Annotated in this window: 159 protein-coding genes, 1 tRNA gene and 16 pseudogenes (2 of these 176 cut by a window edge); 97 read left to right on the top strand and 79 right to left on the bottom strand. The window is 61.1% G+C overall.

Translation table 11 applies throughout. From position 1 onward, the window contains the following. Both opgC and F3Y30_RS02425 read right to left on the bottom strand, forming a co-directional pair. Positions 1-540, bottom strand: partial view of an OpgC domain-containing protein gene (gene opgC, locus F3Y30_RS02420; protein WP_203424989.1) — the beginning only. 657 nt of this gene lie to the left of the window's left edge; 540 of the gene's 1,197 nt are visible here — the first part of the coding sequence; its start codon is at positions 538-540; its stop codon lies beyond the left edge, outside the window. An 82-nt stretch (positions 541-622) separates the two neighbouring features. Beyond that, positions 623-9,115 carry a glucoamylase family protein gene (locus F3Y30_RS02425; protein WP_203424990.1) on the bottom strand — a complete coding sequence of 2,831 codons (8,493 nt, stop codon included), beginning with the start codon at positions 9,113-9,115 and terminating at the stop codon, positions 623-625. Positions 9,116-9,790: 675 nt separating this feature from the next. Between F3Y30_RS02425 and F3Y30_RS02430 the strand changes: the two genes are divergently transcribed. After that, positions 9,791-10,732 carry a glycosyltransferase family A protein gene (locus F3Y30_RS02430; RefSeq protein WP_203424991.1) on the top strand — a complete coding sequence of 314 codons (942 nt, stop codon included), beginning with the start codon at positions 9,791-9,793 and terminating at the stop codon, positions 10,730-10,732. Between the two features lie 75 nt (positions 10,733-10,807). After that, positions 10,808-12,634 (top strand): alpha/beta hydrolase, encoded by a 1,827-nt coding sequence (locus tag F3Y30_RS02435; protein ID WP_203424992.1) that lies wholly within the window; start codon positions 10,808-10,810, stop codon positions 12,632-12,634. Between the two features lie 36 nt (positions 12,635-12,670). On the opposite strand, the pseudogene F3Y30_RS02440 reads toward F3Y30_RS02435, so the two are convergent. Further along, positions 12,671-13,707: pseudogene (locus tag F3Y30_RS02440) on the bottom strand (tyrosine-type recombinase/integrase). A 293-nt stretch (positions 13,708-14,000) separates the two neighbouring features. Here F3Y30_RS02440 and F3Y30_RS02445 point away from each other — a divergent pair. From F3Y30_RS02445 to purU, 4 genes and pseudogenes are all read left to right on the top strand, one after another. Further along, complete coding sequence (locus tag F3Y30_RS02445; protein ID WP_203424993.1) at positions 14,001-14,939, top strand: hypothetical protein; 939 nt, start codon at positions 14,001-14,003, stop codon at positions 14,937-14,939. Between the two features lie 40 nt (positions 14,940-14,979). Beyond that, positions 14,980-16,415 (top strand): annotated as a pseudogene (locus F3Y30_RS02450) (DNA polymerase Y family protein). Continuing rightward, the gene (locus tag F3Y30_RS02455) at positions 16,412-19,786 is read left to right on the top strand and encodes an error-prone DNA polymerase (RefSeq protein WP_203424994.1); all 3,375 of its coding nucleotides are present in this window, start codon (positions 16,412-16,414) and stop codon (positions 19,784-19,786) included. The pseudogene F3Y30_RS02450 and the gene F3Y30_RS02455 overlap by 4 nt, the downstream one beginning before the upstream one ends. A gap of 371 nt (positions 19,787-20,157) precedes the next feature. Further along, positions 20,158-21,042 (top strand): formyltetrahydrofolate deformylase, encoded by an 885-nt coding sequence (gene purU, locus F3Y30_RS02460; protein ID WP_203424995.1) that lies wholly within the window; start codon positions 20,158-20,160, stop codon positions 21,040-21,042. A 78-nt stretch (positions 21,043-21,120) separates the two neighbouring features. Here purU and F3Y30_RS02465 read toward each other — a convergent pair whose 3' ends face one another. Together F3Y30_RS02465 and F3Y30_RS02470 are read right to left on the bottom strand one after the other, a co-directional pair. Continuing rightward, complete coding sequence (locus F3Y30_RS02465) at positions 21,121-22,440, bottom strand: FAD-binding oxidoreductase (protein WP_203424996.1); 1,320 nt, start codon at positions 22,438-22,440, stop codon at positions 21,121-21,123. Beyond that, the gene (locus F3Y30_RS02470; protein WP_203424997.1) at positions 22,440-23,801 is read right to left on the bottom strand and encodes a glutamine synthetase family protein; all 1,362 of its coding nucleotides are present in this window, start codon (positions 23,799-23,801) and stop codon (positions 22,440-22,442) included. Before F3Y30_RS02470 ends, F3Y30_RS02465 begins: the two co-directional genes overlap by 1 nt. Positions 23,802-23,927: 126 nt before the next feature. Between F3Y30_RS02470 and F3Y30_RS02475 the strand changes: the two genes are divergently transcribed. Both F3Y30_RS02475 and F3Y30_RS02480 read left to right on the top strand, forming a co-directional pair. Continuing rightward, positions 23,928-24,623, top strand: a complete 696-nt coding sequence (locus F3Y30_RS02475; RefSeq protein WP_203424998.1) for a GntR family transcriptional regulator — start codon at positions 23,928-23,930, stop codon at positions 24,621-24,623. A gap of 155 nt (positions 24,624-24,778) precedes the next feature. Beyond that, entirely contained in the window at positions 24,779-26,032 is a 1,254-nt protein-coding gene (locus F3Y30_RS02480; RefSeq protein ID WP_203424999.1) for an FAD-binding oxidoreductase, read from the top strand. Positions 26,033-26,075: 43 nt separating this feature from the next. On the opposite strand, the gene F3Y30_RS02485 is transcribed toward F3Y30_RS02480, so the two are convergent. Then, the gene (locus F3Y30_RS02485; protein ID WP_203425000.1) at positions 26,076-26,516 is read right to left on the bottom strand and encodes an Lrp/AsnC family transcriptional regulator; all 441 of its coding nucleotides are present in this window, start codon (positions 26,514-26,516) and stop codon (positions 26,076-26,078) included. A 107-nt stretch (positions 26,517-26,623) separates the two neighbouring features. Between F3Y30_RS02485 and F3Y30_RS02490 the strand changes: the two genes are divergently transcribed. Beyond that, entirely contained in the window at positions 26,624-27,733 is a 1,110-nt protein-coding gene (locus tag F3Y30_RS02490; RefSeq protein ID WP_281435454.1) for a saccharopine dehydrogenase family protein, read from the top strand. Between the two features lie 152 nt (positions 27,734-27,885). On the opposite strand, the gene F3Y30_RS02495 is transcribed toward F3Y30_RS02490, so the two are convergent. From F3Y30_RS02495 to F3Y30_RS02510, 4 genes are read right to left on the bottom strand one after another with little or no spacing between them, the layout of a single operon-like run. Next, positions 27,886-29,118 carry a pyridoxal phosphate-dependent aminotransferase gene (locus tag F3Y30_RS02495; protein WP_203425002.1) on the bottom strand — a complete coding sequence of 411 codons (1,233 nt, stop codon included), beginning with the start codon at positions 29,116-29,118 and terminating at the stop codon, positions 27,886-27,888. 6 nt (positions 29,119-29,124) lie between these two features. Next, the gene (locus F3Y30_RS02500) at positions 29,125-30,663 is read right to left on the bottom strand and encodes an aldehyde dehydrogenase family protein (protein WP_203425003.1); all 1,539 of its coding nucleotides are present in this window, start codon (positions 30,661-30,663) and stop codon (positions 29,125-29,127) included. 42 nt (positions 30,664-30,705) lie between these two features. Then, positions 30,706-32,124, bottom strand: coding sequence for an FAD-binding oxidoreductase (locus F3Y30_RS02505; protein WP_203425004.1), 1,419 nt, complete (start codon positions 32,122-32,124; stop codon positions 30,706-30,708). 10 nt (positions 32,125-32,134) lie between these two features. Next, positions 32,135-33,535, bottom strand: a complete 1,401-nt coding sequence (locus F3Y30_RS02510) for a VOC family protein (RefSeq protein ID WP_203425005.1) — start codon at positions 33,533-33,535, stop codon at positions 32,135-32,137. Between the two features lie 118 nt (positions 33,536-33,653). Between F3Y30_RS02510 and F3Y30_RS02515 the strand changes: the two genes are divergently transcribed. Both F3Y30_RS02515 and F3Y30_RS02520 read left to right on the top strand, forming a co-directional pair. Next, entirely contained in the window at positions 33,654-34,547 is an 894-nt protein-coding gene (locus F3Y30_RS02515; RefSeq protein WP_203425006.1) for a LysR family transcriptional regulator, read from the top strand. 116 nt (positions 34,548-34,663) lie between these two features. Further along, positions 34,664-35,947 (top strand): FAD-binding oxidoreductase, encoded by a 1,284-nt coding sequence (locus tag F3Y30_RS02520; protein WP_203425007.1) that lies wholly within the window; start codon positions 34,664-34,666, stop codon positions 35,945-35,947. A gap of 18 nt (positions 35,948-35,965) precedes the next feature. On the opposite strand, the gene F3Y30_RS02525 is transcribed toward F3Y30_RS02520, so the two are convergent. Next, entirely contained in the window at positions 35,966-37,162 is a 1,197-nt protein-coding gene (locus tag F3Y30_RS02525; RefSeq protein ID WP_203425008.1) for an MFS transporter, read from the bottom strand. 115 nt (positions 37,163-37,277) lie between these two features. Here F3Y30_RS02525 and F3Y30_RS02530 point away from each other — a divergent pair, with 115 nt between their 5' ends. From F3Y30_RS02530 to F3Y30_RS02555, 6 genes are all read left to right on the top strand, one after another. Continuing rightward, entirely contained in the window at positions 37,278-38,117 is an 840-nt protein-coding gene (locus tag F3Y30_RS02530) for a helix-turn-helix transcriptional regulator (protein ID WP_203425009.1), read from the top strand. A 139-nt stretch (positions 38,118-38,256) separates the two neighbouring features. After that, positions 38,257-39,039, top strand: coding sequence for a precorrin-6A synthase (deacetylating) (gene cobF / locus F3Y30_RS02535; RefSeq protein ID WP_203425010.1), 783 nt, complete (start codon positions 38,257-38,259; stop codon positions 39,037-39,039). Beyond that, entirely contained in the window at positions 39,036-40,415 is a 1,380-nt protein-coding gene (cobG, locus tag F3Y30_RS02540) for a precorrin-3B synthase (protein WP_203425011.1), read from the top strand. The genes cobF and cobG overlap by 4 nt, the downstream gene beginning before the upstream one ends. Continuing rightward, positions 40,412-41,044, top strand: a complete 633-nt coding sequence (locus tag F3Y30_RS02545; RefSeq protein WP_203425012.1) for a precorrin-8X methylmutase — start codon at positions 40,412-40,414, stop codon at positions 41,042-41,044. Before cobG ends, F3Y30_RS02545 begins: the two co-directional genes overlap by 4 nt. Continuing rightward, positions 41,041-41,778 (top strand): precorrin-2 C(20)-methyltransferase, encoded by a 738-nt coding sequence (locus F3Y30_RS02550; RefSeq protein ID WP_203425013.1) that lies wholly within the window; start codon positions 41,041-41,043, stop codon positions 41,776-41,778. The genes F3Y30_RS02545 and F3Y30_RS02550 overlap by 4 nt, the downstream gene beginning before the upstream one ends. Then, positions 41,775-42,539, top strand: coding sequence for a precorrin-3B C(17)-methyltransferase (locus tag F3Y30_RS02555; RefSeq protein ID WP_203425014.1), 765 nt, complete (start codon positions 41,775-41,777; stop codon positions 42,537-42,539). Before F3Y30_RS02550 ends, F3Y30_RS02555 begins: the two co-directional genes overlap by 4 nt. Here the strand turns inward: F3Y30_RS02555 and F3Y30_RS02560 are convergent. Then, on the bottom strand, positions 42,503-43,273 hold the full coding sequence (locus tag F3Y30_RS02560; protein WP_203425015.1) for a cobalt-precorrin-6A reductase: 771 nt from the start codon (positions 43,271-43,273) through the stop codon (positions 42,503-42,505). The genes F3Y30_RS02555 and F3Y30_RS02560 overlap by 37 nt on opposite strands. Here F3Y30_RS02560 and cbiE point away from each other — a divergent pair. Both cbiE and cobM read left to right on the top strand, forming a co-directional pair. Beyond that, positions 43,266-44,536, top strand: a pseudogene (gene cbiE, locus F3Y30_RS02565) (precorrin-6y C5,15-methyltransferase (decarboxylating) subunit CbiE). The gene F3Y30_RS02560 and the pseudogene cbiE sit on opposite strands and share 8 nt — an antisense overlap. After that, positions 44,533-45,294, top strand: coding sequence for a precorrin-4 C(11)-methyltransferase (cobM, locus tag F3Y30_RS02570; protein ID WP_203425016.1), 762 nt, complete (start codon positions 44,533-44,535; stop codon positions 45,292-45,294). The pseudogene cbiE and the gene cobM overlap by 4 nt, the downstream one beginning before the upstream one ends. Here the strand turns inward: cobM and metH are convergent, their stop codons facing one another. Continuing rightward, on the bottom strand, positions 45,295-49,071 hold the full coding sequence (gene metH, locus F3Y30_RS02575; RefSeq protein ID WP_203425017.1) for a methionine synthase: 3,777 nt from the start codon (positions 49,069-49,071) through the stop codon (positions 45,295-45,297). It lies immediately after the preceding gene. Positions 49,072-49,256: 185 nt separating this feature from the next. Between metH and F3Y30_RS02580 the strand changes: the two genes are divergently transcribed. Further along, a complete protein-coding gene (locus tag F3Y30_RS02580) occupies positions 49,257-49,844 on the top strand; it encodes a YigZ family protein (protein ID WP_203425018.1) in 588 nt (195 codons plus the stop codon). A 195-nt stretch (positions 49,845-50,039) separates the two neighbouring features. Here F3Y30_RS02580 and F3Y30_RS02585 read toward each other — a convergent pair whose 3' ends face one another. Further along, positions 50,040-51,947, bottom strand: coding sequence for a methyl-accepting chemotaxis protein (locus F3Y30_RS02585; protein WP_203425019.1), 1,908 nt, complete (start codon positions 51,945-51,947; stop codon positions 50,040-50,042). A 659-nt stretch (positions 51,948-52,606) separates the two neighbouring features. Between F3Y30_RS02585 and F3Y30_RS02590 the strand changes: the two genes are divergently transcribed. From F3Y30_RS02590 to F3Y30_RS02600, 4 genes and pseudogenes are all read left to right on the top strand, one after another. Continuing rightward, entirely contained in the window at positions 52,607-53,710 is a 1,104-nt protein-coding gene (locus F3Y30_RS02590) for a DUF937 domain-containing protein (RefSeq protein ID WP_203425020.1), read from the top strand. Between the two features lie 82 nt (positions 53,711-53,792). After that, positions 53,793-54,302 (top strand): hypothetical protein, encoded by a 510-nt coding sequence (locus F3Y30_RS02595; RefSeq protein WP_203425021.1) that lies wholly within the window; start codon positions 53,793-53,795, stop codon positions 54,300-54,302. A gap of 179 nt (positions 54,303-54,481) precedes the next feature. Continuing rightward, positions 54,482-54,657, top strand: a pseudogene (locus F3Y30_RS26135) (IS3 family transposase); the annotation flags it as partial. A gap of 273 nt (positions 54,658-54,930) precedes the next feature. Then, positions 54,931-55,857: a hypothetical protein gene (locus F3Y30_RS02600; RefSeq protein WP_203425022.1), complete on the top strand. Its 927-nt coding sequence runs from the start codon at positions 54,931-54,933 to the stop codon at positions 55,855-55,857. Positions 55,858-55,878: 21 nt separating this feature from the next. Here the strand turns inward: F3Y30_RS02600 and F3Y30_RS02605 are convergent, their stop codons facing one another. The 8 genes from F3Y30_RS02605 to F3Y30_RS02640 form a co-directional block, all read right to left on the bottom strand. Then, positions 55,879-56,580, bottom strand: a complete 702-nt coding sequence (locus F3Y30_RS02605; RefSeq protein WP_203425023.1) for a sugar transferase — start codon at positions 56,578-56,580, stop codon at positions 55,879-55,881. A 292-nt stretch (positions 56,581-56,872) separates the two neighbouring features. Next, complete coding sequence (locus tag F3Y30_RS02610; protein ID WP_203425024.1) at positions 56,873-58,162, bottom strand: polysaccharide biosynthesis/export family protein; 1,290 nt, start codon at positions 58,160-58,162, stop codon at positions 56,873-56,875. A gap of 97 nt (positions 58,163-58,259) precedes the next feature. After that, positions 58,260-59,384: an acyltransferase gene (locus F3Y30_RS02615; RefSeq protein ID WP_203425025.1), complete on the bottom strand. Its 1,125-nt coding sequence runs from the start codon at positions 59,382-59,384 to the stop codon at positions 58,260-58,262. A 70-nt stretch (positions 59,385-59,454) separates the two neighbouring features. Next, the gene (locus tag F3Y30_RS02620) at positions 59,455-60,420 is read right to left on the bottom strand and encodes a glycosyltransferase (protein ID WP_203425026.1); all 966 of its coding nucleotides are present in this window, start codon (positions 60,418-60,420) and stop codon (positions 59,455-59,457) included. Continuing rightward, entirely contained in the window at positions 60,395-61,750 is a 1,356-nt protein-coding gene (locus F3Y30_RS02625) for an O-antigen ligase family protein (RefSeq protein WP_203425027.1), read from the bottom strand. Before F3Y30_RS02625 ends, F3Y30_RS02620 begins: the two co-directional genes overlap by 26 nt. Then, a complete protein-coding gene (locus tag F3Y30_RS02630) occupies positions 61,747-62,976 on the bottom strand; it encodes a hypothetical protein (protein WP_203425028.1) in 1,230 nt (409 codons plus the stop codon). The genes F3Y30_RS02625 and F3Y30_RS02630 overlap by 4 nt, the downstream gene beginning before the upstream one ends. Then, a complete protein-coding gene (locus F3Y30_RS02635) occupies positions 62,973-64,076 on the bottom strand; it encodes a glycosyltransferase family 4 protein (RefSeq protein WP_203425029.1) in 1,104 nt (367 codons plus the stop codon). Before F3Y30_RS02635 ends, F3Y30_RS02630 begins: the two co-directional genes overlap by 4 nt. Positions 64,077-64,093: 17 nt before the next feature. Then, positions 64,094-65,494: a hypothetical protein gene (locus tag F3Y30_RS02640; RefSeq protein ID WP_203425030.1), complete on the bottom strand. Its 1,401-nt coding sequence runs from the start codon at positions 65,492-65,494 to the stop codon at positions 64,094-64,096. Between the two features lie 740 nt (positions 65,495-66,234). On the opposite strand from F3Y30_RS02640, the gene F3Y30_RS02645 reads away from it, so the two are divergent. The 3 genes from F3Y30_RS02645 to F3Y30_RS02660 are packed head-to-tail and all read left to right on the top strand — an operon-like array spanning position 66,235 to position 70,406. Further along, entirely contained in the window at positions 66,235-67,302 is a 1,068-nt protein-coding gene (locus F3Y30_RS02645) for an ABC transporter substrate-binding protein (protein ID WP_203425031.1), read from the top strand. Next, positions 67,283-69,115 carry an iron chelate uptake ABC transporter family permease subunit gene (locus F3Y30_RS26140; RefSeq protein ID WP_246752851.1) on the top strand — a complete coding sequence of 611 codons (1,833 nt, stop codon included), beginning with the start codon at positions 67,283-67,285 and terminating at the stop codon, positions 69,113-69,115. Before F3Y30_RS02645 ends, F3Y30_RS26140 begins: the two co-directional genes overlap by 20 nt. After that, complete coding sequence (locus tag F3Y30_RS02660; RefSeq protein WP_203425032.1) at positions 69,108-70,406, top strand: hypothetical protein; 1,299 nt, start codon at positions 69,108-69,110, stop codon at positions 70,404-70,406. Before F3Y30_RS26140 ends, F3Y30_RS02660 begins: the two co-directional genes overlap by 8 nt. Positions 70,407-70,652: 246 nt before the next feature. Here F3Y30_RS02660 and F3Y30_RS02665 read toward each other — a convergent pair. Further along, positions 70,653-70,742: transfer RNA gene (locus tag F3Y30_RS02665), tRNA-Ser, on the bottom strand. A 333-nt stretch (positions 70,743-71,075) separates the two neighbouring features. Here F3Y30_RS02665 and rplU point away from each other — a divergent pair. From rplU to F3Y30_RS02685, 4 genes are all read left to right on the top strand, one after another. Next, positions 71,076-71,453: a 50S ribosomal protein L21 gene (gene rplU, locus F3Y30_RS02670; RefSeq protein WP_203425033.1), complete on the top strand. Its 378-nt coding sequence runs from the start codon at positions 71,076-71,078 to the stop codon at positions 71,451-71,453. A 27-nt stretch (positions 71,454-71,480) separates the two neighbouring features. After that, complete coding sequence (gene rpmA, locus F3Y30_RS02675; protein ID WP_071006855.1) at positions 71,481-71,750, top strand: 50S ribosomal protein L27; 270 nt, start codon at positions 71,481-71,483, stop codon at positions 71,748-71,750. Positions 71,751-71,875: 125 nt separating this feature from the next. Further along, positions 71,876-72,508, top strand: coding sequence for a GNAT family protein (locus tag F3Y30_RS02680; protein WP_203425034.1), 633 nt, complete (start codon positions 71,876-71,878; stop codon positions 72,506-72,508). 5 nt (positions 72,509-72,513) lie between these two features. Beyond that, the gene (locus F3Y30_RS02685; protein ID WP_246752937.1) at positions 72,514-73,095 is read left to right on the top strand and encodes a GNAT family N-acetyltransferase; all 582 of its coding nucleotides are present in this window, start codon (positions 72,514-72,516) and stop codon (positions 73,093-73,095) included. Between the two features lie 50 nt (positions 73,096-73,145). Here F3Y30_RS02685 and F3Y30_RS02690 read toward each other — a convergent pair whose 3' ends face one another. Next, a complete protein-coding gene (locus F3Y30_RS02690) occupies positions 73,146-74,006 on the bottom strand; it encodes an endonuclease/exonuclease/phosphatase family protein (protein ID WP_203425036.1) in 861 nt (286 codons plus the stop codon). An 85-nt stretch (positions 74,007-74,091) separates the two neighbouring features. On the opposite strand from F3Y30_RS02690, the pseudogene obgE reads away from it, so the two are divergent. The 10 genes and pseudogenes from obgE (at position 74,092) to F3Y30_RS02740 (ending at position 84,079) form a co-directional block, all read left to right on the top strand. Next, positions 74,092-75,101 (top strand): annotated as a pseudogene (gene obgE, locus F3Y30_RS02695) (GTPase ObgE). Position 75,102: 1 nt separating this feature from the next. Further along, positions 75,103-76,286, top strand: a pseudogene (gene proB, locus F3Y30_RS02700) (glutamate 5-kinase). Then, positions 76,279-77,561, top strand: a pseudogene (locus F3Y30_RS02705) (glutamate-5-semialdehyde dehydrogenase). Before proB ends, F3Y30_RS02705 begins: the two co-directional pseudogenes overlap by 8 nt. A 37-nt stretch (positions 77,562-77,598) precedes the next feature. Then, complete coding sequence (locus F3Y30_RS02710; protein WP_203426458.1) at positions 77,599-78,180, top strand: nicotinate-nucleotide adenylyltransferase; 582 nt, start codon at positions 77,599-77,601, stop codon at positions 78,178-78,180. Between the two features lie 95 nt (positions 78,181-78,275). Continuing rightward, on the top strand, positions 78,276-78,722 hold the full coding sequence (gene rsfS / locus F3Y30_RS02715) for a ribosome silencing factor (RefSeq protein ID WP_203425037.1): 447 nt from the start codon (positions 78,276-78,278) through the stop codon (positions 78,720-78,722). Between the two features lie 198 nt (positions 78,723-78,920). Then, positions 78,921-79,403, top strand: coding sequence for a 23S rRNA (pseudouridine(1915)-N(3))-methyltransferase RlmH (gene rlmH, locus F3Y30_RS02720; RefSeq protein WP_203425038.1), 483 nt, complete (start codon positions 78,921-78,923; stop codon positions 79,401-79,403). Between the two features lie 123 nt (positions 79,404-79,526). Next, a complete protein-coding gene (locus tag F3Y30_RS02725) occupies positions 79,527-80,942 on the top strand; it encodes a murein hydrolase activator EnvC (RefSeq protein WP_246752852.1) in 1,416 nt (471 codons plus the stop codon). Then, positions 80,932-82,254, top strand: coding sequence for a S41 family peptidase (locus F3Y30_RS02730; protein WP_203425039.1), 1,323 nt, complete (start codon positions 80,932-80,934; stop codon positions 82,252-82,254). The genes F3Y30_RS02725 and F3Y30_RS02730 overlap by 11 nt, the downstream gene beginning before the upstream one ends. A gap of 69 nt (positions 82,255-82,323) precedes the next feature. Then, positions 82,324-83,541 (top strand): divergent polysaccharide deacetylase family protein, encoded by a 1,218-nt coding sequence (locus tag F3Y30_RS02735; RefSeq protein ID WP_203425040.1) that lies wholly within the window; start codon positions 82,324-82,326, stop codon positions 83,539-83,541. Positions 83,542-83,551: 10 nt separating this feature from the next. Then, on the top strand, positions 83,552-84,079 hold the full coding sequence (locus F3Y30_RS02740) for an RNA pyrophosphohydrolase (RefSeq protein ID WP_203425041.1): 528 nt from the start codon (positions 83,552-83,554) through the stop codon (positions 84,077-84,079). 87 nt (positions 84,080-84,166) lie between these two features. Here the strand turns inward: F3Y30_RS02740 and bfr are convergent, their stop codons facing one another. Together bfr and F3Y30_RS02750 are read right to left on the bottom strand one after the other, a co-directional pair. Further along, positions 84,167-84,652 carry a bacterioferritin gene (gene bfr / locus F3Y30_RS02745; RefSeq protein ID WP_203425042.1) on the bottom strand — a complete coding sequence of 162 codons (486 nt, stop codon included), beginning with the start codon at positions 84,650-84,652 and terminating at the stop codon, positions 84,167-84,169. After that, a complete protein-coding gene (locus tag F3Y30_RS02750) occupies positions 84,618-84,929 on the bottom strand; it encodes a (2Fe-2S)-binding protein (protein WP_203425043.1) in 312 nt (103 codons plus the stop codon). The genes bfr and F3Y30_RS02750 overlap by 35 nt, the downstream gene beginning before the upstream one ends. A 386-nt stretch (positions 84,930-85,315) precedes the next feature. Here F3Y30_RS02750 and F3Y30_RS02755 point away from each other — a divergent pair, with 386 nt between their 5' ends. Continuing rightward, positions 85,316-85,750: a metallopeptidase family protein gene (locus F3Y30_RS02755; RefSeq protein ID WP_203425044.1), complete on the top strand. Its 435-nt coding sequence runs from the start codon at positions 85,316-85,318 to the stop codon at positions 85,748-85,750. 9 nt (positions 85,751-85,759) lie between these two features. On the opposite strand, the gene F3Y30_RS02760 is transcribed toward F3Y30_RS02755, so the two are convergent. Together F3Y30_RS02760 and F3Y30_RS02765 are read right to left on the bottom strand one after the other, a co-directional pair. Next, positions 85,760-85,966, bottom strand: coding sequence for a DUF1737 domain-containing protein (locus F3Y30_RS02760; protein WP_203425045.1), 207 nt, complete (start codon positions 85,964-85,966; stop codon positions 85,760-85,762). After that, positions 85,963-86,877 carry a CoA ester lyase gene (locus F3Y30_RS02765; protein WP_203425046.1) on the bottom strand — a complete coding sequence of 305 codons (915 nt, stop codon included), beginning with the start codon at positions 86,875-86,877 and terminating at the stop codon, positions 85,963-85,965. Before F3Y30_RS02765 ends, F3Y30_RS02760 begins: the two co-directional genes overlap by 4 nt. A gap of 101 nt (positions 86,878-86,978) precedes the next feature. Here F3Y30_RS02765 and F3Y30_RS02770 point away from each other — a divergent pair, with 101 nt between their 5' ends. The 5 genes from F3Y30_RS02770 (at position 86,979) to F3Y30_RS02790 (ending at position 90,720) form a co-directional block, all read left to right on the top strand. After that, positions 86,979-87,224, top strand: a complete 246-nt coding sequence (locus F3Y30_RS02770; protein WP_203425047.1) for a hypothetical protein — start codon at positions 86,979-86,981, stop codon at positions 87,222-87,224. Between the two features lie 129 nt (positions 87,225-87,353). Then, positions 87,354-87,959, top strand: coding sequence for a 3-isopropylmalate dehydratase small subunit (leuD, locus tag F3Y30_RS02775; protein WP_203425048.1), 606 nt, complete (start codon positions 87,354-87,356; stop codon positions 87,957-87,959). 15 nt (positions 87,960-87,974) lie between these two features. Beyond that, the gene (locus F3Y30_RS02780) at positions 87,975-88,358 is read left to right on the top strand and encodes a RidA family protein (protein ID WP_203425049.1); all 384 of its coding nucleotides are present in this window, start codon (positions 87,975-87,977) and stop codon (positions 88,356-88,358) included. Positions 88,359-88,725: 367 nt separating this feature from the next. Then, a complete protein-coding gene (leuB, locus tag F3Y30_RS02785) occupies positions 88,726-89,838 on the top strand; it encodes a 3-isopropylmalate dehydrogenase (protein ID WP_203425050.1) in 1,113 nt (370 codons plus the stop codon). A 177-nt stretch (positions 89,839-90,015) separates the two neighbouring features. Continuing rightward, positions 90,016-90,720: a phosphatase PAP2 family protein gene (locus F3Y30_RS02790; RefSeq protein WP_203425051.1), complete on the top strand. Its 705-nt coding sequence runs from the start codon at positions 90,016-90,018 to the stop codon at positions 90,718-90,720. A gap of 57 nt (positions 90,721-90,777) precedes the next feature. On the opposite strand, the gene F3Y30_RS02795 is transcribed toward F3Y30_RS02790, so the two are convergent. From F3Y30_RS02795 to F3Y30_RS02815, 5 genes are all read right to left on the bottom strand, one after another. Then, entirely contained in the window at positions 90,778-92,667 is a 1,890-nt protein-coding gene (locus F3Y30_RS02795; protein WP_203425052.1) for an MFS transporter, read from the bottom strand. A 173-nt stretch (positions 92,668-92,840) separates the two neighbouring features. Continuing rightward, positions 92,841-94,082 (bottom strand): ABC transporter permease, encoded by a 1,242-nt coding sequence (locus tag F3Y30_RS02800; RefSeq protein WP_203425053.1) that lies wholly within the window; start codon positions 94,080-94,082, stop codon positions 92,841-92,843. Further along, a complete protein-coding gene (locus F3Y30_RS02805) occupies positions 94,079-94,762 on the bottom strand; it encodes an ABC transporter ATP-binding protein (protein ID WP_203425054.1) in 684 nt (227 codons plus the stop codon). The genes F3Y30_RS02800 and F3Y30_RS02805 overlap by 4 nt, the downstream gene beginning before the upstream one ends. 14 nt (positions 94,763-94,776) lie before the next feature. Further along, positions 94,777-95,193, bottom strand: coding sequence for a hypothetical protein (locus tag F3Y30_RS02810; RefSeq protein WP_246752938.1), 417 nt, complete (start codon positions 95,191-95,193; stop codon positions 94,777-94,779). A gap of 178 nt (positions 95,194-95,371) precedes the next feature. Beyond that, positions 95,372-97,120 carry an alkaline phosphatase gene (locus F3Y30_RS02815; protein ID WP_203425056.1) on the bottom strand — a complete coding sequence of 583 codons (1,749 nt, stop codon included), beginning with the start codon at positions 97,118-97,120 and terminating at the stop codon, positions 95,372-95,374. Between the two features lie 393 nt (positions 97,121-97,513). Between F3Y30_RS02815 and F3Y30_RS02820 the strand changes: the two genes are divergently transcribed. Then, on the top strand, positions 97,514-98,548 hold the full coding sequence (locus F3Y30_RS02820) for an aspartate-semialdehyde dehydrogenase (RefSeq protein ID WP_203425057.1): 1,035 nt from the start codon (positions 97,514-97,516) through the stop codon (positions 98,546-98,548). 280 nt (positions 98,549-98,828) lie between these two features. Then, on the top strand, positions 98,829-99,650 hold the full coding sequence (locus F3Y30_RS02825) for a lytic transglycosylase domain-containing protein (RefSeq protein WP_203425058.1): 822 nt from the start codon (positions 98,829-98,831) through the stop codon (positions 99,648-99,650). Between the two features lie 77 nt (positions 99,651-99,727). On the opposite strand, the gene F3Y30_RS02830 is transcribed toward F3Y30_RS02825, so the two are convergent. Next, a complete protein-coding gene (locus F3Y30_RS02830) occupies positions 99,728-100,369 on the bottom strand; it encodes a carbonic anhydrase (RefSeq protein ID WP_203425059.1) in 642 nt (213 codons plus the stop codon). A 111-nt stretch (positions 100,370-100,480) separates the two neighbouring features. Next, the gene (gene pdxY, locus F3Y30_RS02835; RefSeq protein WP_203425060.1) at positions 100,481-101,356 is read right to left on the bottom strand and encodes a pyridoxal kinase PdxY; all 876 of its coding nucleotides are present in this window, start codon (positions 101,354-101,356) and stop codon (positions 100,481-100,483) included. A gap of 275 nt (positions 101,357-101,631) precedes the next feature. Between pdxY and F3Y30_RS02840 the strand changes: the two genes are divergently transcribed. Then, positions 101,632-106,419, top strand: coding sequence for an NAD-glutamate dehydrogenase (locus tag F3Y30_RS02840; RefSeq protein ID WP_203425061.1), 4,788 nt, complete (start codon positions 101,632-101,634; stop codon positions 106,417-106,419). A gap of 101 nt (positions 106,420-106,520) precedes the next feature. Further along, positions 106,521-107,905: pseudogene (locus F3Y30_RS02845) on the top strand (MFS transporter). Between the two features lie 61 nt (positions 107,906-107,966). Here F3Y30_RS02845 and purH read toward each other — a convergent pair. The 4 genes from purH to htpX form a co-directional block, all read right to left on the bottom strand. Continuing rightward, entirely contained in the window at positions 107,967-109,580 is a 1,614-nt protein-coding gene (purH, locus tag F3Y30_RS02850; RefSeq protein ID WP_203425062.1) for a bifunctional phosphoribosylaminoimidazolecarboxamide formyltransferase/IMP cyclohydrolase, read from the bottom strand. A gap of 95 nt (positions 109,581-109,675) precedes the next feature. Further along, entirely contained in the window at positions 109,676-111,361 is a 1,686-nt protein-coding gene (locus F3Y30_RS02855; protein ID WP_203425063.1) for a heparinase II/III family protein, read from the bottom strand. Between the two features lie 133 nt (positions 111,362-111,494). Then, positions 111,495-112,913 carry an RsmB/NOP family class I SAM-dependent RNA methyltransferase gene (locus tag F3Y30_RS02860; RefSeq protein WP_203425064.1) on the bottom strand — a complete coding sequence of 473 codons (1,419 nt, stop codon included), beginning with the start codon at positions 112,911-112,913 and terminating at the stop codon, positions 111,495-111,497. Then, positions 112,910-113,875 (bottom strand): zinc metalloprotease HtpX, encoded by a 966-nt coding sequence (gene htpX / locus F3Y30_RS02865; protein WP_203425065.1) that lies wholly within the window; start codon positions 113,873-113,875, stop codon positions 112,910-112,912. Before htpX ends, F3Y30_RS02860 begins: the two co-directional genes overlap by 4 nt. A gap of 81 nt (positions 113,876-113,956) precedes the next feature. Here htpX and F3Y30_RS02870 point away from each other — a divergent pair, with 81 nt between their 5' ends. Beyond that, on the top strand, positions 113,957-114,208 hold the full coding sequence (locus tag F3Y30_RS02870) for a DUF1674 domain-containing protein (RefSeq protein ID WP_203425066.1): 252 nt from the start codon (positions 113,957-113,959) through the stop codon (positions 114,206-114,208). Positions 114,209-114,256: 48 nt separating this feature from the next. Continuing rightward, positions 114,257-114,727, top strand: coding sequence for a thermonuclease family protein (locus tag F3Y30_RS02875; RefSeq protein WP_203425067.1), 471 nt, complete (start codon positions 114,257-114,259; stop codon positions 114,725-114,727). A 62-nt stretch (positions 114,728-114,789) separates the two neighbouring features. Here F3Y30_RS02875 and acs read toward each other — a convergent pair. Further along, positions 114,790-116,744 (bottom strand): annotated as a pseudogene (gene acs / locus F3Y30_RS02880) (acetate--CoA ligase). 231 nt (positions 116,745-116,975) lie between these two features. Here acs and F3Y30_RS02885 point away from each other — a divergent pair. Further along, the gene (locus tag F3Y30_RS02885) at positions 116,976-117,683 is read left to right on the top strand and encodes a DUF1013 domain-containing protein (RefSeq protein ID WP_203425068.1); all 708 of its coding nucleotides are present in this window, start codon (positions 116,976-116,978) and stop codon (positions 117,681-117,683) included. Between the two features lie 121 nt (positions 117,684-117,804). Here the strand turns inward: F3Y30_RS02885 and F3Y30_RS02890 are convergent. Beyond that, a pseudogene (locus tag F3Y30_RS02890) lies at positions 117,805-119,710 on the bottom strand (propionyl-CoA synthetase). 182 nt (positions 119,711-119,892) lie between these two features. Then, complete coding sequence (locus F3Y30_RS02895; RefSeq protein ID WP_203425069.1) at positions 119,893-120,552, bottom strand: YggS family pyridoxal phosphate-dependent enzyme; 660 nt, start codon at positions 120,550-120,552, stop codon at positions 119,893-119,895. Between the two features lie 197 nt (positions 120,553-120,749). Here F3Y30_RS02895 and leuS point away from each other — a divergent pair, with 197 nt between their 5' ends. From leuS to holA, 3 genes are read left to right on the top strand one after another with little or no spacing between them, the layout of a single operon-like run. Beyond that, positions 120,750-123,380 (top strand): leucine--tRNA ligase, encoded by a 2,631-nt coding sequence (gene leuS / locus F3Y30_RS02900; RefSeq protein ID WP_203425070.1) that lies wholly within the window; start codon positions 120,750-120,752, stop codon positions 123,378-123,380. After that, positions 123,367-123,888, top strand: a complete 522-nt coding sequence (lptE, locus tag F3Y30_RS02905; RefSeq protein WP_203425071.1) for an LPS assembly lipoprotein LptE — start codon at positions 123,367-123,369, stop codon at positions 123,886-123,888. The genes leuS and lptE overlap by 14 nt, the downstream gene beginning before the upstream one ends. 9 nt (positions 123,889-123,897) lie before the next feature. Further along, positions 123,898-124,932: a DNA polymerase III subunit delta gene (holA, locus tag F3Y30_RS02910; protein WP_203425072.1), complete on the top strand. Its 1,035-nt coding sequence runs from the start codon at positions 123,898-123,900 to the stop codon at positions 124,930-124,932. A 27-nt stretch (positions 124,933-124,959) separates the two neighbouring features. Here the strand turns inward: holA and F3Y30_RS02915 are convergent, their stop codons facing one another. The 8 genes from F3Y30_RS02915 to hemE all read right to left on the bottom strand — a co-directional run bounded on the left by F3Y30_RS02915 (position 124,960) and on the right by hemE (position 133,819). After that, complete coding sequence (locus tag F3Y30_RS02915) at positions 124,960-125,847, bottom strand: ParB/RepB/Spo0J family partition protein (RefSeq protein WP_203425073.1); 888 nt, start codon at positions 125,845-125,847, stop codon at positions 124,960-124,962. Positions 125,848-125,878: 31 nt separating this feature from the next. Further along, positions 125,879-126,673: a ParA family protein gene (locus tag F3Y30_RS02920; protein ID WP_203425074.1), complete on the bottom strand. Its 795-nt coding sequence runs from the start codon at positions 126,671-126,673 to the stop codon at positions 125,879-125,881. A gap of 15 nt (positions 126,674-126,688) precedes the next feature. Then, entirely contained in the window at positions 126,689-127,327 is a 639-nt protein-coding gene (gene rsmG / locus F3Y30_RS02925) for a 16S rRNA (guanine(527)-N(7))-methyltransferase RsmG (RefSeq protein ID WP_203425075.1), read from the bottom strand. After that, on the bottom strand, positions 127,324-129,210 hold the full coding sequence (mnmG, locus tag F3Y30_RS02930) for a tRNA uridine-5-carboxymethylaminomethyl(34) synthesis enzyme MnmG (RefSeq protein ID WP_203425076.1): 1,887 nt from the start codon (positions 129,208-129,210) through the stop codon (positions 127,324-127,326). Before mnmG ends, rsmG begins: the two co-directional genes overlap by 4 nt. Before the next feature lie 87 nt (positions 129,211-129,297). Further along, on the bottom strand, positions 129,298-130,620 hold the full coding sequence (gene mnmE, locus F3Y30_RS02935) for a tRNA uridine-5-carboxymethylaminomethyl(34) synthesis GTPase MnmE (RefSeq protein ID WP_203426460.1): 1,323 nt from the start codon (positions 130,618-130,620) through the stop codon (positions 129,298-129,300). A gap of 169 nt (positions 130,621-130,789) precedes the next feature. Next, the gene (rho, locus tag F3Y30_RS02940; protein WP_203425077.1) at positions 130,790-132,055 is read right to left on the bottom strand and encodes a transcription termination factor Rho; all 1,266 of its coding nucleotides are present in this window, start codon (positions 132,053-132,055) and stop codon (positions 130,790-130,792) included. A 193-nt stretch (positions 132,056-132,248) separates the two neighbouring features. Further along, positions 132,249-132,788 (bottom strand): protoporphyrinogen oxidase HemJ, encoded by a 540-nt coding sequence (hemJ, locus tag F3Y30_RS02945; protein ID WP_246752854.1) that lies wholly within the window; start codon positions 132,786-132,788, stop codon positions 132,249-132,251. Further along, entirely contained in the window at positions 132,785-133,819 is a 1,035-nt protein-coding gene (gene hemE / locus F3Y30_RS02950) for a uroporphyrinogen decarboxylase (protein ID WP_203425078.1), read from the bottom strand. The genes hemJ and hemE overlap by 4 nt, the downstream gene beginning before the upstream one ends. Positions 133,820-134,222: 403 nt before the next feature. Here hemE and F3Y30_RS02955 point away from each other — a divergent pair, with 403 nt between their 5' ends. Genes F3Y30_RS02955 through dnaQ form a run of 5 tightly spaced genes read left to right on the top strand, consistent with a single transcriptional unit; the run spans position 134,223 to position 137,830 of the window. Then, complete coding sequence (locus tag F3Y30_RS02955; RefSeq protein ID WP_203425079.1) at positions 134,223-135,044, top strand: pyruvate, water dikinase regulatory protein; 822 nt, start codon at positions 134,223-134,225, stop codon at positions 135,042-135,044. Between the two features lie 31 nt (positions 135,045-135,075). Next, positions 135,076-135,675 (top strand): Maf-like protein, encoded by a 600-nt coding sequence (locus F3Y30_RS02960; protein WP_203425080.1) that lies wholly within the window; start codon positions 135,076-135,078, stop codon positions 135,673-135,675. Next, positions 135,668-136,528 (top strand): shikimate dehydrogenase, encoded by an 861-nt coding sequence (locus F3Y30_RS02965; RefSeq protein ID WP_203425081.1) that lies wholly within the window; start codon positions 135,668-135,670, stop codon positions 136,526-136,528. The genes F3Y30_RS02960 and F3Y30_RS02965 overlap by 8 nt, the downstream gene beginning before the upstream one ends. Continuing rightward, positions 136,525-137,115 carry a dephospho-CoA kinase gene (gene coaE, locus F3Y30_RS02970; RefSeq protein WP_203425082.1) on the top strand — a complete coding sequence of 197 codons (591 nt, stop codon included), beginning with the start codon at positions 136,525-136,527 and terminating at the stop codon, positions 137,113-137,115. Before F3Y30_RS02965 ends, coaE begins: the two co-directional genes overlap by 4 nt. Positions 137,116-137,125: 10 nt before the next feature. Next, complete coding sequence (gene dnaQ / locus F3Y30_RS02975; RefSeq protein WP_203425083.1) at positions 137,126-137,830, top strand: DNA polymerase III subunit epsilon; 705 nt, start codon at positions 137,126-137,128, stop codon at positions 137,828-137,830. Positions 137,831-137,922: 92 nt separating this feature from the next. Here dnaQ and secB read toward each other — a convergent pair whose 3' ends face one another. After that, positions 137,923-138,399: a protein-export chaperone SecB gene (gene secB, locus F3Y30_RS02980; protein WP_203425084.1), complete on the bottom strand. Its 477-nt coding sequence runs from the start codon at positions 138,397-138,399 to the stop codon at positions 137,923-137,925. Between the two features lie 70 nt (positions 138,400-138,469). Continuing rightward, a complete protein-coding gene (locus tag F3Y30_RS02985; RefSeq protein WP_203425085.1) occupies positions 138,470-138,928 on the bottom strand; it encodes an FxsA family protein in 459 nt (152 codons plus the stop codon). Positions 138,929-139,062: 134 nt separating this feature from the next. Between F3Y30_RS02985 and F3Y30_RS02990 the strand changes: the two genes are divergently transcribed. The 5 genes from F3Y30_RS02990 to gyrB all read left to right on the top strand — a co-directional run bounded on the left by F3Y30_RS02990 (position 139,063) and on the right by gyrB (position 144,398). Further along, positions 139,063-139,767, top strand: coding sequence for a Tim44/TimA family putative adaptor protein (locus tag F3Y30_RS02990; protein WP_203425086.1), 705 nt, complete (start codon positions 139,063-139,065; stop codon positions 139,765-139,767). A gap of 10 nt (positions 139,768-139,777) precedes the next feature. Further along, positions 139,778-140,893 (top strand): murein transglycosylase A, encoded by a 1,116-nt coding sequence (locus tag F3Y30_RS02995; protein ID WP_203425087.1) that lies wholly within the window; start codon positions 139,778-139,780, stop codon positions 140,891-140,893. Continuing rightward, a complete protein-coding gene (locus F3Y30_RS03000; protein ID WP_203425088.1) occupies positions 140,880-141,452 on the top strand; it encodes a Smr/MutS family protein in 573 nt (190 codons plus the stop codon). The genes F3Y30_RS02995 and F3Y30_RS03000 overlap by 14 nt, the downstream gene beginning before the upstream one ends. Beyond that, entirely contained in the window at positions 141,449-141,829 is a 381-nt protein-coding gene (locus F3Y30_RS03005) for a helix-turn-helix domain-containing protein (RefSeq protein ID WP_203425089.1), read from the top strand. The genes F3Y30_RS03000 and F3Y30_RS03005 overlap by 4 nt, the downstream gene beginning before the upstream one ends. 136 nt (positions 141,830-141,965) lie before the next feature. Then, the gene (gene gyrB / locus F3Y30_RS03010) at positions 141,966-144,398 is read left to right on the top strand and encodes a DNA topoisomerase (ATP-hydrolyzing) subunit B (protein ID WP_203425090.1); all 2,433 of its coding nucleotides are present in this window, start codon (positions 141,966-141,968) and stop codon (positions 144,396-144,398) included. A gap of 130 nt (positions 144,399-144,528) precedes the next feature. On the opposite strand, the gene F3Y30_RS03015 is transcribed toward gyrB, so the two are convergent. Further along, entirely contained in the window at positions 144,529-145,128 is a 600-nt protein-coding gene (locus tag F3Y30_RS03015) for a nitroreductase family protein (protein WP_203425091.1), read from the bottom strand. A 288-nt stretch (positions 145,129-145,416) separates the two neighbouring features. Here F3Y30_RS03015 and F3Y30_RS03020 point away from each other — a divergent pair. Next, positions 145,417-146,369: pseudogene (locus F3Y30_RS03020) on the top strand (glutathione S-transferase family protein). A gap of 75 nt (positions 146,370-146,444) precedes the next feature. On the opposite strand, the gene F3Y30_RS03025 reads toward F3Y30_RS03020, so the two are convergent. Then, entirely contained in the window at positions 146,445-147,050 is a 606-nt protein-coding gene (locus tag F3Y30_RS03025; protein WP_203425092.1) for a nitroreductase family protein, read from the bottom strand. A 182-nt stretch (positions 147,051-147,232) separates the two neighbouring features. Between F3Y30_RS03025 and gabD the strand changes: the two genes are divergently transcribed. Together gabD and F3Y30_RS03035 are read left to right on the top strand one after the other, a co-directional pair. After that, positions 147,233-148,687 carry an NADP-dependent succinate-semialdehyde dehydrogenase gene (gene gabD / locus F3Y30_RS03030; RefSeq protein ID WP_203425093.1) on the top strand — a complete coding sequence of 485 codons (1,455 nt, stop codon included), beginning with the start codon at positions 147,233-147,235 and terminating at the stop codon, positions 148,685-148,687. Between the two features lie 72 nt (positions 148,688-148,759). Next, a complete protein-coding gene (locus tag F3Y30_RS03035; protein WP_203425094.1) occupies positions 148,760-149,560 on the top strand; it encodes an HpcH/HpaI aldolase/citrate lyase family protein in 801 nt (266 codons plus the stop codon). A gap of 22 nt (positions 149,561-149,582) precedes the next feature. On the opposite strand, the gene F3Y30_RS03040 is transcribed toward F3Y30_RS03035, so the two are convergent. Further along, positions 149,583-150,461 (bottom strand): GntR family transcriptional regulator, encoded by an 879-nt coding sequence (locus F3Y30_RS03040; RefSeq protein WP_203425095.1) that lies wholly within the window; start codon positions 150,459-150,461, stop codon positions 149,583-149,585. Positions 150,462-150,713: 252 nt separating this feature from the next. Here F3Y30_RS03040 and F3Y30_RS03045 point away from each other — a divergent pair, with 252 nt between their 5' ends. From F3Y30_RS03045 to F3Y30_RS03115, 15 genes and pseudogenes are all read left to right on the top strand, one after another. Further along, complete coding sequence (locus F3Y30_RS03045; protein WP_203425096.1) at positions 150,714-151,733, top strand: aldo/keto reductase; 1,020 nt, start codon at positions 150,714-150,716, stop codon at positions 151,731-151,733. A 26-nt stretch (positions 151,734-151,759) separates the two neighbouring features. Further along, the gene (locus F3Y30_RS03050; RefSeq protein WP_203425097.1) at positions 151,760-152,206 is read left to right on the top strand and encodes an RbsD/FucU domain-containing protein; all 447 of its coding nucleotides are present in this window, start codon (positions 151,760-151,762) and stop codon (positions 152,204-152,206) included. Positions 152,207-152,511: 305 nt separating this feature from the next. After that, positions 152,512-153,498: an ABC transporter substrate-binding protein gene (locus F3Y30_RS03055; RefSeq protein WP_203425098.1), complete on the top strand. Its 987-nt coding sequence runs from the start codon at positions 152,512-152,514 to the stop codon at positions 153,496-153,498. 121 nt (positions 153,499-153,619) lie between these two features. Then, positions 153,620-155,172: pseudogene (locus F3Y30_RS03060) on the top strand (sugar ABC transporter ATP-binding protein). A gap of 33 nt (positions 155,173-155,205) precedes the next feature. Next, positions 155,206-156,180, top strand: coding sequence for an ABC transporter permease (locus F3Y30_RS03065; protein ID WP_203425099.1), 975 nt, complete (start codon positions 155,206-155,208; stop codon positions 156,178-156,180). A 51-nt stretch (positions 156,181-156,231) separates the two neighbouring features. Beyond that, positions 156,232-157,248 carry a zinc-binding alcohol dehydrogenase family protein gene (locus F3Y30_RS03070; protein WP_203425100.1) on the top strand — a complete coding sequence of 339 codons (1,017 nt, stop codon included), beginning with the start codon at positions 156,232-156,234 and terminating at the stop codon, positions 157,246-157,248. A 68-nt stretch (positions 157,249-157,316) separates the two neighbouring features. Next, the gene (locus F3Y30_RS03075) at positions 157,317-158,051 is read left to right on the top strand and encodes an SDR family oxidoreductase (RefSeq protein ID WP_203425101.1); all 735 of its coding nucleotides are present in this window, start codon (positions 157,317-157,319) and stop codon (positions 158,049-158,051) included. A 142-nt stretch (positions 158,052-158,193) separates the two neighbouring features. Next, positions 158,194-159,477 carry a polyhydroxyalkanoate depolymerase gene (gene phaZ, locus F3Y30_RS03080; RefSeq protein WP_203425102.1) on the top strand — a complete coding sequence of 428 codons (1,284 nt, stop codon included), beginning with the start codon at positions 158,194-158,196 and terminating at the stop codon, positions 159,475-159,477. A 130-nt stretch (positions 159,478-159,607) separates the two neighbouring features. Next, a complete protein-coding gene (locus tag F3Y30_RS03085) occupies positions 159,608-160,036 on the top strand; it encodes a DUF2852 domain-containing protein (RefSeq protein ID WP_203425103.1) in 429 nt (142 codons plus the stop codon). 87 nt (positions 160,037-160,123) lie between these two features. After that, positions 160,124-160,885 (top strand): SprT family zinc-dependent metalloprotease, encoded by a 762-nt coding sequence (locus F3Y30_RS03090; protein ID WP_203425104.1) that lies wholly within the window; start codon positions 160,124-160,126, stop codon positions 160,883-160,885. Between the two features lie 104 nt (positions 160,886-160,989). Next, on the top strand, positions 160,990-161,664 hold the full coding sequence (locus F3Y30_RS03095; RefSeq protein WP_203425105.1) for a phosphoribosylanthranilate isomerase: 675 nt from the start codon (positions 160,990-160,992) through the stop codon (positions 161,662-161,664). Continuing rightward, a complete protein-coding gene (gene trpB / locus F3Y30_RS03100; RefSeq protein ID WP_203425106.1) occupies positions 161,661-162,881 on the top strand; it encodes a tryptophan synthase subunit beta in 1,221 nt (406 codons plus the stop codon). Before F3Y30_RS03095 ends, trpB begins: the two co-directional genes overlap by 4 nt. A 1-nt stretch (position 162,882) precedes the next feature. Next, positions 162,883-163,720 (top strand): annotated as a pseudogene (gene trpA, locus F3Y30_RS03105) (tryptophan synthase subunit alpha). A gap of 40 nt (positions 163,721-163,760) precedes the next feature. After that, positions 163,761-164,675, top strand: coding sequence for an acetyl-CoA carboxylase, carboxyltransferase subunit beta (gene accD / locus F3Y30_RS03110; RefSeq protein ID WP_203425107.1), 915 nt, complete (start codon positions 163,761-163,763; stop codon positions 164,673-164,675). Between the two features lie 21 nt (positions 164,676-164,696). Next, positions 164,697-166,037: a folylpolyglutamate synthase/dihydrofolate synthase family protein gene (locus tag F3Y30_RS03115; protein ID WP_203425108.1), complete on the top strand. Its 1,341-nt coding sequence runs from the start codon at positions 164,697-164,699 to the stop codon at positions 166,035-166,037. A gap of 50 nt (positions 166,038-166,087) precedes the next feature. On the opposite strand, the gene trxA is transcribed toward F3Y30_RS03115, so the two are convergent. The 12 genes and pseudogenes from trxA to F3Y30_RS03175 all read right to left on the bottom strand — a co-directional run bounded on the left by trxA (position 166,088) and on the right by F3Y30_RS03175 (position 183,776). Further along, positions 166,088-166,411, bottom strand: coding sequence for a thioredoxin (gene trxA / locus F3Y30_RS03120; protein WP_203425109.1), 324 nt, complete (start codon positions 166,409-166,411; stop codon positions 166,088-166,090). Between the two features lie 76 nt (positions 166,412-166,487). Further along, a complete protein-coding gene (addA, locus tag F3Y30_RS03125; protein WP_203426462.1) occupies positions 166,488-170,036 on the bottom strand; it encodes a double-strand break repair helicase AddA in 3,549 nt (1,182 codons plus the stop codon). Then, positions 170,029-173,216 (bottom strand): annotated as a pseudogene (addB, locus tag F3Y30_RS03130) (double-strand break repair protein AddB). Before addB ends, addA begins: the two are co-directional and overlap by 8 nt. Positions 173,217-173,218: 2 nt before the next feature. Then, on the bottom strand, positions 173,219-173,950 hold the full coding sequence (locus F3Y30_RS03135; protein WP_203425110.1) for a nucleotidyltransferase family protein: 732 nt from the start codon (positions 173,948-173,950) through the stop codon (positions 173,219-173,221). Positions 173,951-173,976: 26 nt separating this feature from the next. Beyond that, on the bottom strand, positions 173,977-175,464 hold the full coding sequence (gene tsaE / locus F3Y30_RS03140; protein WP_203425111.1) for a tRNA (adenosine(37)-N6)-threonylcarbamoyltransferase complex ATPase subunit type 1 TsaE: 1,488 nt from the start codon (positions 175,462-175,464) through the stop codon (positions 173,977-173,979). Positions 175,465-175,480: 16 nt separating this feature from the next. Continuing rightward, complete coding sequence (locus tag F3Y30_RS03145; RefSeq protein WP_246752939.1) at positions 175,481-177,838, bottom strand: PAS domain-containing sensor histidine kinase; 2,358 nt, start codon at positions 177,836-177,838, stop codon at positions 175,481-175,483. Positions 177,839-178,245: 407 nt separating this feature from the next. After that, complete coding sequence (gene ahcY / locus F3Y30_RS03150; RefSeq protein WP_203425113.1) at positions 178,246-179,646, bottom strand: adenosylhomocysteinase; 1,401 nt, start codon at positions 179,644-179,646, stop codon at positions 178,246-178,248. A gap of 171 nt (positions 179,647-179,817) precedes the next feature. Beyond that, positions 179,818-180,089, bottom strand: a pseudogene (locus F3Y30_RS03155) (HPr family phosphocarrier protein). A gap of 18 nt (positions 180,090-180,107) precedes the next feature. Continuing rightward, on the bottom strand, positions 180,108-180,509 hold the full coding sequence (locus F3Y30_RS03160) for a PTS sugar transporter subunit IIA (RefSeq protein ID WP_203425114.1): 402 nt from the start codon (positions 180,507-180,509) through the stop codon (positions 180,108-180,110). 150 nt (positions 180,510-180,659) lie between these two features. Beyond that, positions 180,660-181,115 carry an HPr kinase/phosphorylase gene (locus F3Y30_RS03165; RefSeq protein ID WP_203425115.1) on the bottom strand — a complete coding sequence of 152 codons (456 nt, stop codon included), beginning with the start codon at positions 181,113-181,115 and terminating at the stop codon, positions 180,660-180,662. Positions 181,116-181,126: 11 nt separating this feature from the next. Further along, positions 181,127-182,884 carry a sensor histidine kinase gene (locus F3Y30_RS03170; RefSeq protein WP_246752940.1) on the bottom strand — a complete coding sequence of 586 codons (1,758 nt, stop codon included), beginning with the start codon at positions 182,882-182,884 and terminating at the stop codon, positions 181,127-181,129. A gap of 166 nt (positions 182,885-183,050) precedes the next feature. After that, the gene (locus F3Y30_RS03175) at positions 183,051-183,776 is read right to left on the bottom strand and encodes a response regulator transcription factor (protein ID WP_203426464.1); all 726 of its coding nucleotides are present in this window, start codon (positions 183,774-183,776) and stop codon (positions 183,051-183,053) included. Positions 183,777-184,087: 311 nt separating this feature from the next. On the opposite strand from F3Y30_RS03175, the gene F3Y30_RS03180 reads away from it, so the two are divergent. From F3Y30_RS03180 to F3Y30_RS03195, 4 genes are all read left to right on the top strand, one after another. Continuing rightward, on the top strand, positions 184,088-185,698 hold the full coding sequence (locus F3Y30_RS03180) for a phosphoenolpyruvate carboxykinase (RefSeq protein ID WP_203425116.1): 1,611 nt from the start codon (positions 184,088-184,090) through the stop codon (positions 185,696-185,698). A gap of 149 nt (positions 185,699-185,847) precedes the next feature. Continuing rightward, positions 185,848-186,282: an alternative ribosome rescue aminoacyl-tRNA hydrolase ArfB gene (gene arfB / locus F3Y30_RS03185; RefSeq protein WP_203425117.1), complete on the top strand. Its 435-nt coding sequence runs from the start codon at positions 185,848-185,850 to the stop codon at positions 186,280-186,282. A 173-nt stretch (positions 186,283-186,455) separates the two neighbouring features. Then, complete coding sequence (gene lysM / locus F3Y30_RS03190; protein WP_203425118.1) at positions 186,456-186,971, top strand: peptidoglycan-binding protein LysM; 516 nt, start codon at positions 186,456-186,458, stop codon at positions 186,969-186,971. An 11-nt stretch (positions 186,972-186,982) separates the two neighbouring features. Beyond that, the gene (locus F3Y30_RS03195; protein WP_203425119.1) at positions 186,983-187,597 is read left to right on the top strand and encodes an alpha-ketoglutarate-dependent dioxygenase AlkB; all 615 of its coding nucleotides are present in this window, start codon (positions 186,983-186,985) and stop codon (positions 187,595-187,597) included. Positions 187,598-187,602: 5 nt separating this feature from the next. Here the strand turns inward: F3Y30_RS03195 and coaA are convergent, their stop codons facing one another. From coaA to hisB, 7 genes are read right to left on the bottom strand one after another with little or no spacing between them, the layout of a single operon-like run. Further along, positions 187,603-188,598, bottom strand: a complete 996-nt coding sequence (gene coaA, locus F3Y30_RS03200) for a type I pantothenate kinase (protein ID WP_203425120.1) — start codon at positions 188,596-188,598, stop codon at positions 187,603-187,605. Then, positions 188,595-188,918, bottom strand: coding sequence for a phosphoribosyl-ATP diphosphatase (locus F3Y30_RS03205; RefSeq protein ID WP_203425121.1), 324 nt, complete (start codon positions 188,916-188,918; stop codon positions 188,595-188,597). Before F3Y30_RS03205 ends, coaA begins: the two co-directional genes overlap by 4 nt. A 12-nt stretch (positions 188,919-188,930) precedes the next feature. Continuing rightward, entirely contained in the window at positions 188,931-189,707 is a 777-nt protein-coding gene (gene hisF / locus F3Y30_RS03210; protein ID WP_203425122.1) for an imidazole glycerol phosphate synthase subunit HisF, read from the bottom strand. Continuing rightward, positions 189,704-190,447, bottom strand: coding sequence for a 1-(5-phosphoribosyl)-5-[(5-phosphoribosylamino)methylideneamino]imidazole-4-carboxamide isomerase (gene hisA, locus F3Y30_RS03215; protein WP_203425123.1), 744 nt, complete (start codon positions 190,445-190,447; stop codon positions 189,704-189,706). The genes hisF and hisA overlap by 4 nt, the downstream gene beginning before the upstream one ends. 27 nt (positions 190,448-190,474) lie before the next feature. Next, positions 190,475-191,125, bottom strand: a complete 651-nt coding sequence (hisH, locus tag F3Y30_RS03220; protein WP_203425124.1) for an imidazole glycerol phosphate synthase subunit HisH — start codon at positions 191,123-191,125, stop codon at positions 190,475-190,477. Beyond that, the gene (locus tag F3Y30_RS03225) at positions 191,125-191,607 is read right to left on the bottom strand and encodes a DUF2628 domain-containing protein (protein ID WP_203425125.1); all 483 of its coding nucleotides are present in this window, start codon (positions 191,605-191,607) and stop codon (positions 191,125-191,127) included. The genes hisH and F3Y30_RS03225 overlap by 1 nt, the downstream gene beginning before the upstream one ends. A gap of 31 nt (positions 191,608-191,638) precedes the next feature. Further along, a complete protein-coding gene (hisB, locus tag F3Y30_RS03230) occupies positions 191,639-192,232 on the bottom strand; it encodes an imidazoleglycerol-phosphate dehydratase HisB (protein WP_203425126.1) in 594 nt (197 codons plus the stop codon). A 196-nt stretch (positions 192,233-192,428) separates the two neighbouring features. Here hisB and hslV point away from each other — a divergent pair, with 196 nt between their 5' ends. The 5 genes from hslV to F3Y30_RS03255 all read left to right on the top strand — a co-directional run bounded on the left by hslV (position 192,429) and on the right by F3Y30_RS03255 (position 197,425). Next, on the top strand, positions 192,429-192,989 hold the full coding sequence (gene hslV, locus F3Y30_RS03235) for an ATP-dependent protease subunit HslV (protein WP_203425127.1): 561 nt from the start codon (positions 192,429-192,431) through the stop codon (positions 192,987-192,989). After that, a complete protein-coding gene (locus F3Y30_RS03240) occupies positions 192,976-193,470 on the top strand; it encodes a GNAT family N-acetyltransferase (protein WP_203425128.1) in 495 nt (164 codons plus the stop codon). The genes hslV and F3Y30_RS03240 overlap by 14 nt, the downstream gene beginning before the upstream one ends. A gap of 13 nt (positions 193,471-193,483) precedes the next feature. Continuing rightward, on the top strand, positions 193,484-194,791 hold the full coding sequence (hslU, locus tag F3Y30_RS03245) for an ATP-dependent protease ATPase subunit HslU (RefSeq protein WP_203425129.1): 1,308 nt from the start codon (positions 193,484-193,486) through the stop codon (positions 194,789-194,791). A 236-nt stretch (positions 194,792-195,027) separates the two neighbouring features. Further along, complete coding sequence (locus F3Y30_RS03250) at positions 195,028-195,936, top strand: DUF1402 family protein (protein WP_203426465.1); 909 nt, start codon at positions 195,028-195,030, stop codon at positions 195,934-195,936. Between the two features lie 73 nt (positions 195,937-196,009). Further along, positions 196,010-197,425: a cytochrome P450 gene (locus tag F3Y30_RS03255; RefSeq protein WP_203425130.1), complete on the top strand. Its 1,416-nt coding sequence runs from the start codon at positions 196,010-196,012 to the stop codon at positions 197,423-197,425. Here the strand turns inward: F3Y30_RS03255 and F3Y30_RS03260 are convergent. Beyond that, on the bottom strand, positions 197,370-197,927 hold the full coding sequence (locus tag F3Y30_RS03260) for a hypothetical protein (protein ID WP_203425131.1): 558 nt from the start codon (positions 197,925-197,927) through the stop codon (positions 197,370-197,372). The genes F3Y30_RS03255 and F3Y30_RS03260 overlap by 56 nt on opposite strands. Before the next feature lie 132 nt (positions 197,928-198,059). Between F3Y30_RS03260 and F3Y30_RS03265 the strand changes: the two are divergent. After that, positions 198,060-200,062, top strand: a pseudogene (locus F3Y30_RS03265) (hydantoinase/oxoprolinase family protein). Positions 200,063-200,189: 127 nt separating this feature from the next. Next, complete coding sequence (locus F3Y30_RS03270) at positions 200,190-202,358, top strand: malate synthase G (protein ID WP_203425132.1); 2,169 nt, start codon at positions 200,190-200,192, stop codon at positions 202,356-202,358. Positions 202,359-202,431: 73 nt separating this feature from the next. On the opposite strand, the gene F3Y30_RS03275 is transcribed toward F3Y30_RS03270, so the two are convergent. Further along, on the bottom strand, positions 202,432-203,103 hold the full coding sequence (locus F3Y30_RS03275; protein WP_203425133.1) for a L,D-transpeptidase: 672 nt from the start codon (positions 203,101-203,103) through the stop codon (positions 202,432-202,434). 311 nt (positions 203,104-203,414) lie between these two features. Between F3Y30_RS03275 and F3Y30_RS03280 the strand changes: the two genes are divergently transcribed. Continuing rightward, positions 203,415-203,945, top strand: coding sequence for an MmcB family DNA repair protein (locus tag F3Y30_RS03280; RefSeq protein ID WP_203425134.1), 531 nt, complete (start codon positions 203,415-203,417; stop codon positions 203,943-203,945). A gap of 75 nt (positions 203,946-204,020) precedes the next feature. On the opposite strand, the gene F3Y30_RS03285 is transcribed toward F3Y30_RS03280, so the two are convergent. The 3 genes from F3Y30_RS03285 to hrpB form a co-directional block, all read right to left on the bottom strand. Beyond that, complete coding sequence (locus tag F3Y30_RS03285) at positions 204,021-204,617, bottom strand: ActR/PrrA/RegA family redox response regulator transcription factor (RefSeq protein ID WP_281435419.1); 597 nt, start codon at positions 204,615-204,617, stop codon at positions 204,021-204,023. Positions 204,618-204,691: 74 nt separating this feature from the next. Continuing rightward, on the bottom strand, positions 204,692-205,993 hold the full coding sequence (locus F3Y30_RS03290; RefSeq protein ID WP_203425135.1) for an ActS/PrrB/RegB family redox-sensitive histidine kinase: 1,302 nt from the start codon (positions 205,991-205,993) through the stop codon (positions 204,692-204,694). A gap of 37 nt (positions 205,994-206,030) precedes the next feature. Beyond that, on the bottom strand, positions 206,031-206,652 hold the 3' portion of the coding sequence (gene hrpB, locus F3Y30_RS03295) for an ATP-dependent helicase HrpB (RefSeq protein WP_203425136.1). It continues 1,847 nt past the right edge of the window; 622 of the gene's 2,469 nt are visible here — the last part of the coding sequence; its start codon lies off the right edge, out of view; it ends in the stop codon at positions 206,031-206,033.

Raw genomic sequence — 206,652 nt, forward strand, 5'->3', positions numbered from 1 at the left:
CGCCGGGCTCCTTGCGTGCAGCCAGAGAAATCCCGGCAGCATGAGCAGCAGAACCGCATACATCGACAGGATGTTGTTGTAACCGAATTGATGCCCGAGGAGCACCATGCCGACCAGGCCGAGCTCGGTATTGTCGATCACCGCGCGAAGGTTGATCTCGGACAGGAGGTCTTGCCTCGCGAAGAGCAGGGCGCCGCCGGCAAAGATGGCGAACGTCAGTATGCTCGTCATGATATGCGCGACGTAGAGCGTGAACGCCCGCCGCAGGATCCTGAAGGTCACGGATAGACGCCTGATGGCATCGAATTTCAGGCCGTAGGCAAGGCCGGCGGTCATCCCGGAAATCAGCACGAAGGCTTCCGCTGAATCGGAAAAGCCGAAGTTCTTGTGAGTTAAGTACTCCAGATACTGCTGGGGAACGTGATTGATGAAGATCGTCAGCAGCGCCAGGGCGCGGAAGACGTCGAGCCGTGTATCCCGCCCGGAAGGCATGCCCCCGGAAGCGGTAGAACTGGAGATAGTCGTGGCTTTCGCCGGCATAAGGCACCCTACCGCTGGTGCATCGCACCAGCGGCCTCAAACTGCTCTGACTGCGGCGCTGTCATGCGCCGCCTTTCAAGCGTCAGAGCGAATAGCCTTCATGGGGGTTTTTTATGACAGTATCATTTACCTTAAGTGACAGCTTGGCGCGCTTCTCACTTTTCTCGACGGAGATCCGGTACTCCTTGCCATCGATCTTCATGACAGCCGAGAAGCCCTTCCATTCCGAAGGAAGCACAGGGTTCACGATCAGACGCCCGCCTTCCTTGCGGATGCCAAGAATGCCTTCCACCGCCGCCCGATAGAGCCAGCCGGCCGAACCCGTGTACCAGGTCCACCCGCCACGGCCCGTGAGCGCGCCTTCGCCATAGACATCGGCGGCGATCACGTACGGTTCGACGCGGTAGTGGTCGATACTGGCCCGGTCGAGCCCATGATTGATGGGGTTGAGGAGCTTGAAGCAGGACCAGGCCTCGTCCGCACGTCCCTGCGCGGCGAGCGCCAGGACGACCCATGTCGCCGCGTGCGTGTACTGCCCGCCATTTTCGCGAACGCCGGGCGGATAAGCCTTGATGTAGCCCGGATCCTGCGGCGTCGAGACGAGCGGCGGCGTGAACAGGCGAATGATCCCCGCCTCCTTGTCCACGAGCTCCGAGAGCACGGCATCCATGGCCTTTATCGCCCGTTCAGGATCGCCTTCTCCCGACAGCACGCTCCAGGACTGGGCGATCGAATCGATGCGGCACTCCGCATTCGTCGCAGATCCGAGGACCGTGCCGTCGTCGAAATAGCCGCGACGATAGTAGTCCCCATCCCAGCCGACGGTTTCGAGCGCCTTCTTCAAACTTGCGAGGTGACGTTCCCAGCCGTCGGCCCGATCATTGTCGTGCCTCTCGCGGGCGATTGGCAGGAACCCGCGCAGTGCACCGGCAAGGAACCATCCGAGCCATACGCTGGTGCCCTTGCCCTTTTCCCCGACGCGGTTCATGCCGTCGTTCCAGTCGCCTCCGAGAATGAGCGGCAGCCCGTTTTCCCCGGTGCGGCGGATGGCGAGATCGAGCGCCAGTGCGCAATGCTCGTAGAGCGTCGCGTCCCTTTTCGACTTGTCGGGCCGGAAGAAGGCATCGTGTTGCCCTTCCGCAAGTGCTTGTCCCTCGATGAAGGACAGCTTCTCGTCGAGGATGTCCTTGGTCCCGGTGACGCTGCAGTATTGGGTCACTGCATAGGCAAGCCATGCCACATCGTCGGAGATCATCGTGCGGACGCCGCCGCCGGTTTCTGGCAGCCACCAATGCTGAACGTCGCCTTCCTTGAACTGGCGGGAGGCTGCATTCAGGATTTGCCGGCGCGCCAGTTCGGGGTGATGCGCCAGGAATGCGAGCGTATCCTGCAACTGGTCGCGGAAGCCATAGGCGCCGCTTGCCTGGTAGAAGGCGGACCGCGCCATGATGCGGCAGCCGAGACTCTGATAGGGCAGCCAGTTGTTCACCATCTGGTCGAGCGCCGGATCCGGCGTTTCGATCTGCAGCGTACCCGTGAACTCGGACCAGAAATCCTTGGTCGCGTTCAAGGCGTCGTCGAACACGACCTTCCGGGCGCGAGTCGCGAGGGTCCGGGCCTCCGCGATATCATCTGCTTCGCCGAGGATGAAGACGATTTCCTGGCGCTCGCCCGGCTTGACTACGATCTCGCTCGCAAGGGCCGCGCAGGGGTCGCCCAGACCTTCGGCAGCGCCGGAAAGCCTGAAGCCGTCGACAAGCGCCTTCGGTGCAACGATATCGCCATCGCGCCCGATGAACTCCCGCCGGCTTGCGGTGAATTCCGCAACCGGCCGGTTGGCGGCGAAGAACGCAGCACGCCCCGAATAGTCGATGCTGTAGGGATTCGTGGCGATGATCGCACCCGTCTCCTGATGATAGCTGGTCAGCACGAAGGGCGCCGTCCTGGCCGGGTTGTTGCCGAGTACCCACTCGACGTAGCCGTATACGGACAGCTTGCGGGTCTCCCGGCCCGTGTTGGTGATGAAGAGCCGCGAATACTTCAGAGGACTGTTCTGGTCGACCGTCTGGACGAGATCGAGTTCGAGCCCGCCGGCGGCGCTGCGGAACGCAGAGTACCCCATGCCGTGCCAGGCTTCGAACAGGATGGAGGGATCCCGCGAAAGGCCGGCGAAGGGCGTGTAGACTGCGCCGCTGTCCATATCCTTGACGTAGAACGCTTCGCTCGGTCGATTGACGACCGGGTCGTTGGTCCAAAGGGTCAACTGGAAGTCACGCGAATTGCGGCTCCACGTATAGGCACCACCCTCGGCAGCGACATGGAAGCCGAAGCGGTCGTTGGAAATCACGTTCACCCAGGGCTGGGGCGTCGCCTCGCCGCCGCGAAGCTTGATGCCGTACTCGCGGCGCTCGGGGTTGAAGCCGCCGAAGCCATTCCAGAAGAGCAGATTGCCGGCGTCGATATCGACGGGTTCCGGGTTGCGCTCCGGCTGCGGTGCCGGGATAAGGCGAACGCTCTCTTCAGCGTCGGATTCGAGCGGCGCCGCTAGCAGCGAAACCGTCCTGTTGATCTGCTCGGCGAGAGAACCGTTGCGGGCATGGAAGACTGCGCGGGCCGCCGCAAGCAGCGCCTGCCAGGTGGAAGCCTCCATGAGATCGCGGCGAACCGAGAAGATGTGCTGGCGTGCACCCTCGGACTGCCCTCGCATGCGGAGATTGTCACACATCTGGTCGAGCGTGTGCTGCATATCCTGCGCATATGAGGATGCGCGCTCGTTGAGAATCACGAGATCCGCGGTCACGCCCCTGTGGCGCAGATATTCCTGGGCATGGAGCGCCTGCCGCGCCACTTCGAGATCGGAATCGTCGTTGATGCGAAGCACGAAGATCGGGAAATCGCCGGAGACCGCGAGCGGCCAGAGCGCCGACTGCGATGCCAGCCCTGCCTGGATCGTCCCCATATCCGCACGCAGGTGCGTATCGGGATAGATGAGGTAGCGGGCGAGCGTCTGATAGCTCGCCGCTTCCTGCGAGGAGACGCCGATGTGGCGCATATGGACCTGCGACCGCGTCCAGGCATGGATCTGCTCGTGATTGAAGCTCTCCGGATGGCGATAGCGGTCGACCGCGCTGTCCACTTCGGTCCGGCTCGGAGCCGCAATCGTCCAGAAGAGGACCTTTACCTTCTTGCCCGCAGGCACGCGGACTACACGACGGAGCGATAGGACAGGATCGAGCGTGAAGCCGTCAGTGCCGGAAAGCTGGGCGCCCGGATCGAACGCCTGGGCGGTCGAAAGAGTGCGGCCGCGGCCGATGAAATTGCGCCGGTCGGTCTCGAACTCCGTGCGGCGTGAGGTGCCGGCATTGTCGACGATCAGATGCGCGACATGCATGTCCGGTTCGTTCGGATTGCGCTTGTTGCGCTCGGCGCGGATGACGTCGCCCCGCTTGCCGATCTCCGTCCGGAGGAACATCCTCGCGAACGTCGGATGAGCCGCATCCACATCGTCCGTGGTGATCACGGGCTCGAGGTAGGAGGTGACTTCGATGAAACGGTCCTCGGGACCCTTGTTCAGAAGCGTAAGCCTGCGCCCCTCGGCGTCGTGTTCGCTCGCAACGATGACCTCGACTTCGCTCGTCAGCGTGCCAACTGTCTTGGTGAATTCCGCCTTGTCGTCGCCGAATTCGACCTCGACCACCTCGCCCGGCGCAGACTTGGGCTCCGCAGTCGCCGACCACCATTCTCCGGTCGCAGTATCCCTGAGGAATATGTAGTTCCCCCAGCGATCTTCCGTCGGATCCGGTTTCCAGCGCGAGACGGACTGCCCGTTCCAGCGTGCGTAACCGGAACCCGTCGCCGTGAGCATGATCGAGTAGTGTCCGTTGGACAGCAGCACGAGCTGCCGGTCCTTGCTTGCCGGATCACTGATGGCGCGAACTTCGGGACGCAGCAGGTCTGCCTGCGTGTTGCCGACCGTCTCCGGTTCCCGCTTGGCGTTGATGATCGGGATGTCGCGCGGCGCCTTTTCCTGCAGCAACAGCTCCGCCGCTTCGATGACCGGATCGGCATGGAAGCGTTCGCGCAGGCGGCCGTCGAAGACAACGTTGGCGACCGCGGCAATCGACATGCCGTGATGATGCGCATAGTAGTTCCGCACCACCGCGCAGGTCTTGCCCTCCGGCACGCGCGTCGGCGTGAAGTCGACGGCATCGTGGAAACCATAGACGCCAAGTGCCCCCACCGCACGAAGCCGGTTGAGGTTCGCAAGCGCGCTCTTCGGATCGTACATGCTGGCAAGAATCGACGCGTATGGCGCGATGACGGCGTTCTGACCCAGGCCGCGCTTGAGACCGAGCGTCGGTACGCCGAAGTTGGTGTACTGATAGGTCAGTTCATGGTCGCGAGCATTGAACGCCGCTTCCGAGATACCCCATGGCGTGCCGAGTCGGCGGCCGTGGTTCATCTGTTCCTTGACGATCAGATTGTTGGTCTGATTGAGGATGCCGCCCTGCCGCTCCTGCATGACTAGCGGCGGCATGAGATACTCGAACATCGATCCCGACCAGGACACGAGGGCACCGAGCGAGCCTATGGGCACGATCGGGCGGCCGAGCTTGTACCAGTGCTCCGTCGGCAGGTCGCCCTTGGCGATCGCAAAGAGGCTGGTAAGGCGAGCCTCCGATGCGAGCAGGTCGTAGCAGGCCTCGTCGAGCTCGCCGGTCTCGACGCGGTATCCGATCGACAGCAGCCGCCGTTCCGGGCGGAACAGGAAGCCGAAGTCCATCGAGAAAGCGAGATCGCGCGTACGGTCCCGGAGCACTCCAAGACGCTCGCGCAGCGACTCGATGCTGCCCAGGTCGAACACGCTGTCGGCGATATGCGCTTCACAGGTCGTCACCAGCATGGCGGCCCACTTGACGATCTCCGCGCTCTGGGCGTTCTTGATCTCATGGTCCAGGTTGGTGATGAGCTTGTTCACGTCGCGGGCGAGAACCGCAAGGTTGATGACCCGGATGGACGCGAACTCGTGCTCGCGCTTCACCGCAGCGAGCGCATTCTGGAAGCCGGCGATCCGGTCTTCGATCAGGCGCCTCAGCGGACGCACCGTCTTGCGGTCGTCCGGAAGCTCCTTGAGCGTTTCGGACAGGATCGCTGCAACATCTCCAATACCGTCGAGGCTACCCTGAAGATGGGCGGAAGGCGCTTCGGCCCATTCCCGGCACATGGACGAGACGGCAATGAGGTGGCCGGCGAGGTTGCCGCTGTCGACAGCCGATACGTAGCGAGGCCCGAGCGTCTCGAGGGTATTCGTGAGATACCAGTTGAACAGGTGGCCACGATACTTCGGCATGCGGTCGATGGTGGAGACCGTCTGCTCGAGGCGTCGAATGGTTTCCTCGAAACCGATCCAGCCGAAGTCCCGGGCGGAGATCACCGAAAGCAGATACACGCCGATGTTGGTGGGTGAGGTGCGCTCGGCGAGAACCGGATTTGGCGTTTCCTGGAAATTGTCCGGGGGCAGGAAGTGCTGCTCCTCGGTGACGAATTCCTCGAAGTAGCGCCACGTCCGCCGCGCGATCTTGCGCAGCTCGGTCACCACATTCTCGGGAACGAACAGGCGGTCTTCCGTCTCGGCAGACTGGCTCACATACCAGGCAACGGCCGGCGACAGAGCCCAGATGATCGCAAACGGCACCCCGATGAAGGGAAGACCGGTCTTCGACACGGCAGCCAACGCTACCGAAACGGCAGCCAGCGCCGGCGCCTGCCACATGGCACGATAGTAGGAGAAGATGCTTCCGTAAGCAGCGCTGTGTGCCTGCGCGGCCGTGCGCCACTCCAGCATGAGCTTGCGGCTGACCGCCACGCGGTAAAGCGTGCGGATGATCGCGTCCGCCATCAGCGCCGCTGAATGCGCGATGAAGACGATGCGCAATGCCACCTGGGCGTTCGCAGCCCGAACTTCCGACAGCACCGCCTGCACATGTGCCCGCGCGACGATGTCGTTGCGGCGCGGCATGAGGCCCGAAATCAATGAAAGCGTCGGTGCGACGAACAGCAGGAAAATCAAGGCGACCTGCCAGATCAACGCCTGGCGCGGCTCCATGTAGTACCAACCCATCACCGAGGCGACGAGCCAGCCGATGGGAATCAATGTACGACGGAGATTGTCGTACATCTTCCAGCGGCCAAGCATCGACACCCCGCTCGACGGACGGAAGATGTAGGGAAGGAGCTGCCAGTCGCCCCGAGCCCAGCGATGCTGGCGCGAGGTCTCGACCTCGTAGCGCGTCGGGAAGTCCTCGACCAGTTCGACATCGGTGACAAGGGCGCAGCGGGCCATCGAGCCTTCGAGAAGGTCGTGGCTGAGAATGGTGTTCTCTTCGATCCGGCCCTTCAGGACCGCCTCAAAGGCGTCGACATGGTAAAGCCCCTTGCCGGTGAAGGTGCCTTCGCCGGCGAGATCCTGGTAGACGTCGGAAACCGTGAAGACGTAGGGATCGATGCCGCGGTTGATCGAGAAGATGCGCTGGAACGTCGAAGCGTCGTTACCGGTTGTCAGCGACGGCGTCACGCGCGGCTGAAGGATACTGTAGCCCGCGACCACTTCCTGCGTCTTCGGATCAACGAGGGGACGATTGATCGGGTGATAGAGCTTTCCGACGAGCTTGGTCACCGCATCGCGCATCAGGCGCGTATCGGAATCGAGGGTCATCACATATTGCACGCCCTGCGGCACCATGTTGGCGCCCGGAAGGAAGCTCGTGTCGCCGTCGCCCCTCAGGAGCAGGTTGAGTTCGTGCAGCTTGCCGCGCTTGCGCTCCCACCCCATCCAGGTTCCCTCGGAAGGGTTGAACAAACGGCGACGATGCAGGAGGTAGAAGCGCGTTCGTCCATCATGGGCGTAGCGGGCACTCAGGGTGGCAATTTCGCGCTTGGCGTAGTCGAGGACATCGATGTCCTCGGCCGTTTCCTCGCTCGCGCTGTCGGTCCAGTCGCTCACGAGGGAGAAATAGATCTCGCCTCGCGGGTTGGCGAGATAATGAACCTCGAGATTGCGCACCAGCTCGTCGACATGATCGCGCGTGGAGATAAGACAGGGAACGGCGACGAGCGTGCGCGCCTCTTCGGGAATGCCTTCGCGGAACTCGTAGCCGACGAGGCGCGACGGCCTGACGAAGAAGGTAATGAGCGTGTTGAAAAGCCCCACCGCTCCCTCGGACGCCGGAAGTGCGAACAGCACGAGCATGATCAGCCACGCACCGTTCGGAATGTCCATCTGGTCGAGGAAGAAGTAGACGGCAATCATCGCCATCAGGGTCAGCAGGATGACTGGTCCGGCGATCGCGAACCAGTCGAGCGCCCGTCCGAGGCGAACGATGTGCTGGAGGATGGACGGCTTGTAGTCGATCCTCTGTTCGAGCAGCCGGCGCTTCTTGCCGACAAGGAAGGCGCCGACATTTGCCTCGTGCGCACCGGCGACGTTTCCGGCCTTCGCATCCTCCGCCGTCATGGCGATGGCGGTTTCGGTGACTTCAATCTCGGTCTTGCCGGATCGGCGTGCGAGCTTTTCGATGGTGTCGCGGTACTTGTTGCGCGAACCGAAATCGAGGTCGCTGTAATCGGTATCCTCGCGAAGCGCCTTGTCGAGATGGCTGACGCTCTCCACCCAGACCGGCCATTCGGTATCGTCGATGGCCCTCAGTCCCTTGATGAGGTTGCTCATCGTGGCGTTGCCGGAGGCGAGCCGGTTGTTTTCTGCAACGACGAGCTCTTCCAGGTTGGTGCCGCGGCTTTCGATCCGCTTCTCCAGCCAGTTGATCACCGCGCCGGAGGTCTGGAGCCCGTCGCGCAAGCGATACAGCAGCTGCGTAACGAATGTATTGTCCGCGACGAAGGGCTCGATCTCCTCGAGAATTCCCTCGGATTTCTCGGGATCGTTGAGGCGGATGAGCTGATCGGCGATCTCGTTTGCCTTGAGGCGCATCTTGCGGGACCGCTCGACGCGACTGGAGATGCGCCGCAGGTTCTCGATCAGCACGAAGCGAATGATCGAGGGCATGGCCCACAGTTCACCGATCTTGAGGGGCTCTACTTTCTGGAAGCCTTCAACGATCGAGGTCAGGGTTTCTCGGGAAACGCTGCTGTGCGTGTGGGCGACATAGAGCCATGCGATCGCCATTGTGCGCGGTATGACGGAATCGCCGACCGGCATGGTCGGAAGCTGACGATAGAAGCGGCGCGGAAAATCGCGCCGGACTTCCTGGATCGCCTCTTCCACAACATAGTAGTTATCGAGAAGCCATTCGGCGGCCGGCGTGATGGGCGCTCCTGCCTCCACGTCCCGTGCACTGGTGCGATAGACCCGAAAAATCTCCTTCTCGTTCGCCTTGTGGCGCGCGCGAAACTCGAAAGGCGCGAACCCCGGCAGCTCGGACACCCCGTGGCGCGCGAGATCCTCTCCGCAGGCAGCGAGCTGCTCCGAAGAGTAGTAGATGTCGCGGATCGAGTCGTTGTAGTCGATCTGCTTGGTGTCTGCGTCCCGCGACGGAGCTTGCGGTTTGTTCTGGAGCATATGATTTTTCTGGATTCGACCGTGTTGTTGGGTCCGGCAATTGTTTGCGCCGGGTCTCTTATAGGCAAACGACATTCCGCTGCCGCAATGTGCCACGACGCGTTCTGCGTCTTGCTTGCGCAACCAACCCCTCCTCGAGGAGTCGTTGCCGCGCAACGTCCCGATCCACCATCAGACCGCGAAATGGCTCAAGCGACACACGAATGGCGTCTTGGCCGCGTGGTGCATGAAGATGGTATTTTTTATCCGCAATGGCAGACAGTTGCAATAAGACCGAAGGGCAAGGACGGGCTCCTTGTGGCAGATGGTAAATTTGACCAGGACGAACCGCCCGCCGGAACTCGGAAGCCACCGACACGCTTTTCGTCCTGCAGCACTGTATCGCGCTGGCCAGATGAACCGGGCCTGAACGCGGCGGGTCGGTCGTGACCCGCATGTCATTGATTTGATTCTGTCGCGACATGATGGCTGGCCGACTTGCGATACACCTCATCTTAACATTCTGGCGGCACGATGCGCCTGTTCCACCGGAACTGCCGCGGATCGACGCCGATGTCTGGTGCCGACACACGGGAACCAGGTGACATCAAGGAGCCGGCAATCGATACGGCGCCGCTAGCTGGTCAGGATCTGCATTCGCGGAGCCAAAGGCAGCCCGAAAGCGAGGAACTGGCAATGAAACTGGACAGCGAGCGCTGCCAATTCGGTGATCCGACGCTCGCCCGGACAGTGGCTCCGGAGATTTCTCTTGTCGTCAGCACCCTGGGCAGGCGCGAAAAGCTCGACCGCCTGCTGACGTCGCTTCGCGCCCAAACCATGCGGAATTTCGAAATTATCGTCGTGGACCAAAACGATCCCGGCTATCTGGACGCGGTGATGTTGCGTCATCAAGGCGATCAACGACTGAGGCACGTCAGGTCGCCGAAAGGCGTTTCGCTCGGACGTAATGTCGGCGCGGAGACGGCCACGGCGCCGATCGTCGGGTTTCCCGACGACGACTGCTGGTACGATACCGATGTGCTGCGGAAAGTGATGGCGCGCTTTGCAGCGAGCCCGCAGACTGCCGTCGTCATAGGCAGGACCGTCGACGAAAGCGGGCGCAATTCGATAATTCCGGCACTCCCCGAAGACTGCACCGTCACGAAGGAAGAAGTGCCGCTCGTGGGCAACGCGAATGCGGTCTTTGTCCGCCGTGATGTGTTCCAGCGGATCGGCCAGTTCGACCTCAGGCTTGGGCCGGGTGCGGCGACCTCATTCCAATCCGCGGAGGACATGGATCTTGTTGCACGGCTGGTCGCATCCGACTTCCGTTCGGACTATTTCACGGACCTCATCATCCGGCATGAGCAAGTCGAGACCGGCAACAACCGCGCCTATCTTGAGCGTGTTCGCAAGTATTCGCTGGGTACGGGAGCGTTCTATCGGAAGAACGGCTACGGCTTTGCGACGGTCGCGCTTCTCGTGCTGAAAGCGATCGGCGGTATCCCGCTGCGGCTTTTGCGCCGTCAGCCGCTCGAGATCCGACCAAAGCTCACCTACGCCCTGAGCCTGGCATCCGGCTATTTTCTCTGGAGGGAGAACGACGAAGCCCTGATACCTGGCCCACCGACCCAGTAGATGGAACCGATTGCAGTGTCCCTTTCCAGTCGATCTCCCCAGTCAGAGGTATTCGCGCGCGACAGAAGTGCAGGCGTGCCGGTCACCTTCTGCGGGCTTACAGGTCTGTTCGAGCCTGCGAGGGGCCGGGACGGCATACGCGATCTCTCCGTCCTGTTCCTCAGCCCCTGGGGTCTCGAGGAAATGTGCACGCGAAAGTTCTGGCGCATCCTTGCCGAAGATTTCTCCGACCTGGGCGTGGCAAGCCTCAGGTTCGACTATCCGGCGACGGTCAATGCCATCGATCCCCAAGAGGGTGTGGCCGGAATTGCGAGCTGGCTCGAAAGCGTCGGCAAGGCGATCGACACGCTGAAGGAATATTCCGGTACGAGCCGCGTCGTCCTGCTTGGACAGGGTCTCGGTGCGAGTCTTGCGATGATGATTTCGCGCCGCACCGACATCGACGGTCTGGCCTTGCTGGCCCCGGTCCTGAAGGGCCGATCCTACCTCCGCGAGCTGACGTTCTGGTCGAAGGTTGTCGACGATGCACTGGAAATTCCGGAAAGCCTGCGCGAGGCGGGCGTTGCCATTGCCGGAGTAAGGATGCCGGAGAAAATTGCGGCCGACCTTCGCTCCCTCGATCTGACTGCACCGGCTTCGCTGCCGTGCGATTGCGTTTTCGTCGCGCGCCGCACCGCAAGCCAGAACGATTCCGCGTTCTGCGAAGGACTGCGTGAGAGGGGCCGCACCGTCACCGCCATCGACTATGAAGGCTATGACGAGCTCGTCTCGAATCCGCTCACCCAGAAGATGCCCTCGACCGTTCCGTCCGAGCTTTCGACCTGGTTACGGTCGCTTACCGGTTTTTCTCGGACCGTGGCGGGTCCGCCACGCACCCTTCCCGCGCCCGCAGCCCTCGCAGGACACGGGTTCCAGGAAGTGCCCGTTCGTTTTGGCACCGGTGACAGGCTCTACGGGACCCTGTGCCGGCCGAAAGCCCTGCCGGCGAGTGCGGCGGTCCTCATCCTGACCACGGCCTACGACCACCAGGCTGGCTGGGGGCGCTCCTCGGTCGAGCTTGCACGCATGCTGGCCGAGAACGGCATCGCCTCGCTTCGCTTTGATGCGGCGGGGGCCGGCGACAGTCCGCCGGTCGCCGGAAGGCGCGAACAGATCCTCTATGACGAATGGCAGATGGACGACGTCGCGGCTGCGCGCGATCTCCTCCAGATGTCGACCGATGGAGCACCGGCCTTGATTCTGGGGCGCTGCAGCGGTGCCTATCTCGCCTACAACTGCGCCGTGGCGGATCCCAACTGGGCCGGATGCGTGGTCATCAATCCGTTCACGTTCCGCTGGCGCACGCCGCCGTCGGAGGATGCGCTGCTGCACGTGCCGCGGCCGCTGAAGGACTATTCCCAGAAGGCCATGAGAATGGAGACCGTCCGTCGCCTGCTCGCCGGCCAGGTCGACGTGAGAACAGCCCTCACCAACATCCTGAAACGCGTTTTCCAGCGCCTGACGACGGCGCTGGCACCCGTTCTCGGCCCACTGCTTCCGCTGGAGCGCTGGAACCGTGCCGTTCACCGCGATTTTCGATCGTTGCGCGACCGCGCAGCCCCGATTGCCCTTTTCTACAGCGACAATGACGGCGGACTGGAGAATTTCCGCTTTCACTTTGGCGAGAATGGCGAGCGTCTGAAGGCTTATCCGAACGCCGAACTGCATATGCTGGCCGGCGCCGACCATAACCTGACGCCCCTCCGGTTTCGACGGGACGTGCAGGAAACGGTCGTGCGGCTCACGCGCTCGCTGGCGCAGCAGGCAGCACGCGCAGAGACCGCGGGTAGCGGAACGATCGGCACCGTGGCACCGGAGGCAGGCCCTGTCCGGGCGCCGCGCAAAACGACTGCCGTCAACTGATCTGGCGGAGCAGCCGGACGCTGCGATTTCCGTTTTTTAGAGACCAGCCGCCTTCGTGAGGTTGACGCGGAACCGGTCTCGCCGCCGCTGGTATCTGCGGGTCATTTCCGCCGAGGCGTGGCCGAGGTGCTTCTGGACGTGGCGTTCGTCGACCTCGGCAGACGAGGCCAGACCGGCACGGAGCGAATGACCGGAGAACATCTGGACACGCTCCCCTTCCGGCAGGTCTCCACGGACACCAGCATCCAGCGCCGCCTTCTTGATCAGCCGGGCGATGTGTTTGTCATTCAGGCGCTCGACGTCGACCGTCTTGCCATTGCCTATGACGCGACGGAAGACCGGCCCGTGCGCAATGCGGCCGAGGCTGAGCCAGGTCTGCAGCGCGACGATCGGACATGTCGCATCGGCTGAGCCGCGGCCGATCTCCACCTCCCGCCATCCGGTCTTGCCTCGAAGGGTAAGGACGGCACCCTTGTCGAGGATCTCGATCCAGCCGGATCCGTCTTCGGTCTGGTCGCGGCCGCAATCGAGGCCGACGATCTCGGATCGGCGAAGCCCGCCGGCAAATCCCAGAAGCAGGATCGCGCGGTCCCGCAGCCCCTGAGGGTTCCCCTGTCGAGCGTCTCCAGCATTGCAATGAGATCCTCCGGCAGGATCGCTTCCTTCTGCCGCGGAGGCTTCGCATGTGCCCGGCGGATGCCGGCAAGAACCGTCGCAATATGCCGGTCTGAGCGCTCGAGCGTGAGGCCGCGCTGGTTGTAGTTCCAGACCAGCGCTGAAAGCCGGCGTTCGATCGTGCCGACGGAAGCGGGCTTGCCGCCGTTTTCCTGGCCGGAAGCAAGCGCGGTGATATAGAGGCCCACGGTTTGCGGGTGCGGCGGCATCGAGGCGATGCCCTTGCGCCGGCACCACGCCGAAAAATGCCGCCAGTCGCTGGCATAGGCGCGGCGGGTATTGTCGGATGAGGATTTGCGGACGTAGTCGCGCGCCTTCTCTGTGAGATCGGAAAGGTGTGCGGGCACGTCACCCGAAATCTCCGATGTGTGCTCGGCCACATCGGTGGCGGAAATCATAATCGCCAGTTCGTCGTTTACAGCCATTACCCGTCCCGCATCCCCAGCACCACTCGCGCCTCGGAATGATCCCCACTTGATCCTGCGATCCGTGCCGCAGCCGTCCAACCTCTGTCATCCTAGCTGATTCGAGAGATTTTTCCGCATCCTGCGCAGGATTGGCACGAAGGGAAAGGCCCCTGCTCCAACCTGGCGAAACCGCGACAGGAATAAATTCACAAATTTTGAATTGACTCTTCGGGGTCACTCTGGAATCCATAAGAACATAACAGGAACATTCAGGAGTGGACCGCATGGCAGGCATTGCCGCTGCGGATGAACGGCTTTTTGCCTTGCGAGAAGCCGTTGCCCGCCTGGAAGGACATGGCATGCCCGAGCGCCGCTACCCGGCGCCGGATAGGATGGCGAGCCCTTCCATACATTGCAAAACCCCGATGGCGCGCCGGATCACGCTTGGAGTCCCCTTTTTCGATGCGGACCTTTGCGGCGGGATGGCAATCGAGGGGCTGACCGAAATCCGGAACGCCGAGACTCGTGATGCGGGCGCGGCCATGGGTTTTACGACAGCCCTTGCCGTGGTGTGCCAGGAGGCAAGCCGCAAGGACAATGCGTCTGCGCTGGTGCTCTGGATCGTCGAAACTGCGGCATCCCGAGAAGCCGGCATGCCCTATGGTGTCGGACTGGAAACCTTCGGTCTAGACACCAGCCGCTTTCTCCTGACCTGCCCACGCCGGACGCAGGATGCGCTCTGGATTGCGGAGGCCGCGCTTTCCACACCCGCCTTCAGTGCTGTCGTTCTCGAAGTCAGGGGCAATCCTGCCTGTTTCGGCCTCAGCGAAAGCAGGCGCCTGCACCTTCGGGCCAGAGCAAGCGGCATACCCCTTCTGCTCCTGCGCCAGAACGGCGCCGAGGAGGCGAGCAGCGCACTCCTGAGGCTCCATGTTCGGCCTGCCGCTGCCGCCGAACGGATCCTTCACAAAGGCCATGAGCTACGCGGCAGCCTCGGCAATCCGGTTTTTCACGTTACCGCCGAAAAGAGCAGGACCCTCGCTCCCGACGGCATTCTTTTGGAGTGGAACAGTCGTGACCGACGTTTTTCAGAGTTCAACCCCGCCGCTCACGCCGCGCCTGCCAAGCCAGCGCATCCTCGCGCTCTTCTTTCCCCATCTGGCGGCCGACCGGATATCGAGGCAGAGATGGGGCGTGTCGTGGCTTTCAGCAGGGCGTCCTGATCATCCGCCGATCGCCTTTGCCGACCGGATAGGAAGCGCTATGCGGATCGTCGCCCTCGACACGACAGCGGAAAAGGCATCGCTGCGGTGCGGTCTCGGCGTCGCCGAGGTTCGGGCAATATGCCCGGAGGTCGATGTGGTGCCGGCCGACGCCGCCGCCGACCGGGCTCTCCTCGAATCCCTTGCCGACTGGTGCGGCCGCTACACGCCGCTCGTGGCCCTCGACCGCACCGACGGACTGCTGCTCGACATTTCCGGCTGCACTCATCTTTTCGGCGGAGAACGCGCGCTTCTCGACGATGTCCTCATGCGCCTCTTCCATCTGGGCATCGAGGCGCGCGGGGCTATTTCCTCGACCGCCGGACTTTCCTGGGCCGTCTCTCGCTATCGCGAGGGGACCGGGGCAGTCATCGCCGAAGAGGAAGGCACCCGTATCCTTGCGAGGATGCCCATGGCCTCGCTCAGGCTGGGCGAGGATATCGTTGCCTCCCTGAGCCGGGTCGGCCTCAAGCGCGTCGGCGATATCATCGCAGCCCCCCGCGCGCCGATAACCCGTCGTTTCGGACCGGAACCTCTATTGCGACTGGACCAGGCGCTGGGACACGCTGGAGAAGCCTTGTCGCCGCGTCTGCCCGTTCCCGAAATCTCCTCGGAGCGCCGGCTTGCGGAACCCGTCACCGGCGAAGACGACATTCTCTCACTGGTGCTGCGACTTGCCGATATCGTGAAGACGAACCTCGAGGAGAAGGGGAGCGGGGGACGGCTCTTCGAACTCGCCCTGTTCCGCGTCGATGGCCGGGTCTTCCGCATCGAGGCCGGCACGTCCGCGCCCTACGGGATCCGCAGCGGATCGGGGCCCTGTTCCGGGAGCGGATGGCACGGGCCCAGGATGAACTCGACGCCGGCTTCGGCTTCGAGATCGTCCGGCTCTCGGTTTTGCGAAAGGAGAAGTTCGAGACCGTACAGGCGGACATGGCAGGGAGCGGGACGGTGGAACATCCTCTGTCGGCGTTCGTCGATCGGGTGACGGCCCGGTTCGGCACAGGGAGCCTGCGCATGCCGGCCTTTGCGGAAAGTCATCTTCCGGAACGGGCAGTCTCGCTGGAGCCTTTCGAGAATACCGGGCACATGCAGCGGCAGGGAAAGGCAGCCGCCGTGGCGCCCGTGGCACGCTTGCTTCCCGCAGCGCGTCCGCTGCGGCTGCTGAGCCACCCCGAGCCCGTGGAAGCGACGGCCGAAGTTCCCGAAGGAGCTCCGATGAGCTTCCGCTGGCGCCGGGCGCTCCACCGCACAGTTCGAGCGGAGGGGCCGGAACGCATTGCCGCGGAATGGTGGATCCATGGAGAGGCGGCACCAACCCGCGACTATTTCCGTGTCGAGGATGACGCCGGTCGCCGGTACTGGCTGTTTCGCGAGGGATTTTATGAACAGGGGGCCGACAAGCCGCGCTGGTTCCTGCACGGGGTGTTCGCATGAGTGCACCCCCGCCCTTCTTCGAGCTTGGAGCCCGCACGAACTTCTCCTTCCTGGAAGGTGCCTCGTCCGCCGAGGAGATGGTCGCCGCCGCCGCCGCGATCGGGCTTTCCGGAATCGGGATCGCCGACCGCAACACGGTTGCGGGCGTCGTGCGGGCGCATGCGAAGGCGAAAGCGGAGAATTACCCATTTCGTGCCGGCGCACGCCTCGTCTTTGCCGACGGGACCCCTGACATTCTTGCCTATCCGCAGAATCGCGAGGGTTGGGCCCATCTGTGCCGTCTTCTGAGTGCCGGGAACCTGCGGTCGGTCAAGGGAGACTGCACGCTCCATGAGGATGACCTTCTCGAATGGAGCGGTGCGCTGATGCTGGCCGTCCTGCCCGACCGCAGGAGTGACAGCCGGATGGAAACCCTGCCGGCTTTTCTCGACCGCCTGCGCCAGCACGTCGGAGACCGGGCCTATCTCGGGCTCGCCCGCCACTATGACGGTTTTGACGACGTGTTTCTTGAAACTCTTGCTTCTGTTGCCCGCGGGCTGCGGATCCCGCTTCTTGCCACGAGCGATGCGCTCTATCACGACGGCACCCGCCGTCCGCTGGCGGATGTGGTGACCGCGATCCGGGAACACGCAACCGTCACCTCCGCGGGCTTCCGCCTCGGCGCCAATTCGGAACGGCACCTGAAGGACCCGGCGGAAATCGCGCGGATGTTCCGCTCCTATCCACAGGCCATCGCCAATTCCCGGGAATTCTTCGACAGGCTCGGTTTTTCTCTCGAGGAGCTTCAGTACCAGTATCCCGATGAAAGCATGCCCGGCGAGACGCCGCAGCAGACCCTCCGGCGCCTGACATTGGAGGGAGCGAAATGGCGCTACCCCGAAGGGACGCCACAGAAGGTGGCGGATCAGATCGAATACGAACTGTCACTGATCAGCCGGAAACGATACGAGCCCTATTTCCTGACCGTCCGGCACATCATGGAATTCGCGCGCAGCGAAAAGATCCTGTGTCAGGGTCGCGGATCGGCGGCCAATTCCACGGTCTGCTTCTGTCTCGGCATCACGGAGGTCGATCCGGCAACGACCACCTTGCTCTTCGATCGCTTCATCTCCATCGACCGGGACGAGCCGCCCGATATCGACGTGGACTTCGAACACGAGAAGCGCGAGACGGTGATCCAGTACATCTACAGGCGCTACGGGCACCAGCATGCCGGGCTGGCGGCGGCGGTGACGAGCTACCGTGCCCGCTCGGCCGGGCGGGAGGTGTCGAAAGCCTTCGGCCTCTCGGAGGATGTGCAGTCCGCGCTCTCGGGAGCGGTCTGGGGCTGGTCGACATCGAGCCTCACCGAGCGCGAGGCAAGTGCTGCCGGCCTCGACATGACGAACCCCACCACCAGGCGCGTCCTCGAATACTCCGCCATGCTCATGGGATTCCCGCGGCACCTGACCCAGCATGTCGGCGGCTTCATCATCACGCGCGACCGGCTGGACGAAGTGGTCCCCATCATGAACACGGCCATGAAGGACCGCTACATGGTGGAGTGGGACAAGGACGACCTCGATACGCTCAAGATTCTGAAGATCGATGTGCTCGCACTTGGAATGCTCACCTGCCTCGCCAAGGCGTTCTCGCTTCTGGAGGAGCACTACAACGTTCCGAAGAACCTTGCAGCGCTCTACAGGGAGCAGGAAAATGCAGTCTACGACATGATCTGCCGCGCCGATACGATCGGCGTCTTCCAGATAGAGAGCCGGGCTCAGATGAGCATGCTGCCCCGGCTGAGACCGCAAAAATTCTATGACCTCGTGATAGAGGTGGCGATCGTTCGACCCGGCCCGATCCAGGGCAACATGGTCCATCCTTACCTGAAGCGCCGGCAGGAAATGGCGCGGAACAAGAAGGTGGACTATCCGAGCCCCGAACTGGAGGACGTTCTCAAGCGAACCCTCGGCGTTCCGCTCTTCCAGGAGCAGGCGATGCAGATCGCGATCACCGCGGCAGGCTTCACGCCGAGCGAGGCGGACCAGCTGCGCCGGGCAATGGCGACCTTTCGCCGGACGGGAACGATCGGTTCCTTCCGCCAGAAGATGATCGACGGAATGGTCGCGAAGAAATACCCGCGGGAGTTCGCTGAACGCTGCTTCAGCCAGATCGAGGGATTCGGCGAGTACGGTTTCCCGGAAAGCCACGCGGCCTCCTTCGCGCTCCTCGTCTACGCCTCGTCCTGGTTCAAGACCTACTATCCCGACGTCTTCTGTGCGGCGATCCTCAATTCGCAGCCCATGGGCTTCTATGCACCCGCGCAACTGGTTCGCGATGCGCGCGAGCACGGCGTGCGGGTTCTGCCCGTGGACGTCAATCATTCCTCTGCCGACTGCACCCTCGAGGCGGGCGCGCACGACAAGGCATCCATGGAACCGCGACATCGCGACATGCGGGATGTCATCCGGACCGAAAGGTCGGTTCGTCTCGGCTTCAGGCTCGTCAAGGGCCTTGCGGCGGCCGAGGTGGAGAAGCTCGTCGCCAACCGCGGCACGGGCTATCGTTCCGTCCGCGATCTCTGGCTGCGTTCCGGTCTGGCGCGCGCCTCGGTCGAGCGCCTGGCCGATGCGGATGCCTTCCGCTCCATGGGCCTCGATCGTCGCAAGGCCCTTTGGGCGGCCAAGGCACTGGATGAGGGGCGTTCGGCCGAAACCCTTCCGCTTTTCGCAGAGGCCGGCGATGCGGGCATCCTGCAGAAGGAACCGGACGTCCACCTTCCGCCGATGCTGCCCGGCGAGCAGGTGGTCCACGACTATCGATACCTGTCCCTCTCGCTGAAGGCCCATCCGGTTTCCTTCCTGCGTGAAAAGTTCAGCATGCTGGGCATTGCCGCCCACAGGACGCTCGAAACGGCGCCGGTCGGACGCAGGATTTCGGTTGCCGGACTGGTTCTGGTGCGCCAGCGGCCGGGATCGGCGAAAGGCGTCATCTTCATGACCATCGAGGACGAGACCGGCGTCGCCAACATCATTGTCTGGCCAAAGGCTTTCGAGGCTTTCCGGCCGATCGTCATGGGCGCGCGCCTGGTCAAGGTGACGGGCAGGCTTCAACGCGAGCAGGGCGTGATCCACATCGTCGCAGACCGCCTCGAGGATATGACGGCGCTTCTGGCGACGCTCCAGGCCGGCAAGGACGACCTCATCGCACTCGCTCATGGCGACGAGGTACGCCGCCCGGTACAGGAGATGCGCCACAAGGTCGTTCCGCCGCGCGCTACAGGAGATGCGGCTCAAGGTCGTGCCAGCGTGCTGCATCTGCCGGACAGGACTCAGGACCTCGCCAGGGAGGCCGCCAGGGTCATGCCGAAAGGTCGGAATTTTCATTGATCGTCCCGCGGTCCCGGTATCGCGGCTCGCCCTCATCCGGGTGAACCGCCTGGACCGGGCCACCGAACGGCGGACGCGGAAAGATCGCAGTCGGGCCGTCTTTGCGACGGTTTCGACGCGCCCGCAGGACAAACCCGCGTCGCCGCCGGGCGTGGAGATGCGTTTCTGGCTGTTTCGGTCCATCCGATGTCGCTAATCGGATCGACACAAAAATTTCACCCGCGTAGCTTTCGACAACTCAGGACGCCCTTGCAAAGCGACTGCCCCCCTGAAATACCGGCTTGCCGAAAAGGCATGGCTCAGAAGACGACGAGCGCGCGGCCGCACCATCCGGCAGGATGGACAGGCCGCCCAAAGCGAGAGTGGAACCGATGAAGAACTACGTGCTGACTGTTTCCTGCAAATCGACCCGCGGCATCGTCGCCGCCATCACCGGCTACCTCGCGGAACAGGGTTGCTATATCTCCGACAGCTCGCAGTTCGACGACCTGGAAACCGGCCTGTTCTTCATGCGGCTGACCTTCATCAGCCAGGAGGGTGTCAGCCAGGAAGAGCTCAATCGCGGCTTCGAGACCGTCGCCAAGCCCTTCGGCATGACCTGGGAGATCCACGACAGCGAGAAGCGGATGAAGGTTCTGCTGATGGTGTCGCGGTTCGGGCATTGCCTGAACGACCTTCTGTATCGCTGGAAGATCGGGGCGCTGCCGATCGACATCGTCGGTGTCGTCTCCAACCACTTCGATTATCAGAAGGTGGTGGTCAACCACGACATCCCGTTCCACCACGTCAAGGTGACGAAGGACAACAAGCCGCAGGCCGAGGCGCGGCTGATGGAGATCGTCGAGCAGACCGAGGCCGATCTCATCGTGCTTGCCCGCTACATGCAGGTGCTGTCGGATGCGGTGTGCAAGAAGATGTCCGGCCGCATCATCAACATCCACCACTCGTTCCTGCCGTCGTTCAAGGGGGCCAACCCCTACAAGCAGGCCTATGAGCGCGGAGTGAAGCTGATCGGCGCGACGGCGCACTACGTCACCGAGGATCTCGACGAGGGTCCGATCATCGAGCAGGACACCGCCCGCATCACCCATGCGCAGAGCCCGGAGGACTACGTCTCGATCGGCCGCGACGTCGAGAGCCAGGTGCTGGCGCGGGCGGTGCATGCGCATATCCACCACCGCGTCTTCATGAACGGCCACCGCACCATCGTGTTCCCGGCAAGCCCCGGCTCCTACGCTTCCGAGCGCATGGGCTGAGACAGAGACCGGCGGAACAGAAAACGGCCGGCGAGGGAAACCTCGCCGGCCGATTGCGTTCCGTCATCGGGACGACGATCAGAGCCCGAAGGCGTCCTTGAACTGATACCACCAGGAGCCGACGGTCGAATACTGGGCCCGGAACATGCGCCCTCCGGGGAAGGGAATCCACGGGAGCTTCTCGAACTGGTCGAACCGGCTTGCGTCGCCGTGGATGGTTTCGCTGAGGATCCGGCCGAACAGATGCGAACCCGTTACACCGTGACCGCTATAGCCGTGGGCGAAATAGGTGTTCTTTCCGATGCGCCCCATCTGCGGCACGCGTGAGAAGGACAGCGCGAAATTGCCGCTCCACGCATAGTCGATCTTCACACCCTTCATCGACGGGAAGACTTTTTCCATATTGGGCCGGAGCTTCGCCCGCACATCGGCCGGATCGGTTCCGCCATAGACGGTCCCGCCGCCGAAGATCAGGCGATTGTCGGCCGAAAGCCGGAAGTAGTCGAGGATGTAGCGCACGTCCTCTACGCACATGTCGCTCGGGATAAGCGATCGCGCACGCTCCTCGCCCAGCGGTTCGGTCGCCATCATCTGCGTGGAGACCGGCATGACTCGAGACACCAGCTTCGGCACGACATGGCCGAGGTAGGCATTGCCGCAGAGCACCGCGATTTTCGCCATCACGCGGCCGCGAGCAGTGTGGATCACCGGACGCTCGGCGTCGTGCTCGACCCTCGTCACCGGCGATTGCTCGTAGATCACGCCTCCAAGCGTTTCGAACGCCTTCGCCTCGCCGAGCACGAGGTTCAGCGGATGCATGTGGCCGCCGGTCGTGTCGAGCATACCGCCGACATAGGCGTCCGTGTTCACCAGCTTGCGTATCGCTTCCTTGTCGAGAAGCTGGTGATCGTCCATGCCGTAGCTCTTCCACAAGGCCTTCTTGTGCTCGAGTTCCTTCATGTGCGCAGGCGTATAGGCAGCATAGATGTTGCCCTGCTTCATGTCGCATTCGATGCCGTACTGGCTGACGATGCGGCGGATGATCTTGCCGCCCTCCTGCACCAGCCCGCCGACGAAGGCGCCGGCAGCATCGCCGTAGCGGCGACGGATCGTATCGAGGCTGGCATTCAGCCCGTTGACGATCTGGCCGCCGTTTCGTCCGGAAGCACCCCAGCCGACGCCCGCGCCCTCGACGACGACCACCTTGTAGCCGAGTTCTGCGAGGTGGATTGCGGTCGAAAGACCCGAATAGCCGGCACCGAGCACAGCCACATCCGCGCTGACATCGCCTTCCAGCACCTTCGGCACGCGGATGATGTTGCGCGAGGCCGCATAGTAGCTGTCAGGATAGGAACCGTCACCGGCATACGAGGCATAGGATTTGAAGGTTGCGTTCATCAGACGATTTCCAGATAGGCGCTGAATTCAAAGTCGGTGACCTGCTCGGCAAAGCCCGCGAGCTCCTGCCGCTTGCAGGCAATCAGCATCGATCGAAGGTCGGGATCGAAGATTTCCGAGACGATGGAGCCGTTTTCGAAGGCGGTGACGGCCGAGCCCCACTCGCTCGGGATCCGCGGAAGCTTGGCCTGGTAGGCCCGCCCGGAGACCGGAGGCTCCGGTTCCCACTTGTTTCGGATACCGACGAGGGCCGCGCCCAGGATCGCCGCCATGACGAGGTATGGATTGGCGTCGGCGCCCGCAACGCGATGCTCGATGCGCCGTGCCGAACTCTTGCCGCCCGGGATGCGGATGGCCGCGGTCCGATTCTCGTAACCCCAGGAAATGGAGGTCGGAGCGTGCGTGTCGGGTCTCAGGCGGCGGTAGGAATTGAAGTGGGGAGCAAAGAGCAGCGTCGATTCGGCCATTCCCCGCAACAATCCCGCCACCGCATGCCGCATGATGTCGGAGCCTTCGGCGGTGCCATCATCGAAGATGTTCTTGCCCGCCTCGTCGGTCACGCTGAAATGCATGTGCATCCCGCTTCCCGACCGCATGCCGTAGGGCTTGGCCATGAACGTCGCCGCGAAACCATGCTTGCGGGCAATCCCCTTGATGATGCGCTTGAAGAAGAGAGCGTCATCGGCCGCCTTCAGGGGGTCGTCGGTATGCATCAGGTTGATTTCGAACTGGCCGATGCCGTTCTCCGCAACGGCCGAATCCGCCGGCACGTTCTGGCGTGCGCATTCCGCGTAGACGTCCGAGAAGAACTCGCCGAAATCATCGAGCTCGTCGATTGAAAGAATTGCGTCCGAATCGAGCCGCTTGCCGGTATAGGGAGAGATCGGCGGCTCCGCATGATCGGGTTCCGCGTCGATCAGATAGAACTCCATTTCGGATGCCACGACCGGACGAAGGCCGAGTTCGTGATATTGCCGCACGATATTGGCAAGCGCCTGCCGCGGATCGGCGAGGAATGGCTCGCCAGTCTCCTTGAATAGCCAGAGCGGTACGACGGCACTTGGCTTCAGTGTCCAGCTGACCGGGAGCGCGCCCCGCCCCGTCGGACTGCAGATGCCATCCATGTCTCCGCTTGCGAAAACATGCGAACTCCCGACGATGTCCTCGCCCCAGACGTCCACCCCGACGATGGACAACGGCATGCGGATGCCACCCTCAAGAACTTTCTTGGCCTGGGCAACAGGAACGCGCTTACCGCGCAGGATGCCGTTGAGATCGCAGACGACCGCCTGGATGCTTTCCACCGACTCAGCGTTTGCCAGCCAGTCATTCCCCTCGACTTCAGACATTGATTTTTCCATATCACATAATTATCTTTGTGATCACATTTTTCATTTATGCATGCTTTCTTGTTGCCGGTCAAGGTGTTAAAACCGCGTCGACATCGGGTCAGCCGAACCCGGCAGTCCGACGGTCAGGAGGGATGATTGGGGAAATTGGTATTGGAGCCGCTCGAGCGGCCGCAGGGCATGACCACCCATGAGTATGCACATCGCCGCCTGCGTCAGGCGATCATGGTCGGTTCGATCCGCCCGGGAGAGGCCCTGACGATACGGGGCATTGCGGAAGCCATGGAAAGCAGTCCCACTCCTGTCCGGGAGGCGCTTCGGCGTTTGAGTTCCGAAGGCGCCCTGCAGGTCCTCGACAATCGCAGGATCATGGTGCCACGTATGACGGCAGACCGGTTCAGCGAATTGATCGCGCTTCGATCCGTGCTGGAGCAACACGCCGCCCGGCGCGCCGTAGCGCATGTCACCGAGCGCAACATCGATCGTCTCGTGGAGATCGACCGGGCACAGGACGAAGCGATCGCCCGCAAGGACAACGCCACCGCACTCCTCCTCAACCAGGAGTTCCATCGTACGCTTTATACCGCCAATCCGGACCAGATCCTGATGCCGATGGTGGAGAGCATATGGTTGCAGCTCGGCCCCTTTCTCGGGATCGCCATGGAGCATGTCGCGCAGCTCTACTTCGTAGACCGTCACCAGGAAGCGATCGCAGCGCTCCGCAAGCGCGACGAGGAGGCGACCGCTGCTGCGATCGACGCGGATATTCGCGAAGGCATTGGTGGCTTCGAGCGCAAGGCGATCGAAAATCTCCTTCGCCTTGCTGGCCAATGACGCGGCCCGTTGGTAGGCGACCCCCTAAGCGGTCCAGGCGTACATCGACGGTGGCATCAGAAGGACCCTCTGGTGCCGCCGCGGCCTCGGCGCTTGCTTCCCGCTTGCACGCTGTGCATTGATTGGTCAGGGGCAGCACGAATGCGGAGCACGGGATGAAGACGGATGTGGTCGTACTGGGCGCGGGCGTCGTCGGGATTTCGACGGCGATACATCTGGCGCGGCGCGGCAAATCGGTGGTGCTTGTCGATCGACGGGGACCGGCGGAAGAAACCTCCTATGGCAATGCCGGGCTTATCCAGCGCGAAGGAGTCTTCCCCTATGGCTTCCCGCATGACTTCGGAGCGCTTTTTCGCTACGCGCTGAACAATACGATCGATGCCTATTACCATCTCTCGGCGCTGCCGGGGCTTGCCCCCTTCCTTGCGCGCTACTGGTGGCATTCCGGCTTCACGCAGCACCAGAAGATCGCCCACCTCTACGCCCCGTTGATCGAGCATTCGATCAGCGAGCATGCAGACCTGATCGCCGCATCGGGGGCCGAGGAACTCATCCGCAAGGACGGATGGATGAAGGTCTTCCGGTCGGAGAAGGCGCGTGACGCAGCCTATGCGGAGGCCGAAAAGCTTTCGGCCAATTTCGGCGTGAACCACCAGAAGCTCACCACCTCGGAAATCAGAGAAAGCGAGCCTCACATACAAGCGGACCTTGCCGGCGGCCTTCGCTGGACGGACCCCTGGTCGATCCGTGATCCGCAAAGCCTGCTGAAGACCTACCTCGCCTATTTCAAATCGCTCGGTGGTTCGCTCGTGTCCGGTGATGCGGCAACCATCGAACACGTTCTCGAAGGCGAAGGCTGGCGCATCGCAACGCCGGACGGGCCGCTGGAATCGCGCGAGGTCGTCGTCGCGCTGGGCCCGTGGGCGGACACGGTCACGCGAAAGCTCGGTTATCACTTCCCGCTCGCGGTCAAGCGCGGCTACCACATGCACTACGGCGCCCAGGACGGCGCCCATCTTAACAACTGGGTGCTGGATGCCGAGCGCGGGTATTTCCTGGCGCCGATGCTGCGCGGAATCCGCCTGACGACCGGTGCCGAGTTCGCCAAGCGTGATGCCCGCAAGACACCCGTGCAGCTTCGCCGCGCGGAAAAAGTTGCACGGGAATTCTTCCCGCTCGCCGAGCGGCGGGACGACGAACCCTGGATGGGTGCTCGCCCCTGCACGCCCGACATGATGCCGATCATCGGCAAGGCACCGCGACACGCAGGGCTCTGGTTCGCCTTCGGGCACGCCCACCACGGCATGACGCTGGGTCCCGTCACAGGACGCGCGCTTGCCGAAAGGATGCTCGGCGAAAAGACCGTCATCGACCTGGCCCCCTACCGGCCCGAGCGGTTCCTTGCATAGCTGAACGCGCCTTCCGCGGGGCCACCCCTGCGCCCAGTCACGTTCAGCGGCTGATGCGCGTCGACAGGATGATCGAAGACAGGGTGCGCTCGACCCCGTCGATCTGACCGATCCGGTCGATCAGGTGATCAAGCTCGGCAATTGACGTCGCCGCGACGACGGCGATCAGGTCGAACGTCCCGCTGACAGAATGGAGCATCTTCACTTCAGGAATGGCGTGGAGTTCCGTTGTGATCCGCGCAAGCGTCTTCGACGCAAGGGTGATCAAGACATGCGCCTTCACCATTCCGCTCTCGTAGTCGTCCGACAATCGCACGACGTAGCCGGTAATGATGCCATCGCGTTCCAGGCGTTCGATCTTTGCCTGCACGGTTGTTCGCGAAAGACCGAGCTTGCGGGCAATCGACGCCGTCTGCTCGCGGGCGTTTTCGCTGAGGATCGCGAGTAGCGCCCGGTCCTTCGCACTCAACGTCGTAATGCTCATGGCGATCGTCATTCTGCCGATAAAGATAATGCATTATGACAGATTTGAAGCTGTGATTCGACAGAAAACGTCGGCATGATTCCCTTGAAATCCAAGCTTTCGGGGGAATTTGCATGAAAGATATCGTCGTCGTCGGGGCAGGCAAGATCGGCTCGACCATCGCGCGGCTGCTCGCGCACAGCGGAGATTACCGCGTGACGATCGCGGACCGCTCGGCCGCACAGCTCGACCAGATCGAATCGCACAAGGCAGTTTCGACTGTCGTCATTGACATTGCCGATCAGGCCGCTCTGGAAGCCCTGCTCAAGGGCAAGTTCGCCGTTCTGAGCGCCGCCCCGTTCCATCTCACCGTGGTCATAGCGCAAGCGGCAGCCGCCGCCGGCGTGCACTATCTCGATCTTACCGAGGATGTGGAATCGACCCGTCAGGTCAAGCAGATTGCCGAGAATGCGCAAACCGCGTTCATTCCGCAGTGCGGCCTTGCTCCCGGCTTCATCTCGATCGTCGCCAATGATCTCGCCAAGCATTTCGACACGCTGGAAAGCGTGCGCATGCGCGTCGGCGCCCTGCCGCAGTACCCATCCAATGCGCTCAACTACAACCTGACCTGGAGCACGGACGGCGTCATCAATGAGTACATAGAGCCCTGCGAGGCGATCGTCGAAGGCGCGCTGATCGAGGTTCCGGCCCTGGAAGAGCGTGAGGAGTTTTCGCTCGACGGCGTCACTTACGAAGCGTTCAACACCTCGGGCGGACTCGGCACGCTGTGCGACACGCTCGAAGGCAAGCTGCGGACTCTGAACTACAAGACGATCCGCTACCCCGGTCACGCCGCCATCATGAAGGCGTTGCTGAACGATCTGGGGCTCCGTCATCGCAGGGAGGTCCTGAAGGACATCCTCGAGAATGCGCTACCGACGACCACGCAGGACGTCGTGATCATCTTCGTGACCGTCAGCGGCCGTAAGGACGGCCGCCTGGTGCAGGAGACCTATGCCAACAAGGTCTACAGCGCCGTCATCGCCGGTCGCATGCACAGCGCAATCCAGATTACGACCGCCGGTTCGATCTGCGCCGTGCTCGACATGCTGTCCGACGGCAGCCTTCGCGCAAGCGGGTTCGTCAAGCAGGAAGAGATTGGCCTCGAGGCCTTCCTCGCCAATCGCTTCGGCCACTACTACGCCGAGGAGCAGCGCGGCAGCCGCATCGCAAGCTGAACCAACATCCCTTTGCAGCGCTCCGGCCGCAGGTCGGGGCGCTTCCGCGTGACAACCCGCGGGGAAGAGAGACGCCCGCCAAGGGTGCGAACAATAAAAATGGGGCCCCGCATGGAGGCCCCTTTTCTTTGTCCGCCGTATGTTGGTGTCCGTCAGGTCAGACGGGAGCAAGCATCGGCGATGCGCTCTAGCGCTTCCTCGAGTTCGGCCTTCGACGTGGCATAGGAAATACGGAAGAAAGGCGACAGGCCGAACGCCGAGCCAGGCACGACGGCAACGTAGGCCGTCTCCAGAAGATACGTCGTAAAGTCGGCGTCGGTTGCGATCACCAATCCGGCCGGTGTCTTCTTCCCTATCAGTCCGGCACAGGATGCGAAGGTGTAGAACGCGCCTTCCGGAACCCGGCACTCGATACCTTCGATGGCATTGAGAGCGGACACGACGAGGTCGCGGCGATCTTGGAAGCTCCTCCTTCGCTCGTCGAGAACATGTTGGGGGCCGTTGAGTGCCTCGACCGCGGCCGCCTGGCTGACGGAAGACGGGCATGACGTTGCCTGACTCTGGACGACTGCCATCGCCTTGATCAGCGCCTTGGGGCCGCCGGCGTAACCGATGCGCCAGCCGGTCATCGCATAAGCCTTCGAGACGCCGTTGATGGTCAGCGCGCGGTCCTTGAGCCTCGGTTCGATCCCGACCGGTGTTACAAACCGGAAGCCGTCATAGACGATGTGCTCGTACATGTCGTCCACCATCAGCCAGACATGCGGATGGCGCAGCAACACATCGAGAAGCGGCCGGTAGTCAGCCTCGCTATAGGCCGCACCCGAAGGGTTCGATGGTGAGTTCAGCAGCAACCAGCGCGTCTTTGGCCCTATCGCCCGCTCCAGTTGTTCCGCCTGCAGCCGAAAGCCCGCTTCAGCATCGCATGGGACGAGGACGGGCACTCCGCCGCAGATCTCGACGATGTCGGAGTAGGACGTCCAGTAGGGGGTGGGGATGATCACCTCGTCGCCCGGGTCGATGCTTGCCATGAAGGCATTGAAGAGGATCTGCTTGGCGCCGGTCGCGACGGTGATCTCGTCCAGAGCATAGTCGACGCCATTCTCGCGATGGAACTTGGCGGCGATCGCCTTCTTCAGCTCCGGCGTGCCGTCGAGTGCGGTGTACTTGGTCTCGCCGCGATCGATTGCAGCCTTGGCCACCTGCTTGACGTTGTCGGGTGTGTCGAAATCGGGCTCGCCGGCCCCGAGAATGATGACGGGGAGCCCTTCGCGCTTCATCGCGCTGGCCTTCGCTCCGATGGCCAGGATCTTGGATACGCCGATGGCGGCGATCCGCGAGGCGGGCCGAAAGCCCGCCTCCTCAACCTTGCTGACGATGGTCATGGCCGATCACTCGATGTCGAAGGAGACGCCCTGGGCGAGCGGCAGTGCCTTCGAGTAGTTGACGGTGTTTGTCGAGCGACGCATGTAGGCTTTCCAGGCGTCCGAGCCGGACTCACGGCCGCCTCCGGTCTCCTTCTCGCCGCCGAACGCTCCGCCAATTTCAGCACCGGAGGTGCCGATGTTGACGTTGGCAATACCGCAGTCGGAGCCGTCAGCGGAAAGGAAGCGCTCGGCCTCCTGCATGTTGAGCGTGAAGATCGACGATGACAGGCCGGCCGCGACCGCATTGTGGTCGTCGAGCGCCTTGTCGAAGTCGGAATACTTCATGACGTAGAGGATCGGAGCGAAGGTCTCGTCGAGAACCGGGCCGCCCTGCTTGGGCATTTCCACGATCGCCGGCTTGACGTAGTAGGCGGTTTCCCTGCCTGCTTCGACCACGCGGTTGCCGCCGACGACCTTGCCGCCTTCGGCCTTGGCCGCTTCCAGAGCCTTCTGCATGTTGTCGAAAGCCTGCTTGTCGACCAGCGGACCGACGAGAGCGGAGGTTTCCAAGGGATTGCCGACCGAAACGCTCTCATAGGCCTTCCGCAGGCGCGGAACGAGCTGGTCATAGACACTCTCGTGCACGAACAGACGACGAAGCGTGGTGCAGCGCTGTCCGGCGGTGCCCATGGCACCGAAGGCAATCGCCCGCAACGCCATGTCGAGATCGGCCGACGGGCAGACGATACCGGCATTGTTGCCGCCGAGCTCGAGGATCGAGCGGGCGAAACGCTTGGCGAGCCGCGGACCGACTTCCTTACCCATGCGGGTGGAGCCGGTGGCCGAAACGAGCGCGACCTTCGGGTTGTCGACGAGGGCCTCGCCGATCGCGCGATCGCCGATAAGCACCTGAGAAAGATTCTTCGGCGCATCACCGAAGCGGGCGAGGGCACGCTCGAGGATCGCCTGAGAGGCGAGCGCGGTGAGCGGGGTCTTCTCCGAAGGCTTCCATACAATCGGGTTGCCGCAGACGAGTGCAAGTGCCGCATTCCACGACCAGACGGCGACCGGGAAGTTGAAGGCCGAGATGATGCCGACGACGCCGAGCGGGTGCCACGTCTCCATCATGCGGTGGCCGGGACGTTCGGTGGCGATCGTCAGGCCGTAGAGCTGGCGGGACAGACCAACCGCAAAATCGCAGATGTCGATCATTTCCTGAACTTCGCCGAGGCCCTCGGAGGTGATCTTGCCAGCCTCGATCGAGACGAGACGGCCGAGATCGGCCTTGGAGGCACGCAGTTCCTCGCCCAGCAGGCGGACGAGTTCGCCGCGCTTCGGCGCGGGCACCAGGCGCCAGGCCTTGAAAGCCTCATGGGCGGCGTCGATCGCCTTTCCGGCGTCAGCGGCCGAATGCGTCTTCAGCCTGGCGATCTCCTCGCCACTTACAGGGCTGAACGAGGCCATGTCGCCGTTCTGCCAGGCTGCTGCCGGGACGCCGAGCTTGTCGAGAAGCTTTGCGGTTTCCTGTTTCACATCGACGTTGGTCATCGTCTCATTCTCCATTGTGACTGTGTTTCGCAGGCGGCGCAAATTCCGCCGATCTCTTCAAAAGTTGACGCTGCCGAGCGGGCCGGGCGAAGTGATCTCCCTGAGCCCTGCTGCCAGCCGCCGGATCGCTTCCGGCGTATAGAGGTCGTAGAAGACCTGGTTCTTGCGGCCGATCGCATGCTCGGCGCTGTAGCTGCCGCCGAAGTCCTCGACAGCGACCTTGAACACCCATTCTCGCAAACGTCCCTCGAAGCCGCCGTCGGCGAGCCGGGGATCTTCGGCGGGCACGACTAGATTGAAGTGCACGCCGCCGTCGCCGATATGGCCGAAGTCGCAAATCGAGATATCCGGGAATTGCTTCGGCATCTCCGCCTTCATACGGGCGAGGAAGCGCATGATATCACCCCGCCGGAATGATAGATCGAATGCGATCAATCGTCCGCTATGCTTCACGCCCTCGGACAAGGCATGGCGCAAAGCCCACATTTCCTGCGGTGGGCCCACGAAGGCATCTGCCAGCAACGTATCAGCCCTTTCGAACACCGCGCCAAGGACCTCCTCCAGCACCGCATCAAGCGGCTGCTCGCCCTCACGCGACGGCGAGGAGCGCGAGATTTCCGCGAGGATGACGAACTCCGGAACGACGCCGCTCTGGAAGGGATTGCGCAACGAGGGGACGTGGGAGAGCGCGGCCGTGATGGCGTTGCCCGACATGCCCTCAAAGGCGGAGAGATAGCTGCCGAGCGCCTGCTCCATTGCGACGAGGAGGTCAGAGACCCGCTCGGGCGCCGAAGGCACCAGGTAGGCAGTTGCCACCTGGCGCGGCACCGGCTCGAGGTTCAGCTCGCATTCGGTGATGACGCCGAAAGCGCCGCTTGTGCCGATGAAGAGCTGTTTCCAGTCGACACCCGTATTGTTTTTGCGAAGGCCCGAGCCGAGCTTGAGCACGGTGCCCGCCTCGTCGGCCAGGACCACCGTCAGTCCCAATGTGTTGCGGCGCACGTCGCCATAACGCAGGAACCTTGAGCCTCCGGTGTTAGTTGCAAGCATGCCGCCGAGACGCGGGTCGGCTCCGAGATCGATCGGGAAGAACAGGCCTTCCTCTTCGAGACGCCGATTGACCTCCGAGAGCCTGAGGCCTGCGCCCGCCGCCAGCGTGCGGTTGACCGGATCCAGCTCGAAGGGTGCCACCAGTCGGTCGAGGCTGAGCACACCCTGCGTCCCGCTTCCATCCGGCGTAGAACCGGAGACGAGGCCGGTGTTGCCGGACTGCGGGACGAGCGCGATGCCGTTTTTCACGCAATAGGCAACAACGGCGGAAACCTCCGAGGTCGAAGCCGGGCGTGCGACGAAGGCAGCACGACCACTGTCGTATCGGGCGCCGGTCTCGTAGCCAGCCATGTCGGCGGGCGCTGTGAGGAGGCCCTTGACGCCCAGCAGCGAACGCAGCGCTTCAATATGCGTTTCGTCGATCATCTCCTGCCTGTCATTCCGCAGCGACGGCCATGCCCGCCGCGCCCAGGCATTCTTCAATAGAAGCCTTTTCGATGCCCGCATAGTGGGCGAATTCGTCGAGCACGCCAGCGCCGAGATCGCGCTCGAACATCACCTGGTTCGGGCTTGCGACAAACTCTTGCGCCGCGTCGTCGCCGAGGTTGGACTGGAAGATCCCGGCGGCCGAAACGGGCAGGAAGTCCTCATAGACGATCGGGTCGAACTGGACGTGGCCGGACTCAACCAACGCCTCGATGCCGGTGTCGCCGGTGATACCGGTCGCCCGACCCAGCTCGGTGAGGGAGTAGTTGAAATAGCCGAGGCCCTGCTTGCGGATCTCGTGCCAGTCGTCCGGAAAGGCTTCGAAGACCTTTGCCAGCGCCGCCTCGTATTCTGCGGCGTTTGAGCCGTCGGCGGCGGGGCGCGCAATCGCGCGGGTATCGCTGAGAAGCCTGTCGTAGAGCGCGCGGCCCTTCGGGGTGAGCGCAATGCCGCGCTGTTCGATCTCGCCGAAGCGGGCGGTGTGCGAGCCAGCCTTCCATTCCCCGCTGTCCCCGATGAAGGAGACGGGCTCTTCAAGCGCCTTGAACGACGTCTGGCGCAGGAGGATTGCGCATTTGCGGGTCGGAGGTCCCTCGACGACTGCCTTGGGAGCGATGCCTTCTTCCGGCATCAGCGCCTGCACCTTGTCAATGTCGAGGGTGCGTGGCGTGAGGTGGTTGATGTGCGGGCCCTTGAAGGAAACGACGTCGGCAATCAGCCGATGTGCATCGTGCAGCCGCTTGTACATGTCCGCACTGACGATCGCGCGATCATGCCAGCGGAAGGTCTCGAGTACTTCGCGGACGAAGACCGCCGCGTCCGCGGCGTTCAGCCCACCGTCCTGCTCGGCTTTTTCGACCAGCTCAACGGCACGGTCGGTGAAGATCCTGCGCAAAGCGAGCACTTGAGCGGCCTCTTCGCGCAGCGTCGCGTCGGCGATCAGGTCGAGGCGAAGCAGCGAGGTAAAGACGCGGAAGGGGTTCCGCTTCAGCGCCGCATCACCGACCGGGCGGAACGCGGTCGAGTGCACCGGCACACCGGCAGTCGACAAATCGTAGTAGCCGACCGGATACATGCCCATGACCGCGAAGACGCGGCGCATCATCGAAAGCTCCTCCGGGGTACCGAGGCGGATGGCACCGTGGCGCTCCTCGGAGATCCGGTCGAGCGAATCGGTCTCTTCCAGACGCCTCCGAAGATGCGAATCGGCTGCAAGCGTCTCCGCATTCACTTGAGCGACCAGCGACATGAGCGTGCCGTAAGCCGGCACTTCCTCGCGGTACATGGCGGACATGGCAGCGGAGAAATCCGAACGGATCTCGTCGGCGGAAACGTACGATTTTTCTTTCATGGCGGTCAGTCTCGTCCTAGAAGGGGTGGGAGGTCCCCGTTCATTCTCAAAACGGATCATAACGGATCAGACCCGCGAGTGATCGCGCATGTTTTGACTAGGTTGATGCGAGAGTCGAATGAAGTTGAGCCGCAGGCTGATTCCGGACGTGACCACGCTTCAGGCCTTCGAATGCGCCGCGCGGCACGGCAGCTTTACCCAGGCCGCGCATGAGCTGAACCTCACGCAAAGTGCCGTCAGCCGCCAGATAAAGGATCTCGAGGAGCAGCTTGGCGTTCTGCTCTTCGAACGCGTCCGGCAACGCGTCATCCTGTCGGAAGACGGGCGCAGGTTCCTGCCAGAGGTGCGGCGTCTCCTCCATCAGACAGAGGAAACCATGCTGCGCGCCATGTCCTCGGCGCGCTCCGAACACAGCCTCAGCATAGCGACTCTTCCCACGTTCGGCAGCCGATGGCTCACGCCCCGGCTTCCGGCGTTTCTGGCGCAGTATCCGGGAACGATCCTCAACATCGCATCTCGATCGGCGCCGTTCGACTTCGAGGAGCAGAACTTCGACCTGGCGATACACTACGGCCAGCCGGTCTGGGCGCGCGCCGCCTGCTCCTATCTCTGCAGCGAGGTCATCCTGCCCGCCGCAAGTCCCGAGCTGTTGCGCGAATGGCAGCTTGGAGAACCAAGGGACCTGGAGGCCGCGCCGCTCCTTCACCTCGCGACACGTCCGAAGCTCTGGGCGCAATGGTTCGAGCTCAATGGCGGCACCACCGACACGGCCTATCGCGGGCATCGCTTCGACCAGTTTTCGATGGTTATCGAGGCGGCCGTGGCCGGCCTCGGCTTCGCGCTGCTCCCGCGCTACCTGATCGAGCAGGAACTCGCCTCGGGAAGGCTCGCCGTGATCTTCGACCGGCCGATGCAGACGGAGAACAGCTACTATCTTGTGGTTCCGGAAGGGAAGCTGGAAAATTCGCTGAGCCAGGCCTTTCGAAGCTGGATAACAACGCAGGTGAGCTGAGCATCCTGCTCATTCCATCCCGGCATGACCCGGTGACGAAAAAACGCTTTCGTGCTTGCCATGCATGGCAGAATGTGGCGCCATCGCAACCCTCCCTGCTGAAGAAGACACGACAGATGCTGAACGACCCCCGCTCCCACGGCCTGTGGGAAATGACAGCCCCGCCCGCCCCGAAAACCTCGACTCTGTCAGGCACGAGGGAGGCCGATGTTGTTATCGTCGGTGGTGGCTTTACCGGGTTCTCCGCGGCACTGCATCTGGTGGAGCGGGGTGCCAAGGTTGTCGTCCTCGAAGGCAAGGAAATCGGCTTCGGCGGCTCCGGCCGCAATGTCGGGCTCGTCAATGCCGGCATGTGGGTCATGCCTGACGATCTGCCCGGCGTGCTCGGGGAGGTCTATGGTGACCGTCTGCTCGAGGCACTCGGCAATGCGCCAAGGGTCGTCTTCGACCTTGTCGAGAAGCACGGCATGGATTGCGAGGCGATGCCGGTCGGAACCCTTCATTGTGCCGTTGGCCGTGCTGGACTGGAGGAACTGGGAGCTCGCGCCGAGCAATGGGCGCGCCGCGGTGCGCCGGTGACACTGCTCGATGCCGCAGAGACCGCTCGCAAGGTCGGCACCAACGCCTATACAGGCTCTCTTCTAGACATGCGTGCCGGCACGATCCAGCCGCTCGGCTACGTGCGCGGATTGGCGACCGCCGCAATCGCCGCGGGCGCCGAGGCCTACACCTCAAGCCCGGTGATCGGCGCAGAGCGCGCAGGAAGCCGCTGGACCGTGAAAACTGATCGGGGAGCGGTCACCGCGAACTGGGTCATCGTTGCGACGAACGCCTACACCGTATCCCCGTGGGCGGAAGTTCGTTCCGAGATCGTTCATCTGCCCTATTTCAACTTCGCGACCGCTCCGCTCTCGCCGGAGCTGCAGGCGAAGATCCTGCCCGGGAGGCAGGGCGCATGGGACACGGAGGAAGTTCTGTCCTCCTACCGCTTCGATAAGCGCGGCCGCCTCGTGTTCGGAAGCGTGGGCGCATTGCGCGGCACTGGAATTTCCGTGCACAAGGCATGGGCGCGACGCGCGTTGAAGAGACTGTTTCCCGAGATCGGCGACGTGACCTTCGAGGCGGAGTGGTACGGCAAGATCGGCATGACTGCCGACAATCTCCCCCGCTTCCACAGGCTTGCGCCGAACGTCATCGGGTTCAGCGGCTACAACGGGCGAGGAATTGCGCCGGGGACTGTATTCGGCAAGACGCTCGCCCGACATATCTGCGGCGAGATTTCCGAGGCCGAGTTGCCCCTCCCGGTGACCGATCCCGTGGCACAAAGTTTCCGCCCGGTCCGTGAAGCTTATTACGAGCTTGGCGCCCAGATCGCGCATTTCGCCAGGGACCGTTTTTGATCCCTGGCGAATGGCCTGCTACCGCACGGGGATGCGTGGCAGCATCACCGTGAGAATGCCGAGAAGCGGCATGTAGGAGCAAAGGCGGTAGACGAACTCGATGCCTTGGCTGTCGGCGAAGCCGCCGAGCGCTGCCGCCCCCAGGCCGCCGGCTCCGAAAGCGAAGCCGAAGAAGACACCGGCAATCAGACCGACCCGCCCCGGTACGAGTTCCTGCGCGAAAACCACAATGGCTGAGAAAGCCGACGAGAAGATCAGCCCGATCAGGACACTGAGCACGCCCGTCCAGAACAGGTTCGCGTAGGGAAGCAGGAGCGCGAAGGGAATGACGCCGAGGATCGAGAACCAGATCACGAAGCGGGCTCCGAAGCGGTCTCCGATCGGCCCACCAAGGAAGACCCCTACGGCCGATGCGCCGAGGAAGAGGAACAGCATGAGCTGCGCTTCCTGCACGGTCAAACCGAACTTGTCGATCGTGTAGAAAGTGAAATAGCTGGAAATGCTCGCCATGTAGACGTTCTTCGTCGTGGTCAGCAGAACGAGAACGGCAAGCGCCCACGCGACGCGACCGCCCGGCAGCGGGAGATCACGGCTTGGCGCTGGGTGGCCGGCGGTGCGAAGGCGCTCGCCCGCATACCAGCGTCCGACCCATGTCAGGATGATCATGCCGAGCAGCGCGACAGCCGAAAACCAGGCGACGCTGGACTGGCCGAACGGCAACACGATGAAGGCTGCCAGCAAGGGGCCGATCGCAGTACCGGCATTGCCACCCACCTGAAACAGCGACTGTGCAAGCCCGTGGCGGCCACCGGAGGCGATGCGGGCAACACGGGATGACTCGGGATGAAACACGGCCGACCCCAGCCCGATCAGACACGCACCGGCCACGAGAACGGGAAAGCTGTGCGCATAGGCGAGCAGGAAAAGCCCGACGAATGTGCTCGCCATGCCGGCAGGAAGGGAGAACGGCATCGGCCAGCGATCCGTCACAAGGCCCACGACCGGCTGGAGCAGCGAGGCAGTGACCTGGAACGCCATCGTGAGAAGGCCGATCTGGACGAAGTCCAGAGCGTAGTTCGCCTTGAGCAGCGGGTACAGCGACGTCAGCAGCGACTGCATGATGTCGTTCAACATGTGGCAGATGCTGACCGCGAAGATGATTGCAATGGTGGTTCGACCGCTACGGGCCGAGGCGACAGAGACTGTCGTCGACATACTGAGGTCCTTGTGTGTTTCGTCCGAAATTCTTCTGGTTTGGCGCTTCAATACAGGGATTGTTGCGTGCCTGCATTTGTGCTTAGGTCCATTTTCTTCGAGAGTGGGCCAAAAAATGGAAAAGCTGTCGCCGAAACTTCTATCGATGCTCGACGCCAACCATCTGCGAAATCTGTCGTGGATGGAGCAGTCGAACGCGGATGTTCTGGTCCACAGCTCCGATGTGCCGCAGGGCTATGTCGTCCCGGTCCACAGCCATCGCCGCACGCAGTTCCTGTGCGTTTTCTCGGGCGTGGTGCTCGTCCACTCGGACCGCCGCAGGTGGATGATTCCGCCCGGTCACGCGCTGCTGATCCCGCGCGGGCTCGAACATTCGGTCGAAATGTGCAGCGACGTCACCATGCGCTCGCTCTACATCTATTCACCAGAGGGTCGGGCATCCGCGCCAACGCCGATGGTGCTGGAGGTGACGGACCTAGCGACGCAACTTCTCGCCGAGGCGGCGCGGGCGAGCCGGGATGAGATCCAGGATCGCCGAAACGAGCTGATCATGACATTGCTCGTCGAAGAGCTGGGCAGGCTGGAGGAGCGCCCGCTCGGGCTGCCGTTCCCGGCAAACGCCAGGCTGGCCACGCTCTGTCGTGATTACCTCGATCGACCTGTGCCGGGAGCAAAGATTGACGATTGGGCCGCACGATTGAACATGAGTCGCCGCTCTTTCACCCGCTTCTTCAGGGAGGAAACCGGCGTGAGTTTCGCGACTTGGCGCCAGCAGGCCTGCATCTTCGCCTGTCTTCCCCGACTGGCGGATGGCGACGCCGTTACGAACGTAGCGCTCGATGCCGGTTATGAGAATGCGTCCGCTTTTACCACCATGTTCAAGCGCATGTTGGGGACGCCTCCCCGCGTCTATCTCCGGGCACGCCAGGCGCCTGCGGCGCCGCCACAGCTCTAGCACCGCTTTTCGTCTCAAAAAGACCGCTCGAGGGCGCAATTCGGGGGCTGTTCTGCAACGCGCTTTGGGATTAGGTAGGACAAGCGGGACCCAAGTCGGGACGCGAAGCCGGAAGCGATGTTCGCACGGGAGCAGGGCGGTGAGAAAACTACTGGTCGTCGGGATAGGCGCGGGCAATCCCGAACACGTGACGATCCAGGCGATCAATGCGCTGAACCGCGCCGATGTTCTCCTGATTCCCGTGAAGGGAGAGGAGAAGGCGTTTCTCGCGGATCTGCGGCGCGACATCTGCGAGCGCTACGTTTCAAACCCGTCATCCCGGATCGTCGAATATGCGGTCCCCCGCAGGCGCTCCGATGGTAGCTATGAAGGCGGCGTGCACGACTGGCACCATGCCATCGCCGCAATCTATGAAAACCTGCTGCTGACCGAGGTCGCCGAAAACCAGATCGTGGCGCTGCTCGTCTGGGGCGATCCGAGCCTCTACGACAGCACGCTCCGCATTGTCGAGCATGTGAGGGCGCGCGGGTCGGTGGAGTTCGGCATCGAAGTCATACCGGGTATCACCAGCATCCAGGCACTCTGCGCCAGCCACGCAATTCCCCTCAACCGCATCGGGCTGCCCGTCGAGATTACGACAGGGCGCAGGCTCGCGCAGGAATGGCCGCCCGGCGTCGACGATATCATCGTGATGCTGGACGGTGTCGAAGCCTACCGTACGGTCGAAAGCGACGACGCTGAAATCTATTGGGGCGCCTATGTCGGCACGCCCCTGGAAATCACTCTCTCCGGCAAGATCGGCGAGGTGCGCGAACAGATCGTCGAGACCCGGCGCAGGGCTCGGGAGGCGAACGGCTGGATCATGGACACCTATCTGATCCGCCGCAATTCATCGCCGGAAGAGGGGAGCGGAGAACAATGACCGCGACGATTCTTTCGGTCGACAGCGGCAGGCCTTCTCGCGCAACCGATGCGCTGCGGCGCGGCGCATGCCCTTCCCTTTCCGCTCCGATGCAAACCGGCGACGGCCTGCTTGTCCGTTTTCGTCCGTTCGCGGACGGTCTCCCACCCGCCTCGTTCGCCGAAATTGCCCGTCTGGCGGCACTGCATGGCAACGGGCTGATCGAAGTGACGATGCGGGGCAGCCTCCAGATCCGGGGCCTGAGCGCAGAATCGGTAAGCCGCCTTGCAAGCGCTTTCATCGAGGCCGGGATCCGTTGGCAGAACGGCATCGCTGTCGAGGTCCCTCCCCTGGCCGGCGGTGACCCATCCGAAATTGCCGACCCGCGCCCGATCGCGACGGCAATCCGCAAAATCGCCGCCGATCGCAATCCACCGCTGGCGCTTGCGCCGAAGCTCGCAATCGTCGTCGATGGCGGCGGCAGGCTGCATCTCGGCGAAAGCGTCGCTGATCTTCGTCTTGATGCGATCGGCATGCGGGGATCCGCTCTCTGGCGCCTGGCAATCGGCGGCGACCGTCAATCCGCCAGACCTGTGGCAGAGTTCCTGCCCGAAGCCGTGCCGCAAGCCGTCATGGCAGTGCTCGAAAAACTGGCCAGTGCAGGCACTGGAACGAGAGGTCGCGATCTCGAAATCGGCGGACTCATTTCTGAAGCGCGTGGCCAATGCGACCCGGAAGCAGAATTCGCGAATGAGCCTCATCCAGGCTTCGTCGGGGCACACACAATTGGCGGGGCTCCGATCCTCGGCATCGGCCTTCGCTACGGGCAGGTTCAATCGCCGACGCTGTCGAACCTCATGAAGGTTCTCGCGGAAATCGGGGCGAGCGAAGTGCTGCCTTCACCGGGACGGGCTCTTCTCATTCGGGGGCTTGAGCGGTCGACGGTACCTATCGCTCAGGCCGCGGCACGTTCCGCAGGGTTTTCGGTCGACGGGCACGAGCCCGGAAACTTCATTGCCGTGTGTGCAGGCAGTTTGGGCTGCGCCTCGGGCCATTTCGATACCCGCGCGGTGGCAGACGCACTTGTCGAGAAGACCCCCGCTCTGTTCGACGGTTCCATATCCGTGCACGTGTCGGGCTGTACCAAGGGGTGCGCCCGCCCGGCACCGGCAGCGCTTGCGCTTTCGGGCACCGCCGCCGGAATTGGCCTCGTCTTGCACGGCAAGGCTGGCGACCGTCCCGTCGCGCGCACCTCTTCGCAGAAGATTTCCGAGGCTCTCGCGACGATTGAGGCCCTTCTGGAGAGGCAACGCTCGCAAGGGATATCTGCGCGCGGCGCCCTAGACAAGATCGGAGAGGCCGTCCTCGCGGCGGCATTTCAGCAAGGAAGGCAATGACTGACTACGACTATATCAAGGATGGCAATGCCATCTACGAACGATCATTCGCGATCATACGCGCCGAAGCCGACCTTTCCCGGTTTTCCGAGGACGAAGCCGATGTCGCCGTGCGCATGATTCATGCAAGCGGGCTGGTGGAAGCGGCCGAGCACTTCGTCTTCTCGGCGGATCTGGTATCGTCAGCGAGGCACGCCCTTCGCCGTGGCAGCGCCATATTCTGCGACGCCGAGATGGTCGCACGCGGCGTCACGGCCGCCCGCCTGCCGGCCGGAAACGACGTGATCTGCACGTTGCGCGATCCGCGCACGCCTGAACTCGCACGCGAAATCGGCAACACGCGGTCGGCGGCAGCCATCAGGCTTTGGCTCGAACGCATAGAGGGATCGGTGGTCGCCATCGGCAACGCCCCGACGGCACTCTTTTATCTCCTCGAGCTCCTGCGCGACGGTGCGCCGAAGCCGGCGGCGATACTCGGCATGCCGGTGGGCTTCGTGGGCGCGGCGGAATCCAAGGAAGCGCTCGCGGAAAACTCCTATGGCGTACCCTATGCCATCGTGCGTGGGCGCATGGGCGGTAGCGCGATGACGGCGGCAGCGCTGAATTCGCTCGCGAGGGCTGGCCTATGACCACTCACGAAAAAGGGCGCCTCTACGGCGTCGGCACCGGCCCCGGCGATCCGGAACTCCTGACGATCAAGGCGGTGCGGGCAATCGGCGAAGCGGAAGTCGTCGCCTTCTTTGCAAAGGCCGGGCGCTCCGGCAATGGCCGGGCGATTGTCGAAGGATTGCTGAAACCGGGTACGGTGGAACTACCTCTCTACTATCCCGTGACGACCGAGATCGACAAGGATCACGACGACTACAAGGCACAGATCGCCGCCTTCTACGATTCGTCCGCCGAGGCGGTTGCCGCGCACCTTGAGGCCGGACGGACAGTTGCCGTCCTGTCGGAAGGCGATCCGATGTTCTACGGCTCGTACATGCATCTCCATGTCCGCCTCGCCGATCGGTTCCCGACCGAGATCATCCCCGGCGTCACTGCCATGTCGGGTTGCTGGTCGCTGTCGGGCATGCCGATCGTGCAGGGAGACGACGTACTCTCCGTGTTGCCCGGCACGATGCTCGAAGGCGAGCTCTGCCGCCGCCTCGGCGATACCCAGGCGGCCGTGATCATGAAGGTGGGGCGGAACCTGCCGAAAATCCGCAGGGCGCTCTCTTCGTCCGGCCGGCTGCAGGAAGCAATCTACGTCGAGAGGGGCACGATGCCCGGAAGTCGCGCCATCCGGCTGGCCGAGAAGCTGGACGACGCCGCGCCCTACTTCTCTATCGTTCTTGTGCCCGGCTGGAGTGCCCGCCCATGACCGGCAGGCTTTACGTGATCGGTACCGGGCCCGGAAGCCCGGACCAGATGACGCCGGAGGCCACCAAGGCCGTGGAGCAGGCGACTGAGTTCTTCGGATATTTTCCCTATCTCGATCGCCTTGCACTGCGTCCGGATCAGGTGAAGGTCGCCTCGGACAATCGCGAGGAACTTGACCGAGCCCGTGCGGCCCTGACCCGTGCAGCCGCAGGCGTCGACGTCTGTGTTGTCTCCGGTGGGGATCCGGGTGTGTTTGCCATGGCGGCGGCGGTCTGCGAAGCGGTTGACTCCGGCCCTCCCGAATGGCGGAAAATCGACATCGTCGTCGTTCCCGGCGTCACCGCAATGCTCGCGGTCGCCGCGCGCATCGGCGCGCCGTTGGGGCATGACTTCTGCGCCATCTCATTGTCGGACAACCTCAAGCCCTGGCCGGTGATCGAGAACCGACTGCGCGCGGTCTCCGAGGCAGGCTTTGTCATTGCGCTCTACAACCCGATCAGCAAGGCACGCCCTTGGCAATTGGGGAAGGCGTTCGAAATTCTACGCCAGACACTTCCCGGCGACACACCCGTCGTGTTCGGCCGCGCCGCCGGACGGCAGGATGAGCGTATGCTCGTGGTACCGCTTGCGAGCGCGGAGGCTGACAAGGCCGACATGGCGACCTGTGTTATCATCGGATCGGCCGAGACGCGGATCATCAGCCGCCAGGGCCTGTCCGATCTCGTCTACACGCCGCGCTTCTTGTCCGGGGAGATCAGATGATCAACGAGGCGAACCGCATCGCCCACGTTTTCGGCCGTGATCCCGTCGCTCGGCTGCGCCCTCTCGATCATGATGACGGTGAGGCGGAGGGCGCGCGCTGCCGCGATCTTGGCATACGTCGCCTCGCCGCCGCTGTTCTTAGACACGATGGCGTCGATACGATGATTCCGCAGGAGGCGGATCTCACCCTCGATTTCGAAGGGACCGCGCGCCAGGCTGTATTCGGCCGAAGGCACGTCGAGCGGTGGCTCCACAGGATCGACGCTGCGAACCAGGTAGTGATGCTGTGGAGCGGCCTCGAAAGCCGCCACCTCTTGTCGGCCTATCGCCAGAAAAATACGGCGGGGTTCGTGGCCGAGCGCGGTGGCTGCCTCGTCGACCGAGGAAACGCGGACCCATTGGTCGCCCGCGACCGGATCCCATCCCGCGCGCTCGAGCCGCAGCAGCGGCACACCGCTTTCCGCGCTTGCCTGTCGCGCATTCACAGAGATCCTCCTCGCAAAGGGATGGGTAGCATCCACGAGAAGATCAACGGCATTGCTCCTGAGATAGGCAACCAATCCGCCAACTCCGCCGAAACCGCCGATTCGCACCGGGGTGGGTTGCGGCGCCGGATCTGCGGTTCGTCCGGCGAGCGAAAGTACCACGTCGATATCCTCTCGCGTGGCCAGGCGCGCAGCAAGGTCACGGGCCTCCGTCGTTCCCCCCAGAATAAGGATTTGCTTCTTGTTCACGCCTGAGAAACCCGATGCTGCCGTTGATAGCGCCGCGCCATGGCTCTCCGTCGTCGGCATCGGCGAGGATGGTGTAGCCGGTCTTGGTGATGCGGCCAAGGCGGCAATTGCGCAGGCGGAGATCGTCTTTGGCGGCGCGCGGCATCTGGAGCTCGCAGCGTCACTGATCGCAGGGCAGACACATGCCTGGCTGAGCCCGTTCGAACGTTCGATGGATGCGGTCTGTGCCGCACGGGGACGGCCAGTCGTGGTCCTCGCCTCGGGAGATCCCTTCTTCTACGGCGTCGGGGTGACGCTCTCGCGGAGGGTTTCCCGCGCGGAGATGTCGACCTTCCCGGCCCCCTCCTCCTTCAGCCTTGCTGCCGCGCGCATGGGCTGGGCGCTGCAAGATACGGTCTGCGTATCCCTCCACGGGCGCCCCCTTGATCTTGTCCGGCCTCACCTTCATCCGGAAACCCGCATCCTGGCGCTGACATCCGACGGCGACGGGCCGGGGAACTCGCGGCATTGCTGGTAGAAACCGGCTTCGGTAATTCAAGGCTTACAGTTCTCGAGGCGCTCGGGGGCGCCGCGGAACGCGTGAGCGCGCACCACGCCGCGGGCTTCGAACTGGAGGACTGCAACATGCTGAACGTCTGCGCGATCGAGGTCGAGGCAGATGGAGCAGCACGTGTGCTTCCCCTGACCGCCGGGCTCGACGACGCATTGTTCGAGCATGACGGTCAGATCACCAAGCGCGAGATCAGGGCGCTCACGCTCTCGGCCCTTGCACCCCGCCGTGGTGAAGTGCTCTGGGACATCGGAGCCGGATCCGGCTCTGTTGGCATCGAGTGGATGCTGGCAGACCCGTCGCTGCGCGCAATTGCCATCGAGGCAAACGCGCAGCGCGCCGAACGCATCCGCCGCAACGCCTCGCAGCTTGGCGTGCCGGGCCTCAGCGTGGTTGAAGGCACGGCACCGGCGGCGCTTGCCGGACTGCCGGTACCGGATGCGATCTTCATCGGCGGCGGTGGCAGCGAGGACGGGGTTCTCGACGCAGCAATGGATGCCCTAAAGCCTGGGGGCCGTCTCGTCGCAAATGCCGTCACAACCGAGATGGAATCCCTGCTCCTCTCAAGCCACGCAACGCTTGGCGGCTCGCTTGTCCGCATCGACATTGCCCGAGCATCGCCAGTCGGCCGGATGACCGGATGGAGGCCTGCCATGCCGGTCACGCAGTGGTCGTGGGTCAAACCGGCCAGGAAATTCGAGGAAACCGCATGACAGTTCATTTCATTGGTGCCGGCCCGGGCGCTGCAGACCTCATCACCGTGCGCGGCCGGGACCTGATCGCCAGCTGCCCCGTGTGTCTCTATGCGGGTTCGATCGTCTCGCCGGAACTGCTGCAATACTGCCCGCCGGGCGCGCGCATCGTAGATACCGCCCCGATGTCGCTGGACGAGATCGAGGCTGAATTTCTTCGCGCCGAGACCGCCGGTGAAGACATCGCACGGCTGCACTCCGGCGACCTTTCCGTCTGGAGTGCGGTCGCAGAGCAGATCCGTCGCCTCGATAAAAGCGGTATCGCATACACGATGACGCCGGGCGTGCCCTCTTTTGCGGCCGCTGCCTCGGCACTCGGGCGCGAACTCACCATTCCGGCAGTGGGCCAGAGCCTCGTGCTGACCCGCGTTTCCGGACGGGCATCGCCGATGCCGAATCGGGAAACGCTGCAAGCCTTCGGGACCACGGGCACGACGCTGGCGATCCATCTCGCCATCCATGCCCTCGACAGGGTCGTGGAGGAGTTGACGCCGCTCTACGGTCCGGATTGCCCTGTCGCAATCGTCGTCAAGGCCTCATGGCCCGATGAACGGGTGCTGCGCGGCACCCTCGCCGACATTGCCGGCAAGGTCGAGGCAGATCCCATTGAGAGGACCGCGTTGATCTTCGTCGGTCCGACGCTTGCCGCACAGGACTTCCGCGAAAGCTCGCTGTATGACCCCGCCTACCAGCGCCGGTTCCGCGGGCGCGGCGAGTAGCTACTCCGCCGCAAGCGATGCCGGAGCTGGCACGTAGTTCAGCACCGGCCCCAGCCAGCGCTCAACCTCACCCACCGCCATATCCTTGCGGGCCGCGTAGTCCTCGACCTGGTCTCGCTCCACCTTGGCGACACCGAAGTAGTAGCTCTCCGGCTGGGCGATGTAGAGCCCGGAGACGGAGGACCCCGGCCACATGGCGAAACTTTCGGTCAGGCTGACGCCGATCGCGTTCTCCGCGTCGAGCAGACGGAAGAGGGTCGTCTTCTCCGTGTGGTCCGGCTGCGCGGGATAGCCCGGGGCCGGACGGATACCGGCGTAGGGCTCGCCGATCAGCTGCTCGGGCGTGAAACTCTCGTCCGGAGCATATCCCCACAGTTCCTTGCGGACGTACTCGTGAAGGCGTTCTGCGAACGCTTCGGCGAAACGGTCCGCGAGAGCTTTCACCATGATGGAGGAGTAGTCGTCATTGGCCCGCTCGAAGCGTTCGGCAATGGCGATCTCCCCGATACCCGCGGTAACGACGAAGCCGCCGACATAGTCTGGCCTGCCGGTGTCCAGCGGCGCCATGAAGTCGGAGAGCGCGACATTCGGACGGCCGTCGCGCTTCGAAAGCTGCTGGCGAAGCGTGAACAATGAAGCAAGCTCCGTCTGCCTCGTCTCATCGTCGAACAGGCGAATGTCGTCGCCGACGGCGTTGGCGGGCCAGAAGCCCACGACGGCCTTTGGTGTGAACCATTTTTCATCGATGATCTTGGCCAGCATCGCCTGTGCGTCAGCAAAGAGCTGGCGTGCCGCGGGTCCCTGTTTCTCATCGTCGAGAATTTTCGGATAAACGCCCTTCAGCTCCCAGGTCTGGAAGAATGGCGTCCAGTCGATGTAGCGGGCGAGTTCCGCCAGATCCCAATCCTGCCAGATCCGGGTGCCGAGGAAGGACGGCTTCTTGGGAGTATAACCTTCCCAATCCGGCCGGAATGCGTTTTCCCGTGCTCTTTCCAGCGGCAGGCGCAACTTTTCCGCCTCGTTCCGGGCATGCGTCTCCGCCACCTTGCGGTACTCCGCCCGGAGGGTCTCGACATAGCCTGGACGCATGTCGTCGGAAAGCAGGCTGGAGACGACACCGACCGCACGGCTGGCATCGGTCACATAGACCGTCTGCCCTATCTGATAGCGGGGGTGAATCTTGACCGCCGTGTGAACACGGCTCGTCGTTGCTCCCCCGATCAGGAGCGGAATGCCGAGGCCTTCCCGTTCCATCTCGGAAGCGACATGCACCATCTCGTCCAGCGAAGGCGTGATGAGCCCCGACAGACCGATGATGTCGACATTCTCGTCCCTGGCCACCTGCAGGATCTTCGAAGCAGGCACCATCACGCCGAGATCGATGATCTCGTAGTTGTTGCAGGCGAGCACGACGCCGACGATGTTCTTGCCGATATCGTGCACGTCGCCCTTGACGGTTGCCATCAGGATCTTGCCCGCGCTGCGACGCTCTCCGTCGCCACCGTTCGCGAGCTTCTCGGCTTCCATGTAGGGAAGAAGCACGGCAACCGCCTGCTTCATAACGCGCGCCGATTTAACAACCTGCGGCAGGAACATCTTTCCAGAGCCGAACAGGTCGCCGACCACGTTCATCCCGGCCATCAGCGGCCCCTCGATGACGTGCAGCGGACGCTCGGCCTGTTGACGGGCTTCCTCGGTATCCGCCTCGACGAATTCGGTTATGCCGTTGACGAGCGCATGCTCGAGCCGCTTTGCGACGGTCCATTCACGCCACTGGAGATCCCGTTCCCTTGCTTCCTTGCCAGCCGTTCCCTTGAAACGTTCTGCAAGCTGCAGCATGCGTTCCGTCGCGTCGGATCGCCGGTTCAGCACCACGTCCTCGCAGGCCTCGCGCAGTTCGGGCTCGATCGACTCATAGACCGCGAGCTGGCCGGCATTGACGATGCCCATGTCCATTCCGGCCTGGATGGCATGATAGAGAAATACCGCATGCATGGCCTCGCGCACGGGCTCGTTGCCGCGAAACGAGAACGACAGGTTGGAGACGCCGCCCGAGACATGCACATGGGCAAGCGTAGAGACGATCTCACGCGTCGCCTCGATGAAATCCACGCCGTAGTTGTTGTGCTCTTCGATACCGGTCGCCACCGCAAAGATGTTGGGGTCGAAGATGATGTCTTCCGGGCGAAGCCCCGCGACCTCGGTCAGGAGCTTGTAGGCGCGCGTGCAGATTTCGACCTTGCGCGCCCGCGTATCCGCCTGGCCCTGCTCATCAAACGCCATGACCACCACGGCCGCGCCATAGGCACGGACAAGCCGCGCATGCTTCAGGAATACCTCTTCCCCTTCCTTGAGCGAAATCGAGTTCACGATCGGCTTGCCCTGCACGCATTTCAGGCCGGCCTCGATGACTTCCCACTTCGACGAATCGATCATGACCGGCACTTTCGCGATGTCCGGTTCTGCGGCGATAAGGTTGAGGTATTCCGTCATCGCCCTGGTGGAATCGATCAGCCCCTCGTCCATGTTGATGTCGATGACCTGGGCACCGTTCGCCACCTGGTCGCGCGCGACGTCAAGCGCGGCAGCGTAGTCACCGGCGGTGATAAGCTTGCGGAACTTCGCCGAACCCGTGACATTCGTCCGCTCGCCGACATTCACGAACGGAATGTCCTTCGTCAGGGTGAAGGGCTGCAGCCCGGAGAGCCGCATGAAGCGCGGGATTTCCGGTATCGGGCGCGGCGCATGGCGCTTGGCCACTTCGGCAATCGCGCGAATGTGCGCTGGCGTGGAGCCGCAGCATCCGCCAACGATGTTGACGAGGCCCTCGCGCATGAACTCCTCAACCTGCGCGGCCATCTCCTCGGGTGTCTGATCATACTTGCCGAAGGCGTTCGGAAGACCGGCATTGGGATAGGCGCAGACATAGGCGTCGGCGACGGACGAGATCTCCGCAATGTGATCGCGCATCGCATTGGCGCCAAGGGCACAGTTAAGCCCGATCGAGATCGGCGAAGCATGGCGGACGGAATTCCAGAAGGCTTCCGGTGTCTGCCCAGACAGTGTCCTGCCAGAAAGGTCGGTGATCGTGCCGGAAATCATGACCGGCAGCGTAATGTCCTTCTCCTCGAAGATCTCAGCGCAGGCGAAGATCGCCGCCTTGGCGTTCAGCGTGTCGAAGATCGTCTCGATCAGAATGATGTCCGCGCCACCATCGATGAGGCCGCGCAGCTGCTCGCCATAGGCGATTCTGAGATCGTCGAAGGAGACCGCGCGGTAGCCGGGATTGTTGACATCAGGAGAAATGGACGCGGTGCGGTTTGTCGGCCCCAGGGCGCCGGCGACGAACCTGCGCCGGCCATCCTTCTGCTCGGCCCTCAGCCCTGCGCGCCGCGCAAGCCGCGCGCCATCGCGGTTGAGCTCATAGACCATCTCTTCCATGCCGTAATCGGCCTGCGCGATGGTGGTGGAGGAGAACGTATTGGTTTCCAGGATATCCGCGCCTGCAAGAGCATAGCGGTAGTGGATATCCTCGATTGCCGCTGGCTGCGTCAGCGTCAGAAGATCGTTGTTGCCCTGCTGGTGGCAGGCGCAATCGCCGAAGCGCGTCCCTCGAAAATCCTGCTCGACCAGGCCGAGCGTCTGGATCTCCGTTCCCATGGCCCCATCGAGGATCAGGATGCGCTCGTTTGCCAGCGCCGACAGGGCGGCTGCGATCTCCAATCCGCTGCGGCGAGGCAACAAGGGTCCGAACAGGTTTTCGGAGTCGGTGGTCATGGCGAAGCCTCCTGATACAACTGCGTCGCAGATCACATAAAGATATCTTTATGTCAACATGTCTTCTGACGCAAGTTGCAAGTCCGTTTTGAGGGGTGAGAGAACGGGATGTGGATCGATCGTCGGTCGGATTCTGGCTTTTCCCTAACGGCAAGTCTAAGAACCAACCGGAATGAGAGGTCAGCATGTTCACCCTCCAACGCGTCGAGACCTTCGAGCAGGACATAAAGAAGAGCCGCTTTGTCGCCTGGGCCGGGCCGATAGCTGATGAAGAGGCAGCGCGCGCCTTCATCGCGGCACACTCCGACCCGACAGCGACCCACAATTGCTGGGCGTGGCGGATCGGCCAGACCTATCGCTTCAACGACGACGGAGAACCGAGCGGTACGGCGGGAAAGCCGATTCTGCAGGCGATCGACGGGCAATCTCTTGACGGTGCCGTGGCGGTCGTGACGCGTTGGTTCGGTGGCGTCCTGCTTGGCAGCGGCGGCCTCGTGCGCGCCTATGGCGGCACCGCCGCGCAGTGCCTGAGGAGTGCGGAGAAGACGAGAATAGTCCCGACCGTCAAGGCGACGGTCGGATGCGAATTTTCTGACCTTGCCCTGGTGAAGGCAAGGCTCAATGCGCTTGCGGACGTGCGTATCGAATCCGAAACCTTCAACGCAGGCGGGGCGGAACTCTCCGTCGCTCTGCCGAAACAGGATGCGGCCGATGTAGTTCGTCTCGTCACGGACCTGACCAGCGGGCGAGCCACGATCGCCCTGCCCGACTAGACGCGAACCCCGCTGCTGCTCAATGGCTCGGGACCATCATGCTCGGGCCTCGGTATGATCGTAGCCCGAAGCCGTTGTGGCTTGATACTCGATCGAAAACGACAATGGCAGCGCCCGGGCAGAGTGGGACGGCAAGGGATTTTTCGCAGGCGGGGCCGACGCAAGAGCGCTGACCCCACCTTGATTGCCTGCAGATCAGGCGGCGGCGCGTTCCCAGCCACGCTGTTCGGTGACCTGGCCCAGCTGGAATTTGGCGAGCATCATGCGAAGCTGCCTGCTCTCTTCCGTCAGGTTCTGGCTGGCGGCGGTCGTCTCTTCAACCATTGCGGCATTCTGCTGGGTCATCTGGTCCATATGGTTGATGGACGTATTGATTTCCTGCAGGGCCGTAGCCTGTTCGCGCGCAGCCGTGGCGATCGAGTTCACATGATCATTGACCTTGTTTACCAGGCCTTCGATCTCCAGGAGAGCGTCTCCGGTGGAGCGAACCAGCGACACCCCGTTGTCCACTTCGGCGGCGGAGGTATTGATCAGGGTCTTGATCTCTTTGGCCGCGTTGGCGGAACGCTGGGCAAGGTCGCGCACTTCCTGTGCCACGACCGCGAAGCCGCGTCCTGCTTCTCCTGCACGGGCAGCCTCCACGCCGGCGTTGAGCGCCAGGAGGTTCGTCTGGAAGGCGATCTCATCGATGACCGAGATGATCTGGTTGATGCGGCTGGAGGAGGACTCAATACGACCCATCGCATCGATCGCGCTGCGGACGATCTCACCGGATTTTCCCGCGCTTTGCCTGGTGTCCTGCACCATGCTGCGCGCCTCGTTCGCCCGCTCGGAAGCGGTCTGGACGGTCGAGGTGATCTCATCCAGCGCGGCGGCCGTTTCTTCCAGCGCCGCAGCCTGCTGTTCGGTTCGCTTCGCGAGATTGTTCGCGGCCGAGCTCAGTTCGGCGGAATTGTGGTTTATCGTGCCGGCAGCCGACCGGACGTTCTCCATGGTCGAACGGAGCGTGACCATCGTCATGTTGACGTTTGTCTGCAGCTCCGCAAACGCTCCCTGGAACTTGCCCTCCATACCCTGGGTAAGATCGGCTTCCGCAAGGGCAGCGATGACACGGCGGACTTCCGTAACGGCCCTATCGACGCTCGAGACGAGTTCGTTCACGCTTCCCGCAAAGCGGTTGAGGTTCTCGCTGTCGTAGTCCTTGGTAATTCTCTGCGTAAAATCGCCGGCGACAGCCGCTGCGACCACGCTGCTGATGCTCGATTGCAGGTCATTCGTCCTGGCGTGAAGCTCGGCCTCCTGGGCCTTCATGTCGCGCATGCTGATGCCATTGCGCCGGAAGACCTCCACGGCACGTGCCATCTCGCCGATTTCGTCCTGCCGCGATACGTCGGCTTCGACCCCCTCCAGTTCTCCGTTGGCCATCCGTGTCATGATCGCCGTGAGGCGGCGAACCGGCAGGACGATGCCACGGCGCGCCACAACGAGGCTGACGGCGGCGCCGAAAATGATGCAGCCCGCAGCCGCGATTATTTCGATCCACATCGCAAGCGAAGAGGACTCCAAGGCTTCCGCGCGGGCAGCGGCTAGTGCATCGCCGGAATAGGTACTGTATTCCTTCACGGCTTCCGTCACCGTCTTCTGCGCCGCAAGAGCCTCGGAGAGCGCCGCGTCGATCGATTGGCGATCCGTGCCGCCGCTGGCGCGTGCGGTATCGACCATCGCCCGAATATCGTTGAAATAACGCTCGAGCACCTGGCGGATTTTGCCGACCTGGGCAAGCTGCGTGGCATCGGCCGCGGCTTCGATCTTGGGCAGCCGGTCGAGCATCTCCTTGGCACGCTTCTCTGTTTCGGCGGCAAAGTCTTCCGCCTTCTCAGGTGCTGCCGCGAGCTGATAGGTCATCCGGCTGATTGCGATGATGTCGACACGCAGATCCATCGCCTCGCGCGCCACTTCTTCCTTGGCGCCGACCGCGGTCATTGTCGACTCAAGCGCGGACAGGCCGCGCGCGCCGACCATGGCCAGAAGGATGGAGGAAAGCCCCATCACCACGACCACCAGCCCGATCTTGTTCAATATCGACAAATTCCTGAATGCCACGACTCTATCTCCCGGGAGGCGGAAATGGGGTTTGCTGAGAGCTGAAAAATGGGGTCAAGGGCATGATGCCCGACGCGTGGGTGCAACCGCTTCTGGAGGGGTCATTGCGCGCCGACCGATACTAACCTAACGGTACGGAGCTTAAAGGACCATTAAGTCAGCGGGTAAGCCGCGGATCCAGCGTCTGGCCGCCCATTGGATTGCCTCCGGACGGCTCTGAAGCGGTGATCCAAACGGCAGACGTCCCCGCGGCAAGACCTCCCTGAACATGTGTTGCCTTGCGCTCGTTCCCGTTCGGGACGCAGGTCGTTTGCCGCCCCACCTGGAGATCTGTCAACCATTCAATGAAAACAGATAATTCTGAGGCTGAAGACTAGATAAATTCCGCTTTCTTCGCAGGTGCAAAAAGATCGTTGACCGTCCTTCGCGCAAGTCATACCGACTTTCGAGCTGGATAAATGAAACCGCGAGTGATAATGTCTCCGCGTTATTTGAGGACATGCATCCTCTCATTCATCCTTTATTCGGACAGCACATATAGTCCAGCGCAGGGATGAACTTATACGTCCGCCTGATCCGGACTTAGTCAAGAGACTGACCAATTCAACAGCAATTTTCATTCTGGTGGTTTCGGTTGAGAAACTGCGGAGGACAATTCAATGGCCAGCAATCTTGTTTCCTACATTATGCAACTTCTGACGCCGGAGACGATCGCTCGCCTTGCCGGAGCGCTTGGTTTGGATGCCAACAAGGCCCAGCGTGCAATAGCTGCCGCAGTGCCTGCGTTGCTGGCGGGTCTCGGCGGCGTCGCCGCGCAGCCGGGGGGCGCACAGAGGGTCGCCGACGCTGCGGGACAACAGAGCGGTGTCCTTGGCAGCCTTGCTGGAATGCTGAGTTCGGGCGGCCAGGAATCGCTTGGCCAGGCCGGATCGCAGCTCCTGTCGTCCCTCTTTGGCTCCGGCGACAGTGGAGCACTTGCAAATGCTGTAGGCAGTTATGCCGGGCTCGACCGCAATGCGAGCACTTCCCTGCTCGGCATGCTGGCTCCGATCGTGATGAGCGGCGTCGCGCAGCAAAGCGGCAATGATTTGAGCGCGAACGGCGTTGCGGGTCTGCTGGCAAGCCAGAAGGACAACATTGCTTCCGCCCTTCCTTCGGGCGTCGGTGACTTGCTGAGGGGGACGGGTCTTTTGAACGCGCTCGGCGGCTCCGCGAGAGCGGCAGCGGCTACGGCGGGTCAGGCGGCCGATCGCGCTGCGGCCACGGCCACATCAGTAGGCAATGCCGGACAGCGCGCGGCGTCCCAGGCGGCGACCGGATCCTCGCGCTGGCTCTACTGGCTGATTGCAGCTTTGGCGATCGCAGCCCTGCTGTACTATATGTTCGGAAGACCGGCGCAGCACGCCACTCCGGAAGCGGGTGCACCCACGCAGAGCCTGACTGTTGACGGCGTGGATGTCGGCAAACAGCTGACGGATACCCTTACCAGCCTGCAGACGACTGTGACGGGGGTTACGGATGCGGCTTCCGCACAGGCTGCTTTGCCCAAGCTCGAAGCAAACCTTGGCGAGATCGACAAGGTGAGTACGACAGCGGGGCAACTCACGGCGGAGCAGAAGGCCGCGCTCAAGGCCTTGATTACGCCGATGATGTCGACCGTCAACGGGCTTTTCGACAAGGTCCTCGCGATTCCGGGCGTGTCCGATGTCCTGAAGCCGACGATCGACTCGATCAAGGCAAAGCTTGCGGCCCTCACGGCTTGAGCGTTCAGCGAGACTGGTCGCCGGCCCCTTCCGGCGGCCTTCCCTCTCACTCCCCACATCCAGGATCAAAGGAGCTGTGGCAATGGCCGACAAATCGACATTCACGCCCGACGAGTGGAACCTGCTGCTGGAAAGCGTAATGATCGCCGGCATCGCCGTTACTGCGGCTGATCCGAGCGGGCTTTGGGGCATGCTGAAAGAGGGAATGGCCAGCAGCCGCACGCTGCTCAAAGCCAAGACCGATGCCGGAGCGGACCCGCTCATTTCTGCACTCGTGAGCGACTTCGAGACCTCCGAAGGCAGGAGTGCGGCACGCGAGGGCCTGCAGGCCAAACTGAAGGGCTCCAAGCCTGACGAAGTAAAGACAAAATGCATCGCCGCCCTGCAGCAGGCCGCAGACCTCGTGTCGGCCAAGGCACCGGATGCGGCAGGAGCCTACAAGGCCTGGCTGTATCAGATCAGCGTCAACGTCGCCGAGGCGGCCAAGGAAGGCGGTTTTCTCGGATTTGGTGGTGTCGAGGTAAGCGACGCCGAGAAAGCCACGCTTGCGGAGATCTCCACCGCGCTGAAGCTCGACCCGAGCAAGAGCTGACGAGGAACGGCCTTGCCGGGAGAGCACGGCAGCACACGTTTCAAAGCGCCCCGGATCTGCGATGGCGCCAGGGCCGAACGGCACAACGCTTGTGGCCACCCCGCCAGTGAAACCATCCTTCGGCGTGACCCGCCCCACCGCAAGGACCGCGGTCAATGTGTCATGGTTCCAGAGATCGGGACACCTGCGTCAACCTCCTGAAACGAGAGCAAATGCGCCGGAAAGTCTGCGACTGGCGCAATGACGCGCGTCAGGCGTATTCAATTGCATCGAGATGTTTTACAACCCTAAGCGCAAGCATGTCTGGAACGGAATGCGGTCACCTGTCGATTTCGAACGACGGCAGAAATCCTAACCCGGAGGCGTGTGCGAAACTCTGGGCTATTCAAGGGTTAGGATGTCATTGGCAGTTTCCGGGCTCGTTTCGGCGAAACGGATGATTCTTCGGGCAAGAACCCATCGTCCGGCCCCTTACGGCCGTCGCAAACGATTTTTAACCGCGGCGAGCTGGCTCGTTCTCGTCGGTGCGCTTGCCACGGGCCAGGCGGCGAAAAGCGAAACTCTTTTCAGCCCAGACTCACCCTGGAACATCGAAATTCCCGCAACCGCTCGGGTTGGCTTACAGAAGGTGGCCGTTGGCCTGCCGGTTGGACTGGATACCTGGGATCCGGGCGGTTACTGGACCGTGACCTATCATACCGCCAAGGCCAGCGACCCGCAGGTTCGCATACTCTACAACGAATATGCCTGGGGTGCGGTTTATGCCGGTCGCTGGAAACGCTCCGGCAATACCCCAGACGTGGAGAAGGAGATTCTTTCGCTCTCGTCGGAAACTTTTCCTTATCCCGGTAATGTTTTTTCCTCGACCTCGGCTTCAAGCTGGACGATGCCCGACTCCTACAATCAACTTGTCCAAAATCCATCGCAGCCGGCAAGGTTCCACGTCCCGGCTGGTGCATTGCCCCCAGTGGGCGCGGATGGGCACATGGCCGTTCGTCAACCGTCAAAAGGCGTGCTTGAAACCTATGCCACGATCGTGCTCTCGGACGGCACGATTGTCGCCCTGTCCTATTCCCTCACCGATGACCTGGGATTGGGGGACGGAAGGCAGCGTGGACAGACGGCCTCCATGCTGCCGAGCTATGCCGGAGCAATCCTTGATGAAGAGATTACGTCCGGCATCCAGCATGCCATGGCGATTACTGTGCCTCCAAAACTGCTGACCCCTGCGATCGCCTACCCGGCCTATGCCTTCGATCGCGACGCGCTCTCCAACTCCAATCCCTATTCGGGCACCTTGCCCATGGGCGCGCGGCTGGCACTGCCGCGTGATCTTGACATTGGCACCCTCGGCCTCACGACGGATGCCGGTCGCGTGATCGCCGAAGCAGCCCAGAAATACGGATTTATCGTCGTGGATCGGGGCGGCGAGGGAATAACGATCAGGGTGAGACCTACTGACATTCCCTCGCAGACGATCCTTCATACCTATGACTGGAGCCTCGGAAACGATCTGACACAGGTCCTCGCAAACGTGCGGCCAGTGTCGTTCTGATATCGCCTGCGAGCCCTGGATTTAGAAACCCTTGCCGTTCCGCAGCTCGGACAGTATTGTTCCGAAAATAATCTTGAGATCCAGCAAAAGCGATTGGTGCTCGACATAGTATATGTCGAAGGCGATGCGAGCCCTGGCGAGGCTCGATCGATCAGTCGGACCGCGCAGCCCGCGCATCTGGGCAAGGCCGGTAATGCCGGGACGAACAGCGTGGCGGCGATGGTACTGGGGAACCAGTTGCTCGTACGGCATGCCGGCCGCGAGCATACCTACGGCGTGACACCGCGGGCCGACAAGCGACATGTCGCCTCTCAACACGTTGAACAGTTGGGGAAGTTCGTCGATATTCGTGCGCCGAAGGAAGGCGCCGATCGGCGTAATCCGCGTGTCGCCCTTGACGGTTTGCGTCACGCCGGACGCGTCGCATTGATCGACAAACATTGTCCGAAACTTAAAGACCTTGATCTTTTGTCCGCCACGACCCCAGCGGGTCTGAGAAAAGAGGACCGGCCCGCGGCTGTCCAACTTTATCAGTACCGCAACGATTAACAGAAACGGCGCCAGAAACAGTATAGCGATCGATGCTACGAGCAAATCGAAGATATACTTGACCTCCTCATAGGGAGATCCTTTTGAATTCTTCTTGGTCGCAAACCCTGAAGAATCAAAAGCGTGTGTCGAGAGGTCGGCTTTACTATCAAATAAGGAAAGGATCGCAACCATAATCTACTTCCAGATTAGCCAAAAATTAAGGTTTACCGGCAAGAATATGGTTAACAGTTTATTAAATGCACGCCTTATATACAATATAAAAATTAATGATGATTGTTTATTTTTGGTGCACCGCACCAATGTGTGGCGACTATGCAACATTGGCAATGTGAATGCCAATTTTTGACCTTACAAACTCTGATTATATACTTTTTAAAAGCACACACGCATCTATATCGGACGATATACATCATCCGATTACAATTAGGTTGTTTGATTTTATTTTCTGTCGTTGATTGCTTGACTAACGCTCAATCAGCGACACTTTAACGAGATCACCTGGACGCAATGCAGTACTTTCCAGGGCGGATATTTCTTCCGTCGTTCCGTTCGTCGTACGCATAACAGTATACTTCAGCAGGTCTTCAGATCGTGTCCCCGCCAAGCCAGCGGCCGCGGGTGCGTTTGTCAGCGCCTCCGTCATCAATCCGGCATACATCTTGAGATTAAGATCGTTCGCTTTGATCGCTGCCTTGGTTTTTTGCAGCTCTGCTATGACATCGGTCTTCTGTTTGTTGCCGAGTTCGACGAGCTCGGCCGAAACCCTGCCTATTTCCTGTTTGGACCTGACCGTTGCCGTATCGAGATCAAGCAGTTTGCTCTGGGTGTCCGACGCTGTCAGTTCCAGACTGAGAATGCGGGAGCTCAATATCAGCCCTTGGTCAGCCAATTTTCCGGTACGAGCGATTTCCAGCTTGATGAGATCCATCTGGCGGGACTGTGCTTCCTTGTTCTTGGTCAGAGTGGACACCTCGTCCTCGAGCAAGACCTTTCTTTCCTCGAGCGCGCTGCGCTGTGCTGAAAGACCTTGCTGTCGCGAGAGCATCAGAGCTTTTTCGTCCGCAACCATATCTTGTTGTCCGGGATGGTCCCCCTCGTCCGAGGAGTCTGCGAACTCGAAATCTGCGTCGTTCCTCAGTTCGGCTTCAAGGCGCGCCTGTTGAACCAACAGACGTTCACGCTCGGTGAGCAGAAGGTCGTAGTTTCCCTTGGCGCTCAGAAGGTCGCGCTCGAACCGCTGGTCGCTGCTGAGCGAGCGACGCATGCCGCCCGCCAGGCTGATTGCCTTCAGAACCGTCATTTCGGGGTCGAAAGGGAACTTGCCAGGCGTCTGGACTTCGCCGGCGACGAAGATCGGGCGGAACTCGCTTATCTCCACCGATGTGGCGGGAGGCTCCACAAGCCCGAGTTTCTCCTGCAACGCATGTGAAAGGTCGGTCGCGACTTCATGAGCGGAACGGCCCTGGGCTTTCACTTCTCCCGCGAAGGGCAGGGATAGCGTGCCATCCGGACCGATCGTGAATTCACCTGTCAGGGCAGTCCATTGGCGAAATGTTCCGTCACTGGGCTGCCAGTCGACGACGCGGATGTTGAGCTTGTCCATCGGGCCAAACTTGTAGTCCTCGGCGGCGACCGGCGAGCAGACAAGCGCCGCGAGGAAAGCAATGGTCACGCCGGATACCGCGGGCAGCCTGAGGCAAGCGCGGAAGACGGTTGCGACGAAAGCCTGAAACTCGCTGTGCATGCTACTCATGTGTAATCTCCATTTCACGCGTGTCCCTTGCTGATCCGACAGCTCAGGCCGAAGTCCCAACCCGGCAGGGAATGTCCCTGCCGGGTTGCATCGATTTTCAGCGTTCGGCACCCTGGCTTGAAAGGCGCGGGTAGATCGGGGAAGCCAGTTCACGCAGCCGCCGCAAAATCGAAAGAGCGTAGTCTTCGACCCTGATGATCAGCCGCTTTGACAACAGTGCGGGGCGCTCGATGAGAACCCAGGAAAACCAGGCCGTCAGGAGGCCGCCGACCAAGCCCGCAACTGACGTCAGCCAGGCGGACTGAGCACCCGGAAAAACGTCGACAAACCACTGCTGCAACGTCCAGTGATAAAGATACAAGCCGTAGGAGAGGTCCGAGAGACGGCTGAAAACGGTGCGGCCGAAATCAATAAGGCCGATGTAGACGGTGACGTAGGTGACTGGGATGACGGCGAAATATTCGCCTGTGGGACCCGCATGCAGGAAGATGCCTGTGAGCACGACTGAGGCGACGAGCAGAAGCGGGTTTGCGGGGATAACATCGCGGAACTGATAGGCCGAGACGCCGCCCAGGAAGTAGAAGATCAGCATCCAGCCCGAGATGTTCGTCAAGCCGGCCTTCGGATCCGGCTTGAACTCGCGAAAAACCCAATAAGCCACCATCAGGGCAATGAGCGCAGCGAGCCCGATCCAGCGGTGACGCTTCAGACCAAAGACCGCCAGCGCGGACAGAAGCAGGTAGCAGTAGAGTTCGTACGGCACGGTCCAGAGCTGGGCGTTGACGATACCGGGGTCCGGATTGTTTTCAAACACGCCGGGAAGCCAAAAGCTGATGTGGCCCGTGACGTTGGCGAGATAGCGGAAGAACTGGTAATCAGTGAAATACGCCGAAAGCGGCAGCTCGGTCAGCAAGGGACCAATAATCAGCGCCGAAAGCAAGACTTCACCGATAAGGGCGGGATAAATGCGCATGACCCGCAGGCCGAGAAAGCTGATCAGAGTGCGGCAGCGCACCAGACTTCCGGCGACCAGAAAGCCACTCAGCACGAAGAACATCGGCAGCAGCGCACGCAGCGGGGCGCGCAGGTGCGACTCCCACAATGCCATATCGATTTCGGCGCCATGGGTGATACGGACCGAATGGAATACAGTAATTGCGATGGCGAGCGAAATGCGCAGGTAGTCGAATCCGGATGGGCGTCCATCGGCTTTCTGCAGCATGTCCGAGAATGTGGAAGTCGCGTAACTCATGATACTAACTCCGCAGTTGCTGTAGTGGGAGGACTACAAATCAGGCCCTTCGGGCTCTTAGAAACAGGATGAAATTTTCCACCTTTCGTAGTCCTGCCTCGGGAACGGCAAGAGAGACGAAAGCGGCTATAGCGCGAAGGTCGGTCAGGAACATCAAAGGCCGGAGCCGGAAAGCGTGTGCCAGAAGGCTGCGTGCCTTGTCCGTCTTTCCTGCGATGACGGCTTTGCGGGCGGCGATCCTGTAGTGCTCCGACCGCGCACGCACGATCAGCCGTCGTGGGACTTCCCTCATCGAGGACTGGATGATCTCCAGCGCCAAGTCGGCCTGTGCGACGAAACGGTCGACGTCGAAGGACAGGCTCGACTTGCGCAGTCTGTAGAAGGTGAGGGGAAGGGGAAGGCCGATCGCGACGGCATCCGTCAGCCAGAGGATCCGGCACCACATCTCGTAGTCTTCGCAGCTGCGCAAGTCTTCCCGGAAGAAACCGGCAACCTCGAAGCAGTCGCGGCGCACGACCGGAGTCGAGCCGTTGCCCACGTGGTTTCGCAGGATCATTTCGTGCAAGGACGGGTTCAACGTGTCGGGACGCAGTATCCTGTGCGTCAACTGACCGTCTTCTTCGATGAACTCGGACGCCGAATAGGTGAGGCCTATGCCGGGGTCGCAATCCATCGCTGCCACGTGACGCTCGGCCTTGTCGGGCCGCCAGAGATCGTCACCATCCAGGAAGCCGATATATTCCCCCCGCGCTTCCCGGATACCCGTGTTCCGGGCTGCGGAAAGTCCGCCATTTGGCTGACGCACGATCCTCAGCCGTTCGTCCTGGCGCTCCTCGGACAATTTCGCCAGCAGCGCCGGCGTGTCGTCGGTCGAGCCATCGTCGACGACGATGACTTCCAGGTCGGAGAAGCTCTGGTCCAGGGCCGAGACGACGGCAGGGACGATGTATTCCGCGACGTTATAAGCCGGGATGACGATACTAAGCCGCGGGACGTGCGCGTTCATGGCTGAACCTTGTCTCTTGGGAGGGAGAGGTGGACGGCATGGAGCTTTCTTCCCCGCGCGGCTCCAGCGCTCCGCCGATGAAGGCGAAGATGTAGGTGCAGGGTAAGGTGATGCTGAAGAGGGACTCGTATTTGCAGAAGATCAGGAGTGTCGCGGACAGAAGGATCATCACGATGATCTCGTCACGTCTCTCGGGGGAAACGGTCAGAAGCCTTATCACACCGGCCACGAGCGTCATGGCGATCGCGATCGCGAACGCTCCGAAGGTCAGCGCGCCGCCTGTGTAGAGAAGGCCGTAGAACGTTGAGTGGCTGCCAATGGGAAGCATTTCCTTCGGATGGACTGATGGCCCAATCCAGCCATGACCGAAGACCGGCGATTGGAGGAAACCTTCCCAGCTCTTTTCGTAGATGATCTGTCTTGCCAGGCTGGAACCCGCCCGCACGCCATCGATGCGGTTCTGGAGATCAGCGATGGCCTCCGGCCAGTTGACGTCGGCTATGCTCAGGACAAACAAGGTACCAAGCCCAAGACCGACGAAGGCTAGCCGCAACTTCAGCGACGCCTTGAGCCAGCACCAGCCAACAGCACATATCACGAGCGCGCCGAGCGAGATGCGGCTCCAGCTGAAGACGACCGCGATGAGGCCGCCTGCCATGCCGCACAACCGGAACCGCCAATCCTTTTCAAGGAGGCTGATCAGCGTGATGCCGATGCCACCTAGCCCAAGGGCGGTCGTGTACGGGTAGAACAGGATCAGGCGCGTGGTGAGTTCGCCGAGTGTTTCCTCGGAGATGTATATTGCGACAGAACCGTAGAGCCTTGCGGAAACGCTGTTCGGCGCTATCAGCAGCGGCAGCGAATAGGGCGAATAGAGCGCCGGCAGGCCAAGCGCGACGCCCACGGCCCCGATTGCCGCCAAGGCTATGATAAACCCGCCGAGTATGGTGATGGATCTGATGATGAGACGGCCCGAAAGGCGGTGCGCGGCGCCTGCCCAAATGGCCAGCCCTGCCACAATCCACCCCATCACACCGAAGCTCGCCACCTGGGCGATCCCCTCGCCGGGCTGCTCGCGCCAGATGCCGGCGAGGATCGACGCGCAGAACTGGGCGACACCGATCGAAATCCAGCTCAACGCCACCAGTCGGGCCAGCACGCCTGAAGGCGCGCGGGTATATGCGAGGACGACAACTACGATGGCCTGCACGAGGGTCAGGATGCCGAGCAGCCAAAAGACGATCGTCGACAGCAACATCAGCGCATAGAGGCTCTGATCGGGCACAAGTCGCAGCGTCGTCGATCTGAGGTTCAGGCCGGTCGTGGTCATTGCGTTCCCCCTCTTGGGGAGAAGGAGAAGCGCGCCACGCCGTTGCGTGGCACCAGCGCGAATTCGATCATGGCGACCACGATGAAGAAGGCGGAGAGGCTCATGACGTGACCAAGCAAACCGCCGAGAGCCGTAGCTGTGTAGACGGTGGCAAGCGCCGCAAGAGCTCGCAGCGCCGTCAGGCGCGTGACAAAGCCGATCTCACCCTTGGCCTTGAGATAGGTCTCGATGGTGAGCACGACGTAGCGGGCCGGGACGGATGCCATGAGGATCGCCGCATAGATCCAAAGGTCCGGCGCCTTGAAGACGAGGATGCCGGCAGGGATTGCCACAATCGTGACCAGTGCGCCGAGGATCGTACCGAGGCGCAGCATGGACTTGGTGGTGCTCTGGAAAAACTGGTCGCTGCCGGCCACCAGCCTCGGATAGAGCGACTGAATGTTTGCCCATCCTGGCGTATCGCTCGCAGTGAGGAGCTGCCGACAGATCCCGAGTATCCCGAGTTCGCTGCGGCTAAGGATGCCCGAACTCAGGAGCAGTATGAAGTTTTCGCTCAGAACGAGGACCACATCAGACAGAAGGTACCGCATGCCGGCGCGCAAATGGACCGCAGCCTGCCTGATCACGGTGAAATCATGAGGCAGCAATGCATAGGGCACGACTATCCCGGCCAGCCTGAAAGCCAGCACGCTCAGGCAAAAACTGCTGAAATCCGGTGTCAGTGCTCCGACCAGCAATCCGATCGCGTTCAGTGCGGGTGAAATGATGCTTTGCGCCTCCCGTCGCTGCAGCACCTGAAGCGCACTGGTGACGCTGGTTTGCGCGAAGAAGGGTGATGAGAACGCGAGGACGGCGAGGTTGAATTGCTCTTCCGCATCATGCCCAAATGCGAAGCCGAAGGCTACCGCCACGACCAGGACGACGGGAAGCGATATCGCAGCCGAAAACAATCCGAGGGAATTGCAGGCAGCATTGCTTGCCTTGATCTGCGCAAAGCGAAAGTGGAGGCCGAATGTGCCGAAAATCGCCACCAGGGTTGTCGGCACCGTGGCGAGCGTAAGGGTCCCCACAGCTCCAAGCCCGTAGAAATGCGCAACGACTGCAGTCAGGAGAAAGCCGTTGGCATTCTGCAACAGGCGGGCGCCCAGAATGAACAGGGCAGAGGCGCCTCCGCTGAAGACGCGCTCCACCAGCCTGCTCAGAACTGGGAGGCGGGCTTGTGTCACGACGTTTGTCCGTAAAGTTCGCCGGCGACCGCAACCGGACGTCTTACGACGCGCTTGTAGGCGTTGCTGTAATCCCGCGCGACACGAGACCACGTCGGCCAGCTGTGTGGCACCGCGCGGGGCTCCCCAGAATGCGAGAGTGTCTGGGTCAGCGCGGCTGAAAGGGCCGCGACATTGCGCGTTTCGAACTGTACCGCGCTATTGCCAACCACCCTGATGTTTTCCGGAATATCGCTTGTGATGATCGGAAGGCCGTAGGCCATGGCTTCCAGCAGCGCCATCGACATGCCCTCGAGGTAGGAGGGCAGGACGAATACGGCGGCATTGCTGTAGAGTTCCTGGAGCTCGGCTCCGCTGCGATGGCCGACAAAAATGACCTCTGGGCCGGCAATAGACCGAAGGTGAGCTTCATACTCCGGCTGGGTGGCTGTGCCGGCGACCACCAGCACGGCGTCCGTGGCGAGTGCCGAATACGCCTCGATCAGGTCGTGGCAGCCCTTCTCCGGCGTCAACCGGCTCGCGAAGAGGATATAGCGGCGATCGCCCAGGCCGAGACTGTCGATGAAGGGACCGCGCGGCAGGCGCGTCACGACCGGTAGCCCGTTGGGGATGAAGGACGTGCGCAGATCGTGCCGCTCCAGGAAGTAGCGTCGAAGCTCCTCCGAGACGACAGTGACCTGATCGGCACAATTCACGATCACGTTTTCCGCCAGCGAGAGGCAGGATTTCGCAGCTCCTCCCCACTTGTCCCGCCTCTGATCCAGGCCATGAATGGTGACTACGGTAGGCTGCCTGAACAGCCGCGTCGCACCCGACAGGATGCCGGGACCGATGGCGTGCAGATGCACGACGTCATAGTGGCCAATCGCACGGGCGACAGAGGCCATGCTGCGGGTGATTGTCTCCGTGTGCTTGCCGTTGATGGACGGCACACGGATGACGTTCAGCCCGTCGACATTGCTTGGACTTGCCGTTGTCGCGGCAAATACGTCGATCTGATGACCGAGTGCGACAAGTTCAGGGGAGACGGCATCAAGCACACGCTCGATGCCACCGTATGAAGTACCCAATCCCCTTGATCCGATCATGGCAATCTTCATGAGAGCCTCTCCAGCAATCAGGATTCGTTTTTGGGGTGCGTCACACCTTCGCCAAACCGCATTCGCGCCGGCTTGACGGTTGCAAGTGGCAGATCGTTTTCGTCGCGCTTGCGCGCATCGAAGAACCAGCCGAGTGCCAACACGGCGCCGGCGCCGAATAGGGCGAGCATGATTCCTGTAGCCGCGATCAGCATTCGCTGGCTCGTCGGCTTGGTCGGCGCCTGTACCTTGTCGAGCATCTTCACGTTAGAACGCCAGGTCTGCGCGACCGCCTCAACCGACTTGCGCTCGTTGAGTGCCTGGAGCCCCTGAGCGTACTGGCGTTCGAGTACGTCCTGACGGAGCTTCAGATCGTTGAGCTGTCCTTCATGTTCATTGAGCGTCTGCAACTCGGCGTGGATTTTGGCAGTCCGGTCCTGAAGGCCTTGCTGGCGCACGCGGGCTGCGCTCAAAGCCTGTCCAAGTTTGTTGGACTCCTGCTGCAGTTCCGTCGCGATATTGCCGCTTCGGACGTCGACTTTCGCTCCGTTCACCTGTCTCACGAAATCGGGAGGCAGGGCGTTCAATTGCTCGAGGACCGTATCGCGCCGGGCGCGAGCTTCGGCCTCATCCACTTCGCTGGCCTGAAAGTCCTGCTTCATGATTGCAAGCTGCTTCAGGAGGAGTTCGCGCTGCAGCGCAAAGTCGGAAATGGCATAGGCTTGCTGAAATTCGGTCAGGGAGGCCCGCGCCGTTTCAAGTTCCTTGCCCTTTGCTTCAACCTGTTGAGCCAGAACGATTGATTGGTCATCCGCAAAAAGCGAGGAGCGACGAGCAAAATAGGCTTCGATCAGCGTCGACACGAATTTCGCCGATATATGCCGGTCGGGATTGTCGTAACTCACCGTGATCACGTTGCCGCTGCGGCCGATATCGACCTGCAGCGATTTCACGACAGCGCCGTGAGCGTTGATTGATGCCCTCTTGGCCGGATCGTTCTCCTGCAGCCGGAAGCCGTAGATAGAACCGGCGATGTACTGCAGCGCCGATTTGATCAGCCCTGGAGCCTTGCCTGCGTCAGGATAGAGTACTTCGGCGCCGATGACCGATATCGCCTGGTCGATCACGACATCGCTGACGAGGATGTCACTCTCCGCCGACATGTAAGCGTCCCGGTCCATGGCGGTTTGCAGAAATGTTGCACCACTTCCAGCAACCGGTCTTGCCGCATAGTCGTCCGACAAGAGAACAAGCAATTTTGCTGTAGTGCGAAACTTAGCTGGAGTTCTTTCCAGCGCGACGAGCGTCACAATTACGATCGAAGCAAAAATAAATGCTGCAACTGCGAAAGAATGCTTAGAAACATGATGGATTCGCGATCGAATCGTCGCGTAGTTCATCGAAAAACGTCTATTTGCTGAAATGTCGAAATAATTCATCAGCAATACTCTTACAGAAATTTTAAATTAACTTACGAATGCATCGAGATAGGATAGTTAATCAAATGAGCAGGCAGCGCGTTTGTATGTGTGTCTCGCGCATGACCCAGAATTATGTGTGGCTACATAAATCTGTGGCTTTATTACTATGTGCTCATAGTAGGGCAGCTTTCCTGTCCAAAAGCAATAGTTTTTCTTCACCTTTTTTTGACCATTTTTGGTTTTTGTTCATCAGTGCTCCATAAATAAAAATAAAATCATGCACTTAGCGTACAAACGGTGATTAATTTCGAGCTATGCGTTTTTGTCAGCTCTGGTTTTCTTTTTTGGGTATTGCATTTTTTCGAGGTAGATTTGCGAGAGTTATCTATGGCGCCACGTTAATCCAGTTTCGATTTGTTTATTTTTTGCGCAACAATACTTCCTGTAACTCTATTTTTTGTACTTGTTGATGTTTTTTTAAGTCTTTATTTCTCCTGAAAATGTCTGCGCCGCTCGCTTTCTTGATAGCGATATTGGTTTGCATTGATATCGTTTTGTTTTTTGCGGCTGAATCACTTGTTGCAGTGCAACAGCAGTCGTCTCGCCCCGGCGCGCGCAGTGCGACCGATATCGCCGTCGATTGGCGCCCCGACGACCGATTCAGTAGACATGCTCCATTAACTTGACTACGACACTCATGAAAAACTGTCGCAGCAATTGGGCTTCCATCAACGGGGAGCCGAGTGAAGGAGATGATCATGTCCAGCCGCCTTCGAACCCTGTCCGCACTGGCCGTGTCCTTGGCCCTTCTGGCGCCGACGGCACTCCATGCCGAAAGCTCGTTTATCGATCATCGCGGTAAGAAGTTCACTTTTGCGAAGTCCCCCGAGCGCGTCGTCACGATCGTCCGATCCGCGCCGATCATCTATCGCGCGATCGACGAGAAGGCCGACAGCATCGCCGGCATGAACAAGGATTCCCTCGATCGCTATTTCACCAAGGGCATTTATGCGGAGATTCTGCCGGAGATGGCAAAGATCAACGCGAGCGCCGCCCAGGAAGGGTTCGTACCGAACGTCGAGGCAATCCTGGCGCAAAAGCCGGACGCGGTGATCCAATGGACCCATGACGAAAAGATCATCGAGCCCCTGGAGCGCGTCGGGCTTACCGTTGTCGGCTGGCAGTGCTGCACCGAGCAGGACCGCCTCGACTACGTCACGCTGACCGGCTACATGACCGGCCGCAACGACCGGGCTCAGGCAATCCTTAAGGCGCAGGCCGACACGCTGAAAGCGCTAGACGGTAAGGTCGCCAGTCTCGACAGCGCGGCGCTTCCGACCGTCCTTCACATCGACAAGGTGGCCGACCAGATCCAGGTCATCGCCAACGGCTCGCAGGACCTTTCGCTCAGCGGCGTCACCAATCCGGCAGCGGACAACACCGGCGAATGGTGGCGGACCGTCGACTTCGAACAGTTGCTTGTCTGGAACCCCGACATCATCGTCATTCCCGCGTACGCGACCGACCTCAATCCTGCGGATTTCTTCGGCAATCCAGTCCTCGCCAGCCTCAAGGCGGTGAAAGAGAAGCGCGTCTACAAGCAGCCCGTCTTCGCCCGCACGCCTGACGCGCCGGAGATCTTTCTGACCTCGGAATGGCTCGCGGCAATTGCCCATGGCGCCGATTTTGCGCCGGACTTCAAGAAGCAGATCTCCGACACCTACAAGCTGATCTACGGTGCCGAACTGACGGATGATCAGTTGAAGGCGATCCTTGAATCCGAGAGCAACGCACCGGCAAGCAAATATGTCGAGATTTTCGGCTAAGGTATCGGCAGGCCGGGAGGCAATCGGCTGGAGTGGGCGGAAACTGGCCTCTGTTTCCGTGCTTCCAATCCTGATTGGTCTTCTGGTCGTTGCCATCCTCTATTCAGTTACAATCGGCCGATACGATCTGTCGGTCGGGGATGTTGCCTATATCCTGGCCGACAACCTCCACCCGTTGACCTCCCCCTATTGGGACCCGGTACAGGAAGTCGTCGTCGAACAGGTTCGCCTGCCGCGCATCATAGCGGCTGTCATCGTCGGTTTCGGCCTGTCGGTTTCGGGCGCAGCACTGCAGGGGCTCTTCCGTAATCCGCTTGTGGATCCGGGCATCATCGGTGTGACCTCGGGTGCTGGCTTCGGCGGGACGCTGGCAATCCTGCTGGGATTGCAGGGTTATGTGCTGCTGGCCATGGCCTTCCTGTTCGGCATCGGCAGTGTTCTTCTGGTCAAGCTGTTGTCGACGGTCCGGGGGCGCACGAGCATGCTCACATTGGTTCTGGCCGGCGTGGTCATATCGGCCTTCTTTTCGGCGGCGATCTCCATTGCCAAGCTGCTGGCCGATCCCTTCCAGAAGCTGCCCGCGATCACCTACTGGTTGATGGGCAGCATTGCCTCCAGCAACTATCTGGATGTTCTGCTGGTGGCCGCGGCCGTCGTGCCGTCCTCCATCGCGATCTATCTCCTGCGCTTCCAGATCAACATCATGTCGCTCGGCGAGGAAAAGGCACGCGCGCTCGGCACGAAGGTTGTGCTGGTGCAATGGATCATTCTTGTCGCATCGGCGCTGATCTCAGCCGGTGTGGTCGCGACATCTGGCATCATCGGTTGGGTCGGCCTCGTCATCCCGCATGTCGCCCGCGCTCTCGTCGGCGCCGACCACCAGCGGCTGCTGCCTGTTTCCGGCGTCCTCGGCGCCATCTACCTGCTGATGGTCGATAACCTCGCCCGCACGGTCACCACCGCCGAAATTCCGCTTGGCATCATCACCGCCCTGATCGGCGTTCCCGTTTTCGCGGTGATCCTGCGCCGCCTGCATGCGAAGGGGGCTGGTCCAGTGATTGAGGCAAGCAACCTGAGCGTCGAGCGTGGCGGCCGGATCATCCTGAAGAACTACAGTCTGCGCCTGGAGCATGGGCGGGTTTTGGCGGTTCTCGGCGCGAACGGCGTCGGCAAGACCACCCTCATCAATACCCTGATCGGTGTTCTCAAGCCAAAGTCGGGCCAGCTTTCGATCGGCGGGCAGGTGGGCTTCGTGCCGCAACTCTTCGAGGTGCCGTTTGCCTATTCCGCTCTCGATATCGCCTTGATGGGAAGGGCACGGCACCTCGGCCTGTTCGGTGCGCCGGGCAAGCGGGACTACGAGATCGTCAGACACTATTTCCAGATGCTCGGCATCGAACATTTCGAACCGCAGGCATTCAATTCGTTGAGCGGAGGCCAGCGCCAGCTGGTCATGATCGCCCAGGCGCTGGCATCGGAATGCGATCTGCTCGTGCTCGACGAACCCTGCGCGGCTCTTGATTACAAGAACCAGGACAAGGTTCTGAGCCTGCTCAAGCACCTTCAGGTCACGCACGGCATGACGGTCGTCTTTTCCACCCACATGCCGCAGCACGCAGTCGAGATCGCCAGTGACGTGCTGCTGATGACCAGCGGATCCAGCTATGTATGCGGGCCGACCGAGGAAGCGCTCACCGCCGAGAACCTGACGACCCTCTACGACCTGCCGATCGCGCGGGCGGATTTTGACGGGCTATCCAAGCATACCTATGCACCCGTGTTCCGCCATGATGGAGCCCGGTTCGATGGCTGACGCAGAGGCACCCACGAAACGCATCGCATACATTCACTGGGGCAACAGCTGGCAGCTCAGAAGCTTTCAGGATTTCCGCCACCACATCGACGACCTCATCTATATCCACGACCTGCCCAAGATTGACCTATCCCCCTACGCGGCCGTGATCATGCCTGACGCGATGGAGGCGACTGCACCACTCCCGCATGCGCGTCAGTTGAATGCCTACCTGCAAGACGGCGGTTTTCTCGTCGTGTGCCTGCAGGGGCATGCCGATTGGCTCGATGTTCCCGGGCTCGAGTGGTCGCCGGGAAACTGCCGAGACTGGCTGTGGTGGACGAAGGGCGAAACGCTCGAGGTCAAGCTGTCGGAGCCACATCATCCTATCATCGAGAGTATTCCGCTGTCGCATATGAGCTGGCATTGGGGCGGCTCATACAACGTTCCGAAGGGCGCACGTTCCATTCTCGAAATCGAGGGCGGACGCGGCAGCCTCTTTCTCGACTTTCCATCTCTTCCGGGCGGCGGACGGCTCCTGCTCGCGACGCTGGATCCTCATTCGCACAACGGCCAGCGTTTCATGCCGGCGACCACGCGTTTCCTGCGCTCCTTCTATCCCTGGCTGAACCGTGAGCTTGGGATCGAGCGCCCTGCACGAAACCGCTTCACCTATCTGCAATGCTCGCATGTCCCGTCCGAGTGGTATCCCGAATGGACAGAGGAAAGCCTGCGGTCAGCCGGCTTTGAAACGCTGTTTGCGCCACTCTACCAGCTTGGCCCCGACCTGCTCGACAGAACCGATATGCTCTACATTCCGAGCAGCCATGACGAGCTCTTTCTGAAGAGTCGATCAGGCGAACTTGTCGACTTTCTGGCGACGGGCGGCAACCTGATCATCTGCGCCGAACCGTGCCAGCCGTGGTTGCCCTTCATGGCGCCGTTCCATGCCGTTCCGCCGCGTCCCTTCACGAATATACAGGTCCGCGTACGAGACGACCGGTTCGGAATTTTCTCCGATCTCGGAGAGGGATTCGACGGCTGGGAAGGCATTTTCGGCCAGTATGCGCGCGGATGGACCGATCCGCCGCCCGGTGCGATCTGGCTCACCGACGTCGGCCCCGCGCATGACCCAAAGCCGGCAGACTGGATCTGGCAATTTCCGACCGAGACCGGGCGCGGGGGATACGTCTTCATGCACAACGGCGACAACATGACCCGTTATCCGGATCGCGGCCCGAACAGGGAAGCACTCGTCGCCAACATCGCCATCGCGCTCAGACGGCTCTCCATAGGCGAGTTGCTCTTCTAGATATCGAACCCGTTCTATGGCGGATCGGGCCATCAGATATCGAAATGATTGGGATACAGCGCCGCGATGCACGCCGCCCACCCGTTGGCGTTGAACCACAAATCGTCGCCTATCCGCCAGCAGGGCAATGCGTTCGGAAAAGTACCGGCGCGCGTTGCTTTTTGTGGGCAACCACCCGACGCTTATCACAGTCGCGGAAAGCTTATCTCGGATTATAGAGAGAACGCTGGAAGACCAGGAAGGTTATGGCGGAGAGGGTGGGATTTGAACCCACGATACCCTTGCAGGTATGCCGCATTTCGAGTGCGGTGCATTCGACCACTCTGCCACCTCTCCGGATATACTGGTCGGCGCGTTCAGCGCGGGGGCTACATAGCGACAGTTTTGCGGGGTTGCAAGGGGGCCGAACGAGGGAATGTCGACGAAATGGTCTTTCAGCGCCGAATTCACCTTGACAGTTTTCCGCCTCTCGCCTATTGCGCAAGGTGCCGTGGCATAGGTGCTATCCGTGCCGTGCAGGTGGCCTGTTGTTTTTCGGCTTCGAGCTGAACACAGCGCCAAATCACCGGCGGAAAACGCTTCATGCGGATTTCGCTCAACATATCGACTGACAAAAAGACGGCCTCACCTTCGGGACGAAGAGCCGGACCGAACATGAAAGGATAAAAAATGTTCGCAGTCATCAAGACCGGCGGTAAACAGTACCGCGTAGCAGCCAACGATGTTGTGACGATCGAAAAGCTCGTCGGCAACGCTGGCGACAAGATCGAATTCACCGAAGTGCTGATGGTCGGCGTCGGTGCGGATGCAACGGTTGGTGCGCCCTTCGTCGAAGGTGCGCTCGTAACCGCGGAAGTCGTAGAGCAGGGTCGCGCCAAGAAGGTTATCGCCTTCAAGAAGCGTCGCCGCCAGAATTCCAAGCGTTCGCGCGGTCATCGCCAGCACCAGACGACTGTCCGCATCGTCGACATCGCGGCAGCCGGCAGCAAGGCCAAGAAGGCTTCCAAGAAGTCTGAAGCCCCGGCCGAAGCCGAAGCAGCGAACTGAGATCAGGACAGGTAAAGGAGAACTCCAATGGCACATAAGAAAGCTGGCGGTTCCTCGCGCAACGGTCGCGATTCCGAGTCCAAGCGTCTTGGCGTGAAGAAATTCGGCGGCGAAGCCGTCATTGCAGGAAACATTATCGTGCGTCAGCGCGGCACGCAGTGGCATCCGGGCCAGAACGTCGGCCTGGGCAAGGATCATACGATTTTTGCACTCACGGCGGGCAACGTGAATTTCCGTACCAAGGCGAACGGCCGCGTATACGTGTCTGTAATGCCGAAAGCGGAAGCAGCGGAATAAGCCGGTAGCGCTCTAAAACAGCCGGCGTCTCATCGACCCGGCTGATGCTACAGGTGGCAGACCTGCAGAAACAAAAGGGGAGATGGGGCAATCCATCTCCCCTTTGTTCATCTGGAGGTTTGAACATGATCAGCGAATTGTTGAGGGAAGGCCAATCCCGGTCTCCCGAAGAACGGCTGAGGCCGGAACGGTCAAGGACCGACTGCCCGATATTGTTGTCGCAAAGGCTCGTTCTGCGCGCGCCCCACGAAGACGACATCGACGCCCTTGCCCATCTCGCCAACAACGCCAACATCGCCAACATGGTCGCCCGCATGCCGCACCCCTATACGGTAGCGGACGCCGCAGACTTTGTGCGACGCACGATTGCCGGCGGGATTGGCAAGTGCGTCTACGCTATAACCAAAGCGGAGAACGGCGCATTTCTCGGCTGCTGCGGCATCGAGCCGCACGACGACGGCAAGACCGTCGAGCTCGGATACTGGCTTGGCGAACCGCACTGGAACAAAGGATATGCCACCGAGGCAGCACAGGCGCTGACCGACATGGTCTTCCGCACGCGCGACGTCGAACAGATCGACGCGCGCTGCCGGGTCATGAACATTGCCTCGCGGCGGGTCATCCAGAAGTGCGGCTTTCAGTTCCAGGCGACCGGAATGATCCAGAGTCTCGCACTCGGAGGCATGGTTCCGGTCGAATGGTACAGGCTCGACCGCAAGACCTGGGTCTCGCTGAAGAGTTGGGGAGGTGTACGGTGAACGCGATGCTGATAGAAAACCAGCCTCTGGTCGTCACCGGGCCTGGACCCTGCCCGACGATCACCACCGCGCGCCTGCTGCTTCGCCCGCACAGGTTGTCGGATGCCGAGAGCATCGCACAGTCCCTCGCCGACCATCAGGTCACGCGGATGCTGGCGCGGGTGCCGACGCCCTATGACCGGCAGGACGCCGTGGAATGGCTGGTGCCTGTCACATCCGGCCTCCTGCCCGGCTGGGCGCTGGCAGTGACCACCGGGGACGACGTGCACATCGGCTGCCTATCGTTCGAACGGCGTGGCGGCGAGTGGCATCTCGGCTACTGGCTGAACCGGTTCTTCTGGGGACGTGGCTATATCAGCGAAGCTGTTCATGCCGCCACGGCCCGGTTCCTGATGCGAATGCCCGGCACGGAGATCCACTCCGGTGTCTTCGCCGACAACCCGGCGTCGCTGAAGGTGCAGGAAAAGACCGGCTTCCGCGTGACCGGCTGCGGGGAGATCTTCTCGATTGCACGCAACGCCATGGTTGCCCATATCGAGACTCGCCTTGCGCCGGGGGATTTCCGGCCGGCAGCCCCGAGGCGCTGACCCATGCCGACTTGGAAAGGCCCGGCTCGCTGGGCCTTTCTTCCGGTGTTTCAAGCGAGCTCGAACCACACGGGCAGATGGTCGGAACCAGCGGCCGTCTCGTCCACCCATGCATCCTGCAGACGTGCCACGAGGCCGAAACTTACGAAGCAATAGTCGATGAGCATCCTGTGCGCATGGTTCTTGGGATCGATCCAGCTGTAACTGTCCGCCTGCCGCTTCCCCAGGCCCGCGAGCACGTCCACGGGACATGTTGCACGGATCTGGCGCCCGTAGAGAGGGTCGGCTTCGCCGGCAAGCGTGCAATATTCCGGGGATTCCGGCGTCATGTTGAAATCTCCCATCAGCACGTAGTCCTGCGGACTGGGCGGCTGGGAAAGCCCGAACTCCTCCGCACCGGAGATGGCGCCTCCCTCGATTTCGTAGGCCTGGACCCGTTCCTTGAGGTGGGCGATCTGCGCGATGCGCTCATTGCGGTAGGTATGATCGAGATGCAGCGAATAGACACGAAGCGGGCCTCCCGGCGCGTCGATCACCGCTTCGGTGGCACCCCGCTGAAGATTGAGCCGGTCGAGCGTGCGGCTGCGCGGCAGGAGTATCAGGCGCGAAGACAGGATTGGCCAGCGAGACAGGATCATGTTGCCGAACTGGAACCGGCGGCTGACGACACGACCGTTTTCGAGCGAGGACCCCGCATCGATGTCGCTGGCCGGCCAATAAACCGAATAGTGTCTGGGCAGGAGGGTCTCGAGCGCGGCAACCATGTCGACATTGCCGTTCCTGCCGAAGCCTCGCGTCACCTCCTGCAATGCGATGACGTCGGCGCCACCAAGGCTCGAAACGATGCGCGGAAGGTCATACCGGCCATCGAGACCGACGCCATACTGGATGTTATAGCTCACGAATTTCACGATATTCTTTGACCTCTGCTGGAACCGGCTATATCGATGGCGGCAAAATGACAGTGACACGACAGATAGAGCGAACGGCAAGCCGATGAAGTTTCTCGACGAAGCAAAAGTCTATATCCGTTCGGGCGACGGCGGGGCAGGGGCCGTGTCGTTCCGTCGCGAAAAATTCATTGAGTTCGGCGGACCGGACGGCGGCGACGGCGGTCGCGGCGGCGACGTGTGGGTCGAGGCCGTCAACGGCCTCAACACATTGATCGATTTCCGCTACCAGCAGCATTTCAAGGGCGCTACCGGCGTGCACGGAATGGGTCGCAACCGGACCGGGCGAACGGTGCTTCCGTCACGCTCAAGGTGCCCGTGGGCACGCAGATCTTCGAGGAAGACAACGAGACGCTGATCGTCGACCTGACCGTAGAAGGGCAGCGCTTCAGGCTGGCCGCAGGCGGCAACGGCGGCTTCGGCAACGCGCATTTCAAATCTTCGACCAACCAGGCGCCGAACTGGGCGAACCCGGGGCTGGAGGGAGACGAGAAAACGATCTGGCTGCGCTTGAAGCTCATCGCGGATGCGGGCCTCGTGGGTCTGCCGAATGCCGGAAAGTCGACCTTCCTCGCCGCATGCACGCGCGCCCGGCCCAAGATCGCGAACTATCCGTTCACGACGCTGCATCCGAACCTCGGCGTCGCGACGGTCGACGGCCGCGAGTTCGTACTCGCGGATATTCCCGGTCTGATCGAGGGCGCCCACGAAGGAACGGGCATCGGCGACCGTTTCCTTGGCCACGTCGAGCGGACCAGGGTGCTGCTCCATTTGGTTTCGGCGCAGGAAGAGAAGGTTGGCCTCGCCTACAAGACGGTGAAGCACGAGCTGGAGGCTTATGGCGGCGGCCTTACCGACAAGCCCGAGATCGTCGCACTGTCACAGATCGACGTTCTCGACGAGGCAGAGCTTAAGAAGAAGGCGAAGGAGCTGGAGAAGGCCTGCGGCCATAAGCCCATGTTGCTTTCCGCAGCAACTGGTGTCGGCATGCTCGACGCCTTGCGCGCGCTCAGAGACGAAATCGTTTCCTTCGGCACGGAAGAGGACGAGGCGTGAGATGGTCAAAGGCCGCAAACCTCTCGCGAAATATCGCCGCATTGTCATAAAGATCGGATCAGCCCTACTCGTCGACCGCGGAAGCGGGCTCAAGAAACGGTGGCTCGACGCGCTTTGCTCTGACATAGCGGTTCTGCGGGCCGCCGGCACGGAGGTTCTCGTGGTCTCTTCCGGCGCGATCGCGCTGGGACGGACCGTCCTGAAGGTTCCAGCCGGCGCTTTGAAGCTTGAGGAGAGTCAGGCTGCTGCCGCTGTCGGCCAGATCGCGCTCGCGCGCGCCTGGTCGGAGAGCCTCTCCGCGGACGGTATCGTCGCGGGTCAGATTCTGTTGACGCTCGGCGACACAGAGGAGCGCCGGCGCTACCTGAACGCCCGGGCGACCATCAATCAGCTGCTGAAGCTTGGCTCGGTGCCGATCATCAACGAGAACGACACGGTCGCAACGACGGAGATCCGCTATGGCGACAACGATCGCCTCGCGGCGCGTGTTGCCACCATGACGGGCGCCGACCTGCTCATCCTGCTGTCGGACATCGACGGTCTCTATACGGCGCCACCCCACCTCGACCCCGATGCCCGTTTCCTCGATGTCGTTCCGGCCATTACCCCGAGATTGAGGCCATGGCCGGCGGTGCGGCGTCGGAACTGTCGCGCGGAGGCATGCGCACGAAGATCGACGCAGGCAAGATCGCCACGGGCGCCGGCTGCGCCATGATCATCGCCTCGGGCAAGCCGGATCATCCGTTGCGAGCGATAGAGACCGGCGCTCGCTTTTCCTGGTTCGCGCCCTCGACCTCACCGGTCAACGCGCGCAAGACCTGGATTGCCGGCCAACTCCAGCCCGCCGGCAGCCTGATCGTCGACGGAGGCGCGGAAGCAGCGTTGCGATCCGGCAAGAGCCTGCTGCCGGCAGGAGTACGCACGGTCCTCGGGAGTTTCTCGCGGGGCGATACGGTCGCCATTCTCGCGGAAACAGGTCGGGAAGTCGCTCGTGGCCTTGCAGGCTATGATGGCGACGATGCGCGTCAGATCGCGGGAAAGAAATCCGGCGAGATCGCTTCGATCCTCGGCTATGCAGGCCGCGCAGCGATGGTGCATCGGGATGACCTGGTGATGAGCGCCTCGGCGAACCATATACGCGCCGACGGCACGGAGGAAGAAGGGAAGGACGCCGCACATGCTTGATCTGACACAAACGCCGCGCGACGTCGCCACTCTCATGGCGGATATCGGCCGGCGCGCACGCGCGGCCGCAAGGCCGCTTGCCGTTGCCTCGACCGATGCGAAAAACAGGGCTCTGAAGGCCATGGCCGACGCACTTCTCGCCGACCGGGACGCCATCCTTGCTGCAAACGTGATCGACCTGGAGAATGCGCGCGAGGGCGGTGTGGCGGCGTCATTCATCGACCGCCTTACGTTGACCCCCGAGCGGATCGACGGCATAGCTGCCGCAATTTCCGAGATTGCCGCACTGAAGGATCCTGTCGGAAACGTGATTGCCGAATGGGATCGTCCGAACGGTCTTCATATCGAACGCGTGCGTACCCCGCTTGGCGTCGTTGGCGTGATCTACGAGAGCCGCCCGAATGTCACGGCAGATGCGGGTGCACTGTGCCTCAAGGCCGGCAATGCCGTTATCTTGCGTGGCGGGTCCGACAGCCTGAATTCCTCTCTGGCAATCCACGCATGCCTCGTGCGAGGGCTCAAGGAAGCCGGACTGCCCGAGGATGCGATCCAGATCGTCCCCGTGCCCGATCGCGCCGCCGTTGGTGCCATGCTCTCGGGCCTGAACGGCGCCATCGACGTCATCGTGCCGAGAGGTGGAAAGAGCCTCGTCGCCAGGGTCCAGAATGAAGCGCGCGTGCCTGTCTTCGCGCATCTGGAGGGCCTTTGCCATGTCTACGTCGATCGCTCCGCGAACCTCGATATGGCCAAATCCATCGTGGTGAATGCCAAGATGCGCCGCACCGGAATATGTGGCTCGGCCGAAACGCTTCTCGTCGACCGCGCAGCCGCAAGCACGCATCTGAAACCTCTTCTGGAAGCCCTTCGCGCCGCCGGTTGCGAGGTGAGGGCGACCGACGAGATCCGGGCCGGACTCTCCGGCCTCGAGCCCGCCACAGAGACCGACTGGTCGACCGAATACCTCGATGCCATCATATCGGTGACGCTTGTCGACGGGATTGCCGGCGCCATCGAGCATATCAACCGGTGGTCGTCATCTCATACCGAGGCGGTGATCGCCGAAGATCAGGCCGTGGCCGATCGGTTCTTCGCCGAGATCGATTCCGCAATCCTCCTGCACAACGCCTCGACGCAATTCGCCGATGGCGGCGAGTTCGGCATGGGGGCGAGATCGGGATCGCCACCGGCAAGATGCATGCGCGCGGTCCGGTCGGGGTCGAACAGTTGACATCGTTCAAGTACAGGGTGCGCGGCACCGGACAGGTTCGGGCCTGAGGTGAGCGCAGACGAGGTCCAGGCGCGGTATCTCAGGATGCCGTATGTCGAGAAAGGCATGGTCGTCGGCCTCTTTGGCGGATCCTTCAATCCGCCGCACGAAGGGCACGTCCTGGTCGCCGACATTGCGCTCAGGCGCCTTGGACTTGATCAGCTCTGGTGGATGGTGACGCCGGGAAATCCATTGAAGGACCATCGCGAACTTGCCCCGCTCGGCCAGCGGATCGCATTGAGCGAAGCGATGACACCCGATCCGCGCATCAAGGTCACCGCCTTTGAGAAGACATTGGGGCAGGCCTACACGGAAAAGACGCTGGAAATCGTGCGCGCTCGAAACACCGGTGTCCGCTTCATCTGGGTCATGGGGGCCGACAATCTGAAGACCTTCGACCGTTGGCAGAACTGGCGAAAGATCGTCCACACATTTCCGATCGCTGTGATCGATCGCCCCGGCTCGACGCTTGCCTATCTCTCTTCGAAAATGGCCAGGACCTTCGGATATGCGCGTCTCGACGAGGAGGACGCGATGGCGCTTGCGCGCCACAGTGCGCCGGCGTGGACATTCATTCACGGTCCGCGATCGCCGCTGAGTTCGACTGCGCTGCGGGATCACTCTTGAACACAGACCTTGTGTATCACATGTAATGACTTGAAACCGGCACGTTTTGGTGCCTACACTTAGTATGCGATCGGTATATATATCCGAATCGCTACGTGCTTGTCCTGTTAACCTGGAAAGGAAATACTCTGACAACAGTGCACGCGAAGGGAAGCGCCAACCGCGTCTTCTCGAAAAGCCCGGGACGTGGCGACGATGCCGCCGACCGCGCGCTTCAGGTGGTCCTCGCAAGCCTCGAGGACTCGAAGGCAGAAGATATCGTCACCATCAACATTGCGGGAAAGTCCGCACTCGGCGACTACATGGTGGTCGTGTCGGGGCGCTCGAACCGTCATGTCACGGCGATTGCCGATCACCTCCTCACCGACCTCAAGGAAGAAGGGCTGGGCAACGCCCGCGTCGAGGGCCTGGAGTCCGGGGATTGGGTTCTGATCGACTCCGGCGATATCATCGTCCATGTGTTCCGCCCCGAAGTGCGGGAGTTCTACAACATCGAAAGGATGTGGGCGGCTCCCGAGATCGAGGATGGAACGCTGCATTGATCGGGGCCGTAGTGCCTGCGTCCTGATGCGCGCTCGCTGCCTGGGTTTTTGATGCCCGCACGATATGCGGCGGTCGAATACGGCCGCTGAACCGAGCGGGAGCGCCGGGTGGATAGCAGCTTCGGCAGAAACGGCGAGTGGACTGGTACCAATCGTCCGGCGCTCGCCGTATTGTGCCGATAAAGGGAATGGTCACGGATGCGAATTGGTCTCTTTGCCGTGGGACGGCTGAAAGCCGGCCCGGAAAAGGAACTTGCCGCGCGCTATCTGGACCGTTTTGCGAAGTCGGGGCCTGCCATCGGCCTTGAACTCGGTAAGGTGGTGGAAGTCGGTGAAAGCCGTGCGTCAAACCCCGATACCCGCAAACGCGAGGAGGCGGGGCTCCTGCAGAAAGCCTTGCCCGATACCGCAGTCCTCATCCTGCTCGACGAGCGCGGCAAGGCGCTCGACTCCGAAGCCTTTGCCGGGTTGGTTGGCGGATTTCGCGATTCAGGCAAACGCGAGATGATGATTGCGATCGGCGGTGCCGATGGCCTCGACCCGACGCTTCATGGCCGTGCGGATGCCACGATCTGTCTGGGAAAAATGACCTGGCCGCATCAGCTCGTGCGCATCCTGATCGCCGAGCAACTCTATCGCGCCGTAACGATCCTCTCGGGTCATCCCTATCACCGCGCGTGATCCCCATTTCTGCTAGACTTGCTTGAATGTCCCTGGACGGGCCGCAATTTCGGCGTTGTTCTTGGAGAAACCGGCAAATCAGAATAGGCGTAGGAAAACGCGAGCGCAGGGGCGTCGAACACCGTGGCAGGAACGAGACAAGGCAAAACTCTTACCGCTCTCTGGGCGGCAGGACTGCTGTCGGGTCTCTCTTTTCTCGTATTTCCTACAGAGCGCTCCTCGGCCGAAGACCATACCGCTCCCCCACAGACGAGCAGTGCCGTTTCGGCCGGCGAGGTCGATCCCGCTGCCGCGCTGGCGTTGCGTCGGGACAGTACGCGCCGGGAGCTCGAGGCACTCTCAAAGACAATATCGCTGAGCCAGGAAAAGACACACGCGCTGGAGGCGAGCATAGGCCAGCTCGAGAAGGATCGGGCGACACTGCGCGACGCCATCGTTGCCTCCGCCAGGAATCGCAAGGAGATGGAAAGCAAGATCCTGGCCGGCGAAAAGCGTTTGTCCGACATGCGCGGCAAGGAAGACGAGACAAAGTTGTCCTTGCGCGAGCGGCGCGGCCTGCTCGCCGAAGTTCTCGCGGCCCTGCAGCGCATGGGACGCAATCCGCCCCCTGCTCTCCTCGTCACGCCGGAGGACGCGTTGGCGTCCGTTCGCAGTGCGATCCTGCTCGGCGCGGTCGTGCCCGGCATCCGCAGTGAAACGGACAAGCTTGTCGCGGACCTGCGCTCGTTGATGGAGGTCAGGGTCCAGATAAGCAAGGAAAAGGCTGACCTCGCATCGGCGATGACGGAGCGGCTCGAGGAAGAGAAGCGCTCCGAGCTGCTCATCATGCAGAATGAAAAGCTCGCATCGGAGAATACCCGCACGCTCGAAGCCGAACGCCGCCGTTCGACGGAGCTTGCCGGTCGCGCAACATCTCTCGAGGGGTTGATCGGCAGCCTCGAACGGGAGATCAGCTCGGTGCGGGATGCCGCCGATCTGGCGCGCCGGCAACTGGAAGAAAGGGCCAAGCAGACCGAAGCCGAGCGCGAGCGCGCCAGGGCAATGGTCAGCGAGGGAATGCCTGACAAAAACCGTATTGCTCCCGCATACGCCTTTTCTGAATTGCAGAAGACGCTCGACTATCCCGTGGCGGGTGAAACGCTGCGGCAGTTCGGCGATGCCGATGGAACCGGTCATCCTTCACAGGGCTTGGTCCTTGCGACCAATGCCGGCGCACTGGTTACCGCGCCGGCCGACGGATGGGTTGTGTTCGCCGGAACGTTCCGCAGTTACGGCCGTATGATCATTCTCAATACCGGAGATGGATACCACCTCGTCATGTCCGGAATGGAGAAGGTGAACGTCCGGGAAGGACAGTTCGTCGTCGCCGGGGAACCGCTTGCGACGATGGGCGAAAAAAGAGTGGCAAGCGTCAGCGCTTTGGCGCTGGAAACCGACAGGCCAACGCTTTACATTGAATTCAGAAAGAATGGGAAGACGGTTGATTCCCGACCCTGGTGGTCCGCTACAGACTCTGGAAAGGCACGCAATGATTCGTAGGGCTTCACTTGTTCTCGTTGGTGCGCTGATGGGCGCCACCGCGATGAGTGTCATCTATTCGGTGACGATGCCGGCGGAGGCTGCCGGTTCCTCAACCTACAGGGAGCTGTCGATATTCGGCGACGTGTTCGAGCGCGTTCGCGCGCAGTACGTCACGCCCCCGAAGGAAGATCTCCTCATCGAGAATGCCATCAACGGCATGCTCTCGTCGCTGGATCCGCACTCCTCTTATATGAACTCCCGTGACGCGGAAGACATGCGTACCCAGACGCGTGGCGAATTCGGCGGCCTCGGCATCGAGGTCACCATGGAGGACGAGCTGGTCAAGGTCATCACGCCGATCGACGATACGCCGGCCTCGCGCGCCGGAGTTCTGGCGGGCGACCTTATCGCCAAGATCGACGGTCAGGACGTTCGCGGCCTGAAGCTCGAGGAAGCGGTCGAGAAGATGCGCGGCGCGGTCAATACGCCGATCAAGCTGACCCTTATCCGCAAGGGAGCCGACAAGCCGATCGAACTCACGATCATGCGCGACATCATCGCCGTGAAGGCTGTAAAGTTCCGCGTGGAGAACGATGTCGGCTATCTTCGAGTGATTTCCTTCACGGAGAAGACTTACGACGATCTCGAAGCTGCGATCACCAAGATCAAGGAGCAGGTCCCCGCAGACAAGCTCAAGGGCTATGTCCTCGACCTGCGCCTCAACCCCGGCGGTCTGCTGGATCAGGCGATCAACGTCTCGGATGCGTTCCTGGAGCGTGGCGAAGTGGTTTCCACGCGCGGCCGCAACGAGGATGAGACGCGCCGGTTCAATGCATCTCCGGGCGATCTGTCCGACGGCAAGCCGGTCATCGTTCTGGTCAACGGCGGATCGGCTTCGGCCTCCGAAATCGTGGCCGGCGCGTTGCAGGATCTGCGTCGCGCAACCGTGCTCGGCACCCGGTCGTTCGGCAAGGGCTCCGTCCAGACGATCATTCCGATGGGCGACGCCGGCGCGCTTCGCCTGACGACGGCCCTTTACTACACACCGTCGGGGAAATCGATCCAGGGCACCGGCATCACGCCTGACATCAAGGTCGAGCAGCCTCTTCCTGCCGATCTTCAGGGCAAGCTGGAGTCGGCCGGTGAATCGAGCCTGCGGGGCCATATCCAGGGCCAGAGCGAGACCGAGGAAGGCTCCGGCTCTTCGGCCTACGTCCCGCCGGAACCGAAGGACGACATCCAGCTGCAATATGCGCTCTCGCTGCTGCGTGGCGAGAAGACCGATCCGGCCTTCCCGGCGAATCCGGAAAAGGCCGAACTGAAGAACTGAATGCTTACCGGGCCGGCGACCAACGGCGGCCCGGATATTCCCCTCACCGGTCGAGATTAGGCCACTTCCTTGGGAACCGACCTCAATGCGCCGCTTGGCCAGGACCGCAAGGTAAGGCCCGCGAACGCGAAACTCTCGCGGTTTCGCGCACGGCACATGGTGTCTGCAGTTGCCGTGATCGGCATTCTGGGCCTGTCCCTTTGGGCGGCTTTCGCTCCCTCGGGCCTGAAGCAGGAAACATCATCCGACAAATCCGCTGATGTCGACATGGCAGGCGGCGACGCTGCGCCGACCGCAGTGACGCCCGACGCAAAGCCGGACAAGCAATCCGCACAGGGAGTGCGCCGCACGACGGCAATGTCAGGCGTCGGCGTCGAGGAAACGCTGACTGATGACGGCAGCATTGTGCGAAAGTACACGCCGCGGGCTCGTGACGGCCAGGGGCCCCTGATCATAGAAACCAACCGTGTAGGCCAGGACCCGCGCATGGCGGCCCTGCCCAACGAGGACCTGCTGGAGGATACCTCCTTCGGCCGGCTGCCCGTGATTGGCGCCGACGGCACTCGCCCGGTCGAACAATATGCCCGACCCTGGTCGGGTGCGCGCGGCACGCGGGTGGCGATCGTCGTCGGAGGGCTGGGGCTTAGCCAGACCGGGACGCAGCGCGCAATCCAGAGACTGCCGTCGGAGGTTACGCTCGCCTTCGCTGCGAGCGGAAACAGCCTGCAACGCTGGATGCAGGAAGGGCGGCGCAGCGGACATGAGATTCTTGTCCAGGTACCCTTGGAGCCCTTTGACTACCCCCAGAACGATCCGGGTCCGCACACGCTGCGGGTTGGAGCAGGCGAGACCAAGAACCTCGCGGACCTCCATCACGCCATGGGCCTGATCACCAACTACACGGGCATCATGAATTTCATGGGAGGGCGTTTCCTCTCCGATTCGGACGCCTTGCAGCCGGTTATGCGCGACATCGCGAACCGTGGCCTCCTGTTTCTCGACGATGGCTCTTCTGCTCAGTCACTGTCCGGCAAGGTCGCGGGTACTCTGAACGCACCGCACGCCTTTGCGGATGTCCAGTTGGACAGCGAGCTTTCGACCGAGGCGGTTCTGCGCAAACTGGATGAGCTGGAGCGGATCGCCCGCCGCAACGGGACCGCAATCGGCGTTGCTTCGGCCTTCGACGAAAGCGTTGACGCCATTACCCAGTGGTACGATGAGGCAAGTCGGCGCGGAATAGAGATCGTCGGCGTCTCCGCACTCGCGAATACCGCCCAGGACGAATAGGACCACAAGGATGAGCAAGAACACGAAGGCGCCGATCCGCGCCGAAGATCTGCCTTACAGGCCCTGCGTGGGCATCATGGTTCTCAACCATGCAGGGCTGGTGTGGGCCGGACGGCGGATAGCCATCGGCAATTCGGAATATGATGGCTCGCCACAACTCTGGCAGATGCCGCAGGGCGGCATCGACAGGAATGAGGATCCCCTCGCCGCCGCATATCGCGAGCTCTACGAAGAGACCGGGATCAAGTCGGTCTCGCTGCTTGCCGATGCGGGACGCTGGATCAACTACGATCTTCCAGCCCATCTCGTCGGCATCGGCCTCAAGGGCAAGTACCGCGGACAGACGCAGCGCTGGTTCGCCTTCCGGTTCGAAGGCAATGAGAGCGAGATCGCAATCAATCCGCCGCCCGGCGGCCATGAACCGGAGTTCGACGCGTGGGAATGGAAGGCCATGCATGAGCTGCCCAGCCTTATCGTCCCGTTCAAGCGGAAGGTTTACGAGGACGTCGTCGCGGCGTTCTCGCATCTCGCGGGCTGACTTGTCTTCTCCCCGAATGCAAAAATCCCCGGCATGCCGGGGATTTTCTTTGACGGATAGTGTTAGCCCGCGTGCCGGGAAGCGGAGTTATTCCGCTTCGTTGGCGGGTGCCGCGTTGAGCTGACCGTATTTTTCCGGTCCAAGCTTTTCGAGCAGGTCGAGCTGCGTTTCCAGGAAGTCGATGTGACCTTCCTCGTCGGCAAGAAGCTCCTCGAAAAGTTTCATGGAGACGTAGTCCCCGGCGTCATGACAGATGTCGCGCGACTTCTTGTATGCCGTGCGCGCGTCGTACTCGCCAGCCAGATCGGCTTTCAGCACTTCCTTCACGTCCTGGCCGATTCTGAGCGGAGCCACCGTCTGCAGATTGGGATGGCCTTCGAGGAAGATAATCCGCGCGACGAGCTTGTCGGCGTGTTGCATTTCCTCGATGGACTCCGCCCGCTCCTTCTTGGCGAGCAGCGTGTAACCCCAGTCTTCGAGAAGGCGGTAGTGGAGCCAGTACTGGTTCACTGCTCCAAGTTCGAGATAGAGCGCTTCGTTAAGCTGCTCGATGACTTTTTTGTCGCCTTTCAAGATCCGCTCTCCTGTTTTCTTCGTGGAATTGTTTGAGGCGGGTCATGAAATCAAATATCTCGGCGTCCGTCGAGTCACGACGGGCGTGGTACTCCTCAGTGGTGCGGATGATGATGTCGACAACGTTGGGGAAACAACCGCAGCAGCGACCGCGTTTCTCCATGGCATGATAGACTTTGGCAGGAACGATCAACTGCCAACAGTCTTCATCGAGAAGACCGATGATCACATCGGCAATCTCTTTTTCGCTAATGAAGTTGCAACTGCAAACCAGCATTCCACTTGCCCGACATACGCAATGCACTGAATTTCTTCATTAAGCAAAAGAGGACATTTGGTGTCAACAAAAAACAGGTCAGGAATACTGTCCCACATCTTTAGAGTCATTCTAATCTTGATAAAAAATGTCGTGTTTACAGCATATTAGGATGCACTTTGCGCCCCAAAAAGTGGCCTCTCCATCCCCATCTTTCAACGATCACTTTTTGTTGCATGGACAGGTCGGAAAGGGCTCAAACCCACTTCAACGTGTACCGGTTCGGACGATGCCATCCGGTGTTGTCGTCCCTCTTTCCACTGGACAATCGAGTGCACGCTAACCAATAATGCATTGTCGGCTCGAAAACCGCACGAAATGGTCTATATGAGGGTCAAGGAGCACCGATGGCCCGGATTGACCAGACAGAAGATTGGCGCACGCGCCATGCCCCAACGCTCAGCGCATTCGAATCGCTGGCAGTCGAGGCCTATGGACATCTTCCCGACGAGTTCCGGTCGCTTACCGGCAATCTGATCATCGAGATCTCAGAGTTTCCGAGTGACGACGTATTCGAGGACATGGCGCTCGAGACGCCGTTCGATCTGCTGGGCCTTTTCGAGGGCCAGGGCATATCCGAGCGGTTCACGGTAGAGACCGGCCAGATGCCGAACAGGATCACCCTCTACCGGCGCCCCATTCTCGACTATTGGGCCGAGAATGAGGAAACCCTGGGCGACATCATTACCCACGTCCTGATCCACGAGATCGGCCATCATTTCGGCCTCTCGGACGACGACATGGAACGGATCGAGGCGAGCGCGGAAATTGCGGCCGGCTGAACTGCCGACCTATTGCTCGGATAGCTTCATGTCCGGATGGTACTCCTTCCCTTCGACATCCTTCACGACCGCCTGGCCGCACTGCATCTGGTTTGTCGCCGCGTTGAAGGTATAGGTCGGAGAGCCTGATAGCACCCAGCCCTTGTTGAGGGCGGCGGTCACCTTGTGGCAGAAGGATGCGTCGTCAGGACCGGTCAGAAATCTGTAAAGTTTCATTCTTGCGTTTCTTTCTGTGCAATTAGATCTGCCTTGGCGAGCAGTCGCAGTGCCTGGTCGGCATGAAGGCGTTCAACCATTCGCCCGCGAATATTGATAACGCCTTTCCCAGCGTTTTCCGGCGCCTCGAAGGCCGAAACGATCACCAGTGCTGCCGCAGCCTCGCTCTCGCTGATCCCGAAGGCATCGTTCGCGCCGGCGATCTGGGCGGGATGGATCAGCATCTTTCCATCAAAGCCCATCTGACGACCCTGCTCGCATTCGCGAACGAAGGCTTCAGCATTGGCAAAGTCGTTGTAGACGCTGTCGAGCACATCGAGACCCGACGCGCGCGCCGCAACGACCACCTGCATCAGCAGGGGGATGAGATAGGGGCGTCCTTCAAGGTCTGCAATGCCGGTCTCGCTGCGCAGATCGTTGAGGCCGACGACGAAGCAATCGAGCCTGCCACCGAGCGTGCGTCCAACCTCTGCGATGGCGCTGATATTGAGAATCGACGCCGCGGTCTCAATCATTGCCCACAGGCGCGGTCCATCGTCCGCCCCCCTTTCGGCAAGCCAGTCTCCAGCATCCAGAATGTCCCGGGGCCCGCATACTTTTGGCAGCAGGACCGCGTCGGGCGCACAGGCCAGCACTGCCTCGAGATCAAGAAGGCCATGCTCGCCGGAGAAGGGATTGATCCGGATCACCCACTCCTGGCCCGTGGGCCGGCCGGCTGCGGCAAAATGCGCAATTAGGGCTGCGCGTGCATCCGCCTTCTTCTCGGGCAGAACGGAGTCCTCGAGATCGAAGATGATTGCGTCGCAGGCAAGCGTCCTGGACTTCTCCAAAGCCCTGGCATTGCTGGCGGGAACGCTGAGAACAGAGCGTCGAAGCCGTACCGGATGATGATGGGTGGGGATGTTCGTCATGACCCTTTTTGCCCCGGTTTCAGCGTTCGGACAAGTCCCGGCTAACAGCCTTGCAATGAACACATTCGCTCCCCACATTTCCGTGAGAGAAAGGGCACATCATGCAAAGCGTTCGCTCCGTTTTCCTTACCACTGCCGCCATTCTGATCGCGGGTTCTGCACTCGTGTTTGCCGCATCCGTGGGGATCGCGATCGCGGGAGTTCTGGCGGTGACAATGATCGGCAGTGCGATTGCCGCGAAGTTCCAACCGAAGCCCGTACGCGCCACCGTGCATGCACGCCACGGCCAGCGCCGCGCGGAGCCTCGCATCTGGAATGACGGCAAGGGCACGATCATCGACTTGTGATCCTCCGATAAGCCCATCGTGCCGGCCTTGCCTTTTTGCGAGGGGTGGAGAGATTCTCCTTCAAATTCGGCCGAAACTGCTCTAAACGCAGGCTCTGAACGAAAAACACCGGATTTCGAGGTTCACGTCATGGACAAGTTCGTCAAGCTGACGGGCGTTGCAGCGCCCCTGCCCGTTGTCAATATCGACACGGATATGATCATTCCGAAGGACTACCTGAAGACGATCAAGCGCACCGGGCTCGGCACCGGACTGTTCGCAGAGGCTCGTTATCTCGAGGACGGTTCTCCGAATCCGGACTTCGTGCTCAACAAGCCGGCCTACCAGAATGCACAGATCCTTGTCGCGGGCGACAACTTCGGTTGCGGCTCCTCGCGCGAGCACGCTCCCTGGGCGCTCCTGGATTTCGGCATTCGCTGCGTCATCTCGACGAGCTTCGCCGACATCTTCTACAACAACTGTTTCAAGAACGGGATTCTCCCCATCGTGGTAAGCCAGAGCGATCTGGACAAGCTGATGGATGATGCAAGCCGCGGCTCGAACGCCGTGCTGACCGTTGATCTGGAAGCACAGGAAATCAGCGGCCCCGACGGCGGCCGGATTGCATTCGAGATCGACGCCTTCCGTCGCCATTGCCTGCTGAACGGCCTCGACGACATCGGTCTGACGCTTGAGAAGGCTTCGGCGATCGATACCTTCGAGAAGTCCGCTGCCAGCACCCGCCCCTGGGCGTAATCGACAGGCGTTGGCATGAGGCGCCTCATTTCCTCAGGATCTCCCTTTGAGCGCACCGCCGGCTATTCGCGGGCGGTCGTTCAGGGTGACTGGTGCTTTGTCTCAGGCACGACCGGCTACGACTACAAGTCCATGACGATGCCGGCTGGCGTGGAAGCGCAGACACGCAATTGTCTTGTAACGATCGGCAACGCCCTGTCTGAGGCGGGGTTCTCGCTCTCCGACATCGTGCGTTGTCACTACTATGTGACCGATGCCGCCTTCGCGGATGTCGTCTTTCCGATCCTCGGAGAGGCATTCGGCGAGATACGGCCGGCTGCGACGATGGTCGTCTGCGACCTCATCAAGCCTGAAATGCTGATCGAGATCGAAGTGACCGCATTGCGCGCAAGCGCCTGAAGCGCCCGCCTCGGGCGCGCCCCGCTCTCATGAACGGAGCGCGGCAAGGTAATATCAAGCCATTCCTGGCGGTGGGCGGCTGTTGAAGAACAATGCGTCGATGGCCGCCCGTATTGCGGCGAAAACGGCTTGGACGAAACGGTGCATGTGGCGTCTCCATGTATCCTTTGAGCGATTTCTGCGAAACGCAGTCCACGTCCCACACGCCAAGTGATCGCACGGTCGGGCAGTTGCGATTGTTCCTTCGGGAACACGGCTCCTTTGCCACGTGGCGCAAATTTCTTTCGCTAAAGCAATTTTCCTCGTACGGAAGTTGCGCTAAGAAGCGCGCGATCTTTCTCACCTCCTTTCGCGACAGGGGAATTCCATGACAGCGCGCAACCTCCTTCTTCTACCCGGCGACGGCATCGGCCCCGAAGCGATGGCGGAAGTCCGCAAAATCATTGCCTGCATGAACGCCGAGATGAACGCGGGTTTCGTGACCGACGAGGGTCTCGTCGGTGGATCGGCTTACGACGCCCATGGCGCAGCCATTTCGGAAGGCGACATGGAAAAGGCCCTGGCAGCGGACGCCGTGCTCTTCGGCGCCGTGGGCGGGCCGAAGTGGGATGCAGTCCCCTATGAGGTCCGTCCGGAAGCAGGTCTGCTCAGGCTCCGCAAGGACCTGGAGCTGTTTGCCAATCTCCGCCCGGCCATCTGCTACCCCGCCCTCGCCTCTGCCTCGTCGCTCAAGCCTGAGCTGGTCGAAGGCCTCGATATCCTGATCGTGCGGGAGCTCACGGGCGGGGTCTATTTCGGCGAGCCCAAGGAGATCATCGATCTCGGCAACGGCCAGAAGCGCGGCATCGACACCCAGGTCTACGACACCTATGAAATCGAGCGCATTGCAGGCGTCGCCTTCGAACTGGCACGCACGCGTAACAACCGCGTCTGCTCGATGGAAAAGCGCAACGTCATGAAGTCCGGCGTCCTCTGGAACCAGGTGGTGACGGACACACACAAGCGCTCCTACTCCGACGTCCAGCTGGAGCACATGCTCGCGGATGCAGGCGGCATGCAGCTCGTTCGCCAGCCGAAGCAGTTCGACGTCATCGTCACGGACAATCTCTTCGGCGACATGCTTTCCGACGTCGCTGCGATGCTGACGGGATCGCTGGGCATGCTGCCGTCCGCATCACTTGGTGCACCGGACGCCAAGACGGCCAAGCGCAAGGCGCTCTACGAACCCGTCCATGGATCGGCGCCTGATATCGCCGGCAAGGGCATCGCCAACCCGATTGCAATGATCGCGTCGTTTGCGATGTGCCTGCGCTACTCCTTCAATCTGGTCGCCGAGGCCGACAATCTGGAGAAGGCCATCGCAAATGTCCTCGACCGGGGCATCCGCACGGGCGACATCATGGCCGAAGGCTGCACGCAGGTCGGCACGACCGAGATGGGCGACGCGATCCTGGCGGAGTTCAAGTCCCTCTCCGCCTGATCCTCCTCGTCGACACTTTGACGTTCTACTGATCACCCCTCGCGACCCATCGCGGGGGTGTCTTTTTGGCCAGGGTCTTGAAACCGCCCCCGACGCCCGCACATGAGGCTCCGACATCCACACGCTCTCCACGGAGTGTGCGGGATTGGAAATTGGATTGCGCAGGATAGGAGCTTCATGAACCGCCCCCTTATGTCGACCGGCTGGATCCTTCTCGCCACAGTGATCCTTGTCGCCGCTCTGATCCCATTCGATCCTCAGGTTTCACTCAGAGCCCAGAAGCTCCCCGCCGGTGTCCTCGCCTTCAACGAGAGAATTACCGATTTCGGCAAGTTCGGATGGATGATCTACGGATCCGGCATTCTGATTATCCTGGCCTATATCGCCCATACCGTCAGCAGAAATGAAACGATCTCCGCGAAGGCCAGGACCGGTCGCCGCGTCTTTCTCTATTTCTTCCTGACGATCGGATCGGCAAGTGCCCTGGTGCATCTGTTGAAGTTCCTGATCGGGCGGGCCCGGCCAGAACTCCTCCTGGAACTCGGTGCCTACAGCTTCACGCCCTTCACGGGGAACACCCTTTTCGAGAGCTTCCCATCCGGCCATTCCGCAGCTGTCGGGTCGTTCTGCGGCGCATTTTCGATGCTGGTCCCTCGCTTGCGGCTGCTTTTCCTAGTCCTGGCACTGGCAATCGGCATTTCGCGCGTCGTCGTGGGGGCGCACTATCCGAGCGACGTTGCGGCCGGTCTGCTCCTTGGCCTGTGGACCGCATTGATGATGGCATTCGTCTTCGCTCGGCGGAACTGGCTCTTTCGGCTCGACGACCGGGGCTGGCCACGTCCGAAGACGCTGGCGGAAAAGAATGCCGGGCCACAAACGTGAAAGCCCGGCGCGTGGGCGGACGCGCCGGGCAAGTGCCTGGAAAATTCCTCTACAGGATCAGTCCATGGCGTGGATGTCGCGATCCTTGGTTTCCGGCAGGAACAGCAGGCCGATGACCAGCGTGAGCCCCGCAAACACGATCGGGTACCAGAGACCGAAGTAGATATCCCCCTTCGCGGCACTCATTGCGAAGGCAGTCGCGGGAAGCAGGCCGCCGAACCAACCATTGCCGATGTGGTAGGGCAGCGACATGCCAGTGTAGCGAATGCGGGTCGGGAAGAGCTCGACAAGCAGGGCGGCGATCGGGCCGTAGACCATCGTCACGTAGATGACGAGAACGGTGAGTACGGCGATGATGGTCACCCAGTTGATCTTGGCCGGGTCGGCAACCATCGCAAAGGCACCGCCCTTGTCGATCGTGTAGACTGGCATATCAGTGACACCGCTTGCCTCTTCGGCAGTGAGCAGCTTGCCGGCCACCAGGTCCGCCGCAGTCATCGTCGCCTTGTCGCCGGCGCGTACTGCAACGGCATCCAGGGCAAGCTCCGGATTGGCGGCCACGAAGGCATCGAGCTTGGTCTCCGGAACCTTGGCAGCAGCGCGAACGAGCGGATAGCCCGCACCATGCAACGCAATGTTGACCTGCTTCTCGAAGGCGCCGTTGGCAGCCTTGGCTCCGTCTCCGGCGGCAACGGCATCATAGCTGTTGATCATGGTTTCGCCGATTTTCACCGTGGCCGCACTTCCGGCTGCACCTGTCATAACGACGTCATAGGGCACCGAATTCTTGGTGAGGAACGCAGTCGCGATGTCACAGGATGTAGTGAACTTCGCAGTGCCGGTGGGGTTGAACTGGAACCTGCAGTCTCCAGGAGCGGCCGTCACGGTGGCGCGAACGGTCGCCTGAGCCTCAGCCAGAGCCGGATTGCCAGCCCAGGTCAAGGTCTTGAACAACGGGAAGTAGGTCAGCATGGCAAGCAGCAACCCGGCCATGATGATCGGCTTGCGGCCGATCTTGTCCGACAGCCAGCCGAAGAACACGAAGAAACCGGTGCCGAGCAGAAGCGAAGCCGCAACCATCAGGTTTGCCGATTGCCCATCGATCTTCAGGATACCCGTAAGGAAGAACAGGGCATAGAACTGACCGGAATACCAGACGACAGCCTGTCCGACGACCGCACCGAAGAGGGCGAGCAGGGCAATCTTGGCGTTGCGCCACTGACCGAATGCCTCCTTGAGCGGTGCCTTCGAACCCTTGCCTTCTTCCTTCATCTTCTTGAAGGCGGGAGATTCGTTCATCTTCAGACGAATCCAGACCGAAATGCCGAGCAGAACGACAGATACCAGGAACGGAATGCGCCAGCCCCAGGCCGCGAACGCTTCCTTGCCGAGGATAAACTGCACGAGCAGTATGACAACGAGCGAGAGAAACAGCCCCAGCGTGGCCGTCGTCTGGATCCAGGATGTGAAATATCCGCGGCGTCCGTTGGGTGCGTGTTCTGCGACGTAGGTCGCTGCACCGCCATACTCTCCGCCGAGCGCCAGGCCCTGGAGCATGCGCAGCACGATCAGCAGGATAGGCGCAGCGATGCCGATCGACGCTGCCCCCGGCAGGATGCCGACGAGGAAGGTCGACAGACCCATAATCAGGATGGTGACGAGGAAGGTGTACTTCCGGCCGACCAGGTCGCCGAGGCGACCGAACACCAGAGCGCCGAACGGGCGAACGAGAAACCCGGCCGCAAAGGCCAGCAGCGCAAAGATGTTGCGCGTGGTTTCAGGATACTGGCTGAAGAAGGTTGCGCCGATATAGACGGCAAGTGATCCGTATAGGTAGAAGTCGTACCATTCGAAAACGGTGCCGAGCGAGGAAGCGAAGATAACCTTCTTCTCCTCGCCGGTCATCGCGCGCGAGCGCGGAACCCCTGTTGTGCTTATGTTTGCCATTTGATTGTCCTCCTCAAAACGGCTGCGCACCCGCTCTCGTCCGGTAGTCCTCCCTGATCTATCCGGACGGGGTTCGCCTTTTCGAAGGATGGCAGAAAACAACCTATGAAGGCAGCGCTGCTTTGGACTTATGACTTTAGTCGTAGGACAGGACACGGCTGATGCCGTGTCATTCACGCACGCAGAGCGTTTGCTGGAGACTGTCGATATGCGAGGAGTGCAGGCAATGCGGACAGCAAGGCCGCAAAGCCAATGAGAGCGGCTGCCTCCCACCAATCGCCAACGGCAAACTCTACCGGCAGGAGAACTCCGCTTTCACTCGTGAGATAGCGCGACACCACGACCGTCGCCCCATAGCCAAGGTAAAATCCCAGGCCGATGCCGAGAGCGAACAGCACGAAGAGTTGGGACCAGACGATCGTGGATATCGCAAATCGGGGAGCGCCTAACGCGCGCAGCGCAGCGATCTGACGCCGGCGCTGCCCAAGGTGCACGACCGTGACGAGCAAGAGCGCGGCCGCGACAAGACCCTGCGCACCAATCGCGACGATTGCGAGAATGGCCCGGGCATCCCCGAGGGAGGCATAGAGGTTGGTGAGCACTTCGCCCGGAAAGACCGCAAGGGTCCGATCCGTCCTGTACTCCTGCCGCAACTTGTAAGCGTCCGCTATGGATTTCGGCTTGACGAGAACGGCCGGGACGCCGGGCTTGCCTTTCGCCCCGGTTTCATCGACCGGGTTTACAGGGACCTCTTCATCAAGACCGTCGTGATGGTCGTGATCTGCGTCGGCGTCCTCCGCCGCGTGCCCTGTCTCGGCCATGCCATGAAGCGCCCATACGGCATCGATCGGAACCATGACGGCTCGGTCCCATGCGGTGCCGGTCGGCGCGAGACGCCCGACGACACGATAGGAGTGTTCGGTGTGGGTGTGGCCGCCTTCGCTGGCCATCCCGTGCATGGGTTTGATTTCAAAGCCGAGCGGGATGGCGACTGCGGAGCCGACTACCGCGTCGGAGTTCTTCGACAGTCGCATGCCTTCTGCAACGGCCGACAGATTGTCGATCAGCACATTGGTGGTGCCGACGATCGGATAGGTACCGACAGAATCGCCGAATCCGATCGGCGCCACCCACGCCACGCGCGGATCCGCAGCGAGTTGCGAGAGAATGGCCCCATCCATCAGCGGCAGCGGCGATGGCTGGAGGAAGACCGAGGAAAGAACGAGTTGTGTCTCGCTGCCGGCAGCTCCGATCACCAGATCGAAATGATCGGCCGCCCGGGCGGTCCCGAGGCGAAGCGCCCTCTCCTGCAAATTGACCGCAACTACGAGCGCCGTCGCCAGCGCGACGAGCAGAACGACCGCAAGGCAGCCCGCCCACAGGCGTCGCATGTCCGCAATGATGAATCCGATCACGCCGCCACCTCTTGCCTACCACTGTCGGCGGCGACACGCCCGCCTTCCAGAACCACATGGCGCTCGAACCGCACGAGCAGTCGGCGATCATGCGAGATCACGATCAGGGTGCTGCCGGCCTCGCGGGCAAGCTCCACCAGCAGGTTCGCGACAACTTCACCGCTCTCGGTGTCAAGGCTCGCGGTCGGCTCGTCGGCAATCAGGAGATCCGGCGCTCTCAACAGGGCGCGCGCAATCGCCACGCGCTGCATCTCTCCGCGCGACATGGTTTCGATCATCTGCCTGGGTCGTGTGAGACCGACACGTTCGAGAAGGGACGCGGCACGTCGATGGTGTTCGGGTTTAGACATGCGGGACAATCGGGCCGGCAAAAGCACGTTGTCCAACGCTGAAAGGCCCGGGAAGAGGTGGAAATCCTGCATGACGAGACCGACGGTGTCCCCGCGCCACCGGTCACGAGCGCCTTCCGATAGCCGGGTAATGTCGACGCGGCCCCACAGAACTTTCCCGGACTTCGGACGCTGAAGTCCGGTGATCACGTTCACCAGCGTGCTCTTGCCGGAGCCCGAGGGGCCTGAAACCGCTACATGCGTCCCGGCCGGGATGACGAACGCCTCGATTTTCAGTACCGGTGAGGCCAGTCCCGGAAACGAAATCTCTATGTCCTTGAGTTCGAGCATGCGCAATCAGCCGCCTACAGGGTGGAATACTGGGCGTCCCGCAGGCGAAGCAGGCTGACGAAACCGGTCTCGGTGTCGGTCCATGAACCGACTTCCAATGTTCCCCGAGCTTCGATGATCTGCGACGGCTGGACGAACGTCTGCTTTTCGCCGAGATAAACGACCAGGATGTTTTCCGGCCAGTCGGCGTCCGAAGAGCAGAAGGGGCAAAGCGACATCGGCACCTCGGTCAGCACGAAGAAGGCAGCCTCCGCCTTGAGCGGGGGTGCCATGAAGCCTCGTATGGCCACATCCTGACCGGCCAGCGCCTTGACCTTGTCGGAGAACTCGAGCCCAAGGACGCTGATCTTTCCATAGAGTTCGTTGAAGTTCAGAGAACTCGTCGCGGCGAGCGAGAGCCGAGGTGACAGAAGGAGGGGCAAGGCCGCCATGCCCCGGAGGACCTGTCGGCGTGAACGTCGGAAATCCAATGCTGAAATCATTGCAGTCTCCTGCAGCGAAGGGCTGTGCCCTCCCCGTGCATCAACTCTTCTCGAGACTGGGACACGGTCGGGATCAAGCACCTGATGCGGGCGGGCCTTCCCTGCCTGCAGAGAAGGCCCGTAGTCTTCAATTGGTCTGCTTTGCGCCGAGGGCAAAGGCGTCGGCCAGAACGCGGTAGACATCGCTCTGCTCCATGTAGCCCTTGAACTCCTCGCTGCCGGGACCTTCGGCCTGCAGGACGACGTCGTCGACCGTGTGCTGCCCGTCGGAGGCGTCCTTCGGGAGAATACCTTCCCGGAACACGGCACCCGGCACGGACTTGTACTGCTCGTTGGCGACGTACTCATCCTTCTCGTTCTTCACCGCGGGTTCGAACGGACCGTCCATCTTCGGGCTGAATGTCTCGTAGTGGTCGGGGAAGTTGGAGACGAACATGGCCAGACGGCGGCTGGCGTCGATCTTGTCGGGGAAGCCGTCGCCGTTCTCGTCGGTATAGTTGGGGAAGCCGGCCTTGGAACCGGTCATCACCTTCTCACGACCCTGCTTTCCGCTGGTGTCGTCAATGATGCCGAGCAGGGAAACGCCATGCGTGTGATCGCCGGTGACGACGATCAGCGTGTCCGAATTGGCCTTGGCAAATTCCCGCGCGACACCAACCGCCTGGTCGAGCTCGATCGTCTCGATGACGGCGCGCTCCATATCGAGCGGATGGCTCATCTTGTCGATCGACGCGCCTTCCAGCATCAGGAAGAAGCCGTTCTCGTTCTTGGAAAGGCGATCGAGCGCGGCCTTGGTCATGCTGACCAGTCCCGGCTGGTTCGGGAACTTGTCTACCGTGCCCTTTTTCAGGAACTCGCGATCAAGGGTGACGTCCATGTTGCCGGTATGGAACAGTCCGAGGAGATTGCCGTCTGCCTTGGCAGAGGCAAGCTCGTCCTTGTCGGTCGCGATCGTGTATCCCGCGTCCCGGAACAGCTTGATGTAGTCCTGGTTGTCCTTGCGCTTCGAGCCCGGCGTTTCCTTGCCGAGGAAATAGGCGGATCCTCCACCGAGCACGACTTCCGGCTTCACGTCATAGAGCATACCGACGATGTCTGCCTTGTCGTTACGATTGCGGGTGTGGGATACGACCGCCGCTGGTGTCGCATCTTCCACCTCGGCGGTGGTCACGATGCCTATCGACTTCTTGGTCTGGCGGCGGATAGCCTCGGCGATCGTCTCGACCCTCGGATCATCAAGGCTGTCCTGCGTGCGATCGCCATAGACCCCGATGGCGTTGATCAGCGTCTTGTGTCCCGTCATGTAGGCCGACATGGTGTTGGCGCTGTCAGTATCGATGGAGTTGACGGCGGAGGTGCCGATGAAGGCCATCCGTTCGAGGTCATCCATGTTCAGGCGACCGTTCGCCTTTCCTTCGGACATGCCCTTGGACATGATGCGGGCGGCGGTGCGATGCGCGACCGAAAGGCCATCACCCACGATAAAGATGACGTTTTTCGCCTTGGGCTGCGCAGCCGTGCCGAAGACCTCCCACGAGACAGTCTTGACCTGGTCGCCGGCCTTGACCTCCACCTGGTAGCTGCCGGGCGCCGCGATGACGGCGTTGCGCAGGAGAAGAGCCGATCCCAGCTCCTTGTCCTCCTTACCCTTCTCCATGGCGACATAGGATGCCGTCGCACCGAGCACGCCCTTGTAGTCCTGGCCGTTGACCGTGACCTGGATGTCGTCGGCCTTCACCGGCCCCTTGAGCTCTACCTTGAAGTCGAAAGGCGAACCGGCGAGAATAGTCGCCCGATCAATAGGATAGACCTCCGCGGCAGAGGCCGCGTGACCGAGCATCGTGGCGGCCGCGAGCGTGGTGAGAAGTGTTCGCATGGGGAACTCCCTTTATGTGCATTCCGTCCTGGCAGCTCCTAGCGCGCGGTCGTGACAGCGGCGTGACAGGATTGGTCGACGCCTTGGCACCCTTCGATTTGCGGATCCGCGCCCTTGACTCTACGACAAATCAGCGTATGAGCAGCACTGCAAAAGGAACCCCCATGTATAGCTCTGGTCTTGCCATTGCCGCCATGTCCGCCCCGGCACACGCTGCCGGAAGGGTTTATTTTTGCCGGATCATTTCCAAAACCACGGCCAAAACGACGACGAAAACCGTCTGACGTCTCTGGCCCGCCGCTCTCTCCCCGGTTTGGCCGGGGACAGAAACCCGCGCCAAGGCCGGCGGGTTTCCCCTCCAAAGTCGCGGAGAGAGAGAAAGAGAGCAGGATTATGGGTTTCAAGGTCGCAATCGCAGGTGCCACCGGTAACGTGGGTCGCGAAATGCTGAATATTCTATCGGAGCGGAACTTCCCCGCCGACAAGATCGTCGCGCTCGCGTCCGCCCGTTCGCAGGGCACGGAGGTTTCCTACGGCGACAAGACGCTCAAGGTCTCCAACCTCGACAACTACGACTTCTCCGACACCGACATATGCCTGATGTCCGCCGGCGGCGCTGCTTCGCTGAAGTATTCCCCGAAGATCGGCCAGCAGGGCTGCGTCGTCATCGACAACTCCTCGGCCTGGCGCTATGACGCCGACGTTCCGCTGATCGTTCCGGAAGTCAACCCGGACGCGATCGAGGGCTTCTCCAAGAAGAACATCATTGCCAATCCGAATTGCTCGACGGCACAGCTCGTCGTGGCGCTGAAGCCCCTGCACGACCGTGCGGTGATCAAGCGCGTCGTCGTGTCGACCTATCAGTCGGTCTCCGGCGCTGGCAAGGAAGGCATGGACGAACTCTTCAACCAGACCCGCGCGGTCTTCGTCGCCGATCCGATCGAGAGCAAGAAGTTCACCAAGCGCATCGCCTTCAACGTCATTCCCCACATCGACTCGTTCATGGAAGACGGGTACACCAAGGAGGAATGGAAGGTCCTGGCCGAAACCAAGAAGATGCTTGACCCGAAGATCAAGGTGACCTGCACCGCGGTCAGGGTTCCGGTTTTCATCGGTCACTCGGAATCGGTCAACATCGAATTCGAGAAGGAAATCACCGCCGACGAGGCTCGCGAGATCCTGCGCGAAGCGCCCGGTTGCCAGGTGATCGACAAGCACGAGAACGGTGGCTACATCACGCCTTACGAGTCGGCCGGCGAAGACGCGACCTACATTTCGCGCATTCGCGAGGACGCGACTGTAGAAAACGGACTGAATATGTGGGTGGTTTCCGACAACTTGCGGAAGGGTGCAGCCCTCAATGCAGTCCAGATCGCAGAACTCCTGATCAACCGCGGCCTCATCAAGGCCAAGCAACAGGCTGCGTGACTGAGAAAAACATAGAACGTTCCAGTAGAAGTCCCGCCCAGTCCGTCGATCGGACAGCGGGGCTTTTGCGTTGACGTGAATCGGACCGGTTTTCACGCGGTTTTTACTCGGATCGCGATGACTTCAACGGTATGGAATGGCATTGTTGCCGCGGCGGATAGCGGATGTTCGCAAAACTGCGCGGTAGTGGGTGTAACAGGCGTCCAACGCTCTCTTCCGAACATCTTCGGGAGAGATTGTACGCTACGAAAGTGACAATCGGGCAAATACGGGGTTTTTCATGGGCATGACGAACAGCTTCGCCGGGTTTCTGGCGGCACTGGCACTTTCGGCTTCTCTTCCGATGGCCGCACATGCGGCACAGTGTGGAACGAATGGTTCGGGCTTCCCCGCCTGGATCGATGGTTTCTCGCGGGAGGCGGTTGCGAACGGCATCAACCCATCGACGGTCGATAAAGCGTTCGCGAATGTGAAATACGCCACTGCCACGATTCGCGCAGACCGCGGGCAAAAGAGCTTCAAGCTCTCGCTTGAGCAGTTCATGCAGAAGCGGGGCGGCCGGGCGATCGCCAGCCGTGGCAAGAGCCTGAAGAAGCAGAACGCGGCGCTGTTTGCCAAGATTGAGAGCCGTTATGGGGTTCCGGCCGGACCGCTGCTTGCGATCTGGGGCATGGAGACCGGCTTCGGCGGCTTCCTCGGCAAGGAGCACACGATCTCGGCAGTTGCGACGCTCGCCTATGACTGCCGTCGCTCGGACTATTTCACCGAACAGCTCTACGCGACACTGCAGCTCGTCGAAAACGGGACATTGAACGTCAACGCCCGCGGTGCGGCGCACGGTGAAATCGGCCAGACGCAGTTCCTGCCGGTCAACGTTCTGAAATACGGCGTCGACGGCGACGGCAACGGGCGCATCGATCTCGTCGGCTCGAAGGCAGACGCGCTCGCCTCGACGGCAAACTTCCTTCGCGGACATGGCTGGATTCCCGGAGCAGGCTACCAGCCGGGCGAACCGAATTTCGCAGCCCTCCAGGGCTGGAATGCCGCATCTGTCTACCAGCAGGCGATTGCCATCATCGGTGCCGAAATCGACGGAGACTGATACGCGCGCCTGAGGCGACCAGTGCCCGTACATGCGAGAACAAAGCCCGGCCCTCAAGCGCCGGGCTTTTTCATTTCTTATATGCCGGGTCTGAGAAAATCACCCGTAGCAGCGTCCATCACCCAGAGCTCACCCGTGGAGATATCGAACCACGCGCCGTGAAGGGCAAGCTTGCCGCCCTCTTCGAGCAAGCGCACGCAGGGGAATGTACGCAGGTTCGAAAGCGAGTTGCGGATGGAGACCCGCTCCAACGCCCGCTGGCGTTCCGCTGCGGTAAGGATTTCGGCACTCTGGATCTGTTCTGCCGCGGGTTTCAACAGCCCCATCCACTTCCCGATGAAATCGCCTGGCGACAGTGGATCCGCATGCGGATCGAGGGCTGCGCTGATGCCACCGCAACGACCATGTCCCATGACTACGATATCGGTTACGCGTAGCGACTGCACTGCGAATTCGAGCGCGGCAGAGGTCGCATGGTATTGTCCGTCCGGTTCATAAGGCGGAACCATGTTGGCGACGTTACGCACGACAAAAAGTTCGCCGGGACCACTATCGAAAATGGTCTCCGGGGCGGCACGTGAGTCGCAACAGGCAACGACAAGGGTCTTGGGCTTCTGGCCCGTCTCCGCCAGCGCCTTGTAGCGCTGTTGCTGCTCGTTGAAACGACCGCTCATGAAGTTGCGGTATCCATTCAAGAGACGGTCTGGAAAGCGTTCCATGATGCTTCAATACTCCTTACGTCAAACCCAGGAAGTGACGCCGAGAGGCGTTCCAGGGCCCATCAGCCATTGCATAAAGCACTAAGGCACCTTTTGCGCAAGCAGCCGCGATCAGGTCCGCTTCGCTTGTGCCGGATGCATCAAGCGGCGCATCTGAACCATCGCCATCGGTGTCGAAAGGCTGGATGCATCCTGCTCGAGCGTGAGTTCGTCGGCACCGCGCTTCGCCGTCCTGGCAACAATCTCGAAGACGCCAGCGGTTGCAAGAAGCAGCGATTTTTCCTCCGGCATACCGTCCATGAGCCTCGACAGGAACAAGGCGGCAACGAGATCCCCCGTTCCGCTGGGCGGATTCGCGACGAGCCGATGTTCGGCGAGCAGCGCATGCTTGCCCGAAAGATAGAGATTGCCCGTGCTCCCGCTCATCATGGGAATGGCCGAGGTAACGAGCATCCGCGGCGGCCCAAGCGCGAGAGCGGCGTCCATGATCGCCGCATTTGTTTCGAGCGCTGCACCCGAAAGCCAGGAGAGCTCATACCGGTTCGGCGTCGCAAGCGTTGCGAGCGGCAGCAGTTCGTCCCTTATGGCTTCAGCGATCTCTTCCCGAACGTAGAGACCATTGACGTCACCAAGGACCGGATCGCACATGTATGTGATGTCCGCGTTGCGCGCCTTCAGCGCGCGAACGAGGCGCGCAACGGATGCAGCCTGGCCAGCGCTTGCGAGATAGCCTGAAAGAACGGCCTTGACCTGGCCTAGCCATGGTGCCCGGATGAGGTCGGAGATGATGTCATCGAACTCCCGGTCACCGATCGCCACCCGCGTCGAGGGACCATGTCCCGGGTGCCACGGCAGCACTACTGTCGGCACCGCCCATACCGGATGACCCAGCGTTTCCAGTGCGAAAACTGCCGCTCGATTACCGACCGAGCCGCGGACGACATGGCTCGAAATGACGATCACTGCGCCTTTTTCTATCTCGCTCATTGCCGGAAGAAACCTTCTGATGCCATCGATGTGATGGCAAGCAGCCATTGCCCTGTCAATACAAATAGCGAGGGGACGACAGCAGACCCTCTCCAACGACATTTTCGCTTTCCCGGTGCATTTTCCTTCAAAATCGATGCGGAAATTGCCGACAGGCACCCCATTTGGACCTCTCTTCGACAAAATCGATTGAATTTTTTGGCCGTTTCACAAAATCTGTCGCCATGCGGATTTCTTCTGCTAGGGTCCGCCGCACCGGATTTTAGGAGTGATCCATGAGTGCACGCAGCAACACAAAACGGGAAAAACTGATCGAGGCGACAGCGCTTTCGGCGAAGGCGCAGGAGGGTGCTCTCAGTCCCGAAGTTCTCTTTAGCCGCGCTAGCAACGACGACCTCGAGGCCTATTCCCCGCAGATGCTCGAGGCGGCGGCCGTGCATGCTTTCCGGGAACTTCACGAATGGACCGGAACGCAGCCGCGGGTAACCGTAACGACACTCCCGGACATCGCTCCACAAGGTGCGCCGGTGTCGGTGCTGGCGGTCACGGATCGCAACATGCCGTTCCTGTATGATTCGGTCATGGGGGAAGTCACGAGCACCCATCGTGACATTCATCTCGCCATTCACCCCATCCTCGTCCTGCAACCCGGCAAGGCGCCTGTCCTTTTCTCACCTGACGACAGCAGCGACCCCGCCCACCGGGTCAGCCACATCCAGATACACATCCGCGAACTGGCTCCCTCGGAAGCCGCATTGCTGGCACAGCGCATCGAACACGTGCTCACCCAGGTCCATCTGGCGGTCGGCGACTGGCAATCGATGAGGGACAAGCTGGACGCCGCGGTCGCCGATATCGACCGCTTCGGCCCCGTCAAGCGCAAGGCGGAAAAGGAAGAGGCGCTGGCGTTCCTGTCCTGGCTCCGTGACAACAATTTCACCTTCCTCGGCATGCGGGACTATGTCTACAAGGGAAAAGGCGAGAAGGCCGCTGTCGAACGCGACGAGGGTGCCGGCCTCGGCATTCTCTCCGATCCCGACGTTCGCGTGCTCCGGTTCGGCAAGGACGCGGTTACGACGACACCCGAAATCATCGAGTTCCTCGAAGGCCCCGATTTCCTGATTGTCACCAAGGCCAACGTGAAGTCTGTGGTGCACCGGCGCGCCTATATGGACTACGTGGGCGTCAAGCGTTTCGACGAAGACGGCAACGTGGTCGGAGAGCTGCGAATTGTCGGTCTCTTCACGTCGACCGCATACACACATACGACTTCGGAAATCCCACTTCTGCGTTCGAAAATCGCCAAGGTCATCGACCACTTCGGCTACGATCCGCAGAGCCACTCGGGCAAGATGCTCATCAATACGCTGGAATCCTATCCACGCGATGATCTGTTCCAGATCGATGTCGGCCTGCTCTCAAATTTCTGCGAACAGATCAACGAACTCGCCGATCGCCCCCGGATACGCGTACTGGCACGTATCGACCATTTCGACCGGTTCGTATCCGTTCTCGTCTACGTGCCCCGCGAACAGTATGATTCCGACGTTCGGGAGAAGATCGGCAACTATCTGAAGACTGTCTACGACGGTCGCGTGTCCGCCTATTACCCGGCTTTTCCGGAGGGAGGCCTTGCCCGCGTCCATTTCATCATCGGCCGCTCGGGCGGAAAGACCCCGCGCATATCACAGCAGAACCTGGAACGCGCCATTCGCGACATCGCCACAAGATGGAGTGACCGCTTCGAGGCGCTGACAGGCTCGGATTCGGCGAGGCTCACCACAGACCAGGGCTTCCAGGAAGACTTCACGCCCGCCGAGGCATTTGCCGACCTCGGCCTCATCGAGGCCGTCACCCCACAGAGCCCGATCCGCATTTCCTTCTATCACAAGACGGGCCATGCCGACCCGAGCAAGGTCGAGCTGAAGATCTTCCACGCGGGCGGCGCCGTTTCGCTCTCGCAACGCGTGCCGCTCCTGGAGAACCTGGGCTTCCGGGTCATCAGCGAGCAGACACACACGCTTGTTGTGCGTCCCCTGACGGGAGAAGACAGGATCGTAGTTCTTCACGATATGGAGCTCCAGCAGCGCGACGGACTGGAGATAAACATCCAGAAAACAAGCCCCGTACTGGAGGAGTCGTTCCTGTCGGCCTGGCACGGGCTCATCGACGACGACACGTTCAACCGGCTGGTGCTTACGGCGGAACTTGGCGTTCGTGAGATTGTGGTCCTGCGCTCCTATGCCCGTTATCTGAGGCAAACGGGCATTACCTACTCGCAGGGTTACATAGCCGATACGCTGAACAAGTATCCGGCCATTGCGGCGGATATCTTCCGCCTGTTTTCCACCCGGCTGGAACCGGGACTCGCGGAGCGCAAGCGCTCCAAGCGATCGGCGGAAATCGCCCAGGCCATCGAGGACGCGCTGGTCGCGGTTCCGAGCCTCGACGACGACCGGATCTTGAGACGCTTCGTGAATGCCGTCCAATCCACACTGCGCACGAACTACTTCCAGCGTGACGCCGACGGCCGTCCGCTGCCGGCCCTCGCCTTCAAACTCGACCCGAAGACATTGGAAGGATTGCCGGACCCCCGGCCGTTCCGCGAGATCTTCGTCTATGGTGCCGAGGTGGAAGGCGTCCACCTGCGCTTTGGTCCGATTGCGCGCGGCGGCCTGCGCTGGTCCGACAGGGCCGAGGACTATCGCACGGAAGTGCTCGGGCTGGTGAAGGCTCAACAGGTCAAGAATTCGGTTATCGTTCCGGTGGGGGCCAAGGGCGGCTTCTATCCCAAGCAACTGCCCGCAGGCGGCAACCGCGACGCCATCTTCCGGGCCGGAACAGAAGCCTACAAGACCTTCATCCGGACGCTGCTTTCCGTCACGGACAACATCGTAGGTCAGGATGTCGTCCCCCCAAGGGACACAGTGCGCCTCGATGCCGACGATCCCTACTTCGTCGTCGCGGCCGACAAGGGAACTGCAACCTTCTCCGACACGGCAAACGGTCTGGCCCAGGAGGCGGGCTTCTGGCTCGACGACGCTTTCGCGTCCGGCGGGTCTGCCGGGTATGATCACAAGAAGATGGGCATTACCGCGCGTGGCGCGTGGGAAGCTGTAAAGCGGCATTTCCGGGAGATGGACGTCGACATCCAGACCGCGCCCTTCACAGCGGTCGGCGTTGGAGACATGTCCGGCGATGTCTTCGGAAACGGCATGCTTCTGTCGCGCAAGACGAGGCTCGTGGCCGCCTTCGACCACCGCGATATCTTCATCGATCCGAATCCGGATATCGAAAAGTCTTTCGCCGAGCGCAAGCGCCTTTTCGCGCTCCCACGGTCAAGTTGGAATGACTATGACCGGCAGCTGCTTTCAAATGGCGGCATGATCATTTCGCGCGCGGAGAAGTCGGTTTCTCTCAGCAACGAGGCGAGGGCCGCACTCGGAATCGACAAGCAGAAGGCGACTCCCTTCGAGATCATGACCGCCATATTGAAGGCTCCGGTCGATCTCCTGTGGTTCGGCGGCATCGGTACCTATGTCAGGGCGGCGGGAGAAACGGACGCGGAGGTGGGCGATCGTGCAAACGACGCGATCCGGATCATTGCCCAGGAGGTTCGCGCAAAGGTGATCGGCGAGGGCGCGAACCTTGGCGTCACGCAGAAGGGCCGGATCGCCTACGGACTAGCAGGCGGACGCTGCAATTCGGACGCGATCGACAACTCTGCGGGAGTGAACTCCTCCGACGTAGAGGTCAACATCAAGATCGCACTCGCCTCGGCGATGCGCGACAACCGGCTGACCCGACCTAAACGCGACGTACTCCTCTCTTCGATGACGGACGAGGTGGCGCAACTGGTTCTCAGGAACAACTACCTGCAACCCCTGGCGATTTCGATGACCGAACTGCAGGGCACGGCCAACCGGCTCGAGCTCTCCCGCCTGATGTCTAAGCTTGAGGCAGCCGGCCAACTGAATCGCCAGGTCGAATCCCTGCCGGACGAGCAAACGATGAGCGAGCGCTACCAGGCCGGCAAGCCGCTGACCCGGGCCGAAATCGGAGTCCTGCTGTCCTACGCCAAGATCGTGCTCTCGGATGAGCTCATCCACAGCGACCTGCCGGATGATCCTTATTTCGAACCGACGCTTCTCGGCTATTTCCCGAAGAAGATGCAGAAGACGTACGGCGACGACATTCGGTCCCATCGCCTGCGTCGCGAGATCATCGCCACGCTTCTGGCCAACGAGGCAATCAACCGCGGCGGCCCTGCCTTCGTCACCAACCTTACGGATGGAACCGGTTTCGTATCGTCGGCCGCGGTGAAGGCAGCGATCATCGCGCGGGATGGTTTCGGCCTGCAGGCACTCTATGCGGCCGTCGATTCCCTGGACAACAAGGTCAGCGGAGCGGTGCAGAACGAACTCTACGAGGAGCTCGGCCGCATCTTCAGCCTCTCGAGCGGTGTGCTCATGTCCGCTGCCTCCCTGGCCATGCCGACAGAAACCGCCGTCAGTCGTCTTCGCCAGGCTCTCAAGCAGCTTCGGCCACACATGGCCACGCTCGTTCCCGAGCGTGCGGAGGGCGGCCGGCGCAAGAGAATCCGGGCACTCGAGGACAAGGGCGTTCCGGGCGAACTTGTCTCGGAGCTCGCCGATCTCTCGGCAATGACCTTCGTTCCCGAAATCATGCAGATTGCCGGGGCTACCGGCGAGAGCCTGTTGAAAACGGCGCAAACCTATACCGGGATTGCGAGCCAGCTCAACATCGACCGCCTCCTCGTCGCCGCTGCGCGCGTGCCGACGACCGACTCCTACGAGAACCTCGCACTTCAGCGAAGCCTCAACGACATTTCTGCCGCAAGGCGGGATCTCACGGTGTCGGTTCTCGGATCAAGGAGCGGGCACAAGAGCCCGATTGCCGCCTGGCAGGAAGAGGACCGGGAGCGGCTTGCCAAGATTGGCGGTCGACTGGCCTCGCTGACGGAAGCGGGTGAGGCGACCCTCGCCAAGATCGCCGTTGCCGCCGGTGTGCTCAGCGACCTTGCGCGCGACAGGGCGAGGTGACAATGTGCCCGCGCAAGCGGGCGCCGTGCATGCCGCCGATTCCGGTCGGCGTCGTGCCCGGCCGAACAGGATGACCCTGTCGCCCAGGGGACTGATGGGTAATGGCAGGGACATATGAGCGTCCCCGCCGCTTGGTTGGGCGGCTGGGCATTGCTGGATGGATGCTGTTCGACTGGGCGGCGCAGCCGTTCTTCACGGTGATCACCACCTTCATATTCGGCCCATACCTTGTTTCGCGCCTCATCGAAAATCACGACGAGGCGCAGGCTGCCTGGAGCTACACGCTCACCATCTCCGGCATCGTCATCGCGCTTCTTTCCCCATCATGGGTTCGATCGCCGACGCCGCCGGGCCGCGCAAGCCATGGATCGGCTTTTTTGCCGTGATAAAGATCGTCTCGCTCTGCCTGCTCTGGTACGCGGCACCCGGCAGCAGCGTCGTGTTCGCGCTTGCCATGATCGTCTTTGCTTCGATCGCCGCGGAGTTTTCGATCGTCTTCAATGATTCCATGATGCCCCGACTGATCGACCCCGAACAGTCCGGGCGCGTCTCGAATATCGCCTGGGGCCTGGGCTATCTCGGCGGCATGATCGTCCTGATCGCCGTCGTCACGCTCCTCGCCGCCAACCCTGAATCCGGCAAAACACTTATTGGTATAGACCCGCTCTTCGGTCTCGATCCGTCGACGGGTGAAGATGCCCGCATCACCGGTCCGATATCGGCGATCTGGTACCTCGTTTTCATCATACCGATGTTTCTCTTCACGCCGGATCACCAACGCGGCCTCCCGCTCACCGAGGCCGTCCGCGTCGGCATGAGGGATCTTGCGAGCACATTGCGTGAGCTTAGGGGACGAAAGGGCATCCTGAGGTTTCTCATCGCCCGTATGATCTACCAGGACGGAGTCAACGGGCTGCTGGCGCTGGGAGGAACCTTCGCCGCAGGAATGTTTGCCTGGCAAACGGTCGAACTCGGAGTCTACGGCATCATCTTGAACATCGTGGCAATCGGGGGATGCCTCTATGCGAGCCGGCTCGATACCCGTTTCGGTTCGAAGTTCGTTGTCGTGACCAGTCTTGCCTGCCTCACCTTCGCAACGGTGGGGATCGTTTCAACCGGCCCCGGTTTTACACTCTTCGGCCTTCTTCCGCTGCCCGCAGGCGATTCCGGCGGCATGTTCGGCACTGCGGCGGAGAAGGCTTATATCGTTTTCGGGGTTCTTGTCGGTCTGGCGTTTGGCCCCGTGCAAGCCTCCGCCCGATCATACCTGGCACGCAGCATCCATCCGGACGAGGCCGGGCGCTACTTCGGCATCTATGCGCTCTCGGGGCGCGCCACGTCATTTCTCGCACCTCTGGCCGTGGCCGTAACGACATCATTGACGGGATCGGCCCGTCTCGGGATGGCGACCTTGGCGGTCTTCCTGTTCGTGGGCCTGCTGCTGCTGCTGCGGACCCCGTATCCTGCGAACGAGCAGGCTGCATGACCACGGGACGGACGGTTCTCGGGCAAACCGAGCGCCGTCCGCCGTTTTCTCCTCAGCCGCTTCAGTGGCGGAAGTGGCGCATGCCGGTGAACACCATGGCAACGTTTGCGTCATCCGCAGCCGCAATGACCTCTGCGTCGCGCATCGATCCTCCGGGCTGAATGACGGCCGTTGCACCGGCTGCGATGGCTGAGAGCAAGCCATCGGCAAAGGGAAGGAAGGCTTCCGATGCGACCGCCGATCCACGCGTCAACGGTTCCGCAAGACCCATCGCCTTGGCAGCCTCCTCCGCCTTGAGCGCTGCGATGCGCGCCGAGTCGACGCGGCTCATCTGCCCGGCGCCGATGCCCGCCGTCTGACCGTCCTTCGCGTAGACGACCGCATTGGACTTCACATGCTTGGCGACCTTGAAGGCGAACTTCATGTCGATCAGCTCCTGCGGGCTGGGCACGCGCTTCGTGACAACCTTGAGATCAAGGTCTTCGACCATGCCGTTGTCACGATTCTGCACCAGGAAACCGCCCGCGACCGTGCGCGCGGAAATGCCGGGAGAACGGGGATCGGGAAGGCCGCCCGTTACGAGAAGTCGAAGATTGCGCTTTGAAGCGATGATGGCGCGTGCCTCCTCATCGGCATCGGGAGCGATGATAACCTCGGTAAACAGCTTCACGATTTCCTCGGCCGTCTTGGCGTCCAGCGTGCTGTTCAGCGCGATGATCCCTCCGAAAGCCGAGACCGGGTCACAGGCGAGTGCACGCGTATAGGCGTTGTGCAGGGTGTCGCCGATCGCAACACCACAAGGATTGGCATGCTTGATGATTGCGCAAGCCGGCCCATTTTCCGGGAGGAATTCCGCGACAAGTTCGAAGGCGGCATCGGTATCGTTGATGTTATTGTAGGACAGCTGCTTGCCCTGGAGCAGGGTTGCCGTCGCGACGCCCGGACGCTGCTCGCCGGTGACGTAGAAGCCGGCTTTCTGGTGCGGGTTCTCGCCGTAGCGCAACTCCTCCCTGAGAACGCCGCCGAGAACCCTATGGCGAGGCATGTCCAGCTGCAGGCTTTCGGCAAACCAGTTTGAAATGGCTGCATCGTAGGCGGCTGTCCGGGCATAGGCCTTCGCTGCCATGCGCTTGCGGAAGGACAGCGTCGTGGTCGAACCGCTCGAAAGCTCCGCCAACAATTCTTCATAGTCCGCCGGATCGGTGACGATCGTTACGTATGCATGGTTCTTGGCGGAGGCGCGGATCATCGCCGGACCGCCGATGTCGATATTCTCCACGGTCGTCGCATAGTCCGCGCCCTTGGCGCGAACTTCCTCGAAGGGATAGAGGTTGATGACGGTGAGATCGATCGCGCCGATGCCGTGCTTCTTCATCGCCTCCACGTGATCAGCATCGTCACGGATTGCGAGAAGGCCCCCGTGGACGGACGGATGAAGGGTCTTGACCCGACCGTCCATGATTTCCGGAAAGCCCGTCACCTCTGATACGTCGGTGACGGAAATGCCTGCATCCCGTATCGCCTTGTGCGTTCCGCCCGTCGAAAGCAGCCGGACGCCCTTGTCGGCCAATGCCCTGGCCAATTCTATGATGCCGGTCTTGTCGGAAACGGAGAGGAGGGCGGTTTGAACCTGCACCTGGTCAGGCGCGGGAATTTTCTTGGAAACTACGGCCATGGTGGCACTCCGGTGGCTTGGCCGGCAGCGGCCGGCGGAGGGAATGTGCCCCGTTAGCACAGGGCTCGCCCCGAGAAAACCGCGAAACGCCTTGCTCAGGCCCGACGGCTCATCAGCCACTGAACCTCGGGAACGGTACCGATCGGCAAGGTGAGCGTGATCTGCCGGGATGCCCTGACCCCGGAAGGATCAGCAAAGAAGACATCCTCCTCCTCCTTGACGGCAACGTCCATGCAGGTCAGCGCCCAGGTTTCCCCGTCTGGCGCCACCAGCCGCGCCTCGTGTGCACCGGCCATGTGCAACTGGATAGCCGGGTGGATGTGGAAGCGGACCACCGCCACCCCCTTGTTCGACGGGTCCGGGGCGAGATCACCCGGCCGATAGAAGCGCTCGCGCCCGCGGATGGTCTTGCCTCCCGCATGAATATACAGATCGCGTTCGTAGAGCAGACCGAACTCGTCGAGATATCCGTCATGGTTCGCGATAAGCCCGTCGGAACCATCCGTGCCGCCGTAGCGCCCCACATCGATGCGCGACACGCCCCCTATGGCGATCGGTCCGAGGAAGCGCGAGTTCGACAAGCGCAGCGAAGACGTATCATTGAGCGTCGCAACGGAATGGGCAGCCGTTGCTCGAGACATCTGGCGCAGGCTCTCGCCCGCAAACCGCGGCATGCCCGAATTGATGATGAAGCGGTGACGCCCCGAAGACATCTCCAACGAGAGCCCCCCCGCGCACGCTGTCGACGACAGCTCGACCGATTGCGGAACGCCGGTATCGACAAGCACGACCGTGTTCTCGACCGACAACCGGTCGTAGCGTGAGGAGGGAAGCGTACGGAAAGGCGCGCCGCCCGTCTCGTCGTATCGCAGCACGGACATCAACTCGTTGGCGAGCGTGTAGGTCGCCCCGTTGAAGAGGGCGAGTTCCCCTCCCTGATGGCGGAAGAAACGCAAGGCGGGAAAGATCCGGTCTATGCAGGGAATAAGCCTCGCCGGCACATCGTGGCCGAGATTGACGTAGGTCTGGCGCAGCGGAAGCAAATGGAGCAACAGATTGAGGGCCACGCGAGGGTTTCGAGACGAGTGCCCCCCGTCGGGCAGGATCTGTCGGTCGAGTTCTTCGTCGAGCCGTCGCGCGGCCTTGCGGATCGTGGACGCGGAGGCCGGCATGGCAATGGAGGCCATCGCCAGCGCGGTGCGCGCCAGGAGACGCGTCTCTCCCTCCCGCGTAGTACCCGCGATATGCCTGAGATACCGGACCTGGAAGGCGAGGCTCTTGAGAAACCGCCGGTAGAATACATAGTCGGCGTCCTTCAGCAGGATCGGTGAATGCGACAACCACGCAATGATGCGCAGCGACAGGACGTCGGGCCGCCATGCGATCCCCTTGATGACCTGCCCGTGGCTAGCGATCCAGTCATCAACGATGGCCCGGCTGGTCAGCGAAGCCGCCTCCATCCGGGCGATCCGCATGTGCCTTAGCCAGCTGAAGCAGTGCAATCGCGTGGCAAACTCCACGGACGGCAAGTCCAGTGAAAATGGCGATTCTCCCTCGCAGTCGAGCACCCGCCCCGCCAGCGGAAACCGGCCGGCGATGATCTCGTCGGCGACGAACGAATCGGCGGGATGCAGGTCCGTCGGTGCGACGATCAGGCGGTCCGGGGCACCTCCCGCAAAGCGCAACGCCGAGATTCTGCCGACGGCAAGACGCCGCGAGAAACGGCGCCATCCCTCACGCAAGTACAAGTAGAGAATTCGCTGCCGTTTGAAGAGCCGCATGGTGAATATTCTGCCTCCGGATCCTATTGGTATGCACCGGAATAGATCACGTCAATTCATCGCGCTTGAGCACGGTGATGGACTCACGACATTCGGATGAGTTCGCCGAATTTGCGGGACGCGATGCGGCTAACTAGGACGAGGTTCCTAGCCGCCGGAGAACGACTGCATAAAAACCATCCATGCCACCGGCCGCACTGTCATGGGCCGGAAACATTGCCGGAGTCGTTCGGATTTCACCAAGGGCAGTGATCGCCTGCTCGAGGCCTTGCCAATTCTTTGCGTCCACCGGCTCTATTGTCCATTCCGGTTGAGACGCAAGCACGTGCTTCGTAACCTCTTCTCCCTCCAGGGGATCGAGAGAGCAGTTCGAAAAAACCAGCTTGCCACCGGGCTTGACCATGCCCATCGCATGCCTGAGGAGCTTCTCCTGGACCTCAGCCAGCTTGGCGATGTCCTGCGGCCCCTTGGTCCACAATACGTCCGGGTGGCGTCGAATTGTTCCGGTGGAGGAGCACGGTGCATCAAGCAGCACCGCATCGAAGGGAAACTCGGGTCGAAAATTCCCAGCGTTCGCCTCGATCGTCGAGGCCTGGAGCCGCAATCTGTCGAGGTTGCCGACAAGGCGGCGCAACCTGCTGGCCGACTGATCAAGGGCTGTAACCTTCGCTCCTGCAAGCACCAGTTGCGCGGTCTTTCCACCGGGTGCCGCGCAGAGATCTGCGACAGACTGTCCCTCGACGTTTCCGAAGAGCTTCGCCGGTATACTGGCCGCGGCGTCCTGGACCCACCACTCCCCTTCTGCAAAGCCTTCGAGCGAAGGAACTGTACCGGAGAATGCCGACAATCGGACCGTTCCGGTAGGGAGAACGCTTCCACCGAGGCGCGCCGCCCATTGTTCCGGATCGCTTTTCACGGTGAGATCGATAGGCGCCGGAACGAGCTGAGCCTCCGAAATCCTTAACGCATGCTCTCGCCCATAGACGTCGACAAGGCGATCGAAGAACCAGGACGGTATCGCGGGAATGGATTGAACCGCGGAGAGGTGGTTGGCCTTTTCGCGCGCGAGCCTCCGCAACACCGCATTCACGAGATTTGCGAAGCGCCTGTTGCGCGGATCCGCCTTCGCCTGATCGACGGCAATATCGACCGCCGAGTGATCAGGAACATCGAGATAGAGGATCTGTGCGGCGGCGACCGCCAGCACATGATGCAAAGCGCGCGCACCCTCGGGAAGCGGCGTCTCCACGAGCGAGTTCAGGATTGCTTCAATTCGCGGCAAATGCCTGAGGGCAGTGTTAATGATCGCGCGGACGAGCGCGCGGTCGGCTTCACTCAATGCAGCATAGGCGGCATTCCCATGCTCGGCATCGAGCATCCCGTCGAGCGGCGTCTTACGATCGATAACGGCACCGAGGATCTTGGCCGCCGTTTGCCGGCTGCGAAGTCCCTGCTTTTCCTCCGGCCCCGCGCTGGCTCCGGTACTCTCGCTCCGTGAGCCGCGGGACTTTTGTTTCGGATGCGAACCGGATTTTGCTTTGGCGGATTTCAAGACCAGGGACCTTTCGGTGGTTCGGAACCACCGCGCCCCCAGCCGGTTGTCGGTACGGAGCGCGATTTTCGCCCCGCACTATCAGGCCGCGGCGGCGGCGTCGAGCCTTGCCGCATGTCTTCCGCCGCCATAGCCTGCAGGGCGGCAATTCTGTTCTCCGTGTTCGGATGGGTTGAGAACAGGTTATCCATCCGCTCGCCTGACAGTGGATTGATGATGAACATGTGCGCCGTCGCCGGGTTATGCTCGGCCCGGTCGTTCGGAATTCGCCCGGCGGCGACCGCGATTTTCCTCAAGGCGGAAGCAAGCCACAACGGATTGCCGCAAATCTCTGCACCACGCCGGTCTGCGGAGTATTCCCGCGTCCTGCTGATCGCCATCTGAACCAGCATGGCTGCAAAGGGGGCGACGATCATGGCGATAAGGACCCCTACGAATCCGAGGGGATTATTGTTTTCGCGATTGTTACCCCCGAAGAACATGGCAAAGTTCGCCAGCATGGAGATGGCGCCGGCGATTGTGGCCGTCAGCGTCATGGTCAGGGTATCGCGATTCTGGATATGAGCGAGCTCATGGGCCATAACGCCCGCCACTTCCTCGTAGGAAAGCGAATGCAGCAGGCCTGTCGAGGCCGCCACCGCCGCATTCTGCGGATTTCTGCCGGTTGCGAAGGCGTTCGGTTGATCGCTGTTGATGACATACACCCGGGGCATTGGCAGCCCGGCTCTGGCCGCGAGATCGCGAACGATGCCGTAGTATTCCGGCGCATTGCGCTCCTCGACTTCCTGCGCCCCGTACATGGAGAGCACCATGCGGTCGGAGTTCCAATAGGAAAAGAAGTTCATCGCGGCTGCAACCAGCAGCGCGATCATCATGCCGCCGCTACCACCGATGAGATAGCCGACACCCATGAAAAGCGCTGTCATGAATGCAAGCAGCATCGCTGTTCGAACGAGATTCATCCTGGGCTCCGCTTCGCTCGCGAGGGCAACAGAAACGTTTCACGTGAATCAATGCTTTGCCTCGCCGTTCTCTAGTCCTATATGATGGGGGAGCATTGGGCATACTTCAATATCCCGTCCGAATTCGGAGGTCGCATGCAGAGCGAGAACGACAACAGTGCCGGCAGGGGGCGTCCGCTTTCTGCAGCGGCCGTTCGCGCGTTGAAGGAAGCCGAGGAAAGGCGTCTCGCTAACCCTGCACATGAGTTGCCGAAGGAGATCGGTGGCCGCGGTGGTGCCGATCCCGCCCGCTTCGGCGACTGGGAAGTCAACGGACGAGCCATCGATTTCTAGGTATTATTTCCTATTGACGATTAATGAAGTGCGGAATATTTTCCGTCTATGCGAAATCGTCAAACCCTGAAAGCCGGAATTCTTGCCTGTCTCGTTCCAGGTGCAGGTGCTGCCGCCAACGGTGCTGAACAGCACCAGCCCGTCGCCGTAACAGGCCCGGTCGTCGCGGATATCGTCCGTGTAATTGATGGCGATACAATTCTGGTATCCGCGCGTCCCTGGCCACAACAGACCGTCGAGGTCTATGTAAGGCTGCGCGGCATCGACACACCCGAGTTGCGCTCCTCCTGTCCAGACATACGAGTGCTCGCGCAAGCAGCCAAGGCTAGGCTCATCGAACTTGCTTCGGGGCACAATGAGCTCTCGCTTACCGACATCGAGGGCGACAAGTTCTTCGGCCGCGTCATCGCTGACGTACGTTTTCCCGATGGTGTGAATCCGGCTCAGGATCTTGTGGCTGCCGGTCTGGCCAGCTCCTACCACGGTGGGAAGCGGCGGCAAGACGATTGCCGATTCTGAGTCAAGGCGACGGGGAGGGCGCAGCTTGCCGCTTGCCCTCCTTCTTCTCTGGGGTGAGTGCTTTAGCCGGCGGCCCTGTTCTGCCTGTTCGCAATCAGATCCTCGACGACAGCGGGATCGGCAAGCGTCGAGGTGTCGCCCAGGCTGCCGAAATCGTCCTCGGCTATCTTGCGGAGAATCCGGCGCATGATCTTTCCGGATCGCGTCTTGGGCAATCCCGGCGCGAACTGGATCTTGTCCGGGGTCGCAATCGGACCGATCTCCTTGCGGACATGCTTGATCAGGTCCTGCCGAAGATTGTCGGTGCCCTCCTCGCCCGCCATCAGCGAGACATAGCAGTAGATGCCCTGTCCCTTGAGACTATGGGGATAACCGACAACCGCAGCCTCCGAGACGAGGTGATGCGAAACGAGGGCCGATTCCACCTCCGCCGTACCGAGCCGATGACCGGAGACGTTCAACACATCGTCGACGCGACCGGTGATCCAGTAGTAACCATCCTCGTCTCGCCGGCAGCCGTCGCCGGTGAAGTACTTCCCCTTGTAGGTCGAGAAGTAGGTCTGGATGAAACGTTGGTGGTCGCCGTACACGGTGCGCATCTGCCCAGGCCAGCTGTCCGTGATGCAGAGATTTCCATCGGCCGCTCCGTCCAGGACATTCCCTTCGCCGTCCACCAGCTCCGGCTTCACACCGAAGAAGGGCCGGGTCGCTGACCCGGGTTTCAGATCAGTCGCGCCGGGGAGGGGGTGATGAGAATTCCCCCGGTCTCGGTCTGCCACCAGGTGTCGACGATCGGGCTGCGGTCTTCACCGACGACGTGATAGTACCATTCCCACGCCTCCGGATTGATCGGCTCGCCGACCGAACCGAGAAGGCGCAAAGAGGAGCGCGAGGAGCGCTTCACGAAATCGTCGCCTGCCCCCATCAGCGCACGTATCGCCGTCGGAGCCGTGTAGAAGATGTTCACCTTGTGCTTGTCGACGACTTCCCAGAAGCGCCCTGCATCGGGAAAATTCGGCACGCCCTCAAACATCAGCGTCGTTGCACGGTTCGCAAGCGGTCCATACACGATGTAGGAGTGGCCGGTGACCCAGCCCACATCCGCCGTGCACCAGTAGATGTCACCGTCTTGGTAGTCGAAGACGTATTTGTGCGTCATCGACGCGTAGACGAGATAGCCGCCCGTCGTGTGTAGAACGCCCTTCGGCTTGCCCGTCGAGCCTGACGTGTAGAGGATGAAAAGTGGATCTTCCGCCTTCATTTTCGCCGGCGGACAATCGCGCGGCACGCTGGCGACCTCCTGGTGATACCAGAGGTCTCGACCCGGCGCCCATGCAGTTTTGCCCCCAGTGCGGCGGACCACGAGTACCTTGTTGACGATGACATGCTGCTTTGCTGCAATGTCGATGGCCGTGTCGGTATTCTCCTTGAGAGCGATCGGCTTTCCGCCTCGCACCCCTTCGTCACAGGTGATGACGAAGGTTGATTCGCAATCAACGATGCGTCCGGCGAGCGCATCCGGTGAGAAGCCTCCGAAGACAACCGAATGGATCGCGCCGATGCGCGCACAGGCGAGCATCGCGTATGCCGCTTCCGGGATCATCGGCATGTAGATCGTGACACGGTCGCCCTTCTTCACGCCGTGCTTCTTCATCACATTGGCGAGACGGCAGACGTGCTCATGGAGCTCGTTGTAGGTGATTTTCTTGTCTATGTAGGGATTATCGCCTTCCCAGATGATAGCGACCTGGTCACCGTGTGCTTTGAGGTGCCGGTCGATACAGTTGTAGGAGACGTTCGTAATTCCGTCCTCAAACCACTTGATGGAGACCCGGCCTGTAAAGGAGGTATTCTTGACCTTCGTGTAGGGCTTGAACCAGTCGATCCGCATCCCGTGCTTGTCCCAGAAGCGCTCCGGATTTTCGACGCTTTCGCGATACCATTTCCCATACGTGTCGTTGTCAATCAGCGTGCGGCTCTTCGCAGACTTCAGGACCGGATAGGTTTTAACAGACATCAATTCCTCCTCACGAAATGCGGTCCGGAACGCCGATACCTCCCGCGTTCCACAATATTCTGCGCCATACATATCAGGTCAAAGCATTCCAGCAATTAGACAAAGGTCATTTGTCTCTTGATCAATTGCATTTCTGCGACAGCAGCGCTATAGAGGGGCGAATTCCCGGAAATAAGTGGTTGATACCCACGGCCCGCGACACCGGCGCGGACGGACAGAAGGACTATATCCATGGCTCAGCAACTGCTCATGCCAAAGGCAACAGCCGTATGGCTCGTTGACAATACGGCGCTGTCGTTTGACCAGATCGCACAGTTCTGCAAACTGCACCCGCTCGAAGTGAAGGCCATTGCCGACGGCGAATCGGCACAGGGCATCAAGGGTCTGGATCCCATAGCCACCGGACAGCTTTCACGCGAGGAAATAGCCCGCGCCGAAACGAATCCGGCCCACAAGCTCAAGCTCTCCGAGCCGAAGGTACGCGTACCTGAATCCAAGCGGAAGGGCCCGCGTTACACGCCGGTCTCCAAGCGCCAGGATCGCCCCAATGCCATTCTCTGGCTTGTGCGCAACCATCCCGAACTGAAGGATGCACAGATTTCGCGCCTGGTCGGAACGACGAAGTCGACAATCGAGCAGATTCGCGAACGCACCCACTGGAACTCGGCAAACCTTACGCCGATGGATCCCGTAACCCTCGGCCTGTGCTCGCAGATCGATCTCGACCTCGAGGTCGAGCGCGCTTCCAAGGGTCGCCCGCTGCCGACGGCAGCCGAGCTCGGCGCCACGCTCGAGTCCGCACGCGAGACGGAGAAGCTTCCCTACAGCGATTCCGACCGCGACGTAGAGAAGGAAATCGATGCCGACGCCGTCTTCGCCAAGCTGAAATCCCTCAAGTCCACGCGGACCGATGAGGACGAGGACGACGATCACTTCTGATCGAACGGAACACAAATGCATCAAACCCGGCCGTCCCCGACGACCGGGTTTTTTCATGTCTGCAGCGGGCTACGCTGAGGCGACCCCTGGCACCGCACCATACGGGGGCAGGAAATGCTGTTCATGCCCGGACGCCTCGATCATCGAGAACTGCGGTTATTTCATCCAGGATTGCCGGATCGTCGATTGTCGCCGGCATCTTCCATTCCTGCCTGTCGGCGATCTTCTGCATGGTACCGCGCAGGATTTTCCCCGACCTGGTCTTCGGCAGCCGCTTGACGCAAATGGCCATCTTGAATGCGGCAACCGGCCCGATGCGGTCTCGTACGAGAGCGACCACTTCGCGTTCGATTAACGATGATTCACGTGAAACACCGCTGTTGAGGACAAGGAAACCCGCGGGAATCTGCCCCTTCACCGCGTCGGCAATTCCGATGACAGCGCATTCGGCAACATCAGGGTGACTGGCGCAGACCTCTTCCATCGCACCGGTGGAGAGACGATGACCGGCGACATTGATGATGTCGTCCGTGCGCGACATGATGAAGACGTAGCCGTCCTCATCAATATACCCGGCGTCGGCCGTTTTGTAGTAGCCCGGAAACTCCATCAGGCAGGCCTTCCTGAACCGCTCGTCTGCATTCCAGAACGAGGGGAGGCAACCGGGGGCAGGGGAGCTTGACGGTGATGTTGCCCAGAGTGCCTGACCCGACCTGATGACCGGCATCGTCGAGCACGTGGACCTCGTAGCCCGGGAGTGGAACGGCCGGTGACCCATGCTTCACGGGCAGCAGGCCGAGCCCCAGCGGATTGCCCGCCACCGGCCAGCCCGTCTCGGTCTGCCACCAGTGATCGACGACCGGTATCCCCAGCACTCCCTCTGCCCATTGCAAGGTATCCGGGTCCGCCCTTTCCCCGGCAAGGAAGAGAGCGCGAAGCGAGGACAGGTCGTATTTTCCAATGAACGCCCCGGTAGGGTCTTCCTTGCGGATCGCCCGAAATGCAGTCGGCGCCGTGAAGAGCACCGAGACGCGGTGCTGTTCGATCACACGCCAATAGGCACCGGCATCAGGCGTGCCAACCGGCTTTCCTTCATAGAGTACGGTCGTGCTGCCGTTCAGCAGCGGTCCGTAGACAATGTAGGAATGACCCACCACCCAACCAATGTCGGACGCGGCCCAGAAGACCTCGCCCGGCTGAACGCCATAGAAGTTTGGCATGCTCCAGGCGAGCGCCACCATGTGCCCGCCATTGTCACGCAGCACGCCCTTGGGCTGCCCGGTCGTTCCCGAAGTATAGAGTATGTAGAGCGGATCCGTCGCGTTCACCGCAATGCAGCCCGGCCGGCGTCCCTCGATCTTTGCGGCCACGACAGCATCGGTGAAATCCAGGTCTCGGCCCGCGATCAACGCGGCCTCGAGTTCCTGCCGCTGCAGTATGAGACAATGCTCCGGCTTGTGAACGGCGATGTCGATTGCCGCATCAAGCAACGGTTTGTAGGCGACGACACGGCCCGGCTCGATCCCGCAGCTGGCTGACACCACCACCTTCGCGCCGCAGTCATCGATGCGTGTCGCGAGCTCGTTGGCCGCAAATCCGCCGAACACCACGGAATGGATAGCCCCCAGCCGGGCGCACGCAAGCATCGTGAAGACCGCTTCGGGAACCATGGGCATGTAGATGATGACACGGTCGCCGCGCTCCACGCCGAGCTCGGAGAGGACCGCCGCAACGCTCTCTACTTCGACAAGAAGCTCCCGATAGGTGTAGCGACGGATCTGGTCCGTCACGGGGCTATCGTAGATCAGTGCGGTCTGGTTCCCGCGGCCGCGTGCCACATGTCGGTCGACGCAATTGTAGCAAGTGTTGGTCTCGCCATCAGGAAACCAGTGGCCACAGACGCCGCGCTCGCCATCGAAGACCGTATTCGGTTCCGTGAACCAGTCGATCGCTCCGGCGGCTTCGGCCCAATAGGCCGATGGGTCCGTCTTCCATTGCGCATAGGTGGCCGCATAGATGCTTGCCATGACCGTTCTCCTCCCGAATTCGCTGGTGATGCGAGATCACCGCCTCCGGAGGGAAGCATAGGAAACCGACGGGGGTCATGGAAGCCAGACGAAAGAGTAAGAAGCGGCCGTGGGAAATCGCCCGCGATTGCGCACTCGCAAGGAGTCCGGGACGGCAATTGTGGACGACAGGATCGCTCCGGTCAGCGGCTTCCGAAGATGGCCGAGCCCACGCGTACGCTGGTCGCCCCAAATGCGACCGCTGTCTCATAGTCGCCGGACATGCCCATGGACAGTTTTTCAAGCCCACACCGGGCGGCGAGCTTCGCCAGGAGGGCGAAATGTGGACCGGGATTTTCGTCAGCCGGTGGGATACACATCAGCCCCTCGATGGACAGTCCCAATTCGGATCGGCAGTGATCCACGAACGCTTCGGTGTCATCCGGCGCGATGCCCGCCTTTTGTGGCTCAAGTCCCGTATTGACCTGTACGTAGAGGCGTGGCTTCCGCTGCTGCCGGTCTGCCTCGGCCGCAATTGCGCGGGCGATCTTTTCGCGATCGACTGTCTCGATCACATCGAACAGCGAAACTGCATCAGCTGCCTTGTTCGACTGCAGTGGCCCTATGAGATGGAGTTCGATGCCCTCGAACTCCGCCCTGAGCGATGGCCACTTTCCCTGTGCCTCCTGGACTCGGTTCTCTCCGAAAATCCTCTGGCCCGCTTCGATTGCCGGCAGGATCGCGTCCGCATCGAACGTCTTGGAGACGGCGACAAGGCTGACGCCATCCGCTGCGCGCCCCGCTGACCGCGCAGCCTTGCCGATGCGATCGCGAACCTCTGCCAGACGCTCTTGCAGTTCCATTTCGGTCTCCAAAGACTATCTTTGAGGCCGGACCTAGCGAAATCGCCGGCCTTTGCCAAGACCAAGCAACGGCGCGCGCCTCTTTGCAGCCCGAAAGACCCGTCAAAACTTGACGCTATCGCTGTTTCATGGTGAAGGTCTCGCCACATATTCGTACGGGCTTCGCCCTTTCCCAAGACTTCCGGAACATCAACGACATGGCAACCGAACGTTACAATCCGCGCGATGCCGAGCCCCGCTGGCAGGCAAAATGGAACGACGAAGACGTCTTTCTGACGAAGAACGAAGACCCGCGGGACAAATATTATGTGCTCGAGATGTTCCCGTATCCCTCGGGCCGAATCCACATGGGCCATGTGCGCAACTATGCGATGGGGGATGTCGTAGCCCGCTACAAGCGTGCGCGCGGCTATAACGTGCTTCATCCGATGGGCTGGGATGCGTTCGGCATGCCGGCGGAAAACGCCGCCATGGAACGCGGCGTCCACCCCGCCTCCTGGACATACCAAAACATCGCCTCCATGAAGTCCCAGCTGAAGGCGATGGGATTGTCGCTCGACTGGTCCCGCGAATTCGCAACCTGCGATGTGGAGTACTACCAGCGTCAACAGCACCTCTTTCTCGACTTCCTTGAGAAGGGCCTGGTCTACCGCAAGCAGTCCAAGGTCAACTGGGACCCGGTCGACAACACCGTGCTCGCCAACGAGCAGGTGATCGACGGACGGGGCTGGAGATCCGGCGCACTCGTCGAGCAGCGTGAACTGACGCAGTGGTTCTTCAAGATCACCGATTTCAGCCAGGATCTGCTCGAATCCCTCAACGGTCTCGATCAGTGGCCTGAAAAGGTTCGGCTGATGCAGAAGAACTGGATCGGTAGATCTGAGGGCATGCTGCTTCGCTGGGAAATTTCCGAGGATGCGAGTCTCACGGCAGAGAAGGAAGTAACGGTCTACACGACGCGGCCCGACACGCTTTTTGGTGCGTCGTTCCTGGCAATCGCGGCCGATCACCCGCTGGCGCGGGATGCGGCCGCCAAGAACGCTGCAATTGAGGCCTTCTGCGAGGAAACCCGCCGCGCCGGAACCTCTCTCGCCGCTCTCGAGACGGCTGAAAAGAAAGGTATCGACACCGGCATCCGGGTGCGTCATCCGCTTGACGCTGACTGGGAGCTTCCGGTCTATATCGCGAATTTCGTGCTGATGGACTACGGCACGGGCGCCATCTTCGGCTGCCCTTCCGGCGACCAGCGCGACCTCGACTTCGCCCGCAAGTACGATCTGCCGGTTACGCCTGTCGTCATGCCCGAAGGTACGGATCAATCGACCTTCTCTATCGGCGACGAAGCCTATGTGGGCGACGGCGTGATGATAAATTCGCGCTTCCTCGACGGTCTTTCGACCTCGGCCGCGTTCGACGCGGTGGCTGAAAAGCTCGGTTCGACCCTCCTCGGCAACAAGCCGCAAGGCGAGCGGACCGTGAACTTCCGCCTGCGCGACTGGGGGATCTCCCGTCAGCGCTATTGGGGCTGCCCCATACCGGTCATTCATTGCGAGGACTGCGGCGTGGTTCCCGTGCCGAAGGCGGACCTGCCGGTCAAGCTGCCTGACGATGTCACGTTCGACAAGCCCGGCAATCCGCTCGACCGTCACCCGACCTGGCGCAATGTCGCCTGCCCGCACTGCGCGAAGCCCGCCCGGCGCGAGACCGACACGATGGACACATTTGTTGATTCGTCCTGGTATTTCGCGCGGTTCACTGCACCCTGGGAAGACCAGCCGACGGATCCCGCGGCGGCAAACAGCTGGTTGCCGGTGGACCAGTATATCGGCGGCATCGAGCACGCCATTCTGCACCTTCTCTATTCGCGCTTCTTCACCCGCGCGATGCAGGTCGCCGGTCACGTCGATCTCAAGGAGCCCTTCAAGGGACTGTTCACTCAGGGAATGGTCGTCCACGAGACCTACAGCCGCGGCTCTGGCGCCAAGCGTGAGTGGGTGACGCCGGCCGAGATCCGCATAGAGGAGCTCGACGGAAAGCGTCGCGCCGTGCATCTGGAAACCGGTGAGGAGATCGCGATCGGTTCGATCGAGAAGATGTCCAAATCGAAGAAGAATGTCGTCGATCCGGACGACATCATTGCCTCTTATGGCGCTGATACCGCGCGCTTCTTCGTTCTCTCGGATTCACCGCCCGATCGCGACGTGATTTGGTCCGAGGCAGGTGTGGAGGGCGCACATCGCTTTGTCCAGCGCGTTTGGCGTCTGCTCAGCGAGGCCGCGCCTTCGCTCCGCGGCGTCGAGGCGCAGACGGGCGGGAGTGACGAGGCGTTGCAGGTCTCCCAGCTCGCTCACAAGACGCTGAAGGCCGTTCAGGTCGACTACGACAAGCTCGCCTTCAACAAGGCTGTGGCCCGCATCTACGAATTCGTGAACGGACTGGCGGCCCCGCTTGCCAAGGCAGCGTCCGGCTCGGCGACGCCAGAGCTCAACGGAGCACTGCGCGATGCGGCCGAGATCCTGATCGCCACCATCGCACCGATAATGCCGCATCTGGCAGAAGAGTGCTGGCGCGAAATTGGCGGCAGTGGCCTCGTCGCAACCGCAAGCTGGCCCCGTTACAGCGAGGCTCTTGTTGCGGAAAACGAAATGACGCTGCCCGTGCAGATCAATGGCAAGAAGCGCGGCGATTTGACAATCGCCCGCGACGCAGATCAGACTGCCGTCGAGAACGCTGTACTCGCCCTTGAAGCCGTCCAGGCCGTGCTTGGAGGGCAACGCCCGAAAAAGATAATCGTGGTTCCCCAGAGGATCGTGAATGTTGTTGTCTGACGGATCGAAAACGACCCGCGCCCTGAAGATCGGTGCAACCCTCCTTCTGCTGGGCGTCATTTCCGGATGTCAGGTCCGTCCGCTTTACTCCGACGGCTCCGGAATGCAGGAGGTTCTTGCTTCCATCGAGATTTCGGAAGCCGACGATCGAGTCGAGCAGAAGGTCAGGAACAGCCTGATATTCCTGCTCGGCGGCGGTTCTGGCGAGCCTGCCAACCCGCAATACCGCATGGAGATGAATGTCTCGGTGCGCGATATCGGCGTGCTGCTGGACCCCAAGGATGACAGTCCTCGCGCTGGGCGCATCGTCGTTTCCGCGGACTACAACCTTGCCAAGGCGGACACTGGTGAGACGGTCCGGTCGGGTAGGCGTTCTGCTGTCGCGCTCGTCGATTTCCCGGTGCAGGAATTTGCGAAGCTTCGAGCGACTCGTGACGCCCAGGATCGGGCAGCACGGGAACTCGCTGAGCTGATCAGGGCCGATATCGCCGCCGCATTGGCGAAGTAGTATCCCGCCATGGTCGACATCAAGTCGCACGAGTTCGAGGGTTTTCTCCAGAAGTCGGCGCAGACCTATCGTCTGTTCGTGGTCTACGGACCGGATCGCGGGATGGTTTCCGAGAGGGCAGGGCTGCTGGCAAAAGGCACGGGCGTAGCGCTCGACGACCCGTTCTCGGTCATCAAGCTCGACGTGTCGGATATCGCGTCCGATCCCGGACGGTTGATGGACGAGGCGAATGCGCTTGGTCTGTTCGGCGGCAAGCGGCTGGTGTGGGTACGCGGAACCGCGAACGAAAAACCGCTCGTGCAGGCCATGGAGGCTCTCGCCGACAAGCCGCCCCCCGACTGCACGATCATCGTAGAAGCCGGCGACCTCAAGAAGGGTGCGGGCCTCCGCAAACTCGCCGAAACCTCCCGCCAGGTCGCAGCGATTCCGTGCTATGCGGATGACGGCCGGGCACTCAACACACTGATTGACCAGGAACTTTCGGCTGAGAACCTCAGGCTATCACCGGCGGCCAGGCTGCGCCTTGTCGAATCGCTCGGCGGCGATCGCCTGGCGTCGCGAAACGAGATCCGCAAACTGGTACTCTACTGCCGCGGCATGGCGACGATCGAGGAAGAAGACGTACTGGCTGCGGTCGGGGACGCAAGCGCGATTTCCACGGATGACGCGGTCGACGCGATTCTGAAAGGTGACAAGGCCGCCTTCATCCAGTCCATGCAGAAGATCGTCGCATCCAAGACGCCGATCTTTCTCGTCCTGCAGGGATGCTTGCGGACGTTTCAGTTGCTGGACTTGATGCGGTCGGAAATGGATGAGAAACGTCTTCCAGCGCCGCAGGTTGTCGCAACGTTGGGCCGCCACCTTCATTTCCGACGCAAACCGGTCATCGAGAACGCACTGAAGATTTGGTCGACCTCTGCCATTCGCCGGGAGGCGCAGCGTTTGCAGGCCGCAATTCTGCAAAGTCGCCAGAAAGCAACGATCGAGGACACCGTCGCCATCCACACCTTGCTGGCGACGGTTCTGCAATCTGCACGCAAATAACGGCTGAATCCGGCTAATAATCTACGATTAGCGTCGTTCCAGCAACCGGCAGATTTCTTCCAGCTGCTCGAGCGTTTTGTAGGAAATCCGAAGCTGCCCACCCGTGCCCTTATGGTTCACCGTAACCTGTAGGCCGAGGCTATCCGACAGCGTCCGCTCGAGCGCAACAGTATCAGCGTCCTTCTCCTCCTTGCGATGCGCTTCAGCACCACCCGGATTGGATTGAGCCTTGATGTCGTTCTGCGCAAGCCTCTCAGCGTCACGAACGGACATGCCCTTTGCCACAATGGAACGGGCAAGGGCTACGGGATCCGAGGTCGGAATGAGGGCCCGCGCGTGACCTGCCGAGAGAGACCCAGACGCGAGCATGTCCCGCACCGGTTCCGGCAGCTTGAGCAGACGAAGGCTGTTGGCGACATGACTGCGGCTCTTGCCGATAATTTCGCCTAGGTCGTTCTGCGTATACCCATGTTCCGCAATCAGCTGATCATACCCCATCGCCTCCTCGAGCGGGTTGAGGTCCGAACGCTGCACGTTCTCAACGATAGCAATTTCAAGCGCCGTACGATCGTCAACGTCCCGCACGATCACTGGAATTTCAACGAAGCCAGCGAGCTGCGCCGCGCGCCAGCGCCGTTCACCGGCGATGATCTCGAAGCGATCCTGCGCAATAGTGCGAACGACAACAGGCTGAACGATCCCATGTTGTCGGATGGAGGAAGCGAGGTCCTGCAGCTCGGATTCATCGAAGTAGCGCCGCGGATTGCGCGGGTTGCGGCCGACAAATTCGATCGGCACCTGACGATCCGGGTTTACGGCCGAGGGCGCAACCCCTTGCTGGACCGGCTGGTCCATCTCTCCGATCAAGGCTGCAAGGCCGCGGCCGAGCCGTCGTTTCGAGTTGTCATCATTCATGGTTTCTACTCACAGTTATACGCCAGAGACGTCAGGCCGCTTTTCGAAGACGTTCGCGCTGTATCACTTCCGACGCCAGCTGCAGATAGGCCTGGCTGCCGGCACATTTGAGATCGTACAGAATGGCGGGTTTCCCATAGGAAGGAGCTTCGGATACCCGTACATTTCGAGGAATAAGTGTGTGGTAGACCTTATCGCCCAGATGCGTGCGGACGTCGCTGACGACCTGCTGGGCAAGGTTGTTCCGCGAGTCGAACATCGTCAGGACGATCCCCTGGATGTCGAGGAGCGGATTGACCGAGCGCCGCACCTGATCGACCGTTTCCAAAAGCTGGCTCAGGCCTTCGAGCGCAAAGAATTCGCACTGCAATGGAACCAGGACAGAGTGCGCTGCAGCCATGGCGTTCATCGTGAGAAGATTGAACGAAGGAGGGCAATCGACCAGAACATACGAGTACGCCAGGGCCTCGGCCGTTGCAAGCGCACGCTTCAGGCGAAACACCCGATCGCTCTCCTGCGCAATTTCCATTTCGATTCCGAGCAGGTCCATTGTCGACGGAACGATCGAAAGATTGGGGACGGCCGTCTCCAATACGATATCGCCGATGCCATGCGTCCCGATCAGGAGATCATAAGACGAGAACTTTCGATCGCGTCGATCGATGCCCAATCCGGTGCTGGCATTCCCCTGCGGATCAAGATCCACGATCAAGACGCTCTCGCCGATCGCCGCAAGAGCAGTAGCGAGGTTTATGGCCGTGGTTGTTTTTCCCACTCCACCTTTTTGATTTGCAATTGTGATGATCCGGTTCTTCTCGCCTGCCATCTCAAGATCCACCAGTCACAGAGTATTGCGCGAGAGATTTGATATCTCGAGCACAAGTGAGTCGGGTTCGACGACACTTGGATGTTTTAACAGATCGAATCGCCAGCAACCAACGGCTTTGTCGATCTCCGATTGGTAATCCCGTCCTTTATGAAAGAAAGCGCGTGTGCTTGGACGGTCCAGCATCCACGGAGACACGAATTCGAGGAGCATTTGGAGCTCCGCGAGAGCACGAGCCGAGATCGAATCACACTCTGGAATGGCTTTCTGCGCATCCTCGATCCGAATCGGATGGACTGACGCGCGCGCACCAGTCTCCGCGATCGCCGCCCGAAGAAATGCCGCCTTCTTGTTGTTGCTTTCGACGAGATGTACCCAACCGTCGCCGGATTCTGCCAGCATGATTCCAGTTACGATACCTGGAAACCCTCCGCCGCTTCCGAGGTCAATCCATTGTCTTGGCCCAGGCGCCAGCCTGTAGATCTGGCTACTATCCAGGATATGTCGCTGCCATAGGTCGGGAAGCGTGGATGGAGCTACGAGATTGATCGCCTTGCTCCACTTTCGATGCAGTGCTTCGAATGCTCTTAACCGTTCTTCTGTTTCACGTGAAACACGCAAACCGTTAGTTGTAGAAGGAGGACTCTTATTCATTGCAAAGCTGCCATTCCCGGTAGCTGGGTTGAAGATTCGCGGTCGGTTTTCTTCAGGTGTGCGAGGAGCAGGGATATCGCGGCCGGGGTCATACCCTCGACTTTTGCAGCCTGGGCAACGTTGCTTGGCCGCAACGCTTCCAATTTCTGAAGCAGTTCATTTGACAAACCGGACATTGATCTGAAGTCAAAGTCATGCGGTATCGTTCTAGCTTCCTCTCGGCGGACGACAGCCACATCCGCTGCCTGTCGATCCATATAGACTGCATAGCTCGCCTCGATCTCCACAGCCTCGCGAACACGAGGGGAGGAGTCCAGGAGATTCGGCCAGATTGCACCCAGCCGTTCGATCGTCATGTTCGGATATGACAAAAGGTCGTATCCGCTTCGCCGCTGCCCGTCCTGGTTGATTTTGAGGTCGTGCCTGGCCGCTTCAGGTGGCGTGAGCGACACGGCCTTCAGTGTTCGGCGCAAGCGATCCATGTCGTTCTGCCACTGCGTGAACTTTTGGGACCGATCCAACCCAACGAGACCAATCCGCTCTCCGACAGGCGTGAGGCGGACATCAGCATTGTCAGCACGCAGGGAAAGCCGATACTCAGCCCGGGACGTAAACATGCGGTATGGCTCGGTCACACCCCTTGTAGTCAAGTCATCGATCATCACCCCGATATAGCTATCTGTGCGACTGAAGGTGAACGGTGACATGCCCGCGGCTTGCCGCGCTGCGTTAAGTCCTGCCACAAGACCTTGTGCCGCTGCCTCCTCGTAGCCCGTCGTACCGTTAATCTGACCGGCCAGAAACAGCCCGGGCAGTTTCCGCACTTCCAAGGCTGCCGTCAGTTCCCGAGGGTCGACATGGTCATACTCGATCGCATAGCCCGGCTGCAGGATTGTCACAGCCTCGAGCCCGGGTATGGTGTGAATGAAAGCATCCTGCACCTCCGCCGGTAGCGAGGTCGAAATTCCATTCGGGTACACAGTGTCGTCGTCGAGACCCTCGGGTTCGAGAAAGATCTGGTGACCATCACGCTCCCCGAACTTGACGATCTTGTCCTCGATCGACGGACAATACCGCGGACCGACGCCTTCGATCTGTCCGGAGTACATTGCCGATCTCTTGAGGTTTTCCTCGATGATGCGGTGAGTCGCTGGCACGGTCCGGGTGACGCCGCAATCGATTTGCGGCGTTGTGATGCGATCTGTCATGAAGGAGAAAGGAACAGGGTCCTCATCGGCGCTCTGCCGTCCGATCGATGCCCAGTCGATGGTCTTGCCGTCCAGTCGCGCCGGGGTACCGGTCTTGAGCCGCGCCAGTTTTATTCCCAGTCGTTCGAGCGTGGAGGAAAGGCCGGTCGACGGATCTTCTCCTATCCGACCGGCAGGTATCTTACGATCGCCGATGTGGATGAGGCCGCGCAGGAAGGTGCCGGTCGTTACAACCACGGCGGCGCACTCGATGCGCCTTCCGTCTTTCAGTATCACGGCCGCTATACGTCGATCCGTGCTTTCCACATCGAAAGCATCGCCCTCGATAGTGTCGAGGTTCGGATGCGATGTCAGGATCTCTTGCATCGCCTCGCGATAGAGCTTGCGGTCAGCCTGGGTCCGAGGGCCACGAACGGCTGGCCCTTTTCGCCTATTAAGAAGGCGAAACTGAATTCCCGCCTTGTCGGCGACGCGACCCATAAGCCCGTCCAGCGCATCAACTTCGCGGACGAGATGCCCCTTGCCCAATCCGCCGATGGCCGGATTGCACGACATCAATCCTATCGTAGATTTCTTGTGCGTCACCAGCGCAGTGCGAGCGCCCAGCCGAGCGGCAGCCGAAGCGGCCTCGCTTCCGGCGTGTCCGCCGCCAATGACAACGACATCATACTGCATGACACAGATCTTCCTCTGTTGTGCCCAAACGTTTCACGTGAAACGGGACCCTTGACTCGCATTGAGAGCATTGCTGTTTCACGTGAATCACTTTCCGATACAGAATTCGGAAAAGATCACGTCCAGCAGGTTCTCTACATCGGTCGCGCCAGTGATGCGACCAAGCGCTACCGCTGACAGTCGCAGATACTCCGCCTGGATATCGAGACCAAGCGCGTGCGACCCCAACGCATGACCGATGGCATCAGCCACCTCTTCCAAACATAATCGATGACGTTGCCTGGAAGGTAGGGCGAGAGCTCCAGCTCCGGACAAGTGCGGGAGGTGGCCCCTGATCCGCGACAACAGTTCATCGATGCCTTCGCCGGTCCGTGTCGATATCATAACATCGGGGAGATCGTCCAACCATTCCGTATGGCGAAGATCGGCCTTTGTGCCGACGCGGATGACCGGTCCCGTGTGGCCGGACCTCAATACGTCCCAATCGGTTTCCGGTTCGTCACCAAGCAAAAGCACAAGATTTGCATCATTCATCGCAAGCCTGGCGCGACGAATACCTTCGCGCTCGACGGGCTCATCGGTGTCGCGAATGCCGGCGGTATCATAGAAGCGCACCGCAAAACCGTTCAGGTCCAGATCCACTGTGATCACGTCTCTGGTGGTCCCTGGTATGTCTGTGACGATCGCCACATCGCGCTTGGTCAAATAGTTGAGGAGGCTCGACTTGCCGGCATTCGGTTTGCCGGCAATGACAATCTTCAGGCCGTCCCGGATGATCTCTCCAATTCCGGTCCCTTCAGCATGCTTCGCGATCTCCTGGCGGAGGGTATCCATATCCTTCCAAATCGTGTCGGCGACCGAGCCAGGTACGTCATCCTCATCTGCAAAATCGAGCTCGGCTTCGATCATGGCGCGAGCGTGCGTCAGACGCTTTGCCCAGGATTCATATAGAGCAGAGAGACCTCCTGCCGCATGCTCCGAAGCGAGCCGCCGCTGCATCTCGGTTTCAGCGACGATGAGATCCGAGAGACCTTCAACTTCGATGAGGTCCAGCTTCCCATTGTGAAAGGCCCGTCGGGTGAACTCACCCGCCTCGGCTTGGCGAAGACCCGATTCAGAAAGCGTTCTCAACACGCTGGCAACGACCGCCCTGCCGCCGTGAATCTGAAGTTCTCCGCAATCCTCTCCTGTGAAAGAGGCTGGCGCCGGAAAATATAGCGCGAGGCCCGTATCGAGTTGCTCTCCATTTCGGTTCCGAATCGGACGGAGGCCGGCTACACGTGGAGCCGGCACAGGTCCACACAATTCTCCGAGCACGGCGAAGCACTGCGGCCCGCTGATGCGAATGACCGCAACGCCCGAAGGAAGCCCGCCACTGGAAAGGGCAAAGATAGTATCCGAGCTTGTCATGTGAGTATCCGGAAGCGTGGCCACAATAGGGGGCATCTGAACGCAGGAAGCGGCGTCATATCGCATCATTGCTTGCAGATCCAGATTGAATCCGCGAGACACTTCACGCAAAAAGGCCCGGTTACTGCCGGGCCTTTGTCTATGCTAAAAGTGAATCCGGCTAACGGACTTACGTATTCATTGAGTCGAAGAAGTCGGAATTGTTCTTCGTCTGCTTGAGTTTGTCGATCAGGAACTCGATTGCATCGGTCGTTCCCATCGGGGCAAGAATCCGGCGAAGGACAAAGATCTTCTGAAGGTCCTGGCGCGGAACGAGCAGGTCTTCTTTACGCGTGCCGGACTTGAGAATGTCCATGGCAGGGAAGATGCGCTTGTCTGCCACCTTCCGGTCCAGCACGATTTCCGAGTTGCCGGTTCCCTTGAATTCTTCGAAGATGACTTCGTCCATGCGGCTGCCGGTATCGATCAGCGCCGTAGCGATAATTGTGAGAGAGCCACCTTCCTCGATGTTACGGGCCGCACCGAAGAACCGCTTGGGCCTCTGAAGGGCGTTCGCATCGACACCACCCGTCAGAACCTTACCCGATGAGGGGACAACCGTGTTGTAGGCGCGTCCGAGGCGCGTGATCGAGTCGAGCAGGATGACGACGTCGCGCCCATGTTCGACCAGGCGCTTGGCCTTCTCGATGACCATTTCGGCCACCTGGACGTGCCGCGTAGCCGGCTCGTCGAACGTCGAGGAGACGACCTCGCCCTTCACGGAGCGCTGCATGTCCGTGACTTCTTCCGGACGCTCGTCGATCAGGAGAACGATGAGATAACATTCCGGATGGTTGGCGGTGATGGAATGGGCGATGTTCTGCAAGAGAACGGTCTTACCGGTGCGGGGCGGTGCGACGATCAAGCCACGCTGGCCCTTGCCCAACGGCGCAACGAGATCGATGACCCGCGGCGACAGATCCTTCGACGTCGGGATCTCCAGCTCCATCTTGAAGCGTTCGTTCGGATAGAGCGGCGTCAGATTGTCGAAATGAACCTTGTGGCGGATCTTCTCCGGATCATCGAAGTTAATCGTGTTGACCTTCAGGAGCGCAAAGTAACGTTCGCCTTCCTTCGGTCCACGGATCGGACCTTCGACAGTGTCGCCGGTCTTCAGCGAGAAGCGCCGGATCTGCGATGGAGAAATGTAGATGTCATCCGGACCCGGAAGATAATTCGCATTGGCCGAACGGAGGAACCCAAAACCATCCTGCAGGACTTCGACGACGCCTTCTCCGATGATCTCGATATCCTGGCTGGCGAGCATCTTCAGGATCGCAAACATGAGTTCCTGCTTGCGCATTGTGCTCGCGTTTTCGACCTCGAGCGATTCAGCAAATGCCAGGAGATCGGTCGGAGTCTTGTTCTTGAGGTCTTGTAGCTTCATTTCAGCCATGAAGAGTCCACGTAAGGAGTGCTGGATGGAAAAACAGGCGTGCGGGTCAAGATCGAACTGCGGGGGGAAGATGCAGTTCACTGAACAAATACACATGCCGCGATAGATGAGATGGCCGGAAAATAGCGATTCACATCACGGGCCGCAAGTGGAAACGTTGCCGTTTCCGAATTAAAGTTTCGCCCCTTCCTGCTCAGATCGGCTTCACCACGACCAGGATCACGATCAACACCATCAACAGGGCAGGCGCCTCGTTGAGAAAACGCCATTGCCGCCCCGTAAGCCGGTTTTCATCACGGGAAAATGCCCTGACCGATCGACCGTAAAACACGTGAACACCGGTGAGGATGGCCACGAAGGCAAGTTTCGCGTGGAGCCAGCCGCCCTGAAAGCCATAGACCGACCAGGCGAGATAGAGACCGAGAATCCAGGAGAGCATCATGGCAGGGTTCATGATCGCCCTGTAGAGCCGTCTCTCCATGACCTTGAAGGTCTCCGACTGGACCGAGCCTCTTTTCGCATCCACGTGATAGACGAAGAGCCGCGGCAGGTAGAGGAGGCCGGCCATCCAGGAGATGACGGCGATCACATGCAGAGCCTTGATCCAGAGGTAAATATCGTCGGGAGGAAACAGCATCAACAAGGCAGCCGCTCCCGCGAAAAGACAGAGTGCCACCGCCGCACGACGGCGGACCTTCCTGCCGGGTTCCGGGTCTGTCGCTGCTGCTGTCACGTTCCTCGCCTTCTGACGCCTTCGACAAGCCGCTGGACATTCTCCGGATCAGCCTGCGGGGTTATTCCGTGCCCCAGATTGAAGATCAGCGGTCCATTCCCGAGCTTGTCCAGGATCGCGGAAATACCGTCGTCCAGAGCCTTTCCGCCAGCCACAACGCGCATCGGGTCAAGATTGCCCTGCACCGGACCGTCCTTCTGGAGGTCGGCCGCGAAGGAGAGCGGCACAGCCCAATCAAGGCCGATCGCGTCAGCCTTCGTCTCCTGACGATAGTTCTTGAGCAGGACGCCGGCGCCTTTCGCGAAGGCAATGATCTTCGCAGAAGGACGGCGCGCACGAACGGAATCAATAATCCGCCGGACCGGACGGACAGCAAAACGGGCGAACTCATCCTCTCCGAGCACGCCGGCCCAGGAATCGAATATCTGCACTGCGTCCGCGCCCGCATCGATTTGGGCGACGAGGTAGTCGGCCGAAACGTCAGCGAGAAAATCAAGCAGGAATGCGAAGGCGTCCGGCTCCCGGTATGCGAAGAGGCGGGCGGGTGCCTGGTCGGGAGTCCCATGACCCGCAATCATGTAGGTCGCAACGGTCCAGGGGGCTCCACAGAAGCCGAGCAGGGCCACCTCAGGCGGCAGTTCGACCCGCAACCGGCGCACGGTCTCGATTACCGGGGAGAGGTGCGTGGAAACGCCCCGGGGATCGAGCGTACGGATTTGCTCCGCAGCAATCGGGTCGAGACGAGGGCCATGCCCTTCCTCGAAGCGCACGTTGCGCTTCAACGCATCCGGTATGACGAGAATGTCCGAGAACAGGATGGCAGCGTCAAAGCTGTATCTGCGGATCGGCTGGAGCGTAACCTCGACCGCGAGATCAGGATTGTAGCAGAGGTCAAGGAAGCTCCCGGCCTTGGTCCTCGTTTCCCGATATTCCGGAAGATAGCGACCAGCCTGTCTCATAAGCCAGACCGGAGGAGGCGATACCGTCTTCCCATTGAGGACTTCGACAATTTTCCTGACTGAAGCCGTCACTGGCCGGGTTCTCCAAAGAAATAAAGAAGATCTTTAAAAGAGCTTCTATTTCTTAGAGTCGGTGAGATTCAAGGATTAAATCGGATCCACAGATTCACACCCGCCCGCGGAAATGGGGTTCGTGAACCGGATGGATATTCGAAATGTAGGTGCATTGTGAGGATAGTTCAAAAAATCTATAATAATCAGAAAGATATGAAATACACCCTGAGTAGGTTTCTGTGGACAGATTGTGGATTGTTGCGACACTTTGCCATTCCGTGAGTCATTTCCACAGGGATCCGCGGCACGAATTCTCGCTGGGGAGAATTGTGGAAAACAAGGCAGTTTTCCCCTTGCCTGGCGACGGCTCCCGCCGTTAGCTCAAGCTGTCCCGGACTATCAACAGGTGACGGAGGATAATGTGGAGAACCCGAAAAACTACTTCCATCTCCACCTGATTTCCGACTCGACGGGAGAGACGCTGATAGCCGCGGGCCGTGCCGCCGCTGCCCAGTTCCAGGCATCCCAGGCGTTGGAACACGTCTATCCACTCGTGCGAAATCGCAAGCAATTGATGCCCGTGCTCGATGCAATCGATGGAGCGCCGGGAATCGTGCTCTATACAATCGTCGATCGCGAGCTTTCCGCTGTGGTTGATCAGCGATGCCGGGAAATGGGCGTACCCTGCGTCTCTGTTCTGGAGCCGATCATCGATCTGTTCCAGTCCTATCTTGGAGCGCCCTCGCGCCGGCGGGTTGGAGCGCAGCACGTAATGGACGCGGAGTACTTCTCCCGGATCGACGCGCTCAACTTCACCATGGATCACGACGACGGCCAGTTGCCGACGGATCTCGATGAGGCGGATGTCATCCTGGTCGGCATTAGCCGGACGTCAAAAACCCCGACCAGCATCTATCTTGCCAATCGCGGCATCAAGACGGCCAACATTCCGATCGTGCTTGGAGTGCCTTTGCCTGAAAGGCTGACGACGGCGACGAAGCCGCTGATCGTTGGACTCGTTGCCACAACGGATCGGATATCGCAGGTCCGCCACAACCGCGTCCTCGGTTCCATACAGGGCTTTCGCGGCGAGGAATACACGGACCGGGCCCAGATTGCGGAGGAGCTTAAATATGCGCGCACCCTCTGCGCGCGCAACAATTGGCCGATCATCGATGTCACGCGGCGTTCGATCGAGGAAACCGCGGCCGCAATAGTTGCCCTCAGACCAAAGCTTCGTTAACCACCTTGGCAAGCTGGAGATAAACAGAAACATGAGCGGCCTCCTCATTCTCGCTTCGCAAAGCCCGTTCCGACGCATGCTGATGCAGAACGCCGGTCTTGCCTTCGAAACCGCGCCGGCGGAAATCGACGAGCGTGAGATCGAGGTCCGCATGGCGGCATCCGACCCTTCTCCCAAGGAGGTAGCGCTCGCGCTTGCGGAAGCGAAGGCGCAAAACGTCTCCGAACGGTTTCCTGGCGCGGTGATCATCGGATCGGACCAGACCTTGTCGCTTGGCCGCTCGGTGTTTCACAAACCTGCCGACATGGATGAGGCCCGAAGTCACCTGCTTGCACTTTCGGGTAGAACCCACGAACTCAACAGTGCAGTGGTCTTCTGCCGGTCGGGAGAGGTCGAATGGCGGCATGTCTCGACTGCGCGTCTGAAGATGCGTGAACTATCCGCTGAATTCATTGCCCGCTATTTGTCGCGTGTCGGCGAAAAGGCCCTGTCGAGCGTCGGCGCCTACCAGTTGGAAGGCGAAGGGATTCAGCTCTTCGACACTGTCGAGGGCGACTACTTCACCATCGTGGGCCTGCCAATGCTGCCGGTCCTGCAACAGTTGAGAGAAATGGCAGTCATCGATGGCTGATTCACGTGAAACATTTGTTAACCACGCTTTTGTCGCCGGGTATCCGATCAAACACTCGCGCTCGCCTCTCATTCACGGCCACTGGCTGGAACAACTTGGCCTGTCGGGGAGCTACGAGCGCATAGAAGTTGAACCCGCGAACTTCCCGCAGTTCATGGGGAGCCTGAAAGACGGGTCGTCAGGATTTTGCGGTGGCAATGTAACCATCCCGCACAAGGAGATAGCCTGTCGCCTCGCCGACAAGCCGGACGAACTAAGCACCGAACTCGGTGCTGCGAACACGCTGTGGCGCGAGAACGGGCTGATCTGGGCGACGAATACGGATGGCGCCGGCTTCACCGCCAATCTCGATGATCTTGCACCGGGCTGGGAAAAAGCAGAGCGCGCGGTGATCCTCGGAGCCGGGGGTGCGAGCCGCGCCGTCATCCAGGCCGTCCGGGACAGGGGTTTTCGCGAGGTCCATGTCGTGAACCGGACCGTGGCACGGGCACGTGAACTCGCCGACCGCTTCGGAGAAAAAGTGCATGCGCACTCCCTTGATGCACTTGCGGAGGTCACCGTCGGCGCCGGGCTGTTCGTCAACACCACCTCTCTCGGAATGGACGGGGAGCAGGCCCCGACGATTGATTTCTCGACAATGAGAGATGGCGCCATCGTCACCGACATCGTCTACGTCCCCCTGCGAACACCTTTTCTGCGCCAGGCGGAAGAACAGGGAGTTGCGACTGTCGATGGTCTCGGCATGCTCCTCCATCAGGCCGCGCCCGGTTTCGAACGCTGGTTCGGTGTTCGCCCGGAGGTGGACGCAAAGCTCCGGCAGATGATCATCGACGATATGGAGAGCCATCCGTGATCGTGGTCGGCCTGACGGGATCGATTGGCACCGGTAAATCGACGACTTCGGCAATGTTCAGGGAACTCGGGATACCGGTTCATGACGCCGACGACACCGTCCACGCCCTTTATGGCGGCAAGGCGGTAGGGCCGATCGGACGGAGCTTTCCCGATGCGGTGAAGAATGGCGTAGTCGACCGCAAAGCCCTTTCGGCAATCCTTGCCGACCACCCGGAACGTTTCTCTGAACTCGAGGCCATCGTGCACCCTCTGGTGCGACAGGAGGAGCAGGCCTTCATAACCAGGGAACGGACGTCGGGCAGCAAGATCGCGGTCCTGGACGTTCCTTTGCTGTTCGAGACTGGCGGCGAAAATCGGGTCGACAAGGTTGTTGTCGTGACCTGTGATCCGGAAATCCAACGGCAGCGCGTGCTCGCCCGGCCCAATATGACGCCCGAAAAGTTCGAGTTGGTGCTTTCCCGTCAAATGCCGGACGCGGAGAAACGGCGGCGAGCGGATTTTGTGGTCGACACTGGAAAGGGACTTGAAGCCGCGAGGCAACAGGTGGAAGACATTGTAGAGACCCTTGCCGGTCGGAGAGGCTGAAAGCGGACCAATGCGCGAGATCATATTCGATACGGAAACAACCGGCCTCGACAATCGGGCCGACCGGGTGATTGAAATCGGCGGCATCGAACTGGAAAACCACTTCCCGACCGGGCGGACGTTCCACGTCTATATCAATCCCGGCGACAGGAAGGTGCACCCGGACGCTCTCGCCGTGCACGGCATCACCGATGAGTTCCTGGCGGGCAAGCCTTTGTTTTCGGCGATCGTCGAAGAACTGCAGGCCTTCTTCAAGGGCGCACGATGGGTCGCCCATAATGCGAACTTCGATATGGGCTTCATCAACGCGGAATTCGAACGGCTCGGCATAGCGCCTGTTCCCGCCGATGAGGTTCTGGATACGCTGGCACTTGCACGGCGCAAGCATCCAATGGGTCCGAATTCGCTGGACGCCCTTTGCCGGCGCTATGGTATCGACAATTCGCATCGAACCAAGCATGGCGCGCTCCTGGACTCCGAACTTCTCGCCGAGGTCTACATAGAGATGATCGGCGGCCGCCAGGCGGCTCTCGGACTTGGTGTGGAAACGCGCCAAAAGCGGTCTGATCAGGACGAACGGGACGACGTCCTGATTCCACTTCCTGTGCGCGAACACCCCTTGCCTCCCAGGATCACCGAGGAAGATCTCGCCAAGCATGCTGCAATGGTCGGGAAAATCGGTGCGGGTGCAATCTGGAACAAGTACGGCGAGTAAGCTGAGCTTCCATCAGCAGTGGGAGCTATGGGATCTTGAAACAAAAACGCCCGGCGTTGAGCCGGGCGTCTGCAAAACCGATGGATACGGTCTCAGTTCGGTGCATTCGCGACTTTCGATTTCAGCTGTTCCTCAGCCATGCGCTGTGTAAACATCTGCGCGAAATCGATGGGGTCGATCATCAGCGGCGGGAAGCCGCCATTGCGCGTTGCGTCCGCGATGATCTGCCGCGCGAAGGGGAAGAGCAAGCGCGGGCACTCGATGAAGAGCACCGGCAGCATGTGTTCCTGGGGGAAACCGGAAATGCGGAACACGCCGCCGTAAGCGAGTTCGGTGTGGAAGAGAATCTTGTCATCTTCCTTTGCGTCGGCACTCAGCGAGAGTACGACATCGAATTCCGTTTCGGACAACGGATTTGCGTTGACGTTCACGTTGATGTTGATCGCCGGGGCCTTTTCCCGTGCCTGAAGGGAGCGCGGCGCGCCCGGGTTCTCAAAGGAGAAGTCCTTCACGTACTGGGCCAGGATATTGAGCGACGGGCTGTTTCCGGATTCTGAATCGGTTGACATTGGACTTTCCTCGGGTCGTCATGCAGGTGTGGCCATCTACCATTTCGGCCTACTGCTTACAACCCTGCGATCACCGCTCCGAATTGCGCTGGAAGTCGTCGGAGTCGAGGTCGATCGTATGAATTTCGGGCTGTCTGCGGTCTGCATCGGGCGTGGAGGAGGGGATGTCCACCACGACGACGCCCTTCAGCAGTCGCTTCCATACCCATTGCCGAACGGGCGGAAGGAACAAGGCGATACCCAGGACGTCTGTAAGGAAGCCGGGAATGAGGAGCAACAGGCCTGCGACCACGATCATCGCGGCATCGAGCATCTCTCGGCCGGGCAGTTTGCCTTCCTGAGCCGCCTGACGTAGGCGCAACAGGGCGCCAAAACCCTGGATGCGCATCAGGAGGATGCCGAGAACGCCGGACAGCAGGACCAGCGACAGGGTCGGCAGCACGCCTATCTGGCGGCCGACGAGAATGAAACAGGCGATTTCGCCGAGTGGCAGTAGAAGAAATAGAACCGCCGGAATGAGTCTCAACATGGTGTCTCGTTTCGTATTGCCGTGTCAGGAAGGTGCGAGAACGCGCGCCCTCCTTTTTGCGCATTTGAATGATGCGCTTTTGCGGACTATATGGGAATGGATCAGATAATAAGAACGGCGGTACCGGTTTCCAGATGGGCTCATTCGACTTTGTAACGATCTTCTTCCTTGTCGCGGCAGTGATCATATTCCTGCAGTTGCGCAACGTTCTCGGTCGTCGTACCGGCCACGAACGTCCGCCCGTCGATCCCTATGCCAAGCGGGACGGTATCGAGACCGGTGATCCCGCGGATCGCGACAAGGTTGTAACTCTGCCTCGGCGGGATGGAAACCAGGAAACGGAAAATGCTTTCGCGGCCGTGGATGCATTTGCACCGGCCGGCTCGCAGCTCAACGAATCATTGCGGGCGATCGTCAAGGCTGACCCATCCTTCGATCCCAAGGAGTTTCTCAACGGCGCGCGTATGGCCTACGAAATGATCGTCGTCGCCTTCGCGGATGGCGACCGGAAGACGCTGAAGAACCTGCTCTCGCGCGAAGTCTACGAGGGGTTCGACGCGGCGATTTCCGAACGCGAAAGCAAGGGCGAGGTCGTCAAGTCGAGCTTTGTCGGTATCGAAAAGGCGGATATCGTGTCTGCCGAGGTCAAGAGCCAGGAAACCAACATCACGCTGCGCATCGTCAGCCAGCTAATTTCCGCAACCTACGACAAGGCCGGAAACCTCGTTGACGGCGATGCCGAGACGGTTGCCGAAGTCAACGATCTCTGGACTTTCGCCCGCGACGTCCGCTCGCGCGATCCAAACTGGAAGTTGATCGCGACGGAATCCGAAGGCTGAGCGACAATTGATGGACTTTCGCCTGAGACCGGTCAGCTTCACCGATCTTGCCGGCTGGCAGGATGACGATCCTTCCGTCCTGCTTCCCGCCATGGCGCGATGCCGCGATCACATCGTGAACAACAAACCCTACAAGACCGGTGGGCTTGGCATTTCCGCGGCGGAGTTGCTGCCTGCGCTTGAAGCTGCGGCGATGCACACGCCTGCAAGCGCGTCCGAATCCCGGATTTTCTTCGAGGAGTGGTTCTCGCCGTTCCGCATCGAGAAGGTGGATGGCACTGAGGGATTCTTAACGGCCTACTATGAGCCGGAAGTCGAGGTGAAGGCAGAGCCAAATCAGGACTTCCGATACCCGTTCTATCGGCGGCCGGCCGATCTCGCGGATATCGACGATGCCAACAGGCCAAGCGGCATGGATCCGTACTTTGCGTTCGGCTGGATGCAGGAAGCGGGCATCCGGGAATATCCGGACAGGGCGGCGATCGAGCAGGGGTTTCTCGCGGGCCGGCAACTGGAGATTGCCTGGGCACGCTCGAAAGTCGACGTCTATTTTGCCCACATCCAGGGCGCCGCACGACTGTTGTACCCGGACGGTTCGCTGCGCCGCATCACTTACGCCGCGAAGACCGGGCATCCGTTCTCGCCGATCGGGAAACTGCTGATCGACCGTGGAGAGATTGACCGGGCAACGGTCTCCATGGCGTCCATCCGTGACTGGCTCGCTCGCAATCCGGACAGGATGGATGAGGTCCTGTGGCACAATCGCTCCTTCATCTTTTTCCGCGAGGCGGAAGTGGAGGATTCGTCCCTTGGGCCGATTGCCGCCGCGAAGGTTCCGCTCGTGCCAGGGAGATCTCTGGCCGTCGACCGTCTCATTCACACGTTCGGCCTGCCCTTCTACATCACGAGCGAAACCCTCACGGTAATCGACGAGGGCAAGTCTTTCCAGCGGCTGATGCTGGCGCTCGACACCGGCTCAGCCATCGTCGGCCCGGCGCGCGGTGACATCTTCACCGGATCGGGCGAAGCCGCGGGTGATCGCGCGGGCAGCGTGCGCAATGCGGCGGATTTCTTTATACTGATCCCGAAGCAGGCGGCTGCGAGATACCTTCATGGCCAGGGATAGGAAGCCGATCAGCAACGCGGATCGCATTCTTTGGGGCAAGGTCGCCCGCAGCACGCGACCGCTGCCGGGCCGCATGGAAGACCTTCTCGACCTCGAGACCGTGCTGCTGAGCGAGAGCGAGGCTCTCCCCAGAGCGAGAGTGAACGATGAGCCTCCGGTCGAAACGCCGGGCGGCATTCAGGTTACCGCACCATCGGCAGGCGAGGCGAAGCGACACCATCCGCTGGAGCGTCCGGTAAAGCGCAAGATCGCCAAGGGGAAGCTGCCGCTCGATGCGCGAATAGACCTTCATGGCATGATCCAGAGCGAGGCTCACGGGTTTCTGCTCGACTTCCTGCTCCGCGCGCATCAACGCGGCTTGCGGCATGTGCTGGTGATCACGGGAAAAGGGACCTCCATCGGCAGCGATGGGGCCCTGAAGCGGGCTGTGCCGCTTTGGTTTTCGTTGCCGGAGTTCCGCCCGCTGATCTCGTCGTTCGAGACAGCGGCGCGCACGCATGGCGGCGAAGGAGCGCTATACGTGCGGCTTAGCCGTATGGCCGGAGGCGGACGCCCATGACGACGCCGTTCGGGGTTGCAGTTCGCCATCTGAGGGAGCGCAAGGGCGTCTCGCAAAAGGAGATGGCAAAGGCTCTTGGCGTCAGCCCCGCCTATCTCTCGGCGCTGGAACACGGGCGACGCGGAATGCCGACGTTCGATTTTCTCCAGCGAGTGGCCGGCTACTTCAACATCATCTGGGACGAGGCGGAGGAACTCTTCCGCATTGCCAGCATTTCCGACCCGCGCAGCACAATCGATACCGCAGGCTTGCCGCCCGAATACACGGCCTTCGCGAGCCGGCTAGCGGCCGAAATTCGTCACCTACCACCGGAGACAATACGGCGATTGGCGGGTATTCTGGAGAAGGCTTGCAATTCTCGCGCAAAAGCGCCGTGATCCCCTGATTTCTGCCCTGATTCAGCGCCACAAGATTTGGGAAGTCGCGACAAAGCACTTATAGTCTTGGCAGCTGGAAAACCGGTGATTCGCCGCCATTTCGGCTCTTCCGATAAATCTGGAAAGATTACCCTGTATGACTGATATTTCCGAGACCGAAAACGGCCCGGCCGAGTATGGTGCAGATTCGATCAAAGTCCTCAAGGGGCTTGATGCGGTACGCAAGCGGCCAGGCATGTATATCGGTGATACGGACGATGGTTCCGGCCTGCATCACATGGTCTACGAGGTCGTGGACAATGCGATCGACGAAGCCCTTGCCGGTCATGCTGACATCGTGACCGTGACGTTGAACGCCGATGGCTCGGTGACCGTCACGGATAACGGCCGCGGCATTCCGACGGACATCCACAAGGAAGAGGGCGTGTCGGCGGCCGAGGTCATCATGACCCAGCTCCACGCAGGCGGCAAATTCGACCAGAATTCCTACAAGGTATCAGGCGGTCTCCACGGCGTGGGCGTTTCCGTGGTCAACGCGCTCTCCGTCTCGCTGAAGCTGAAGATCCGTCGCGGTGGCAAGATTCACGAGATGAGCTTCACGCACGGTGTCGCCGACGGTCCGCTTACCGCTATCGGGGATTGCGGCGACGAGACCGGCACTGAAGTGACGTTCCTTCCGAGCACGGAGACCTTTTCCAACACGGAATTTGTCTACTCGACGCTGGAACACCGCCTTCGGGAGCTCGCCTTCCTCAATTCGGGCGTACATATCGTTTTGACCGACCGCCGGCACTCCGACGTCAAGCAGGACGAGATGATGTATGACGGGGGCCTCGAAGCCTTTGTGCACTATCTCGACCGCAACAAGAAGCCTCTCGTCGCCAAGCCCGTTGCAATTCGCGGCGAGAAGGACGGGATCACCGTCGAAGTCGCGATGTGGTGGAACGACAGCTACCACGAGAACGTGCTCTGCTTCACCAACAACATCCCCCAGCGCGACGGCGGCACGCATATGGCGGGTTTCCGTGGCGCGCTTACGCGCCAGATCGTGTCATACGCGGACAGTTCCGGCATCATGAAGAAGGAGAAGGTGTCCCTCACCGGTGACGACTGCCGCGAAGGCCTCACCGCCGTCCTTTCCGTGAAGGTACCCGATCCCAAGTTCTCTTCGCAGACCAAGGACAAGCTCGTCTCCTCAGAAGTCCGACCCGTTGTTGAAAGCCTTGTGAACGAGGCGCTGAGCGTGTGGCTGGAAGAAAACCCGTCGGATGCCAAGGTGCTCGTCGGAAAGGTTGTCGAGGCGGCGGCGGCGCGCGAGGCGGCGCGCAAGGCACGTGAGTTGACCCGGCGCAAGGGTGCGCTCGATATCTCGTCACTGCCCGGCAAGCTCGCCGATTGTTCCGAACGCGATCCTTCGAAGTCAGAACTTTTCCTGGTCGAGGGCGATTCGGCAGGTGGTTCGGCGAAGCAGGGCCGCTCACGCGAGAACCAGGCAATCCTGCCGTTGCGCGGCAAGATCCTGAACGTAGAGCGCGCGCGCTTCGACAAGATGCTCTCCAGCCAGGAAATCGGCACGTTGATCACGGCTCTCGGAACGTCGATCGGCAAGGACGAGTTCAATCCTGAAAAGCTGCGTTACCACAAGATCATCATCATGACGGATGCCGATGTCGACGGCGCCCATATTCGCACCCTGCTTCTGACGTTCTTCTTCCGCCAGATGCCGGAACTGATCGAGCGCGGACATCTCTATATCGCCCAGCCACCGCTCTATAAGGTGGCTCGTGGGAAATCCACGCAGTACCTCAAGGACGAGAAGGCCCTGGAAGACTATCTGATCTCGATGGGATTGGAGGAGGCCCGGCTGGAACTCGGGTCCGGCGAGGTGCGCACCGGGCAGGACATGCGCGAGGTCATACAAGACGCGTTGCGCCTTCGCTCGCTCATCGATGGCCTGCATTCGCGCTACAGCCGTTCGGTGGTTGAACAGGCGGCGATCGCAGGAGCCCTCAATCTCGAGCTCAGTCATGATCGGGAACGCTTCGACACGAAGGTTCAGGAGGTCGCCCAGCGGCTCGATCTGATCGCCGAGGAGACAGAACGCGGCTGGGCCGGGTCCGTCGGTGCCGATGGTGGGATCCGGCTCGAGCGCATGGTTCGAGGCGTGAAGGAATATTCCAACCTGGATATGGCACTGATCGGCTCCTCCGATGCTAGGCATATCGATCAGCTCGCTCCGCGCCTCAAGGAAATCTACGCGGCTCCGCCGAAGCTTTGGCGCAAGGAAGGAGAAACGGAGATCACCGGACCGCGCGCACTGCTCGATTCTATTTTCGCGAGTGGTCGCCGCGGCCTTTCGATGCAACGGTACAAGGGGCTTGGCGAGATGAATGCCGAACAGCTCTGGGAAACGACGCTCGATCCGAACGTCCGTTCGCTGCTTCAGGTAAGGGTTACCGATGCGACCGATGCCGATGGTCTGTTCACGCGATTGATGGGTGATGAAGTCGAGCCGCGCCGTGATTTCATTCAGGAGAATGCGCTGAGCGTGGCCAATCTCGACATCTGATCGAGCAAGCCTGAGTGTGTCCGGGCTTTCGATCAAGGCCACTCGGCAGCTTGACTGACTGCACCGCTAAGAGATGAAAAAGCCCCGCCTCCCTTCGGAGGCGAGGCTTTTTGTTTTCCGTATGGCCTGCTTATTCGGCGATGAAGTCACCGTTGAAGGCAACTTCCGCAAGCGGGCGGCGCGGGCTCGGCGTTTCGCGTGCCTGCAGGCCTTCCGGCAGCTGCGCCTTATCGCCGACGCGACCGATCACTGCAGCAGCTTCGACCCGATAGCCATCCGGAATTCCGAGGATTTCCTTTGCCTTGTCCACGTGAATGCCGGTCATGCCGTGCGCCTGGTAGCCGGAAAGCTGTGCCTGCAGGGCAAGTGCACCCCACGCGGCACCGGTATCGAAGGTATGGCTGTAGGAAGGCTTCTCTTCGGTTGCACCCGGAGCCTTGAAGCTGGCCTTGGAGATGATGATGACGAGTGCCGAGGCAGATTTGGCCCAGCTTTGGTTGAAATCGTTCAGGATCGGGAACAACTTGTCCCATTGTTCGGTGCCGCGCAGGGCATAGACGAAACGCCATGGCTGCGAGTTGAATGCCGAGGGCGCCCAGTGGCCCGCTTCGAGAATCGCGAGCAGATCTGCCTCGGAGATCGTTTCGCCGGTAAAGGCACGCGGCGACCAGCGGTTCAAGAACAGCGGATCGATCGGATGCGTGGCCTGGCGGTTGTTGCTGATGGTCATGTAGGAATCCTTTGCTTGGGCGATTGGGCGCGCTGGGAGGAACGCGTCCGGACAAATAGCACCAGTCGGGAGCGGCGGGCGAGCCTCTTCTCTACGCCACTACCGTTAATCCGGGCGAAAACGCGAGGCAAGGATCCGGCCGACTTGGCTCACGCAGAAGTGATACTTCGGTTGAGCGGAGCGCTTTTTAACAAAGAAACAAGCGTTTAAGCAAGAACCGACGCGAGAAGCAGGCTGCAAGCGATGGCGTAGCGATGTAGCCTTATCTGTGAAAAGAGGAGCAGGGTCATGCTTGTCGAAGGCAAATGGACGGCCGATTGGCATCCCGTTCAGGCGAAGGACGAAAAGGGTGGCTTCGTCCGGCAGATCTCAGGTTTTCGCAACTGGGTGACGCCGGATGGTGCACCGGGTCCGACGGGCGATGGCGGCTTCCCGCAGAAGCCGGGCGCTACCACCTCTACGTCGCCTACATTTGTCCCTGGGCATCGCGGACGCTGATCGGTCGAAAGCTCAAGGGCCTGGAGGGAGCGATCAGTCTCTCCGTCGTGGAGCCGGCCCTGACCAGGGAGGGCTGGCGTTTCGGGGATTACGCCGGGGCGACGGAGGATCAGGTCAACGGCGCCCGCTACATGCACGAAATCTACACGATTGCCGATCCGGTCTACACGGGCCGCGCCACTGTGCCCGTCCTGTGGGACAAGCATCGGCGGACGATCGTGAACAATGAATCGGCTGATATCCTGAGAATGTTGAACAGTGGCTTCGGCGCGCTCGCCAGCAGTGCAATCGATCTCTATCCGGCTTCCAGACGTGACGAGATCGACGCCTTCAATGATCGCATCTATCCCGGTCTGAACAACGGCGTTTATCGGGCCGGTTTCGCAACAACGCAACAGGCCTATGAGGAAGCATTCCAGGCCGTTTTCGAAACACTTGATTGGGCGGAGCAACAGATCTCCGCCAGAGGCTTCCTTTTCGCGGATCATCCCACGGAATCGGATATCCGGCTTTTCGTCACTCTTGTCCGTTTCGACGCGGCCTATCACGGCCTGTTCAAGTGCAATCTGAAACGCCTTGCGGACTATCCGGGGCTACGAGCCTTCACCAGACGCATGTACGATTGGCCGGGTATCGCAGAGACGGTCAGCCTCGATCATATCAAGCGTGGCTACTATTCGATCGCCTCGCTCAATCCCAACGGAATTGTGCCCGTAGGACCGTCTCAGGATGTCCTCTTCTGATTTGCGGCTGCGTCGCGTCTGCACGCGTGGCTTACCGTGCCGCGGGCGACAATCCCGTCAGCGTGCGGCATTCACTTATTCCGAATTGCCGGTAAACGACCCTTCGAAGGCAAATGTTTCGATGGGGTTTCGCTGGCTGGGTTTTTCCCTTTCCCGAAGATCATCGGGAAGGCTTTCCGCAAGCGCCAGCTTTCCAATGGCCAGCCCCGCTTCCACCCGAAATCCATTGGGCACGGCCAGATCTCTCATCGCCTTCTCACGGTCGATACCTGCCATGGCGTGTGCGTGAAGGCCAGAGAGCGTGGCCTGCAGCGCGAGCGAGCACCAGGCGGCACCGGTGTCGAATGCGTGCGTGTAGGCGGGGCGCAATTCGCCGGTCGCCGCAGATCGGTTGTGCGTCTTGGAGATGATGACGACGAGAACGGAAGCATTGCGGGCCCAACGTTGGTTGCCTTCGTCAAGCGTATCGAGAATCCGGCTAAAGGGCTGAGTGCCTCTGCGACCATAAACGAACCGCCAAGGCTGACGGTTACTGGCGGAAGGTGCCCACCGGGCGGCCTCGAAGAGAGAGAAGAGTTGCTCATCCGGTATCGATTCCCCGGTGAAAGCGCGAGGTGACCACCGGTCGAGGAACTGGCGATCGACAGGATACTGCGAATTTCGTCCATTGCTGTGGGTCATGGCACGCTCCCGGGTGTCTCGCTCCACGAGCATAGGCTGCCCGCTCGACGTTTCAACGCGAATATTGAGGAAGAACGACAGGGGTCAGGCGGGGTTGTCCGGATGTGCTGTGGACCTCCTTGTTGAAATGAGTCCTCAGGACCTGTAACCCATTAAGGATCAAAGAGTGAGGAAGCAGACCCATGACCTTCAAAGTCCCGACCCTGTTCCGCCAGGCCGCACTGGTTGGTGCAGACTGGATCGAAGCCGACCCAGCGAACGCGATTGAGGTAAACAACCCGGCGACCGGCGAAATCATTGGCCGCGTCCCAAAACTCGGCACGGCCGAGACCAGGGCCGCAATCGATGCGGCCGCGGTCGCACAGAAGGAATGGGCCGCGCGTACGGCGAAGGAGCGCGCCGGCATCCTTCGCAAGTGGTTTGATCTCATGATCGAAAACAAGGACGATCTTGGGCGAATCCTGACCCTGGAGCAGGGCAAGCCGCTCGCTGAAGCCACTGGCGAGATCGTCTATGGAGCGAGCTTCGTCGAATGGTTTGCCGAGGAAGCCCGGCGCGTCTATGGCGACATCATTCCGGGACATCAGAAGGACAAGCGCATTCTGGTGATGAAGCAGCCGATCGGTGTCGTGGCCGCGATCACGCCATGGAACTTCCCCAATGCCATGATCACCCGCAAGGCTGGACCTGCCTTTGCCGCGGGTTGCGCCATGGTGTTGAAGCCGGCCTCGCAAACGCCGTTTTCCGCGATTGCACTCGCAGTGCTCGCCGAGCGGGCAGGCCTGCCGAAGGGCTTGTTCAGCGTGCTCACCGGTTCGGCCTCGGCCATCGGTGCAGAGATGACGGCCAACCCGATCGTGCGTAAGCTTACCTTTACCGGATCGACCGAGATCGGCGCGGCCCTCTACAAGCAGAGCGCACCCACGATCAAGAAACTGGGCCTCGAACTCGGTGGCAATGCACCCTTCATCGTTTTCGACGACGCGGACCTGGATGCGGCAGTTGAAGGAGCTCTCATCGCCAAGTTCCGAAACAATGGTCAGACCTGTGTCTGTGCCAACCGCATCTATGTTCAGGAAGGCGTCTATGACGCATTTGCGGAAAAGCTCGCGACCGCTGTCGGCAAGCTCAAGACCGGTAACGGCTTTGATGAGGGTGTCATTCTTGGGCCGTTGATTGACAAGTCCGCGCTGGAGAAGGTCGAGGAGCATGTCGCCGATGCGCTTTCGAAGGGAGGCCGCGTGATCAAGGGTGGCAAGCGTCATTCGCTTGGCGGCACCTTCTACGAGGCGACCGTGCTCGCAGACGTCACGACCGAGATGGCCGTCGCCCGGGAAGAAACCTTCGGTCCCGTCGCGCCGCTTTTCCGATTCAAGGATGAGGCGGATGTGATCAGCCAGGCGAACGACACGGAGTTCGGCCTGGCGTCCTACTTCTATGCCAAGGATCTGGCTCGGGTCTTCCGGGTCGCCGAGGCGCTGGAATATGGCATGGTAGGCGTCAACACCGGTCTCATCTCGACGGCCGAGGCGCCGTTCGGCGGCGTCAAGTCATCCGGCCTCGGGCGCGAAGGTTCCCGCTACGGCATCGATGACTTCATCGAGATTAAGTACGTTTGCCTCGGCGGAATAGCCTGACAATCGTATTCGCGGATCGCCGGTATTCCGGGCGATCCGCTTTTTTCTGAGCTAATGCGGAGAACGCGACCGATGCCTGCGCCTATCAATCCGTTCAAGGCGGCCCTGAAGGAGGGCCGGTTCCAACTCGGCCTCTGGCTTGCGCTCGGAAGCCCGTATGCGGCGGAGATCGCTTGCGGCAGCGGATACGACTGGCTGTTGATCGATGGAGAGCACGGACCGAGCGACATGCCGCTGATGAGTGCCCAGATCGGTGCCGTCGCGAAATCGGGTAGCCACCCTATCGTGCGTCCGCCCATGGGCGATGCATGGCTGATCAAGCAATTGCTGGATCAGGGCGCGCAGACCTTTCTTATTCCGATGGTCGAGACCGTTGAGCAGGCACGCGCGCTGGTGCGTGCGGTCCGTTACCCACCGCACGGCATTCGCGGGGTCGGTGCCGGTCTTGGTCGCGCCAGCAACTTTGGACGCGTGAGCGACTATCTCGCCAGCGCCAATGACGAGGTCTGTCTGCTTCTGCAGATAGAGAGTCGTGCGGCGCTCGACAATCTCGATGAAATTGCGGCGCTGGAAGGCGTTGACGGGCTCTTCATCGGGCCTTCCGATCTGGCTGCGGACATGGGCTTTCTGGGCAAGCCCGGCTCGGCGCCGGTTCGGGACGCCATCGAGGCGGCGTTTGAACGCATTCACAGCCACGGCAAGGCTCGCGGGATCATGACCGTTGATATGGACGAGGCGCGCGAGTACCGGGCGCTGGGTGCCGACTTCATGGCCATCGGCACCGATGTGACATCGCTCGTCAGGGCGCTCGACGGTCTGCGCCGCGAATTCCTCGGGGAGGCACCTGCGGGCGGAAAGACAGCCGGCTATTGATCAGCCGGCCTGTGCCGAGCGTTCAATTGATCGACTGTAGAAGCGTTTCTCTTGCTGATTTCAGGTGCTGCCGGCAGGCGTGCTCTATCTGGGCGGGATCTCGTGATCTCAGCGCGCCAATATAGGCAAGGTGCTCTTCCAGGGCCCGAGCATTGCGCCGGCGTGCGTCCGTCTTGTTCCACTGGTAGTGATAGTGGAACACAATTGCGATAATGTCATAGAAGTCGATGATGAAGCGGTTCTTGGAAGCCTTCTGAACCATCAGATGAAATCGTTCGTCGAGTTCAGAGAACTCCCTGTAGCGATTGTCGATGTCCGCAAGAATGTCGCGGTGAACCGCCTCGAGCGCCTCGAGTTCCGCCCAGGCGGGGTGATTGTCCGGAAGGCTGGCAAACGAGGCTGCGGAGCGCAATTCGAACATCTCGCGCACTTCGGTCAGTTCGAGCGCGAATTCTCGGGTGAATCCCTTGAGAATCCAGTGGCTGTTTGGTCGCTTCTCGATCAAACCGAAGCGGCTGAAGCGAATGAGGAACTCGCGCACGCTCGTCGTGCCGGCACCGATCTCCCTGGCGAGTTCCAGCTCGTTGATCTGCATGCCGGGTTCTGCTCCACCCGCCAGAATCCGGCGCATGAAGCTTCGTTCGATGATCTCCGAAAGCGAATCCGTTTCCTCATTTGGGAAATAGTCCGCTGCGACCGGCTTTCGCAGGACAATCTTCTGTCGCTTCTCCCAGGTGAGAAGCCCGATCTCCTCGAGTCTCGTCAGGATCGCGCGGACCGTCGTGCGGCTGACGCCGAGCAAGGTTCCCAGCTCCGGTTCCGAAGGCAATGTCTCGCTCTGTTCGAGAAGCCTGACGCACCGGTTGAATGCGTCCTTGAAGACTGTGTTCTGCTTGGCCATGATCTCCGCCGATCGGATGGGTCGTCGATCTCCCTTAGACCGTGACCCTAGATATATCCATCGATCTGATCGTGCTTTCTGGTCTCGCTGGCATGGTTCCTCCTGTCTCTCCGCTTCGCGGCGCATCCGATCATCGGTCGTGCCGCGTGCCGGCCTTGTCGACGGCCATCAACATAATACTTATTGACGCCAATCTGTCTATTGTCGATAAAAGACAATATTCGGCAGGGGAGTGTCGAGGTTGGAGGATTCATGCGCAAGAGAATGATCGGCAACACCGATCTTGCTGTCACGGAGTACAGTTTCGGCACGGCCGCCCTGGGCGGTCTCTACCGTACCTGCCCCCGGGACACGGCCATGGCCACCCTCGAGGCGGCGTGGGATTCAGGGTTGCGCTACTATGACACCGCGCCATGGTACGGGTTTGGGCTTGCAGAGCGCCGGACTGGCGACTTCCTGCGTGACAAGCCAAGAGACAGTTACGTACTCTCCACCAAGGTCGGCCGTATCATGTTCCCTGTCGCCGACGACAAGGTGCCAAGCTACGGCTACGTCGACCCGCTGCCCTTCGATGTGCGCTACGACTACAGCTACGATGGTATCATGCGGTCGCTCGAGCTGAGCTATGCCCGTCTTGGTCTCAATCGCATCGACATGCTCTACGTGCACGACATCGGAGGCTATACCCACGGCGCCGAACAGAACCGTTTTCACCTCGGACAGCTCCTTGGCTCCGGCTTAAAGGCCCTTGAGGAGTTGAAGTCATCCGGAATCATCGGGGCCTATGGTCTCGGAGTGAACGAAGTTCCAGTCTGCCTCGATGTCATGCGAAATGCCGAAATCGACTGCATTTTGCTTGCCGGACGCTACACCCTGCTCGACCGGACAGCGGTCTCGGAGCTTCTGCCGCTCTGCCTCGAGAAGCAGACGTCGGTGATCGTTGGCGGTGTCTTCAATTCGGGCATTCTGGCCACTGGACCGGTGGAGGGGGCACATTTCGACTATATGCCGGCGACGAATGACGTATTGCAGCGGGTCGGCGCGATGGAGGGTATTGCAAAGGCAAACGGGGCGCCACTTGCCGCTCCGGCGATCCAGTTCGCGCTGCGCCATCCCGCCGTCGCTTCGGTGCTGCTCGGCACCGCAAATCCGGCATCGCTGACGCGCAACATGGAACTGACCCGCCTCACCCTGCCGGACCAGATGTATGAGGCCTTCGAGCCTCTTACGCTGGTCGCGCCCGAACTGGGCGAAGAAGCAGTGCGTCAATAGACTAGCTACCTCGAAGGATACTTCCCATGCTCAAAGGCATTCACCCCTTGCTCGGTCCCGACCTGCTCCATGCGATCAGGACAATGGGACACGGTGACGATATCGTGATCGCGGATGCGAATTTCCCATCAAGTTCGCTCGGTCCGAAGGTCATCCGGGCAGACGGTGTCGACGCGGTCGCGATGACGGAAGCGATCCTGCTCCACATGCCACTTGATACATTTGTTCCAGATGCGGCCTGGCGGATGGAAGTAGTCGGAGACCCTGCGGCTGTGCCGGAAGTCTGCGTGGAATTCCAGAACCTGGTCAATCGTCTTGCCGGTGACTTTCCTATCCGTACGGTTGAACGCTTCGCCTTCTATGAAATGGCGCGCAACGCGTCCTACATCGTCGCTACCACCGAATTCAGGCTCTACGGGAACATCATACTGAAGAAGGGTGTCGTCCATCCCCACGAGGTGTTCAGGGGGTAGCGCAAACGACGCGATGAATTTCGCAATTATGGAATTAACATTCTATATTGACAATGTAACGGAACCCATGTTTCGTTGAAGTGAAATTGGAAGAGCAAGGGAGGAGGCTCGACCGGGTTCGACGTCTGCTGGCGGCGGGAGCTGACATTCAGGCTGCTCGTCGCAAAGAACTGGTGCATCAATCAAAACGCATCGGCCGGTTGACTTCTCCAAGATAAATGTTTTTTATCGATAAAAATCGTCCGCCTGCGTTCAGCGGTTCGGTTTCTTTGGAGGAGAGAACGCACCGAGAGGAGAACCCCAGCATGACAATAGCCAAATCGCTGCTGTCCCGACGCGCCTTCACCGCGCTCGCCGGCGCCGCCGTCCTTGCAACGATGACGCCAGTCGCGTCCTTTGCGCAGGACGTCACCATCCCGATCATCGTGAAGGATACCACCTCGTTCTATTGGCAGATCGTGCTTGCTGGCGCCCGTGCGGCTGGCAAGGACCTCGGTGTAAACGTTCCCGAGCTCGGGGCGCAGTCCGAGTCCGACATCAACGGCCAGATCAGCATCCTCGAGAACGCAGTGGCTGGAAAGCCGGCCGCAATCGTGATCTCGCCCACGGAATTCAAGGCACTTGGCAAGCCGATTGACGAGGCCGCAAAGGCCGTCCCGATTATCGGCATCGACTCGGCGGCTGATTCCAAGGCGTTCACCTCGTTCCTGACGACCGACAACGTTCAGGGCGGTCGCATCGCTGCCGATGGCCTTGCTGCCGCCATCAAGGAAGCGACCGGCAAGGAAGAGGGTGAAGTTGCCATCATCACCAGCCTCCCCGGCGTAGGTTCACTCGACCAGCGTCGCGAGGGCTTCCTCGATCAGGTAAAGACCAAGTATCCCGGACTCAAGGTGGTGGTCGACAAGTATGCTGATGGCCAGGCCACCACGGGCCTCAACATGATGACCGACCTCATTACGGCGAACCCGAATCTGGTTGGCGTCTTCGCCTCGAACCTCATCATGGCGCAGGGCGTTGGCCAGGCGATTGCGGAAAACAAGCTCGGCGACAAGATCAAGGTCATCGGCTTCGACAGTGACGACAAGACCGTCGGCTTCCTCAAGGAAGGCGCTCTCGCCGGCCTCGTTGTGCAGGATCCTTACCGCATGGGTTATGACGGCGTGAAGACCGCACTTGCCGTCTCCAAGGGCGAAAAGGTTGAGGCCAATGTCGATACCGGCGCAAACCTCGTCACCAAGGCGAACATGAGCGAGCCGAAGATCGACGCGCTCCTGAATCCCAAGATCTGATCAAGCCAAACAGGCCGCGCCGGCAGCGAAAGCCGGCGCGGCCCTTTTCGCCATTCGTGATATCCTGAAATGGACGGGTATCGCCTTTGGCGACGACGGAATTCTCGAGGAGGAGAGGTCCATGACCGTGCTGGAACAGGTCGCTCATCGTCACGACGACAGCGCCACATTGACCGAAGGAAGCCGCGTTCCCAGGGGCTCTCCATCCTGGAATTGAATGGCCTGCAGAAGAATTACGGCTATGTTCAGGCGCTGAAGCCAGCGACGATCACGTTTCTGGCGGGAGAGATCCACGCCATCGTGGGTGAGAACGGTGCCGGAAAGTCCACTCTCATCAAGCTTCTCACGGGCGTCATCCCACGAACGGCGGGGGAAGTCCGCTGGTGCGGCCATCCTGTTGCGCTTGCCTCGCCCAATGAAGCCATCGCCCGGGGCATAAATGCCGTGCATCAGGAAGTGGTGCTCTGCCCGCATCTGACTGTGGCGGCGAACCTGTTTCTCGGCGACGAAATCAATCGCAACGGCTTGATGCGCAAGAAGCAGATGGAAAGGACGGCCCAGGCGGTTCTCGATGACCTGGGATTTGGCCTGCCGGCCGCAGCCGTTCTAAGTTCCCTGACGATTGGCCAGCAGCAATTGGTTGCAACGGCGCGAGCCGCCATGCGCGGAACGCAGTTCCTGATCTTCGACGAACCCACCGCCTATCTGACGCGGCAGGAGTCGGCACAACTCTTCAAGCTGATCCGCCGCCTGCAAAGCGAGGGCGTGACGATCGTCTATATCAGCCATCGCATGGAAGAGGTCTTCGAGCTTGCCGACAGGGTCTCGGTACTTCGCGACGGTACTCATGTCGGTACCCGTTCGGTTTCCGAGACCAATGAAAACGAGCTGATTGCCCTGATGATCAATCGTTCGATCGAACAGATCTACCACAAGGAGGAGATCCCGATCGGCGAAACGATCCTCGAGACACGCGGTCTCTCTGGCCCCGGGTTCGAGAACGTATCTCTGACCGTGCGCGCGGGCGAAATCGTCGGTCTCTATGGGTTGATCGGCGCCGGACGCAGCGAGTTTGCACTCGGACTATACGGGCGGCAGCCATTGTCGGCGGGCGAGATCCACTGGATGGGCAAGAAGGTCGATATCCGGAGCGAACGGACCGCCATGGAACTCGGCATCGCGCTCGCTCCGGAAAGCCGGCGCGACCAGGGGCTTTGCCTCAATCTACCGATCGGCCTCAATATCAATCTTCCCGTTTTCAAGCGTCTGAGCCGCGGCGTCGTCATTGGCCGCTCAGAGGAAGCGGCCAATGCGGACAAGCAGATCCGGGACCTGAGTATCAAGACGCCCAGCCGACGCGTTCCAGCGTCCAGCATGTCGGGCGGCAACCAGCAGAAGATCGTCATTGGAAAATGGCTCAGTCACGGCGCCCGGCTGTTCATTTTCGACGAGCCGACCGTCGGTGTGGATGTGGGTACCAAGGCCGAGATCTATCGCCTGTTTGCCAAGCTGCTGAAGGAAGGGGCGGGGATCATCCTGATCTCCTCCTATCTGCCGGAAGTCTATGAACTGGCGGATCGCCTGCACGTCTTCCGGCGCGGCCAACTGGTCGGCAGCCATGGTTTTCGTGCGGCAACCCATGAAGAAGTGCTCGGCGAAGCCATTGGCATCTGAGCGAAAAGCAAGAACGAAGAGGGAGAACGACACATGACAATCACCTCCACGGACGGCGCGGCTGCGGCACCGCGGCGCGGGATGAACATCCTCTTCAGCCTGACACTGATCGGCCTCCTGTTGTTCCTCTGGATCGTCCTTGGCTTCTGGACGGCGAGCTTCTGGACCCCGCTCAACATCAGCAACCTGCTTCGCCAGGGCGCCATGACGGCCATCCTCGCGGTGGGGCAGACCTTCGTCATCATCACTGCCGGGATCGATCTGTCTGTCGGCGCGATCGTCGGCTTCACCAGCGTCATCCTCGCCTGGCTCCTTCAAGCGGGCCTGCCGCTTTGGGCATCGATCCTGGTCACGCTGCTGATCGGGGTCGGAATCGGCATCTTCCATGGTTTCGGCATCGTGCGAATGGGCCTGCCGCCTTTCATCATAACGCTGGCCACCCTGACGTCGCTTCGCGGTATCGGTCTGCTTATCACCAATGGCTCGACGATCTCGATCACGAACGAGGTCTTCACGAACTTCGCCCGCGCCGATTTCCTCGGAATTCCGAGCCTGTTCTGGATGGTCATCGTCGTTGCCGTGCCCGCCTATATCTATCTTCATCTCAGCCGCTGGGGGCGCTATCTCTTTGCCGTCGGCTCGAACAGCGAGGCGGCGCGTCTTTCTGGCGTCAATGTCAACCGCACCATCTACACGGCCTACATTCTGTCGGCGACCTGCGCTGCGTTCGTCGGCATCCTGCTCGCATCGCGCATCGGCATCGGCAATGCAACGCAAGCGGAAGGCTGGGAACTTCAGGCGATCGCCTCGTCCGTTATCGGTGGAACGAGCCTCTTCGGTGCGGTCGGCTCCGTCCATGGCCCTCTGATCGGTGCATTCATCCTGGCGACGATCAACAATGGCGCCAACCTCCTGAACGTCAATTCGTTTTGGCAGCGCATCATAACCGGCCTGCTGATCATCGTGATCGTGTACTTCGACCAGCTCCGGCGGCGCGGCAACCGATGAGGCTATGCTGCAGCGAAGGCTCCGGTAGGAAACGATGAAAGACGGACTACGATGAAAGCTGTGATTTGCCGGGAGCCAGGACGTCTCGAACTGTCGGAGGCGGCACCCCCAGCTTCAGTTCCGGCGGGCTGGGTTCGCCTTGCGGTAAGCCATGTCGGCATATGCGGCACGGATTATCACATCTTCGAAGGCAAGCATCCCTATCTCGAGTATCCGAGGATCATGGGGCATGAGATCTCCGCCACCGTGCGTGATCCGGGTTCGCAGTCCGGGCTCGCAGTCGGCACGCCCGTCATCGTCAATCCGTACATCGCCTGCGGAACATGCGTCGCTTGCCGACAGGACAAACGCAACTGCTGCACCGCAATCCGCGTCCTGGGCGTCCACACCGATGGAGCCTTTTGCGAGGAGATCGCCGTGCCGGCGGAGAATGTGTACCCCGCGGAAGGCCTGTCGCTCGAGGCGGCTGCCACGGTGGAGTTCCTGGCGATCGGCGCTCATGCGGTGCGCCGCTCTCTTGCATCCGCAGGCGTCCGCTCTCTTGTGATCGGAGCCGGGCCCATTGGCCTCGGCACGGCGCTTTTCTCGCGCATCGCCGGCCACGACGTGACCCTTCTAGACACATCCTCCGAGCGGTTGCAGATGGCGAGGGAGAGGTTTGGTTTCGAAAGGTCTATCCTTGGTGGTGAAGATACTGTGGCATCAGTTCACGCCCTGACAGCCGGCGAAGGCTTCGACGTGGTCTTCGACGCCACGGGCTACGCTAAGTCCATGGAAGCGGCATTTGCCTATGTCGCTCATGGCGGAACTCTGGTCTTTGTGAGCGTGGTGAAGGACGAGATTCGTTTTTCCGATCCCGAGTTCCACAAGAGGGAAATGACGGTCATCGGCAGTCGCAACGCGACTAAAGCGGATTTCGAGCACGTGGCGGCTTCGATTCGTGGCGGGCTGGTGCCGGTAGACCAGTTGATCACCCATCGCACGACCTTGGAACGCGTGCCCGATGATCTGGCTCGCTGGGCGACGGAAAAGGCGGGCCTGATCAAGGCGGTCGTAAAGATCGGATAATGGATTACGCGGCGCCGGACCTTCCGGATCGCGCACCGCTTGTGCAATTGGCAGATGGAGTACGGATTATGAGCGGCAATCTCACTGGCAAGACAGTGCTGGTAACGGCGGCGGGACAGGGCATCGGCCGTGCCTCCGCACTCGCCTTCAAGGAGGCTGGAGCGGTCGTGCATGCAACGGACATAAATGCCGCCGCGCTCGAAAGCCTCGCCTCCGAGGCGGGTGTCTTTACCAGGGTTCTCGATGTTCTCGATGACGCTGCGGTCAATAAGGCCGTTACAGAGATTGGCGACATTGACGTTCTTTTCAACTGCGCGGGCGTCGTGCATGGCGGCACGATACTGGAAACGAAGGACGAGGATCTCGAATTCGCCTGGAATCTCAATGTCCGTTCGATGGTTCGCGCGATCCAGGCAGTCCTGCCGGGCATGCTCGCGCGCGGGGGCGGGTCGATTGTCAACATGGCGTCGGTTGCCAGCAGCGTGAAAGGCGTACCCAACCGCTTCGCCTATACGGCAACCAAGGCTGCAGTGATCGGCCTCACCAAGTCCGTCGCCGCCGATTTCGTCGGACAAGGCATCCGGTGCAACGCCATCTGCCCGGGAACCGTCGAGAGCCCGTCGCTCCAGGAGCGCATGAAGGCCGGCGGCGACTACGAGGCCGCACGCGCTGCCTTTATCGCCCGTCAGCCGATGGGTCGCATCGGTACACCGGAAGAGATTGCCGATCTTGCCGTATACCTCGCTGGCGCTACCTACACCACCGGTCAGGCCTATGTGATCGACGGCGGCTGGACGGGCTAGTCCGACATCGCAAGCAAATGCAGACCTGCCGGCCTTGTTGCTCCGCAACGAAAACATGCTAGTCTGTTCGCGGCTGCGAAATGCGAGAAGTGCGCGTCCAAGAAACGGCCCAACAGCACTTCGGATCGAGGTACGGTTTCCGATGTATTACCAATTCTATGAAATGAGCCACGCTATGATGGCGCCCTGGCGCGCCGTTGCTGACCAGATGCGGCTGGCCATTCAGAATCCGCTCAATCCCTTGGCCCATACCTACTTCGGGCGCACGTTTGCAGCCGGGCTCGAGGTCCTGGAGAGATCCACCCGTCGCTACGCCAAGCCCGAGTTCGGGCTACCCGAAACGGTCGTTGATGGGGAGACGGTCTCCGTTCATGAACGGATTGTCTGGAAGCGCCCGTTCTGCAATCTCATCCATTTCGAAAGGGTTGTTCCGGCAGGTCACCGAAAAGATCCGAAGATTCTGATCGTTGCTCCAATGTCGGGGCACTACGCAACGCTTCTGCGCGGTACGGTCGAGACGTTGCTGCCCAGCGCGGACGTCTACATCACGGACTGGATCGATGCGCGCATGGTCCCGCTGTCTGAGGGATCGTTCGATCTTGACGACTACATCGATTACGTCATCGAGATGCTCCATCATCTCGGGCCGAACACGCATGTGATCGGTGTCTGCCAGCCTGCTGTGCCGGTCCTCGCCGCCGTGGCTGTGATGGAGGCCAATGAAGACCCGCTTTCGCCTCTCTCCATGACCCTGATGGGCGGACCGATCGACACGCGGGTGAATCCGACCGGCGTCAATCAGCTTGCGGAGGAGCGGCCGCTCGAATGGTTCCGCGACAACGTGATCATGCCTGTTCCGTGGCCCCAACCCGGCTTCATGCGCCTTGTCTATCCGGGTTTCCTGCAGCTTTCCGGCTTCATGTCGATGAATCTCGACCGGCATCTCATCGCACACAAGGAATTCTTTGCTCATCTGGTGAAGAATGACGGCGACGCGGCGGAGAAGCATCGCGACTTCTACGACGAGTACCTTGCCGTCATGGACATGACGGCCGAGTTCTACCTCCAGACCGTTGACACCGTCTTCAAGAAACATTCCCTCCCCAAGGGCGAGATGATGCACCGGGGTCGCGCAATCGATACGGGAGCTATCCGCAAGGTCGCTTTGTTGACGGTTGAAGGCGAGAACGACGACATTTCCGGCGTCGGCCAGACTCACGCGGCCCACACGATCTGTACCGGCATTCCGGAGCACATGAGGATGCACTACATGCAGCCGGATGTGGGACACTACGGCGTGTTCAATGGCTCGCGCTTCCGCAAGGAAATCGCGCCGCGGATTGTTGCATTCATGAATGCGCAATCGAGAGCGGAACCTCCCGTGCGGCGGGTCATCAAGGGCGGCAAATCCTCTCCGGGCGTCTGATTTACCTGAACGCGCGCAATCATTTGGCCGATTTCGGCCAAATCTGTCTTGAAGACAACCTTGGCTCTGCCCACATCGAATTCGACGGACGCCGATTAGGGACGTCCGCCGAATGTGAGGAAGGTTGCACATGAACCAGTCAGCCCTGATACGTCCCGACTGGACGCCCGTTACCATTGCAATGATGGTGCTTGGCTTCGTGGTTTTCTGGCCCCTCGGCCTGGCCATGCTGGCCTATATTATGTTCGGAGACCGACTGAAAAGCTTCAAGCGAGATCTGAACGGCGCGACCGATGGCTTCTTTGCCTCCTGCCGCCGCGGCAGGTCCAGTCATCGCCACTATGGTTTCGATACCGGCAACGTCGCCTTCGACGACTGGCGCGAAGCTGAACTGAAGCGCCTTGAGGAAGAACGTCGCAAGCTCGACGAGATGCGCGCCGAATTCGACGCCTATGTCCGCGAGTTGCGTCGGGCAAAGGACCAGGAAGAGTTCGATCGCTTCATGCGCGAACGCAATACAGGTGGAAGCGGGCCGGCTCCCGGTTATCCGGCCACCTGATCAAAAGAAACGGTCATGATCGCCCGGCGCCCGCGAGGGCGCCGGTTTTGTATGTTTCACGTGAAGCCGAATCGGCTAGAAGAAAGCATGTTCCCATCGCTTCGCAAACCGCGGCGCACTCTCAGGACACCGCCACCACCCGAGACCCGGCAGCTGGAGGTGAACGGAAGGACGTTGCCGCTGACGATCCGGCGCAACGCCCGCGCGACACGGCTGACGCTGCGCATCGAGCCCGGCGGCCGGGCGTTGCGGATGACGATACCGACAGGCCTGCCCGAGCGCGACATCCGCGATTTCCTCGATCGTCATCAGGCCTGGCTCATGACGAAGCTTGCCCGGTTCTCGAGCAGCAATGCGTTGTGCGACGGTGCCCATGTTTTCGTGCGCGGAGTGGCCCATCGCATCGAAGCGACCGGCAGGTTGCGTGGCCTGACCGAGGCGGTGGTCGAGAATGGCGAGGCGATCCTGCGCGTGAGTGGTCTCGAGGAACATCTTCCGCGCCGTATCTCAGATTTTCTGAAGAAGGAAGCGCGTCGCGATCTCGACGAGCGCGTGTCCATCCATGCGCTTAGCGTCGGAAAGAAGGTAAAATCGCTGACGCTGCGCGATACCCGCAGCCGGTGGGGGTCGTGTTCGGCGGACGGTGCGCTCAGCTTTTCCTGGCGGATAGCCATGGCGCCACCCCATGTGATCGACTATCTGGCGGCCCACGAAGTCGCGCATTTGCGCGAAATGAATCACAGCCCGAAGTTCTGGGCGCTTTGTGCCAAGCTCTGCCCGCAGATGGAGGACGCCAAACGGTGGCTGAAGCGCAATGGCACCATGCTTCATGCGCTGGACTTCGACTGAGTGGCCAGGTCCTCGACCCGGGCGTGAGTTCAAGCCGCATTTCTGCGCTTCCGCACCCCTTCTTTCATCTCGACTCTCGGCCGATTTCGTGCGAGTTCCCTGCCATGGGAATTGATATCAAGATCTGCGGATTGAAGACCGAGGAAGCGGTTGAAGAAGCCGTTTCACAGGGCGCGACCCATATCGGCTTCATTTTCTTCGAGAAGAGCCCGCGCTACATCGAGCCTGCAGACGCCGGGCGTCTTGCCGATCGGGTGCGAGGCAAGGCCAAGATCGTTGCGGTAACCGTCGACGTCGACAATGACGAGCTGGACGAGATCATCGCATTGCTGAAACCTGACGTGCTGCAGCTGCACGGCAGCGAGAGCCCCGAACGGGTGCTCAACGTCAAGACGCTCTATGGCCTGCCGGTCATGAAGGCGCTTTCGGTTCGCAGTGCTGACGATCTGAAACGCGTCGAGCCTTACGTTGGGATAGCCGACCGTTTCCTGTTCGATGCAAAACCGCCGGTCGGATCGGACCTGCCCGGCGGAAACGGCGTGTCTTTCGACTGGCATCTCATGCGGCTGCTTGACGGCGATGTCGATTACATGCTTTCCGGTGGATTGAATAAAGACAATATCGCCGAGGCGCTGGCAACGACCAACGCCCCTGGTATCGATGTGTCTTCAGGTGTCGAGAGCAGGCCGGGCGTCAAGGATCTCGAATTGATGCAGGCGTTTTTCGAGGCGGTGCGGCGCTCTGTCAACTCAGCCGCGGCCTCAGGGAGCAGGATGTGAACCAGTCACCGAACTTGAACTCGTTTCGTGAAGGCCCCGACGAGGACGGACGTTTCGGCATTTATGGCGGTCGCTTCGTTGCCGAAACGCTTATGCCACTGATCCTGGATCTCCAGGACAAATGGAACGAAGCCAAATCCGATCCGCAATTCAAGGCGGAATTGGCGCATCTAGGCGCCCACTACATCGGCCGGCCGAGCCCGCTCTATTTCGCCGAGCGCCTGACGGCGGAACTGGGCGGCGCGAAAATCTACTTCAAGCGCGAAGAGCTGAACCACACCGGCTCGCACAAGATCAACAATTGCATCGGGCAGATCCTGCTTGCCAAGCGCATGGGCAAGACGCGCATAATCGCCGAGACCGGTGCCGGCCAGCACGGAGTTGCCTCGGCGACGGTTGCAGCGCGCTTCGGTCTTCCCTGCGTGGTCTACATGGGCGCGACGGATGTCGAGCGTCAGGCTCCGAACGTTTTCCGCATGAAGCTCCTCGGGGCCGAGGTAAAGCCGGTGACGGCCGGACACGGCACGCTGAAGGATGCGATGAACGAGGCATTGCGCGACTGGGTCACCAATGTTGACGATACATACTATCTGATCGGCACCGCTGCCGGCCCGCATCCCTATCCGGAGATGGTTCGAGATTTCCAGTCGGTCATCGGCCAGGAAGCGCGCGAACAGATTCTTGCGGCCGAGGGCCGTTTGCCCGACGTGGTCATTGCGGCCGTCGGCGGCGGGTCAAACGCGATCGGCATCTTCCATCCCTTCCTTGACGACAAGAGCGTAAAGATCGTCGGCGTGGAAGCGGGCGGCAAGGGGCTTTCGGGAGACGAGCACTGCGCATCGATCACGGCCGGCTCCCCGGGCGTCCTCCACGGAAACCGCACCTATCTCCTTCAGGATGGCGACGGACAGATCAAGGAAGGCCATTCGATCTCCGCCGGCCTCGATTATCCCGGCATCGGTCCGGAGCATTCCTGGCTCAACGATATCGGCCGTGCCGAATATGTTCCGATCATGGATCATGAAGCACTGGAAGCGTTCCAGACGCTGACGCGCCTCGAGGGTATAATTCCGGCACTGGAACCGAGCCATGCGCTTGCCGAGGTGATCAAGCGCGCACCGAAGATGGGCAAGGACGAAATAATCCTGATGAATCTTTCGGGTCGTGGCGACAAGGACATCTTCACCGTAGGCAAGATCCTCGGCTTGGAGCTTTAATATGACTGCACGCATGGACAAACGTTTTGCGGATCTGGCGGCAGAAGGTCGGCCGGCGCTCGTCACCTATTTCATGGGGGTGATCCGGACTACGCAAGCTCGCTGGCGATCATGAAGGCACTTCCGGAAGCAGGCTCCGACGTGATCGAACTCGGTATGCCCTTCTCGGATCCGATGGCGGATGGTCCGGCCATCCAGCTTGCAGGCCAGCGCGCCCTCAAAGGCGGGCAGACCCTCGCCAAGACCATCCAGATGGCACGTGACTTCCGCAAGTTCGACGACTCCACCCCCATCGTTCTGATGGGATACTACAATCCGATCTATATTTACGGCGTCGACCGCTTCCTTGATGATGCGCTGGAAGCCGGTATCGATGGCCTGATCGTTGTGGATCTTCCTCCGGAAATGGATGACGAGCTTTGCATCCCGGCGATTGCGAAGGGCGTGAACTTCATTCGTCTGGCGACACCGACAACCGACGAGAAGCGGCTTCCGGCTGTTCTCAAGAACACGTCGGGTTTCGTCTATTATGTCTCGATGAACGGCATCACCGGTTCTGCCTTGCCCGATCCTTCGGTTGTTTCGGGGCTGTCCAGCGGATCAAGGGTCACACGAGACTGCCGGTTTGCGTCGGGTTCGGCGTCAAGACTGCAGAACACGCGCGCGCCATCGGAGCATCCGCGGACGGTGTCGTGGTCGGCACTGCAATCGTCAACCAGATTGCCTCCAGCCTGACGGCGGAGGGAGAAGCCTCGGGAGCCACCGTCGCCGGCGTGGAGACGTTGGTGCGCAGCCTTGCGGCCGGTGTACGGACCGCTCGACTTGCGGCAGCCGAGTGAGGTCCCCATCTAGGGGACAACCAATTCAGGAGTTTTCAAAGTGAACTGGATCACCAATTACGTTCGGCCGAAAATCAACTCGATGCTCGGCCGTAGAGAGGTTCCGGAAAATCTCTGGATCAAGTGCCCTGAGACGGGTGAGATGGTCTTCCATCGGGATCTTGAGGAAAACAAGTGGGTTATCCCTGCCTCGGGCTACCATATGAAGATGCCGGCGAAGGCACGGCTGAAGGACCTGTTCGACGAAGGCGTCTACGAGGCGCTGCAGCAGCCCAAGGTGCCGCAGGACCCGCTGAAATTCCGCGACTCGAAGAAATACACCGACCGCCTGAAGGATAGCCGCCTTAAGACCGAGCTCGAAGATACGATCGTGGCCGGTGTCGGTCGCGTCCAGGGCCTGAAGCTCGTCGCGGTCGTGCATGAATTCAGCTTCATGGGCGGCTCGCTCGGCATTGCTGCAGGCGAGGCGATCGTCAAGGCGTTCGAGCGCGCGATCGCCGAGAAGTGCCCCTTGGTGATGTTTCCGGCCTCGGGCGGTGCCCGCATGCAGGAAGGTATTTTGTCGCTGATGCAGCTCCCGCGCACCACAGTTGCGGTCGAAATGCTGAAGGAAGCAGGGCTGCCCTACATCGTTGTCCTCACCAATCCGACGACGGGCGGTGTGACGGCATCCTACGCGATGCTTGGAGATATCCACCTTGCGGAACCGGGCGCAGAAATCTGCTTCGCAGGCAAGCGCGTCATTGAGCAGACGATCCGCGAAAAGCTGCCCGAGGGTTTCCAGACCTCCGAGTACCTTCTCGCCCACGGCATGGTCGACATGGTCGTCAAGCGGCACGATATTCCGGCGACGCTTGCGCGGTTGTTGAAGATACTGCTGAAGAAGTCCGTCGCGACCGAGAAGACGAAGCCGGCCTCCGCCACCGTACTTGCGCCGATTGCGGCGCAGGCCTGAATCTGAACGACCGGGCGGGCGATGACGACCGAGACCACCGAAGCGGGCCGGGAGATCGAGAAACTCCTGGCTCTGCATCCCAAGGGCTTCGATCTGTCGCTCAATCGTATCTCGCGGTTGCTGGAGACCCTCGGCAATCCGCAGACGCGCCTCCCTCCCGTGATTCATGTCGCGGGAACGAATGGCAAAGGGTCGGTTTCCGCCTTCAGCCGCTCGATTCTCGAGGCATCCGGTCTCGCGGTCCACGTCCACACCTCGCCGCATCTCGTGAACTGGCATGAGCGCTATCGTCTCGGTCGCAAGGGCTTGCCCGGCGAACTGGTGGCCGATCCTGTCCTTGCCGATGCGGTTCGCCGCGTTGCCGACGCCAATGACGGTCAGAAGATCACTGTCTTCGAGATTTTGACAGCGGTCACCTTCCTTCTGTTTTCCGAGCATCCGGCGGATGTGGCCGTTCTCGAGGTCGGCCTCGGCGGTCGCTTCGACGCGACGAACGTGATCACGAACCCTGCCGTTTCCGTCATCATGCCGATCTCGCTCGACCACCAGGCCTATCTTGGCGATCGCGTGGAGCTGATCGCTGCGGAAAAGGCGGGGATCATGAAACGCGGCGTGCCGGTGGTCATCGGTCATCAGGAGCACGATGCGGCGCGCGACGTGCTGATCGCCACTGCCGAACGGCTTGGCTGCCCCTTTTCGGTCTATGGCCAGGACTTCCTCGCGCATGAGGAGTTCGGGCGCCTGATCTATCAGGACGAAGACGGTTTGCACGATCTTCCTCTGCCGCGCCTGCCCGGGCGGCATCAGTATGCGAATGCGGCGGCGGCCATCCGCGCGGTCAAGGCCGCCGGTTTCGTCGTGTCCGAAACAGCCCTCGAAAAAGGACTGACGTCGGTCGACTGGCCTGGGAGGCTTCAGCGGCTGACCTACGGCAAGCTTGCGGGGATCGCGCCGAGAACCTCCGAAATCTGGGTGGATGGCGGGCACAATCCCGGTGCCGGGAGGGTTATCGCCGAAACCATGGCCAATCTCGAGGACCGCGACCCGCGGCCGCTTTTCCTCATAACAGGCATGATCAACACCAAGGATCCCGTGGGTTATTTCGAGGCCTTCCGCGGTATCGCGGAACGGGTCTTCACAGTTCCGATCCGCCATTCCGACGCAGCTATCGATCCGGTGAGCCTGGCGGCCGACGCGGCGGAAGCGGGGCTCGACGCCGAACCGCTGTCAAGCGTGGCCGACGCGCTTGCGGCGATTGCGAAGATCGTTGAGGAAGACAACGTGGCGCCGCGGATCCTGATCGGCGGTTCGCTCTATCTGGTGGGCGACGTTCTTGCCGACAATGGCACCCCGCCGAAATGAAAAAAGCCCGGCTGGAAAGCCGGGCTTCGAGTTCGAACAAACAATTCAGCTTACGCCGCTGCGGTCGAGATCCAGGAGCTGAGCGCCGTCTTCGGTGCGGCACCGACCTTGATGTCGGCCACCTGGCCGTCCTTGAATACGGCAAGCGTCGGAATGGAGCGCACGCCGAACTGTGCGGCGAGTTCCGGGTTCTCGTCGATGTTCAGCTTGGCGACCTTCACGCGGCCTGCGAGCTCTGCGGAGATTTCCTCGAGCGCCGGTGCGATCATCTTGCACGGGCCGCACCATTCAGCCCAGAAGTCCACGACCACCGGCTCGGCGGAATTGAGAACCTCAGCCTGGAAATTGGAATTGTCGACTTTTACAGTAGCCATAAGGGGCTGCTCCTTGGTGAATTAACGGTTGCGCTTCATGTGATGCGGGGTCGCACGGATTTCAATGACCGGTATCTCACTTTGTCGCGAGCTCGGCAAGGCTCGCCACGAGCGCGGCGCCGTCGAGCCAGAAGGCGCTGGGACCCTCGGTATAGATGAGACCGCATCGGATCTCGTGGTCCGGATAAAGCGGCGCGAGAATTTCGCGATAGATCGCAAGCTGCGCCCGATGCTCGAAGGGGATTTCGCTCGGCTTCGATGGCGGCACGCGGTTGGTCTTGAAATCGACGATCTCCACAGCATTGGTTCCGACTGACATCCGGTCGATACGACCCGAGACCGAATAATCGCGGGACCCGATGCGCAGTGTCCCCATGATAGATACCTCGGCGCGGGCATTCGGCGAAAAGATTGCCGCGAGGCTCGGGTCCTCCATGATGGCAAATGCCGCGCGCGCGAGTGACTGGCGCTCGTGTTCCGGCCAATTGGAAACGGCACGATCGAGATATCGGTGAGCCGCCGCCTCGCGATCGGTGGCTGCCATGCCCGGCAGTATCTGCAGGAAGCGGTGCAGGATCCGCCCGCGTTCCAGCGAGCGAGCGGCACCGGTGCCTGTGCGAAGGCTGAAAAGAGGGGAGCGGACGATCAGGTCGCCCTCGCCGCTATCGATGATCGCGCCTGCCCCGGAGGGGCTGAGGGGGCGCGGCAGGCGTCGTTGGGGTGGAAGCGCTCGACCAAGAGCGGCAGGAAGGGGAGACGCATGAACAGTCTCGGTGGCTTCCGCCTGTCCAGGCGCGATATCGGCGGCACCCGCCTCGCGCCAGCGGTACCCGGACCACTCTTCCGACGCAGTGCGGAAAGTTGCTTCGACGCATCGTTCGGGTTGGAGGGCCAGCGCAGAGGACACCATCTGTTGCCAGGTGTCCTTGTTTTCCCGTTGCCCGCGATAGCCGCATACTACAAGCCGGTCCGCAGCACGGGTCATCGCCACGTAGAGCAGCCGCCGATACTCCTCCTCGGCCCCCTCCCGAATGCGCTCTGCGTCGGCCTCTGTCATACTGTTGGCAAACGACTTCAGCGGCAGCCAAGCGGGAATGCCGCCCGGAACGCCGGATCCCGCAAGGAAGCGCAGCTGCGGCATATGGCTGTGGCTGAAAGGTTTGCCGCCGCTGTCGACGAGGAACACGACGGGAGCTTCCAGTCCTTTGGCGGCGTGTACGGTCATGATCCGAACCTCGTTCCGCCCCTTGTCCTGCTCGCGCTTGACGGTCGGTGCCTGTAGTTCCAGTGTCGAAACAAATGCCTGAAGGCCGGGCAGGCCGCGTTCCTCCTGATCCAGCGCAAAGGTCAGGAACTCATCGATAATTTCCGACGCCTCTCCCCCGAAGCGGGCAAGAAATGCTCTGCGGCCGCCGTGCGGCCCGAGAATCCGAGCATAGAAATCATGGACAGGAAGTTTGCGCGAAGATGAGAGAGCGTCCTGCAACCAGCTCACGATCTCGGTAAGGTTCTCCGCTGTCTGCGCCTTCAGGTGATTCCAGAGGCTCGTCGCGGCCGGTCGTTTCGCCGCAAGTTCGAAAAGGTTGTCTTCGCTGAGGCTGAAGAAGGGGCTCTTCAGCAACGCGGCCAGAGAGAGGTCGTCTTCCGGAAGCACAGCGAAGCGGCCGAGCGCCAGCAGGTCCTGGATCGCGATATGCTTGGTCAGAACCAACCGGTCAGCGCCGGCGACAGGTATCCGGCCCTGCTGCTTCAGGGTCCGCGTCAGCGCGTTGACGAAGGCGTCCCGCTTGCGAACCAGCACGATCACGTCGCCGGGCTCCATCAGGCGCGCCTTACCCTTCTCCACGATCGTCTCACGCCCAATCCATGCGGAAAGCGTGTCGGCGATCCGTCGGGCGAGAACGTTGATAGGGGCCGCTTCGGGCACGGCATCGAAGGGGGCCGTCCAATCCTCCTCGCTGATAGGGCCGGTCGCAGCGATCGGTTCCCAGATGTCGACAGCTCCCGGCTCGCGTCCACGGTTGGAGGCATGCACGATGCCGCTTCCGGAGGGGTCGAGGCCGCGGGAGTTTTCCGGAACCTTGAAGACGGCATCGACGGCCGACAGGACGTCGCGGGTCGAGCGGAACGAAAGCAGGAGGCGAATGGGGCTGAACCGGGCATCGCCAGCCCGCGCCCGCCGCTCGGCGGCTTGCCCCTCGGACGCGAAGCGCTCGGGCCTCGCACCCTGGAAGGAATAGATCGACTGCTTCTCGTCGCCTACGGCGAAGATCGTGCGATCGCCGGTGCGTGCAGACTCCCCGTCAAAGAACTCGCCGGTGAGCGCGCTCACGATTTCCCATTGGCGAGGGCTGGTATCCTGCGCTTCGTCCACGAGGAAGTGATCGATACCCTGATCGAGCTTGTAGTGGACCCAGGCACTGACACCGCTCCTGGAAAGAAGGTTGGCGGTCCGGTCGATCAGATCGTCGAAGTCGAGCAGGCTGCGGCTCTTCTTCAGATCCTCGTAGTCGCCGATCAACCTCTCGGCGATAATGAGTGCTGCTTCGGTTGCCTCGAACATCTGAAGCCGCCTCAAGCGGTCATCGCAGGCGATCAGGTGATTCTGTGCGCCGATCAGCACGGCTTCCAGGTCCGGCGCGGCTTCCTTCACCTTTTTCGACAAGAAGGAACGGTCGATGTTTCGCGGCGCCCCGGTGGAGGTGAAGAACAGATCGAAAAGCGCGCTGCGCCTCGCTTCCGGATCGCTCATGCGGGCAATATGTCGAAGGGATGCGGCCGAGGCCTTCACGGTGTCGCTGCCCAGGGCGTCGGCGAGCGACAGGAATGTCTCCAGTGTGGCGTCGCGAAGGTCTGCAAGCGGCCAGCAGCTTTCTGCAATTGCGGCGGCGGTTTCGCCCTCATCTATGCCGATCTCCCGCCTCAGGAGCCGGGATATGCCTGCCTGGCCGCCGGCATGGTCGATGAAGTTCCGAATCGGTCCGCGCGCGCCGATGATGTCGGAGATCAGCCGTTCCAGTCCCGTATCGTCGGCGATGTCGAGCACGGTCGAGAATGCGCCCGTGAGCTCGGGATCGTCCTCGGTGGCGGTCGCCGTCAGCAGGGTCCTACGGGCATCGGCAAGAAGTACTTCGGCGGCACGATCATCGAGGACCGAGAAATGCCCAGCGACATTTGCCTCGAGAGGAAACTGGTGAAGTAACGCCTCGCAGAAGGCGTGAATTGTCTGGATCTTCAATCCGCCCGGCGTCTCGAGGGCTCTGGCGAAGAGCCGCCGCGCCTCCTGAAGCTTGAGTGGGGTCGGGATCGAACCCTCGATCGCGGCAACGCGCGTTGCAAGATCGTCATCGGAGAGCGTCGCCCATTCCGCCAGACGCTCGAATACGCGGTTCGACATTTCCGAGGCCGCAGCCTTTGTGTAGGTGAGGCAAAGGATCGACGACGGACGGCACCCCGCCAGCAACAATCGGATCACGCGTTGTGTCAGTACGTGCGTCTTGCCGGATCCCGCATTGGCGGACACCCAGGCCGATCCGCCGGGATCTGACGCCGCCGCCTGTTTGGAGGAAGTCCAGTCAAGCCAGGCACGAGGATCGTCGGATTGGGGCCGGTCGCCGTTAAGCATCGTCGTCTTCTCCCGAACCTTCGGCCGATGACCACTCTGCGACGCGGGCGAGATGGTCATACTCCCCGCCATAGTCGCGCTCCTTCTCCGGCACCAGGCGGGATGCAAAGCCACGCCGCCTCTCCAGGAGAAGCAGGAGAAACTTCTCAAGCTCGGCACGAGAATCCACCGCGAGGTCCATGGCGGATTTCACGGCGTTTCCCGCAGACGACTTCCGATCCTCGTTGTTGACCTGTTCCACCGCGAAGCGCTCGCCGGGCTTGAGGCGCACATAGAGGAGAGAAGCGGCATCGCGCTTGCCGGGACCTCGAAATCCGCCTGCCTTCAGCGCTGCAGCTTCGAGGGCAAGCTGCGGGTCAAGCAGCGAACGCGCGACCTTGACCGAGGGGGTGCTGCCTGTCTTGTAGTCGATGATGTCGGCACGGCCGTCGGGCAGAATGTCGATCCGGTCGGCGATCCCGGTCAGTTTCATGTCAGCAAAGCCAAGCTCCAGGGAGGCCGGAACTTCCGTCAGACTCCGGCTAATGGTCTTCTGCCGATCTTCGTGCCAGGAAAGAAATGCCTTCGCGACGGCAGCGAAGCGCGGCCGCCAGACCGCATCGATATGCGCCGGAAGGCCGGCCTTGTCGAATTCCTCGGTGAGGATGAGCCGCATCTGCTCTTCATTGTCGCCACTGTCGGTACGCTCCCTCACGAATCGGTCGACGATGGCATGGTAGAGCGATCCACGTTCGGCCGGTCCTGGATCCATGTTGAACGGATCCAGTGGATGCAACCGCAGAACACGGCGCGCATAGATCGCATAAGGATCGCGACGCAGCCGGCCGACCTCGCTGAATGAGTAGCTGCGCGGCTGCAACTCCGCCGGAGGCGTGGGCTCGGGCCTGGAGGCAATGGGCTGGTTATCCCCCTGATCCAGGAGCCCGACCCAGCCGAGAACGACATCGCCCCGGCTGCGCAGAGCGTCCGCAAGCTTGTCGCCACCGACTGCAAGCAGTCGCTGCAGCCAGCGCGAAGCGACTGTGGGGGCCGTCCCGCTGCGAAGCGAGCGCGTCAGTATGAGGGTCGGCGTGGCCGTCGTCATCTGGAAGTCGTGGCCGAGTTGGCCGATCCTTCTTTCCGGCGGCTCGAGTCCGATCTTGAGCTTCATGGTCCGGGAGAGAAAGGCGTCGTTGGCCGTTTGTCCGGGCCATGTGCCTTCGTTCAACCCTCCGATGACAACCGCATCGACGCTTTGCAGGCGCGATTCGAGTGCTCCGAAGATGAACACCCGCGGATCGCGCATGGATCGGGGCTTGATTGTTTCGCCGGCACACAATGCCTCGAAGAGGTCGCACCACTGCGGGCCGTCGGCGCGTATCTGGCTTTGGCTTTCCATGACAGCCTTCAGCAGGGTCGCGAGGCTGTCGCCTGCCTCGTCCGACCACAGACCTGCCAGGTCACCGTTCTCGTCGATTGCCACGGCTTCCAGCGCGCGGCCGGTTCTTTCAGCCCAGTCTGCCAGGGAATTCGCCATGCTGAAGCGCCGGCCATTGCGGCCCTCGCGCACGAGGAGGCCGGCAAGCGGTTCCGCAGCTTCACCAATCCTGCGCGCGAGATTGCGGGCAGCTTCGGCTGCGCCCTCGGGAAGCTCATCGCGCCACGCCGGCGGCTTTAGATCCGACGCCTGGTGCTGAAGGGCGGCGTCGAGAAGCGGCTCGAGCGCGGACACGTCAAGTTCAGTCGACGCCCCGCGCAGGGCGATCAGCTCCAGCGCGGTCGCCGCACCCCGTGCCTGATCTGCCGACATTCCGAAGCGGGAAAGCGGATGCTTCAGCAATGATATCAGTGGGACGGGATCGCCGGGCCGTAGTGCGGCTTCGAGGAGAAGGCGCACCAGTCCTCCCTGCGAGGTGGAAAGCAGCGGCGTTCCCGCGGAGTCGTCGGCATCGATGCCAAAGCGCTGGAGCTCGGCCGCAACCCGGCGGGCAAGTTTGCGATCGGGCGTTATCAGAGCGACGCGCCTGTTTTCTCCTCCCTCCAGCGCCAGGCGGAGGAATATGGCGATGGCGGTGGCCTCTTCCCGTTCATTCGCAGCCTCGATGAGCGACACGTCCTCGAACGCCGAAAGGAGATCCGCTTCGCGAGTCGCGTCGCGAATGGCCGCCCATCTGGCCGTCGCCTCGACTGGCAACAGCGCGTTGGCGATGAACTCCGTGCGTCGCGCGAGCACGTCCGAGGCTTGTCCGAGGGACCTCACGAAGTCCCGGTCGACCCCGAGTTGGGAAAGAAGGCGGTGCAGGCCATATTGCGGATGGCTGCGGGATGACGGCTCCTGCGAGGGAAGTCCGGTCTGCGCGTCCAGGCCGATCGCCATCCATTCGTCCCTCGGCATGCCTGTGTCGAGCCCGGGCAGGACGACCGCACCGTTGCCGAGCTGCGCCACTGCACCAATGAGGGCTGCTGTCGCCGGTATCGAGCCGGTCGAACCGGCGACAACGACGGGTCCCGAATGCGGCGACGACCGGTAACGCTCGGCCTCGGCATGCAACGTGGCATTCCGGCGTATGGATGGCGAGGAGGCATTCAGTTCCTTGAGGCGCTCTGGCCAGTAGACGCTGGCGATCCTCAGGAATTCGAGCGTCAGTTGCCACCAGAGAGCGTGGTCGGCCGTGTCGAGTGTCGCAACCGCCTCCCAGTCCAGCTCCTCGGTCTCCATGGCATCGATGATCTCGGCGAGATTGCGCGAGAGCCACACCGCGTCTGCCGGGCTCGCCGGTGCCACGAGTGGGCTTTCATCGTGAATCCGGGTAATTGCCGCCGGAAGCCGGTTTCTCCACGCAAGGACGAGAGCCGCCAATTCGAGCAGGCGGGCGGGCCCGGAAAGCGGCTCGGCCATATCAAGCGCAGCAGGCGGCATCTCGTCGAAGAAGCCGGCGTCGTCGTCCGTCTCCCCGAGTGGCTTGATAACCGGGAGGATGATGGATGTGCCCCGAGCAGGTCGAGGAATTCCGAGCGAAGCACGCGCGCCGAGCGTCGGGTGGGAACATAGATCGTGACGTCCGCAAGCGAATGAGGATTGCGGGGATCATAGTGGAACCCCTCAACGAGCTTTCCTTCACAGAGGCATTCCGCGAGCGTTCTGAGAAACGGCAGTCCTGCAGCGATGGTGAAGATGTTGCTTGCAGTGGTGGGGGCCATGGTCAAGCCGCTCCGGCGAATCCATCGATCGCCGCTTCCGCCGCACCGATCGCCTCCGGCGTGCCGACCGTTATCCAGTGGCCCTCCATCATCAGGCCGTAGAGCCTGCCGGCCGCAATGGCGCGATCGAAGTAGATGTTCAGGTTGAAGGCGTCTTTCGGTGCATCGTCCAGAAGCGCCGGCATCATCGCGATCGCCCCGGCATAGACCACGGGACTGCCGGATCCTTCCTGGTAGCGCGTCAGCCTGCCATCTTCGGCAAGCGAGAAGTCATTGCGCCCGTTGTGGCCGGTGGTATCGGCAAGCGTCACGCACAGGAGTGCCATGTCCATGCGTTCAGGGTCGAAGTAGCGTGCGAGGCGCTGAAGGTTCGACTGGTCACCGGCGCGGTCCCCGATCCAGAACAGATCGGCGTTCATCACGAAGACGGCCCTCCGGTCGAGCAGGGATAGGCCTTTTGCGAGACCTCCGCCCGAGTTCATGAGCTCGGACGTCTCGTCGGAAATCAGGATCTCGGGATGGCGGCGCCCAGAGAGGTGTTCGACCATCTGGTCCGCGAAATGATGCACGTTCACGACCGCCCGCTCCACGCCCGCGGCAGCGAGAGCGTCGAGCGCGTAGTCGATCATCGGCTTTCCTGAAATTTTCACCAGCGGCTTCGGCATGGTGTTGGTCACCGGACGCAAACGGGTTCCCAGTCCTGCGGCAAGCACCATGGCGTTTTCGATCTTCATGCGGGCTATCGTCCTTCCGATTCGGATCAGAGGATTCCAGCCTTTATGCACCACGTGCGCAAGGGGGCGAGCGCAGGATGAGAGAGTGCGGTTTCCAGATAGGCGAAGGTGCGCGGCATGTGTTTCATGTAGCCGGGCTTGCCGTCCCGCTGCATCAGGCGGACCCAGATGCCGGCGAGCTTGCAATTGCGCTGCGCTGCCATGACGTGCCAGTCGGCGAGAAAACGGACCTCATCGAAGGGCCCGGCTCCTGCGCGCAGCGCCGAATAATGCGCCATCATCGCGCTGGATAGACCCGCTGGAATGTCGACGCGGGCGTCCTGGACCAGCGAAGCGACGTCATAGGCCGTGGGTCCGATCATGGCGTCCTGGAAGTCGATGATGCCGACACGGTCGATGCCCTGTCGATCCGGCCTCCAGATGATGTTCGGAGAATGGAAGTCTCTCAGGAGCAGATTGTGCTCCGCCGATTGCAGTTCACCGATCAGATCGTCCCAGATCGCGCGATACTCGGAGCGTTCGGTATCGCTTGCCGCCGACCCGCGCTTCCAGGGCAGGTACCAGTCGGTCAGCAGGCTCACTTCGATCTGCATCGCGTCGCGATCGAAGTCCGGAACCCGGTGGACCACCCCGTCACCGACGGCGAACTCACGTTCGAGAGACAACCCATGCAGTCGCGCAAGGCAGGCGACGCTTTCGAGATAACGCTCGGGAATTGGATTTCCGTCGCTGTCGAGCACGCTTCCGCCTCCGAGGTCCTCGATCAGCAGAATGCCCTTGTCAAGATCCACTTCGATAATGGCCGGTGTCGCGAAACCCTGGTGCTTGAGATGGCGCGCAATCGCGACGAAGGGAATGACGTCTTCGGCGATATGGGCGATCTGCTGATAGTATTTTCCATCCTGGATGATCGGACCCGGAGTATGGCGGGGCGAATCCATCAGAACAAATCGCTCGTCACCGGCATAGACATGCTCATAGGCCCGCACGGATGCGTCGCCAGTCAGGTGTGCTCGCTCGGCATGCGGATAGCCGCTTTCACTGAGAAACAGCCGGATATCGAGCGTGCGCTGGATGCGCCGCGCCAGCGCCGCACCTCCGAAGATTTCGACGCGCCGGCCTTCGTTTTCGTGGCTGAACCGAAGGGTGACGTGGCTGTCCGGGAGATAGTCCTCGATCTTTTCCGGCCACTCGACGAGGCAGATGCCCTCGGAAAGCGCCTCTTCGAAGCCGAGTTCGTCAAGCTCCGCCGCATCGGCGATACGATAGAGATCGAAATGCGCGACGGGTACGCGCAGCCCGTAGGTCTGCACCAGGGTAAATGTCGGGCTCGGGACCTCGAGCGTATCGTCCGATGCCATGGCGCGTATGAGCGCGCGCGCGAACGTCGATTTTCCCGCCCCCAGATCGCCGGAAAGGGCGATGCAGTCGCCGGGCCGCACCGCAAGCGCCATATCGGCGCCGAGCCGGATCGTATCGGCTTCGCCCTGAAGGAATAACGGTTCGAGCTTCATCGCACGGATACCCCGATTACTCGGCGGCCACCACGGTCGGCAGCATTGCGGACGGAATACGGCAGGTCACGTCAGTACCGGTGCCCTCTCGGCTGTCGATCGTGACAGTGCCGTTGTGGAGGCTCACGAAACTTTCGACAATCGACAGGCCAAGCCCTGCTCCCCCGTGGCGGCCATGGCTTTCGAAGCGGTCGAAGACGCTCTGGAGAACCTCCTGGGGAATGCCGGGACCGCTATCCGAGACGGTGAAGGCAAGATCGTTGTCCGGTTCGCGCCAGCATTTCAGGCGGATCGTGCTGCCTTCAGCAGAAAAGTTGGCGGCATTGCTCAAAAGCTTGATCAGGATCTGCTTCAGGCGCTGCTGATCGGCGACGATCGTGCCGAGGGAATCCGGAGCGATGATCTGCAGCGTGACATGGCTTTCCTGCAGACGATCGGAGAACTGCATGGCGACGTCGTCCAGGAGATCGGTAAGATTGATCTCGCTGAAATCCAGTTCCATGATGCCGGCATCTACGGTCGCGAGGTCGAGGATGTCGTTGACGATGGTGAGAAGCACGGCCGAAGAGGTGGCGATATGGTCGACATATTCGGCCTGCCGATCGGAGAGTTCGCCCATCGTCGGCGTTTTCAGAAGCTCGGCAAAGCCGATAATATTGGTCAACGGCGAGCGGAGTTCATAGGAGACGTGCTGAACGAAATCGTTCTTCAGTGCGTCCGCCTTGCGTAGCGCTTCGTTCTTGTCCGTCAGAGCGCGCTCGACACGCACGCTATCGGTGATGTTGACGAAGGTCAGCATGGTCTGGGCATTCGACAACGGGATCACCGCGAAATCGAGCACCAGTCCGGTTCGCAGCTCCAGGACGCCCTGGCATGAGGGGCGGGCGTCGTCAAAGCTCGTAATGATGTCCGCGAAACGTTTCCAGCCGTCCGGCCTGTCATAGGAGGCGAGGCACGCGTTCTCGATCGCTCGAATATGCGTGCCGGGTTTGGCCTCGGCCTCGGTTATGCCCCAGAGCGCACGGAAGGCGGGGTTCGAAAGCTGGATCTGCCCGTTCGGGCTGAACACGGCCACACCCTCGGAGAGATGGTCGATCGTCTCATCCTGCACGCGAACCAAGGTGTTGTATCGCGTTTCGAGATCCACCTGTTCGGTTAGGTTCTCGAACACCCAGGTTGCGCCGCCTTGCGGACGCGCGGTCGCGAAAACGCGCAGTGTCTGGCCATTCGGCAGATGCCAGAGGTCGGACTGGGTATCGATAGCACGATAGACGGCGAGCGCATTCTCTTTCCACTGCTTCCAGTTGAGCTGTTCCGGAAGCTTGCCCGCAGCCCGCAGGCGATCGAGAAGTTCGCCATTTCCCGGGCGGCTCTCAAGGAATGCGGTGTCGACTTCCCACATGCGTTGGAAAGCCTGGTTGTAGAACTGAAGTCGCTGACCGCCATCGAAGATGGCAACGGGTGTCGCCAGGTGTTCGAGTGTTTCGGCCTGGCTTTTCAGCGTCCGGTTGAGTTCCTCGCGTACAGTCTCGATGTCGGAAATGTTGACGGCTATTCCGGCCGTGCCCGCGGGCCGCCTTGCCTCCACCACATCGAAAAAGCTGCGGCTTCCGCGCACGACCGTGGATACCTTGTCCCTGAACGGATGCTCGAAGGTGATCGACGCGCGGATCTTCTCCCGGGCTATCGTCGGGAGGAGTTCCCGCTTCTCCTGGATGGCCCGCTCGGCTCCTGAAGCTTCCACTGCATCGGCATAGGCCGCATTGACCCAGACCAGAGTGCCGTCCGCCGAACGTTGCCACACGGGCAGGTCCACCGCATCGAGAAGGCCGTGGAGCGTCGAAAGCGACGCCGCCAGGCGGTCGCGGGCAAGTGCAAGCTCTGCTGCCTCGGCTCTCAGGTTGGTGAGGGCGATGAACCGCACGAACGCCTGTCCGCCCGAAACGCGTCCCTGGGCTTCGAGAGCCTCGTTGCGCGCCGTTTCTACAACGATGTCGAAGCTCTGGGCGTGCGAGCGCAGCCTTTCGATGCAGCGCTCGACCTCGGCAGCAGAACCCGGCTTCAGCCAGCGCCCAAACGCCAGGAAATCACGATCGTCCTGCGGCGCTCCCGTCTCTGCGGGCAATTCGCCCAGAAGCTCCGGTTTCTGCGACAACCGGTCCCAGATGACGATCCGCCTGTTCTTGTCTCCGACCAGCGCCTGTAGCCGCGAAAGTCCGTGTTTTGCATCCGAAAGGGCCGCGCGCAGCTCGCCGTTTTCCTGTTCCATCTGCCCACGCTGGCGGATCATCCAGATCGCGGAGAACATGGCGGCGGATACCACGCCGAGGAGCACTGCGAAGGTGACGATCTCGGACGAAGCCAGATGCGGCATCGGCCGCACAGACTGATCGAGTGCGAAGGCCGGAGCCGAAATCGCTGAAAGTGCGGTTCCCGTGGCCAGAAGGCGCAGGAAATTGGTTACTCGGCGCCTGAAGCTCGGACGACCCGGCGCAGCGAATTGCATTGCATTCTCGTAAATTTTCTTATCTCCAGACATGCTGGAGCCCTGCCTCGGCAGGCCTCGTTTTGTATGTGACATCATCCCCGGTATGTCTCCGACTATTTGCCGCCTGATCGACAAGACATCCCATTCGCTGCGCATCGTCCGCACCTGCGCTGCGAATCATGTCTGAAAACAATACTTGCTTCGGGAATCGCCGGGAAGGGTGGCCTCCAAATAAAGAGGCCGCGTCTTGTCAAGAGCGCGGCCTCTAGATGTTGTGGAAAATTCAGACGTGGTTAATATCTGTAGTGTTCGGCCTTGTACGGCCCCGTCGTCGTCACGCCAATATAGCCGGCCTGCTCCTCGGAGAGTTCGGTGAGCTTGGCGCCGAGCTTGGCGAGGTGCAGTCGGGCAACCTTCTCGTCGAGCTGCTTGGGCAGGACGTAGACCTCGTTCTTGTAGGCGTCGCCCTTGGTGTAGAGCTCGATCTGGGCCAGGACCTGGTTCGAGAACGACGCGGACATCACGAAGGACGGGTGGCCGGTAGCGTTGCCGAGGTTCAGCAGGCGACCTTCCGAGAGAAGGATCATGCGGTTGCCCTTCGGGAACTCGATCATGTCGACCTGCGGCTTGATGTTCGTCCACTTGAGGTTACGCAGCGAAGCGACCTGGATCTCGTTGTCGAAGTGGCCGATGTTGCCGACGATCGCCATGTCTTTCATCTCGCGCATGTGCTCGATGCGGATGACGTCCTTGTTGCCGGTCGTGGTGATGAAGATGTCAGCGGAGGAGACGACGTCCTCGAGCTGCACGACTTCAAAGCCGTCCATTGCGGCCTGCAGGGCGCAGATCGGGTCGATTTCCGTGACCTTCACGCGGGCGCCGGCGCCACGCAGCGAGGCTGCCGAACCCTTGCCGACGTCACCGTAACCGCAGACGACGGCGACCTTGCCGGCCATCATGACGTCGGTGCCGCGGCGGATGCCGTCGACCAGCGATTCCTTGCAGCCGTACTTGTTATCGAACTTCGACTTGGTGACGCTATCGTTGACGTTGATCGCCGGGAAGGGCAGCAGGCCCTTCTGCTGGAGCTGGTAGAGACGATTGACGCCGGTGGTCGTTTCCTCGGTCACGCCCTGGATGGCTTCGCGCTGCTTGGTGAACCAGCCCGGGGTTGCGGCAAGGCGCTTCTTGATCTGGGCGAAGAGGATCTCTTCTTCTTCCGAGCCCGGGTTCGTCAGCACGTTTTCGCCGGCTTCGGCGCGGGCGCCAAGCAGGATGTACATGGTCGCGTCGCCACCATCGTCGAGGATCATGTTGGAGAGACCGCCATCGGTCCACTGGAAGATCTTGTCGGTGTATTCCCAGTATTCCGTCAGCGTTTCACCCTTTACGGCGTAGACCGGGATGCCGGCGGCGGCGATTGCAGCTGCTGCGTGGTCCTGCGTGGAGAAGATGTTACACGAAGCCCAGCGCACTTCCGCACCCAGAGCCACCAGAGTCTCGATCAGCACTGCTGTCTGGATGGTCATGTGGAGCGAACCGGTAATGCGGGCGCCCTTCAGCGGCTTTGCCGCGCCGAACTCTTCCCTGCAGGCCATCAGGCCGGGCATTTCCGTTTCGGCGATGTTGATTTCCTTGCGACCGAAGTCTGCAAGCCCGATGTCCGCGACGTGATAGTCCTTGGTGGTGCTCATGCGTTTCTCCACGGTGAATTGATCCTGTGCCGATAACGTCCGACGGACGCGCGACGAACACCGGCGTTGGCCAGCAGCTCGAGTTGGCAGGTTGGGGATCGTGTAGCAGGAAACCGGGAGTGGAGCAACCTTGATATAAAGAAGTCTTTATATCTTTATATCGCTCAAATTCTACATTTCTTCGCCGAACCGGTCGGCAATCAGGCGGTCCAGCGCATCCAGGGCCTGGGGGCTTCCGCGCCGCTCGCGGTCACGAGCACAGTGCAGCCGGGGCTTGCCGCCAGCATCATGAGGCCCATGATAGAGGTTCCGCCAACAGTCATTCCGTCCTTGGTAACGGTGACCTCAGCATCGAAGCCTTCGACCGTCTGCACGAATTTCGCCGAGGCGCGCGCATGAAGACCACGCTTGTTGATGATCAGCAGCTCTTTCGAATGGTTCATGGGTTGAAGGTCGATCTCTTACTTGCCGCTCAGCACGCGGCTCGCCACGTTAATATACTTCCGGCCGGCTTCCGAGGCTTCGACGAGCGCCCTGTCCATGTCGTTGTCGCCCCTCACACCCGCGAGCTTGATCAGCATCGGCAGGTTGACCCCGGCAATAACTTCAATCCTGCCGTCGGCCATGACCGAAATCGCAAGATTTGACGGTGTGCCGCCGAACATGTCGGTGAGGATGATCACCCCGTTGCCTTCGTCGGCACGAATGACCGCTTCCAGGATGTCCTGGCGACGCTGGTCCATGTCGTCTTCGGCGCCAATGCAGACGGTTTCGATCGCTTTCTGCGGACCTACGACATGCTCCAGGGCATGTCGGAACTCTTCCGCCAGCTTGCCATGGGTGACAAGCACCAGTCCGATCATAGGTAGTTGCTCCAATTTCCCGGCATGAGTCGGTCGCCAATACCGCAATGCCGCAAAGACGTCCACCGCTGGGGTCGTCATCATGTCAATGAAAAGGCCGAGTGCAAGCCCCAAATTGTCGATTTTGCCTTTCCGGCCAGGGTTGCACCCCTAACAACCGTGAAGTTCAGGGGCGATGGTCGTCAAAATGTCGAACGGGTCGCTGCCTGCGTGGAGCGGCAGCCGGCTCGCAGGCAGGAAATGGCCGGGAAGAACCTCATGCGTCTCGTTCTCCGGCGCCATGCGTTCGCATTCCGACGGCTGGACGATGAGAATTGCCCGATGAAGGAGAGCGCAGGGAATGCTCTTCACTGAGAATATTCCGGCACCGCGAATTTCGGCCAATCCGGCGATTGCCGGAGGAGGGCGGCCAACAACCCGGGTATTCACAATCGACAGCATCACCTGGTCGTCCGAGATCAGCGCCGCGTAGTTGCCGCGCGCGCGAGACCGCTTGATGCAGTGCAGGGCAACCGAAGTCTTTCCTGCCCCTGACTGTCCGAAGAATATCAGTCCGGTCGTCCCGATCACGATAGCCGTTGCATGGACGTTGACCGGCCGGAACATCGCGGGATCTCTCAGCTCTTGCCGGTTGGAAGGGACAGAGTGAAGCGAGCCCCCACGATCTTGCCCGCCTTGTCGTCGACGATGTTTTCCGCCTTCAGCGCACCACCATGAGCTTCTGCGATCTGGCGAGAGATCGAAAGGCCGAGGCCCGAATTTTGGCCGAAGCCTTCGCTGTCGGGACGGTCCGTGTAGAACCGCTCGAAGATGCGGTCGATGTTTTCGGCCTGAATTCCGGGGCCGTTGTCTTCCACGTGCACGAGGCAACGGCCCGTTCGCCCGCGCGATAGGCGGACGACGATCCTGCCGCCCTGTTCCGGCACGAAGGAACGGGCGTTCTCGATCAGGTTCGTGACGATCTGGCCGATCCGCAACTCGTGTCCATTGATGTCGAATCGTGTCTTCGGATTTCCCTTCCGGTCGACGACAAGATCGAGGATGACCGATTTCTTGCGGCTCCGGATCTGGCGCGAGATATCGACCAGATCGCCAAGCAGCTTCTCGAGGTCAACGGTCTTGGCGTCGCCGCGCGCAAGCTCGGCATCGAGGCGCGAGGCATCCGAAATGTCGCTGATCAGGCGATCCAGCCGGCGCACGTCGTGCTGGATGATGTCCATCAGCCTCGTCTTGGATTCGTCCGTCCGCGCAAGCGGCAGCGTCTCGACCGCGCTGCGCAACGAGGTCAGCGGGTTCTTGAGTTCATGGCTCACGTCGGCCGCGAAGCTCTCGATCGCATCGATGCGGTCATAGAGGGCGGTGGTCATCTCGCGAAGCGCCACCGAAAGATTGCCGATCTCGTCCTGTCGGGCGGAGAAGTCCGGAATCTCCTCGCGCTCCTTGGCTCCACCGCGCCTGACCCGGATCGCCGCCGCTGCGAGGCGGCGCAGCGGGTTGGCGATCGTGCTGGAGAGCAGCAGCGACAGCGCGATATTGACCAGACCCGCGGCGCCCGCGACGCGCATAATGGCGAGCCGCTCTGCATGCACGATCTTGTCGATGTCGCCTGCCTGCGTCGAAAGAAGCAGGACGCCGAGGACCGCGCGGAACCGCTGGACCGGAACGGCGACCGACACGATCAGCTCGCCCTTTTCGGTAACGCGCACCACGGCGCCGCGAACGCCGGTCAGCGCATTCATGACCTCCGGATAGATCGACCCGTCGCCGCCGGGCGCTTCCTTGTAGAGCGGCAGGTTGCTAGGCTGCAGCATGCGGTTGAACCAGGCATTCACGCGATCCATCATTCCAACAGGTTCAGGATCCACGGGAGGCAGGTCGAAGCGAAGGACCTGGCCCTGGGTGTAGAGATGGCGGGAATCGAGCAGGAGGTTCGAGTCCGTGTCGAAGATTCGTGCCCGGGTCCGCGTGGGTGAAATCAGTCGGCGAAGGACCGGGGCCACGCGCTCCGGATTGATCGGAAATTCCAGGTCCTCGTCGTTGGGAAGCGGCGTGATGCTTTGTCCCGCCTGCAGTTCGAGCAGCTTTTCCGGTTCGATGGTGATGGAATTGGTGTCGACCGAAGCCGAGGCGGAGATCGCGCCCGCAATGATCTCGCCCTGCGTCAGAAGGCTCTCGACCCGGGCGTCGATCAGACCCTCCCGGAACTGGTTGAGATACAAAATCCCGGCGACGAGCACGACGAGCGCCACCAGGTTGAAGAACAGGATGCGGCGCGTCAGGCTCGAGAAAACGGCGTTGCCGAAAATCCGGCGGGTCAGGGTAAATGGATAGGTCCAGTACCACCGTGCCCGCCGCACGACGGGTTTGCCTTCCAGATCGTCGAGATCCTTATCCAGCACTGACTGTGACAACCGATTCACCCTATACCAACGTCCGTTGATACGTCGGTGCCGAAACCATTGGCACCCTCCGACGCGGCATGCCACCGGACGGACCGGTCACGCAAGTAAAATCGGCGGATGGCTCTGCACGGAGAGGGGATCAAGCCGATTCGCGGAAGCGGTAGCCCACGCCATAGAGCGTTTCGATCATGTCGAAGTCGGTGTCGACCATCTTGAACTTCTTGCGAAGACGCTTGATGTGGCTGTCGATTGTGCGGTCGTCGACATAGACCTGTTCGTCATAGGCCGCGTCCATCAGGGAGTCGCGGCTCTTCACGACGCCCGGTCGCTGGGCGAGCGAATGCAGGATCAGGAATTCGGTGACTGTGAGGGTGACGGGTTCGCCCTTCCAGGTGCAGGTGTGGCGCTCCTGGTCCATGACCAGCTGTCCGCGCTCAAGCGAACGCGACTGCACTTCGCCGGTCTTTGTGGGGGCGACCGCTCCAGAGGCACTCGCTTCACGGCTGGAGGCGCGCCTCAGCACTGCCTTTACCCGTTCGACCAGCAGGCGCTGCGAAAACGGCTTCGTGATAAAGTCGTCCGCACCCATCTTGAGGCCGAAAAGCTCGTCGATTTCCTCGTCCTTCGACGTCAGGAAGATCACGGGCAGGTCCGACTTCTGCCGGAGCCGGCGGAGCAGTTCCATTCCGTCCATGCGCGGCATCTTGATATCGAAGATTGCGAGCTGCGGCGGTCTGGCAAGCAGACCGTCAAGAGCGGAGGCGCCGTCCGTGTAGGTCTCGACCTTGTATCCCTCGGCCTCGAGCGCGATGGCAACCGAGGTCAGGATATTCCGGTCGTCGTCCACGAGTGCGATCGTCTGCATCCTGCTTGTCTCCATTGTCATGCGGCGCATCTCCATGTCGGATCATTCACTGGCATTGTTGGTGCGCCTTCCTTTGGGGGTAAAGGTGGAACAAATTGTGGCAGAGATAAAGGAGGCACAGGGAGGGGATGTCGGACACCACCAATCTAAATCGATTATTCAAACGATTAAAAAAGTGTGACAAATCGTTAAATCGATTAATATACTGATATTCTTACATAAATTCGGTGTCATCCTTGTTTTCATTTTAAACAAACGCTACTGTCCAACCAGTGTCATCATATCTCTCCAACGGGAAGGAAAACTGGACCATGAACGAACTTGGAGTTCGCAACCCGTCTGTCGGGCTTGAGTCGGTGGGTTTCGCCAAGACCGGAACGGTCCGGTACAATTTCCAGGAATCAGAACTTTTTAATGAGGCGCTGCGCCGCAATGAGGCGGTAAAGACCGCTCACGGGGCTCTGTGCGCAACGACCGGTCAGCACACCGGGCGTTCGGCTAAGGACAAGTGCGTCGTGCGGGATGCGAATACCGCCGACCACATCTGGTGGGACAACAACCGCGAGATTTCGCCTGAGCATTTCGAAGTGCTGCGCAAGGACATGCTGGCTCATGCGGAGGGATTGGACCTCTACGTGCAGGACCTTGTCGGCGGCGCAGACCCCGACAACGCGCTGCCCACCCGCGTGGTGACGGAACTCGCCTGGCATTCGCTGTTCATCCGCAACCTGTTGATCCGTCCGCGGGAGGAAGAGCTTGCCACCTTCGCTCCCAAGCTGACGATCATCGATCTTCCGAGCTTCAAGGCCGATCCGACCCGCCATGGCACCCGCAGCGAAACGGTGATTGCCTGCGACCTCACGAACGGCCTCGTGCTGATCGGGGGCACGTCCTATGCCGGCGAGATGAAGAAATCGGTGTTCACGGTGCTGAACTACCTGCTTCCGGAAAAGGGCGTCATGCCGATGCACTGCTCGGCGAACGTCGGCCCCGATGGCGACACCGCCGTGTTCTTCGGTCTGTCCGGCACGGGAAAGACGACGCTGTCGGCGGATCCGCATCGCACGCTGATCGGCGACGACGAGCACGGCTGGGGCGCGGACGGCGTCTTCAACTTCGAGGGTGGCTGCTACGCCAAGACAATCCGCCTGTCGGCGGAAGCGGAGCCGGAGATTTTCGCGACGACGCAGCGTTTCGGCACCGTGCTGGAGAACGTTGTTCTCGACGCGAACGGCGTGCCCAACTTCGATGACGCCTCGCTTACGGAAAATACGCGGTGCGCCTATCCTCTGCACTTCATCCCGAATGCCAGTGAAACCGGGAGGGCCGATCATCCGACGACGATCATCATGCTGACGGCCGATGCCTTCGGGGTTCTGCCCCCGATTGCGTGCCTCACGCCCGAACAGGCGATGTATCACTTCCTCTCCGGCTACACCGCGAAGGTTGCTGGCACCGAAAAAGGCGTCACCGAACCGGAAGCGACCTTCTCGACCTGCTTCGGCGCTCCCTTCATGCCACGCCACCCGACCGAGTATGGCAATTTGCTGAAGGCGCTTATCGCCAAGCACGGTGCGCGCTGCTGGCTGGTGAACACCGGCTGGACCGGCGGCGCCTACGGCGAAGGTCGTAGGATGCCGATCAAGGCCACCCGTACGCTGCTGGCGGCGGCCCTGGACGGCTCGCTCAACAACGCGATCTTCCGCAAGGACGACAACTTCGGCTTCCAGGTACCGGTTTCGGTCCCTGGTGTGGACACCAAGATCCTCGATCCGCGTTCGACCTGGGCGAGCGGGGCGGCCTATGATGCACAGGCGCGTAAGCTCGTGGACATGTTCGTCCGGAACTTCGCCAAGTTCGAAAGCCATGTCGATGGAAATATCCGCGATGCGGCACCGGGAATGCGCATCGCTGCCGAGTAGTCGGCCAAGAGAACACTGAAAACTTTAAGTGATTCACGTGAAACCCGGCCACTCGCCGGGTTTTACTCTTTTTGCGCGTGCCGCGTCACCTGCCGCTTGCCGTTGATGTCTCTGCGGCGCTATGGGTGGTCGACGCGGAAAGGATGACCATGGCCAGCGATCCCCTCCACATCAAGGGTTCAATCACCATTGCCGGCTGGGAACTGACCGAGCAGTTCGTTCTGGCCGGTGGTCCGGGCGGCCAGAACGTGAACAAGGTGTCGACCGCGGTCCAGCTTTTCTTCGACCTCCGCAATTCACCGTCGCTCAGCGATCGCATCAAGGCCAATGCGGCAGGAATAGCCGGACGGAGGCTCTCCAAAGACGGAGTACTCCTGATTGAAGCCAATCGCTTCCGCAGCCAGGAACGCAACCGCGAGGACGCCCGGGAGCGGCTGAAGGAACTCATTCTCAAGGCCGCGGAACCTCCACCGCCCGCCAGAAGAAAGACCAAGCCCACGAAAGGATCGGTGGAGAGGCGGCTCAAGGAGAAGGCTGGACGGTCGGGCATCAAGAAGATGCGGGGCAAGCCGGCGCACGAATAGACCCTGGAGCTTGGCGCTGCGCCTTGCAAAAATTCTATAGGCCTCGATCGACGGGTCTATACGTGGTTTCAATCGCCTCGAAGCACGGCATCTCGTGCACCCTTGAAGAGACGAATTCCGCTTCCATTTGACTTGGGTAGTCAATAACCTCACGCTGATCCTGGAGGAAAGCCATGGGACTGTTCAGCTTCATCAAGAATGCGGGCAAGAAACTCGGCATTGGTGGCGACGACGATGCGCCCGATGCGGATGCGGTCAAGAAGGAGCTCGATACTTTCGATCTTGGTACGGACAAGGTCCAGGTATCCATTGATGGGGACAAATGTGTCCTGAAAGGCGTCGTTGCCGACCAGACAGCCTTCGAGAAGGCCGTTGTGGCTGTCGGAAACACCCTCGGCATCTCGAGTGTCGAAGCGAGTGACCTTAAGATCGTCGCACCGGAGTCGGGTTTGAAACTCGGCACGGCCGACATGACGGAACTGGTCAAGGCGGCCACACCAGCCAAGGCGCCAATCTTCTACACGGTCAAGAAAGGCGACAATCTCTGGAAGATTGCCGAAGCCCATTATGGCAAGGGCAAGGGCGGAAAGCACACCGTGATCTTCGACGCCAATCGGCCGATGCTCGGCCATCCGGACAAGATCTATCCCGGCCAGGTTCTCCGTATCCCAGAGCTCGGAGAGGCCTGACGGTTCCTTCAATGGCCACAGAACTGCCCGACGGGTTTCGTTACCTTCCGGACTTCCTGTCGCGTGAGCACCAACAGGCCCTCGTGGCGGCAATTCGCAACGTCGTGTTAGAGGCGCCCTTGTATACGCCGGAAATGCCCCGAACCGGGAAACCGATGTCGGTCCGCATGACCAACTGCGGTGACCTCGGATGGGTGACGGATCGCGAGCGCGGCTATCGATACCAGGAGAGGCACCCGGTCACCGGGCGCCCCTGGCCGGCAATTCCGCCGCAACTGCTCGATTTGTGGCAGAGCGTCTCCGGCTACGACAAGATGCCAGAGGCTTGCCTCGTGAACTTCTATGGCGCGGAGGCGAAGATGGGCATGCACCAGGACAGGGACGAAACGGATCTCGCTGCGCCCGTCGTGTCGGTATCGCTTGGGGATCAGTGCCAATTCCGGATCGGCGGGCCGGCGCGCAGCGACCCTACCCGCTCCTTCCGTCTTTCAAGCGGTGACGTCGTCGTGCTTGGGGGCAGAAGCCGGCTCAGCTTTCATGGTGTCGACCGGGTCTTCCCCACAACGTCCACCCTGCTGAAGAACGGCGGACGCATCAACCTGACGCTTCGCCGGGTCAATCCCTGAAGGCATTAGAGCTTTCGAAGTGCGACGGTCTCGACAAGATGGTTCTCACCCTTCTGCAGGATGAGATCGGCGCGAGGTCGAGTCGGCAGGATGTTCTGTCGTAGGTTCTTGAGATTGATGTTCTTCCAGAGCCCTTCGGCGATCGCCAATGCTTCCGTTTCCGTGATGGTCGCATAGCGGTGAAAGTAGGACTCCGGATTCTTGAACGCGGTTTCCCTGAGCCTCATGAAGCGCTCGACATACCAACTGTGGATGAGCGCCTCCTCAGCGTGAATGTAGATCGAGAAGTCGAAGAAGTCCGAGACCATCGGCACGATCTTGCCGTCCGCTGGCAGATTGCGCGATTGCAGGACGTTGATGCCCTCAAAGATCAGGATATCCGGCCTATCTATGGTTTGGGACTCGTTCGGCAGGACATCGTAAGTGAGGTGCGAATAGGCGGGTGCCTTCACGTTCGGCTGGCCAGCCTTGATGGCGGAGAGAAAGCGCAGCAGCGCGCCCGTGTCGTAGCTTTCCGGAAAGCCCTTGCGGTCCATCAACTTTTCGCGCTGAAGAACTGCGTTCGGATGAAGGAAGCCGTCCGTCGTCACGAGGTCGACTTTCGGGCTTGAGGGCCAGCGCGACAGGAGTTCCCCGAGTATGCGCGCCGTGGTCGACTTGCCAACGGCAACCGATCCCGCAATGCCGATCACGAAAGGCGTTTTCGATACGTCGGAAAGGGTCAGAAAGCGCTTGCGCTGCTCGAACAGCATCTGGGACGATTCCACATGAGCTGACAGCAGGCGCGAAAGCGACAGATAGATGCGGCGGACCTCGTCCAGATCGACGGGGTCGTTGAGCGAGCGAAGGCGATGAACTTCGTCGGCCGTAAGCGTCAGCGGCGTATCCGCCCGGAAGTGCGACCACTCCTCTGCCGAGAAGAACCGGTAGGGGGAATAGTTGGCGTTTCCGAAGTCATCCGGAATGTCCGCCCGCTCCTTGTCGCGCTGAACCTGGATCATGGATGCTGCCGGTTGGCCTTCTCTGTTAGACCGGACTGTCCCGTACGCCGTTCCAGCTCCGCAAGCACGTCTTGTAGCGGCACGCCGCCGATTTTCAATACGACCATAAGATGATAGAGGAGATCCGCGCTTTCGCTGACGAGCGCTGACCTGTCGCCCTCAATTGCGGCGATGACGGTCTCGATTGCTTCTTCACCGAGCTTCTTGGCCGCCTTTGCCTGGCCGGCAGAGACGAGCTTGGCGGTCCAGGACTGGTCTGCCGGCGCCTTGGCGCGCTCGGAGACGATGGCCTCCAGGTCGGCAAGTGTGAATTCACGCATCTTTGTCTCCGCTCAATCGAGCCGCATCGCAATGCCATGATCGGCCATATAGCGCTTGGCTTCGCCGATGGTATGGGTGCCGAAGTGGAATATGGATGCCGCAAGCACCGCTCCGGCGTGGCCGTCGCGAATGCCTTCGACCAGATGGTCCAGGTTGCCGACACCGCCTGACGCGATCACTGGAACCCGAACCATGTCGGCGATCGTCCGGGTCAGCGCGATGTCATATCCGCCCTTCTGCCCGTCGCGATCCATGGATGTCAGCAGGAGCTCGCCGGCGCCGCGTTCCACCATTTTCTCCGCAAAGGCGACGGCGTCGATCCCTGTCGCCTCCCGTCCGCCATGGGTGAAGATCTCCCAGCGGTCCGCTTCGCCTTCCTTCGAGACCTTCTTGGAATCGATCGAGACGACGATGCACTGGTTGCCGAATTTGTCAGCGGCCTCGGCCACGAAGTCTGGGTTGCGGACGGCGGCCGAATTGATCGAGACCTTGTCCGCCCCGGCGAGCAGCAGTTTGCGGATGTCACCGACGGTGCGTACGCCGCCCCCGACGGTCAGAGGCATGAAGCAGTGTTCGGCCGTGCGGGCAACGACGTCGAAGATTGTGTCGCGGTTGTCCGACGAGGCGGTGATGTCGAGGAAGCAGAGCTCGTCCGCGCCGGCCGCATCATAAGCCTTGGCCGATTCTACGGGATCCCCGGCATCGACAAGGTTGACGAAACTGACGCCCTTGACCACGCGGCCGTCCTTCACGTCGAGACAGGGGATAACGCGAGCCTTGAGTGTCATTCGGCTTGTCCTTTTGCAGACCTGAGGAGCGTCAACGCCTCCTTCGGATCGATCCGTCCATCATAAAGCGCTCGACCGGAAATCGCACCTTCGAGTTTTTGGGCGTCCGGCGCCATCATCCGCCGGATGTCCTCCATCGAGGCGAGGCCGCCGGAGGCAATGACGGGAATGGACACCGCACCAGCGAGTTCGAGCGTCGAGTCCCAGTTGATCCCTGTCAGGATGCCGTCGCGATCGATGTCGGTGTAGATAATCGCGGCAACACCGGCCCCCTCGAATTTCCTGGCAAGCTCGATCACCCCAAGCTCGGACGCCTCGGCCCAGCCCTCGACGGCGACCTTTCCGCCCTTGGCGTCGATGCCGACGGCGACCTGACCCGGAAATTTCCGACACGCCTCGATCACCAGCGCGGGGTCGCGCACAGCGACCGTTCCGAGGATGACGCGGGCAAGCCCCCGCGAGAGCCAGTTCTCGATGTGATCCAGGGAGCGAATGCCACCGCCGAGCTGGACCGGATTGGTCGTCGCTTTCAAGATCGCGTCCACAGCCGCGCCGTTGACGGTTTCACCGGCAAAGGCACCGTTCAGGTCGACCACATGCAACCACTCGAAACCCTGCTCCTGAAAGGCTCGCGCCTGGGCGGCCGGGTCGGGATTGTAGACCGTCGCCTGCGCCATGTCGCCGAGCTTGAGGCGCACGCACTGACCGTCTTTCAAGTCGATGGCGGGAAAAAGGATCATGGCTGCATCCGTATGTTTGCGCGGCGCTCAGGGCTTCCAGCGCAGGAAATTGGTAATAAGGGCAAGGCCGAGTGCCTGGCTCTTCTCCGGGTGAAACTGCGAGCCGACCTTGTTGCCATTCGCGACAAAGGCCGTCACCGGCCCGCCATAGTCGGCAGTGGCCACGACGTCGGCCGGTACCTTGGCCTCCAGATGGTAGGAGTGCACGAAATAGGCATGCAGGCCGCCTTCGCCAGTCGGAATCCCCTCGAAGAGTGGGTGCTCTCTGCGTAGCGTCAGCGTGTTCCACCCCATTTGCGGGATCTTGAGCTCGGGGTCTTCCGGCTTCATCAGCACGACGTCGCCCTTGATCCAGTCAAGCCCGCGCGTGGTCGTCTTTTCCAACCCGCGGGAAGACATGAGTTGCATGCCGACGCAGATACCGAAGAAGGGGCGCCCCTTTGTTTCGACCGCCTCGGTCAGGGCATGCACCATGCCGCTGACGGAATCGAGTCCATGGCGGCAGTCGGCGTAGGCTCCGACGCCCGGAAGCACGATGCGGTCAGCCGAAGCCACCCTTTCCGCCTTGTCCGTCAATTCTATTTCCGCACCGATGCCGGCTTCGCGCGCCGCCCGCTCGAATGCCTTGGTGGCAGAGCGCAGATTGCCCGAGCCGTAATCTATAATCGCTACACGCATTATTGGCGGTCTCCGTCATAGCCGATGAGCCCCAGCGCGGGTCCTTGTCCGGCTTGTACATTGTATCCTCGTGCCATCGTGCCAGTTTGAGCGGTCGGTCTACCGGCCGCCTGGCTATCTGCACGGACCGAGAAATAGATAGTTTCGGCTTCATCGATATTGTCGGCGAGCGTGACCTGGTCGAAGGACCATTGCCGCCGGGCCAGGGCCGTTGCCGCGAGCATCGGCCCTTCGAGCGCCACCAGCACCGAGAGACCGATCTGGATTGCGAATCCGGCTACCGCAAACCCCGGGACCCCGGCAAGCGCGCTTGCACCGAACTGTACTGCAAGCGCAGCAATACCCCAGAACCAGAGGCGATGGAAAAGCAGCCACAGGGCCGGAAAGAAGAAGGCGGTCCATCGGAAGCCGTCTCGTATGAAGCGCGCATCCTCTGCGCTTGCGTTCTTCCCGGGCGGCGTCAGAACCAGATAGCTTGCCATGATCTCCGGTGCTTCCTGATGGTTGGTGCCGTCAGGCCAGCGAACCCTTTGTCGAGGGAACGCGGCCCGCCTGCCGAGGGTCGATTTCCGTTGCGGTGCGCAGCACCCGGGCAACGGCCTTGAAGCATGTTTCAGAGATATGATGGTTGTTGGCGCCGTAGATGTTCTGGATGTGAAGGGTGATCCCGGCATGTTGGGCAAGCGCCTGGAAGAACTCCCGCACCAGCTCGGTATCAAAGGTTCCGATCTTCGGGGCTGAGAAAGCGACGTTCCAGACAAGGAAGGGCCGGCCGGAAACATCCACCGCCGCGCGCGTCATCGTCTCGTCCATCGCGAGGTCGAGGGAGGCGTAGCGGGTGATGCCGCGGCGGTCGCCGAGCGCCTTGGCAATCGCTTGGCCAATCGCGATGCCGGTGTCTTCGACCGTATGATGGTCGTCGACGTGCAGGTCGCCCTCGGTCTTGATCGTCATGTCGATGAGTGAATGGCGTGAAAGCTGGTCGAGCATGTGATCGAAGAAGCCGACGCCCGTGGAGATGCTCGACGTACCGGTTCCGTCTATATCGATGGTCACCGACACGGAGGTCTCGTTGGTCTTGCGCGAAATGCTGGCGGTGCGGCTCATTGGCGTCTCCGGAAATATGGCCGCTCCATATCAGGGGCGAGCGGAAAATGCCAGCGTCGAGGCGGCCGAAATGGCGGCGGGCCGGAGTCCGTTCAGACAGACGTTTGAAATTGACGGATCGGCAATTACATAGGGGACAAGTAAGCCGCCCATCGCGGACGGCAAAGTCCCTCTGTGGGATCCGAAGGGTCTATGTATGAGTGAACACAATCCCTATGGAACGATGCATGCGACGACCATCATAACCGTGCGCAAGGACGGCAAGGTCGTGATGGCGGGCGACGGCCAGGTGAGCCTTGGCCAGACGGTCATGAAGGGCAACGCCCGCAAGGTGCGCAGGATCGGCAAGGGCGATGTCATTGCCGGCTTTGCAGGGGCGACCGCCGATGCGTTCACGCTGCTCGAGCGACTTGAGGCCAAGCTTGAACAGTATCCGGATCAGTTGATGCGGGCTGCAGTCGAACTCGCCAAGGACTGGCGGACGAACAAGTACCTGCGCAATCTCGAAGCAATGATGCTGGTCGCCGACAAGTCGATTACGCTCGCCATCACCGGCAACGGTGATGTTCTGGAACCAGAGCATGGCACGATCGCCATCGGCTCGGGCGGCAACTATGCCTATGCGGCGGCACGAGCCCTGATGGACAGCGACAAGTCGGCCGAGGAGATCGCGCGCCGGGCAATGGATATCGCCGGCGACATTTGCGTCTACACGAACCACAATTTCGTCATCGAGACGTTGGATGCCGAGCGTTGAAGAGTTCGCCTTCCGTCGATTGACGGAGGCTCACCTTCCGCTGGTGGGGCAGTGGCTGGCAGAGCCGCATGTCCAGCGTTGGTGGGGGGAACCCGCGGACGCCCTCTCGGAAATCCGGGGGCACTTGGACGATCCGCTGGTGGAGCCCTATCTGGTACTGATACCGGCCCGGCCGATCGGCTACGTGCAGAAGTACCTGATCGATGGGCCGGATCACCCTTACGGCGATCAGCCGGCGGGAGCTGCGGGAATTGACCAGTTCATCGGCATACCGTCCCTCATTGGCCGCGGATACGGGTCGAAAATGGTCGAAGCCTTTGCGCTGAAATTGTTCGAGGAAGGCGTGGAGCGGGTGGTCATCGATCCGCATCCGGAGAGTGCGCAGGCGATCCGGGCCTACGAGAAGGCCGGATTTACTGTATTTGATCAACGACAAACTGAGGACGGCCCGGCGCAGATGATGGCCCGGGACCGTTGCTAGAAACGAGAAGCCCATGTCTAATTTCTCTCCCCGTGAAATCGTCTCCGAGCTCGATCGCTATATCATCGGCCAGCATGAGGCGAAGCGCGCCGTTGCGATTGCGCTCAGAAACCGCTGGCGCCGTCACCAGCTCTCCGACGAGCTGCGCGACGAGGTAATGCCGAAGAACATCCTGATGATCGGTCCGACTGGCGTCGGCAAGACCGAGATCTCCCGCCGTCTCGCCAAGCTGGCGGGTGCGCCCTTCGTCAAGGTCGAGGCGACCAAGTTTACCGAAGTCGGCTATGTCGGGCGGGACGTTGAACAGATCGTTCGTGATCTCGTCGAGGTCGGTATCGGGCTGGTGCGCGAAAGGAAGCGTAGCGAAGTCACGGCCAAGGCTCACATGAACGCCGAGGAGCGTGTTCTGGATGCGCTGGTCGGTGCGACCGCTTCGCCGGCGACGCGCGATTCCTTCCGTCGGAAGTTGCGTGCCAACGAGCTCGACGACAAGGAAATCGAGATCGACATTGCCGAGACCGGTTCCGGAATGCCGGGCTTCGAGATTCCCGGCATGCCGGGTGCGAATATCGGCGTGCTGAACCTCTCCGAAATGTTCGGGAAGGCCATGGGAGGCCGCACCAAGAAGGTCAAGACGACGGTTCGTGACTCCTACAAGGTGCTGATCGACGACGAGTCGGACAAGCTCATCGACAACGAACAGATCCAGCGCGAAGCCGTCCGGTCCGTCGAGAACGACGGTATCGTCTTCCTGGACGAGATCGACAAGATCGCCGCCCGCGATGGCGGAATGGGAGCCGGCGTTTCGCGCGAAGGCGTGCAGCGCGACCTGCTGCCACTCGTCGAGGGCACGACCGTGGCGACGAAGTATGGCCCGGTGAAGACGGACCACATCCTGTTTATTGCCTCAGGAGCGTTCCATGTCGCCAAGCCGTCTGATCTGCTTCCCGAATTGCAGGGACGTCTTCCGATCCGTGTCGAGCTGAGGGCACTGACCAAGGAGGACTTCCGTCGCATTCTGACCGAGACCGAGGCAAGCCTCATCCGCCAGTACAAGGCGCTCATGGAGACCGAGGAAGTCTCGCTCGAGTTTACCGAGGACGCGATCGATGCACTCGCCGACGTGGCGGTCCAGCTCAACGCCAGTGTGGAAAACATTGGAGCGCGGCGATTGCAGACCGTGATGGAGCGCGTGCTCGACGAGATCTCGTTCGATGCGCCGGACCAGGCCGGAAACAAGCTTTTGATCGACGCGGAATACGTCCGCAAGCACGTCGGACAGCTTGCATCCAACACCGACTTGTCCCGCTTCATTCTCTGACGCGACGGCAACGGCGGCAGTCCAACTGTCGCCGTTGCCGCAAAAGTGAGCCTGCACCGTCTCGACTCCGGTCGAACTTCGCCCTAGACCGTGCGGGTGTTTTCGTCCGGGCCGCCCGAGGGCATCATTCCGACACGATTGCTGTGCATCGGTCGGCGCGAAACCACTCAACAGGGATTTCGACGGAACCTCGCATCGTGCCAAAGCTCATCACAGCGCTTGCTTTCTCGCTCCTCATGCTGGTCCAGGGCCAGTCCGTGATGGCTATGGACGTCGTTCCGGAGGGCAACCGCAATGCCGAACAGCCGAATGTGCCGGGGGCTTCGGTTCGCCGCACCAAGGCCGGCAAGACTTCCTTCGATGCGAAGTACGAGAAGGTCCGCGACCTGCTGGCCAGCGACCGCCAGCTTACGGGCAAGATCAAATCGGTGGCCCGGCAGTACGGCATCGACCCGATTCACATGGTCGGCGCGATTGTCGGGGAGCACACCTACAATGTCGACGCCTATGACCGCCTTCAGAGCTACTACGTGAAAGCGGCCGCCTATGCCGGCGACAGCTTCCGCTTCGCCTACGAGGGCGAGTCGATCGTCGATTTCGTGAAGCGCCCGGAGTTCTCGACCTGCAACGGCAAGAGCGGCTCCTATTCAGTGTGGTCCTGCCGTGAGGCGGTGTGGAACAGGTCGTTCAAGGGCGAGAGCGTCGGCGGCAGGTCCTTCCCGAACAACCGCTTCAGCGCCGTCTTCTTCCAGCCCTTCTATGCCGGCCAGACCTTTGGCCTCGGCCAGATCAACCCTTTGACTGCCCTGATGCTCACCGACGCAGTGGTCCGCGTCTCCGGCTACGACCGGCTCGACGAAGCGGATGCCGCCGGGGTCTACAAGGCGATCATGGACCCCGACGTGTCGCTCGCCTACATGGCCGCATCCATCAAGCAGTCGATCGATGCCTACAAGAAGATCGCGGACGTCGACATCTCGGAAAATCCGGGGGTCACGGCAACTCTCTACAATGTCGGCAATCCCGAAGCCCGCGCCAGCGCCTTTGCCAAGAAGCGCGCAGCCGGGGAGGCAACCTGGCCCGAAGAGAACTATTACGGCTGGCTGGTCAACGACAAGCTCGCCGAACTGCGCTCGCTGCTCTAATCTAGGAGGTTCTGCCGGCCGCGGCGCGATCGTGGCCGTGTAGCGGAACAGGCGAGCAGTTGCGAGGTTCTAAATGGACATGCGCCCGGAAGCATTCGAGCCCCCGGCACCGACGCCGCGTACGGTACCGCCGTCCAAGCTCGAGATCATTCGGACCGTTCTGCGCAATCCGCTGGAGCTCTGGGGCGAACCGTCCTACACGCTGCCCTGGATTGAGACCCGCTTCTTCCGCGAACGTACGCTGATAGTCAACGACCCGGGACTGATAAAGCATGTCCTTGTCGACAACGCGGTCAACTATCGCATGGCGGATGTTCGCCAGCTGGTCCTGCGTCCCATTCTGCGTGACGGGTTGCTGACGGCGGAAGGTGCGGTCTGGCGGCGCTCTCGCAAGGCGGTTGCGCCGATCTTCACACCGCGTCATGCCCGCGGGTTTGCCGGCCAGATGCTGCGCCAGTCCGAGCAATATGTTCTCAAGTACGAGAACGCAGGATCCACCGGGCAGGTGTGCGACATCTCGGCGGACATGACGGAGCTGACTTTCGCCATCCTGGCTGACACGCTCTTTTCCGGGGAGATTGTCTCTTCCTCGGGTCACTTCTCCGACGACGTGAACGAGTTGCTGCACCGCATGGGTCGGGTCGATCCAATGGATCTCCTGCGGGCGCCCAAGTGGGTGCCGCGTCTGACGCGGATCGGGGGCCAGAAGGTGCTCGACAAGTTCAGGGCCCTTGTCCACGACACCATGGACCTGAGACGCGAAAGGCTGCAGTCGGATCCCTCGAACGCGCCCCGGGATTTCCTCACACTGCTCTTGCAGCAGGCCGGTCCCGAAGGGCTGACCATGGGCGAGATAGAGGACAATATCCTTACCTTCATCGGGGCCGGACATGAGACGACGGCAAGGGCGCTGGCCTGGACGCTTTTCTGTGTTGCGAACACGCCCCATTTCCGCGACGCCATGGAGGAAGAGATCGATCGGGTTCTCGCGACCGGAGCCGAGCCCGTGGAGTGGCTCGATCTGATGCCGCATACCCGCGCTGCCTTTGAAGAGGCCTTGCGTCTCTTTCCGCCGGCGCCTTCGATCAACCGCGCCGCGATCGCCGACGACCAGTGGACGAATGCGAAAGGCGAAACGGTGGAGATCCCGGCAGGGATTACGGTCCTGGTCATGCCGTGGACGCTGCATCGCCACGAACTCTATTGGGAAAAGCCGCGCGCTTTCATTCCGGAACGATTCCTGCCCGGAAACCGCGAGCGAATCGATCGCTTCCAGTTCCTTCCCTTCGGCGCGGGGCCGCGCATCTGCATCGGCGCCACGTTTGCACTCCAGGAGGCGGTGATTGCGCTCGCGGTCATGATGCACCGCTTCCGTTTCGACATCACCGACGAGACGCGACCCTGGCCAGTGCAGCGCCTGACGACACAGCCGGCTAACGGGCTGCCGATGAAGGTGACGGCTCGGCGGTCTGCTTCTTCGATTTCTTGATGGTCTTGATCGCGGCACAGGTGGCGTCCCCAGTGCCCTCGCATGGCTTGTAGACGACGATCTGGCTGCCGCTTCCGTCGTCCCAGACCGCCTGTACGGCGACCGTTTCGGCTTCACCCGCCTTGAGCGAGATGTAGATGTAGTCTGCTGTATCATCCGAGGGCAGGTTGAAAGGCAGCTGGGGGTCGCATTTTGCGAGCGGGAAACGCTGGTCCAGCGCGTCGGAATTGATCGAGTAGCGAATTTCCGAGAGCCTGCAGTGCATGGTCTGGAGGGCAGTGAAGTAAATCAGCTGCCGGCCGTCATAGTTGCGGAACTGGATCCACCCCGACTTCTCGTTCGCATCGAGCATCGCCTTGTAGATGGAAACATCAGGAATTTCCGCCTTGTACTGTTCCTCGTCCTCCTCCTGTGCGCTCGCCCCCACGCCGGAGAGAAGCATACAAGCGACCGTGATGATCGGCAGCCATGCGCCCGGTTTTGACAAAAGCAAGGTGGGCATTCCGCGTTCCTCCGGCCCCCGGATGTCGCAGGGAGGCTGTAGCCTTTGCGCTTCACATGCAATAACACCATCGCTTTACTTTTTTGAAAAGTCCCCAATCCGCGCAGCGCAGTACAAGTCGGATGCATCCTCGTGGCAGATCAGTTTCTTCTTGGCATCGATACCGGCGGCACCTACACCGACGCAGTTCTCTTCAGCGAGAGGGACGGCGTGGTCGCGAAGGCCAAGGCACTCACCACGCGTCATGACCTCGCGGTGGGCATCGCCGGCGCTGTCGAAGCCGTGCTCACCGGTGCCGGTGCCCCGACCTCTTCCGTCGGTTTGGTGTCGCTCTCGACCACGCTCGCGACAAACGCCCTTGTGGAAGGGCAGGGTGGCCGCGCGGGGTTGGTAATGATCGGCTTCGGGCCTGACGATCTGCAGCGCGACGGGCTTGCCGAAGCGCTCGGCAACGACCCGGTGATCTTCCTCCCGGGTGGCCACGATGTCCACGGTATCGAGACGCCCCTGGACATGTCGAAGCTGGACGAGGCGCTGCCGGAACTCCACAACTCGGTTTCGTCCTTTGCCGTCGCCGGCTATTTCGCCGTACGCAATCCCGCACACGAGATACGCGTGCGGGATCGAATCCGTGAGATCTCGCACCTGCCGGTCACCTGCAGCCATGAGCTCTCGTCGAAACTGGGGGGCCGCGGCGCGCGCTCACGACGCTCCTCAACGCGCGCCTCGTCTCGATGATCGACCGCCTGATCGCCGCCTGCGAGCGGTTTCTTGACGGCCGCGGCATCCATGTGCCGATTACCGTCGTTCGTGGCGACGGTGCCCTCATTTCGGCCGAACAGGCCCGGCTTCGGCCGATCGAAACGATTCTCTCCGGCCCGGCCGCGAGCCTCGTCGGCGCTCGACACCTCACCGGCCTCGACAACGCGGTGGTTTCCGACATCGGCGGCACCACGACGGATGTTGCGATCCTGGATGCAGGCCGCCCACGGCTCGATGCTGAAGGTGCTGTCGTCGGAGGGTACCGCACGATGGTTGAGGCGGTCGCCATGCGGACCTATGGCCTCGGAGGCGATTCGGAGGTTCGAGTCAACGATCGGAGCCTGACGGCGAGAATCGATCTCGGGCCGCGCCGCCTGCTGCCGCTTAGCCTGTGTGCCAGTCTTCACGGTGCCGCAGTGACTGGAGCGCTGGAGCGCCAATTGAAGGCATCCCACGCGGGCCGCTACGATGGCCGTTTGGCAGTCCGGACCGGCGTGCCAGCCATATTTGCGAGCGGCCTGCAGCCCCAGGAGCAGGCGCTATACGATCGGGTGACCGATATTCCGCGGCCCTTGGACGACCTTCTTACCGCAACATCGCAAAGAGCTACGCTTGATCGGCTGGTAGCGCGCGGTCTTGTACACATCTGCGGCATCACGCCCTCGGACGCATTGCACGTTCTCGGCAGGCAGGACCAATGGGATGCATATGCCGCCCGACAGGGCCTTGCGCTCGCCGCGAGAACGAGGGACGCATCGGGCCGCCCGATCGCGGCTTCACCCGAGGAGCTCGCAGGGATGATCGTCGACCGGCTGACACGCCAGTCCGCTGAAGTTGTCCTTGCTGCCTGCCTTGCGGATGACGGCGCTGGTTCGATCGACCCGGCCGCATCGCCTTCAATCGATCGCGCGCTGAAGCGCGCACCGGGGATCGTCAACTTCCGTGTGTCGCTCGATAGGCCATTGGTGGGTCTCGGCGCTTCTGCCCCCGTCTACTATCCGGCGATCGCGGACATGCTGCATGCACAGGCCTCGATACCCGAGGATGCAGGTGTGGCGAATGCCGTGGGCGCCGTCGTGGGGCAGGTGAGGACTGCGGTCACGGTTTTCGTCACCGCGCCGGAGGATGGGATCTACATCGTCAACGGCGCGGGCGACAGCCTTCGTCTCCTGCATGAGGGCGAAGCATTTGCCGCTGCGCGCGAAAGAGCGATTTCCGTGGCGCTGCACGCCGCCCGCTTGAACGGTGCGGAGGAGCCGACCGTCGTTGTGAGCGAGCATGTTGATGCGCCGGAGATCGAGGGCCGGCGCAAGCTGGTCGAGGGGCGCTTTACCGCTACGGCAAGCGGCAGGCCGCGAATCGCTTTCGATTGATCGACTGCGATCTTTTCGATTTCGGAATAAATTCTTTGAACTCATGCCGAATTGACTATGAATGAAACCTCTGGAAAGTGGCAGCATCCGCGGAAACAATGAATTCCGCCTATCCGGAGCATTCGACATGGGTCAAACAGAAAAATACGGTCTCTCTTTCGACAGCGATTTGTTCGATTTCCTCGTCAAGGAGGCCCTGCCCGGAACCGAAGTGCAGGAGGATAGGTTCTTTTCGGAGTTTTCCGCCATCGTTCATGCGCTTTCGCCGAAGAACAAGGCCTTGCTGGCTATTCGGGACGACTTCCAGGGAAAGCTCGACGACTGGTACCGCCGGAACGGCGCACCTGCCGACATGCAGGCCTATGAAGATTTCCTGAGGGAGATCGGCTACCTCCTCCCGGAGGGACCTGACTTTGCAGTCTCGACCGCCAACGTCGACGCCGAGATCGCGTCGATCGCGGGACCGCAGCTCGTTGTCCCCGTCATGAACGCCCGCTATGCGCTGAATGCTGCCAACGCGCGCTGGGGCTCGCTCTATGACGCTCTCTACGGAACGGACGCGATTGCGGAAGCCGACGGCGCTGAAAGGGGCAAGGGTTACAACCCGGTTCGCGGAGCCAAGGTCATCGCCTGGGTCCGCGAATTCCTGGACCAGAGCGCAGCGCTTGAAGGGGCAAGCTGGAGCGAAGCGGCGGCACTGTCCGTTGAGGGGCAGGTCCTCGCGGTCACGCTCATGGACGGTCGCAAGACGGGTCTTGCCGACACGACGAAGTTTGCCGGCTTCATCGGCGAACGCTCCCGGCCGGAGCGGGTCCTCCTGGTGAATCATGGCCTGCACATCGAGATCGTCATCGATTCGACGACGACCATCGGCAAGGACGATGCGGCAAATATATCTGACGTCAGCATCGAGTCGGCCCTCACCACCATCATGGACTGCGAGGATTCCGTCGCAGCCGTCGACGCGGAGGACAAGGTCGTCGTCTACCGGAACTGGCTTGGCCTGATGAAGGGCGACCTTCAGGAAGAAGTCACCAAGGCAGGTCGTAGCTTCGTCCGAAAGCTCAATCCCGATCGGTCCTTCACGGCAGCGAACGGCTCGAGCCTTCCGGTCGTCGCGCGTTCCCTGATGCTGGTCCGCAATGTCGGGCACCTGATGACCACTCCGGCAATCCACGACCGGGACGGCAATGAGGTGCCGGAGGGGATCATGGATGCAATGGTCACCGCGCTGATCGCGCTCCATGACATAGGACCGCAGGGTCGTCGCATGAATTCGCGCGCCGGTTCCATGTATGTGGTCAAGCCGAAGATGCATGGGCCGGAGGAGGTCGCATTCGCTAGCGAGCTTTTCTCCCGCGTCGAATCAGCCCTCGGCATGGCGCCCAACACCATCAAGATGGGCATCATGGACGAAGAGCGGCGTACCACCGTCAATCTCAAGGAAGCGATCCGGGCCGCGAAGGAGCGTGTCGTCTTTATCAATACCGGTTTTCTGGACCGCACCGGGGACGAGATCCACACGTCGATGGAAGCCGGGCCGATGATCCGCAAGGGCGACATGAAGAAGGCTGCCTGGATCGGCGCCTACGAGAACTGGAACGTCGACATCGGCCTCGCATGCGGCCTTTCGGGCCACGCGCAGATCGGCAAGGGCATGTGGGCCATGCCTGACCTGATGGCCGCGATGCTCGAGCAGAAGATCGCCCATCCCAAGGCCGGAGCAAACACGGCCTGGGTACCTTCACCGACGGCCGCAACGCTTCACGCGACTCACTATCACAAGGTCGATGTCTCCGCCGTCCAGGAAAGTCTGAAGAGCAGAGCCCGCGCCAAGCTCTCTGATATCCTCTCCGTCCCGGTGGCCGCGCGCCCGAACTGGACCAGCGAAGACATCCAGTTCGAACTGGACAACAACGCCCAGGGGATCCTCGGTTATGTCGTGCGGTGGGTCGATCAGGGTGTCGGCTGCTCAAAGGTGCCGGATATCAACAACATCGGCCTGATGGAGGACCGGGCGACGCTGCGCATCTCCGCCCAGCACATGGCGAACTGGCTCCACCATGGCGTCGTGACCGAGGCGCAGATTCTCGAGACGATGAAACGCATGGCCGAGGTTGTCGATCGCCAGAACGCTGGCGACAGTCTCTACACGCCGATGGCACCGGATTACGATCGCTCGATCGCGTTCCAGGCCGCACTTGAACTCGTGCTGAAGGGCAGGGAGCAGCCGAACGGATACACCGAGCCTGTCCTGCACCGCCGCCGCCTGGAGCTAAAGGCGGCCGCCGCTTGATTGCGGGCGCCTCTCACCCATGAAAAAAGCCGCCGGAGCGATCCGGCGGCTTTTTTCTGTCTCGTCTTGTTGCTTACTGCTGGACAACCACGCGGGCACCCTTCCCCGGGCGGACGCGCTGGTAGAGATCGATGATGTCCTGGTTCATCAGGCGGATGCAGCCGGACGAGGCCGCAGTTCCGATGGATGCCCATTCCGGTGTTCCGTGAAGGCGGAAGAGCGTGTCCTGTCCCTTGTCGTTGAAGAGGTACATGGCGCGTGCGCCGAGGGGGTTGGTCAGGCCCGGCTGCATCCCTTCCTTGACGTACTTGGCCACTTCCGGCTTGCGGACAGCCATTTCTTCCGGCGGATGCCACATCGGCCATTCCTGCTTCCAGGCGATGTATGCCTCGCCTTCCCAGGCAAAGCCCTGCTTGCCCACGCCGATGCCGTAGCGAACGGCCTTGCCGCCGGGCAGCACGAAATAGAGGAAGCGGCTGGGCGTGTTGACGATGATCGTGCCCGGCTTTTCCGAGGTCGCATAGTCGACGATCTGTCGGTGATACTTCGTGTCGAGGCGGGAGATCGGAATGGCCGGCAGCGCGTAGCCGTGGTCCTCGACGGCGCCATAATCCGAGGTGAAGATCTGGTTCGTGGCGACCTTTTCGCTCCAGACGGGTCTGACCATGACGGGCGCGGTTGAGCAGCCGGCCAGCACGCTTGACGCTGCGAGGCCGCACAGGAGGAGGGCATTGCGAAGACGCATTTGATTCTCTTTGGACGGGATGGCAAAGTTCGGTTTGCCGAACATTCAGTAGCTATGGTTTATTTTCGATCGGAAGGCTCATTGCAAGCACGCGGGAGGCGGCATCGGGGGACAAGCGAGCAAAATCCGGAGGACTTGCTTTTTTGCAACAACCGGGTGGCCCAAGAAGCCTTCTTCCCGCACAGCATGAACGAACGGAAGGCTCGCGAACGCTCGGCAGTGATCCGTTTCCGTGGGACATTCCGGGACCCCAACAAACATTTGGTGCCTAATGCTTCGTTACCGCGGCCCTCTCCGGGGAGCTTTATCCCATGACGATCGTATCTCTTCACAATGACAACCCTCTCGTGGACGGACGGCAGTCCGAGCGCGCCATGATGGTCAGGCGAGGCGTCCAGAGACTTCTGATGGAAATGCGCCATGCCGTGATCCCGGAGCTTACGCTTGCAAGCGGCAGGAGAGCGGATCTGATAAGCCTCTCGGCGAAGGGCGAGGTCTGGATTGTTGAGATCAAGTCCTCGATCGAGGACTTCCGCGTCGACAGGAAGTGGCCGGACTATCGCCGCTACTGCGACCGGCTGTTCTTTGCGACGCATCGTGGCGTGCCGCTCGACATCTTTCCGGAGGACTGCGGGTTGATCCTTGCCGATGGCTATGGCGCCCATATCGTGCGGGAGGCGCCGGAACACAGGCTTGCAGCGGCGACGCGCAAGGCGGTCGTCTTCGCCTTCGCCCGTGCCGCCGCCGGCAGACTTCTGCTTGCCGAACTGGCATCCGACACCGGCAGTGGCTCCGCCGACATTTCAGCGATCGTCAGCGGCGAGAAGGACCAGACTCCGTAGGCGCGGCGAGTCGTTCCGCCTTCGATCAGAAACCGAAGAGTTCCGGCACTCTCGAACACCCGCCGTGCAAGCGTTTTACTTCGGTGCGCGTTTCGCCAGGATGCGCTGGAGCGTGCGGCGGTGCATGTTGAGGCGACGGGCGGTTTCCGAGACGTTGCGTTCGCACATCTCGTAGACACGCTGGATATGCTCCCAGCGGACACGATCCGCGGACATAGGGTTCTCAGGAAGCTCCGCCTTTTCGCCGGGCTTCTGGGTCAGCGCCGAGAAGATGTCGTCGGCATCGGCCGGCTTGGCAAGATAGTCGACGGCGCCGAGCTTCACGGCATTCACCGCGGTGGCAATGTTGCCGTAGCCCGTCAGCATGATGATCCGCGTATCGTCTCTGCGCTGGCGGATGGCCGCGATGACGTCGAGCCCGCTGCCGTCGCCGAGCCTCAGATCGACAACGGCATATTTCGGGGGCGCTGTCTTCGCCTTGGCAATGCCTTCAGCGACGGACTCCGCGGTGTCGACGATGAAGCCTCGCGTCTCCATGGCACGCGCCAGGCGCCGCAGGAACGGCCCGTCGTCGTCGACGATCAGGAGTGAACGGTCGGTGCCGATGTATTCCATGTCGGAAAGGCCGGAAGCGAGGACGGTCGCCTCCGCGGTTTCGTTCTTCTCTGCCATTCTCGAAATTCCGCGTCGTTTTCTCGGTTCTTCTGGACAGAAAGCTTATGAACGCTTCCCGGCAGGGGGTAAAGTCATTTCGCCGGCATCGATTCCATCCGGGACCGCGGCCATTCGACCACCACGCGGGCTCCCGGCAGACCGCCTAGCCGGTTCCCGAAGCTCAGGCGTGCCCCGGAGCGCTCCAGCAAGGTCTTTGCAATGAAAAGGCCGAGGCCCAGCCCACCGGCCCGCTCGTCGCGCTGGCGCTTCGTCACATAAGGCTCGCCGATCCTCAGGAGGATGTCCGGAGGATAGCCCTCTCCGTCGTCCTCTATGATGATCGTCACCTTGTCAGGGCCGTGATCGGCGGTCACCGTCACCTCTTCCTTTGCATGGTCCACCGCATTTTCCAGGAGATTGCCGAGGCCATAGAGAATGCCTGGGTTGCGCTTTCCGATCGGTTCGCCGTCACGCCCAGCCTTTTCCACCAGGCTCAGGCGAATACCGAATTCGCGGTGCGGCGCCATTACTTCCTCGAGGAGGGAAGAAAGCGGCAGATTGCGCATGTGCTCTTCGTCTGCCGCCGAAAGCGTCGTCAGCCGCCTGAGGATATCCCGGCACCGCTCGCTCTGGCTACGCAGCAGATGGACGTCCTCCCCGAATCGCTCGTCCTTGCCAAGCTCGCGCTCCATCTCCTTGGCGACGACGCTGATTGTTGCCAATGGCGTGCCCAGTTCGTGAGCGGCGGCGGCGGCCAGCCCGTCGAGCTGGGAGAGATGTTTCTCCCGCTGCAACACCAGTTCGGTGGCGGCGAGCGCATCGGAGAGCTCAGAGGCCTCGCGCGAGACCCGGTAGGAATAGAAGGCCGCAAATGCAGTGGTGGACGTGATGGCAAACCAGAATCCTGCCATCAGGATCGGAGGCACCACGAGGAGCGTTCCGGGAAACCAGGGGAGTGGGAAGGGGGAGAAGGCGAGCGCCGTGATGCCGGCGACCGCAAGGATCCCGAGCACGAGGCTGTGGCGGATCGACTGTGATGAGGATGAGATGATCACCGGTACGCAGATCAGCGGCGCGAACGGATTGGAGAGGCCGCCCGTGATGAAGAGCAGCGCGATCAGCTGGCAGAGGTCGAAGGCAAGCAGCGCAAGTGCCGCCTCCGGCGTCAGTCTGTGCGCCGGGGGATACCTGACCGCCAGGAAGAAGTTCACCCCTGCGAGGAGAGCGATCAGCACGCCTGCCGGTACGATTGGCAGGGGAAAGGCCAGCCAGAGGCCAACGACGATGACCGTAATCGACTGCCCGGCAACCGCGAGCCATCTCAGCCGGATCAGCGTCTCCAGCCTCAGCCTGCGGCTGAAGCTGATCTCTCCTAAGTCATGGTGTGTCGGCATCGGCGTGGAATCCCGGCTGTAAGATTACTGGGAGGCATCATGTACCACGCGGCTTTGCCCGTGTCGTCGGCGCTGCCTCGGAAGGATCTTCCGGCCAGGGGTGTTTCGGATAGCGCCCCCTCATGTCCGCCCGCACGTCCTTCCACGATCCCGCCCAGAAGCCGGGCAGGTCGCGGGTGGTCTGGATCGTGCGATGCGCTGGCGACAGCAGTTCGAGAAGCAGCGGCAGCCTCCCGCCGGCGACCGCAGGATGCTGTTTGAGGCCGTAGAGTTCCTGCACGCGTATCGCCAGCACCGGTTCCGCTCCATCGTAGCGGATCGGGTGCTGGTTGCCCGTCGGCGCTTCATAGTGGGTCGGAGCCAATTTCGGCAGGTCTCGTTGGGCCTGGTAGGGTACGAGTGACAGAAGGCCCTCGGACAGGCTCCCCGGGCTGACGTCGTCGAGACCGCGGGTTTCTTCCTGAAAGGGAACGAACCAGTCATCGAGGCGGGCGAGCAGGGCGGCGTCCGATGTGTCCGGCCAGGGGTCGCCGATCGAGCGGTGGAGAAAGCCGAGCCGCTCGCGCAGCTGGGCGCCCGCCTTCGAGAAGGGCAGGAACTGGAGACCGAGCTGCGCGACACCTTCGGCAAGCGCCCGCGCGGCCGCAAGCCCCTTCGGA

Origin of the sequence: Sinorhizobium sp. BG8, assembly GCF_016864555.1 — a bacterium.
GTDB lineage: Bacteria > Pseudomonadota > Alphaproteobacteria > Rhizobiales > Rhizobiaceae > BG8.

Excerpts from the sequence above, each read along its gene's own strand:
- F3Y30_RS03250 (WP_203426465.1), top strand. The coding sequence starts at position 195,028 with ATGCTGGTCCAGGGCCAGTCCGTGATGGCTATGGACGTCGTTCCGGAG.
- F3Y30_RS02885 (WP_203425068.1), top strand. The coding sequence starts at position 116,976 with ATGGCTCAGCAACTGCTCATGCCAAAGGCAACAGCCGTATGGCTCGTT.
- secB (WP_203425084.1), bottom strand. The coding sequence starts at position 138,399 with ATGTCAACCGATTCAGAATCCGGAAACAGCCCGTCGCTCAATATCCTG.
- hisF (WP_203425122.1), bottom strand. The coding sequence starts at position 189,707 with ATGACACTCAAGGCTCGCGTTATCCCCTGTCTCGACGTGAAGGACGGC.
- F3Y30_RS03285 (WP_281435419.1), bottom strand. The coding sequence starts at position 204,617 with ATGGCAGAGAAGAACGAAACCGCGGAGGCGACCGTCCTCGCTTCCGGC.
- F3Y30_RS03225 (WP_203425125.1), bottom strand. The coding sequence starts at position 191,607 with ATGGCAAGCTATCTGGTTCTGACGCCGCCCGGGAAGAACGCAAGCGCA.
- htpX (WP_203425065.1), bottom strand. The coding sequence starts at position 113,875 with ATGAATCTCGTTCGAACAGCGATGCTGCTTGCATTCATGACAGCGCTT.
- trxA (WP_203425109.1), bottom strand. The coding sequence starts at position 166,411 with ATGGCTACTGTAAAAGTCGACAATTCCAATTTCCAGGCTGAGGTTCTC.
- ahcY (WP_203425113.1), bottom strand. The coding sequence starts at position 179,646 with ATGAGCACCACCAAGGACTATCACGTCGCGGACATCGGGCTTGCAGAC.
- F3Y30_RS03255 (WP_203425130.1), top strand. The coding sequence starts at position 196,010 with ATGGACATGCGCCCGGAAGCATTCGAGCCCCCGGCACCGACGCCGCGT.
- F3Y30_RS02555 (WP_203425014.1), top strand. The coding sequence starts at position 41,775 with ATGACCGGCAGGCTTTACGTGATCGGTACCGGGCCCGGAAGCCCGGAC.
- F3Y30_RS03205 (WP_203425121.1), bottom strand. The coding sequence starts at position 188,918 with ATGCGTGAATTCACACTTGCCGACCTGGAGGCCATCGTCTCCGAGCGC.
- F3Y30_RS02830 (WP_203425059.1), bottom strand. The coding sequence starts at position 100,369 with ATGGAACGCTTTCCAGACCGTCTCTTGAATGGATACCGCAACTTCATG.
- phaZ (WP_203425102.1), top strand. The coding sequence starts at position 158,194 with ATGTATTACCAATTCTATGAAATGAGCCACGCTATGATGGCGCCCTGG.
- rho (WP_203425077.1), bottom strand. The coding sequence starts at position 132,055 with ATGGCTGAAATGAAGCTACAAGACCTCAAGAACAAGACTCCGACCGAT.
- F3Y30_RS03025 (WP_203425092.1), bottom strand. The coding sequence starts at position 147,050 with ATGACCCACAGCAATGGACGAAATTCGCAGTATCCTGTCGATCGCCAG.
- F3Y30_RS03075 (WP_203425101.1), top strand. The coding sequence starts at position 157,317 with ATGAGCGGCAATCTCACTGGCAAGACAGTGCTGGTAACGGCGGCGGGA.
- F3Y30_RS03160 (WP_203425114.1), bottom strand. The coding sequence starts at position 180,509 with ATGATCGGACTGGTGCTTGTCACCCATGGCAAGCTGGCGGAAGAGTTC.
- F3Y30_RS02710 (WP_203426458.1), top strand. The coding sequence starts at position 77,599 with ATGCCGTATGTCGAGAAAGGCATGGTCGTCGGCCTCTTTGGCGGATCC.
- F3Y30_RS02965 (WP_203425081.1), top strand. The coding sequence starts at position 135,668 with ATGGCTGATTCACGTGAAACATTTGTTAACCACGCTTTTGTCGCCGGG.
- F3Y30_RS03005 (WP_203425089.1), top strand. The coding sequence starts at position 141,449 with ATGACGACGCCGTTCGGGGTTGCAGTTCGCCATCTGAGGGAGCGCAAG.
- F3Y30_RS02870 (WP_203425066.1), top strand. The coding sequence starts at position 113,957 with ATGATGGGGGAGCATTGGGCATACTTCAATATCCCGTCCGAATTCGGA.
- arfB (WP_203425117.1), top strand. The coding sequence starts at position 185,848 with ATGGCCAGCGATCCCCTCCACATCAAGGGTTCAATCACCATTGCCGGC.
- F3Y30_RS02500 (WP_203425003.1), bottom strand. The coding sequence starts at position 30,663 with ATGGAGAATGAGACGATGACCAACGTCGATGTGAAACAGGAAACCGCA.
- F3Y30_RS02485 (WP_203425000.1), bottom strand. The coding sequence starts at position 26,516 with ATGAGCATTACGACGTTGAGTGCGAAGGACCGGGCGCTACTCGCGATC.
- F3Y30_RS02810 (WP_246752938.1), bottom strand. The coding sequence starts at position 95,193 with ATGGCGGCCTTGCCCCTCCTTCTGTCACCTCGGCTCTCGCTCGCCGCG.
- F3Y30_RS02580 (WP_203425018.1), top strand. The coding sequence starts at position 49,257 with ATGTTCACCCTCCAACGCGTCGAGACCTTCGAGCAGGACATAAAGAAG.
- F3Y30_RS02520 (WP_203425007.1), top strand. The coding sequence starts at position 34,664 with ATGCTGAACGACCCCCGCTCCCACGGCCTGTGGGAAATGACAGCCCCG.
- F3Y30_RS02815 (WP_203425056.1), bottom strand. The coding sequence starts at position 97,120 with ATGCGAACACTTCTCACCACGCTCGCGGCCGCCACGATGCTCGGTCAC.
- F3Y30_RS03260 (WP_203425131.1), bottom strand. The coding sequence starts at position 197,927 with ATGCCCACCTTGCTTTTGTCAAAACCGGGCGCATGGCTGCCGATCATC.
- F3Y30_RS02920 (WP_203425074.1), bottom strand. The coding sequence starts at position 126,673 with ATGGCAGGCGAGAAGAACCGGATCATCACAATTGCAAATCAAAAAGGT.
- F3Y30_RS03165 (WP_203425115.1), bottom strand. The coding sequence starts at position 181,115 with ATGTTCCGGCCGGTCAACGTCCATGCAACGGCTATCGTGATCGGGACG.
- leuD (WP_203425048.1), top strand. The coding sequence starts at position 87,354 with ATGGACAAGTTCGTCAAGCTGACGGGCGTTGCAGCGCCCCTGCCCGTT.
- F3Y30_RS02610 (WP_203425024.1), bottom strand. The coding sequence starts at position 58,162 with ATGAGTAGCATGCACAGCGAGTTTCAGGCTTTCGTCGCAACCGTCTTC.
- rlmH (WP_203425038.1), top strand. The coding sequence starts at position 78,921 with ATGCGAATTGGTCTCTTTGCCGTGGGACGGCTGAAAGCCGGCCCGGAA.
- holA (WP_203425072.1), top strand. The coding sequence starts at position 123,898 with ATGGTCGACATCAAGTCGCACGAGTTCGAGGGTTTTCTCCAGAAGTCG.
- F3Y30_RS02805 (WP_203425054.1), bottom strand. The coding sequence starts at position 94,762 with ATGCTCGAACTCAAGGACATAGAGATTTCGTTTCCGGGACTGGCCTCA.
- F3Y30_RS02470 (WP_203424997.1), bottom strand. The coding sequence starts at position 23,801 with ATGGAAAAATCAATGTCTGAAGTCGAGGGGAATGACTGGCTGGCAAAC.
- F3Y30_RS02595 (WP_203425021.1), top strand. The coding sequence starts at position 53,793 with ATGGCCGACAAATCGACATTCACGCCCGACGAGTGGAACCTGCTGCTG.
- F3Y30_RS03035 (WP_203425094.1), top strand. The coding sequence starts at position 148,760 with ATGCCTGCGCCTATCAATCCGTTCAAGGCGGCCCTGAAGGAGGGCCGG.
- gyrB (WP_203425090.1), top strand. The coding sequence starts at position 141,966 with ATGACTGATATTTCCGAGACCGAAAACGGCCCGGCCGAGTATGGTGCA.
- F3Y30_RS02510 (WP_203425005.1), bottom strand. The coding sequence starts at position 33,535 with ATGAAAGAAAAATCGTACGTTTCCGCCGACGAGATCCGTTCGGATTTC.
- F3Y30_RS02430 (WP_203424991.1), top strand. The coding sequence starts at position 9,791 with ATGAAACTGGACAGCGAGCGCTGCCAATTCGGTGATCCGACGCTCGCC.
- F3Y30_RS02635 (WP_203425029.1), bottom strand. The coding sequence starts at position 64,076 with ATGAAGATTGCCATGATCGGATCAAGGGGATTGGGTACTTCATACGGT.
- leuB (WP_203425050.1), top strand. The coding sequence starts at position 88,726 with ATGACAGCGCGCAACCTCCTTCTTCTACCCGGCGACGGCATCGGCCCC.
- F3Y30_RS02765 (WP_203425046.1), bottom strand. The coding sequence starts at position 86,877 with ATGACGAACATCCCCACCCATCATCATCCGGTACGGCTTCGACGCTCT.
- F3Y30_RS02875 (WP_203425067.1), top strand. The coding sequence starts at position 114,257 with ATGCGAAATCGTCAAACCCTGAAAGCCGGAATTCTTGCCTGTCTCGTT.
- F3Y30_RS02985 (WP_203425085.1), bottom strand. The coding sequence starts at position 138,928 with ATGTTGAGACTCATTCCGGCGGTTCTATTTCTTCTACTGCCACTCGGC.
- F3Y30_RS02590 (WP_203425020.1), top strand. The coding sequence starts at position 52,607 with ATGGCCAGCAATCTTGTTTCCTACATTATGCAACTTCTGACGCCGGAG.
- tsaE (WP_203425111.1), bottom strand. The coding sequence starts at position 175,464 with ATGAAGCTCGAACCGTTATTCCTTCAGGGCGAAGCCGATACGATCCGG.
- F3Y30_RS03240 (WP_203425128.1), top strand. The coding sequence starts at position 192,976 with ATGCCGAGCGTTGAAGAGTTCGCCTTCCGTCGATTGACGGAGGCTCAC.
- F3Y30_RS02895 (WP_203425069.1), bottom strand. The coding sequence starts at position 120,552 with ATGGAACTGCAAGAGCGTCTGGCAGAGGTTCGCGATCGCATCGGCAAG.
- F3Y30_RS03135 (WP_203425110.1), bottom strand. The coding sequence starts at position 173,950 with ATGAAGATCGAAAACGCCATGGTGCTTGCCGCAGGACTGGGAACCCGT.
- F3Y30_RS02995 (WP_203425087.1), top strand. The coding sequence starts at position 139,778 with ATGGACTTTCGCCTGAGACCGGTCAGCTTCACCGATCTTGCCGGCTGG.
- mnmE (WP_203426460.1), bottom strand. The coding sequence starts at position 130,620 with ATGACAAGCTCGGATACTATCTTTGCCCTTTCCAGTGGCGGGCTTCCT.
- F3Y30_RS02680 (WP_203425034.1), top strand. The coding sequence starts at position 71,876 with ATGATCAGCGAATTGTTGAGGGAAGGCCAATCCCGGTCTCCCGAAGAA.
- purU (WP_203424995.1), top strand. The coding sequence starts at position 20,158 with ATGAAGAACTACGTGCTGACTGTTTCCTGCAAATCGACCCGCGGCATC.
- F3Y30_RS03095 (WP_203425105.1), top strand. The coding sequence starts at position 160,990 with ATGGGAATTGATATCAAGATCTGCGGATTGAAGACCGAGGAAGCGGTT.
- F3Y30_RS02760 (WP_203425045.1), bottom strand. The coding sequence starts at position 85,966 with ATGAAACTTTACAGATTTCTGACCGGTCCTGACGACGCATCCTTCTGC.
- F3Y30_RS02770 (WP_203425047.1), top strand. The coding sequence starts at position 86,979 with ATGCAAAGCGTTCGCTCCGTTTTCCTTACCACTGCCGCCATTCTGATC.
- mnmG (WP_203425076.1), bottom strand. The coding sequence starts at position 129,210 with ATGCAGTATGATGTCGTTGTCATTGGCGGCGGACACGCCGGAAGCGAG.
- F3Y30_RS03015 (WP_203425091.1), bottom strand. The coding sequence starts at position 145,128 with ATGACCATCAGCAACAACCGCCAGGCCACGCATCCGATCGATCCGCTG.
- pdxY (WP_203425060.1), bottom strand. The coding sequence starts at position 101,356 with ATGAGCGAGATAGAAAAAGGCGCAGTGATCGTCATTTCGAGCCATGTC.
- F3Y30_RS02740 (WP_203425041.1), top strand. The coding sequence starts at position 83,552 with ATGAGCAAGAACACGAAGGCGCCGATCCGCGCCGAAGATCTGCCTTAC.
- F3Y30_RS03195 (WP_203425119.1), top strand. The coding sequence starts at position 186,983 with ATGGCCACAGAACTGCCCGACGGGTTTCGTTACCTTCCGGACTTCCTG.
- F3Y30_RS02685 (WP_246752937.1), top strand. The coding sequence starts at position 72,514 with ATGCTGATAGAAAACCAGCCTCTGGTCGTCACCGGGCCTGGACCCTGC.
- lysM (WP_203425118.1), top strand. The coding sequence starts at position 186,456 with ATGGGACTGTTCAGCTTCATCAAGAATGCGGGCAAGAAACTCGGCATT.
- F3Y30_RS03290 (WP_203425135.1), bottom strand. The coding sequence starts at position 205,993 with ATGCCGACACACCATGACTTAGGAGAGATCAGCTTCAGCCGCAGGCTG.
- F3Y30_RS02495 (WP_203425002.1), bottom strand. The coding sequence starts at position 29,118 with ATGACCATCGTCAGCAAGGTTGAGGAGGCGGGCTTTCGGCCCGCCTCG.
- F3Y30_RS02640 (WP_203425030.1), bottom strand. The coding sequence starts at position 65,494 with ATGAATTATTTCGACATTTCAGCAAATAGACGTTTTTCGATGAACTAC.
- F3Y30_RS03070 (WP_203425100.1), top strand. The coding sequence starts at position 156,232 with ATGAAAGCTGTGATTTGCCGGGAGCCAGGACGTCTCGAACTGTCGGAG.
- F3Y30_RS02425 (WP_203424990.1), bottom strand. The coding sequence starts at position 9,115 with ATGCTCCAGAACAAACCGCAAGCTCCGTCGCGGGACGCAGACACCAAG.
- F3Y30_RS26140 (WP_246752851.1), top strand. The coding sequence starts at position 67,283 with ATGTCGAGATTTTCGGCTAAGGTATCGGCAGGCCGGGAGGCAATCGGC.
- hslV (WP_203425127.1), top strand. The coding sequence starts at position 192,429 with ATGAGTGAACACAATCCCTATGGAACGATGCATGCGACGACCATCATA.
- F3Y30_RS02780 (WP_203425049.1), top strand. The coding sequence starts at position 87,975 with ATGAGGCGCCTCATTTCCTCAGGATCTCCCTTTGAGCGCACCGCCGGC.
- F3Y30_RS02625 (WP_203425027.1), bottom strand. The coding sequence starts at position 61,750 with ATGACCACGACCGGCCTGAACCTCAGATCGACGACGCTGCGACTTGTG.
- F3Y30_RS03175 (WP_203426464.1), bottom strand. The coding sequence starts at position 183,776 with ATGCAGACGATCGCACTCGTGGACGACGACCGGAATATCCTGACCTCG.
- F3Y30_RS02730 (WP_203425039.1), top strand. The coding sequence starts at position 80,932 with ATGATTCGTAGGGCTTCACTTGTTCTCGTTGGTGCGCTGATGGGCGCC.
- F3Y30_RS02605 (WP_203425023.1), bottom strand. The coding sequence starts at position 56,580 with ATGGTTGCGATCCTTTCCTTATTTGATAGTAAAGCCGACCTCTCGACA.
- F3Y30_RS02855 (WP_203425063.1), bottom strand. The coding sequence starts at position 111,361 with ATGCGGCTCTTCAAACGGCAGCGAATTCTCTACTTGTACTTGCGTGAG.
- F3Y30_RS02455 (WP_203424994.1), top strand. The coding sequence starts at position 16,412 with ATGAGTGCACCCCCGCCCTTCTTCGAGCTTGGAGCCCGCACGAACTTC.
- metH (WP_203425017.1), bottom strand. The coding sequence starts at position 49,071 with ATGACCACCGACTCCGAAAACCTGTTCGGACCCTTGTTGCCTCGCCGC.
- F3Y30_RS03115 (WP_203425108.1), top strand. The coding sequence starts at position 164,697 with ATGACGACCGAGACCACCGAAGCGGGCCGGGAGATCGAGAAACTCCTG.
- lptE (WP_203425071.1), top strand. The coding sequence starts at position 123,367 with ATGTTGTTGTCTGACGGATCGAAAACGACCCGCGCCCTGAAGATCGGT.
- F3Y30_RS02445 (WP_203424993.1), top strand. The coding sequence starts at position 14,001 with ATGGCAGGCATTGCCGCTGCGGATGAACGGCTTTTTGCCTTGCGAGAA.
- cobM (WP_203425016.1), top strand. The coding sequence starts at position 44,533 with ATGACAGTTCATTTCATTGGTGCCGGCCCGGGCGCTGCAGACCTCATC.
- F3Y30_RS02840 (WP_203425061.1), top strand. The coding sequence starts at position 101,632 with ATGAGTGCACGCAGCAACACAAAACGGGAAAAACTGATCGAGGCGACA.
- F3Y30_RS02755 (WP_203425044.1), top strand. The coding sequence starts at position 85,316 with ATGGCCCGGATTGACCAGACAGAAGATTGGCGCACGCGCCATGCCCCA.
- F3Y30_RS02505 (WP_203425004.1), bottom strand. The coding sequence starts at position 32,124 with ATGATCGACGAAACGCATATTGAAGCGCTGCGTTCGCTGCTGGGCGTC.
- rsmG (WP_203425075.1), bottom strand. The coding sequence starts at position 127,327 with ATGAATAAGAGTCCTCCTTCTACAACTAACGGTTTGCGTGTTTCACGT.
- F3Y30_RS03090 (WP_203425104.1), top strand. The coding sequence starts at position 160,124 with ATGTTCCCATCGCTTCGCAAACCGCGGCGCACTCTCAGGACACCGCCA.
- F3Y30_RS02615 (WP_203425025.1), bottom strand. The coding sequence starts at position 59,384 with ATGCTGCAGAAAGCCGATGGACGCCCATCCGGATTCGACTACCTGCGC.
- F3Y30_RS02550 (WP_203425013.1), top strand. The coding sequence starts at position 41,041 with ATGACCACTCACGAAAAAGGGCGCCTCTACGGCGTCGGCACCGGCCCC.
- hisH (WP_203425124.1), bottom strand. The coding sequence starts at position 191,125 with ATGCGTGTAGCGATTATAGATTACGGCTCGGGCAATCTGCGCTCTGCC.
- F3Y30_RS03275 (WP_203425133.1), bottom strand. The coding sequence starts at position 203,103 with ATGCGTCTTCGCAATGCCCTCCTCCTGTGCGGCCTCGCAGCGTCAAGC.
- F3Y30_RS02660 (WP_203425032.1), top strand. The coding sequence starts at position 69,108 with ATGGCTGACGCAGAGGCACCCACGAAACGCATCGCATACATTCACTGG.
- coaA (WP_203425120.1), bottom strand. The coding sequence starts at position 188,598 with ATGATCCAGGTTCAGCGCGACAAGGAGCGGGCGGACATTCCGGATGAC.
- F3Y30_RS03180 (WP_203425116.1), top strand. The coding sequence starts at position 184,088 with ATGAACGAACTTGGAGTTCGCAACCCGTCTGTCGGGCTTGAGTCGGTG.
- hslU (WP_203425129.1), top strand. The coding sequence starts at position 193,484 with ATGTCTAATTTCTCTCCCCGTGAAATCGTCTCCGAGCTCGATCGCTAT.
- hisA (WP_203425123.1), bottom strand. The coding sequence starts at position 190,447 with ATGATCCTTTTTCCCGCCATCGACTTGAAAGACGGTCAGTGCGTGCGC.
- F3Y30_RS02480 (WP_203424999.1), top strand. The coding sequence starts at position 24,779 with ATGAAGACGGATGTGGTCGTACTGGGCGCGGGCGTCGTCGGGATTTCG.
- F3Y30_RS02960 (WP_203425080.1), top strand. The coding sequence starts at position 135,076 with ATGAGCGGCCTCCTCATTCTCGCTTCGCAAAGCCCGTTCCGACGCATG.
- dnaQ (WP_203425083.1), top strand. The coding sequence starts at position 137,126 with ATGCGCGAGATCATATTCGATACGGAAACAACCGGCCTCGACAATCGG.
- F3Y30_RS02515 (WP_203425006.1), top strand. The coding sequence starts at position 33,654 with ATGAAGTTGAGCCGCAGGCTGATTCCGGACGTGACCACGCTTCAGGCC.
- purH (WP_203425062.1), bottom strand. The coding sequence starts at position 109,580 with ATGGCCGTAGTTTCCAAGAAAATTCCCGCGCCTGACCAGGTGCAGGTT.
- F3Y30_RS02530 (WP_203425009.1), top strand. The coding sequence starts at position 37,278 with ATGGAAAAGCTGTCGCCGAAACTTCTATCGATGCTCGACGCCAACCAT.
- F3Y30_RS03055 (WP_203425098.1), top strand. The coding sequence starts at position 152,512 with ATGACAATAGCCAAATCGCTGCTGTCCCGACGCGCCTTCACCGCGCTC.
- rpmA (WP_071006855.1), top strand. The coding sequence starts at position 71,481 with ATGGCACATAAGAAAGCTGGCGGTTCCTCGCGCAACGGTCGCGATTCC.
- gabD (WP_203425093.1), top strand. The coding sequence starts at position 147,233 with ATGACCTTCAAAGTCCCGACCCTGTTCCGCCAGGCCGCACTGGTTGGT.
- F3Y30_RS02915 (WP_203425073.1), bottom strand. The coding sequence starts at position 125,847 with ATGAATGATGACAACTCGAAACGACGGCTCGGCCGCGGCCTTGCAGCC.
- F3Y30_RS02545 (WP_203425012.1), top strand. The coding sequence starts at position 40,412 with ATGACTGACTACGACTATATCAAGGATGGCAATGCCATCTACGAACGA.
- F3Y30_RS03270 (WP_203425132.1), top strand. The coding sequence starts at position 200,190 with ATGGGTCAAACAGAAAAATACGGTCTCTCTTTCGACAGCGATTTGTTC.
- F3Y30_RS02990 (WP_203425086.1), top strand. The coding sequence starts at position 139,063 with ATGGGCTCATTCGACTTTGTAACGATCTTCTTCCTTGTCGCGGCAGTG.
- rplU (WP_203425033.1), top strand. The coding sequence starts at position 71,076 with ATGTTCGCAGTCATCAAGACCGGCGGTAAACAGTACCGCGTAGCAGCC.
- F3Y30_RS03145 (WP_246752939.1), bottom strand. The coding sequence starts at position 177,838 with ATGCCGCATCTGGCTTCGTCCGAGATCGTCACCTTCGCAGTGCTCCTC.
- F3Y30_RS02620 (WP_203425026.1), bottom strand. The coding sequence starts at position 60,420 with ATGAACGCGCACGTCCCGCGGCTTAGTATCGTCATCCCGGCTTATAAC.
- F3Y30_RS03045 (WP_203425096.1), top strand. The coding sequence starts at position 150,714 with ATGCGCAAGAGAATGATCGGCAACACCGATCTTGCTGTCACGGAGTAC.
- F3Y30_RS03040 (WP_203425095.1), bottom strand. The coding sequence starts at position 150,461 with ATGGCCAAGCAGAACACAGTCTTCAAGGACGCATTCAACCGGTGCGTC.
- addA (WP_203426462.1), bottom strand. The coding sequence starts at position 170,036 with ATGCTTAACGGCGACCGGCCCCAATCCGACGATCCTCGTGCCTGGCTT.
- F3Y30_RS02820 (WP_203425057.1), top strand. The coding sequence starts at position 97,514 with ATGGGTTTCAAGGTCGCAATCGCAGGTGCCACCGGTAACGTGGGTCGC.
- F3Y30_RS03050 (WP_203425097.1), top strand. The coding sequence starts at position 151,760 with ATGCTCAAAGGCATTCACCCCTTGCTCGGTCCCGACCTGCTCCATGCG.
- F3Y30_RS02465 (WP_203424996.1), bottom strand. The coding sequence starts at position 22,440 with ATGAACGCAACCTTCAAATCCTATGCCTCGTATGCCGGTGACGGTTCC.
- F3Y30_RS02825 (WP_203425058.1), top strand. The coding sequence starts at position 98,829 with ATGGGCATGACGAACAGCTTCGCCGGGTTTCTGGCGGCACTGGCACTT.
- cobG (WP_203425011.1), top strand. The coding sequence starts at position 39,036 with ATGACCGCGACGATTCTTTCGGTCGACAGCGGCAGGCCTTCTCGCGCA.
- F3Y30_RS02795 (WP_203425052.1), bottom strand. The coding sequence starts at position 92,667 with ATGGCAAACATAAGCACAACAGGGGTTCCGCGCTCGCGCGCGATGACC.
- F3Y30_RS02790 (WP_203425051.1), top strand. The coding sequence starts at position 90,016 with ATGAACCGCCCCCTTATGTCGACCGGCTGGATCCTTCTCGCCACAGTG.
- leuS (WP_203425070.1), top strand. The coding sequence starts at position 120,750 with ATGGCAACCGAACGTTACAATCCGCGCGATGCCGAGCCCCGCTGGCAG.
- F3Y30_RS02750 (WP_203425043.1), bottom strand. The coding sequence starts at position 84,929 with ATGCTGGTTTGCAGTTGCAACTTCATTAGCGAAAAAGAGATTGCCGAT.
- F3Y30_RS02645 (WP_203425031.1), top strand. The coding sequence starts at position 66,235 with ATGTCCAGCCGCCTTCGAACCCTGTCCGCACTGGCCGTGTCCTTGGCC.
- F3Y30_RS03000 (WP_203425088.1), top strand. The coding sequence starts at position 140,880 with ATGGCCAGGGATAGGAAGCCGATCAGCAACGCGGATCGCATTCTTTGG.
- F3Y30_RS03280 (WP_203425134.1), top strand. The coding sequence starts at position 203,415 with ATGACGATCGTATCTCTTCACAATGACAACCCTCTCGTGGACGGACGG.
- F3Y30_RS03065 (WP_203425099.1), top strand. The coding sequence starts at position 155,206 with ATGACAATCACCTCCACGGACGGCGCGGCTGCGGCACCGCGGCGCGGG.
- F3Y30_RS02525 (WP_203425008.1), bottom strand. The coding sequence starts at position 37,162 with ATGTCGACGACAGTCTCTGTCGCCTCGGCCCGTAGCGGTCGAACCACC.
- hisB (WP_203425126.1), bottom strand. The coding sequence starts at position 192,232 with ATGAGCCGCACCGCCAGCATTTCGCGCAAGACCAACGAGACCTCCGTG.
- F3Y30_RS03085 (WP_203425103.1), top strand. The coding sequence starts at position 159,608 with ATGAACCAGTCAGCCCTGATACGTCCCGACTGGACGCCCGTTACCATT.